General features: G+C 33.7%; 198 protein-coding genes, 5 tRNA genes and 4 pseudogenes (2 of these 207 only partly in view). 113 read left to right on the top strand and 94 right to left on the bottom strand.

The window, feature by feature from the left end; all coding sequences use genetic code 11:
* The 3 genes in view from dnaJ to deia_RS04170 are tightly spaced (at most 39 nt apart) and all read right to left on the bottom strand, a layout consistent with a single transcriptional unit that may run on beyond the window.
* Positions 1-291, bottom strand: partial view of a molecular chaperone DnaJ gene (dnaJ, locus tag deia_RS04180; protein WP_146820900.1) — the start only. It extends 840 nt beyond the left edge of the window; the window shows 291 of its 1,131 coding nt (coding positions 1-291); its start codon is at positions 289-291; the stop codon falls past the left edge of the window.
* A 39-nt stretch (positions 292-330) separates the two neighbouring features.
* Positions 331-831 carry a complex I 24 kDa subunit family protein gene (locus deia_RS04175; protein ID WP_146820899.1) on the bottom strand — a complete coding sequence of 167 codons (501 nt, stop codon included), beginning with the start codon at positions 829-831 and terminating at the stop codon, positions 331-333.
* A gap of 2 nt (positions 832-833) precedes the next feature.
* The gene (locus tag deia_RS04170; protein ID WP_146820898.1) at positions 834-1,715 is read right to left on the bottom strand and encodes a polyprenyl synthetase family protein; all 882 of its coding nucleotides are present in this window, start codon (positions 1,713-1,715) and stop codon (positions 834-836) included.
* A 158-nt stretch (positions 1,716-1,873) separates the two neighbouring features.
* Here deia_RS04170 and rpoD point away from each other — a divergent pair, with 158 nt between their 5' ends.
* From rpoD to leuB, 5 genes are all read left to right on the top strand, one after another.
* Positions 1,874-4,201, top strand: a complete 2,328-nt coding sequence (rpoD, locus tag deia_RS04165) for an RNA polymerase sigma factor RpoD (RefSeq protein WP_146820897.1) — start codon at positions 1,874-1,876, stop codon at positions 4,199-4,201.
* 12 nt (positions 4,202-4,213) lie between these two features.
* On the top strand, positions 4,214-4,666 hold the full coding sequence (locus deia_RS04160) for a disulfide bond formation protein B (RefSeq protein WP_161982861.1): 453 nt from the start codon (positions 4,214-4,216) through the stop codon (positions 4,664-4,666).
* A gap of 30 nt (positions 4,667-4,696) precedes the next feature.
* Positions 4,697-4,924: a hypothetical protein gene (locus deia_RS04155; RefSeq protein WP_146820895.1), complete on the top strand. Its 228-nt coding sequence runs from the start codon at positions 4,697-4,699 to the stop codon at positions 4,922-4,924.
* On the top strand, positions 4,924-6,009 hold the full coding sequence (gene prfB, locus deia_RS04150) for a peptide chain release factor 2 (RefSeq protein WP_146820894.1): 1,086 nt from the start codon (positions 4,924-4,926) through the stop codon (positions 6,007-6,009). Before deia_RS04155 ends, prfB begins: the two co-directional genes overlap by 1 nt.
* A 368-nt stretch (positions 6,010-6,377) precedes the next feature.
* Positions 6,378-7,469 carry a 3-isopropylmalate dehydrogenase gene (gene leuB / locus deia_RS04145; RefSeq protein WP_146820893.1) on the top strand — a complete coding sequence of 364 codons (1,092 nt, stop codon included), beginning with the start codon at positions 6,378-6,380 and terminating at the stop codon, positions 7,467-7,469.
* Positions 7,470-7,599: 130 nt separating this feature from the next.
* Here leuB and deia_RS04140 read toward each other — a convergent pair whose 3' ends face one another.
* Together deia_RS04140 and deia_RS04135 are read right to left on the bottom strand one after the other, a co-directional pair.
* Complete coding sequence (locus tag deia_RS04140; RefSeq protein ID WP_146820892.1) at positions 7,600-8,163, bottom strand: hypothetical protein; 564 nt, start codon at positions 8,161-8,163, stop codon at positions 7,600-7,602.
* 206 nt (positions 8,164-8,369) lie between these two features.
* Entirely contained in the window at positions 8,370-15,827 is a 7,458-nt protein-coding gene (locus deia_RS04135; protein ID WP_146820891.1) for a hypothetical protein, read from the bottom strand.
* Positions 15,828-15,942: 115 nt separating this feature from the next.
* Here deia_RS04135 and deia_RS04130 point away from each other — a divergent pair, with 115 nt between their 5' ends.
* Genes deia_RS04130 through deia_RS04120 form a run of 3 tightly spaced genes read left to right on the top strand, consistent with a single transcriptional unit; the run spans position 15,943 to position 19,821 of the window.
* Positions 15,943-17,376 (top strand): alanine/glycine:cation symporter family protein, encoded by a 1,434-nt coding sequence (locus deia_RS04130; protein WP_146820890.1) that lies wholly within the window; start codon positions 15,943-15,945, stop codon positions 17,374-17,376.
* Positions 17,363-18,406 carry an AI-2E family transporter gene (locus deia_RS04125; RefSeq protein WP_146820889.1) on the top strand — a complete coding sequence of 348 codons (1,044 nt, stop codon included), beginning with the start codon at positions 17,363-17,365 and terminating at the stop codon, positions 18,404-18,406. Before deia_RS04130 ends, deia_RS04125 begins: the two co-directional genes overlap by 14 nt.
* Positions 18,406-19,821: an alanine:cation symporter family protein gene (locus tag deia_RS04120; protein WP_146820888.1), complete on the top strand. Its 1,416-nt coding sequence runs from the start codon at positions 18,406-18,408 to the stop codon at positions 19,819-19,821. Before deia_RS04125 ends, deia_RS04120 begins: the two co-directional genes overlap by 1 nt.
* Positions 19,822-20,138: 317 nt before the next feature.
* On the opposite strand, the gene rnhA is transcribed toward deia_RS04120, so the two are convergent.
* The 16 genes from rnhA to deia_RS04040 form a co-directional block, all read right to left on the bottom strand.
* Positions 20,139-20,561 (bottom strand): ribonuclease HI, encoded by a 423-nt coding sequence (gene rnhA, locus deia_RS04115; RefSeq protein WP_146820887.1) that lies wholly within the window; start codon positions 20,559-20,561, stop codon positions 20,139-20,141.
* 69 nt (positions 20,562-20,630) lie between these two features.
* Complete coding sequence (gene prs, locus deia_RS04110; RefSeq protein WP_161982859.1) at positions 20,631-21,923, bottom strand: ribose-phosphate diphosphokinase; 1,293 nt, start codon at positions 21,921-21,923, stop codon at positions 20,631-20,633.
* A complete protein-coding gene (gene hisIE / locus deia_RS04105; RefSeq protein ID WP_146820885.1) occupies positions 21,913-22,530 on the bottom strand; it encodes a bifunctional phosphoribosyl-AMP cyclohydrolase/phosphoribosyl-ATP diphosphatase HisIE in 618 nt (205 codons plus the stop codon). The genes prs and hisIE overlap by 11 nt, the downstream gene beginning before the upstream one ends.
* On the bottom strand, positions 22,527-23,282 hold the full coding sequence (hisF, locus tag deia_RS04100; protein WP_146820884.1) for an imidazole glycerol phosphate synthase subunit HisF: 756 nt from the start codon (positions 23,280-23,282) through the stop codon (positions 22,527-22,529). The genes hisIE and hisF overlap by 4 nt, the downstream gene beginning before the upstream one ends.
* Complete coding sequence (locus deia_RS04095) at positions 23,279-24,691, bottom strand: HisA/HisF-related TIM barrel protein (protein WP_146820883.1); 1,413 nt, start codon at positions 24,689-24,691, stop codon at positions 23,279-23,281. The genes hisF and deia_RS04095 overlap by 4 nt, the downstream gene beginning before the upstream one ends.
* Entirely contained in the window at positions 24,688-25,527 is an 840-nt protein-coding gene (locus deia_RS04090) for an LOG family protein (RefSeq protein ID WP_146820882.1), read from the bottom strand. Before deia_RS04090 ends, deia_RS04095 begins: the two co-directional genes overlap by 4 nt.
* A 28-nt stretch (positions 25,528-25,555) precedes the next feature.
* Positions 25,556-26,437 carry a hypothetical protein gene (locus tag deia_RS04085; RefSeq protein WP_146820881.1) on the bottom strand — a complete coding sequence of 294 codons (882 nt, stop codon included), beginning with the start codon at positions 26,435-26,437 and terminating at the stop codon, positions 25,556-25,558.
* Positions 26,434-27,015: an imidazole glycerol phosphate synthase subunit HisH gene (gene hisH / locus deia_RS04080; protein ID WP_161982858.1), complete on the bottom strand. Its 582-nt coding sequence runs from the start codon at positions 27,013-27,015 to the stop codon at positions 26,434-26,436. Before hisH ends, deia_RS04085 begins: the two co-directional genes overlap by 4 nt.
* 7 nt (positions 27,016-27,022) lie before the next feature.
* On the bottom strand, positions 27,023-28,087 hold the full coding sequence (locus tag deia_RS04075) for a serine hydrolase domain-containing protein (protein WP_146820879.1): 1,065 nt from the start codon (positions 28,085-28,087) through the stop codon (positions 27,023-27,025).
* Positions 28,084-28,377: a DUF1905 domain-containing protein gene (locus deia_RS04070; RefSeq protein ID WP_146820878.1), complete on the bottom strand. Its 294-nt coding sequence runs from the start codon at positions 28,375-28,377 to the stop codon at positions 28,084-28,086. The genes deia_RS04075 and deia_RS04070 overlap by 4 nt, the downstream gene beginning before the upstream one ends.
* A gap of 3 nt (positions 28,378-28,380) precedes the next feature.
* Positions 28,381-29,508 carry a histidinol-phosphatase gene (hisB, locus tag deia_RS04065; protein WP_146820877.1) on the bottom strand — a complete coding sequence of 376 codons (1,128 nt, stop codon included), beginning with the start codon at positions 29,506-29,508 and terminating at the stop codon, positions 28,381-28,383.
* A 4-nt stretch (positions 29,509-29,512) separates the two neighbouring features.
* Positions 29,513-29,962, bottom strand: a complete 450-nt coding sequence (locus deia_RS04060; RefSeq protein ID WP_146820876.1) for a hypothetical protein — start codon at positions 29,960-29,962, stop codon at positions 29,513-29,515.
* 15 nt (positions 29,963-29,977) lie between these two features.
* Positions 29,978-31,156 (bottom strand): histidinol dehydrogenase, encoded by a 1,179-nt coding sequence (gene hisD / locus deia_RS04055; protein WP_146820875.1) that lies wholly within the window; start codon positions 31,154-31,156, stop codon positions 29,978-29,980.
* 5 nt (positions 31,157-31,161) lie between these two features.
* On the bottom strand, positions 31,162-31,989 hold the full coding sequence (gene hisG / locus deia_RS04050) for an ATP phosphoribosyltransferase (protein WP_146820874.1): 828 nt from the start codon (positions 31,987-31,989) through the stop codon (positions 31,162-31,164).
* A complete protein-coding gene (cutA, locus tag deia_RS04045) occupies positions 31,983-32,297 on the bottom strand; it encodes a divalent-cation tolerance protein CutA (RefSeq protein ID WP_146820873.1) in 315 nt (104 codons plus the stop codon). The genes hisG and cutA overlap by 7 nt, the downstream gene beginning before the upstream one ends.
* Positions 32,298-32,302: 5 nt before the next feature.
* On the bottom strand, positions 32,303-32,560 hold the full coding sequence (locus tag deia_RS04040) for a YerC/YecD family TrpR-related protein (protein ID WP_146820872.1): 258 nt from the start codon (positions 32,558-32,560) through the stop codon (positions 32,303-32,305).
* A 131-nt stretch (positions 32,561-32,691) separates the two neighbouring features.
* Here deia_RS04040 and deia_RS04035 point away from each other — a divergent pair, with 131 nt between their 5' ends.
* Positions 32,692-33,690: a pyridoxal phosphate-dependent aminotransferase gene (locus deia_RS04035; RefSeq protein WP_146820871.1), complete on the top strand. Its 999-nt coding sequence runs from the start codon at positions 32,692-32,694 to the stop codon at positions 33,688-33,690.
* An 18-nt stretch (positions 33,691-33,708) separates the two neighbouring features.
* On the opposite strand, the gene deia_RS04030 is transcribed toward deia_RS04035, so the two are convergent.
* Positions 33,709-33,784: transfer RNA gene (locus deia_RS04030), tRNA-Phe, on the bottom strand.
* Between the two features lie 84 nt (positions 33,785-33,868).
* On the opposite strand from deia_RS04030, the gene deia_RS04025 reads away from it, so the two are divergent.
* Both deia_RS04025 and deia_RS04020 read left to right on the top strand, forming a co-directional pair.
* Positions 33,869-34,831: a hypothetical protein gene (locus deia_RS04025; RefSeq protein WP_161982857.1), complete on the top strand. Its 963-nt coding sequence runs from the start codon at positions 33,869-33,871 to the stop codon at positions 34,829-34,831.
* A 12-nt stretch (positions 34,832-34,843) separates the two neighbouring features.
* Positions 34,844-35,779 (top strand): beta-ketoacyl-ACP synthase III, encoded by a 936-nt coding sequence (locus deia_RS04020; RefSeq protein ID WP_146820869.1) that lies wholly within the window; start codon positions 34,844-34,846, stop codon positions 35,777-35,779.
* Positions 35,780-35,781: 2 nt separating this feature from the next.
* On the opposite strand, the gene lptB is transcribed toward deia_RS04020, so the two are convergent.
* Positions 35,782-36,498 (bottom strand): LPS export ABC transporter ATP-binding protein, encoded by a 717-nt coding sequence (lptB, locus tag deia_RS04015; RefSeq protein WP_146820868.1) that lies wholly within the window; start codon positions 36,496-36,498, stop codon positions 35,782-35,784.
* Between the two features lie 161 nt (positions 36,499-36,659).
* Between lptB and deia_RS04010 the strand changes: the two genes are divergently transcribed.
* Positions 36,660-37,625, top strand: a complete 966-nt coding sequence (locus tag deia_RS04010; protein ID WP_222912621.1) for an efflux RND transporter periplasmic adaptor subunit — start codon at positions 36,660-36,662, stop codon at positions 37,623-37,625.
* Positions 37,612-38,859, top strand: a complete 1,248-nt coding sequence (locus deia_RS04005) for a TolC family protein (protein WP_146820866.1) — start codon at positions 37,612-37,614, stop codon at positions 38,857-38,859. The genes deia_RS04010 and deia_RS04005 overlap by 14 nt, the downstream gene beginning before the upstream one ends.
* Before the next feature lie 142 nt (positions 38,860-39,001).
* Here the strand turns inward: deia_RS04005 and deia_RS04000 are convergent, their stop codons facing one another.
* A complete protein-coding gene (locus deia_RS04000; RefSeq protein ID WP_146820865.1) occupies positions 39,002-41,395 on the bottom strand; it encodes a VirB4 family type IV secretion/conjugal transfer ATPase in 2,394 nt (797 codons plus the stop codon).
* Between the two features lie 110 nt (positions 41,396-41,505).
* On the opposite strand from deia_RS04000, the gene deia_RS03995 reads away from it, so the two are divergent.
* From deia_RS03995 to deia_RS03975, 5 genes are all read left to right on the top strand, one after another.
* On the top strand, positions 41,506-43,065 hold the full coding sequence (locus deia_RS03995) for a hypothetical protein (protein WP_146820864.1): 1,560 nt from the start codon (positions 41,506-41,508) through the stop codon (positions 43,063-43,065).
* Between the two features lie 12 nt (positions 43,066-43,077).
* Positions 43,078-43,701 carry a hypothetical protein gene (locus deia_RS03990; RefSeq protein ID WP_146820863.1) on the top strand — a complete coding sequence of 208 codons (624 nt, stop codon included), beginning with the start codon at positions 43,078-43,080 and terminating at the stop codon, positions 43,699-43,701.
* Positions 43,698-44,288, top strand: coding sequence for a hypothetical protein (locus tag deia_RS03985; protein ID WP_146820862.1), 591 nt, complete (start codon positions 43,698-43,700; stop codon positions 44,286-44,288). The genes deia_RS03990 and deia_RS03985 overlap by 4 nt, the downstream gene beginning before the upstream one ends.
* 54 nt (positions 44,289-44,342) lie before the next feature.
* Positions 44,343-45,311, top strand: coding sequence for a tRNA dihydrouridine synthase DusB (dusB, locus tag deia_RS03980; protein ID WP_281284131.1), 969 nt, complete (start codon positions 44,343-44,345; stop codon positions 45,309-45,311).
* Positions 45,312-45,395: 84 nt separating this feature from the next.
* The gene (locus tag deia_RS03975; RefSeq protein ID WP_146820861.1) at positions 45,396-46,925 is read left to right on the top strand and encodes a dicarboxylate/amino acid:cation symporter; all 1,530 of its coding nucleotides are present in this window, start codon (positions 45,396-45,398) and stop codon (positions 46,923-46,925) included.
* Here deia_RS03975 and deia_RS03970 read toward each other — a convergent pair.
* Positions 46,922-47,215 (bottom strand): VirB3 family type IV secretion system protein, encoded by a 294-nt coding sequence (locus deia_RS03970; RefSeq protein WP_146820860.1) that lies wholly within the window; start codon positions 47,213-47,215, stop codon positions 46,922-46,924. The genes deia_RS03975 and deia_RS03970 overlap by 4 nt on opposite strands.
* Before the next feature lie 9 nt (positions 47,216-47,224).
* On the bottom strand, positions 47,225-47,569 hold the full coding sequence (locus deia_RS03965) for a 30S ribosomal protein S10 (RefSeq protein WP_146820859.1): 345 nt from the start codon (positions 47,567-47,569) through the stop codon (positions 47,225-47,227).
* 137 nt (positions 47,570-47,706) lie between these two features.
* Here deia_RS03965 and pdhA point away from each other — a divergent pair, with 137 nt between their 5' ends.
* Both pdhA and dcd read left to right on the top strand, forming a co-directional pair.
* Entirely contained in the window at positions 47,707-48,699 is a 993-nt protein-coding gene (gene pdhA, locus deia_RS03960) for a pyruvate dehydrogenase (acetyl-transferring) E1 component subunit alpha (protein WP_146820858.1), read from the top strand.
* A gap of 9 nt (positions 48,700-48,708) precedes the next feature.
* Positions 48,709-49,278 carry a dCTP deaminase gene (gene dcd, locus deia_RS03955; RefSeq protein WP_146820857.1) on the top strand — a complete coding sequence of 190 codons (570 nt, stop codon included), beginning with the start codon at positions 48,709-48,711 and terminating at the stop codon, positions 49,276-49,278.
* Positions 49,279-49,462: 184 nt separating this feature from the next.
* Here dcd and deia_RS03950 read toward each other — a convergent pair whose 3' ends face one another.
* Positions 49,463-50,062 (bottom strand): hypothetical protein, encoded by a 600-nt coding sequence (locus deia_RS03950; RefSeq protein ID WP_146820856.1) that lies wholly within the window; start codon positions 50,060-50,062, stop codon positions 49,463-49,465.
* 108 nt (positions 50,063-50,170) lie between these two features.
* Here deia_RS03950 and dnaE point away from each other — a divergent pair, with 108 nt between their 5' ends.
* The 10 genes from dnaE to deia_RS03900 all read left to right on the top strand — a co-directional run bounded on the left by dnaE (position 50,171) and on the right by deia_RS03900 (position 61,351).
* On the top strand, positions 50,171-53,809 hold the full coding sequence (gene dnaE, locus deia_RS03945; protein WP_146820855.1) for a DNA polymerase III subunit alpha: 3,639 nt from the start codon (positions 50,171-50,173) through the stop codon (positions 53,807-53,809).
* Positions 53,802-54,266, top strand: coding sequence for a Fe-S protein assembly co-chaperone HscB (gene hscB, locus deia_RS03940; RefSeq protein WP_146820854.1), 465 nt, complete (start codon positions 53,802-53,804; stop codon positions 54,264-54,266). Before dnaE ends, hscB begins: the two co-directional genes overlap by 8 nt.
* Positions 54,267-54,333: 67 nt before the next feature.
* Positions 54,334-55,218, top strand: a complete 885-nt coding sequence (locus deia_RS03935; protein WP_146820853.1) for a hypothetical protein — start codon at positions 54,334-54,336, stop codon at positions 55,216-55,218.
* Positions 55,219-55,220: 2 nt separating this feature from the next.
* Positions 55,221-56,609, top strand: coding sequence for a hypothetical protein (locus deia_RS03930; RefSeq protein WP_146820852.1), 1,389 nt, complete (start codon positions 55,221-55,223; stop codon positions 56,607-56,609).
* Positions 56,610-56,690: 81 nt separating this feature from the next.
* A complete protein-coding gene (locus deia_RS03925; protein ID WP_146820851.1) occupies positions 56,691-57,458 on the top strand; it encodes a pyrroline-5-carboxylate reductase family protein in 768 nt (255 codons plus the stop codon).
* Between the two features lie 47 nt (positions 57,459-57,505).
* Positions 57,506-58,540, top strand: coding sequence for a glutamate 5-kinase (gene proB / locus deia_RS03920; protein ID WP_146820850.1), 1,035 nt, complete (start codon positions 57,506-57,508; stop codon positions 58,538-58,540).
* A 162-nt stretch (positions 58,541-58,702) separates the two neighbouring features.
* The gene (locus tag deia_RS03915) at positions 58,703-58,981 is read left to right on the top strand and encodes a hypothetical protein (RefSeq protein ID WP_146820849.1); all 279 of its coding nucleotides are present in this window, start codon (positions 58,703-58,705) and stop codon (positions 58,979-58,981) included.
* Positions 58,971-59,357, top strand: coding sequence for a hypothetical protein (locus deia_RS03910; protein WP_146820848.1), 387 nt, complete (start codon positions 58,971-58,973; stop codon positions 59,355-59,357). The genes deia_RS03915 and deia_RS03910 overlap by 11 nt, the downstream gene beginning before the upstream one ends.
* A 222-nt stretch (positions 59,358-59,579) precedes the next feature.
* Complete coding sequence (locus tag deia_RS03905; RefSeq protein WP_146820847.1) at positions 59,580-60,809, top strand: glutamate-5-semialdehyde dehydrogenase; 1,230 nt, start codon at positions 59,580-59,582, stop codon at positions 60,807-60,809.
* 299 nt (positions 60,810-61,108) lie between these two features.
* Positions 61,109-61,351 (top strand): hypothetical protein, encoded by a 243-nt coding sequence (locus tag deia_RS03900; protein WP_146820846.1) that lies wholly within the window; start codon positions 61,109-61,111, stop codon positions 61,349-61,351.
* 114 nt (positions 61,352-61,465) lie between these two features.
* Here the strand turns inward: deia_RS03900 and deia_RS03895 are convergent, their stop codons facing one another.
* The 3 genes and pseudogenes from deia_RS03895 to deia_RS05835 all read right to left on the bottom strand — a co-directional run.
* Positions 61,466-61,792 carry a hypothetical protein gene (locus deia_RS03895; RefSeq protein ID WP_146820845.1) on the bottom strand — a complete coding sequence of 109 codons (327 nt, stop codon included), beginning with the start codon at positions 61,790-61,792 and terminating at the stop codon, positions 61,466-61,468.
* Positions 61,793-61,799: 7 nt separating this feature from the next.
* Positions 61,800-63,116 (bottom strand): UDP-N-acetylmuramoyl-L-alanine--D-glutamate ligase, encoded by a 1,317-nt coding sequence (murD, locus tag deia_RS03890; protein WP_146820844.1) that lies wholly within the window; start codon positions 63,114-63,116, stop codon positions 61,800-61,802.
* A gap of 329 nt (positions 63,117-63,445) precedes the next feature.
* A pseudogene (locus deia_RS05835) lies at positions 63,446-68,017 on the bottom strand (GNAT family N-acetyltransferase); the annotation flags it as partial.
* A 40-nt stretch (positions 68,018-68,057) separates the two neighbouring features.
* On the opposite strand from deia_RS05835, the gene deia_RS03855 reads away from it, so the two are divergent.
* Complete coding sequence (locus deia_RS03855) at positions 68,058-69,563, top strand: UDP-N-acetylmuramoyl-L-alanyl-D-glutamate--2,6-diaminopimelate ligase (RefSeq protein ID WP_320410364.1); 1,506 nt, start codon at positions 68,058-68,060, stop codon at positions 69,561-69,563.
* Between the two features lie 48 nt (positions 69,564-69,611).
* Here the strand turns inward: deia_RS03855 and nuoG are convergent, their stop codons facing one another.
* Entirely contained in the window at positions 69,612-71,627 is a 2,016-nt protein-coding gene (gene nuoG / locus deia_RS03850) for an NADH-quinone oxidoreductase subunit NuoG (protein ID WP_146820842.1), read from the bottom strand.
* A gap of 118 nt (positions 71,628-71,745) precedes the next feature.
* On the opposite strand from nuoG, the gene deia_RS03845 reads away from it, so the two are divergent.
* On the top strand, positions 71,746-72,474 hold the full coding sequence (locus tag deia_RS03845; protein WP_146820841.1) for a hypothetical protein: 729 nt from the start codon (positions 71,746-71,748) through the stop codon (positions 72,472-72,474).
* A 39-nt stretch (positions 72,475-72,513) separates the two neighbouring features.
* Here the strand turns inward: deia_RS03845 and deia_RS03840 are convergent, their stop codons facing one another.
* Positions 72,514-73,602 (bottom strand): hypothetical protein, encoded by a 1,089-nt coding sequence (locus deia_RS03840; protein ID WP_146820840.1) that lies wholly within the window; start codon positions 73,600-73,602, stop codon positions 72,514-72,516.
* A 133-nt stretch (positions 73,603-73,735) separates the two neighbouring features.
* Here deia_RS03840 and deia_RS03835 point away from each other — a divergent pair, with 133 nt between their 5' ends.
* The 3 genes from deia_RS03835 (at position 73,736) to fdxA (ending at position 75,778) form a co-directional block, all read left to right on the top strand.
* On the top strand, positions 73,736-74,614 hold the full coding sequence (locus tag deia_RS03835) for a hypothetical protein (protein WP_146820839.1): 879 nt from the start codon (positions 73,736-73,738) through the stop codon (positions 74,612-74,614).
* Positions 74,615-74,680: 66 nt separating this feature from the next.
* Positions 74,681-75,442 (top strand): competence/damage-inducible protein A, encoded by a 762-nt coding sequence (locus deia_RS03830; protein WP_146820838.1) that lies wholly within the window; start codon positions 74,681-74,683, stop codon positions 75,440-75,442.
* Positions 75,443-75,445: 3 nt separating this feature from the next.
* Positions 75,446-75,778 carry a ferredoxin FdxA gene (fdxA, locus tag deia_RS03825; protein ID WP_146820837.1) on the top strand — a complete coding sequence of 111 codons (333 nt, stop codon included), beginning with the start codon at positions 75,446-75,448 and terminating at the stop codon, positions 75,776-75,778.
* Here fdxA and deia_RS03820 read toward each other — a convergent pair.
* Positions 75,775-76,848, bottom strand: coding sequence for a hypothetical protein (locus deia_RS03820; RefSeq protein WP_146820836.1), 1,074 nt, complete (start codon positions 76,846-76,848; stop codon positions 75,775-75,777). The genes fdxA and deia_RS03820 overlap by 4 nt on opposite strands.
* A 54-nt stretch (positions 76,849-76,902) precedes the next feature.
* On the opposite strand from deia_RS03820, the gene deia_RS03815 reads away from it, so the two are divergent.
* The gene (locus tag deia_RS03815) at positions 76,903-77,559 is read left to right on the top strand and encodes an ABC transporter ATP-binding protein (protein ID WP_146820835.1); all 657 of its coding nucleotides are present in this window, start codon (positions 76,903-76,905) and stop codon (positions 77,557-77,559) included.
* Between the two features lie 10 nt (positions 77,560-77,569).
* On the opposite strand, the gene deia_RS03810 is transcribed toward deia_RS03815, so the two are convergent.
* The 3 genes from deia_RS03810 to deia_RS05805 all read right to left on the bottom strand — a co-directional run bounded on the left by deia_RS03810 (position 77,570) and on the right by deia_RS05805 (position 80,410).
* Positions 77,570-77,893 carry a hypothetical protein gene (locus deia_RS03810; protein ID WP_161982854.1) on the bottom strand — a complete coding sequence of 108 codons (324 nt, stop codon included), beginning with the start codon at positions 77,891-77,893 and terminating at the stop codon, positions 77,570-77,572.
* Between the two features lie 5 nt (positions 77,894-77,898).
* Positions 77,899-79,296, bottom strand: coding sequence for a dihydrolipoyl dehydrogenase (gene lpdA / locus deia_RS03805; RefSeq protein WP_146820833.1), 1,398 nt, complete (start codon positions 79,294-79,296; stop codon positions 77,899-77,901).
* A gap of 106 nt (positions 79,297-79,402) precedes the next feature.
* Positions 79,403-80,410, bottom strand: coding sequence for a hypothetical protein (locus deia_RS05805; RefSeq protein WP_161982853.1), 1,008 nt, complete (start codon positions 80,408-80,410; stop codon positions 79,403-79,405).
* Positions 80,411-80,559: 149 nt separating this feature from the next.
* Between deia_RS05805 and deia_RS03790 the strand changes: the two genes are divergently transcribed.
* Entirely contained in the window at positions 80,560-81,465 is a 906-nt protein-coding gene (locus tag deia_RS03790) for a lysophospholipid acyltransferase family protein (protein WP_320410360.1), read from the top strand.
* A 55-nt stretch (positions 81,466-81,520) separates the two neighbouring features.
* On the opposite strand, the gene tgt is transcribed toward deia_RS03790, so the two are convergent.
* The gene (gene tgt, locus deia_RS03785) at positions 81,521-82,618 is read right to left on the bottom strand and encodes a tRNA guanosine(34) transglycosylase Tgt (RefSeq protein ID WP_146820829.1); all 1,098 of its coding nucleotides are present in this window, start codon (positions 82,616-82,618) and stop codon (positions 81,521-81,523) included.
* Positions 82,619-82,746: 128 nt separating this feature from the next.
* On the bottom strand, positions 82,747-83,928 hold the full coding sequence (tuf, locus tag deia_RS03780; protein ID WP_146820828.1) for an elongation factor Tu: 1,182 nt from the start codon (positions 83,926-83,928) through the stop codon (positions 82,747-82,749).
* A gap of 131 nt (positions 83,929-84,059) precedes the next feature.
* Here tuf and deia_RS03775 point away from each other — a divergent pair, with 131 nt between their 5' ends.
* Entirely contained in the window at positions 84,060-84,887 is an 828-nt protein-coding gene (locus deia_RS03775; RefSeq protein ID WP_146820827.1) for a hypothetical protein, read from the top strand.
* A gap of 7 nt (positions 84,888-84,894) precedes the next feature.
* Here deia_RS03775 and deia_RS03770 read toward each other — a convergent pair whose 3' ends face one another.
* The 5 genes from deia_RS03770 to deia_RS03750 are packed head-to-tail and all read right to left on the bottom strand — an operon-like array spanning position 84,895 to position 89,121.
* Positions 84,895-85,893 (bottom strand): ELM1/GtrOC1 family putative glycosyltransferase, encoded by a 999-nt coding sequence (locus tag deia_RS03770; RefSeq protein ID WP_146820826.1) that lies wholly within the window; start codon positions 85,891-85,893, stop codon positions 84,895-84,897.
* 15 nt (positions 85,894-85,908) lie between these two features.
* Positions 85,909-86,898, bottom strand: coding sequence for an OmpA family protein (locus deia_RS03765; RefSeq protein ID WP_146820825.1), 990 nt, complete (start codon positions 86,896-86,898; stop codon positions 85,909-85,911).
* 23 nt (positions 86,899-86,921) lie between these two features.
* Complete coding sequence (gene ruvX / locus deia_RS03760; protein WP_146820824.1) at positions 86,922-87,551, bottom strand: Holliday junction resolvase RuvX; 630 nt, start codon at positions 87,549-87,551, stop codon at positions 86,922-86,924.
* A complete protein-coding gene (gene ruvC, locus deia_RS03755; protein ID WP_146820823.1) occupies positions 87,548-88,033 on the bottom strand; it encodes a crossover junction endodeoxyribonuclease RuvC in 486 nt (161 codons plus the stop codon). The genes ruvX and ruvC overlap by 4 nt, the downstream gene beginning before the upstream one ends.
* On the bottom strand, positions 88,033-89,121 hold the full coding sequence (locus tag deia_RS03750; protein ID WP_146820822.1) for a TAXI family TRAP transporter solute-binding subunit: 1,089 nt from the start codon (positions 89,119-89,121) through the stop codon (positions 88,033-88,035). Before deia_RS03750 ends, ruvC begins: the two co-directional genes overlap by 1 nt.
* 74 nt (positions 89,122-89,195) lie before the next feature.
* Between deia_RS03750 and deia_RS03745 the strand changes: the two genes are divergently transcribed.
* The 3 genes from deia_RS03745 (at position 89,196) to deia_RS03735 (ending at position 91,297) form a co-directional block, all read left to right on the top strand.
* A complete protein-coding gene (locus deia_RS03745; protein WP_161982851.1) occupies positions 89,196-90,317 on the top strand; it encodes a tRNA nucleotidyltransferase/poly(A) polymerase family protein in 1,122 nt (373 codons plus the stop codon).
* 59 nt (positions 90,318-90,376) lie between these two features.
* Positions 90,377-90,453: transfer RNA gene (locus tag deia_RS03740), tRNA-Cys, on the top strand.
* A gap of 16 nt (positions 90,454-90,469) precedes the next feature.
* Positions 90,470-91,297, top strand: coding sequence for a hypothetical protein (locus deia_RS03735; protein ID WP_146820820.1), 828 nt, complete (start codon positions 90,470-90,472; stop codon positions 91,295-91,297).
* A gap of 13 nt (positions 91,298-91,310) precedes the next feature.
* On the opposite strand, the gene deia_RS03730 is transcribed toward deia_RS03735, so the two are convergent.
* Both deia_RS03730 and deia_RS03725 read right to left on the bottom strand, forming a co-directional pair.
* Entirely contained in the window at positions 91,311-92,081 is a 771-nt protein-coding gene (locus deia_RS03730) for a JAB domain-containing protein (protein ID WP_146820819.1), read from the bottom strand.
* Between the two features lie 15 nt (positions 92,082-92,096).
* Positions 92,097-92,173: transfer RNA gene (locus tag deia_RS03725), tRNA-Met, on the bottom strand.
* A 274-nt stretch (positions 92,174-92,447) separates the two neighbouring features.
* On the opposite strand from deia_RS03725, the gene deia_RS03720 reads away from it, so the two are divergent.
* Both deia_RS03720 and deia_RS03715 read left to right on the top strand, forming a co-directional pair.
* A complete protein-coding gene (locus deia_RS03720; protein ID WP_146820818.1) occupies positions 92,448-94,034 on the top strand; it encodes an MORN repeat-containing protein in 1,587 nt (528 codons plus the stop codon).
* Between the two features lie 408 nt (positions 94,035-94,442).
* Positions 94,443-95,396 carry a M23 family metallopeptidase gene (locus tag deia_RS03715; protein WP_146820817.1) on the top strand — a complete coding sequence of 318 codons (954 nt, stop codon included), beginning with the start codon at positions 94,443-94,445 and terminating at the stop codon, positions 95,394-95,396.
* A 140-nt stretch (positions 95,397-95,536) separates the two neighbouring features.
* Here deia_RS03715 and deia_RS03710 read toward each other — a convergent pair whose 3' ends face one another.
* Complete coding sequence (locus deia_RS03710; protein WP_146820816.1) at positions 95,537-96,454, bottom strand: class I fructose-bisphosphate aldolase; 918 nt, start codon at positions 96,452-96,454, stop codon at positions 95,537-95,539.
* A gap of 158 nt (positions 96,455-96,612) precedes the next feature.
* On the opposite strand from deia_RS03710, the gene proS reads away from it, so the two are divergent.
* Positions 96,613-97,905 (top strand): proline--tRNA ligase, encoded by a 1,293-nt coding sequence (proS, locus tag deia_RS03705; RefSeq protein ID WP_146820815.1) that lies wholly within the window; start codon positions 96,613-96,615, stop codon positions 97,903-97,905.
* Positions 97,902-98,834, top strand: a complete 933-nt coding sequence (locus tag deia_RS03700) for a hypothetical protein (protein WP_146820814.1) — start codon at positions 97,902-97,904, stop codon at positions 98,832-98,834. Before proS ends, deia_RS03700 begins: the two co-directional genes overlap by 4 nt.
* Positions 98,835-98,990: 156 nt before the next feature.
* On the opposite strand, the gene recR is transcribed toward deia_RS03700, so the two are convergent.
* Together recR and deia_RS03690 are read right to left on the bottom strand one after the other, a co-directional pair.
* Positions 98,991-99,590: a recombination mediator RecR gene (gene recR / locus deia_RS03695; RefSeq protein ID WP_146820813.1), complete on the bottom strand. Its 600-nt coding sequence runs from the start codon at positions 99,588-99,590 to the stop codon at positions 98,991-98,993.
* Positions 99,591-99,594: 4 nt separating this feature from the next.
* Positions 99,595-100,041, bottom strand: a complete 447-nt coding sequence (locus deia_RS03690; protein WP_146820812.1) for a hypothetical protein — start codon at positions 100,039-100,041, stop codon at positions 99,595-99,597.
* Between the two features lie 122 nt (positions 100,042-100,163).
* On the opposite strand from deia_RS03690, the gene deia_RS03685 reads away from it, so the two are divergent.
* Genes deia_RS03685 through deia_RS03675 form a run of 3 tightly spaced genes read left to right on the top strand, consistent with a single transcriptional unit; the run spans position 100,164 to position 102,377 of the window.
* On the top strand, positions 100,164-100,796 hold the full coding sequence (locus tag deia_RS03685) for an RDD family protein (RefSeq protein ID WP_146820811.1): 633 nt from the start codon (positions 100,164-100,166) through the stop codon (positions 100,794-100,796).
* Between the two features lie 3 nt (positions 100,797-100,799).
* A complete protein-coding gene (locus deia_RS03680; RefSeq protein ID WP_146820810.1) occupies positions 100,800-101,615 on the top strand; it encodes an LpxI family protein in 816 nt (271 codons plus the stop codon).
* Between the two features lie 48 nt (positions 101,616-101,663).
* Complete coding sequence (locus deia_RS03675) at positions 101,664-102,377, top strand: ubiquinone/menaquinone biosynthesis methyltransferase (protein WP_146820809.1); 714 nt, start codon at positions 101,664-101,666, stop codon at positions 102,375-102,377.
* A 254-nt stretch (positions 102,378-102,631) separates the two neighbouring features.
* Here the strand turns inward: deia_RS03675 and deia_RS03670 are convergent, their stop codons facing one another.
* Entirely contained in the window at positions 102,632-103,441 is an 810-nt protein-coding gene (locus deia_RS03670; RefSeq protein WP_146820808.1) for a gamma-glutamyl-gamma-aminobutyrate hydrolase family protein, read from the bottom strand.
* A gap of 134 nt (positions 103,442-103,575) precedes the next feature.
* Between deia_RS03670 and deia_RS03665 the strand changes: the two genes are divergently transcribed.
* A complete protein-coding gene (locus deia_RS03665; RefSeq protein WP_146820807.1) occupies positions 103,576-104,193 on the top strand; it encodes a NifU family protein in 618 nt (205 codons plus the stop codon).
* 6 nt (positions 104,194-104,199) lie between these two features.
* On the opposite strand, the gene deia_RS03660 is transcribed toward deia_RS03665, so the two are convergent.
* Together deia_RS03660 and deia_RS03655 are read right to left on the bottom strand one after the other, a co-directional pair.
* Entirely contained in the window at positions 104,200-105,420 is a 1,221-nt protein-coding gene (locus deia_RS03660) for an MFS transporter (protein WP_146820806.1), read from the bottom strand.
* Between the two features lie 21 nt (positions 105,421-105,441).
* Positions 105,442-106,179: an ABC transporter ATP-binding protein gene (locus tag deia_RS03655; RefSeq protein ID WP_222912619.1), complete on the bottom strand. Its 738-nt coding sequence runs from the start codon at positions 106,177-106,179 to the stop codon at positions 105,442-105,444.
* 160 nt (positions 106,180-106,339) lie between these two features.
* On the opposite strand from deia_RS03655, the gene ribA reads away from it, so the two are divergent.
* Positions 106,340-107,491: a GTP cyclohydrolase II RibA gene (gene ribA / locus deia_RS03650; RefSeq protein WP_146820804.1), complete on the top strand. Its 1,152-nt coding sequence runs from the start codon at positions 106,340-106,342 to the stop codon at positions 107,489-107,491.
* Between the two features lie 37 nt (positions 107,492-107,528).
* Here the strand turns inward: ribA and deia_RS03645 are convergent, their stop codons facing one another.
* Positions 107,529-108,038 (bottom strand): hypothetical protein, encoded by a 510-nt coding sequence (locus tag deia_RS03645; RefSeq protein WP_146820803.1) that lies wholly within the window; start codon positions 108,036-108,038, stop codon positions 107,529-107,531.
* Positions 108,039-108,071: 33 nt separating this feature from the next.
* On the opposite strand from deia_RS03645, the gene smpB reads away from it, so the two are divergent.
* The gene (gene smpB, locus deia_RS03640) at positions 108,072-108,512 is read left to right on the top strand and encodes an SsrA-binding protein SmpB (RefSeq protein ID WP_146820802.1); all 441 of its coding nucleotides are present in this window, start codon (positions 108,072-108,074) and stop codon (positions 108,510-108,512) included.
* Between the two features lie 172 nt (positions 108,513-108,684).
* Here the strand turns inward: smpB and rsmA are convergent, their stop codons facing one another.
* Entirely contained in the window at positions 108,685-109,458 is a 774-nt protein-coding gene (rsmA, locus tag deia_RS03635; RefSeq protein WP_146820801.1) for a 16S rRNA (adenine(1518)-N(6)/adenine(1519)-N(6))-dimethyltransferase RsmA, read from the bottom strand.
* A gap of 251 nt (positions 109,459-109,709) precedes the next feature.
* Positions 109,710-113,108 (bottom strand): isoleucine--tRNA ligase, encoded by a 3,399-nt coding sequence (locus deia_RS06015; RefSeq protein WP_458692883.1) that lies wholly within the window; start codon positions 113,106-113,108, stop codon positions 109,710-109,712.
* 111 nt (positions 113,109-113,219) lie between these two features.
* On the opposite strand from deia_RS06015, the gene deia_RS03615 reads away from it, so the two are divergent.
* Positions 113,220-116,597, top strand: a complete 3,378-nt coding sequence (locus tag deia_RS03615) for a hypothetical protein (protein WP_146820800.1) — start codon at positions 113,220-113,222, stop codon at positions 116,595-116,597.
* Positions 116,598-117,350: 753 nt separating this feature from the next.
* Here deia_RS03615 and glmS read toward each other — a convergent pair.
* Complete coding sequence (gene glmS, locus deia_RS03610; protein ID WP_146820799.1) at positions 117,351-119,195, bottom strand: glutamine--fructose-6-phosphate transaminase (isomerizing); 1,845 nt, start codon at positions 119,193-119,195, stop codon at positions 117,351-117,353.
* Between the two features lie 58 nt (positions 119,196-119,253).
* Between glmS and fabD the strand changes: the two genes are divergently transcribed.
* From fabD to dnaB, 5 genes are all read left to right on the top strand, one after another.
* Positions 119,254-120,204: an ACP S-malonyltransferase gene (fabD, locus tag deia_RS03605; protein WP_146820798.1), complete on the top strand. Its 951-nt coding sequence runs from the start codon at positions 119,254-119,256 to the stop codon at positions 120,202-120,204.
* 92 nt (positions 120,205-120,296) lie between these two features.
* On the top strand, positions 120,297-121,907 hold the full coding sequence (locus tag deia_RS03600; RefSeq protein ID WP_161982846.1) for a M48 family metalloprotease: 1,611 nt from the start codon (positions 120,297-120,299) through the stop codon (positions 121,905-121,907).
* A 2-nt stretch (positions 121,908-121,909) separates the two neighbouring features.
* On the top strand, positions 121,910-123,592 hold the full coding sequence (gene dnaG / locus deia_RS03595) for a DNA primase (protein WP_146820796.1): 1,683 nt from the start codon (positions 121,910-121,912) through the stop codon (positions 123,590-123,592).
* A gap of 23 nt (positions 123,593-123,615) precedes the next feature.
* Positions 123,616-125,034, top strand: coding sequence for a Do family serine endopeptidase (locus deia_RS03590; RefSeq protein ID WP_146820795.1), 1,419 nt, complete (start codon positions 123,616-123,618; stop codon positions 125,032-125,034).
* 180 nt (positions 125,035-125,214) lie between these two features.
* A complete protein-coding gene (gene dnaB, locus deia_RS03585; protein ID WP_146820794.1) occupies positions 125,215-126,753 on the top strand; it encodes a replicative DNA helicase in 1,539 nt (512 codons plus the stop codon).
* A gap of 71 nt (positions 126,754-126,824) precedes the next feature.
* Here the strand turns inward: dnaB and bamA are convergent, their stop codons facing one another.
* On the bottom strand, positions 126,825-129,140 hold the full coding sequence (bamA, locus tag deia_RS03580) for an outer membrane protein assembly factor BamA (protein WP_146820793.1): 2,316 nt from the start codon (positions 129,138-129,140) through the stop codon (positions 126,825-126,827).
* 93 nt (positions 129,141-129,233) lie between these two features.
* Here bamA and deia_RS03575 point away from each other — a divergent pair, with 93 nt between their 5' ends.
* The gene (locus deia_RS03575; protein ID WP_146820792.1) at positions 129,234-130,181 is read left to right on the top strand and encodes a glycoside hydrolase family 3 N-terminal domain-containing protein; all 948 of its coding nucleotides are present in this window, start codon (positions 129,234-129,236) and stop codon (positions 130,179-130,181) included.
* A 284-nt stretch (positions 130,182-130,465) separates the two neighbouring features.
* Here the strand turns inward: deia_RS03575 and deia_RS03570 are convergent, their stop codons facing one another.
* A complete protein-coding gene (locus tag deia_RS03570) occupies positions 130,466-130,918 on the bottom strand; it encodes a hypothetical protein (RefSeq protein ID WP_146820791.1) in 453 nt (150 codons plus the stop codon).
* Positions 130,919-131,073: 155 nt separating this feature from the next.
* On the bottom strand, positions 131,074-131,280 hold the full coding sequence (locus deia_RS03565; RefSeq protein WP_146820790.1) for a hypothetical protein: 207 nt from the start codon (positions 131,278-131,280) through the stop codon (positions 131,074-131,076).
* 122 nt (positions 131,281-131,402) lie between these two features.
* Here deia_RS03565 and deia_RS03560 point away from each other — a divergent pair.
* The 4 genes from deia_RS03560 (at position 131,403) to deia_RS03545 (ending at position 134,481) form a co-directional block, all read left to right on the top strand.
* Positions 131,403-131,479: transfer RNA gene (locus tag deia_RS03560), tRNA-Asp, on the top strand.
* A 51-nt stretch (positions 131,480-131,530) separates the two neighbouring features.
* Positions 131,531-132,247, top strand: coding sequence for a prepilin peptidase (locus tag deia_RS03555; protein WP_146820789.1), 717 nt, complete (start codon positions 131,531-131,533; stop codon positions 132,245-132,247).
* A complete protein-coding gene (locus tag deia_RS03550; RefSeq protein WP_146820788.1) occupies positions 132,234-133,094 on the top strand; it encodes a glycine--tRNA ligase subunit alpha in 861 nt (286 codons plus the stop codon). Before deia_RS03555 ends, deia_RS03550 begins: the two co-directional genes overlap by 14 nt.
* A 7-nt stretch (positions 133,095-133,101) precedes the next feature.
* The gene (locus deia_RS03545; RefSeq protein WP_161982844.1) at positions 133,102-134,481 is read left to right on the top strand and encodes a proton-conducting transporter transmembrane domain-containing protein; all 1,380 of its coding nucleotides are present in this window, start codon (positions 133,102-133,104) and stop codon (positions 134,479-134,481) included.
* On the opposite strand, the gene deia_RS03540 is transcribed toward deia_RS03545, so the two are convergent.
* Together deia_RS03540 and deia_RS03535 are read right to left on the bottom strand one after the other, a co-directional pair.
* Entirely contained in the window at positions 134,478-136,499 is a 2,022-nt protein-coding gene (locus deia_RS03540; protein ID WP_146820786.1) for a ComEC/Rec2 family competence protein, read from the bottom strand. The genes deia_RS03545 and deia_RS03540 overlap by 4 nt on opposite strands.
* 8 nt (positions 136,500-136,507) lie before the next feature.
* Complete coding sequence (locus deia_RS03535) at positions 136,508-138,037, bottom strand: YifB family Mg chelatase-like AAA ATPase (protein WP_146820785.1); 1,530 nt, start codon at positions 138,035-138,037, stop codon at positions 136,508-136,510.
* Positions 138,038-138,335: 298 nt separating this feature from the next.
* Between deia_RS03535 and deia_RS03530 the strand changes: the two genes are divergently transcribed.
* Entirely contained in the window at positions 138,336-139,214 is an 879-nt protein-coding gene (locus deia_RS03530; protein ID WP_146820784.1) for a hypothetical protein, read from the top strand.
* Between the two features lie 83 nt (positions 139,215-139,297).
* The gene (locus deia_RS03525; protein WP_146820783.1) at positions 139,298-140,134 is read left to right on the top strand and encodes a hypothetical protein; all 837 of its coding nucleotides are present in this window, start codon (positions 139,298-139,300) and stop codon (positions 140,132-140,134) included.
* Between the two features lie 37 nt (positions 140,135-140,171).
* Here the strand turns inward: deia_RS03525 and deia_RS03520 are convergent, their stop codons facing one another.
* The 5 genes from deia_RS03520 to glyS form a co-directional block, all read right to left on the bottom strand.
* Positions 140,172-140,939: a glycosyltransferase family 2 protein gene (locus deia_RS03520; protein WP_146820782.1), complete on the bottom strand. Its 768-nt coding sequence runs from the start codon at positions 140,937-140,939 to the stop codon at positions 140,172-140,174.
* 67 nt (positions 140,940-141,006) lie between these two features.
* A complete protein-coding gene (miaB, locus tag deia_RS03515; protein WP_146820781.1) occupies positions 141,007-142,353 on the bottom strand; it encodes a tRNA (N6-isopentenyl adenosine(37)-C2)-methylthiotransferase MiaB in 1,347 nt (448 codons plus the stop codon).
* A gap of 84 nt (positions 142,354-142,437) precedes the next feature.
* Positions 142,438-143,439 (bottom strand): hypothetical protein, encoded by a 1,002-nt coding sequence (locus deia_RS03510; RefSeq protein WP_146820780.1) that lies wholly within the window; start codon positions 143,437-143,439, stop codon positions 142,438-142,440.
* Positions 143,440-143,487: 48 nt separating this feature from the next.
* Entirely contained in the window at positions 143,488-143,616 is a 129-nt protein-coding gene (locus deia_RS03505) for a hypothetical protein (RefSeq protein WP_281284148.1), read from the bottom strand.
* A 56-nt stretch (positions 143,617-143,672) separates the two neighbouring features.
* The gene (gene glyS, locus deia_RS03500) at positions 143,673-145,220 is read right to left on the bottom strand and encodes a glycine--tRNA ligase subunit beta (RefSeq protein ID WP_146820778.1); all 1,548 of its coding nucleotides are present in this window, start codon (positions 145,218-145,220) and stop codon (positions 143,673-143,675) included.
* A 102-nt stretch (positions 145,221-145,322) separates the two neighbouring features.
* Between glyS and deia_RS03495 the strand changes: the two genes are divergently transcribed.
* The 4 genes from deia_RS03495 to ilvD are packed head-to-tail and all read left to right on the top strand — an operon-like array spanning position 145,323 to position 149,406.
* The gene (locus deia_RS03495) at positions 145,323-146,051 is read left to right on the top strand and encodes a MotA/TolQ/ExbB proton channel family protein (protein ID WP_146820777.1); all 729 of its coding nucleotides are present in this window, start codon (positions 145,323-145,325) and stop codon (positions 146,049-146,051) included.
* Positions 146,052-146,059: 8 nt separating this feature from the next.
* Positions 146,060-146,485 (top strand): ExbD/TolR family protein, encoded by a 426-nt coding sequence (locus tag deia_RS03490; RefSeq protein WP_146820776.1) that lies wholly within the window; start codon positions 146,060-146,062, stop codon positions 146,483-146,485.
* Complete coding sequence (locus deia_RS03485) at positions 146,478-147,551, top strand: hypothetical protein (RefSeq protein WP_146820775.1); 1,074 nt, start codon at positions 146,478-146,480, stop codon at positions 147,549-147,551. The genes deia_RS03490 and deia_RS03485 overlap by 8 nt, the downstream gene beginning before the upstream one ends.
* Positions 147,552-147,582: 31 nt before the next feature.
* The gene (gene ilvD, locus deia_RS03480; protein ID WP_146820774.1) at positions 147,583-149,406 is read left to right on the top strand and encodes a dihydroxy-acid dehydratase; all 1,824 of its coding nucleotides are present in this window, start codon (positions 147,583-147,585) and stop codon (positions 149,404-149,406) included.
* A 243-nt stretch (positions 149,407-149,649) separates the two neighbouring features.
* Here ilvD and mrdA read toward each other — a convergent pair whose 3' ends face one another.
* Complete coding sequence (gene mrdA / locus deia_RS03475; RefSeq protein WP_146820773.1) at positions 149,650-151,500, bottom strand: penicillin-binding protein 2; 1,851 nt, start codon at positions 151,498-151,500, stop codon at positions 149,650-149,652.
* Between the two features lie 68 nt (positions 151,501-151,568).
* Between mrdA and map the strand changes: the two are divergent.
* Together map and deia_RS03465 are read left to right on the top strand one after the other, a co-directional pair.
* Positions 151,569-152,398, top strand: a pseudogene (map, locus tag deia_RS03470) (type I methionyl aminopeptidase).
* A 101-nt stretch (positions 152,399-152,499) separates the two neighbouring features.
* Positions 152,500-153,285 carry a lysophospholipid acyltransferase family protein gene (locus deia_RS03465; protein WP_146820771.1) on the top strand — a complete coding sequence of 262 codons (786 nt, stop codon included), beginning with the start codon at positions 152,500-152,502 and terminating at the stop codon, positions 153,283-153,285.
* A 177-nt stretch (positions 153,286-153,462) separates the two neighbouring features.
* Here the strand turns inward: deia_RS03465 and ybeY are convergent, their stop codons facing one another.
* On the bottom strand, positions 153,463-153,936 hold the full coding sequence (gene ybeY, locus deia_RS03460) for an rRNA maturation RNase YbeY (protein WP_146820770.1): 474 nt from the start codon (positions 153,934-153,936) through the stop codon (positions 153,463-153,465).
* Positions 153,937-153,939: 3 nt separating this feature from the next.
* Positions 153,940-154,629, bottom strand: coding sequence for a hypothetical protein (locus deia_RS03455; protein WP_146820769.1), 690 nt, complete (start codon positions 154,627-154,629; stop codon positions 153,940-153,942).
* Between the two features lie 57 nt (positions 154,630-154,686).
* Between deia_RS03455 and hemH the strand changes: the two genes are divergently transcribed.
* Positions 154,687-155,727: a ferrochelatase gene (gene hemH, locus deia_RS03450; protein ID WP_246117019.1), complete on the top strand. Its 1,041-nt coding sequence runs from the start codon at positions 154,687-154,689 to the stop codon at positions 155,725-155,727.
* Positions 155,728-155,945: 218 nt separating this feature from the next.
* On the opposite strand, the gene deia_RS03445 is transcribed toward hemH, so the two are convergent.
* Positions 155,946-157,445, bottom strand: coding sequence for a hypothetical protein (locus deia_RS03445; RefSeq protein ID WP_146820768.1), 1,500 nt, complete (start codon positions 157,443-157,445; stop codon positions 155,946-155,948).
* 114 nt (positions 157,446-157,559) lie between these two features.
* Between deia_RS03445 and deia_RS03440 the strand changes: the two genes are divergently transcribed.
* On the top strand, positions 157,560-158,015 hold the full coding sequence (locus tag deia_RS03440) for a hypothetical protein (RefSeq protein ID WP_146820767.1): 456 nt from the start codon (positions 157,560-157,562) through the stop codon (positions 158,013-158,015).
* A gap of 13 nt (positions 158,016-158,028) precedes the next feature.
* Entirely contained in the window at positions 158,029-159,219 is a 1,191-nt protein-coding gene (locus deia_RS03435) for a phosphoglycerate kinase (RefSeq protein ID WP_146820766.1), read from the top strand.
* 168 nt (positions 159,220-159,387) lie between these two features.
* Here deia_RS03435 and metE read toward each other — a convergent pair whose 3' ends face one another.
* The 4 genes from metE to deia_RS03415 are packed head-to-tail and all read right to left on the bottom strand — an operon-like array spanning position 159,388 to position 164,151.
* Positions 159,388-161,592 carry a 5-methyltetrahydropteroyltriglutamate--homocysteine S-methyltransferase gene (gene metE / locus deia_RS03430; protein WP_146820765.1) on the bottom strand — a complete coding sequence of 735 codons (2,205 nt, stop codon included), beginning with the start codon at positions 161,590-161,592 and terminating at the stop codon, positions 159,388-159,390.
* A gap of 26 nt (positions 161,593-161,618) precedes the next feature.
* Complete coding sequence (locus deia_RS03425; RefSeq protein ID WP_146820764.1) at positions 161,619-162,788, bottom strand: trans-sulfuration enzyme family protein; 1,170 nt, start codon at positions 162,786-162,788, stop codon at positions 161,619-161,621.
* A gap of 3 nt (positions 162,789-162,791) precedes the next feature.
* The gene (locus deia_RS03420; RefSeq protein WP_161982842.1) at positions 162,792-163,409 is read right to left on the bottom strand and encodes a LysE family translocator; all 618 of its coding nucleotides are present in this window, start codon (positions 163,407-163,409) and stop codon (positions 162,792-162,794) included.
* Positions 163,396-164,151: a methylenetetrahydrofolate reductase gene (locus deia_RS03415; protein ID WP_146820762.1), complete on the bottom strand. Its 756-nt coding sequence runs from the start codon at positions 164,149-164,151 to the stop codon at positions 163,396-163,398. Before deia_RS03415 ends, deia_RS03420 begins: the two co-directional genes overlap by 14 nt.
* A gap of 196 nt (positions 164,152-164,347) precedes the next feature.
* Between deia_RS03415 and deia_RS03410 the strand changes: the two genes are divergently transcribed.
* Genes deia_RS03410 through deia_RS03400 form a run of 3 tightly spaced genes read left to right on the top strand, consistent with a single transcriptional unit; the run spans position 164,348 to position 165,336 of the window.
* A complete protein-coding gene (locus deia_RS03410) occupies positions 164,348-164,620 on the top strand; it encodes a head-tail connector protein (protein WP_146820761.1) in 273 nt (90 codons plus the stop codon).
* Between the two features lie 3 nt (positions 164,621-164,623).
* Complete coding sequence (locus deia_RS03405; protein WP_146820760.1) at positions 164,624-164,944, top strand: phage head closure protein; 321 nt, start codon at positions 164,624-164,626, stop codon at positions 164,942-164,944.
* Positions 164,945-164,949: 5 nt separating this feature from the next.
* Positions 164,950-165,336 (top strand): hypothetical protein, encoded by a 387-nt coding sequence (locus deia_RS03400; RefSeq protein ID WP_146820759.1) that lies wholly within the window; start codon positions 164,950-164,952, stop codon positions 165,334-165,336.
* Here the strand turns inward: deia_RS03400 and deia_RS03395 are convergent.
* Together deia_RS03395 and deia_RS03390 are read right to left on the bottom strand one after the other, a co-directional pair.
* A complete protein-coding gene (locus deia_RS03395) occupies positions 165,330-166,079 on the bottom strand; it encodes a F0F1 ATP synthase subunit A (protein ID WP_146820758.1) in 750 nt (249 codons plus the stop codon). The two genes, deia_RS03400 and deia_RS03395, sit on opposite strands and share 7 nt — an antisense overlap.
* Before the next feature lie 2 nt (positions 166,080-166,081).
* Positions 166,082-166,378: a hypothetical protein gene (locus deia_RS03390; protein ID WP_146820757.1), complete on the bottom strand. Its 297-nt coding sequence runs from the start codon at positions 166,376-166,378 to the stop codon at positions 166,082-166,084.
* A gap of 112 nt (positions 166,379-166,490) precedes the next feature.
* Between deia_RS03390 and xseB the strand changes: the two genes are divergently transcribed.
* On the top strand, positions 166,491-166,703 hold the full coding sequence (xseB, locus tag deia_RS03385) for an exodeoxyribonuclease VII small subunit (RefSeq protein WP_146820756.1): 213 nt from the start codon (positions 166,491-166,493) through the stop codon (positions 166,701-166,703).
* A gap of 2 nt (positions 166,704-166,705) precedes the next feature.
* On the opposite strand, the gene mlaD is transcribed toward xseB, so the two are convergent.
* Positions 166,706-167,173, bottom strand: a complete 468-nt coding sequence (mlaD, locus tag deia_RS03380; RefSeq protein WP_146820755.1) for an outer membrane lipid asymmetry maintenance protein MlaD — start codon at positions 167,171-167,173, stop codon at positions 166,706-166,708.
* A gap of 136 nt (positions 167,174-167,309) precedes the next feature.
* On the opposite strand from mlaD, the gene deia_RS05940 reads away from it, so the two are divergent.
* The 4 genes from deia_RS05940 (at position 167,310) to alaS (ending at position 171,183) form a co-directional block, all read left to right on the top strand.
* Entirely contained in the window at positions 167,310-167,672 is a 363-nt protein-coding gene (locus deia_RS05940; RefSeq protein ID WP_146820754.1) for a nitroreductase family protein, read from the top strand.
* Positions 167,673-167,677: 5 nt separating this feature from the next.
* Positions 167,678-167,944, top strand: a complete 267-nt coding sequence (locus tag deia_RS05935; protein WP_146820753.1) for a nitroreductase family protein — start codon at positions 167,678-167,680, stop codon at positions 167,942-167,944.
* Between the two features lie 54 nt (positions 167,945-167,998).
* Positions 167,999-168,442 (top strand): MnhB domain-containing protein, encoded by a 444-nt coding sequence (locus deia_RS03365; RefSeq protein ID WP_146820752.1) that lies wholly within the window; start codon positions 167,999-168,001, stop codon positions 168,440-168,442.
* An 80-nt stretch (positions 168,443-168,522) separates the two neighbouring features.
* Positions 168,523-171,183 carry an alanine--tRNA ligase gene (gene alaS / locus deia_RS03360; RefSeq protein ID WP_146820751.1) on the top strand — a complete coding sequence of 887 codons (2,661 nt, stop codon included), beginning with the start codon at positions 168,523-168,525 and terminating at the stop codon, positions 171,181-171,183.
* Between the two features lie 7 nt (positions 171,184-171,190).
* Here the strand turns inward: alaS and deia_RS03355 are convergent, their stop codons facing one another.
* Genes deia_RS03355 through leuD form a run of 3 tightly spaced genes read right to left on the bottom strand, consistent with a single transcriptional unit; the run spans position 171,191 to position 173,124 of the window.
* Positions 171,191-171,862 carry a chorismate mutase gene (locus deia_RS03355; protein WP_161982840.1) on the bottom strand — a complete coding sequence of 224 codons (672 nt, stop codon included), beginning with the start codon at positions 171,860-171,862 and terminating at the stop codon, positions 171,191-171,193.
* 4 nt (positions 171,863-171,866) lie between these two features.
* Complete coding sequence (locus tag deia_RS03350) at positions 171,867-172,457, bottom strand: NADH-quinone oxidoreductase subunit C (RefSeq protein ID WP_146820749.1); 591 nt, start codon at positions 172,455-172,457, stop codon at positions 171,867-171,869.
* 58 nt (positions 172,458-172,515) lie between these two features.
* Positions 172,516-173,124, bottom strand: coding sequence for a 3-isopropylmalate dehydratase small subunit (gene leuD, locus deia_RS03345; RefSeq protein ID WP_146820748.1), 609 nt, complete (start codon positions 173,122-173,124; stop codon positions 172,516-172,518).
* 430 nt (positions 173,125-173,554) lie between these two features.
* Between leuD and deia_RS03340 the strand changes: the two genes are divergently transcribed.
* On the top strand, positions 173,555-174,448 hold the full coding sequence (locus tag deia_RS03340) for an L-threonylcarbamoyladenylate synthase (RefSeq protein ID WP_161982839.1): 894 nt from the start codon (positions 173,555-173,557) through the stop codon (positions 174,446-174,448).
* A gap of 154 nt (positions 174,449-174,602) precedes the next feature.
* On the opposite strand, the gene uvrA is transcribed toward deia_RS03340, so the two are convergent.
* Positions 174,603-177,533 carry an excinuclease ABC subunit UvrA gene (uvrA, locus tag deia_RS03335; protein WP_146820746.1) on the bottom strand — a complete coding sequence of 977 codons (2,931 nt, stop codon included), beginning with the start codon at positions 177,531-177,533 and terminating at the stop codon, positions 174,603-174,605.
* A 179-nt stretch (positions 177,534-177,712) separates the two neighbouring features.
* Between uvrA and deia_RS03330 the strand changes: the two genes are divergently transcribed.
* Together deia_RS03330 and deia_RS03325 are read left to right on the top strand one after the other, a co-directional pair.
* Positions 177,713-177,806 (top strand) — tRNA-Ser (locus deia_RS03330).
* Between the two features lie 23 nt (positions 177,807-177,829).
* Positions 177,830-178,780: a Rossmann-fold NAD(P)-binding domain-containing protein gene (locus tag deia_RS03325; protein WP_146820745.1), complete on the top strand. Its 951-nt coding sequence runs from the start codon at positions 177,830-177,832 to the stop codon at positions 178,778-178,780.
* Positions 178,781-179,145: 365 nt separating this feature from the next.
* Here deia_RS03325 and deia_RS03315 read toward each other — a convergent pair whose 3' ends face one another.
* Positions 179,146-179,946, bottom strand: a complete 801-nt coding sequence (locus tag deia_RS03315) for a lysozyme inhibitor LprI family protein (protein ID WP_161982838.1) — start codon at positions 179,944-179,946, stop codon at positions 179,146-179,148.
* A 171-nt stretch (positions 179,947-180,117) separates the two neighbouring features.
* Between deia_RS03315 and deia_RS03310 the strand changes: the two genes are divergently transcribed.
* The 9 genes from deia_RS03310 to terL all read left to right on the top strand — a co-directional run bounded on the left by deia_RS03310 (position 180,118) and on the right by terL (position 189,796).
* Positions 180,118-181,188 carry a hypothetical protein gene (locus deia_RS03310; protein WP_146820743.1) on the top strand — a complete coding sequence of 357 codons (1,071 nt, stop codon included), beginning with the start codon at positions 180,118-180,120 and terminating at the stop codon, positions 181,186-181,188.
* An 82-nt stretch (positions 181,189-181,270) separates the two neighbouring features.
* A complete protein-coding gene (locus deia_RS03305) occupies positions 181,271-182,413 on the top strand; it encodes a phage portal protein (protein WP_146820742.1) in 1,143 nt (380 codons plus the stop codon).
* A 377-nt stretch (positions 182,414-182,790) separates the two neighbouring features.
* The gene (locus tag deia_RS03300; protein WP_146820741.1) at positions 182,791-183,366 is read left to right on the top strand and encodes a hypothetical protein; all 576 of its coding nucleotides are present in this window, start codon (positions 182,791-182,793) and stop codon (positions 183,364-183,366) included.
* A gap of 151 nt (positions 183,367-183,517) precedes the next feature.
* The gene (locus deia_RS03295; protein WP_161982837.1) at positions 183,518-184,648 is read left to right on the top strand and encodes a LysR family transcriptional regulator; all 1,131 of its coding nucleotides are present in this window, start codon (positions 183,518-183,520) and stop codon (positions 184,646-184,648) included.
* Between the two features lie 7 nt (positions 184,649-184,655).
* The gene (locus deia_RS03290) at positions 184,656-185,420 is read left to right on the top strand and encodes a hypothetical protein (RefSeq protein ID WP_146820739.1); all 765 of its coding nucleotides are present in this window, start codon (positions 184,656-184,658) and stop codon (positions 185,418-185,420) included.
* Positions 185,421-185,558: 138 nt separating this feature from the next.
* The gene (locus deia_RS03285; protein ID WP_146820738.1) at positions 185,559-186,959 is read left to right on the top strand and encodes a DEAD/DEAH box helicase; all 1,401 of its coding nucleotides are present in this window, start codon (positions 185,559-185,561) and stop codon (positions 186,957-186,959) included.
* Between the two features lie 196 nt (positions 186,960-187,155).
* Positions 187,156-187,362, top strand: a complete 207-nt coding sequence (locus deia_RS03280) for a cold-shock protein (protein WP_146820737.1) — start codon at positions 187,156-187,158, stop codon at positions 187,360-187,362.
* Between the two features lie 90 nt (positions 187,363-187,452).
* A complete protein-coding gene (gene secF / locus deia_RS03275; protein WP_161982836.1) occupies positions 187,453-188,331 on the top strand; it encodes a protein translocase subunit SecF in 879 nt (292 codons plus the stop codon).
* An 85-nt stretch (positions 188,332-188,416) separates the two neighbouring features.
* Entirely contained in the window at positions 188,417-189,796 is a 1,380-nt protein-coding gene (gene terL / locus deia_RS03270; RefSeq protein WP_146820735.1) for a phage terminase large subunit, read from the top strand.
* A gap of 17 nt (positions 189,797-189,813) precedes the next feature.
* Here the strand turns inward: terL and mnmE are convergent, their stop codons facing one another.
* Genes mnmE through deia_RS03255 form a run of 3 tightly spaced genes read right to left on the bottom strand, consistent with a single transcriptional unit; the run spans position 189,814 to position 193,910 of the window.
* The gene (gene mnmE / locus deia_RS03265) at positions 189,814-191,178 is read right to left on the bottom strand and encodes a tRNA uridine-5-carboxymethylaminomethyl(34) synthesis GTPase MnmE (protein ID WP_146820734.1); all 1,365 of its coding nucleotides are present in this window, start codon (positions 191,176-191,178) and stop codon (positions 189,814-189,816) included.
* Positions 191,179-191,210: 32 nt separating this feature from the next.
* The gene (locus tag deia_RS03260; RefSeq protein WP_146820733.1) at positions 191,211-192,719 is read right to left on the bottom strand and encodes an NADP-dependent isocitrate dehydrogenase; all 1,509 of its coding nucleotides are present in this window, start codon (positions 192,717-192,719) and stop codon (positions 191,211-191,213) included.
* A 60-nt stretch (positions 192,720-192,779) separates the two neighbouring features.
* Positions 192,780-193,910: a lipid-A-disaccharide synthase gene (locus tag deia_RS03255; RefSeq protein ID WP_146820732.1), complete on the bottom strand. Its 1,131-nt coding sequence runs from the start codon at positions 193,908-193,910 to the stop codon at positions 192,780-192,782.
* Between the two features lie 72 nt (positions 193,911-193,982).
* Between deia_RS03255 and rfbA the strand changes: the two genes are divergently transcribed.
* From rfbA to deia_RS03240, 3 genes are all read left to right on the top strand, one after another.
* Positions 193,983-194,855 carry a glucose-1-phosphate thymidylyltransferase RfbA gene (rfbA, locus tag deia_RS03250; protein ID WP_146820731.1) on the top strand — a complete coding sequence of 291 codons (873 nt, stop codon included), beginning with the start codon at positions 193,983-193,985 and terminating at the stop codon, positions 194,853-194,855.
* Between the two features lie 63 nt (positions 194,856-194,918).
* Positions 194,919-197,615 (top strand): translation initiation factor IF-2, encoded by a 2,697-nt coding sequence (gene infB, locus deia_RS03245; RefSeq protein ID WP_146820730.1) that lies wholly within the window; start codon positions 194,919-194,921, stop codon positions 197,613-197,615.
* Positions 197,616-197,835: 220 nt separating this feature from the next.
* Positions 197,836-199,389, top strand: coding sequence for a peptidoglycan D,D-transpeptidase FtsI family protein (locus deia_RS03240; protein ID WP_161982835.1), 1,554 nt, complete (start codon positions 197,836-197,838; stop codon positions 199,387-199,389).
* Here the strand turns inward: deia_RS03240 and deia_RS03235 are convergent.
* The gene (locus tag deia_RS03235; RefSeq protein WP_146820728.1) at positions 199,363-199,998 is read right to left on the bottom strand and encodes a LysE family translocator; all 636 of its coding nucleotides are present in this window, start codon (positions 199,996-199,998) and stop codon (positions 199,363-199,365) included. The genes deia_RS03240 and deia_RS03235 overlap by 27 nt on opposite strands.
* Complete coding sequence (sdhC, locus tag deia_RS03230) at positions 199,995-200,414, bottom strand: succinate dehydrogenase, cytochrome b556 subunit (protein ID WP_146820727.1); 420 nt, start codon at positions 200,412-200,414, stop codon at positions 199,995-199,997. Before sdhC ends, deia_RS03235 begins: the two co-directional genes overlap by 4 nt.
* 67 nt (positions 200,415-200,481) lie before the next feature.
* On the opposite strand from sdhC, the gene pheS reads away from it, so the two are divergent.
* The 4 genes from pheS to deia_RS03210 all read left to right on the top strand — a co-directional run bounded on the left by pheS (position 200,482) and on the right by deia_RS03210 (position 205,850).
* Positions 200,482-201,588, top strand: a complete 1,107-nt coding sequence (gene pheS / locus deia_RS03225) for a phenylalanine--tRNA ligase subunit alpha (protein ID WP_146820726.1) — start codon at positions 200,482-200,484, stop codon at positions 201,586-201,588.
* Positions 201,585-202,544 carry an RluA family pseudouridine synthase gene (locus tag deia_RS03220; RefSeq protein ID WP_146820725.1) on the top strand — a complete coding sequence of 320 codons (960 nt, stop codon included), beginning with the start codon at positions 201,585-201,587 and terminating at the stop codon, positions 202,542-202,544. Before pheS ends, deia_RS03220 begins: the two co-directional genes overlap by 4 nt.
* A 143-nt stretch (positions 202,545-202,687) precedes the next feature.
* Positions 202,688-204,928, top strand: a complete 2,241-nt coding sequence (locus tag deia_RS03215; protein WP_146820724.1) for a hypothetical protein — start codon at positions 202,688-202,690, stop codon at positions 204,926-204,928.
* 85 nt (positions 204,929-205,013) lie between these two features.
* A complete protein-coding gene (locus deia_RS03210; protein WP_146820723.1) occupies positions 205,014-205,850 on the top strand; it encodes a hypothetical protein in 837 nt (278 codons plus the stop codon).
* Between the two features lie 64 nt (positions 205,851-205,914).
* Here deia_RS03210 and deia_RS05880 read toward each other — a convergent pair.
* The 3 genes and pseudogenes from deia_RS05880 to deia_RS03200 all read right to left on the bottom strand — a co-directional run.
* Positions 205,915-206,400, bottom strand: a pseudogene (locus deia_RS05880) (amino acid--tRNA ligase-related protein); the annotation flags it as partial.
* A gap of 318 nt (positions 206,401-206,718) precedes the next feature.
* Positions 206,719-208,170, bottom strand: a pseudogene (gene aspS, locus deia_RS05875) (aspartate--tRNA ligase); the annotation flags it as partial.
* A 120-nt stretch (positions 208,171-208,290) separates the two neighbouring features.
* A complete protein-coding gene (locus deia_RS03200) occupies positions 208,291-209,286 on the bottom strand; it encodes a hypothetical protein (RefSeq protein WP_146820721.1) in 996 nt (331 codons plus the stop codon).
* Positions 209,287-209,358: 72 nt separating this feature from the next.
* Between deia_RS03200 and lpxK the strand changes: the two genes are divergently transcribed.
* The 7 genes from lpxK to deia_RS03165 are packed head-to-tail and all read left to right on the top strand — an operon-like array spanning position 209,359 to position 216,495.
* Positions 209,359-210,381, top strand: coding sequence for a tetraacyldisaccharide 4'-kinase (gene lpxK / locus deia_RS03195; protein ID WP_222912618.1), 1,023 nt, complete (start codon positions 209,359-209,361; stop codon positions 210,379-210,381).
* A gap of 33 nt (positions 210,382-210,414) precedes the next feature.
* A complete protein-coding gene (gene mreB, locus deia_RS03190; protein ID WP_146820719.1) occupies positions 210,415-211,467 on the top strand; it encodes a rod shape-determining protein in 1,053 nt (350 codons plus the stop codon).
* Between the two features lie 3 nt (positions 211,468-211,470).
* Complete coding sequence (locus tag deia_RS03185) at positions 211,471-212,208, top strand: ABC transporter ATP-binding protein (RefSeq protein WP_146820718.1); 738 nt, start codon at positions 211,471-211,473, stop codon at positions 212,206-212,208.
* 60 nt (positions 212,209-212,268) lie between these two features.
* A complete protein-coding gene (gene topA / locus deia_RS03180; RefSeq protein WP_161982833.1) occupies positions 212,269-214,785 on the top strand; it encodes a type I DNA topoisomerase in 2,517 nt (838 codons plus the stop codon).
* 12 nt (positions 214,786-214,797) lie between these two features.
* Entirely contained in the window at positions 214,798-215,154 is a 357-nt protein-coding gene (gene rhuM, locus deia_RS03175) for a RhuM family protein (RefSeq protein ID WP_146820716.1), read from the top strand.
* On the top strand, positions 215,144-215,893 hold the full coding sequence (locus deia_RS03170) for a DNA-methyltransferase (RefSeq protein ID WP_146820715.1): 750 nt from the start codon (positions 215,144-215,146) through the stop codon (positions 215,891-215,893). Before rhuM ends, deia_RS03170 begins: the two co-directional genes overlap by 11 nt.
* Positions 215,890-216,495: an MvaI/BcnI family restriction endonuclease gene (locus tag deia_RS03165; protein WP_146820714.1), complete on the top strand. Its 606-nt coding sequence runs from the start codon at positions 215,890-215,892 to the stop codon at positions 216,493-216,495. Before deia_RS03170 ends, deia_RS03165 begins: the two co-directional genes overlap by 4 nt.
* Before the next feature lie 76 nt (positions 216,496-216,571).
* Here the strand turns inward: deia_RS03165 and deia_RS03160 are convergent, their stop codons facing one another.
* Positions 216,572-216,988: a hypothetical protein gene (locus tag deia_RS03160; protein ID WP_146820713.1), complete on the bottom strand. Its 417-nt coding sequence runs from the start codon at positions 216,986-216,988 to the stop codon at positions 216,572-216,574.
* 180 nt (positions 216,989-217,168) lie between these two features.
* Here deia_RS03160 and deia_RS03155 point away from each other — a divergent pair, with 180 nt between their 5' ends.
* The 5 genes from deia_RS03155 (at position 217,169) to rfbC (ending at position 222,057) form a co-directional block, all read left to right on the top strand.
* Positions 217,169-219,850, top strand: a complete 2,682-nt coding sequence (locus deia_RS03155) for an NAD-glutamate dehydrogenase domain-containing protein (protein WP_146820712.1) — start codon at positions 217,169-217,171, stop codon at positions 219,848-219,850.
* Positions 219,847-220,509: a methionine biosynthesis protein MetW gene (locus tag deia_RS03150; RefSeq protein ID WP_146820711.1), complete on the top strand. Its 663-nt coding sequence runs from the start codon at positions 219,847-219,849 to the stop codon at positions 220,507-220,509. Before deia_RS03155 ends, deia_RS03150 begins: the two co-directional genes overlap by 4 nt.
* 8 nt (positions 220,510-220,517) lie before the next feature.
* Entirely contained in the window at positions 220,518-220,862 is a 345-nt protein-coding gene (locus tag deia_RS03145) for a monovalent cation/H(+) antiporter subunit G (RefSeq protein ID WP_146820710.1), read from the top strand.
* 72 nt (positions 220,863-220,934) lie between these two features.
* The gene (gene hslV, locus deia_RS03140) at positions 220,935-221,483 is read left to right on the top strand and encodes an ATP-dependent protease subunit HslV (RefSeq protein WP_146820709.1); all 549 of its coding nucleotides are present in this window, start codon (positions 220,935-220,937) and stop codon (positions 221,481-221,483) included.
* Between the two features lie 4 nt (positions 221,484-221,487).
* Positions 221,488-222,057, top strand: a complete 570-nt coding sequence (gene rfbC / locus deia_RS03135) for a dTDP-4-dehydrorhamnose 3,5-epimerase (protein ID WP_146820708.1) — start codon at positions 221,488-221,490, stop codon at positions 222,055-222,057.
* 2 nt (positions 222,058-222,059) lie between these two features.
* Here the strand turns inward: rfbC and tsaD are convergent, their stop codons facing one another.
* Genes tsaD through ppa form a run of 3 tightly spaced genes read right to left on the bottom strand, consistent with a single transcriptional unit; the run spans position 222,060 to position 226,173 of the window.
* Positions 222,060-223,088, bottom strand: coding sequence for a tRNA (adenosine(37)-N6)-threonylcarbamoyltransferase complex transferase subunit TsaD (gene tsaD / locus deia_RS03130; RefSeq protein WP_146820707.1), 1,029 nt, complete (start codon positions 223,086-223,088; stop codon positions 222,060-222,062).
* Entirely contained in the window at positions 223,085-225,592 is a 2,508-nt protein-coding gene (gene lptD, locus deia_RS03125) for an LPS assembly protein LptD (RefSeq protein WP_222912617.1), read from the bottom strand. Before lptD ends, tsaD begins: the two co-directional genes overlap by 4 nt.
* A gap of 59 nt (positions 225,593-225,651) precedes the next feature.
* Positions 225,652-226,173, bottom strand: coding sequence for an inorganic diphosphatase (gene ppa / locus deia_RS03120; RefSeq protein ID WP_146820705.1), 522 nt, complete (start codon positions 226,171-226,173; stop codon positions 225,652-225,654).
* Positions 226,174-226,397: 224 nt separating this feature from the next.
* On the opposite strand from ppa, the gene deia_RS03115 reads away from it, so the two are divergent.
* Positions 226,398-229,958: a baseplate megatron protein TIM-barrel domain-containing protein gene (locus deia_RS03115; RefSeq protein WP_146820704.1), complete on the top strand. Its 3,561-nt coding sequence runs from the start codon at positions 226,398-226,400 to the stop codon at positions 229,956-229,958.
* 8 nt (positions 229,959-229,966) lie between these two features.
* Here deia_RS03115 and deia_RS03110 read toward each other — a convergent pair whose 3' ends face one another.
* On the bottom strand, positions 229,967-230,686 hold the 3' portion of the coding sequence (locus deia_RS03110) for a M23 family metallopeptidase (RefSeq protein ID WP_146820703.1). Its footprint extends 645 nt past the window's final position; the window shows 720 of its 1,365 coding nt (coding positions 646-1,365); the start codon falls outside the window, past its right edge; it ends in the stop codon at positions 229,967-229,969.

Raw genomic sequence — 230,686 nt, 5'->3', positions numbered from 1 at the left:
ATCTTCAAATCCTGAGAAGCCTTGGTTAAATCCGCCGCTAAAGCCGCCTTGACCGCCAAATCCACCGTTTTGTCCGCTTGAGCCGAATCTATCGTAGTTTTGGCGTTTATTTGGGTCACCGAGTGTATCATATGCTTCGTTAATTTCCTTCATTTTTTTTTCTGATTCCTCTTTTTTATCTTGATTTCTATCTGGGTGATATTTAATTGCCATTTTTTTATAGGCTGCTTTTATTTCATCTTGTGTTGCTGTTTTTGAGATGCCAAGTGTATCGTAGAAGTCTTTTGCCATATAGTTATATTATGATTGCGTTATTAATATATTCATATTTTATATATTTTCAAGACCTGAGAGTTTATAAAATAATTCGAGCATTTTTTCTTTATTCATTTTTTCGTGATATTGTTTATTGTTTATTTGTATTACTGGTGCTGCGTTACATGCGCCAAGGCATTCTACTTTAGAGAAGGAAAATTTACCATTTGGAGATATTGTATTTTCTTTAACGCCTGTGAGTTTTTCAATGGTGGCAAGGATGTCTTTTGAGCCAACAAGGGAGCATGGGACGGTATTGCATATTTGTATGTGATTAGCGCCGACATTTTCAAGGTTATACATTGTATAGAAGGTTGCGACTTCGTAGACTTGTATTACGGGGATAGAAAGGAGTTGTGCGACATATTCTATTTTATCTTTAGAAAGGATATTATCGCCATCTTGTTCTTGAGCAAGCCAAAGGAATGGCATTATTGCGGAGCGTTTTTTATCTGATGGGTATTTTGCAAGGATTTCTTGTGATTTTTGATGGTTTTCTTGGTTAAATTGGAACATAGTTATAAAATACGTGAGTGAATGTATTTGGCGAATTCGATTAGAACTGTTGCTTTTTTAGACTCGAATATTGACATCATATCTATTGCTTGATTAATGAGGATTTGAGCTTCATTTTTAGCTTGATCTACACCAACTATTGAGACGATATTACTTTGGTCTTTCTTTTTAGTTGAGTCTTCTATACAGTCGTGTATATCGTCGATTATTTGGAATGCTGCGCCGATACTTTGGGAGTAAAGGGTGATGTGCCGTGCGTGGTTTTTTGATATTTTTTTAGCTGCAAGGGCAATTGGTATTTCGCAGCATACTTTAAAGAGTGCGCCTGTTTTCATTGCGTTCATGCGCATTGCTTCTTGGATATTATTTGGTGATGATGTTATATCGATGAATTGACCGCCGATTAGACCTTTTGTAGAGGCTGCATTTGCGATTATATTGATAATTTGCAGTTGTATTGTTGGGTCGATTGGGTCATTTATTTCTGATGCTATTTGGAAAGCTTTTGTAAGGAGGGCATCGCCTGTGAGGATTGCTGTAGCTTCGTCAAATGCTTTATGGCATGTTGGTTTACCTCTACGATAGTCATCATTATCGAGGGCTGGAAGGTCATCATGAACGAGAGAGTAGCAGTGTATTAGTTCTACGATTGAGGCGTATTTAATTGAAATATCTCTATTTATTTCAAGAAGGTCTGAGGTTGCAACTAGAAGGAATGGGCGAAATCTTTTTGCATCTGGGGCAAGAACGGAGTATTGCATTGCATTTAGGAGTTTTGCGATGGGGTCATTTTCGTCAAATGCAAGGGTTTTAGAGAGTTGTTGATTTATTCGCGTTGCACAGTCTGAGATATATTTTTGAAGGGCTGTGAAGTCTTTTTGCATAAAGAGGTTAATATAATTAGAGGGATTGTTGTAATTAATGTTTTAAAAATCAAGAGATTTTTTTTATTTAAAGTTATGATATTGTTTTTGTTGTATTGTAAAAAAGTCTTGATTTTTATTTTAATGGATTTTAGAGATAAGAGAACCTCTCTCTTTTTATGCCAAAAAATATTAAAAATAAAAATAAGGATGTAAGAAGTAATGTTATTTCGGGGGCAAAGTTTAATTTTCAGGGCAATGGAATGAAGGATGTAGCGCTTGACAAGATGAAGGCTGAGCAGAAGATGATAAACAACATAAAGAAGATAATTCAGGAAAGTGATATAAAGAATAGGAAGAAGGGTGATGCAGAGGGTATTAATAAGGTAAAGGATAAGATGGAAGTTAGTGAAAAGAAGAAAGATGTTATTGTTGAGAAGAAGGTAAGTACGGAGGTTATGAAGGATGAAGTAGGTGTAGTTCGTGAGGAGCAAAAGAGGGATATTACTGGAGGAAGGGATGAGGGGATGTTTACAGAGATGGAGCTTAGGGCAAACAAGGATATAGAGGATTTTATTGAGTATATTGAGAGCCAGTCTAATCCAAAGAAGATATCGATGATAAAGTATTTAAAGCCGTTACTGAAGATAGGAAAAGAGGTTGGATATGTGACGTATTTAGATGTATCGGAGCAGTTACCGTCGAGGATTAGTGCTGAAGTTGCTGAGGATTTAGTTAATTTACTTGAAGAGGCAAGGATTGATGTAGTGGGGAATATTGAGGATTTAGAGAGCAAGTTTTCAAATGACAAGAGATTTGATGGGAAGGAGAAGGATGTATTTATAGACGATTCTTTAAAGGCATACATGAGCCAGATAGGAAAGTCATCGTTACTTACAAAGGATGAGGAGACGGAGATTGCAAAGAGGATAGAGGTTGGAAACAAGATGATAATGATGTCATTTTGTACAAGTGCGATTGGGATGAATGAGATAATAAATTTATATGATGATATAAATAACAATAAGATACAGTTAAGAGAGGCGATAGATGTTGATAGTTTATACACTACGGAGTATAAGGATAGTATTATAATTGAGAGTGATGAGGCTGGTGTGCCGAATTCATCGACTGTAATGCAAAACAGGATATCATATTTAAGGTCAAGGTCATCTGAGTATTCTGGTGATGGAGGTGATGAGGATGAGGATATTGAGGAGTTTTCTGACGAGCCTATCATTTCTATTGCATCGATGGAGGTAGCGCTAAGGCCAAAGGTATTGGATATATTAGGAAATGTATCTGATATATGCTTAAAGTTATTGAGGTTACAAAAGGATAATTTACACAATATTGCTATTGACAAGGAAAAGTATGAGAAGTTAGTAAATGATGTATTTAACGGTGTATATTCTGTGAAGTTACATCAGAATATTATTACTGCGATAATAGCTAAGCAAAACGAGGCGTATAAAAAGTTAATAGATCTTGAGGCAAGGTTATTGAGTATATGTGATAAGTATAAGGTAAGCAGAAAGGAGTTTTTAGAGGTATATTCTGGAAATGAGATGACTGACGATTTAATATTATTATTAAAGAGCAGTAAGTATGGGGGAAGTGATGGTATAAAGGAGATGATAAGTGAGGTTGAAAGTGATATAGTTACGATACAAAAGGAGATAGTTGTATTGATTAAGAGAAGCATATTAATGAAGGTAAATGAGTTTAAGAGAAGTGCGATTGAGACGGAGAAATATCAAAGAGACACGATGAAGGCGAAGTCCGAGATGGTGCAGTCTAATTTAAGGCTTGTTGTATCGATAGTGAAGAATTATGCAAACAGAGGTATACCATTAGTTGATTTAATACAGGAGGGAAATATTGGTTTAATTCGTGCTGTTGATAAGTTTGAGTATAGAAAGGGGTATAAGTTTTCAACATATGCAACATGGTGGATAAAGCAGGCTGCAAGCAGGGCCATTTCTGATCATGGGAAGGTTATAAGGATTCCGGCGCACATTTCTGAGTTAATTGGGAAGATTAACAAAACATCAAGAGATATGGTAAAAAGGCTTGGAAGGGAGCCGTCGCAAAAGGAGTTAGCAAACGAGCTTGCGATGCCGCTTGTGAAGATTAAGAAGATAATGAGGATTGCGAAAGATCCGATAAGTTTGGATGCGCCTATGGGAGATGGTGGGGGTGTATTTGGTGACACGATAGAAAATGACAATGTTGCATCGCCGCTTGACGCTGCAGAGTATGAGAATTTAAGGTCTGTGACAAATGCATCACTTGCAAGTTTATCGCCGAGAGAGGAAAGGGTACTTAGAACAAGGTTTGGGATTGGTCTTAATTCTGATAGCACGCTTGAGGAGGTTGGTCAGCAGTTTAATGTTACGAGAGAGAGAATTCGTCAGATTGAGGCGAAGGCGCTGAGGAAGTTACAGCATCCGACGAGGTCTAACAAGTTTAAGCCTTTTGCAACCAAGGGTTCTAGTGGTGGATGATTTTGTATGATTATGATAAGATTTTTAGAGAGGCTAGATGGGTTTAGATTGAAGGTTTTAGTGTTGTTAATATTTATAGCGCCGTTTGCAACTTCTTTTATTTTAGAGCATTTTTTATCGTTAATACCGTGTATTTTATGTATTGCGGAAAGATGGATGCATTTTATTAGTTTTTTATTTGCGGGTTTATTTATTAGATATAGTGGGGGAAAGTATAGTTTATTAGTGGTTTTGATGTGTATTGGTATAAATTTTGGTGTAACGGTATATCATATTGGTGTTGAGTATGGCATTTTTGAGTCAAGTTGTGATGATTTTAGCATAGAGAATATATATAGTGTAAGTGTAAAATGTTCGATTGCAAAGTATTTTTTAGGTGTGAAGTTGACTTTTTGGAACATTTTATATTGCATTTTTGAATTTTTTACAATTTTTTTATATAAAAGCTTGACTATAAAAAAATAGGTTTTAGGGTAATATAAATATAATACAGATATGAAGTCAAATGTATCGAAAAATGCACGTACGGATCGTAAAAAAGCCGAGAACAAAAAGTACAAGGGAAGAGACATTGTTCCTGCGCGTATTATTTTACAAGGTAAGAGAAATGGTTTTATGGGTGCATGTTTTGCGGGCACAACTGAGATAGTTTCATTTGAAGGCAAGCCGTTACCGTGGAGTGTTATTATTGGAACTTCGAGATCTGAATCTAATCCAAGCTAATGGAGTCTTCTTATAATGCACTATTTTCTGACATATCTGGTTCTCTTATTTCTATTGAGAAGATTTTAAGGGTAAGGGATGTTCAGGCTGAGATAGTTTGTATTGAGGGCGAAATTGAGAAGTCTTGGCAGGATCATGTATTATTTGCAAAGCTTTCGCAGAGAAAAAATTCACTTGAGCGAAAAATAGCAGATTTTATAAGGATAAAGGGAGAATTTGATGCGATAGTTGACCTTGCATCTGTTGCAAGTGAGGCTGAAATTAATGAGTTTACATTTGAGCTTTCAAAATTGCAAAAGCAGGTTGAAAAGATGAAAATAATGAGCAATTTCCAAGGAGAAACCGATATTTGCGGTGCGTTTTTAGAGATAAATTCCGGAGCCGGCGGCACAGATAGCCAAGATTGGGCGCAAATGATGCTTAGAATGTACACAATGTGGGCGGATATTGAGAAATTTAAGTACGAAATAGTTGACAGTTTAGAGGGCGAGGAGGCTGGAATAAAAAGCGTTACTGTGAAAATAACTGGAGATTTCGCATATGGATGGCTAAAAGGCGAGATTGGAGTACACAGATTAGTTCGCATTTCGCCATTTAACAGCAACGACAAGCGCCAAACAAGTTTTGCAAGCGTCTTTGCATACCCGATAATAGACGATAAAATCGAGATAAATATTAGCGAATCTGACATAAAAGTTGACACATATCGAAGCTCAGGGGCAGGTGGGCAACACGTAAATAAAACCGAGTCAGCGGTCAGAATTACGCATATTCCAAGCGGGATTGTTGTTGCATGTCAGGTTCAGAGGTCTCAAGTGCAAAATCGCTCTGAGGCAATGAATATGCTAAAATCTAGGCTCTATGAGGAGCAAATGCGTAAAAAAATGGCGGATCAAGACAAGATTAACGAAAGTAAAATGGACATAAGCTTTGGAAGCCAGATTAGAAACTATGTTTTACACCCATATCAGCTTGTAAAAGACACACGCAGCAACTTCGAAACGGCAAACACACGGGCATTTTTAGACGGCGAAATTAAGGAGTGCATGGAAAGCGTTATTGTTGCGATGAGCGAGGATAAATAATTAATTTCATAAACTTTTTACTTGATATAATCTAGTTTTATTAGAAATTTAAAAATAGTTTACTTATATTGTCGCGAAAAAGCCTTTTCAATACTGGATTTCGAAACGGCAAACACACGGGCATTTTTAGACGGGCAAATTAAGGAGTGCATGGAAAGCGTTATTGTGGCGATGAGCACTGGTAAGTAGTATTTCAATTATTGAAGTATTTTACAAAGATATAAAGCAAGGATTGGCATATAATGAAGATTAGTTATAAAGCCTGGCAACATTATTATTTTTTCAGTATATAGTATTTAGGAATAATTTTGTGAATAATAATTGACTTTAATATTATCAAATCTATAGAAGGTAAAAAATGTTATTATATGAAGAAAATTAAAATACTTTGCTTAGCTGGGGATGGAATTGGCGTTGAGGTGATGCGTGAGGTGAGAAAAATACTAGATTTAATCGCTAGAAAGTGCGGTTTTGAGATGGATATTGAAGATAGTTTAATTGGCGGCATTGCAATTGACAAAGAGGGCTTGCCGGTTTCAGATGCAACTATTGAAAAGGGGAAAAATGTTGATTTTGTATTACTTGGCGCGGTTGGCGGCCCAAAGTGGGACGGGCTTGAGACTCATCTTCGCCCAGAAGCTGGCTTGCTCAAGATTAGAAAAGACTTGAATTTATTTGCAAATCTAAGGCCTATAGTGGTTTTTGACGAGCTTGCAGATGCGTCTCCGCTTAAAAAAGAGTATATTTCCGGGCTTAATTTAATGATAGTGCGTGAGCTTGTTGGCGGGCTTTATTTTGGGCAGCCGCGTGGAATTGAGGAAAAAGAGGGGCAGAGATACGGATTTAATACGCTTGCATATAAGGAATCTGAGATTGCAAGGATTGTAAATGTGGCGTTTGATTTGGCCGAGAAGCGAGGCAAAAAGGTATGCTCTGTTGACAAGGCGAATGTTTTAGCGTCTATGAAATTATGGCGTGATGTAGCGGAAAACATTGGGAAAAGCCGCGGGGACATTGAGCTTTCGCACATGTATGTTGATGCCATGGCTATGGAGCTTGTGAAATGCCCGAAGAAATATGATGTTTTAGTAATGGAGAACATGTTTGGGGATATATTATCGGATCTTGGCTCGCAGCTGACGGGGTCGATTGGAATGCTTGGGTCTGCGTCACTTGGCGAGTTGAATGGGAAGAAAACGGCACTTTATGAGCCTGTGCATGGGTCTGCGCCTGACATTGCGGGCAGAGATTTAGCAAATCCAATTGCGATGATTTCATCGCTTGCCATGGCGTTTAAGTATTCAATAAACGAGGGCGAGATTGCAGATAAAATTGACGAGGCTATAAAGGCAACTTTAAAAACGCACAGAACTGGGGATATTAAGGGCGAAAATTGCACTTTAGTTGGAACATCCGCAATGGGTGATGAGATATGCAAAAATCTGGAGAAGTTGCTGTAGTTATGCGGTTTTTATATAGGATTTAGCATTTATTAATAGCAAATTTCTTGGGTCGGATGTAGTATTTAGCATGGGTGATGAGATATGCAAAAATCTGGATAGGTTATGGCAATTTGTCTAAATTTTATTACTAGAATTTAGGTTTATTTGTAGTGAGTTTATTTAAATACGAAGGTCTAATATTATGTGTATTATCTGAAAATTTTATTATAGCGTCTTGATCAATTTGATTATGATTTTCACTATTTTCCAAGGCATCAGATTGGTTAAAATCATTGTCTTCATCGGCGTTATTGTGATTAGAATTATAGTTACATGGTGATGAGAATTGTTTATGGCAAGATTGTTGATTTTTTATGTTTTGCTGTAGTTCGTGCATTATTTTTTCTTTTTTATTATTAATTTTATAGCTAAGTTGCTGGTTTCTATCTGATATTTGTTGCAATTTTTTTAAAGTATCAAGCAATATCATGCGGCTTTGTCTAAAGTTATTTTTTATTTCCTCTATACTTTGTTTTTTCTTAAATGGCGTTGGAAATTGTATGACATTATTTGGTATAGTAACAGATGATGGATTTGAGAAATATTCTCGTGCTATTCTAAGACGATTAGCTGAGAGGCCTGAGAAGGCATTGCGTATTCTAGTGCTACCTGATACATTGTTTAAATAGTTTGTAAAATTTATTACTGTCATAAAAAAGACTTTAAAATTAGCTCTATAACGACATTATAAAACTATTATTTTTTTTTGCAAGCTTTTTTAATTAATTTTTATGGGAGAATAGATTTTTGATTGTTTTTCTTTAAAACAACTTGTAGATAATGGTTTACGCTGCTATTATACTTTCCCGGAATTTGGATTAGTAGGAATATTATTGCTTATAACCTCTGACATATTATCTAAGAAACCATACCATTTAAATCATTATGAAGCTTTATGACAGAAGAACGATGAGATTGTTGTAAGATAGGCGGATTCTGTTTATTTAACTTACTGTTATCAGGATCGGTAATGATGCCACTGGTTTCTTCGTTGAAAATACTGTTGTTTAGTTGATCATTGATTTGTGGTTGCAGTGATGGGTCTGTATTGTATATTGTGCTATGGGTATATATTTTTTGATATTCTTTGTCATATTTATTAATTTTTCTCTCAATGTATGAGTAATATTCTTGTGCTGCAACTTGTTTTGGTTTATTCACTGCAGCATCATATATTTTTTCTTTTGATGCTGATTGTCCAAAGAAAATACCTTCTAAGTGTTGATGTCCAGACATTATTTTTTTAATTTCTATTGCAATTTTATCATATCTGGTATTATCATACCGTTTACGTCCTTTTTCTATACATTGATGTATTTTCCTTCTGTCTTCTTTGGGAATTGTGTTATAAAGTAGAGATCTAAAGTATTTATCTGATCTTATCATTCTTACTATTTCTGCTCTATCAATAGATTCTTTTTGTATTAGTGTTTTGATAGCGGATTGTATCTTTGGGGTCATGTTATAGCCAGGTAATCGTTGCAATGCCTGTTTTATCTTATTATCTGAATCTGTTGCATTATTCAATATACTATCTGAATCTGTTGCATTATTCAATATACAAAGAAGTATTTCTGTAACTCTTTGGTTTGTTTGATTCATATTTATTTTATGCTTTGGTTTTTGCTGGTTTTTGTTTGCTGGTTTTTGTTTGCTGGTTTTTGTTTGTTGTTTTTTGTTTGCTGGTTTTTGATTTTTTAGGAAGTTTTGATTCCACTGAGTTTCAATTGAATTTACAAGATCTTCTGTTATTGCAACTTCTTTGTTTTTGATGCTACGTATCATTTCATTTTCAGAAATTTTGTGTTGATTTTCTTTAGCGATATTTAATATTGCATTGTGATTATTAGTAAAGAGTTTTCTAAAGAAGATAGATATTTTATTAAAGAAGATTGTTATTGCATTTGCGATATATGTCATCCATACTTTAAAACCTAGTGCAAATTGTGCTTTTTTAAGTTTGAAATTTCCGTAATATTGTCTGCATTTATTAAATACACCTGTTTTGTTACTAATTAATTTTAGATTTTTTGCTGCCTCTTCTACTGCATTATGAGATGATTGAATACTTTGCGAAAGAGTAGAGAATGCTTTGTATTTTAATCTTTGATAATTTATTATAGATTCCAATGTTTCTGGTGATTGTATATTAAGTGCATTGTATATCAATGTTGCAATTTCTTTAGATTGATATTCAGGTTTTAGAGTGTATTGAGGAGGGTTTTGTGGATTGTCGTGGTTGCTATTACTTATTGTTAATAGTAAGTTGTGGATGCGTTCTTTGGGAGTATGTTTATTCTGTTGATTTTGTTGTTGATAATGTGAAATTTCAGTATTTATTATTGTATTAGCTGCATTTAATGCGTCTGGTTGAGTTTTAAATTTGCGGAATACTTCTGAGATTTTATTGTCAGGAATTATTATATTTATATTAGAAGGTTTTGTAGGAGGTTTAGATTGTGAACTTTTGTGAATTTGTTTGAAGATATTCTCAAGAAGTGCTGTTAGGTTGTTGAGCTTAACACTTTGGTTGCCTTGTTTATATTTGTTGTCTAGTTCATTTAGATGATTATTAAAATGTTGAAGTCTTTCATTTGAAAGGTATAAAGCTATATCTTTGCTTTTTAATACTTGTTTTATTTTTTGTAATAAAGCCCAAACATATGCATCTTCAAAAGAGCGTATATTATCTGGAAGGGTATCTTTTAGTTCTGATGGATCAATAATGAAGTCTTTTTCTGGTATGTATGCGCTTAATTCTGTACATAAATTTCTTGCGATTTCGATTTGTGTGTTTAGTTTTCCGCTAAAGAATGCAGAGGCTTGATATTTTAGTGGAACATTATAAAATGGGTCTATTTCTGTTTGATCTGGTAATTTAAATTGCTGATCATTTGTCTGCTGACTTTGCTGTTGCGACTGATCTTCTGGAGGATTGTATTGAATATCGGGTAATTTTAATATAGTATCTTCAATATTATCAATGTTTTTAATGAGTTTATCGTGAAGAATGCGGTGTCTTTCTTGTGCAGCATCATCATCATCTTTTATAGAAGTATTCTGTTCTTGTGCATTGATCTGTATAGTGTCAAAGCCATTGATACATTTTTCTTTTTCTTGAATTGATTTTAAGTCTTGTTGATTTTTATCTTCCTTTTCTTGTATTTGATGTTGCAATTGGGCTATTTTTTCTTGTTTTTCTTTTATTCTTTTATTATTTGCTGCTTTTTTTTGTAATTTTTTATGTAATACAGAGTATGCATTAAGGCTTCTTGAAAATGCATTAAGGCTTTTTGAAAAGATCTCTACTATTGCATCTTTTTGACTTTGTGTCATTTGGGGGGGGTGGTTGTCACCTGTATTCGGTTCCAAAGATTTGATTTCCTCACATTTGCTCTTAATTTCTATGAGAAATTTGACAGAAAAATTTCCCTTTATCGCAATACCGTCTATAACATGAATAATATCTTGCATGAATTGTATGCAAGATTGCAAATTATCTTCTTTTTCTCTTTTTATCCATTGTATTATATCATCAAATTGTTTTATTATAAGTTTCTGGATTTTTTCATGATCGGTTGCGCCATTTATTTCTTCCTGCTCCTGATTTTCTATCTGGGGATTTGAGTCTTCGTTGTTGCCATCTTGAGATTCTTTGTTAAGATCACCAAAAGAAGCGTCCATGTTTTGGTTGTTTTGGTCGTCTTGTTTGTTGTCTTGTTTGTCGCCTTGTGGTTTGGTTTTTGTTTGTGGTTTTTTATGAGAAACTATACGTAATGCTGAAGAAAGTTTTTCATTATAAGACGCTATTGTTTGAAGTACATCATGGTAACAACATCTTTGGCTATCAATTATTTCATTCTGTGAGATTTGTGTAATATATTTTTCTTCTCTTTGTAGTCTTTGTAGTTTTAAGTTTAGAAATTCTACTTCATCATAAGAAGTTTGCAGACGAAGTCTTTGAATAAAAATTTCTTGTGTTTGTATGATTGTATCTAATTTTGTATCTAAAATTGGATGATTTTGTTGTTTTAATTGTGTAGCTTGATATATTATATAGTTTGCATTTAAGAAGTCACATTTCTGATACGGGTTCAATTCTGTCAATATATGATTTAGTTTATTCTGATATTTCTTGGCTAAGTATGCTTTAAATTTGGCAGATTGATTTACATGCGCTTCTTTTGGTATGTCTTTATAAATTTCATCCTCTGTAATGCTTTCATCTATTTCATATAGATCAAATAGATTGTTTGGATTTATCCTATATAGAGATGGTAATTCGCCAGATTTCAATAAAGAATTTAATAACTTTTTTTCCTTACCATATTTCAGATATTCTTTGGATAGCAAAGAATTTATTTTTTCGTTTAAGCTTTGTATAAATGGTTCGTCGGATTTAAATCGATAACATTCTGATAGTGTTTCGTGAAATGATTCAATATAAAGACTTTGCAAGCTAGTGTTTAGAGGTTGTAGTTTTGTAATCAAAGATTTTGGTAATTGATATTCTTTGGTCCAATATTCATCTGTCCATTGATATTTCAAGTTAGCTGCTTTACGCTCTTGAATATAATTTATTATCTCCGTTGATGTTATATTATCATATGGCGGCGCATCGATATTAGGACAAAAAGGGTCTTTTGGAGATTCTAGAATAGCTATTGCGTTTTTTATAGAACTTGCTTGGTCTTGTGCATTAACAGTATTTACAATATTCTGAATCATTATTTTTATGGCATACTGAATTATTTTTGGCTCAATTGTGTCGATTATCTGATTTATTCTTTGTATATTAGTTTGTAGATCATTTGGTGTGTTTATACCTGCAAGAACTTGAATAAGATTATAAATTACAGGAGGATTTTCAAAATTGTTTTTCAGTATAATTTTGTTTATGATTGGAAAAATCGTATTATACATCGGAACTTTAGATTGATCATTTGCAATGGAAAAGAGTTTAAGTAAGCTCTCCATTTTTTCTTGTGTTTGTTCAAGTGTGATTTCTGCGGTTATATATTCAAGGTATTCTGTTTCTTTGGCATCACTTGTTATTATTGTTATTTTCTTCTTATCTTGATGTTGTATTAATATTTCCATTAATTCTAATGAAGTATCTGCATAAATTTTAATTTCTTTCGGTTTTTCTGCTTTTGCTTGTTGTAATAATGATTTACATAATGCTATTTCTTCCATTATTTCTGCTTGTGTTTGTTGTAATAATGATTCACATAATGCTATTTTTTCCGTTATTTTTGTTTTTTCTTGTGCTTCTTCGATGCTATTATGCTCTTTTAGACGATCGATTTTCTTTTGCTGGGATGAAATATACAGGTTTATTTTGCTTGGAAGTGTATTATTTAACTGCTCCTGCTGCTCCTGTTGCTCTAGTGGTTGTTGCTGTTGAATATTGAATTGTATCTGACTTTCTGGTTGATCCTGATTGATATTATTTTGCGATTGTATTTGTGATTGTATTTGTGATTGTATTTGTGATGGCCGCTGCCCTCCTCCTTGGGGAATTGCTTGCTGATTGTTTTGCATCACTTCTCCAGTCTGAGGGTTTATTGTTATTTTTTGACCATTTGATATCGTTATAGTGTTGTTTGTAAAATTTCCGGTATATGTTACATTTTGAGCAGCTTGGATGTTTTGAGAACCTTGAATATTTTGAGCAGCTTGAGGAGGAGGTAGTGCGACGGTAAGTGTACCTTGTCCATGTAGTTGATAACTATTATTTACTCTACCTTCGTATGTACTGCCATCTTGGAACGCGATTTTAACATTCTTGCTTGTATCTAGCTTTCCATCTTTATATACGCAGTCGTATTTATTTTTATTTCTTGTTTCCACTCCAGTGCCATGGAATTGATAATTATTATTTACTCTACCTTCGTATGTACTGCCATCTTGGAACGCGATTTTAACATTCTTGCTTGTATCTAGCTTTCCATCTTTATATACGCAGTCGTATGTATTTCCATTTCTTGTTTCCTTTACAGTGTCATGAAAATTTACTGTGTCAGGCTTCACCTTGCCTGTGATTTTTGTTGTTACATTGTTGCCTTGTGTATTGGTTAATGTAATCTCTGTTTGGTTATTAAATCCTTTGCTAGTATAGCCGCATCCTTCATATACTGAAGTTATTTTTTCTGTCTTGTTTCGTGTGGTGATTGTAAGTTTTGTATTTGCATTTGCGTCTACAGCATCATCAGTAAATGTTGTCTCTAGTATTTTTGTGTTATCTTTATCAAGTTTCAATGTTATTGTACCTTCGCCATGTCTTTTGCCATCTGCGTTTATTTTTCCGAGATAAGTAGAGCCATCGGGATATGTTATCTGATAGTCTGTATTTTGATCAGGGTTTAGTGTGATACTGTTGTTTTGTATAGTAAATGGAACATTGTGATATATTCTGCCATATCGAAATGTGATTGTATATTGAAGATATTGATTGTTAGGATCAATGAACGGAAGGCCATCTGTTCCTACTGGCCCTTGGTATATTCTGCCATCATCTTTGAATTTTATTTTAGCAGTAGTATTTGGCACAGGGCATCCATTTGGTTGCAATTTAATTTCAACTGTTCTATTTGGGTTTTCGAAGGTGAATGTATGTGTTCTGTTTCCCCATAGTTTAAATTGTTTATTACGTGTTTTTACACATATCATTGATGTTACAACATTTGTGTTTTGTTGTATTTGAACTTGTTTTGGTGCTTGTTGCTGCTGATTGTTGCCAATTGGTATTTCACTTTCACGTGGCACTTGCTGTTGCGGCGGCTGATAGGCTAATATTGTATTTATTTGCACTTCTGGGTATGTAAAAGCTGCGTCAATTGTTATTGATAGAGGCGGATTTGCATTAGGAATTAAATTGTCACATGTTCCACCAATAAATTTTTTGTTTTTGTATTCTGTATTATTAATTTTTAGCAGACTAGAATTAGTGCTTGGAACGCCATCTTCAAAGTTTCCTTCATATTTAAGGGTAATGTCATTTTTTTGTATTTGTAATACACCAAGACCATCGGGTATATACTCTTTAGTGTTGCTATGATACATTAGCCCACCATCATATTCATAAGTAATGCCTTGTTCATCAGTGTGTGATAATAAGTATGTTGTTTGCGGATTATCATTATTATTAGATTGTATTTGTTGAACAGTAAATAACTTTGCGGGGTTACCAAGATTGATTGCTTTGCCAACATTTTCTTGAGTAAGTATTGTATTTGTATTGTTTAGATTTTCATCTTGTATTAGATTTGGCGGTTGCTGCTGTTGTTGTTGCTGCAGTGCTTGTTGTTGATTGTTGTTCAAGTGTATTTCACTTTCAAGTGGCGGCGGTGCTTGCTGCTGTTGTTCTTCTTCACGTATGCCGCCATTTATAAAATATGTTGTTTTTCTTCCATTGTTGATAAAAATTACATCGCCATTTTCTAATATTTCAGCACTAGCTTCGCCCTGTGTTATTTTATTGTTGGTGATTTTTCCTGAGATAATTGCACCATTTAGTTTGATTTTACCTTTTGTATTATTCTCTATGTTGCCATTTGAAAATTCCCCTTCATATGTTATGCCATTTGGCCATGTCATTTTACCTTTGGCATTTGGCAGATTGTTTGCTGCTATACTGCCACTTGTTTGTGTATAAACCCTGCCGTCTTGGTAGGTTATTGTGTTTTTATCAATAATACAATATTGATAATTATCATTAATCTTAACTAGCTTTATTTTATTTATTTCTTTCGCATTTTTGTTAACAATTGTGTTATTCTGATTTGGTTCTATGTCGCCGTTTTCATTCAATGTGCCACGAAACATAGTTTTATTCCCAAGGAATATTCTGCCAAGGTGTTTTGGAATGTTAGACTGTGCTTTTCCTTGTTGGCCTTGATAGTCAAGTTTAATGAAATATGGTGATAGAGTTGGTGCTCTGTTGCGAGTATTACCTGGCATTATTGTGGTTTTAGTTGTTACAGATGTACGGTTTGTCGATGATTTGCCATAGTCTATTTTGTTTACATGATGATTAATAGCTACGCCATTTTGAAATGTCGCTTCGTATTTATAGTATTCCGTTGTATTATTATTGTATGTTGCCTCGTAAGTGAATGTACCTTTTCCATGAGGCAAGCCACCTGAAAACTCTCCATGATATATTGAGCCATCTGGCCATGTCATTTTACCTTGACCTTCTGGCTGGCCGGTTTGTGGATTAACTTGACCAGAGTATGTTGTACCATTGGGGAAGTCGATTTTTTGATTATCTATTAATTGATTGAATTGAATATTAATCTGACTTTGATCCATACAACCCTAAATAGCAACAGCAAACATAAGACCGTATAAAAAAAAATAAAAAAGTCAAGAAAAAAGTTGAAAATTATTTTTTATAAGTGAAAATGCATCAACTTTATTTTTATTAATGCTTGAAAAGATTATATCAGCTGTTGAGAAATTCAATGAAATTGGGATGTCTATCTTTTGGCACAATGTGAATTTTTTTAGTGAAACGAATGTTCCTGCTATACTCTTACTTGGGTTTATCGGGTGCATGTATTTCATGTTTAGGTTGCGTCTTAATTGTATAACGCATTTTGTGCATGGGTTTCGGTTATTACTTGGAAGTGGCGGGCATGGGTCAACTTCTAAGCCTGAGGAAAAGCAGAGTATTTCGTCATTTCGGGCGTTATTTACATCTATTGCAGGGGCTGCGGGTCTTGGAAACATTGCGGGCATTGCAATTGGGGTTTCAATTGGTGGGCCGGGTGTTGTATTTTGGATATTAGTTGCGTCAATTATATGTATGCCACTTCGTTTTGCTGAGGTATATCTTGGGCATAAGTATAGAAGGCTTGAAAATGGAGAGCATCAGGGCGGGCCGTATTGGTATATGAAATATGGGCTTGAAAAGCTTGGGCTTGGAAGATTTGGGTCATTTTTGGCAATGAGTTATGGTATAATTTTAATAGTATCGGCATATGGGGGGCCATCATCATTTCAGACAAATCAAGCTGTTAAGGTATTTGCTGAGTCTTTTAATTTACCTGAGTATGGGCGTTATATTGCATCGGCTGTGCTTTCTGGATTTGTATTTTTCATAACCATTGGTGGCATTCGTCGTGTTGGGCATTATTGCTCTTCTGCTGTGATGTTTTTTATGTCTATATATTTAATATTGTGCATTGCGGTTTTAGGTTATTATCACGACAGGGTATGGGACTGCGTAAAGGTTGTTATGCTATTTGCCTTTAACTATAGTTCATTTTATGGCGGGGTAATTGCTGTCTTTATAATGGCGTTTCAAAGATTACAACTTGCAAATGAGACGGGTTTTGGAACGGCGGCAAGCATTCACTCTAATTCCACGCAGGAAAATTCTGTGAAGGAGGCGTTAATTGCTATGATTTGCCCTGTTATTGATGCGGTTTTTGTGTGTTTTGTAACGGGTGTTATTATAGTTATATCGGGTTCTGCGGCAAAGCAGGGGCTTGAGGGCATTATGGTTGTGCAAGATGCCCTAAAGAGTGTACATCCGCTACTTGGGTACTTTTTAACATTCTCAATACCGCTTGTTGCGATTAATGTTATGATTGCATGGAGTTATTATGGGGTTAAAAATCTTGAGTTTATATTAAAGACGAAGAAATTTTCAGTTGTATATCTTGCAAGTTTTGCGCTTGCCGGTTTTGTTGGTGGGATAATTGACAATTTAAAGATTTTCGTTGATTTTTGCAATGTTTTATCTTTTGCTTTATTGCTTCCAAATGTTATAGCTGTGCTTTTACTTAGAAAAGAGGTATTATCTGCATGGAATGAGTATTCTTTAAATATAAGGTATAAAAATGACAAAAATTAGTAAGAAATACATTTTTTGGGCTGTAATTGCGATATTATTTACCCTGTTTTACATACTTGCGGAAAATGCTGTAAGGCCTTTTGCCGTGAGCTTTATTGTATCGTATTTACTACTTCCTATTGTCAATAAATTTGAAAAGATGAAGTTTAATCGGTCTATTGTAAGCGGTGTTATTGTTTCGATATTGTTTTTTTCGATTATATTTGCATCTTCGATTTTAATACCGTTTTTATATGAAAAGGTAATTTCATTTTTAAACGAGTTTGTTATTACTTCTGACAATTTAAGCCAGCAAAAGATACACAAGCTATCTAATATGTTGCATATTGACGACGATACGGTTGTAAAGTGTAAGGCGTATTTGCAAACGGCTATAACGAAGTTTCAAGAGGATATACTGCATACTTATCCAAAAAAGACGGTAAATTCTATTATAAACATCGTTGCAACAATAGTTGTTATGCCGATTATTACATTTTACATGCTAAAGGATTGGAGGAAGATGGTGACATCGTTTTATATAATGCTTCCGCATAGTGCAAGGGGAAATTGTAGATTGTTAATGCACCAAATTGACACATCTATTTTTGCATATTTGCGAGGGCAGCTGAATGTTTGCCTATTTTTCATGATTTTTTACTCTATTTTACTGCATTTTAGCGGTTTAAATTTAGGGTTTTTACTTGGAATTATGACTGGCGTTATGATATTTATACCATATGTAGGCTTTTTAATTGGCATAGTAATTTGCCTTGTTGTTGCATTTTTACAATTTGGTTTTAATACAAATTTCGTGATTATATCGCTGATTTTTACAGCTGGGCAGATTATAGATGCAAATTACACAACGCCGAAATTCGTTGGGGACAAGGTTGGAATTCATCCGGTTATAATAGTATTTGGGCTTTTCGTTGCAACGAGTTTATTTGGTGTTATTGGTGCGATTTTAGCTCTTCCGATAACTACAACTTCGACGATTTTGTTTAAGTTTTTATTGCAAAAGTATAAGACAAGTCATTATTACGCGTAATGGAGATTTTGCTGTTTATTGAAAATATTATAGAAAAAGTTTCGTCTTTTGGGGATGCAATATTCTTTTTCAATGTAACAGGGGTTGCTCGGTATAAAGTTCCATTTTTAATAGCGTGGATAACGGTTTTCGGCATTTATTGTACTGTGAAATTTAGGTTTATTAATGTTCGATATTTTATAAAAAGCCTTAAAATGATGGCATCAAGCAAGATAGACAATGCGCAAAAAAAGCAGAGAAATTTCTTTAATTTATCAACTTCAAGGCGGATTTTACTCACTGGAATTGGCGAAGCTATTGATGTTTCTGCGATTTTCGGTATAACAACTGCGGTAATTATTGCAGGGCCCGGGGTTTTATTTTGGATGCTAGTTGCGGGGTTTATCAGCATGCCAATTAAGTTTTTAGAGATTTCACTTGGGTGTATTACAAGAAAAATGGACAAGCAAAACCAATGCGTTATTGGCGGCCCGTCAAGGTATATCGAGGTAATGTTTCGGTGCATAAAGCAAAAAAGGCTTGGAAAAATTATCGCCATTGCATTTTCGTTTTGCGTGATGATTTCGACGTTTTTTTCACTACAGATTAATCAAACCATGAATGTTGTTCGCCATATTTTTGACATTTCAGACCTTGCGTCTTTACAAATTACAAGCATTGTAGCGCTGCTTATAATGCTGATTATACTGACTGGTTTTAATTCAATTACAAAGATTAGCAGCAGGATTGTAAAGGTTATGTCGATTTTGTATGTTTTTGTATGTTTTGCGATAGTTGTTGTTAATTTTGAGAATTTTACACACGCAATTTCGCTGATTTTTAGTGAGGCTTTTACATTTCGAGCTGTCGAGGGAAGTATTATTTATGCAAGCATAGTTGGGCTAAAAAGGATTTATTTTTCATGCGACGTAGGGCAGGGGATTTCATCTATTATTCACATCAACACACTAAACAAAAACCCAATACAGGAGGGCATTATTTCGATGTCCGCCGTGACGATTATAACACTAATTTCGGTATTTTGCTCTGGGTTAATTGTTGTTATAACTGGGTCATATTTAAGCAATATTGATAGCATGGGTGCGGTAATTTCCGCTTTTGACACAGTTCATCCGTTTTTAAAATACACATTATTTGCAGTTGTGCCGATGTTTGCCATTACCACTGCGGTTGCATGGGGATATTGCGGGCAAAATGCGTGGAAGAACATTTTTGGCATAAAAACCGTGTATATATATAATTGTTTGCTGTTTGTGGCGTATGTTTTTTGCGGAACAACGAGGGATTTTCGCAAAATTCTTGACATAGCGGACATTTTCAATTTTTCAATCACAGTGCCAAATATTATCGCATTATTTATTGGTGCAAATTTTGTGCAAAAAAGATATAGGAAGTATAGAGATGGGTTATTTTAGATTGCTATTTTATTCAATGTTTTTATAAGGATTGATTTTTTTGCGTGCTTTTAGGGTTTGAGGTTGCAGATATTCTTGCTATAGAGATGGTGATGTCGTTAGTGCTGATTTGGTTTATTTGATGGGGTTTTAGTGCAATTAATTTTAGTTATGTATAGTTGGGCTTTTGTCAATTTTTGCAAGGGTGTGAAAAGTGCAAAGCGGTTAGAAAATGAGTGTAAATTGTAGATATTTAGCATTACCAAATAGCTAAAGTTGCAAGGCTATCTGAAATTTTCCTTTATTTATCGTGATTTTTATATTTGCTTTGGATATTATCAAATAGCAGAAGTTGCAAGACTATCTGCGATTTCGTTGTATTTATCGCCGCTGTGACCTTTAACCCATGTGAATTTTATATCATGAATTGATGCGAGTTTGTCGAATTCTTGCCAGAGTTCTTGGTTTTTAACGGGTTTTTTATCTGCGGTTTTCCAGTTATTTTTTTTCCACGAGAATATCCATTTTGTAATGCCGTCAAGGGCGTATTTACTATCGGAAAAAAGCTCGACATGGCATGGCTCTTTTAGGGTTTTTAGTGCGGATATTATTGCGGTTAATTCCATTTGGTTGTTGGTTGTATTTGGGTTTGAGCCGGATATGTGTTTTTCCACGGTTTCGTATATCAAAACTGCGCCCCATCCGCCTTTTCCGGGGTTTCCACTGCATGCGCCGTCTGTGTAAATTTTGATTTTTTTCATATTAAAATATGTGTTAATAAGCGTGGTATAGTCTTTATTGCCAATATTTTTTTATTATCAAGTAATAAATTACGGCAATTGAGTTGTTATAGAGGTTATTTTAGGGTTATTTTCATGAGAAAGTGAGTTACTAACGGTTATATTTGATATTTTTGAGTTTGCAAGATTTTCTATTGCGTTTGCGGAAAAAATGCCATGCGTGGCGTATGCAAAGACATTAATTGCGCCTTTTGAAATGAGCAGATTTGCAGCCTCGATCATTGTTCCACCGCCATCTATCATATCATCGATTATAATTGCATTTTTACCGCCCACATCGCCAAGAATATCCATAGATAGACCATTTTCAGTGCGATTTTTATTAATGATTGCAATTTTAAAATTAGTATCTGAAAAAAAGCGTTTAAAGCGTGATGCCGAGCCTGCATCTGGAAATATTATAGTTATTGTATTTATGTCGAATTTTTCTTGAATATCTTTGATAAACGCTGGTATCATGCTGCGATTTTGCACTTTTCCTTTGAAAAATCCCTCTATTTGAAGGGCGTGCAGGTCGTAGGTGATTATATGAGATATTCCTGCGTTATTTATGATATTTCCGACGAGTTTTGAGCCAAGAGATGAGGTTGTATCGTAGCTTCTATCTTGTCTTGTATATGGCAAAAATGGGGCAAAGTAGATTATTTTTGCATCATTTCGCTGCAAGACATCGCATACAATTTGCAATTTCATTAGGTCATCATTGAATTTAGCCCTAGTAAAAGACTGGAAAATTGTAATTTCTTTTTCGCCAATGTCTTCTTGTATTGAAAATTCAAATTCCCCACATGGAAAGTATTTTAGTTTATGTTTAATTTCCAAGTAGTTACTTGGAATAACGCCGTTGTAATTAAGGTTTATACATTTTTTTGCGTCAAAAATAAGGCGATTTACATGTCTTCCACCTTCAAATTCCGTGTTTAGAAAGTTGAAAATCATAGACAGAGAGTCATCTTTTGTAATAAATTGCTCGCCAAAGCAAATAACATTTGAGTTATTGTGCAAGCGGGCAAGTTTCACCTGATCGTATTGAGTTGCGTTTATTGCGCGTATTTTCTCAAATCTATTTGCAACTATTGACATTCCATTTCCACTTTTACAGATGAGAATGCCGAAATTTGTTGTATTTACGGTAAAATCGCTTGATGTCATTTGCAGTTCTTGCAGCATTTTTTCAGCGATTTCATTGTAATTACACACCTCATTTGAATGCGTTCCATAGTCTAAAACTTCAAACTGCGTCGATAGATTTGCGATTATATACTCTTTTAGTTCAAAGCCTGCGTGGTCTGATGCTATGTAGATTTTTATGTTATTTTTCATAGTTTTCATCTTTTAATTTTCTTTTATCCCTTTCTTTCATTTTGGAAATGACATGATTAAAAGTCAAGTTTTTGTATTTTAGCAACAACATTAAGTGAAACACTAAATCAGCGCATTCGCCGATGAAATCTACATCTTTTTCATTGAGTGCCGCAATTATCACCTCAGTTGCTTCCTCGCCGACTTTTTGTGCAATTTTATTTATTCCTTTTTTTTGCATGCTTGAAATATAGCTTTCGTCTACTTGATTTTTTACTCTATCATCTATTATTTCCTCAAGCTGGGAAAGGAAATTTGCCTTGTAATTAAAGCAAGATTTAGTGCCGTTATGACAGGTATTTCCTACTGGATTTACAAGAATTAAAAGCGAGTCGCCATCGCAGTCAAGGTGGATATTTTCAAGCCGCAATATATTTCCAGAGTCTTCGCCTTTCATCCAAATTCTATTTTTCGTGCGTGACCAGAAATGCACTTTATTTGTCGAAATCGTGAGGTTTAGAGCCTCAATTGTCATAAAGCCAAGCATTAAAACATCCAAAGTTTTTGCATCTTGAATTACAGACGGAATTAGGTTATTACACTTTTGCCAGTCGATTTTTTCTATCATATTCTTATCAAGATATTATTATTAACAAGGTATTCCTTCAATTTTTTAATGTCAATTTCATTTTTATGAAACACACTAGCTGCCAAGGCCCCGCTTACATTTGCGTGCATAAAGACATCTTTAAAGTGCTGCATTATTCCTGCTCCGCCTGAGGCAATTACTGGGATTTTGACGCTATTTACTACGGTTTTTAATAGATTTATATCATAGCCCTGCTTTGTGCCATCTGAATTTATTGAGTTTATGACGATTTCCCCTGCGCCTTGCTTTGCTGCTTCACATGCCCAATTTAAGACTGATATTTTAATTTCTTGAGTTTTTGTGTTATCGCCTGTATTTTTATAGATAAATCCATCTTTTGTATCAATTCCAACCACAAGGGTAGAAGAGCCAAATTTATCTGCGATTTGATTGATTAAATCTGGGTTATTAATAGCCGGAGAGTTTATTGAGACTTTATCTGCGCCGCAGTTTAGGATTTTTTCAACTTTTGCAATAGAGTCGATTTTTCCTGCAACGCAAAATGGAATATTTATCACTTTTGCCACACTTTCAATCCAAGCGTAGTCGACTGTTTTATCATCGCATGAGGCCTTTATATCGTATAAAACAAGCTCATCAATACCTGCATCTGAGTATTTTTGTGCAAAGGGTACGATATCGCCAATTATTTCATGATTTTGAAATTTCACACCTTTTACAACTTTACCGTCTGCAATATCAAGGCAGGCTATTATGCGTTTTGCAGTCATAGATTTCTATAAAAAATTTGTTTTTCTTTGGGCATTTTTTCAATTGCGTAAGAGAGCATAATGCGTGGCATTTTTGATGCATTTTTGAGCAGAAAATCGCTGAGAATATCTATATTTTTCTTACCAATTTCACGCAGCATCCAGCCACAAGCTTTAGCTATTAAATCTTCTTTATCTGCAAGGAATAATGTGCAAATATCCAGACATGGTGTGAATATTTCGGCTTTAATTAGCGCAAGATTTGAGACGATGGATATGCGTTTTAGCCATAAATTATCGCTTTTTGCAAGGCTGTATAAGGTATTTATGAAGTCTTTATTTTTCATACAGAAATCACCAAGAATTTTATAGCAACTTGTGTCAACTAAATCCCAATTATTTACACCTTGAGCGATTTTTGGTGATAGATAAAAATCACAGATTTCCCTTTTGCTATCGAGACTTTTTGCATTTTGATATTTATCAACGAGAAAAAACAAGCCAAGCAATCTTTCTTCATGAATTTTTGACTGCATCATGCTTTGTATTGTTGAAAATGTTGCATTTTGTGTGTATTTTTTGGCAATTTGACGCACTGTTGGAACATCAACGCCAATGAAAATATCGCCGTAGCCATATTGCCCTTTAGCTGTTTTAAAGAATTTTTGTGATATTTCTGCTCTTTTTGAACACGCCGCAAGATGTAGGTCATCTTTGGCGAAAATATGAGTCATTAAGCCTGAATACAAGGCTTTACCCGTAATTGCAGAATCTGTAATTTGCATTAAATTTTCTATATCACTAAAATTTGCTATACCGCCGCTTGCCTGAAGGTGAAAACTTGGGAATTTCTCTTTTACCATCGTATATAATTTGCAATTAGGTCCATTTTCAGCGCCATCACAATTAACATCCGTAATGAGCAGATATTTCGCAAATTTTTCATACTGCGAAAGCAAAGAAAACAAGTCACAGTCTGCATTTTTAAGCCATCCATCCGTCTTTAAAGTAAATTTATTTCCATCGCAATCTAGCGCAAGCACAACTTTTTCCATACTGAGTTTTTGCAATATTTCAAGTGTTAATCGGGGATTTTTAATAGCAATTGTGCCAAGAACAACCCTATCGATTTTTTCATTTTCTATCATGTTTTGCGCCATGTCCAAATCTCGAATTCCGCCGCCCAGCTGTATTTTTCCACTAAAATTCTTACGAATTTCCCTTATGATTTCTATGTTTTTTTGCCCTTGTCCTTTAGCTGCATTTAGGTCTACAATATGCAAATTTTGAAACTGACTATAATTTTCACAAAGGGTCAAAACATCCATATTATATACAGTTTTTTGGTCAAAATCACCCTTATAAAGCCGCACTATTTTACCATCTAACAAGTCTATTGACGGTATTATAAAATTTTTATTATTTTTCATAAATATTTATCATCTAAAACACTAAAAATTGCCCTTATATACTCATGTTTTTCATTATCATTTGGTATATTTATATGCTGTTTTAATATCGAAATAATTTGTGCCGCAGTATTTGCAGTATAGATATTTTCAAAGTCTGCATCGTATATTTTGCCATTTTGGTGCATGTTTTCTATAAGATTGTGGATAAAATTTTCGTTATTTTCACTTGTTACAAAAATCACAGGGACGGATTTTGAAATTGTGCCGCATTGACGCTCTATTAGCATTGAAAAAGCCTCGTAACTTGTGCCTATTCCGCCCTCAAAAAACACGCCTGCAATTGAGTTATGTATCAAAAAAGACTCCATAGAAGTAAAATTTGAAGCACGAAAGCAATATTTTATACTGCGATTGACTTTATCCATCACAACAGGGAAATTTGTAGTTGCGGTAATTGCAAAATCACCACTTTTTACAAGCCCTGTATTGATAATTTCCATAAATTTCGTAGTTGCACCGGTTGCAAGCCTTGCGTTATCTTGAAAATTACTGCCATATAAAAATCCAAATTCTTCAGCTATCATCGCAGTTTTTTCGCTAATGGATTTATGACTTCCGCCTGCAAAAACAAAGCCATTTTGCCCAAATTCAATTTGCGCAATTTTCGACAAAAACCCATCAGTTAGCAGCTGTGACGGGGAAATTTCGGTATTTTTTGCCACAAAAGACGCAGAATTTTGGTTTAAATTTACCACATTTTCAAAAGGCAAATACTGCCTGCAAACATCTAGCAAAAGCCTTGATTTCCGGGTATTTTCCGCCTCAAGCCTTGCTATTAAATCACTAATTTTCATATTTTCATCAAATCACCAAATAAAACCATTAATCCTTGCCAAACCAGCCGTTTTTGTCTACTGTGTTTGCTTTTAGCCATTTTTCTGTGTGTTGCAAAAATTTCGTTTCCTCGGCAAGTTTTCCTGTTTTAATTTCATCTTTAATCCAATTTTCACAAAGGTCATACAGCCAAGGTGCATTTATTTTTAAATCCTCTTTTCTATAAAACAAAATAAAAAATGATATATAGTCAATATTATCTATGTATTCATATTTGTTAAATAAATATTTATAAAGTATTGCTGAACAATATTCACACTCAATCTCGTTCTCATTGCAATATTCACAATATTTATTATGCAGTATTAATTGTCTTACCATTGGAGTGCTTGTCATATGTACAACATATCTTTGAAATTCTTTTTTTATGTAAGAATGACGAATTTCATTAAAATTAATCAAGCAAGATTTTATAAAATTACCTATCGAGCCATATACTTTGCTTATTTGCATAAAATCATTTTGCTCATTAGTATTTTCATTTTGCCCTTCTTTAAATTGAAATGGCAGATCCCAAATTATTATATCAAGTTTTTCTTTCATACTATCGCCATTTTTTTGCACTATTTTAAATACTTCCATTGATCGATTATATTGTTGTTGCTCTTCAAATTGCTTTTTTTGCTCGCGAATTTGCCACCATAAGAAAATCATCGCCCCTGCGGAAAACACCGTTCCAAACCAATCCGCCCAAGCTATGTCTTTGTAAGGTAAGCCATCTTTTGGATATTTAGTTGTGTATAAATCGGAGTAATGCCTACAAATCCGCAAGATTAAAGTTAGTAATTTTTCAAATAATGAAAAATGCCAAATGCACGCCCCTAATAGCAACACCAAAGCCCACCAATATTTTTTTAAAAAACTCTTCATAACAAAACAAAATCACTCAAAATCTTCTCGCCAATTTCCCCGCTTTTCTCAGGGTGGAATTGACATCCAAGGAAGTTATCTTTCCTTATCATAGCGGAGATTTTAATACCACAATAGTCAACATAATTTTCTGTAAATTCACATTTTGGAAGGTAAAAGCTATTTGCAAAATAGACGAATTTGCCGTCGTATTTTCCGCCTATTAGTTTATTCCAGCCCATTTGCGGGGTTACAACATCGGCGGGCAGTCTTACGATATTTTTGTCAAAAACGCCTATGCAGTCTACATTTCCTTCCTCGGAAAATTGACACATAATCTGCATTCCAAGGCAAATTCCAAGCACGGGTTTTTTTGTATTTTTAATGACTGTAGTAAGATTTTGCAAATTTAGCAGATCCATAGCGGTTTTTGCATGCCCAACGCCCGGGATTATTATTTTATCGCATGTATTTAGCTCATCTTCAGATTTTACATACGATATATTTGTAATGCCAAGCCTATTTAAAGCGAATTTAATTGAGTTAAAGTTATATCCGCCGCTGTTTAAAATTCCGATTTTCATATTATTACCAGTCATAAAGATATTAAGCATTTAGGGCAAAGTTTATCAAATTTTCAACAATAGTTGAGTCTGTTTTGTCAATTTTAGAGCCATTTTGTATAAAGACTATACCAATATTTTCTCTTGGAATAAAGCCAATAAAAGCCGACATTCCATTGATTTTCCCGCTATGGAATATAAAAGTTTTGCCATTTTGATTTGTAATTATTCTAAATCCAAGCCCATAGTATGATTTAATATTTGCAGGCATACGAGTGCGCCATTTGAATATATCGTCATTTTGGCTATATTTTGTGAATATTTCTTGCATATTTACATCGGATATTATATCATTTCTTTTTCCTGCAACGACTTGTAAAATTTGTATCATTGCATCAAGGCTTGCGTATATTCCAGCTGCAGCGCCTACGACTAATTGATAATTTCCGTAATCTTTATAGATTTTACTCAAGTTATGCCTACTTGCAATTTGCAAGTTTGGATCTACAGGCGAGAGCTGAATTTCATTTGTACCAAGGGATTTTCTAAAGTTTTGAATTGCATAATCTAAAGACATTCCTTTTTGTTTCAAGATGTCATCGGCAAGGCTAAACAAAGCATTGCTATAAAAATAGCAATCATTACATTGAATACTTTGGTTTTTAATTGAGTCAAGAAGCTGATTTTTGTTTATTCCGTTGTCTAATTCTTTATTACCTGTAAATTTATATCCTGTTGTTTGATTTAGAATTTTTCTTAAAGTTACGGGTTTTTTAAGGCATGAAAGTGTAATATTTTCATCAAGATTTATGCGATTTTCATTGACCAATTTCATAACAGACAATGCGGTTATTGATTTTGACACGGATGCAAGTGGGAACAATGTTTTTGATGTTATTTTGGTATTTGTGTCGTATTTAGCGTATCCATAGGTATTTTTATGAATAATGCGACCATTTTTCACAACTGCAAAGGCGTATCCATGAAAAGTATTACTTGCATTTGAGTCAATTGATTTAATTAATTGATCAAGTGTGTGCGCAAATGCACAAGGTGTAATTAGGAGCATTACAAATGCTGGAATGTATTTTAAAATTTGGATTTTCATATAAAAACTTCTATAGCAATATTTACTGTGGTATTTTCTGTTATGTTATTTTTTTGCCTTATTTCAGATTTAATTGGCAGTATATAGGATGAAGATTTTGAGTCTGGGAAGATAGATGTCTGCCACTGAGTTTCGTTTATAATTGCTATAACTTTTACGCTGCCAAAGCCTAATTTGCTTTTATTTAGTGACTTAATATTTTTTGCAACATCAAGTGGCAGAGGTGCGAAATACCAAGATGCTTTTTCTGTGCTGTATTTAATTACTGTTGTGTTAAAAGACAGGAACATATTTTATAGCAAACCTTTTGTTGAAACAACATTATCGCCATTAATTCTACTTGCATCATAAAGGCATTTTGCAAAGGATTTAAAGCAGGATTCTATTTTATGATGGGTATTTTCGCCTTGTATTTTAACATGCAGGGTTATATTTGCGGAAATTGCAAAAGAGTGAAAGAAGTGGGAGACCATTTCAGTTGGCATGTCGCCGCAATACTCTCTCTCAAATTTTGCATCAAATTTACAAAATGGACGAGATGAAATGTCGATAGATACGAAGGAAATGCTTTCATCAAGGGGGAGTATTCTTTGATAAATAGAATTTTCTTGATCAGAATTTACAAATTCACCTACACTCTCAGGCAATTTTTTGGACAGATCATTACTAAAAATTTCATCTGCAAAGCGTGCTATACCTTTTTTATCGCCAAGGGCTTTTTTGTATGCCTCGCCTAGGCAGATTGCAACATCTTCTATTGTGTGGTGTTCATCGATTTCAAGGTCGCCTTTGCATGCAATTTCAAGGTCAAAATTTCCGTGCTTTGCAATTTGCTGCAGCATGTGGTCAAAAAATGCTATACCAGTTGAGATATTTGCCACACCTGTGCCGTCTAGATTGAGTGACAGATTTATATTCGTTTCCTTCGTTTGCCTTGAAATAATTGCGTTGCGAGAGAGAATTTGATTTGTAATTTCCTGCCAGCCGTATTTATCTGTTATTTTTATACCACGAATTCCAAGATTAACGCCAAATTGCACATCGCTATCATTATCGCCTATCATAACGGAGGACGTTTTACAGTAATCAAAATCTACCAGTGCTGTAGCGGGTTTTCTGCAGTTACAATTATCTTCTTTAAAGTGCGGGCAGGTAAGCCATTTTGTAATTGTAATGCCTTCGGAAAGCAGTACATCACGTATTTTTTGGTTTATCAGCTCGTAATTATCAAGGGGATTAGATGCAGTTCCAAGCCCATCTTGATTTGAAACAACAACGATTTGATAGCCTGCCGCTTGCAATTTCACAAGGCTTGATATAACCTTTGGGATGAAATAGACATTTTCCAGCCCATTTACCTGCCAAATCACCTTTGGCTCAACTATTATCGTTCCATCGCGGTCTATGAAGAGGGTTTTCATAGTTTTAAATCAAAAAATCATTTATTAATTGCCAATTATTTTGAAAAGAATCTATATTCTCAATTTTATTTATTTTGCAATTGCTAAATTTACCTGTTTTTACAGTAGTTTTTGCGTTTTCAATGGGAACTACCCAATATTGTGGATCTTTTATTGCAGTATGACGACGATTTTTAAAACTAGGTCCAGCTCCGCGATTTAATCTACAAAATACAACAAAATCACACTCAAGATTTTTCAATGGAAAGGCGTAATTTGCATTCGTCGCCCATCGACTTTTAACTTGAATTTTACACTGTTTTTGCGAAATTGGATTAATCGCAATTAAGTCATAACCAGGCATATTTGTGTATGTTTTATACGCCCAAATACCTCTAATCATTAAATTTCCAAGTACTAAAAATTCAGAACCTTCGCTTTCACATTTTGTATTCTGTCTTTTATTTTTCTTCATAAAAAAACCAAAAAATCAATCTCTAATAACACTGCGTGCGTGAAAGTCAAGGGTTTCTGCGTTTGCCATTAATTTTACGCTATCGGCGATATTTTTGAGTGCATTTTCAGTTGCCATTTGAAAGGTTATGAATTTACCGAAAGAAAGTACGGAAAGTCCTGAAAATGACTTTGCAAAGCCAGATGTTGGAAGAACATGGTTAGTTCCGCTTAAATAGTCTCCAAGACTTTCTGGCGTGTATTTACCTAGGAAAACCGATCCTGCATTTTGTATTAAAGGTGTGAATTTATCGGCGTTTTCAACATTCAAGATTAAGTGCTCTGGGGCGATTTTATTTGATTTTGCAATTGCATCTGGTACATTTTCCACTTTTTCAATTACAAGATTGTCAAGAGATTTTTCCAAAACGCTGTATCTAGGGGATGTTTTTGCGATATTTTGTATGGTAGATTTTACAAGGGATATAGTATTTAAGCTTGTGGAAAGCAGCCAAGCGCGAGACTCTTTGCCGTGTTCAAGTTGCGCAAGAAGGTCGAATATAATTGCATTTAAACTTGCGTTATCATCTGCGATTACAAGAACTTCACTAGGCCCTGCCGGCATATCAATTGCAACTTCGTTTGAAACCATGCGTTTTGCCATATCTACAAATTCATTACCTGGCCCAAATATCTTATCAGCTTTGGGAATTTCGCCTATTTGGTATGCCATTGCAAAGATTGCTTGAGCACCGCCTATTGTGTAGATTTTATCAATTCCAAGGAGGTTTAGCGTCCAGAGAATTTCATTTGAAGGATTAGGTGGTGTGCATATAGTGATGTTTTTACAGCCGGCTATTTGAGCTGGAATTACATTCATTAAAACGCTTGACAGCAATTTATTTGGCACATAGAGCCCGACATTTTCAATTGGGGTGAATTTTTTAAAGCAGGTTATGCCGGTTGATGTTTCGATTTTATCGTTTTGAAAGTCTGCAAGTTTATTGTATTCTGCTTTGTGGAATTTATAGATATTTTCTTTTGCTATTTGAATTGCATGAGCGAGTTTTTCATCAATTTGTATATTATTTGGAACATTTAAGGCAAGTGAGTTTAGGGCGACGCCGTCTAGGTCTTTTGTAAGAGACAGCAGAGCGTCTTGCCCGCCGTTTTTACACAAATTTTGTATATTTTGTACAATTTTTTCTATAGTCATATTTTTTATAAAAATCTTAAATTAACATCACTTACAACAATATCTTCTGCGCCGTGTTTCTGTAGTTTTTCGCTAATATCCCAAATATCATTTTCGTTGCACAAGGCATGAATAGCGCAGTAGTTTTTATCTGCAAGGTCTAGTATTGTAGGGGATTTTCCTGCCGGCATTATATTTAAAATGTTATTTAGCAGGTCTTTTTTGAGATTAAACATGATATATTTGGAAGGTTTTGCGTTTAGCACTGCATTAATTCTAAAGAGCAGTTTATCAAAAACATCATTTTGAAAGCCATTTTTTGTAATCAAGATAGCTTGCAAGTCTAGAACTTTTTCAAATTCTGTAAGGCCATGTTGCAAAAGTGTTGAGCCTGTTTGAACAATATCGAAAATAACATTTGCAAGTGAAAGCTCTATTGAAGACTCAACTGAGCCATTCATTTGAACAATTTTAGCATTTATATTTTGCTCTGTAAGGTAATTTTGCAAGATATTAACATAGGAAGTTGCAATTATTGAATTTTGCAGATTAACATTGGTTTTTCCTGCAAGTGAAAGCCTACATTTTGCAAAGCCAAGCTCTTTTTTTATTTGACATGTTTTGTGTAGATTGTATTCAAAAAAGCTATCAGTGCCAAGTATTGCAAGGTCAAATTTATTTTCAAGCAAAGCTGGAATATCACAGCCACGGACGAAGTAAAGCTCAATTGGCAGCTCATTAAATTTACAATAAAGTTTAGAGTGATTACCATCAATATTTAGTCCACATTTATTTAATAATTCGAGAAATCCTTTTGAGATTCTATCACTTTTTTGCACAGCTATTTTTAACATACACAATTATCTAAAACCCATTTTTCATAACTTTTATCGACATATTTTACACTTTCAGCAATAATTTGAGGTATATCGTAATTAATATTTTGTTTAATTACATTTGCAATTTTTTCAAAATTATGAGATATTGTTTTAATTGAGATTTGATATTCTTTTTCATTTACAACATTTGATTTCCATGTATAGTAGCTTGCAATTTCTGATATTTGCACGCAGGCTGCAAGCTTGAGATTTATGATTTTTTCTGCGACAGTATTTGCAGTTTCTTTATTATTTGCCGTTGTTTTTATCACAATAATTTCCATATATTTTATAATAAATTATCTAAAATCCATCGATAGCCACCGTAGTTTTCTTGTTTTAAAAATCGTGCAACACGGGTAATTGTTGTAGTACTTGCGCCGGTTTTTTTGGAAATTTCTGCATACGACATACCGTCATTTAAAAGCAAAACTATGTCAAGTCTTTCTTGAAGTGCTTTAAATTCTTGAGGCGTGGTGATGTCTTTAAGGAAGTTTAGCATTATTTTCTCATTAGTTATTGCGGTTAAGATTTTTTCAAGTTTCATAAAAAAAGAATTTGACTTTTATTTTGTTATCATGTTATGATAGTAATACATTAAAATAATTGTCAAGTATTTTTTTAAAAGAATGCAAAAAATAATTTTAATAGTGGAAAAAATGTAATTTAGTGTGTTATATGCTGACAAATAATAGTTTAAAAGATATTGAGGTTTATAAAATTGAAATTAGTGCAGCTGGAATGCGAAGATGTCACAATAACGAGGCTGTATCTAGCATTTTACCGCTTGAGATTTTAGCAAAAGATGTTTTTTGCGACCTGAATTTATATCCCGAAAAAGAGTATGATATGCTCATTAAAAAAGCTGCAGAATTTTATAAAATATCAGCAGATTGCGTAATAGCGACAAACGGAAGCGACGAGGCTATTGACCTAATTATCAGAACATTTTGCAACAATGGTGATAAAATTGCAGTACTTGAGCCAACTTTTTCAATGTATGAGAAATATGCAAGAATATCTGGAATTGATATAGCAAAGTTTTCTTTAAACGCTAATTTTGAGATAGATCTTGGGGATTTCTGCAGTTTTTTAGAGAGAAATATGCCAAAGATTGCATTTATTCCAAACCCACTTGCTCCAAGCGGAGGATTGACGAAAAACAGTGATATAATAGGGATTATTGAGAAATTTCCGGATATAGTTTTTGTAATAGATGAGGCGTATATTGAGTTTTGCGGGCAAGATTCTTTGATATATGGTGTGAAATTGTGGAAAAATTTAATAATCACAAGAACATTTTCGAAATTTTACGGACTAGCGGGCATAAGACTTGGTTTTTGTTTCACTAGTCAATTTTGCGATATTATGAAGGTTAAATCGCCGTATAATGTAAACAGCATTAGTTGCAGGGTAGGGATTAATTTTTTCAACAATATAAGTGATATTGTAATTAGCAAGCGGTATAATGGAAATATTATTGCAAAGGGCGATATGAGAGATTTTTTATTGCAATTTGATGAAGTGGAAAAGATTTACGATAGTTTTACGAATTTTTTATTTGTAAAGCTCGGATCTAGTGGTAAAGATTTTGGGCAGAAACTTCAAGTGGAGTATGGGATGGTGATAAAAACTTTCAGTGGTAAATTTGCAAATTTTGTGAGGATTTGTGTATAAAGTTATTTTGAAAGATGGTGGTGCCCAGAATTGGAATCGAACCAACGACACAAGGATTTTCAGTCCTTTGCTCTACCGACTGAGCTATCTGGGCAAACGGTTTATATGGTTAGAGTAAAAGTTATTTTTTACTTGTCAATATTTTTTTTAAAAATAAATCTTGAAAATTGTAAAATTAATGTTAGGATGTGTAAGATATTTTATTTTTACAGTGAAAATACATAGATTTAGAAAGAAAAAGAACGGGATGTATAACTTAGTGCAGATATTAATTGTACTAATTATTACAACATTAATAGTTATTATGGGTGCTGGTGCGCTTGATTATGCTTTTAGAGAGTATGATGTGCATGTTACGGTAAAGCAGAAAAATCAGCTTTCAGAAAGTATTATTACATTTAAGAATTCTACTGGATATTGGCCTGGAGATGTGCCTGCGAATCAATTACTTGGGAGTATGAATACCGATGAAGTGAATGGGTTGATTGCTGTTCTTAGTGGTTGTACGACTCCTACATGTTTGGCCATTGGAACAAATGGTTTAAATATGGGAACAAACACAGTATCGCCACTTAAGGTTCAGCTTGGATTTGTTGAGCTTGCACTTGGTGGATTTATTGAGCCTATGAATATTCCCCAGTATGCATATACAGCTGACATTGATCTAGCAACAAATTATTCTTGGCTTGTGCATTATTATATGGTGGACAAAAGTGCATCTGTATTTTTCTTGCTTGATGACACGACTAACAATTATTTTATACAGTCATCTGTTTATGATACATCAATTGTATCGAATTGGTCTAGTGCTCCAAGAATTATTATAGCAAAGGCTGGACTTACAACATCATTAACTGGCGGGATAGGAGTTAACGGATTTTTAGGCGGAATATCTGCAAACAAGGCTGCTGCGATAGACAGTAAGATTGATGATGGTCTACCTGGAAGTGGTAACACTGTTTCGGATAATGTTGAGGCTTTAGGTGGCATGGGTTGCACGACGGTAACTTATACTACGCAGCCTACTGCAACGGTACAGGCGGCTGGAAGAAGTGCGATAGCGTCTGCTGATTATAAAAATTCGAACAGTACAAATGATAAGCAAAAATGTATTATGTCTATGATGGTTGTAACATCGTGATAAGAGTATTATATGTCGATTTTGACTAAGATACATAGCTTTGGGTCTTATTTACCGGAGAAGGTTTTGACAAATGATGATCTTTCCAAAATGGTAGATACGAGCGATGAATGGATAGTAAGGCGTACTGGAATTTCAAGCAGGCATATAGCAAAAGGTCATGAGACAACATCATACATGGGGGCAAAGGCTTTAGAGGCGGCGATGAAAAGAGGTGGTATTTTGCCATCTGAGATTGATTGCATTATTGTGGCAACAACAACGCAGGATAAGCCACTTCCATCTACTGCATGTGAGATAGGCAAGATATTGGGGGTAAATAATGCACAGGCATTTGACTTACAGGCTGCATGCACTGGTTTTGTATATGCGATGTCAATTGCAAATTTAATGATTAAATCTGGTGAAGCGAAAACTATTGCTATAATTGGATCTGAGAGGATGTCATCAGTTGTAAATTGGACTGACAGGGCGACGTGTGTATTATTTGGTGACGGCGCTGGGGCTATGATACTTCGTGCATCTAGTGATTGTGGAATTATTGACTGCAAGTTAAGTGCATCGAGTGACTTACACGATATATTAATTACAAATATTGATAGGCATATTGAGATGGACGGTAAAAGTGTGTTTAAATATGCAACTGAGGAGATGTCAAGGAATTTAGTTGCAATGCTTGAAAAGAACAATTTGAAGGCATCTGATTTATCTTCTGTGATAGCGCATCAGGCAAATTACAGGATTTTATCGCATGTTGCGGAAAAGCTTGGTGTTAGTGAAGAAATATTTCCAATGACAATGAAGATACACGGCAACACCTCTGCTGCATCTATTCCACTTGCATTTGATTATTGGTTTTCATGTGGCAAGGTAAAATCTGGAGACATTATAGCATTTCAAGGCGTTGGAGCTGGAATGACTATAGGCACGGCACTTGTGAGATTTTAGGGTTACATTACGAAATCTTTACCAAGGTAGACATCTTTTACTGTTTGGTTTTGGAGTATATCATCTTTAGTACCGTGTACTAGCACTTTTCCATCGTAGATTACTGATATTTTATCTGATGATTTTAGAATTTCTCTAGCGTTATGATCTGTGATAACAACGCCGATATTACGTTTAGCAAGGTCTTTTATGATATTAATTACGCCATTTACAGATACTGGGTCAACGCCTGCGAAAGGTTCATCAAGCAATACAAAGCTAGGGTCTGAGGCTAAAAGTCTCGCTATTTCAAGCCTTCTGCGTTCACCGCCGGAGAGGGCTATAGATGGAGAGTTTGCAACTTTTTGAAGCTCAAAGTCGTAAATAAGCTGGTCAAGGCGAGTCATTCTTTCATCTTTATTATGATAGAAATTTTCAAGGACGCAAAGTATATTTTCTTTTGTTGTAAGGGTTTGAAATATTGATGCTTCTTGTGGCAAATAGCCTATTCCAATTCTAGATTTCATATGCATTGGTATATTTGTGATATCGTGGCCATCGAGGGTAATTTTACCGCTATCAGGTTTTACGATGCCAAAGATCATATAAAAGGATGTTGTTTTTCCTGCGCCATTTGGGCCAAGTATACCAAAGACTTCACCGCGTTGTATTTGAAAGCTAACATCTTTAATTACGATTCTATTGCCGTAAGATTTTTTTAGATTAGTTGCAATTAGCATACTTTTTGAGTCATTGTAGGCAAAATATAATGTGAGAAGAAATAAAAAGCAATATATAAATATATGAAAAAAAAACTTGACTTAAATAAATATATTGTTTTTATACTAGACTATATATTTTTTTGATAGTGAAAAATTTTTTGTTATTTGTATTTTTTGCATTGCTAGTAGCTGTATTTGGTTATAGAACTGTTGAGTTTTATTCAAGGGGAAGCATGTCATCTTTTTTTGGTCAAGAGGTAGTATATTCGGCAAAAAATGTTAGTCATATTAATAAGTCTGAGGAGTTTTTAGTGCAGGCAAGGATAGAGGCGGGTGCAAATTTGGATATATTAAGCGAGTCAAGCGGGAAGATTAACAATATATTAATCAAGAAATACGAGTATGTGAAGAAAGATCAGAAGTTAGCTGAGGTAAACGAGATTATTGGGGATATAGAAAGCGATGCAGAAAAGGTAAATATTCCTGATATTGTAACGGATATAGACAGTGCATATGCAAAGAAGATTGGGAAGAAGAAAAAGAATAAGCGAGATTTTAAAGACATGACGAGGCGATATATTATAAGCCCGTGCAATGGGTATATTAAGGATATTGTGCAGGAAAATGGTGCAATGTTAAATTTTGGCATTACCGGTGGAACAAAGTTTGCATCAATTGCGTGTACTGACAAGTTATTTGCAAGTGGGTCAATTTCTACAAAAAATGCGAAAAACATTAAAAAGGGTATGAGTGTTGAGATAAAATCTGAGACGGCAAAGGCGAAGTCTGAGATATCGTCTATATCGAAGATTGTAGGTGAAAGCGGAAGTGTTGCGTTTAGAGTTAGGTTATCGAGCAAAGATTTAGAGAATTTTTTTATTGATGAAGTTGTAGATATTAAGATTATAGGAAAAAGTGAGAAGTTATACAGTGTTCCACTTTCTGCGCTTGTTGTTGACAAAAGTGGAGATTCATTTGTATGGACGATTGACAAGGAAAGTAATGCAAAGAAGGTAAAAGTTAGTGTAAAGCACTCAGATTTAGACAATGTTTACGTTCTTGGGTTAAAAGATGGAGATTTGATTATTACAAAGGGTGTGAATTTAGTTATTAGTGACTCTAAGATAAAGTATGAGATTTCGTAGTTTAATATTAGCATTTGCGTTCTTCTTAGAAGAGTCTTTTGCCACAACACTTGATGAGACGATATTGCTTGCAAGGAGGAATTCTGATCAAATAGCAATACAGGAGTTAAATATTGATTTAAGCAAGGCTGAGATAGCGCATTCATTGCAAAAGTTTTTACCATCTGCGAAGTATAACATGCAAAGGGGTACTGGTACTGTAACGGGGCTTTCGGCAACTGGATTTGGCAGTGATAGAGATTACAAGGTAAAAAATGACACATTAACGGTAAATTTTGATCTTTCACTGCATCAAATTATAGCAAAACAAGTTTCTTCATGGCAGGATTTTCAGTCTGCAAAGGCGAAATATCGTGGTTTTATCAATTCATTTACAATAGACATTGTGCAAAATTATATTGATATTATAATTGCAACGGAAAGCCTTGAGCTAACGAAGGTTATGGAAAAGGATATAGGGGCGCAGAAGTATACAAGTCAGGTAAAGAGTATTACGGAGTCTATTAACAATATCGAATATCTTGGGATTGAGTCGAAATATGATGATATAACATCGCGCGTTATACAGGCTGAGATTGCACTTGAGCAATTAAAGGATACATATCGTATATTTACCAAGCGAGATCCGTCAAATTTACAACTACCATCTGTATTTAAGTTACCTGCGCCAAATCTTGCGAAATATCAGGAAATGGTGCGTGCAAATAATACAGATTTAGAGTCTATGAAAGCACAAATTACATCGATTAGTGCTGCAAAAACTGCATCATATCTTGATTTAATAATGCCACGAATTTCGTATATACATCAGGATGCAAAGAGTATAATAGCGTTTTTACCTGGTGCACCTATTATTAGGCAGAAAACTGATTTGTTAAATTTAGATTTTGGTATTTATGAAAACGGAGACAAGGTAAATCAGGTTATACAGGCGTCCATACAAAGCCGAATTCTTGAGCATCAAAAGGCTCTTCTTGCTGACAAACTTGAGCTTAGCTCCAAAATGTATTGGGCAAATCATCATTCTTTATTATTGCTTTATAAGTCAAAGAAAGAGGCATTAGATATTGCAAATGTTCAACTTGGCATTGCAAAGGAGAGGTTTAAGAAAGGCTCAAGTTCATTTATTAGTTTAATACAATCGAGAGTGAGTTTTTATAATGCAAAGATAGATTATTTAAGGGCGTATAGAGAGTTTGTATTGAATTATTACAAAATGCTTAGTTTGATATAGATTTGGCTAGAAAGGCTCAAGTTCATTTATTAGTTTAATACAATCGAGAGTGAGTTTTTATAATGCAAAGATAGATTATTTAAGGGCGTATAGAGAGTTTGTATTGAATTATTACAAAATGCTGAGTTTGATATAGGATGGGTTAGATTTTTTTAACTTGGACGATGAATTCATCCAGCCATTTATCTGGATCTGAGCCGGTTTTTTCTATTATTGAGTCAAGTAGACGGACGGTATCTGCACGTGCGGAAAGCACATTTACACAGTCTGTCATTCCTTTTAGGTCTATTCTTGCGATAACACCACCACCGTCTTGTTTAATTAGGAAAAATCTACTACCTGGATCTGTTGATTTTACAAGCAAAAATTCTCTTTCGCTGAGCATAAAAACTTCACGGTAGACTGCTGTTGCTTTTAGATTTGGAAGATAGATTTGGGTAGCGGTTTGTTGGACTAGAGTATCGGAGATTTGGCTTTTTGCTGCATCTTCAACGGATTGAGTTGCGAAAACGACGAAGGCATTTAGTTTTCTCATGACTTTAAGCCAGTCTTTAATACGTGGGGCAAAGATTGGATTATCGATTAATGCCCATGCTTCATCGAGAATTACGGCTGTTGGAGTTCCATCTAGTGCCATATTAATTCTATGGAAAAGGTATAAAAGTGCTGGTGCCATGGTAACTTTATCTTTAAGGAGTTCTGCCATTTCAAAGCCAAAGGAGCGTGCGGAGTTAAAGTCAATATTGTCTATTGGATTATCGAAGATTCTAGCGCGTGAGCCGCCGGAGTGCCACATTCTAAGCCTACTACCGAGGCTACCTGCGGTTTCCATTCCAAAGAATGCAGCGATATTAGAAAGTTTTCTTTGTTCAAATGGAAGGCGATAGTTACCGTCTATTGCTGAGGTAATTACGGCAACATCTTCTGCTGTGATTATTTCGCCGTTTGTTGAGACAAGGGTTTTTATCCAGTCTACGAGGAAGGAACGATTAAATGGGGTATCTTCGAGTTGTAGAGGGTTAAATCCTGAGTCACGAGCGGGGTCGATTATCATATATTTTCCACCTATAGCACGGATAAAGATTTCAGCGCCGCGGTCTTTATCGAAGAAGAATGTGCGTGGTTTAAATTTTTGAGCTTGAGCGGCAAGGAAGTTTAGCAAGACTGTTTTACCTGCACCGGTTGGACCTATTATCATAGTATGGCCTACGTCTCTAACATGGAAGCTAAAGAAATATGGGGTACCTGATGTTGTATTAAAGACGGTTAGGGCGTCTCCCCAGAAGTTACCATTTGATTTACCTGATGGGTAGTTATGAAATGATGCAAAGCTTGCAAGATTTAGGGTATTAATAGTTGATTTTCGTATAATGAATGGGAAATTAGCGGGAAGTTGAGCCCAGAATGATGCTTGCATATTTATGCGTTCGCGAACGGCCATTGCGCCAAAGTTTGCAAAGTTGACGACGGCTTCTGATGCAAGGCTATCGAGTTCTTTAAGGGTATCGCCTATGACCATGACTGTTATGTGATGTTCGCCAAAGCCGAATTCACCGCTCATTGAAGAGTCAAGTGCTTGATTAATTTCTTGAACTTGGCTAATTGCAACGTCTTCGGATTGGACAAGGCGGCGTTGTTGAAGTTGCATTTTAGATATTGAAGACATTCTATCGCTAAATTGATAGCTTTGGGCGATAATAAATTCGCATGACATATGGAGGAATTCATCAAGCATTCCTGCAAAGGTAGCGGATCTATATTCTTTAAGGCTAACCATTGCTGCATATCGTGTACCTGAGCTTGTTTGAACTTCTATGTGATTGCCTGCGAAGTAAAGTCTTGTATTTGCAAGATATTTTGATATTGGCATAGTTGGGAGAAGCATTTTTTGCTGCATTCCGACATTTACGATATAAGATAGGAATTCTAGTATTTTACAAACGCTACCATCTTTTGTTTCTTGAACTTCAAGAAGTGTTGGCCTGTATGCTGCAAGACCATTTACGAGTCTATCGCGAACTTCTTGCATATCTGAGTATGCTTCGACGAGTTCTTTTTGAAATGCTTCATCTTTATCTGCTGCGCCAAGACCGAATTTTGCAAGAAGGCTTGAGATAGCTGCGGCTGCACGGTTACTTTTTCTAATTATTGTTATGTAATGTTCATTGATATATGTGTGGTCTGGGCTGTGTTTACCACGCCATTGATTATTTAGCATTTGGCAAAAGCGATTATCGAATGTTCCACCTGGGAAGGCGGAGTGTTTTTTACGGATTGTATGGCACCATACTGCGTATTTTGTACTTCCTATGCCTTTTAGGATATTATTTCTACCGATTTTTTTACCATCGACATCATCATCATCTGCTGTTTCAAAGGCAAAGCCATCTACTTTAATGACGCTGACCATATCCATATTTTTAGTGAGTATTGTGGAGTTATTATAGTGGCAAAGGTATGGCAGGAAGTCAGACGTTTGTATTTCGCGTTGGGCTATCATGTTGACGGATTTACCGGGTATTGCGAATTTAAACATCTAAAACAAAACAGGTTTGATGTCTTTATAAAGGTAAAAAAATAATATGCAAAAAAAATATTGCAAATAATTTTTTTTTTTTTCTACTTGAGGTACCTATTTTATAACAAGTGGCAAAGAATAAGCAAAAAGAAGTTTTTATACTATTTGCAATGTCTGACACAGTTTCATATTTAATTCATTTAAATGAGGGTGAGATTGTAAAGACTATAGAGGAGAAGGTAGTTAGTTATTTAAAGTCTGAGATTGGTAATTATATTGCGAAGTATCCGAAGGTACCATTAAAGTTTTATTTTCAGGATTCGGCGGTTAAGATTGAGTTAAAGCATGCAAACAATTTAAAGATTGCAAAGCATCTTTTGGAAACGGCAAAGAAGGTGAAAAATGCAGTATATTCAATTTCTAGTTTATTAACAAAGTCTAAGGTGGGAAAGCAAGCTGTAGTGCTTGTGAAGTTAGAAAAGCCGGCAAGTGGAACGAATTTAGCTGAGGCGTTAAATATAGCGATTAGTTGTAAAAACAAGGTTATAGAGTTTAATTCTGCGATATTTAAGATAAATTCGTTTTTTCGGGTGAAGTATAGAATACCGCAGGATCAGATTTTTTCATTTGGGATATATCAATCTGGTGAGTCATTTATGTTATGTGTATTTCACCCGAAAATTGTTTTATATACAAAAAGGATTAAGCTTACAGAGGAGGACAATTTTAATATAGATGAGGAGGTAAGGAAGCTTGAGCAGTATGGCAAGGCTGAGTATCAAAAGGATGTTGGTGTTAGCAGCCATATTCCAAAGACTGTACTTATTTCTGACGATCCATCTGTTATACCGCCAAGATATAGTAATGATATAGATGTTATAGTTGACACGACATATTCTGATCCGTCTATACACATTAATCTTATGGCGTATATTTTAATGAAGGCAAATAATTTTACATCTGCAAATATTGTTAAAAATGCGAATATAAGTATAAAGAATGGCATTGTTGAGTTTTACAAAAGGTCTATTAGATTTTTTATAGTAGCGTTAATTGTATCGTTATTTATTTTATCGAGAAATATTATATTATATCGATTTTTAATGTCTATGGACATGGAAAGGCTTGAAAAGGATAAGAAGATGATATCGGATTCGATGTCTGATAGCATTATGATGTCTAATGCTGATGTTATAGAGCAGTTAGATGATGTTGTAAGCGTGTGGGATGTTTATAGTGCGCAGGAAAATTGGCATAAGGTTATTTCAGATTTATCGCATTCGATAAATTCAAAGACAGCACAGGTTTCCGGGTATAAGTGGAATTGCGGGGAGAAGTGTTTAGTAAAAGATGGCAAGTCTTGGAGTGTTGATTTAAGTGTAGATATTGGAAATGAAAGTGGATATATTCATGCGCTTTATTATAAGATAAATGACATTCGGCATAGTTTAAATGCAAATTACGGCAAGAAATATGATTTTAGTGGTCTTGATTTCAAATACAAGTTTAACACTGAAAAGAAGTATTTTCGAAAGAATATTGTGATTAATGTTAAGGAGGTGCAAAAAAGTGATGACAAGGGTGGCATGAAGGAGGAAGCGCCAAAGGAGAAGGCGGATCTTGAGGAGCAGGATGTGAGTGGAAAGGGGGGTAAAGGGGCAAGTGGTGATATTGGCGGTAATAGTTGAGATATGATGCAGATGAATAAAGTAGGAAAAATAGGTGTTAAGAAGGATCTGGGGCCAAATGTATTTTCTTTTCATTTAAAGGAGTTTATTTTAACAGTGTCATTTTTTGTGACATCGATTATTTTAACATTTGTAACATTTTATTTTGGTGATCCAAATAAAAGTTATAAAACGAAGGTTGAAAATATTACAAGAGAGGTTGAGGTTTTAAAGAAGCAAAAGGAAAGGTATAGTGATTTAAATAGCAGGAAGGATGAGGTTTTAAAGATCATGGATAAGATTCCAAAAAACAAGCTTATTTTAAAGGGCATTTCTGATGAGACATTAAAGAAAGCTGTTGGGGTATTTAATGAAAATATGGGCATTGAGATAACGCATAGTAAGCAAGATGAGTCATGTCTTGCTGCATTTCCACAGTTTAAAACAGTAAGAGCGAAGTGTGCAAATATAACTTTTAATATTGACAATATTTCAGATGCCGATATGGGTGTAAAGCTTGATTTATATATGCAAGAGGCGTTACCTGGGTATTTATTTGTCAAGGAGGCATCTATTTCATCAAATGTTGAGATTGAGTCAAAGTCAGCGATATATAGTCAGGTTATTAAGTATTACTGGGTTTATTTTAGTGCATGAGTAGATTTTTTGTATATATTGTATTGATATTATTTAGCAGTGATATTGCCTTTAGTGATGAGAGGGTTGATATTGATAAGTATATTAATTCATTAGGTAGTGGAGATAAGAATGAGGAGATAGCGCGCAAGGTGAAGTATGGGAAGGTGGATAAATTGATTGATGATGATTCATTTATCGACAAGGATGGAAAGAGTAAAAAGATTAAAGATGGAAGCAAGAGCAAGAAGAAGGAAGATCAAATGTCTAGGAAGGACGCAAATTTTACATATTTACAGTCTATTTCATATGGTGGGAAGGAAAATTGGTCGATAATATTAAACAATATATCTATAGATAGCTCTATGAGACGAAATGTGAATGATTTATTTGAGATTGCAGAAGTTGAGGCTGGGCATGTGAAATTAAAGGTTTTATCGAACACCAATGCCCTTGCAGGCAGCAAGGATAAAAGGGTTATAGAGGTGAAAAATGGGGAAAATACAGATTATTATGTGATTTTAAGAACAAATGAGTACATAAATATGGACACCTATGCTATATCGTCTGGAAACATGATTAACAATCTTGACGCAGTTGCAAGATAGGTTATTGATTTTTATTTTTTTATTATTTAGAGATTATTGAAGTGAAGTAGAAATGTGAAACCAATTAAAATAGGCAATATAGTAATTGAAAATCCTGTGATTTTAGCGCCGATGTGCGGTGTAACTGATGCGCCGTATAGGCATGAGGTTGCAAAATTTGGATGTGGGTATACTGTATCTGAAATGATTGCATCAAGGGCTGCATTGCTTGATTTAAAGAACGCAAATCAAAAGGCGCAAAGGGGTGAATTTGAAAAGGTTATGGCTGTGCAGATTGCTGGTTTTGAGGCAGATGTTATGGCTGAGGTTGCAAAGAAAATTGCTGATCAAGGGGCGGATATTATTGACATAAATTTTGGATGTCCTGTAAAGAAAGTTGTAAATGGCATGGCTGGGTCTGCGTTAATGAAGCACGAGGATTTAGCAACGAAGATTATGGAATCTGTTGTAAAGGCGGTTAGCATTCCGGTTACTGTGAAGATGAGAAAGGGGTGGAATGAGGAAAATCAAAATGCTGCAAAGCTTGCGAAAATTGCGGAAGATGTTGGGGTAAAGATGGTTACAATTCATGGAAGAACAAGGGCGCAGTTATATGATGGCAAGGCGGATTGGGAGTTTATTCGTAGTGTTTGCGATAGTGTGAAAATACCAGTTATTGTAAATGGTGATATAAAAAATGGACAGGATGCAAGATGTGCAATGGAGATTTCTGGTGCAAACGGGGTAATGATTGGAAGGGCGACATATGGAAAGCCATGGCTTATATCGCAGATTATAGATGAGCTTTGCGGCAGGGAGGTTAAAATAGAGCCTTGCGCAAAGGGTAAATGGCAGATAATTGCAAGCCACATGGAGGGCATTGCAGAGCTTTATGGCAAGCAGGCTGGGGTTGGAATTGCAAGAAAGCATTTATCGTGGTATTCATCTGGATTATGCGGGTCAAGCGAATATCGTGGAAGAATAAATCAGTGCAACGATTTTGACGAGGTAATGCGCATGACGGGGGAGTTTTGGGGTATTTAAGTAGTGTTTTAAAGAAAGTTAGATAAAAGTCTTGATTTTTAAATTCAAGTTAATAGATTTTAGTTGAACTAGGTTGTTATTAAGATGACATTAATGAAAAAGATTTTAAAATTTATAAAGAATGCTATTAAAGTTAGCAATTTGATGTATGTTTTAATAGGTGTAAATATCGGCATTTTAATTATTATAAAATTTGATGTTATAGTATCATATTTTAATTTACAGGAGAAGGTTGCATTATCAATGTTAAAGGTTTTTCTTGGTTTTGAGATAATAAGCGGAGTTCTTATATCGTTATTGTTATTGCAAAACAGCATTAAAATAATGAAGAGATTTTTTGAGATTCGGCTAACTTACAGGGTATTGGTTGGGTTTATTATTGGCATATTATTTGGTATATTTTTGAGGTTTAATCCTGATTTTTTTGATGTAGTTGGAATTAGAGTGCAGAGTTTCAAGGTACTTGGGAAGATATTTATAGATTTGATAAAAATGACGATAACGCCGCTAATTTTTGCATCTATTACATGCTCGATTATTGGTGGAGACAAGGACGCAAAGACTGGGTCTATGGCTACAAAGTCTATAGCAACATTTTTAATAATGACTGTAATTTCTGTATCTATTGGGATATTTGTGACAAATATTGTAAAGCCTGGAAAGATGATAAGTGTGAATCCTGCTGAGATAATTGAGGTAAATAAGAGTGAAATAGCGCACATTGCACAAAGCGGAGGAAAGATGAATAGTTTTATTGATTTTGTAATGGACATTATTCCAAGCAATGTATTTAAGGCATTTTATCAGGGAAATTTTTTACAAGTTATATTTTTTGCTGTAATATTTGGCATAGCGATTAAGATGTCTGGGCAGATGGAAAGTCAGGTTGCAAGGGCTATAAAGCAGTTAAATGAGGTAATGTTCAAGGTAACTGATTTAGTGATGAATTTTGCACCATTTGGAATATTTGGTTTTACATCATGGATAGTTGGAAGTCAGGATATTTCATTAATTAAGTCATTAGGGGTAGTAGCTGGCATAGTCTACGGCAGCATTTTATTTATGGTTTATGTGTTATATTCTGGGTTTTTAGCCTTTGTGTTGAAGTTAAATCCTGTGACTTTTTATAGAAAAATATCGCATATACAGCTTACTGGATATTTACTTGCAAGCAGCTCTGCCATGCTTGGAACATCGCTGAAGGTTGCGCAGGAAAGGCTTGGTGTGTCGAAGGAAAAGGCGTTGTTTATTATACCACTTGGGGCAACTGTTAATATGAATGGATCAGCGCTAAATCTTGGGGTAAGTGTTATTTTTATATCGCAGATTTTTGGTGTTAATTTTAGCGGGATGGACTATGGGTATATTATAGCGCTTTGCACGCTAGGGGCAGTTGGAACTGCGCCGATTCCTGGAGCATCGATTTTCTTACTATCTGGCATTTTATCTGCATTAAATTTACCAATTGAGGCTATAGCGTTAGTTATAGCGATAGATAGAATTTTAGATATGGCAAGAACATTTGGAAACATTACGGGGGATATATTATCTGCTGTTATAGTTGATAGATTTTCCGGAACATTGGATAAAAAGACTTACGATAAGGCAAGCTAGAACATATCGTATGAGTTTTTACCGCCATGATAGACTCTATTTGGGCATCTATTAAATTTTTGCATTTTTAGCATAAGCATTTCTATTGCAAGGGGTTCTTTTTTTGCAAGCATCATACCAAGAAGGTGTATTATTACTGACACAGGGACCACTTTAAAGCTTGATGTTGTAATAAATGTTACAACGCCAATGAGGAGGTTTAAAACAAAGTACATAAAGGAGACGCCAAGTATCATCGCAGGTCTTGTAAGACCAAGGAAGAGGGGATCTAGTCGTAAATTTCCAGACATATAGGGTTATTATTCTTGAGATTTAATTTCAACGCCTATGCCATGTGGCAAAACCAGCATAGCTATTTGGTTTATTAGGTTATCATTACCACTTTCATCGAAGATATAGATTATGCGTATATGCTTTGTTTTAGCTGCGCCAAAGACAGAGTGTCTTGATTTATCTATCGTTCGTGAAACATCTATGACAAATTTACTTTCGCGAAGGGGAAGAGGAACTGGCCCTATAATATAACCACCATGGACATTTGCGATAGAAACAAGGCTTAGCATATAGTCATCCAAGACTTTTGAGTCAAAAGATTGAGCTTTAACTATTATCTTTTGATTGGTACGATTATTATCTGCTCCCATACAATTTAAAAAATACAGACAATAATAACCCAGAAAAAACAAAAGTCAATCAAAATTTTATTAATGTTATTTTAGAGATGAAAAAATACTTGCAAATAAGATTTTTGTTGTTAATTTGTAGTAAATGTGATTAATTTATGGCGAAAAATGCTGATGTAAATTGTGTTTTTTCACAAGATGGTGCCACTTGGGCTTATATCGATTTAATTAGAATAAGAAAATTTGAAGAAAAATGCGGTCAGATATATGGAATGGGGCAGATTGCAGGATTTTGCCATCTTTGCATAGGGCAGGAGGCTATATCAGTTGCGTTAAAAAATGCGATGAAGAAAGGGGATTCCGTGATTACTGGGTATAGAGATCATGGGCATAATATGGCAGTTGGAACCGAAATGAAATACATTTTAGCAGAATTAATGGGCAAAGAGACTGGAAGTTCCAAGGGAAAAGGCGGATCTATGCACTTATTTGACACCCAAAAGGGTTTTTTCGGCGGACACGGCATAGTTGGGGCGCAGATTTCACTTGGGGCAGGGCTTGCTTTTGCGCATAAATACAACGAAACTGACAATGTTTGCTTTGCTTTTTGTGGTGATGGTGCTGCAAATCAAGGTCAGGTTTACGAGAGCATGAACATGGCAAAAATATGGAATTTACCTGTACTTTTCGTGGTTGAAAACAATAGGTACGCAATGGGAACTTCAACAAAAAGACACTCAGCAAGCGAAAATTTCTACACAAGAGCAGCGGGATATAACATTCCTGCGGAAATTGTTGATGGGTCTGATTTGAATGTTTTGACTGCAAAATTTATAGAGCTTGCCTCAAAAATTCGTAAAAATGGCGGCCCTATTTTTCTTGAAATTGACACATATCGCTATCGTGGACACTCTATGTCTGATCCTGGGAAATACAGAAGCAAAGAAGAGGTGGAAAATCGCCGTGAAAACCACGATCCAATAACGATTTTTGAGAAATTTTTACTTGAAAAAAAGTGGATAAATCAAGACAAAATTGACGAAATTGAAGCGCAAGTAAAGCTTGAAGTGCAGGATGCGTATGATTTTTGTTTAAGCTCAAACGAGCCGTGCGAAAGCGCTTTACACACAAATGTTTACATAGAAAGTTGATTTTAATTTATGGCAATTTTATCGGACAAAGAAATAATCGCGCTTGCAAAAGATGGGATGATACAAAATTTCGTCGAAAAAAACACAAGAACGCTTGATGAAAGCGGCAAAAAAGTCATATCCTATGGGGTTTCTTCGTATGGTTACGATGTTCGTGTTGGCAATGAATTTAAAGTTTTCAGCAACATAAACAGCGCGATAATTGATCCAAAAAACTTTTCAGACGAGTGTTTCGTCGATAAAAAGGGCGATTTTTGCATAATTCCGCCAAACGGATTTGCACTTGGAGCAACTGTTGAATATTTCAAAATTCCTCGTGATATACTGATAATTTGCGTTGGAAAATCAACTTATGCAAGATGTGGAATAATAGTAAATGTCACGCCAATTGAACCGGAATTTGAGGGTCAGGTGGTACTTGAATTTTCAAATACTACAAGCCTGCCCGTGAAATTATACGCAAACGAAGGCGCGTGCCAGTTTGTGTTTTTCAAAGCAAACGAGCCATGCGACACCTCGTATAAAGATAAGGGCGGAAAATATCAAGGGCAAACGGGCATAACCCTGCCTAGGATGTAGTTTTTACACTATGCAGTAGTCAATTATTATTGCGCCAGCTTTACGTCTTATTATTTTCAAATTCAATATCGCTATATATGATGAAAACTGGGTTTATGGGCGATAAATAAATGCAATTTTATTTGATAGAAATGAATTAATCTCTTAAATTGCGGTTTACAGTGCATCAAAATAGAAAACTTTATTACTGCTTCTGAAATTGTTGATTATTACCTTGTTGCTGCTTTTGTATTTCAGTATTTTGATGATTATTATTTTTTGGTTTAGATAAAGTGTTATATACACTGCCATTATTAAAGAATGTATTTGGAAAATTATTAACACCATGTCTTTCACCTTCGTTTGTATTATTGCTTTGTATTTGTTGAACTTGACGACGATAAAATTCACGAAACATTTGATTGCGACTTCTTTGCGTGTCAAAGTTTGTTTGAATACTAACATTATACAATTGCTGAATTTCGTCTCTTTCTGCTCTAATGGCTTGAATTAATTCTAATGAGTGTTGTAAATTTTCTTGACTATGATTTGCATCTTCTACAAAATAATCTCCGATTTTAGACATTGCGTCTTCCAAGTTATTGCCAAAATACAGCCAAGCCTCTTCTATGGAATCTTCCGAGCTATTAATGCTGAATTGTGATTCTTGTGTAGGATTTTGTAAAATAGTGTATTGCATGTATGGAAAAACCTCGTTAAATCTTTTGTTTATGTCAGTTAATTCTTTATATATTTGACCAATTTTAAATCCAATATCTATAACTTGCGGATTTTGGTTTTGCATATGAAAAAGTAAAAACACACATTATGGTAATGTAAAAAATCTAAAACACAAGAAAAAAAATTTGACTTATAAATAACGGCGTTTATAAGTTAGAAAAATGGTGTAAAAATGTTCATTCATCTTCGCGCGAGAACAGAATTTTCGATATTAAATAGCGTACTGACTATTGATAAAATGGCGGAGTATGCAAAAAGTGACAACGCAGGGGCGATTTGCATGATGGATGACGGGTCGATGTCTGGAAGTTTACAGTTTTCATCGTACATTTCAAAGATTGGAGTAAAGCCGCTACTTGGAATGAATATGCGATTTATTTTAGACGATAGAGACTTGGATGAGGGAAAAAAGCTTGCATATATGGGCTTTATTGCAAAAAGTCATCAGGGGTATAAGAATTTACTCAAGATGTTGCACCTTGCAAATGTTGAGCTATCGCAAAAGTCTGTGCTAGATGAGGTTTATTTAAAGTTTTCAGACTTAGAAAAGCTTGATTTATCAGATTTAATCTGCATTACAGGGGGTTATTACTCGCCGATTAGTCGTGAGTTTTTTAAAGGAAATCAAGCTGGCGGGTTTATGATTGCTGAAAAATTACATAAAATTTTCGGCGATGATTTGTATATAGAGCTTACTCGTCACGGCAATAAAGATGAGGATTTACTTGAGAATTTCTTAGTAGACATGGCGTATAAGTATAATATTGCGCTTGTTGCAACAAATGATGTTCACTTTCCAAAAAAGGAAAGTTTTGACTCATATGACGCACTAACTTGCATTTCATCTGGCAGATATATTCAGGAAAAAAACCGCGAGAGGATAAACGAAAATTACTATTTAAAGACGCAAAGTGAAATGATGGAATTGTTTTCAGACATTCCAGAGGCAATTGAAAGCACGGTTGTCATTGCAAAAAAGTGTAATTTTTACCTTGAAGGTAATGCACCGATGCTGCCAAAATTTGGGCTTAATCAAAACGAAGATGACATGCTGCGAGAGCTTTCTGAAAAGGGGCTTCGCGAGCGTTTTCTTGAGGAGAAAATAGCGGATGAAGATGTGCAAAAAGAATATTTTGATAGGCTTAATTTTGAGCTTAGTGTTATCTTTAAAATGGGATTTTCTGGTTATTTTTTAATAGTTTCTGACTTCATAGTTTGGGCAAAAGAAAATAACATTCCAGTTGGGCCAGGGCGTGGTTCTGGGGCTGGGTCTATTATTGCATGGAGCTGTAAAATAACGAATCTTGATCCTATAAAATATGGGCTACTTTTTGAAAGATTTTTAAATCCTGAGCGTGTTTCCATGCCGGATTTCGATATTGACTTTTGCCAAAGCAAGCGTGAGAAGGTAATAGAGTATGTAAAGAATAAATATGGAAAAAGCCGTGTTGCAAGTATAATTACATTTGGAAAATTGCAGGCAAAGGCCGTTTTAAAGGATGTTGGGCGTGTTATGCAGCTATCGTATAACATGGTTGACGAAGTGTGTAAAATGATACCATTTTCGCCGCTAGAGCCCATTACAATTGAGAAAGCAATACAGATGGACCCGAAATTACAAGAGCAAATTGAAAACGACCCTGAAATTCAAAATTTAGTGAGAATTGCGATGGAACTTGAGGGTTTAAACAGACATACCTCAACGCATGCCGCCGGAATTATAATAGGGGCGGTTGATTTAATAGAGCTTGCGCCAATGTTAAAGGATGAAAATTCGGATCTTCCGGTGCTTGGTTTTAACATGAAGGATGCTGAGAAAATTGGGCTTTTAAAGTTTGATTTCCTAGGGTTAAAAACGCTAACTGTTATACAGGAGGCATGCAATCTTGTGTATAAAAATACAGGAAATATGATAAATATTGACGAAATTTCCCTGCAGGATGAGACAACTTTTAATTTACTTCGAAGCACGAAATTAAAGGGTGTCTTCCAGCTTGAAGCGGGAACTCCACGAGACGCACTTGCAAAGATTAAGACAGATAGAATCGAGGATTTAATTGCCATAACATCACTTAATCGCCCTGGGCCTATGGAATTTATACCAGATTTCGTGCGTAGAAAACTTGGCGTTGAACAGCCACAATATCCAGATTTATTGCTTGAAAAAAGCCTAAAAGAGACATTTGGAATTATAATTTATCAAGAGCAGGTAATGGAAGTTGCAAAAGTAATTGGGGGTTATAGCCTTGGCGAGGCGGATCTTTTGCGTCGTGCGATGGGTAAAAAAATCAAAGAAGAAATGGATGCACAGCAGGCGATTTTCGTCGATGGTGCAAGGAAAACTCACAATATGGATGAGAAGAAATCATCTGAGATTTTTGAGCTTGTTGCAAAATTTGCAGGCTATGGTTTTAACAAATCTCACGCCGCCGCGTACTCGGTTATTTCTTATCAAACTGCGTATTTAAAGGCAAATTACACAATAGAATTCTTCGTTGCAAACTTAAATTTGGAAATTAACAATACCGATAAAATCAATGAATTTATAAGCGACGCTAGGGGTTTTGGTCTTGAGATTATACTGCCAAATGTCAATATTTCATCGGGTTATTTTACAATTTCAGAAGACAGAAAATCTATTATTTATGGCCTTGGCGGTTTAAAATCTGTTGGGTTAAATTCTGCGATAGAAATTGAGAAAATCAGAAGTAGCGATGGTAAATTTGAAAGCATTTTTGATTTTGCTAAAAAGGTTGGTCATAAAATTTGCAACAAAAAACAACTAGAAAGCCTTATTTTAACGGGAAGTTTTGACACATTACATGCAAATAGGAAGCAATTATTTGACTCGGTTGAAATCATCACAAAATACGCATCAGATCTAGAGAAATCGAAGAATGACACTCAAGATAATTTATTTGGCGGCGCAGATGAAGGCGGCATTTACATTCCAAAATTAAAAGACTGCATTAATGACTATCCAAGCACGGAAAAGCTAGGCTACGAGATGGAATTTATTGGTTTTTACCTCTCATCACACCCACTTTTAGATTACAAATCCGTTATCGAAAGTGACAAAATAACAAAATCGAGCGATCTTGAAAATATCCAAGCTGGCAAGCGGCAAAACATAAAAATGGTTGGAGTGATAACGAAAATTGTGCAAAGATTTCGCAAAGGCTCAAGGTTTTGTTTTGTGCATTTATCAGATTTAGATGGCATTTTTGAAATTGCGATATTCAATTCCGACTTAATCACAAGCGCACGCGAATTACTTGTTGAGGGAAAGTTGATTTTTCTTGACATTTCCGCCTCTCGTGACGACTCCGGATTTCGCTTAATTGCAAATGAAATCAAGGATATTCGTGATATTGCAAGCCCAGATGCACTTGCAAATTTACAAAACAAAAGAGCCTATAATTTTACCAAAAAGGACGAAGTAAATGATGTAAAAAAGCCTGAAAATAGTGGAGAAAATGAAGCAAAAAAACCTGCAAATGAGCAGGTAATTAATCACTACGCTGCAATTCAAAATAAAATTGAAGGCTCTAAAAGTGTAAATACGCCGATTAAAGCTGCGATTTTACCAAATGCGTCAAGCGTGAAAAGTCAGGAAATTGTATCTGAAATTTCAAGTGATATTGTAAAGATTATAGCAAAAACCCCCGATGAAATATTGGAAATTAAGAGATTTTGCCTTGCAAATGCTACAGAAGATGGCAAGGAAGTGGTGATTTTATATAATGGAATTTGCATAAAAATGCCAAATAAATACGATGTTTTAAAGTTTAATCTTGCAAAATATGAGTAATGAAAATTATTTTGAAATGTTTGGACTGAAGGCTGATTACGAGATAGATTATAGTGTTCTTGAGGCAAATTTTGCACAATTATCAATGCAATTTCACCCTGACAATTTTGAGAAAAAAGATGAAATTTTTGCAGCAACACTAAAGATTATGGAAATTAATCAAGGTTATGAAATTTTAAAAAACGACATTAAAAGGGGCAAATATTTACTAAAAATGCTTGCAAATATTGACATTGAAAGTGATAAAAACATTAAGCCTGATATGGATTTTTTAGAGCTTGTACTATCACTTTCAGAGGCTTTTAGTAAAAGCAAAAACGAAGATGAAATATTGGGTTATATCGGGCAATACGATGTTTTATTACGGCAGGCATTTAAAGATGGAAATTTTGCATTATTTGCGAAATATTTACTGTGCAAAATATATTTATCATCGATTATAGAGCATCAAAAATGAATCTAAGCACTTTGCAATTGACAATTAATAATTGTTTATTATAATCAATTTGTAATTTTATTAAAATATGCCAAAACAAAAAGGATACAATAATGCGCAAAGACAGAGAGCAATAAAAAGAGCTGAACATCAAAAACAGAAAGAGGAGCAAGAAAAAAGGATACAGGAGGAGGCCAAGCTAAAAGAGGAGGAAAAGTATGCAGACTATATGAACTCAATCTTGATGGAAATACTCATTTTAAATTCTCGGCAAATAAGTAATATGAATACTTTCAAATCCATTTCAACAACAAAAGATGAACAAGATAGCGAACGCAAAAAAACACTAAAGGATGGGATGACCGACCTTCAATGTAACATAATGCAGCTTGTAATTAATTTTACCGAAAGGGCGTTACAGATATCCAATAATGCGACATTGGATGACAATTCAGTCAAACTGAAGAATAAGATTGAGGAAGAGTTTAGTAACTTAATTTTAGGCAAGTCTGATTTAAATGGTGGCAGGACAATGGATATGAGAAATGCAATGTCTATAATACGCCAATGTCATGGGTATGTAAAGGAGTACTTAGAATCAAATAGTGTTATATATACTGTTTTACTTGTCCATATAAATCGGTGTTTTTGTGAGTTGTGTATCTCGTTTTCATTGAAGGCATCTTGTCTTGATAATAATCAAAATGCAAACATAGAAAGTGTAATAAACCAAAATCCTGTTTTGAACAACAAATTACAATCATTAAACGAAATCAGCAAAAAATGTACCGATTTAGCTAATGAATTAAACGCAAATATGTGCAATGCGGCTAATATCTTCATAGCAGCATCTATGTTATTGACAATCTCTGAGGCGACTGTACGCGATATGGCAAGTATTTTGGTAAAGCAAGAAAACATAAAAATACGGATCAACCTTTTAATGCAGAGGAATTTGGGGCACTTATTTTAAGCATGTGTCCGAATAACAAGATATCCATAGGAAAATATACAGCGATATTTAAAGGTATGGGATTTCCAAATAAAGTGAAGTATCGTGGAAAGGAAATAGACATTATTGGGGAGGACAGTTTAATCTCTAAAGAAGTTTTAAATACTTGGTTTGAAATGAATATGAATTTAGGAGGAGGATACGCTCCTGATTATGTTATCGAAAAATGTAAAAAGGATAACAAATTTAATATAGAAGGTATAATAGAAGAATTATTCAATAGCTTTGCAGATTGTATTGATAAATCATCGGTCTTAATTCCACAAATAATAGCCACTACCATGCAAGCGTACTCTTTGATGGCAGAATCATTACTTGTCAAGGGTCTGTCATGCGATGTAACGCGAATGAGACCAATAAAGATATTATTTAGATCGGAGAAACCGCAGCCACTGGAAATTGTTACAAAACAAGATACGCAAGAAAATATTATTAATATAGAAGAATATCACAAATATCAGCGTCAATCTCAAGAAGAGAAAAGACTTGCAGAGCAAAGAAAACATGAAGAGGGAATGAAGAAGCAAAGTGAAAAGCATAAACCATATATCAGTAATAGCGTGAATGTTCAACCAAGTGGTGCAAGTGCATCAAGAGATATTAAATTTTTGTATCCAAATGATGGCATTGGTATTAACTTTAATGGTCTTGAGTGTTGTCAATATGCGCCATATAATGGTAAAAATGATGTTAAGAAGGATTTTAAAATTCTCTGTCTTAAGGAAAGCAACGGGCAGACGCGCCATATATTTTTATTAAAAGGTGATAACGCTTGTCATGTTAAAACTTTTTCTGCACATAAAGATTATGAGAATTTTTTTAATCACAAATTTAATGGTAATAAAGAGGCAACAAAGACTATTGAAGGATTATATAAGGAGAAGCATCTTGATCAAAAATATGCTGAAAATCCAGAATTGTTTACTAATATGATAGAGGGTTATGAGGTTGCTCAAAATAATAATGATCAGCCGATGAAGGTTGGAAAAAGTGGGAAAGATTTACAAATGACCGCTGCAGAATATGAAAAATTTGAAAAACGGCAACAACAACAGCAACAACAGCAACAACAACAGCAGAATCCAAGGTCTGAGCTCGGAAATTCTCATATTACGCAAAGTTTAAAAAAGCAACAAAGTCCTTATAAAAAGCAAGAGATTTACAAACAACAACAAATCGAAGTTAAAGAGGATGATTGTATTAATCAATTTGCAGCTCAAGGGATTTATCATGATCCTCTTTATGGGAATACAAAAAATAATAAAAAAAATAATGCTGTAAATCCGAACACAGCAAATGAGGTAGAAAGAAAGAAGAAGAAAAAGAAGGGTAACAATATGCAACAAGGTTAGATTTAGTTTGAATTAAGTTGCAAACTTTCTTATTGCATATAATTTATTTTGTATTATACTTCGTCAAAATTTGATAAATTTATGAAAATATTGCAGATAGGATGCGGATCAATGGGAACTCCTGTTCTTGAAAATTGCCTAAAGTTTTACAAAGAGGTGACGCTAATTGAGAAAATTGAGATTAAAAAAGATGGCGTAAAGTGTTTTAATGATTTTAAGCAGATTGCAAATATCGATTTTGACATCGTAATTATTGCGGTAAAGCCTCAGCATTTTGGTGACATTGCGGACGAAATTGCAAAAATCTGCAATGAAAACACAATAGTTGTATCGATAATGGCTGGAATTAACGCTGCATATCTTGCAAAAAAGATTACAAAAACTAGCAAATTTATTCGCGTTATGCCAAATCTTGGAATGATGCTTGAATCAGGTGGCATTAATGCTATATACGATGGGGTACAAACTGATTTTAGCAAGGAGTTTGTGGAAAATATTTTCGGAGGCGTAAATGAATGTATTTATGTTGATATTGACAAATTTGTAGACACTTTTACACCAATTACCGGCTGTGGAATTGCATATTTTCTGCTTCTTGCAAAGATAATGTTTGACCGCCTTTATTTAACACAAGGAAACGACAAGCTTGTGCGTAAGTTAATGCAAAATGCAGTTGATTTATCTGAAAAAATGAGCTTTGATGAGGCTATTTCACGCATTGCAAGCAAAGCGGGAGTCACCGAGGCCGCACTTAAAGTTATGAAACCAATTATGGAAAATGGCGTTACAGAGGGTATAAATTCCGCTATGGAGCGACTAAATGAAATAAGCAAAGATTTATGCAAATAATTGCATTTTTAGAACTCAAATCTCATTATAAATCGTTTATTTAATGTATGTTAATAGTAATAAAAATCGGAACAGATAGCGTTATAGGAAATATTCCAAAAATCGTAAAAGATGCAGTTGCTATCAAGGATTTAGGGCATGATGTTATTATTGTAAGCTCTGGGGCAGTTGGAATGGGAAGGGCTGCAAATCCGTCGCTTGGAAGTACGCCTGTTGAAAAGCAGATTTTAGCAAGTATAGGGCAAATTGGGCTGATTAAGAGGTATCAATTTGAGTTCACATCGCATAATTATTTCGTTGGGCAGATTTTAATGACGAAAAAAGATGTAGAATCCCGCATGGAGATTGACAATTTAACGAACATGATAAGCGAAATGCTTGCGCGAAAAAACATAATTCCGGTTGTAAATGAAAATGACAGTATAGCGCTTCGCAGCTTGATGTTTACGGATAATGACGAAATTGCCGGCACTCTTGCAAGCATAATGAATGCAGACAAGCTGATAATTTTAACTAATGTTGATGGCGTTTATGACGATTTTTCCTCGCCAAATCGCAAGGTTTTAGACAAAATTTTATACACTGACGAGACAAATATTGGCGATGCAAAAAGCAATATGGGCAGAGGCGGGATGCAAAGCAAGGTAAAAACCGCACGAAAGCTTGCAAAACTTGGCATTTCCACGACTATTTGCAATGTTTTAGTTGAAAATGTTATGGCAAGGGTTGTAATGGGTGAAAATATCGGAACAACTTTCATTCCCGCACGAGACACTAAAGCCGATAAACTGCGTCGCCATCTTGCTTTTGACGCAGGTGTGAATGTTTATGGCGAGATTATAATTAACGATCGACTTTGGCAAACTATACAAAATTCAAGCACGATTTTCTCGATTTTACCAGTAGGCATCACGTCTTTTACAGGAACTTTCCAAAAAAACGACCTTATTGCAATAAAAACCGAAGATAAAACCCTAATCGGCTATGGACTTGCAAGATATTCAAGCGACGCGCTTTCAAATGTGATAGGCAAGCAAAACGAAAAACCCTTTATGCGATATGAATATATTGCGATATTTTAGTGTTTTGTTGTAATGAATGATTATTTTATAAAGATGATATATTAATCTCTTTTAAAAAAGCAGATTTGAGTAACAATAATTTAATAATATTTTTTGCTTCCATATTGACATTTATTTTTTTATAAGCATTAATTAATAATTAATTATTATTTTATATTTTTTATGATCAAAAATAAACATATTAAATTGAAAAATAAGAAGATTAAAGCAGAAAAAAATACTGCAACAACAAATACAGATCGTGGTTTTAATGTAAATTTATTCGATCCTGATGAAATTATTCTTGCTTTGCAAAATGACATAACTCCAGATTATATGGGATTTGTGCAAAGTGATTATTTTGCACAATACCATTTCTTGAAAGATCCAATTGCAGCAAAAAGTATTCGCTCATACTTCGATAAGGCGGTGAATGTATTTAAAGAAAAGTATGTCTCATAGTAAAGAAAATACCAAAATAACTAAAAAAGACAATGGAGAAATTGATTTGACACAACAAAAGATTTCCTCTGGACCACTTCCAAGTGCAGATGAGTTTAAAAAATATGTTGAAATATATCCAGATGCAAAACATAAAATTTTTGAACTAGCATCTGAAGAAACAAAAATTAAAAAAGAAGCATTAAAAGGAATGATTGATGTTAGAAAAAAAGACAGAAATCACAAAACTTTTATACATTTCTCATTATTACTAATTTTTGCAGTACTTTTATGGCATGGCAAATTAGAAACACCAAGTGCAATGATTTTAAGTTCATTTATCGCAATTTTACCTTTTATTCAGCAGCTAATAAATCATTATTTTGGTAAAAAATAGTTTTGCTACAAATACGAAATTCGCCGCTTTGCCGTGCGTAAAGTAAAAGGTGTGTTTTATGAGAAAACGGAGCGCGGAAAAGTAATATACAGTGCAATTGTGGTGATTTGGAAATTTTCACCTTTTTTGCTTCCGCCTGCGCTTTTTGCAATATTTGCGATATACAAACTTTCCCCTTGCATTTAAAAATTTCGCAGTTACAATCTAGAAAATTATGGTTTTATGGAAAGCATTTTTAAAGCCGCACTTGGCGCAAAAAAAGACATACAAAACGCATCTTTTGAGCAAATTTTTGCGATTTTAAGCGATTATTCCTCAGAAATTTTAGACAATTGCGATGCAATAATTACAGAAAATGCCAAGGATCTTGCAAAAATGGACAAAGAAAACCCGAAATACGACAGATTGCTGCTTAATAAAGAGCGAATTTCCTCGATTGCATCGGATGTTTTAAAAATTGCCCAATCAACTTTTAGATGCGACAAAGTTCTTGACGAAAAAACAACAAGCGCAGGTCTTGAAATCAAAAAAATCCGCACCCCACTTGGAATAGTCGGCATAATTTACGAATCTCGCCCAAATGTCACGGCAGATGCTATTTCAATTTGCATAAAAACCCAGAATGTATGCTTACTTAAGGGCTCTGATGAGGCCGATTTTTCAAATGCAATACTTGTAAAAATTGCGAAAAATATACTACAAAAACATGGCATAAACACAGGTTGCATAACGCTTTTACCGTCATCAAGCGATGCAACTTTAGCGCTAATTACCGCCCAAAATATCGTCGATGTCTGCATTCCGCGCGGGGGAAAAGGGCTGATAAACTTCGTTCGCGAAAACGCAAAAGTGCCTGTAATTGAGACTGGCGCTGGAGTTGTGCATGTTTATGTTGATGAAGGTGCCGATGTTGAAATTGCAAAAAAGACGATTGCAAATGGAAAAATGCGTCGTGTCAGCGTTTGTAATAGCGTTGATTGCATTGTGATTTCCCATAAAATGCTAGATAAAATCGGTGAAATATGCAAGCCAATGATAGAAAAAAATGTTGAAATTTTCGCAGATTCCAAGGCTTTTGCTGCACTTTCCGGCTTTCCAAATGTAAAACTTGCAAGTGATGAGCATTTTGGAACGGAGTTTTTAAGCATGAAAATAGCGATAAAAACCACCACCAGTATTGAAGAAGCCATTAGTCATATTGAAAAATTTTCGTCAAAACACAGCGAGGCAATAATTACGCAAGATGAAGATCGTGCCGCATTTTTCCTAAAGAACGTCGATGCAGCCTGCGTTTATCACAATACATCAACCGCATTTACTGACGGCGGTTGCTTTGACATGGCAGCAGAAATTGGCATTTCAACACAAAAATTACACGCCCGCGGCCCATTTGCATTAGACGAACTCACAACTTACAAGTGGATTATAAAAAGTGATGGCGCAACGCGATAAAATCTGGATTTTTTTTTAACTTTCCAATCCTATAAACCACGATTTTTTTTATGGAAGCAAATTGTTTTCAATTCCAGATTAAAGTGAAATAAAGCCTTTCTGGTACTTGGATTTTTTCATTTTTATCATCAAATTTTACACCCTATAAACCACGATTTTTTTTCATGGAAGCAAATTGTTTTCAATTGCAGATTAAAGTGAAATAATATGGCGATTACAAAAAATGACTGTTATGCAAAAAAAAGTACTTGATTTTTAAAAAAAAATATATAAAATTTCGTGTTAATTATATATCTATTATGGCTATTCATGGCTCAGATCAATCGCCACTTACTGCTATTGGCGGACAAAGTTTACCAAGTGCTCTTGGCGGTATGAATATTTCCACAAATTTACTTAATGCTCCAATATCTCAGGGTGCAACTATAAAATGGCCGGAAATAAGCACTGGATTTCAAAAATTAAATGCAGATGGTATGAAATTTGATATGAATGCTGTCGCATCACTCAATACTCCACTGCAAGGAAAGGCAAGAGGATGATTTAATAAAGATATTTACCACTTTGTTGCATTGGATAAAGTGATGTATGTAATTGATGTATTGGAAATTTTATCTGTTTTGTAGTGGTAAAAGATCTGACAATTAAAGGCAAAATTATTCGCTGTATGTAATAGGCGATAGCATCCAGAAAATAATGCTTATATATATAAACTGAGTGCCAACTTTTCGATGTCTTAGCATATCACGAAATTGCCTTCTTGTCATCATTGAATTTGGAACTTTTTGCATTGATTTTCCAATGAAATAAATGGCTTGCAGGTCTGTAAAAGGTGCGAAGAAATCGCATATTCTAGAGACAGTCCAATTGCAATGATAGTAAAAAAACATAAATAATGCAATTAAAAACAACAGATTTACATAATGCATTATGTTGTAGTCCCAAAATTTAAACATTTCAATAATTGCGCGCTTTTTTGTCATAAAATAATCATAATTTTTCAACTAAATTTACAAAATCATCACCCCTTTCCTCAAAGTTTTTATATTGATCAAAGCTTGCACAAAGAGGGGACAATAGTATAATAGGATTTTTTACTTTGTGATTTTTAATATCTTGGATAACGCATTTATAGGCATCAGATATTGCTTTTTCCATTGTTTGCGAGATAAATTTTAGCTTATTTTCACAAATATCGTCGCTAAATTCAGCTGCCGCTTGCCCTATTAAGAAAAATGCTTTTATTTTTGGGTAGAATTCTTCAATTTCCTTTATTGCATGGGGATATTTTGACACGCCTCCAGCTATTAAATAAACTTCATCAAGGCACGAAAGTGCGTATTTTACAGAGTCGGGATTTGTGGCTTTACTATCGTTTATAAAGGTTATATTACCAATTTTACGAACCTCCTGCATTCTGTGTCTTAGAGTTTTAAAATCGCATATTGCGTCCCAGATTTCGCTAATTTCAAAGCCTTCTTTATGGCAAAAAGACATTACTGCAAGTATATTTTGCATATTGTGAATTCCCTTTAAAGAAAGCCGATTTATATCGCAATCTAACTTCTTTTTGTTTAAATAAAAGCCATTTTCATAGAAACTAAATCCACTTTTCAAGGCTTCCTTGCATGAAAAGGTAATATAGTCATTTTTAATGGCAGATTTGCAATATTCGTCGTCTACACTTGCAATTGCAAGATTTGTAAAGACTTTTGTTTTTTCCGCTAAATATGCCTGCATAGTGCCGTGATGGTCTAGGTGATCTTGGCTTAAATTAAGCAATATTCCTGCGTAAAATGAGATATTTGACACTTCAAGTTGATAACTTGACGCCTCAAGGCATACATAGTCAACGCCTGTAAAATCGCACTCTAAAACGGCATTTCCAATATTTCCGCATGCAATTGCATTTTTACCAAGTTTTTGCAAAACAAAAGCCATCATAGCAGTAGTGGTTGACTTTCCATTTGTTCCGGTAATACCTAGGATTTTTGTTTTTTTATCGATATTTTGAGACATTATGTCAAAGTCCGAAAATATTGGAATATTTTTTGCTTTTAATGCCGAAATTATGGCATGTGGATTGAATTTTGTTCTAATTCCCGGGCTTATTAATGCAAATTCAATATTTAGCTGCGCAATTTCGGAAATATCGGAAAAGGGTTGTGAATTTGGAAAATTTTCCGCCAATTTTCTTGCATTTTCAATTTTATCATCAAACAAAAAAAGCCTTCTATCTGCAAATTTTTTGCAAAATGAATGACCCGTTTTCCCGCATCCAATAACGATTATTCCACGCTCTTGCATAAAAAATAAAAATATCTTGCATTTGTGTATAAAATATGATATAATATAAAGCAAGTATTTTTTTATATGAAAAAAGCTCTAAAAGTCATTATTGTATCGATATTTTTAACTGCAACATTCATCAATATCTCTTATGCGAAATTATTAATGAAAAATCACATTATACACGATGTTGATTGAGGAATTTCACTCTATATAACAATACTTAAAATTTTACCCTTGATAAAAATCACTTTTTTAATTGCAGATTTATCGCTCACATATTTTGCAATATCAGCGTTTGCAAGGGCGATTTCCAAGCACTCGTTTTGAGTAATTTCCGGATTTACCATAACTTGCCCACGCAGCTTTCCATTAATTTGCACGGCGATTATTATTTCATCATCCACAATCAATTCCTGCTTAAAATCTGGGTATTTATCAATTTTAAAGCCACAAATTTCAGCAATTTCGCATGCAAGATGAGGAATAATTGGCGATAAAATACAAATCATGGCTGAAAATGCCTCAAAAATCTGTTTTTTGCACCTTGCGTCGTACTTAATTTCATCTAACATATTGTGCAATTCGCGAACTTTCGCAATGGTTTTATTAAAGCCAAAATTCTCAATTCTTTCCTTGCAAAACGCTATTGTTTTATGCGTTTGCTTTTCAAGATTTTTTGCAATTTTTTCATCCACAGCATCGCAACTTTCAGCAATATTTTTCACAATAAAAGCCGTTTTATAAAGCTTATTAATGTACTTAAAAGCCCCATTTATTCCCGCTTTTGACCACGGAAAATCTTTATCAACGGGCGAGTCTGAAAGCACAAAAAGACGCACGCTATCTGCACCATAAATTTCCACCATATCATCAGGATTTATCACATTTTTTTTCGATTTACTCATCTTAATTGGCTCGCCAACTGTGATTTTACCGCCATTTTGATGAAAAAACTGACCATCTTTCTCAAAAACATCGGATGGGAACACGTATTTTCCATCTTCATCTTTATAGGTTTCGTGCAAGACCATTCCCTGATTTAAAAGCCGTGTAAATGGCTCATTTTTATGACTCTTTAGGTTCAAATAACCCATATCATATAAGGCTTTTGTAAAAAATCTCGCATACAAAAGATGCAGCACGGCATGTTCCGCCCCACCTATATACTGATCAACTGGCATTTGATAATTTATGATATTTTGGTCAAACGGATTTTCCGTATTTTTTGCATCCAAATATCTTGCAAAATACCAAGAGGAATCGACAAAAGTATCAAGTGTATCCGTCTCTCTTGTAGCATTTTTCCCGCATTTTGGGCATTTGCAATTTTTCCAGCTTGGATGATTTGCAAGCGGATTTCCCTTGCCGTCAAACTGTGTATCATCTGGCAAAAGTATCGGTAAATTCTCAGCTTTTTCACATACAACACCACAATTTTCGCAGTATACCACAGGAATCGGACAGCCCCAGTATCTTTGACGAGAAACACCCCAATCTTTCAGGCGATATGTCGTTTTTCCCTCTCCAACATTGTATTTTTCAAGCATTGCGATCATTTTTCGTTTTGCATCTTTTGTCACAAGACTATCCAAAAAGTACGAATTTGACGCAAAACCCTCATCGCACATTGGTTTTTCATCGGCAACAACTTTGTAGTCATTTTTTTCTAAAATAAATGCAATTTCACTGCCATATTTTTCAAAATTACCCCTTTTATACTCTTTAAATCCGCATTTTTTCAAGGTTATTTCGCTAATTTTATTTTCACTGTCAATAACTGCGACAAGTCTTTTTTTTCCAAGCTTAGAAAATGCAAAATCGCATATTGCATCTAGGATTTCACCGCTATATTTACAACCGCGATGCTCTTTTGCGATAAAGTATATGACCTCTGTCTCATTTTCGTTAAAAAACCTTTCGCCACCTTCGTTTTCGAAGCTTGAAAGCTGCGCTCTGCCTATAAAATTGCCATTTTCCTTATCTCGTATTGTAAATTTCATCGATCCAGCCTCATTTTTTACATCATTTTCTGCATTTAAAGTGTAACCAGTAAAAAACTTTGCATCATCGCAGTTGCTATACATTTTCTCAATCTCTATCGCATCTTTTTGACATGATGGTGTAATTTTTAATCTCTGCGTTGTTAGTATATTTTTGCAAAATTCATACCACATCCACTCTCCGCCGTTTGCTTCAAACTTGCCAATATGTGTAAATCCTGTCTTTTCAAGCACCTTTTGTGATGCAACATTTTCGGGCTTATGAGTTGCGAAAATCCTATTATTTATCGCGATATTTTCAAGATATTTCAGCGCGCCAAGCGAAATTTCAGTCGCAATACCTTGATTTTGAAATTTTTGCAAAATAGCATAGCCAAGATCGATGTCATTTTTGGCGTAATGCTTTAGTGTATCTAGGCTATGATCGCGATCGATATTGACTTTTCCGACAAATTCACGACTTTTTTTAGACACAATTGCGAAGGTGGAAAAATAATGCCTGCAATTGACAAATTTGTCAAGCTCCTGCCTTGTAAATTCCTCAACGCCAATTGCATTAATTGCGTTATTATGTGGTGTAAAGTCGTTATTCCAAAGCTCTTTTTCAAGGGTTAAAAGATTTTCATAGTCATTTTTGATAAACTTTTTTACATAAAATTTTTCAGTTTCAAAAACAATATTTTCATCGATTGCAACGACATTTTTAATGGGTAAATTGTATTTTTTTGCAAACTCAAAATCACGCTCATCATGCGCTGGGCAGCCAAAAATCGCACCAGTTCCATAATCCATTAACACAAAATTTGCGATCCACACTGGGATTTTCGCACATTCAATCTCAAAACCCTCGGCCTTTGCTATATTTATTGCAGGATTGTCAACAAAAAGTCCAGTAAATATGCCTTCTTTTTCGCGAGTTTCAATGTCTGCCTCGCTAACGCTTCCTTTGTTGCACTTTTCGATAAATTCCCTTATTTCATCGCTAGTTTTAGCAATTTTTCCAGCAATTGGATGATTTGGCGAAATTGCGACAAAACTTGCGCCAAATAATGTGTCAGGACGAGTTGTAAAAATACGAATTTTATCAGTACTGGAGTGGTTTTGTTTGAAATTACATTTTTCTAAAACGAAAAAATCTTCCATGCCATATTCTTGTGTTTCAACTTTTGTAATCAAATTAAATCCATTCTTTTCTAAAACCCGCTTAGATGCTAGATTTTTTTCATCTATATAAGCAATAATTTTGTTTAATTTTGGATATTTTTCAAAAGCATAATTTAGCACTATATTGGATATTTTTGTCGCAATCCCCTTGCCACAATATGATTTTTTTAATCTATATCCAAGCTCAAATTCGTAACTACATCCATCTTTGTTGCCAAGTTTTTCTTTTAATGATGGGGAAATTTCACTTGAGATAAAGTCCTTTGGCAATCTATTCCCACATGGATTATGACACATATGAAATCCGCAAAGACCGATTAAATCTGATGTTTTTAAATCAAAAATCAAAAATTTAGCAAGACCAATTTTGGTAAATCTATCAATATTTCTGGAAATTGATTCATCAACATTAAAATTTTCACTAGGTTGTATGCCGTTTTTTTCTGACAACAAGTCGCGCAATATATCGCTATCGTTTTTTGTAATTGAGCGGATTAAAAATTCATCATTTTTAAAGATTGTAACTGAATTTTCCGAGTAAAAATCCTCTTTCTTAAGTAGGAAATTATTATATTTGATGACGTTTATTTCAATTTCGCGATCAAATTTGCTACCGAGTTTTTTGGCAAGTTTTTCAGATGCGGTATTTCCAGGCATTACTGCTATGCCGATTTTATCGTATTTATCGAATGTTTTTACACATATTGCACGCGAAATTTCCGCTCCAAAACCTTGTCCCCAGAATTTTTTATGTAAAAAATAGCTAATTGCAATTTTATATTCTCGATTTTCAATTACGCAATTACCGGCGCGCCCTACAAATTCCCCAGTATTTTTCGCAAAAATCGCATACTGTCCTACGCCACAATTTTTACATTCTTTAACATAGTCATCCAAGAATTTTGCAGTCTCTGCCTTGTTTTTGCAATGTTTTTGCGAATATTTCATCACCTCCGCATCGCTATAAAGACCATGTAAATTATCCAAATCACCAGTATTTATCGGGCGAATTATGAAGTTTTCCGTCTCGATTAAGTTAGTAATTTCAAAGTCAACTTCCGCGCCTTCACTTTTACCAATCCAATTAGTCTGCATAGCGCGAATTTTCTCAGGCCAGCCCTTAAGATTTTCAATTTCGTTTAGCAATTCCTCCTGATATTTTGTAATCTTAAAAAACCATTGCCTGAGCGTCTTTTTTTCAACCAAAGCTCCCGAGCGCCAACCACGCCCATTTTCAACTTGTTCGTTAGAAAGCACGGTTTGATCGACAGGATCCCAGTTTACCATCGACTCTTTTTGATATGCAAGCCCCGAATTTACCATATCCACAAAGATTTTTTGCTGATGTTTATAGTACTCGGGAAGGCAGGTTGTAACCTCACGATTCCAGTCAATCATAAAGCCGAGTTTATTAATCTGCGCCTTCATTCTTGCGATATTTTCAAGAGTCCATTTCTCAGGATGCACGCCGTTTTCAATCGCCGTATTTTCCGCAGGAAGTCCAAAAGCATCCCATCCCATCGGGCGAATTATGTCATAGCCGCTCATTTTTTTAAAGCGTGCTAAGGCGTCACCGATGGTATAATTTAAAACATGCCCCATGTGCAAATTCCCCGATGGATACGGCAACATTTCAAGAACATAGTATTTATTTTTTATCTCAAGATTACTGAAATAGTTGTGCTCATTCCAGTATTTTTGCCACTTTTTTTCAGTTTCACTAAAATTATAATTTTCAATATTTTTTGCCATTTGACTTTTATTAAAGCTATTTTATTATGAAACGAAAAAAATTATTTGCAACAATTTTATGGAAATAACATTAGATTCGCGAAAAGTCAAGGAAAATTCGATATTTTTCTGCACATCACTTGATAAAAATGAAGCAGAAAAGTACATAAACGACGCAATTTTAAAGGGTGCCGCAAAAATTTATACAAGATTTGACATAAAAGGAAAAAATGTATTCGTAGTCGATGATTTCGAGACGAAATTAAGAGATGAATTGCGCGAATTTTATCCAAACAAGCCGAAATTTCAAATGGCAATCACGGGAACGAATGGCAAAACTTCGACGGCGTATTTTGTTTGGCAAATTTTGCGTAAAATGGGAAAAAACTGTGTTTATATCGGCACTATTGGCGTTTTTTCAGGGCAAAAAGAGCTTGACGATGAGTTTTTCACAAGGTTTAATGGCAATAATTTAACCACCCCAGATTTAATCTCAATACATGAAATTTTGCATATTGCATCGACAAAAATGCACTGCGATTATGCAATTTTCGAGGCCTCAAGCCATGGAATTTCTCAGGGCAGAATTGACTTTTTAGACATCTGCACTGCAGGCTTTACAAATTTCACACAAGACCACCTTGATTACCACAAAAACATGGATGAATACTGGGCTTGCAAGGAAAAACTCTTTACAAAATATCTCAAAAATAACGGGGTTATCATTGCAAATATAGACGATGGAAAAACTGGCACTATTGTAGAAAAAATAGCTCAAGAAAATAGCGAAAAAACTGTGATTACATATGGGAAAAATGGGGATTTACAGCCACTTGATGTGCGTCTTGAAAATGGCATGCAAAAAATTACATTTGCCTATAAAACGCAAAAATACTATATAAATAGTTGGATTTTAGGCGATTTTCAAGTCTATAATTTACTATGTGCAAGCGGTTTTATGCTATCTCTTGGCTTCAAAATATCAGATTTTATAAGCATTTTGGGCGAAATCATGCCGCCTCCGGGTCGCCTTGAAAGAGTCAAAAAAGCCGATAAATACTACGATATTTACATAGACTACGCTCACACGCCAGACGCACTTGAAAAAGCCCTTGTAGAGCTTCGAAAAATCACTACTGGACGACTTATTTGCATTTTTGGCTGCGGCGGTGACAGAGACAACGCAAAGCGCGCTATAATGGGCAAAACATCAGTTTCCATCGCAAATTTCACGATTATAACAGACGACAATCCAAGAACAGAGGATGCCGCAAAAATTAGAGCCGAAATAATTAGCGGAATTCGCGAGCTAAAAGCCGAAAAAATGGCACGATTAAAGGACTTTCCAATAAAACGAGTCATGCTTTTTGCACTTCAAAATGAAAATGTTGTTGGAAATTTCATGGAAATCGACGGGCGAAAAAATGCGATAGAATATGGTGTTTTAATGATGCAAGAGGGCGATGTTTTGCTAATTGCCGGCAAGGGTCACGAAAACTACCAAATAATTGGCACAAAAAAAGAATATTTCAGCGACTTTGACGAGGTTGCGTCAATTTTATCCTAATTATATTATTAAAATACCAGGAATATAAATGAGAATTGTAAAAAAATATTATTTTTTAATCAACAAAATTTCCCTCACGCAATTTGCCATATTTCTAGAATTTCTTGAAATTGAATCTGTCATATAAAAATTATAAACAGTTGATGCAATAGATATATTTTCGTCGATTTTATCGCATTTTTTCGCAAGAATTGCACGAGATTTTTGCACATTGATTTCTTTGTTTTCAAGGCTTTCAAGCATTTTCATTTGCACGTCGCTTCTAGTTTTTGCACTAAAATTTGAGTCTATATTTGCTATAATCTTGCATAAAATCTGACATTCATCAAAGCGGTTATCAATAATTTCGCAGGCTTTTGTGGTTTTTTGAATTCTACCTTCGGAATTTGTGTAAAATGCCGATTTTTCAACATAAGTAAGGCTTGGGAAAATTACAGATGAGCGACGCAAACTATCATCGCCATTTGTTGCAAAAGATATAATTTTGCAGTTATTATGCACTAAACTTGTGTCTATATCACTAGTTGAATTCAAAATTAAGCAGTCAATTTCGCCAGCTTTTGCCATTTCCATTATTTTTGTTGCAGATTTTGTATTAAAATCCAAGTCAAGACCGCCAACATTTGCAATATTTTTGTGCAAAAAGCAATAACCATTCCAGTCGTCTTTTATGAAGAATTTTTCCGCGATTTCAAGCGTCAGGCTATGAAGTTTTTCATCTTTTGTTACAATATCAGAGCCAAGGATAATCATTGGAAATTTCGCATCTTTTAAGGCCTTGCTTACACTTGATTTATTGTTTAAAATATCAGTAAGGGACGATATATTTGGCTCAAGAAAGCTTGCATTTAGCTTTAAATCTCTGTTTTCATCTGCAATCACAACTTTTGCACCAAGAATCGATGCCTTTCGTATTCGTGCGTTTAAAACCGGAGCGTCTTTTCGCGTGTTACAGCCAACAATAAGGATAAAATCTGCTTTGTCTATACCCTTAAAACCTGTATTGAATATGTAATTTCCGCGGCTTGAAGTATCAAAATCACCGCCATTTTCAATACAAGAATAGTATTTACAATTTATTTTTTCCGCAAGAATTTTATGCAAATATATAGTTTCCATATCTGTCATTTTGCCCGTAATCATTGCAATATTACTAGATGATTTTATAATTTTATCAGTGTTTAATATCGCATCTTCCAAACTTGCAGGTTGTATAACCTTATTTCTTGCAATAAAGCAGGTGTCAACTCTTTGATTTGCAAGGCCATCAATGGCAAATCTACTTTTATCGCTAATCCATTCTTCATTAATATCATCGTTTAAATCTGGCAAAACACGCAAGACTTCATTTGATCTTGTTTGCACGACGATATTTGATCCCATTGCGTCAAAAACATCTATACTACGGGTTTTTGTCAGCTCCCAAGGCCTTGCTTTTGCCTCATACGGCTTTGCAGTTAGCGCGCCAACTGGGCATAAATCTATTATATTTCCTGACAATTCTGAAGATAATGCGTTTTCAAGGGTAGTTATTTCGGTTTCAACGCCTCGTCCAATTGAGCCAATTTCGGTAAATCCTGCTACATCATTAATAAATCTGACACATCTTGTGCAGTGAATGCAGCGATTCATTTTAGTTTTGACGAGTGGACCCATGTATTTATCGACAACTGCGCGTTTATCATGGCAAAAATTACCTTTATCCTTGCCGTATATATATGCTTGATCTTGAAGGTCGCACTCGCCGCCTTGGTCACAAACCGGGCAATCAAGTGGGTGATTCATAAGAATCAATTCCATTACATCTCCTCTTGCTTTTTTAACCATTTCAGAGTCTGTAAAAATTTCCATGTTATTTGCAACAGGTGTTGCACATGATGCCGCTGGTTTTGGGGGCCCAGGCTTAATTTCAACAAGGCACATACGGCAATTTCCTGCAATTTTTAACTTATCGTGATAGCAAAATCTTGGAATTTGAGAGCCAGCATATTTTTCACATGCCTGCATAACTGTAAGATTGTTTTCAACCTCAAATTCTTGCCCATTTATCTTAATATTTACCATATTTGCAAATCAACTTAAGCTTAGTATAAAGTAAAAAAACTAAAAATCAATTATATTTTGTAAATTGTCTTGACATGTATCAAATTTTGTGGTATAATAGTAAAATTATTTTTGTTTTATGAACGAGAGACTAAAAAAAGCATTAAAATGGGCTGGAATTGGATTTATAGTTGGAGCTTGCGGTGGAGCTATTTCATTAGGTATTGAATGTTTGATTATTGGTAAAGAAATTTTAACTGCTGATGTTATTGTTGGAACAATGTTTAGTTTATCTGGTGTCACTGCCGTTATGACACCATTGTGTTATGAAATTATTGAGTGTATTATGAATAGACAAGAAGAAAATCGTCGTCGAAGAATTTTTGAGGCTATTGCACAACTCCAAGACAACAATCAAGAAAATGTTCCGACACGGATGGATAATGATGTGGATATTGATGCGATTCGTAACATAACTGGTCTTCTTCGGATAGGTAATAATCAACAGCAAATAATTCCGCAGGGCGATATTCCTGCAAATAATGATTTGGGTCACGTGCAAGAAGAGCAAATACAGCTAAACTTGGGAAATTTAAATAATCAACAGCAGCAGATTGTTGTAGATGAGATGGATCAGGGCGTTAATCAATTGCAGCAGTCTATAGATTTGCAGGTCAATATTTCGCAACACAATGAATTAAATCAAGTACAGGAAGAGCAAATAATTCCGCAAATCAATGCTCAAATACAGCAGCAAGAACAAAGTGAAAATAACAATATTGTGCAAATAAATCAAAATGGCGGTGGTATTCACATTCAAGGTGAGATACAAAGAAGAAATAGTGGTAGTAATTTACAGCAAGGTTAAATGTAGGTTAAAAAGTAGGGGAGATGAAATCTTAAAAAGTTATACTATTTTATGCTTATTAAATGGTAATTTTTTTATGATAATTTCCCCGATATTTAAAAACCCATGGCTTTGTATATAGCGAAGTATTGCGATGATAAAGATGTTTAGCAGTGCAAATCCGGAGATTTTTATTAAAATTGAGTCGGAATATGAAAGTTTTTCCGAAATAAGATAGGTTATTATGTAGTAAGTTTGGATAAAAATAATGGTTTTTATTGTAACTTTTGTGACCATAAATCCGCGTTTACTTGTAATTAGAATGAAATAGCAGGAATTTATAAAAACAACTATCATTAGTGCATTTTTAATTTTTGTAAGCACGGAGTCCACAATGTCGGATGTACTAATCACGCCGTTATTATCGCGAAGTAGAGAGTAGATCATGTGATATATTGAAATTTGCTTGTCTTTAAGGTCTTTTTTATACATATCGACTTTATTTAAATTGCGTATTTCTCTATCATTTTTTATATTTTTGGTTTCAAATGAAATATTATCTGTTGCAAGTGTATGAACAATAGAGTTTTTACCTTTAGGAAGACTAAGATCGTTTGAGTATATTTCTACACGAATATTGTGTTTATTATCAAAGGATATTTCAAGTTCTTCTAGTGATTTGGCTTGGCATTTATCGTATTTTATTTTATTTACAATATTTTGATTATTTTGGTCAACAAATTTACCACCAGATTCAAAAATACATTGATTTTGCTGTAAGATTTGATATCGTTTAATTTTTGCAAAAGCAAAAGGGTGTATAATGGTAATGAAAATGGTGTAGATTAGCATTGAAAAAAGCGTCAAGACATTAAAGATATACATTGGGGTTTTATCAAGAGAAATTAGGGCGATGTCTTGGTTTGTTTGCTTTAGGCGAAGCAGGGTTATTATTGTTGATATACCGCAAATTATGGCAAATAGCATATCAAGGTTGATTATGCTGCGATAAACAGAGATTAAAAAGCCGAAATCTGCAGACATTGAGTCTATAATTGCAAAAATTAAAACAAAAATTGATAAAACAATTGTTAAATTTCTTGCATAAATAGTTCCTATATATTTTGTTGAGATGCTAAATACTTGCATAGATTTTTCATATCAAAGTAGTTTATTAATAAGGATATAAATGTCAAGTGAATAAAGATATTACGATATATAAAAATATTTTCTTGATTATTAAAAACAATTGATTAGCTGTGTGGTAATATAAAGCAAGTTAATGTCCTTTCGTGGAGTAAATTTTTTAAATTTTAATAAGGATGGCATTATTGACGAAAAGCGTGTTATTAATTTATTGTTAAATAAGCAGCTAGAGCATTCATTAATTGAGAAAATTAAGGGAGATTTAAGTTTAATGAAAATAAAAAGCAGCAGTGCGATAGAGAAAATTGTTAAGCAGAATATAGTTGAATATTTGCGTGGGTGTATTAAATCTTTTGAAATTGACACGGTATCATATCCGCATGTAATAGCGTTAATTGGAGTTAATGGCTCTGGTAAAACGACAACATCATTTAAAATGGCAAATTTATTAACAAATCTAGAGTATAAAACAAGTCTTGTTAGTTGTGATATAGTTCGCCCTGGAGCATTATTTCAATTTAACGAGTTATGCAAAAAAGTTGCAGTTGATGCAGATTATAAAAAGAAGGGTGAAAAAATTTTCAACTTTATTGAAAAGAAAATAAATTTTGCAATTGAAAATAAATATGATATATTTGTACTTGATACACCGGGAATAGTTGTTGGTAACAAAGCAACATTAGATTATGTTTCAGAAATCATTGGCAGTGTAAAAGATTTAATAGGGAAAGATAGATCTTTTTCAACGATATTTATAGCTGATGCAAATCTTGGAGGCGATATAATGTCTCAGATTATGTTTTTGAAAAACACTGTTAAGATCGATGGTATATTTATATCGAAGTTTGAGACAACATCAAAAATAGGGCAAATACTTAAAGCTGCAAAGACATTTAAGATACCAATTACGGGCATTGGCAATGGAATATCTGTAACGAAGATTGATAAAATTACTCCAGATGATTTATCAAATATGATATTTAATGTCAAAGAATTGGGAAATGAAGCTCATTAATTGTTAAATTTATACTTGAATATTAAATATTAGCAAGATTACATTATACAATAAAATTCTTTGTATATGAAAGTAAAGACTGCGGGATGTATTATAATAGGCAATGAAATATTAACTGGTAAAACGAAAGATAGTAATATGAGCTATCTTGCAATTGAGCTTTTCAAATCTGGAATTGACTTAATTGAGGCAAGGCATGTAAGAGACATTGAGCAGGATATTGTGAGTGCAGTTCTTGAATTATCAAAAAAGTATGACTATGTTTTTACAAGTGGAGGAATTGGCCCAACTCATGATGATATTACAACGCAGTCTATAGCAAAAGCTTTTAATGCAGATGTATATTTAGACGAAAAAGCACATGCGATACTAAAGGAATATTATGGCGATGCGTTAAATGAAGCGCGTTTAAAGATGGCAAAAATTCCTTATGGGGCGGAGTTAATTTTTAATCATGTTACGCAGGCTCCCGGTTTTTATATTAAAAATGTATATGTAATGGCTGGAGTTCCAAAGATTTTCCATGCAATGCTAGGTGAGGTATTACCAAAATTACAGAAAGGATCGATTATATCAAGTATATCGGAGATTTTTCATCTACCGGAGGCAGATATTGCAAAGTCTTTAGGGAAAATTGCATATAATTATGCAAAAGATGGTGTAGATATTGGCAGCTATCCAAAAATAGAGGGTGATAGCTGGATTCTTGAGATTGTTGTTCGCAGTAGAGATATAAATTTGGCAGAGTCGGTAATGAATGAAATTAAGGCTAGTTTTGCAGAAATAAAGCCAAGTTTTGATAAAAAAGACTTGATGAGTTTATTGTAGAATATGGCGTATTTAGTTGGTGAAAATTGCATTAAATGTAAGTATACAACATGTGTTGAGGTATGCCCTGTAGATTGTTTTTACGAGGGTGAAAATATGCTAGTTATTAATCCAAATGAATGTATAGATTGCGGTGTTTGTGAGCCTGAGTGCCCGGCAAAAGCAATTTTTCCGGAAAGTGAAGAATTAATCTTTTGGCTTGAGATTAATGAGAAATATTCGAAGATTTGGCCAAACATCAACAAGGTAAAACCTGCGCTTGAAAATGCTGATGAGGAAAATGGGAAAGAGGGTAAATTTGAGAAATATTTTGGAGAGAATTTATCAAAAGATTAAGATTTAATTGCATTTCTAATTAAAATCAATATTGCGTGAATGCAGTGGGTTGTGTCGAGGTTAAATGTATTTTTATTTACAATTATTTCAATTATTTCATCATACATTTTAAAATAATTATAGTAATTTTTTGGATGCGTTTTATCTCTATATCGTTTAATTTCTTTTTGTATATTTTCGCTATTTGCAATAACGCTTGGCAGCTCAAATCTTGCGTTATATATTGGATTAATGACCTTTAGGATGTATAGAATTAATTTTACAACAATATCAAAAGATATAGCATTTTGCTTACCTAGCATATTTTCTATTTGAGTTGATTTCAGATCGCCTGCAAAGATAAATTCAGTTAGCAAAGCCATGAGTTGTAGTATATTTTTATTCATCATTTCAACGGATATATTACCATTTGCATTTGATAAATCTTTCAATATTTTTGCATCTTGAAGGGAAATGTATTGTATAGCAGAGTGGGAAAAGAAGTTATTGTAGTCTATATTTGGTACAAATTGCAGAGTTGATCTTGAGCGTATAGTTTTCATAACTGCAGATAAATTACTTGTAATCATGAAGAAAAAAGTATTTGGCTGAGGTTCTTCCAGTGCTTTAAGTATAGCGTTTGCGGCTTGCATATTTAGGCCATCGATGTTTAGTATAATGATTTTAGACTTTGAAAATGACGATTTAAGAGATGTAAAAGTAAGTATTTGACGAGCATTATCAACTGAGATTTTATCTTCGTTTATAGTAAATAAATCTGGATGTGTATTATTTTGCAATAAATTGTAGGAATTATGGGTTGTATCGGTTGAAAGTATAATATATGAGGCTATTTCTTTAGCTAAAATGTATTTTCCAATACCGTAAACACCGTATAAAATTGTTGCGTGATGCAGAGCATTATTGTTAAATAGGTTGATAATTTTAGTATATATTTCATGATGCTGACTTGGTAATTTTTGACCAAGGGTTGCGATGTTAAAATCACTTTTAAGATTTTCATCAGGAAATGCAGGCATACTTACTGCATTTTTAACATTATCGGCAATTTCACCAAAAAGACTATCCATTACTTGACTTGTATTTTTTATATTATATAAGTAGTTAATTTTAAAAAGCAATAAATGTCTGAAATTGTATTAAAAATTGAGAATTTATCGAAGATTTATCAAGATGGAAACAGTGAAAAAAGCGTTTTAAACAATATATCATTATCACTTGAAGCTGGAAAATCAATTGCAATTTGTGGACCATCGGGCTGCGGCAAGACAACTCTTTTGCAACTTTGCGCATTAATGGACGATAATTACAGTGGTAAAATAGAAATTTGTGATCAAGACATTGCAAAAATTACAGGAAGTGAAAAGGATGTTATCAGAAAGGGGAAATTTGGTTTTATACATCAATTTCACCATTTATTTCCTGAGTTTTCCGTTATAGAGAATGTGATATTTTCAAAACTAAATAACGATATAGATAAAAAAATTGCCATAGAGTGTGCAAAGCAAGTTTTAAAAGATGTGGGGCTTGGGGAAAAAGCGGATTATCATCCATGGCAATTATCAGGTGGTGAGAGGCAAAGAGTTGCGATTGCGCGGGCTGTGATAAATAAACCGAAAATTATTTTTGCAGATGAGCCAACTGGAAATCTTGATCCTGAAAATTCTATTATCGTAATGAAATTAATGCTTGATTTATGCGCCAAGAGCAATACATCAATTTTACTTGTAACGCACAATCATGATTTTGCAGCTATGTGCGATATGCAGGTTTATATTTAGTTTTAGATGGTTAATAGATGTCACATTTTTCATTAATGTTTATAACATCTTTAATGTATTTTGGTGTAAAGTAGATATTGTAAATATATGATTTTCCATGAGTTTTAATGTTTTTTGCGTGCATTCTCATTTCTTCTTCTACCATTTTTTCATATTCTGCTTCGTGACCGGGAATAAATTTATAAGGATTTCTAACATAAGTTCCACGCACCATTGCAATGCCATCTTTTACAACCATGCAAAGATATAAAATAAGGCAAAGAATATGACTACAGCAAAATAATGTTAGCGCAGAAGCCATGAATGATGCAAAAATGTACCTTGTTTTCGTCATGGTGACTACGAATGTATAGCTCTTTTTGAAACAGCAAGTGCTGCTTCTTTTATTGCTTCGTTTAGGGTTGGATGTGCGTGGCAAATCATGGAAAGATCTTCAGCCGATGCGCTAAATTCAATTAAAACTGAAATTTCGTGTATAAGAGTTCCTGCTTCTTTTCCTATGATACTTGCGCCTAAAATTCTATCTGTTTGCTTGTCGGCAATTATTTTAACAAAGCCTTGAGTCTGGGAAATGGCTTTTGCGCGCGAATTTGCTGCAAAGTTGAATTTTCCAATTTTATACTCAATATTTGCATCTTTTAGGGCTTTTTCTGAAAGTCCGACGCAGGCTATTTCCGGGTCAGTATAAACAACGCTTGGAATTGCATTATAATTGACATGTCCATATTTGCCTGCTGCAATATCTGCAACTGCAATGCCCTCATCTTCGGCTTTATGAGCAAGCATTGGCCCGGGTATTACATCGCCGATTGCAAAAATATTTTCGCAAACTTTATATTCTTTATCAACTTTAATGAAGCCTCGAGAGTCGATTTCCCCGCCTATTGCCTCAAGATTTAGCCCTTGTGTAAATGGCCTTCTTCCTATGCAAACAAGAACAACATCGCAGGTTACAAAGTCACGCTTACCAGTTTTAATATCTTCGTATTCAATTTTAACATTTTTAGATGTTTTTTCAACTGATAAAACCTTATGGGATGTATGAATTTCAAGACCTTGGGCATCAAGCATTTTCTTTGCATATTCAGACACATCATCGTCCATTCCAGGGATAATTTTATCAGAATATTCCAGAACTTTCGTATTTGCACCAAGCCTTGACCAAACGCATCCAAGCTCAAGACCTATAACCCCGCCGCCAATTACAACCAATTCTTGTGGCACTTTTTTAAGGCAGAGGGCTCCAGTTGAAGAGACTATATTTTCTTCATCGATGGCAACATTTGGAATTTGCGAGACAACAGATCCGGTTGCGATAACGAATTTTGCTGATCTTATCGCAGTTTTTACACCATTATTTTCAACTTCAATCTCATTTTTAGAGACAAATCTTGCAGTTCCTGTTATTTTATCGATTTTATTTTTCCGAAAAAGCATATCAATTCCACCTGCAAGGCTTTTTATTATGCCATCTTTTCTTGCAAGCATAACGCTGGTATCGATTTTAGGATTTACGCTTATTCCATGCTCTGTAAAATGATGTTTTGCATTATAGAAATTATGCGATGATTCAAGCAGGGCTTTTGACGGGATGCAGCCCTCATTTAGACAGGTTCCACCGAGGTTTTGACGCTTTTCAACGCATGCAACTTTAAGACCATTTTGCGCAGCTCTTATAGCGCAAACATAACCGCCCGGCCCGCCGCCAATTATAACTAAATCATACATAATAGACATAATAAAGCACAATCTATGGACATCTTAATGGCAATAGATAATTGTCAAGTAAAATCTTATAGCCCCTAAAAAGAGCTATAAGAATAATACTTGCTTGTTGAAAGACCTATTTTCTATAGCCCCTTTGATTAATAGTAGGCAGCAAACCAGTTGGCTTCTTGGTTAAGTTAGCAAAGCGTGTATTGTTTGCAAACATCTGAGTTGCAAGTGAGCCATTACCACCTTGTTGGTTTTGCTGGTGGTTATTATTCACGTAGTTATTTACCATTTTTGGATTATAAACAAAGCGACCACCTTGTCTTGAGGAAACGGGGTTAATTTGCTTATCAACATGAACTTGATTATGCTGTATAGCGCCTACATTGTGTGAAGCTTTATTGTACATTGTTGTGTCAAATTTTTGATTATCATTTTGTGATATTTGTTTTTGATTTCTCCATCCACGAGATGCTGTAGTGAGTTTGGCATAATTTGGAGAAGATGAATCTGGTGTAGTTTCTTGAGTTTCTTGTTTATTAAATTGTGCATAGTACTCTTGGTCATCTTTGTTTAAAGTTTGTTTTCTGGCGGCCGAAGGAATGCTTCCTGTTGCACTTGTTGTGATAGGCTGCTTAAGAGTAATTTCTTTTTTAACGATTTGTTCAACTCTTTCCGTCTGAACTGCTTGTATTTTGACATTTTCATTTATGTATTCCATTGCATTTTTTACAATTGAAGTTGTCATATTTAGCATATCCAGTGTGTATTTTTTGAGATCATGCGGAAAGGAAAGGTGGATCTGCTCATGTATGAGTACTATTTTGTCATTGATGTTATTAATGTCAATGTTGCCGTGTGACTGTTTGTATTGAATCATGAAGTTGATCGTCTTACGAATAAGCCTATAAATATTTTGTATGTCAGGCCGATTATTTTTGTCCATCACTTCATCTTGTAGGTTTTGCATGACTTTATCAAAATTATATTCTTGGGAATTATTTGATTTGGGATACTTGATATATGCAATTTCACCAAGTTTTTTAACATGTTCCTCAGATGGATCTTGTATGAGTGGAGGCATTAATTGTTCTGCCATTTGCTGTCTTTTGTGAAGGTTTGGGATTCCCCTATTCATAAATGTTTTTGTACTTGTGTCCATAAAGGTAAAAAATAAAAATTAAACGAAATCATATTAATGATAATATTTTTATAGTCAAGTAAATAATAATAAAATATAATTCTTGACATTAATATCTGATATTTTTTATTTACTTTCTAAGTTTTTTGTGTGCAAAATTGATTAATATAGTAAAACATACAGTATTTTTTATAAGATACATTATTGAGTTTATCTTTCTTGTATTATTTTTTGTTATATGTATTCTTTTTGGCTTTAAGATTTCATCATGTTTTGGTGGATATTTTATGAATCTTTTTAGATTTATACCCAAAATTAGCGCTAGAGTTACAAACAATTTAAGACATGTCTATCCGCTAATGGAAGAGGAATTTGTGCAGTCTTTATCGAAGAAAATCTTTTTTACCACTGGGCGAATGGTTGGCGAAACGCCGCATTTTTTTGTTAAAAAGTGGTCTAGGTTGCAAAAGTATGTTCAGGTTGAAAATCATGAGATTATAGAAGATTATATCAAAAATAATGAGTCAATAATTATTATTACGGGTCATTTTGGCAATTGGTGGTTTATTACAAAATTTATTGAATACCTTAAAATACCGCTGTATTCGATATATAGAAGGCAAAATAACCCATTAATCGACTTTTTTGTACACAATGCAAGTTATGGGAAGAATTTGCGCAAAAATACAGGTCAAATCAAGGAAGTTGTGAAAATTGTACTCAAAAAAGGTAATGCATTATCTGTATTTGCCGATCACAGGGATATTAACGGAATTCCTATGCCTTTTCTTGGAAAAGATGCCATGACATCTATATTTTTTGCAAAAATAGCATGTAAATATAACATTCCGGTTATATATGTATCGTGCCTGCGAAAAAAAAATAAACCTACGGAATTTGTTATGAAATTTCAAACTATACGCCATAAGGATGATGACAGATTTACCCCTGAAACCCTTGCGCAAGCTGCAAATGATCAATTTTCACTTGACATTTCAGAAAATAGAGAACAGTGGTTTTGGCTGCATAAGCGGTGGAAAATGAAAAAATAAACATACATTGCTGTATAATAATTGAATTATAATCAAAAAAGAGTGGTATATTTGACTAAAACAAATCCCCAAGCCTAGTATTTTCACTGTAATTACCTGCAAAAATCGCAGATCGAATAGCCTTCATTAAATCTTGGTAAAACGTGATATTGTGGATTGTCATTAGCGTTGCAACAAGTATTTCCTGATTTTTAAATAGATGATGAAGATATTGCAGGCTGTGATTTTTACATGTATAGCAATTGCATTTTTCATCAAGTTGGCGGTCTGAAATTGCATATTGTGCGTTTTTAATCCGAATTTCGCCATTTCTTGTGTAAGCAAGGCCGTTTCTTGCAACGCGTGATGGCAAAACGCAGTCGAACATGTCAATTCCACGCGCTACGGCTTTAATTAAATCATCAGGTTTACCAACGCCCATGAGGTATCTAGGCTTGTCTTCCGGCATAAAAGGCACGGTAAAATCTAGGGTTTTTAGCATTTCATCTTGTCCCTCGCCAACTGCAAGACCGCCTACTGCATATCCATCAAAACCAATATCAATCAAGGATTTTGCAGAAATTTCACGCAAATCGGGAAAAACAGACCCCTGTACTATGCCAAAAAGCCCGTATCCATCGCGATTTATATATGCATCTTTTGATCTTTGTGCCCACCTAAGTGAAAGTTCCATAGATTTTTTCGCTTTCTTGTGAGTTATCGGAAATGCAGGGCATTCATCGAAAATCATAGTTATATCGCTGCCAATTTTATATTGAATATCCATGGATCTTTCAGGTGTTAGGAGGTATTTTGTGCCATCAATGTGCGAGCGAAATGTAACGCCTTCCTCAGTAATTTTGCGTATTTTAGATAGAGACATTACTTGAAAACCGCCGGAATCAGTTAAAATTGGCAGATTCCAGTTCATAAATTTGTGCATTCCGCCAAATTTTTCCATTTTTTCTTCCCCAGGGCGAAGCATTAAATGATAGGTATTTCCAAGGATTATTTGCGCTCCAGTATCTTTGATCATGTCATTTGTGAGACCTTTAACACTTGCAGATGTTCCAACTGGCATAAAGACTGGAGTTTGCACAACGCCGTGCGCAAGATTTAGCGTGCCGCATCTAGCATTCCCTGTTTTTTTCTCAAGTGTAAATTCAAAAGACATTAAGGCAAAAATTTTTTATATAGTAAAAATATGTTTTCTTTTTGTCAAATAATAAATATATTTTTTCACAAAAAAAAGTGAGTGATTTATGCAATCACCCACTAATAATTTTTCAATTAAAGAATTTATTATTCAATAATTTCAGAAATTACGCCTGAACCAACAGTTCTACCGCCTTCACGGATAGCAAATCTCAAACCTTTATTCATTGCAACTGAATACATTAATTCAATTTCAAGAGTAAGATTATCACCTGGCATAACCATTTCAGTTCCAGCAGGAAGGGTTACAGTTCCAGTAACATCTGTTGTTCTGAAGTAGAATTGAGGTCTGTAATTTTTAAAGAATGGAGTATGTCTTCCACCTTCTTCTTTTGTAAGAACATAAACTTCAGCCTTAAATTTCTTATGCGGAGTTATGCTACCTGGTTTTGCAAGAACTTGACCTCTTTCAATACCTTCTCTATCAACACCACGAAGAAGCAAGCCTGCATTGTCACCAGCTCTACCTTCATCAAGTAATTTTCTAAACATTTCAATTCCAGTGATTGTAGTTTTCTTAGTATCTTTACCAAGGCCGATAATTTCAACTTCTTCACCGACTTTAACGATACCAGATTCGATACGACCAGTTGCAACTGTACCACGGCCAGAAATTGAGAAAACATCTTCTACAGACATCAAGAATGGTTTATCAGTTTCTCTTTCAGGTGTAGGGATATAGCTATCAACTGCAGCCATTAATTCATGAATTTTTTCAACCCATTGAGGTTCGCCGTTTAGAGCGCCAAGTGCAGCACCACGAATAATTGGAGTATTATCACCGTCAAATCCATACATAGTAAGAAGTTCACGAAGTTCCATTTCAACAAGCTCAAGCATTTCTGCATCTGCTATGTCGCATTTATTTAAGAAGACAACCATTCTAGGTACACCAACCTGACGAGCAAGAAGGATGTGTTCACGAGTTTGAGGCATCGGACCATCAGTTCCGGCAACAACAAGTATAGATCCGTCCATCTGAGCGGCACCTGTAATCATATTTTTAATGTAGTCGGCGTGACCAGGGCAGTCAACGTGAGCATAGTGACGATTAGTTGTTTCATATTCAACGTGCGCCGTTGCGATTGTTATACCACGAGCTCTTTCTTCTGGTGCTTTATCGATTTGGTCATAAGCCGTAGCTTGTGCCATACCTTTTTCTGCCAAAACCTTAGTAATAGCCGCTGTTAAAGTTGTTTTACCGTGGTCAACGTGTCCAATTGTTCCCACGTTAACATGGGGTTTGTTTCTTTCAAATTTCTCTGCCATATTATAAAAAAAATTAATAACATTTTCAAACATTAAAAACATAAAAAAATTATAATCAAGAATTATTTTAACAAAAAAAACTTGCAAATAAGATAATTATGTAAATGATTAGTGTATAACATCGATGAGATATGAGATATTTGATATATTTTAGTTTATTTATTTTTATTTTACAAGAAAATGCATCTGCAATGTTTCAAAAAAGACTTGCATATAGGCAGGATGATAACAGGCCGCCATTTTTAGATGATAGCAATAGTTCTGGGCGATTTTATATTGGTGGTGGATTTGAATGGCTTGGAACGTCTATTAATGACATGAGGTCTGCGGGAATGAGTGAAAATATGAATAAGGCTTTATATAATATGGAATCAAATTATGCAAAAAATAATTCAAAAGGTCCAAATTTTACAAATGATGGTATAGGCATTTTATCTTCTGGTATAATTAGTCTAGGATATGTTGATTTATCTCGTGAGGGCGCAACAACAAGGCATGAGCTAGAAGTTGGTTTTGGTTCACAAACTGCAAATTTAAAACATGTTAGTGCCGCAAATAAATTTAATGATGAGTACGATAGTGTTAAGTATACACTTTCGCAAAAAAGAGCAATGTATAACTTTTATATTACGGGAGATCCAAGAAATAATCTAAATTTATTCGGTGGTTTTGGAATAGGTGTATCAAATGTTACAATGGCACTCAGTGGTGCAAAAACAAGTTCAGACACAACTGGGACTGAGTTTTACAAATCTCAGGCAAGAGATGGATTTGCAGCGGTTTATTCGGTATTTTTCGGCGGAACATACGATATAACAGATTCGATAGTTGCGCAGGCAAAATTAAAAATAATGGTAACTGATAAGGCCAATAAGAAGTATGCAAATGATTTATATGCAGGTAGTGGAAAGTTGATGACTTCATTTGGGCTTGAAATATCGGTTTTATACGGATTATAAAAACTCCTTAATAAAAAAGGATATTTACTTTTTTTAACACATCTTTTGCAACATCATTGATGCAATCCATTGTATTTGGAAGGAAGTTTTCGAGGGTTTCAACATTTTTATCCAATATTTTGACAGAATTATTGGCTTGAGCAAGGGTTAAAAATTGTTCATATTTTGATATATTAATGCCGTCTTTATATACATATAGTGGTTTTTGCAGATAAGACATTTCGCATATCATTGAAATTGAATCTGCAGTTGCAATTAAATAATCTGCATAACCAAGAAATGCATTGTATAGATTTTCGCCTTTTCGTGGATTTGAAACATCGTATAAATAGTATGAACAATCAAGAATTTTCTTTATATTATCGATAATATGAGGAGGTGTTCTGCGAGATGTAGTAATTAGTAGTGTTGCATCCATTTTTTTTGCAATATCATTAATCTGATTAATAAAAGCTATTCCAATTTCCTGTGTAAAAACAAAGTTTTTAGCGTTTCCACCGATAGCAACTGATATGTACGGTCTATGAAATCTTGTGATAATGCTGGAAAATTTCGCAATATCTTCTTTGAAATCTGATGGATTAAAGTATGAAATTGCACCATTGGTATTTACGACATTATTCTCGTCTAGGCTTAGGATATTATCATGTTTTGGAAGCAAGACTGCATCAAAATGTGAAAATGGAATATTTGGATTAAGTATTGTAATAATTTTTGTTCTTTGAGCTCCATATTTTCGTTTTGCATGTAACGATATTTTTGCAAGTTTTCTACCGCATGATATTATAACGTCGTATCTTTTTTCACGCGGCTTGCTTATCTTACCGCTTAATTTCCAAATTCTTATTATATTTGGCAATTTTGCAAGAAAGTTAAATTTTACATCTGTTGTATCAATTTGCACAGCTATTTTTGATGATAATACTGATTTTATACCATTTGCAAGAGCTGTAGATTGCTTAGTATTTGCAGCTCGCGAGTCTGTTAAAACTAAAATTTTAAACATTTTAATAACAAAAAATCATTTCTTTTTTACTTGTTTTGGAATTTGCCCTCTTCCCATTTTTTCTATTTCACTTGGCTTAAGATCTCCATTACCCTTATAATCAAAAAAGTCAAGAAATTCTTGACCATGTCTGCTTCCAACTACAAAATCTACAATACACACTCTAACTCTTCTGCGTGCATTTAGTTTATCTGTATCATTTTTATCTTTTAGTATATCTGAATATTCGGTGACAAATCCAAGTACTTTTCTACTAGAAACGCCACTTTCAACGAGCAAATCGCGCATAAAAATCATTCTTTTTTTTGCCAAATATCTACCATAATGCGGCTCGCCTGTCCAGTCTATATATCCGGTAATTAATACACTTGCAGAATCAAAAGATCCAGTATTTTTAATAATTTTTTCAACAATATTTTTAGCTGTAATTGGTGGGATATATTCACCTTCGTTGTAGTAGACACTATAGCACAACTCGTGTTTTTTCTTCTCATCCATTGCAATTTCCTCTGTGTATGTAGGTTTTTTTAGACTATCTGGTGTATCTTTTGGGGTAATTTTAAATTTTTGCTCAAAGCTTTCCAAATTCCAAAGAAAAGATTTTTCACACTCTTTTATTTTCTGTTTTCCAAGGGCATCTTGGCTTTCGTCTCCAATCCAGCAATCAAAGAGGCATTGTAGATGAGCTAACATATCGTATTCATTTTTTATCAAATCTGTATCTGACAAAATTTTCATTAATCTATTGTATTTATCCATTTTAAAGTCAAGTCCATTTTCAACGCTTACGCCAAGATCGAGTGGACTATATGGGAATATTTCATCTCCACGGGTAACTTTATAAGCGCGTTTTTTAAATTTTAAATACTCTGTGCCATTTCCATCAATATTTTTTGCTTCAGCATAGCGCATATAACAACTTGCAAGTCCTTTTTGAAAATGCTCATTTTTTGCAAATCCGCAAATCATGAAAAGCATTAATAGAAAAAAACAAGATTTTATCATGGTTTTAGAAAATCTTTAATAGTTTAATCATTATATTTTTTATTTGCAATATTTAACTGCGATATAACTGTATCTAAAATTTGACAAGCTGCAACTGCATCATCTTGAAAATTTACGGTATTAAGGGACATTTTACCTTTTTTTGCTGATTTTTCATGGGGTTTAATAAAATCTAAATCGATATTTTTATATTTTTCAGATTTATTATGATTTTTCCAAGATTTATTCTGAGATATTCTAGTTTTTGTATGATTTTTTGATGCCAAAACACTTTGTTTACCAAATTTACCCGATGACAATTGCAAAGTATTTGCAAGTCTTGTTGTCATTCTTTCATCTTGGAGGAAAATTGGAATTTGTATTTCTTGATATAATTTATTTGCAAAAGTTATAATTACATTGCAAAAGTCTTGAAGATTTCCGAGTATATCAAGGGGTATGCCGATTGCAATTCCTTTTATATCGTGACATTTTATTATTTCATGGAAATTTTGTAAAAAATTGTCATCATTGTTGATAATTTGCATTGGCACTGCGATAATACGGTCATTATCGGTTATTGAAAGACCAATTTTTTTTGCTCCATAGTCTATTCCAAGAATCTTCCCATTTTTTATATTATTTGCAAATTCCGAAATATCAAATGTTATCATGACCCGATTTTATTTGTTGTTTTAGTTAAATAAGCCGTAATTGCAATTGCAAGTGCATCACTTTCATCATCAGTTTTTGGGTTTGCTGATGGCAAAATATGTTTTAGCATGTACTGTATTTGCATTTTATCAGCATTTCCGTTGCCTGTGAGTGTTTTTTTTACAAGCCTTGACTCAAAGCTTAAGATTTCTGTTTTATTATCGAGGAAATTTGCCATGCAGACACCACGAACAATACCAAGTTTTAAAGATGTTTGGGGATTTGAATTAACATAAACATCTTCTATAGCAAGAATATCTGGTTTATATTGAGTATATTGGGTGCGAATAACATCGAAAATTTTGTTTAATTTAGGATACATTTCGCCGCCGGTTTTACTTTCTATCGTGCCAAGGCATAGGAGATTTATCGAGTTTGAAACGCAGTTTATAGCGCAATATCCGCAGGAATTTAAAGATGGATCTATGCCAAAAATAACCATTATTTTTTGATAATATTATTTTCTTTATAGTATTTTAATGCACCTTTATGAATAGGCAGCATCAGGCCATTTTTCATTTCTGTCATTTTATCTTTTTCAACATCAAGGAATACTTTGTTATACATTTTAAATTTCGGCATATTGTCAAACACGGCTTTAGTTATTTTGTATGCAAGCTTTTCATCCACGCGAGATGTTGCTATAAGGTTTGTCATTATAGCAAATGAGGCTATATCTTTATTATATCCAGGGTATGCACTAATATTTATTTTGCTTGCTAGATATTCATCGTGTTCGGTAACAATTTTTGATATATCTTGCTCAGGAATTGGCAAAATTTTTACCCCGCATTCTGTTACAAATTCATCAACATCGCCATCTGGATGATTAATATCTGTTGCTATTGCATCAATACTGCTATTGCAAAGTGCATGACTCATATTAACGCCAGAGATAATATTAACGTCTGATATTGACATATTGGAATGCTTTAGGATTTCAGACAGGGCTATTTTTGCTGAATTTTCACCTTTTCCAACATAAATTTTCTTACCTTTTAGGTCTTGAATTGATTTAATACCAGATTTTTCTGAAACCAAAATAGTAAAAGTCTCAGGGAACAATGAGAACATTGATGTTAATTGTTTGTTATTCATGAAGTCTTTTTCAAGGCTTGTTTGGCTAATTATAAAATCGTATTGATTGTAATGATTCATAGCATATCTTACGCTAGATGTTGGCTCTACAACGCAGTGTATATTGAGGTCGTGCATTTTATTTAAAAACATACAAATGCTACCTGCAACATTGTATTTCATGCTATGCGGCTTAGATCCTGCTATTATTATAGTTTTTTTAGGCTCGTTTATCTTAGCTTTTTTATTATTTTTCGTTGCTTTCTTGGCTTCATTTTTGATTTTTTTAGGTTCATCTTTGGTCTTTTTAGGTTCATTTTTTACCTTGATTATGCTATCCGCTTTTGTTTTATCAAAATAACCCCATTCACCAGAAAAAAATGGTTTTCCGCGATTCATTTGACATCCTGATGCAAAAAACAACAAAATTGGTAGAAATAATGCTAATTTCATTTTACAAAAATAATCTTGACTTTACTCAAAAACACTTGTTACATACACTTGATATAATTTGCAAGCATTTTTTTATGAATTTTTTAGATAAAATAAAACTGGAAGATAGGTTGTTTTTAAATAATTTATCGGATATATTTAAGCGAAATGGTTTAAAATTGATGATAGTTGGGGGTTATGTTAGAGATATTTTACTTGGGGTAAAAAAGGCTAAGATTGACATAGATTTATCAATAAATGCAAGCCCTGACGAGGTCATGAATATACTAAAAAGCGTTGAAGATATTGGTGTATTTGACATAGGGGGCAGGTCACACGGAACTTTAATTGTTGTAGATAAAAAAAACAACACAAATTTTGAAATTACATCATGCAGAAAGGATATTCAAACTTTTGGAAGGCATGCAGAGGTTGAATTTACAACAAGTTTTGAGGAGGATTCCATGCGTCGAGATTTTACCATGAATGCAATTTATCTTGATTTTAATGGCGAAATTTATGACTATCATGGGGGAATTGCAGATATTAATGCGCGAAAAATACGATTTATTGGAGATGCAAAAACAAGAATTACAGAAGATTTCTTACGAATTATAAGATATTTTCGCTTTTCGCATATTATAAAAGATTATAGTTTTGAGGAAATAAATATATGCAAAGAGCTTAGCAATGAAATGCAAATGCTTTCAAAAGAGCGCATTAGATCTGAATTATTAAAGCTATTTGAAAGTGATAATTGCGCTTATTTGGTTGATATTATGTTAAGTAATGGTATATTTGATGGAATTTTTAAAAATTGTAATATTTCAGCCTCTGGAATTAAATTTATAGAAAGCATAGATGACGAGATATTTTTACACACAAAAATCACAAAAAGTCAGGGAAAGTTATTAAATATGCTGGGTGGTATTGGAAAAAATGAGATATTTCGTAAATATGAGCAGAAAATCGTAGATATAGCTGCAAAAACCAAGGATAACGATGTTACAATACTTGCAAAATATGGGCTTTGCAGAGCATTTGAAATATTTTTGTTACTTGAGAGAAAAATTAATCATAAAGCCTTTATAGCATTATCAAATTTAGAGTATACAAAGCCAGATATATCAAGTATGCACGGGGCTGAAATATCCAAGGCTATTCTTGATGCGAAGATAAAATTTTATAATGATTATATGGAGAATTTGCAAAACTAATTTTATCATCATTATTTTTCTTGCAAATTAAAATTTATGTTGTATAATTGAGTTGATATGGCCGAATAGCATAGCTGGTCTAATGCAGAGGATTGCAAATCCTTGATCGTGAGTTCGAATCTCACTTCGGCCTCCAGTTTTTCTATATCAGTATGAAGTATCGCGGTAATTTCTTTGAAAAAAAAACTCAATCTTTAAATAAAAAACAAGACAATCATAAACCTAATGATCAAAATGGTAATCAATTTTTAGATCAATCGTTTGAAGAAGAGAAGGAAGAAGATGATGATAAATCTTTAGATCAATCGTTTGAAGAAGAGAAGGAAGAAGATGATGATAAATCTTTAGATCAAAATAATCAGAATCCGCAAGAATTGAAGAAAACTCCAGTGCAAAAAACACCGCAACTTGGTGGTGGCAAAGGTGGGCCAACAAAAACACCTCATCCGATACCTAAGGATGGTAAAAAAGAAGATGATGACAAGGATGTTGAATCAAAAAAAATAAGTGTAGAAATTGCTGAATTAAAGGGAAAGCCAGATGATGAAGTTACTGAATTTGTAAATAACTGGATTGGCAAAATAATGCAATTTATGACCGAAAATGGTGTACAAGTTGATAGTAAAGCATCTGAGGTACGATTTAATGTTAATAATAAGGAGTATTTACATGGTAAATATGGCGCAAAGAATGCAGGTGTAGCAAAAAAAGATGATAAAAAAAAGCAGCCCTTTACCATTGAATATAAGGCAAGTGGAGAAATAATAATTACGGTAAATGATGATAAAGCTTTTGATGCGTTAACGAAATATTTAGATTCTGAAAAGTTGAAATATAAAGTTGTTGATCAAGAGAAAGATGGTAAAAAGCCTGAAGGTGTCAAGGATAATGCAAAGCCTGAGGAGGCAAAGAAGGGTGGCTTTGGGGATATGCTAAAAAAACAAAGAGAAGAGGTTACAAAAGATAAGCAAAGAACATAATAGGATGTGTGTTTTAAAGTAGATAGTTTTTTCTAAAGCTAAATATCTCATTTCCCGAGACTATTGCATGGTCAAATATTTCTATTCCTACTATTGCAAGGAGCTTTGATATTTCGTATGTTAAGTCCATATCTTGTGCAGATGGGTTTGGGTTTCCAGATGGATGATTATGTATTATTGCTATATTTTTAGCGTTTAAAGTAGAGCTTTGTTTGATAATTTTCTTAATATCGATACCAACTTTATCGGAAAAACCTATTGACAATTGCTCTTCTTTAATAATTTGATATTTTGCATCTAGGTAAAATATAATAAAAACTTCGTGCCCAATTTCACCAAATTTAATTTTTAGATATTGAGATAAATCATTCCAAACATGCATAATATTTTTATTTTGTATACGTTCTTGTAGCAATAGGTCAATAAAGTTTTTGATTATATTGACTGCATTTTTAATTTTTTCATCACTTTGGGCAAAGCTTGTTTGCTCAAGATCAAATATTATTTTACTAACTGAGCTTTTTGAATTTAGCAATGGTAGCAAGTCATTTTTCTCTATTGTTGGGTCAATATATGCAAGCATTGACATAAACATTTCTTTTACACAAGATGGCATTTGAATTTCGAGATTGTCATTATTTTTTGAATTTATATCGCGTTTTTGAAGGGTATTTTTAGCATCTTGTATGTTTATGACATTTTCTGAATCGAGATCCGTGGATGTACTTTTAGGTTCTGGCGTTCTTTGTGATATTGTATATATTGGATTAAATCGTCTTTTCATGGCACCAAAATTTACTGGTAGCAAGAGAGGGACTTGAACCCCCGACCCAAGGATTATGATTCCTTTGCTCTAACCAACTGAGCTATCTTGCCACTACATACAAAAAGTATGATACAAGATTTTTAAAAGTCAATATCTATTTATTTTTTCTGTTTGTGTGATTTAGTATTTTTTTTGTTTAGGTTTTGAATTTAGGCATCATTATATAATTGTGAGTATTTTGTAGGAAATAAGGAAATTTTTTGCAAAATAAAATTAATAGTTGATTTTAAATAAAGTATAGTGTATTAGAGAAACGTTATTTATTATTTTTTATGAATCAAAACAAAGTACAAATGCGAAAGAGTAATTAGGCTTGAGGATAAGATGGCTATTATGCTTGATGATAAGATGACTATTCGTAAAAAAGACGGCTCAATTTACCAATGTGATATGGAAAATTATCAAGTATTGAAGGCTGGCTTGATGCCTCCAATGGACTTAAGTGAGCTAAAGCCATACTCTGAAGGCGAAAGATATGATGTTAAGCGTACATTTCTAGACGGCTCAATTTACGAAGGTGAAGTGACAAAAGGCAAAGCAGATGGCAAAGGTAAGCTTATACTTTCAGACGGCTCAATTTACGAAGGTTATATGGTACATGGAAAAATTAAATACCCTGACGGGACATTTCAATATCCAAATGGTGATTTTTTGACATTTAATTTTAATTCAGACGGAAAACGATTGTATCCACCAAAGGTTTTTCGTAAAACTAATGAAAATGGAGTAATTTATGCAGGACATTTCACCGAAGACGCAAAGAATCTCATTTACAAAGTTATATATCAAGATGGTAGTTATACAGAACATATTGTCAATAATGAGTTAAATACATCTGTGAAATATGAAGATTGTAAAAAATTTCCAGACGGCTCAATTGACGAAGGTGAAATGAGAAATTGCAAAGGTAAGTTTATACTTTCAGACGACTCAATTTACGAAGGTGAAATGAGAAATGGCAAAGCGCATGGCAAGGGTAAGCTTACACTTTTAGATGGCTCAAGTTGTGAAGGGGAATTCTTGGAAGGCAAAAAACATGGTATTATGAAGTATACGCTAAACTGTCGTGAGTATCAAAAAATTACATTCAACAATGATATTGGTTACGGAGATGATTTATTATCAACACAAATTAATATTGGTCACATAGATGATTTATTATCAACACAAAGTGATATTGGTCACATAGATGATTTACCAAATCAAAGTAATCCAGTAACAACAGTTACAAAACTGAAAGATTGTTTTTTTGAAATTGAACGTAAGATTGACGCTTTGAGAGATAGAGGGAGGTTTGTATATGACAATGGGGATTATTTTGATGGGGAATTTAGTATCACAAGTCTTGGTTTGAATAAATGCGTGGCATACAATGGTCGTAAAAAATTTCCAGACGGCTCAATTTATGAAGGGGAATTCTTAAAAGACAAAAAGCATGGCAAGGGTAAGCTTATACTTTCAGACGGCTCAATTTATGAAGGGGAATTCTTAAAAGACAAAAAGCATGGCAAGGGTAAGCTTACACTTCCAGACGGCTTAATGTATGAAGGGGAATTTCAAGACGATGACTTGATTTGTGGAAGGATGATAATATCTCAAGCAATGACAATATCTGAAGATAAATCAAAAGATAAATCAAAAGATACAAAGCAATCAAGAATGGGATATGATGAAGCTAGAAACAACTGTATTGAAGTTAGTAGCGAATTCAAGAAGAAACAACAACAGCAACAACAACAGCAGGTGCAAACTGATCAATCTGAAAGGGGTTCGAATATATCTGGTTTAAAAAAGACATACGATTCTCCTTATAATAAATCACATAGCACTAAGCAAGAGGAGGGGGGTAGTAAACAATTTCAGCAGCAAAGTCAAATTCAGCAACAAAAAAAAGACTTTTTATTTAAGTAAACGCTAGTATAAATGCTTGACTTTAATTTGTGTAAGTAGCGATAGTCTTAAAATGGATTATCGCTATTGTTTAAGCAAGGATTTGTGGTGTGTAATTTAGTTTTGGATTAGGCTAAATTTTTGTATATATCAAATGAATATAAAATAAATTTTTCACTAGAATGTATTATACAAGAATTAATATAGACGAACGATTTATTAGTATTAGCTTGTGTTGCTTATTATTTTTTTGGGATTTATTGCTATTAGTACATTGTAAAAGCGTGTGATAGTGAGATGTTAGGGCTTTTTTTAATTGTTAAGTAAATTTGCTGATTTGAAGTTGTATATTGTTACCAAATATTTATAAAAAAGTACTTGATTTTTAGTTTTTAAAATGTATTGTGGCGTGTCTATTATTTATTAAGTATGAATGGAATAATTTTAAGTTTCGTTATTGTATTATTTTGTAGCCAAGTTGCAGTTGCGGCAGATGAAGTGTATGTCATCAAAAGTGGAGAGACACTATCGCATGTTTCTGACAAATATAGAATAAAAATGGCAAAAATTATGGAAGCAAATGGCATGAAGTCAACTGATGTTAAGGTTGGTCAAAAGATTATAATTCCAAAAGATGCAGTGCAGCCAGTTGATGTTAAAAAAGTTGACAGTAGCAAGAAAGTGCCTGAAAATGTGAAAAAAGACTTGCCAAAGGCCAAGGATTTACCTGCCAAGAGCGAGGATTTAGCGCAAAAAACTCCTGTAAAAGTTGAGGAAAAAGCTGCAACTGGTGAGGTAAGGTATGAATCGCACACTATTGCAAAAGGTGAGACGCTATCGCATGTATCTGACAAATATAGAGTTAAGATAGCAAAAATTATGGAAGCAAACAACATGAAGTCGCAAAATGTATGGATTGGAATGAAATTGCGAGTGCCTATGGGTGATAATTATGTTGCAAAGAGTGATGAAAAGCCTGTAGTTGAGAAAAAAGATGATGTTGTAATCGCAAAAGTTGAAGATGTAAAGGTAAAGACTAGCAAAGAAAATAGATTTTTATACCCAAGTAAAAGCAGGTCAATTTCAAAGATAGAAAATGGAATTAATATATCATCTACTGAAGATTTCAGTGTTTTTGCATCAAAAAAAGGTATCGTTATTTATGTTGGCGATGGTGTTGAAAATTTAAAGAAACTTGTTATTATTAAGCACGATAAGAAATATACGACATTATATGGAAATCTTGTAGATGTTGTTGTATCGCAAGGGGATAATGTATCAGATGGGCAGAAAATTGGATATTTTGCAAAGTCAAAACCGATGTTTTTTGCAATTCGTGAAAACAGCGTATTTATCAGCGATGTTGAGAAATATTTAGACTAGTATTACAAGATTTTAAAATTTGCATAAGATATAGCTCTTGATTTAAAGAGTATGGATAGCATGCAGTTGCTGCTATACTATAGAGATTGGGATGAAAAACGAGAAAGTAAAGATGTATATTGTATTCAGAATTACTAACACTATTTTTTGTATATCTGAATAATTTTTTGCAGTAGATCTTTTGCATCTTCATTCTTGCGCTGAAATGCGTTGCGACCTATAATCGAGCCATCGCCACCACCTTGGCTAATTTCGCTGATTTCTTTTAGTATTTCGTCATCATTTTTCGCCGCTCCGCCTGAGAAAACAACAAGTCTTTTACCGTTAAAGCAGGATCTTTTCACTATTGCAATTCTATCTTTAAGAGTTGATGTTTTCATGCCTTCCATAGCTTTTTTTGCTTCACTTTGTTCAATAAAATCAACTGGCGGTTTAACTTTTATTATATCAGCGCCAAGCAGGGCTGCGATATGCGCAGAATATGAGATAACATCGATTGCGGTTTCGCCGTCTTTGCTTACGCCTTCACCTCTTGCATATGACCAAATTACAGTTGCAAGACCATATTTTTTTGCTTTATAAATCATTTCTTTAAGATCGGTTACGCTATCGTTAAAGCCGTTTGTGCCTGGATAAATTGTCATTCCTATCGCGCTACATCCAAGTCTTAAAGCATCTTTTACCGAGGCTGTAATTGCTTGTGTTGGTGATGATTGTTTTGAAGTAAGGGAATTTGAGCTATTTACTTTTAGTATAAGGGGTATTGATCCTGCAAATTTGTCAGCTGAGGCTTCAACTGCACCAAGTGGAGCGGCATATGCGTTTAATTTTGCATCGATTGCAAGTTGAAAATGGTAATCAGGATCGTATGCATCAGGGTTTTTTGAAAAGCTACGCTCTGGACCATGTTCAAAGCCTTGATCAACCGGAAGGATGACCATTTTTCCGCTTCCGCCAAGGGCACCAGACATAAGAATTCTTGCGATATTTGTCTTTACGCCAACATTACATGAGTCGTAATTATCTAGTATTTGCTTAACTTTTTTAGTGACTTTCATACAGAAAAAATCCATTTTACTACCAACTAAGGATAATGATTTTAATTTGCAAGCAAAATTTGCCTATATTTTTTAAAATAGACAATTGTTCGTTGATATAAAAAAAACTTGATAAATAAAAAATTCATGTTATAGCTCAGAAAGATATTTTTCAAGCGATGCGCATTACGCAATTTCACATTCCAACTTTAAAAGAGACACCGTCTGATGCAAGTGTTATTTCGCATAAATTGATGTTAAAGGCGGGGATGATTCGTCAAATTGCAAGTGGGCTTTACACTTTAATGCCACTTGGGCTTCGAGTTGTGCAGAAAATTTCGAATATTATAAGGGATGAAATCAATAAAATTGGCGGCTCTGAGGTGCTTTTTCCGATAGTTCAAAATAACGATGTTTGGGTAAGAAGCGGGCGTGAAAAGGGATATTGCGGTCCTGAAACTTTAAGAATGAAGGACAGAAATGGCGTTGATATGCTATTTTCGCCAACTGCGGAGGAGAGCGCACAGTTAATTTTTGAAATGGATATTAAGAGTTATAAGCAGATTCCAGTTGCGTTTTATCAGATAAATACTAAGTTTCGTGATGAAATTCGCCCAAGATTTGGCTTAATGCGTTGCCGTGAGTTTATTATGATGGACTGCTATTCCTTCGATGTAAACGAGGATTTAGCGCGAAAAACATACGATAATTACTTTTGCGCATATCTTGAGATGTTTAAAAAAATGGGCTTAGTTGCAGTGCCAATGCGGGCTGCAAGTGGTGAAATTGGCGGTGATTTAAGCCATGAATTTCATGTTATCGCCGAAACTGGGGAATCTGGAATTTTCTACGACAAAAAACTCGATGAAATGCGTCAGAATATAGGAAATTTCAATATTGACGATCTAAAGAATGTATATGCCAAAACAGACGACGAACATAGTAGCGAAAATTGCCCGATTGCAAAAGAGAATTTGGTTGAAAAACGCGGTATAGAAGTTGGTCATATTTTTTACTACGGCGATAAGTATAGCAAGCAGATGGACATTAAAATTCAAGGCCAAGACGGCAAATTGTTTCATCCGGTTGGGGGGTGTTATGGAATTGGTGTAACACGTATTATGGCGGCCGCAATAGAGGCAAATAGCGATGAAAAGGGCATAATTTGGCACAAATCCATTGCACCATTTGAGGTTATCTTGCTAAATCTTTCGCCAAAAGACGAAAATTGCGTTAAAAAATGCGATGAAATATATGAAAAACTGAAATTACAAGGCATAGATATTTTATACGACGACAGCGACAATTCTGCAGGATTTAAGTTCAATAATGCAGATTTAATCGGCATTCCAACGCAGATTATTCTTGGGTCTAAATCACTTGAGCAGGGTGAGGTTGAAATAAAGGAAAGAAAGACAGGTGATGTAAAAAAAGTAAGAATTGAAAATATTAATGATGTTATAAGGGTATGAAGTATAATAACAAACAGCAAAAACCTACAGTTGCTAAAAGCAAAGGCAGTGTCGTGAATAATCAACGAAGGGAAACTGAGGTCACTAGGCAAATTAAACATGTTGGCAAAGGCGATAAAGTGGATTTTAGCTTTCCTTATAAGCCAAAAGTGCAAGTAAATAATACAGGTAAAAATGGGGGTAAAAATTTTATTGAACAAAATAAAAAAGTTTATGATTTTACATTAGGAACTAAGCAGGCAGTGATTGCAAAGCCATTGGAAGTAAAAAAAGAACCATTTAATGTGCATGGCGTACCAGATATTCCCAAGGTGACAAAATTAACGCTTGTTAATAAAGGTGAAATAAAAGGGTATCAAAAATTGAAAAATCAAGAAAAGCAAACAATGAATGCAGAAATTCAAGGTAATAAAGTTTCACATAATTTACATTATAATAAAGGCAAAAGCATTATATCTCCTTTGAGAGAGCCAGACCCAGAACAAATAAACCAGCATAGGAAAGGAGCGCTGCCAATCATTTTGGAAGAAAATAGTTCGAAATATCCTTTTCCTCCTGTTGTAATTGTGAAAAACGAAGCAAAGCAAAAACAGAATGATGTATTTCCACGTATAGCGGTTGTAAATAGTCGGCAGAATTTTAATAATAATGTTGCTGGCTTAAAGAAGCAAGAGGTGAAAATGCCAATACTTGCCGCTTTGAAAGATGATAATCCATTTGGTAAAGTGGCACGGGTTAGGAAGGTAAATGTAGTTCAATCTCAGCCTATTAATAATGTTATGCCGAAAGCGGAAGGTGGACGAATTTTTCAAACAGGTCAAAATGCAGGTAAGAAGGAACAAAAGTTGCTAAATCATCGTGAATATGTTCAAGAGTTTCGTAGTATATTCGATGGTGGGAAAAAGAATAATATTGGAAAAGTGTATTGATAAAATTGGAGGACAAGGCTTAGGATATTTGTGTTTTAATGAGTTGCGCTAATTGTGATTTCTGTATTTTTAGCTTGAAATGTTAGTTTGCATTATATTAATCTTATTTCAAAGGGTTTTATAAAGCATGGATTCTTTGATAAATGCTTGCAGAGATTACCCTCTACTTCGAAAGCTTTGGGCGATAGTTCCTTCGTCAAGATAGTCAATTTCACTGCCCATTGGAATTCCAAAAGCAAGGGATGTAAATTTAATAGCTAGGTTTTCGGATTTCACGAATTTTTCAAGCTCGTCTAGGACGTAGTAGTATGTTGTTTGGGCAGAGATTGTTGAGCCGAGTGCGAAAATTACTTCGGATATTTGCGATTCTTTAATAATTTGACAAAGCTGAAAAATTCCAAGATCTTCAGGCAGTGTCGAGGTTGAAGCGGAAAGATAGCCGCCGAGTATGTAATAAAGTCCGCCGTATGCTTCGCTTTTTTCGATATTCCATAAATCGTCAACATCTGAGACAATGCAGAGTTGATTGGAGTTTTTTCTGGATACGCAAATTGAGCAGACCTCCAATGTATCAAAGTTTCTGCACTTTGAGCATTGCTTGATTGAGGCTGATAAATTTGTTAGAATATTTGCAAAGCCGTTCATCATATTTTTCTTGTCTTTTATCATTGAAATTGCAATTTTTTTTGCAGATCTCGGGCCGACGCTTGGCAGTTTTCCAATGAAATCTATTAGATCAGTTATTGTATAATTCATATATTTATTTTTTATTATTGTCTAGAAAGTGATTAATTTGTTTTAAAATATTTGCAGACATTTGGTCATTTTTCCTAGCTATGCCATTTTCATCTTTTTGCATTACATTTACAGTATTTGCGTTATTTTGTCGTTTAATTGAGATATTCATGTCTTTGTATACAACTAGAAATTCACATTCATTGTGTTTTTCATTGATAATTTTTAGAAAGCCAAATTTTTCAATTAAAAAGAACTTCATTTTTATACATTCAATACTGTTCATTTCGTTTGGATCTTTGTCTTTTGGTGCTAAAGTAGTTTCATTTTTTTCAAGGGTGATTTCATGATTAATTGTTTGATATTTTGATTGATTTTTAATAGTTTGAAGCTGTATATCGCCTGGATAATCTGATGCATTAGCGATATTTGATATTAGGGTTAAAAATAGTGCGAATTTTATTGCAGACATTCAAATAAAAATAGTGATATTTAGTTATATATTGTTGATTTATTGTCAAGAAAAAAATATTTTGAATTTTAAATATATTGATTTTTAATTTTTAGTTTTGTTAGAATTGAAAAAAGTATTTTATGAAGCTAGTTATTACCAATATTTACAAAAGGGGTATTGCTTTTGTTGTAGATGAGATGATATTATGCGTTGCAAGGGTGTCATTATTGACTTTTATATATACAGTTTTTTTTCAAGGAGAGGAAATGAAAAAAACTGGCGAAGAGATTAGTATTACAATGGCGCAAATTCCCGAGACTGCATCTTTACCTGAAGTTTGGCATGTTTTAACTAGTTTAAAGATTACGATATGGATAGAGCTTTTTATTGGTATATTTTTTATTGTAAGCCCGATATATCAGTTTTATATGTATTATTTTAAAAATGGACAGACAATTGGCAAGAAGGTTGTTGGTATAGTTGTTTTAAAGGCAGATGAGATGAAAATGAGTGCCGGCGATATAGTGCTCAGAATGGTTTTATCGTATGTACCTTGGATTTTACCGTTAATAGTGTATATATTATATGCAAATGGAAGCTTGATGTATGTTCCGTTGTTAATTGTGTGGTTTTTTTGGTATGATCCATGGATTTTCTTTGGAAAAAAGGGCAAAACTTTGCATGACGTGCTTTCTAATACTTATGTTTTTAATGTGCCAAGTTTAAATTCCATTACAGAAAATAGTAGTGTTGATGTGAAAGATTCTGCGTAGTTTATGAGGTATGGAATGATATGCTGTGGCGGACTAATGCCATTTAGGCTTGCAAGCAGTATTGCAAAAGAAGGTGATTTAAGATTGATATTAATTGAAAACATATTTGATGACAAGAGATTGCTTGATTTTGAGCATAAAATTATGCCAATAGGCAAGGTTGGCAAGGCGTTAGGTTACTTAAAGGAAGAGAAGGTTGAAGGTTTATTTATAATAGGAAACATGAATATGCCTGATTTTAAAGCCATTAAGCCTGACATGCAAGGTGCATTTTTAATTGGGAAAATTTTAGCATCAAGGAGCAAAGGCGATGATAGTGTGCTTAGGGCTGTTGGAAATTTTTTTGAGACAAATGGAATTAAGGTGTTATCGCCACTTGATTTCTTGCCAAAAACCGAAATAGTGTCAAAAAAGTCCCCAAGTAATGAGCAAAATGAGGATATATTATTTGGAGTTAAGGTTTTGGATGAAATGTCACATCTTGATATAGGGCAGTCTGTTGCCATATGTTGCAATAGGGTAATAGGCATTGAGGCTATAGAGGGCACGGACGAGATGATTAAAAGGTGTAAGATTTATAATGATAATGGGCGTTTTAGTGGAATGCCGATTCTTGTAAAAATGTCTAAAAAAACGCAGGATATAAGGCTTGATACGCCGACAATTGGGCTAAAGACGATAGAAAATTTACATGAATCCGGTTTTATTGGTATTGCAATTTCAGAAAATGTTATAATTTCCGACCCTATTGATGAGGTGAATAAAAAGCTAGATGAATACGGTATATTTTGCCATATTATCAAGGATGTAAGTATTTAATTGCAATTAATTTTTTACATTATAGAATGTTGCAAGGTTATTGATTTTATGAAAAATGTCGGCAAAAATCGTGATTTAATATCATCTGTTTTCTCATCTGTTGCAAAAAAGTACGATATAATGAATGATTTAATGAGTTTTGGAATGCATAGATTATGGAAGAAGCGTTTTGTTGATTTAATTACAGTTAAGGAAAATGCTGTTTTTACCGATCTTTCATGCGGAACTGGCGACATTGCGCGATTGATATTAAAGAAAAATAGCGTAAAACTTTCAACTCTTATTGATCCTGACGAAAAAATGCTAGCTCTTGCGAAGGAAAATTTGCTAAATAACGGCATATCACTTGGAAATATTGAGTTTAAATCGTGCCTTGCGGAGAGTTTGGATTTGAGTGAAAAAAGTCAAGATTTTATAACAATATCCTTTGGAGCAAGAAATTTCTCAGATTTAAAAAAGGGGCTTGAAAATTGCAGAAAAGCTATTTGCGATGGCGGTTATTTGTATATTATGGAATTTACGCCAAGCATGAAAAACCAAAGTCTTGACAAGGTTTATCAAAAATATTTAACCCACGTGCTGCCAAAAATAGGCAAATTTGTTGCAAAAGATGAGGCGGCATATAGCTATCTTGCATCAAGTATTAAGGAATTTCTAGAGCCGCGTGAGATGAAAAAAATGCTGCTTGAAAGTGGCTTTTCGTATGTTGATTATATAGCTTTTGCAAATGGGGCTGTGGGGGTTTATATTGCAAGGGTTTAGGGCAATTAATTTAATTTCATAGAGTGGAAACTAAAGAATAGTTACTAGATGGTTTTAAAGCGTGAGAAAGCAGCAAATGGCTAAATTGATTTAAGTTGGTTGGGATTAGCTTGGGGTTTTACAAAAATGGCTCGACGGGGTTATGTTTGGGCATGGCTAATGGGGGTTGTCTAATTTAGCGAATTATTAATCAATCAATTCAAACTGCGTTGAAAACTTGCAAATGGGGCTGTGGGTGTTTATATTGCAAGGATTTAGTCTTGGATATTGTGTTTTTTATCACCTTTAGCAACTTTTTTGCAAAATTTCTGAAATAGTCGAATATCGTTTGCTGTATTGAGATGTTCTGGGTTCCACTGTACGCCAAGTACGAAAGAATCATCTTTAGATTCAATTGCCTCTATCGAGCCATCCCTTGAAAAAGCGGAAGGATTTAAGTCATTACCCAGCTCTCCTATTGTGTCTTTATGCATGGAATTTACTTTAATGTAGCCTTCATATACATCATCATTTTCGATTACGGCGTTATAAACTTTAGAGTCTTTATTGATGTTTATATCATGGGTTTCATCGCTTGGTAGCTGGTGTATTTTTTTATTATCTGAGCCAAGTCTTTTTATATCGCCTCCAAATGCGATGTTAATAATATGCATGCCTTTATTTATGCCAAGTATCGGTTTTTTTGTTTCAAGAAATGTTTTAACGACGGCAAGTTTTGATTCTGAGTCATCTTTTTTGTCTTTTGGTGCACTTGAGTGCCTTCCGTAGACTTTTGCATCAATTTCTCGTGAAAAATTCGGAACTATCATGCCATCGATATTTTTAACATAAAGTTTTGCATAAAATGGATCATTTGGTATTAAAACAACTGAAATGCCGTATTGATTGCAAGATTCTTGAATTGCATTGAGAACATGTTGCTGAATAGTGTAAATATCGCCACCCATTCCACAGTCATCGCATATATCGTCTTCTATGCGAAATTTATCAGTCAAAATGCCTACAACTTTAGCATTTACATTAACTGAAAAGAAAAATAGCAATATAAATGGTAAAAATTTCACGCAAACTTGAAAAACTCAGCAAATTCTTATTGTAAAAAAATAATAATCAAGTTTTTTTTCATATTGTAATTCTTGAATAAAAATGCTTGATTTTTAAAAAAAAGATGAATAATTTATAGAAATTTTCTAGCAAAATGTTTGTTCAAACTCAGGAAACTCCAAATAGCAATGCACTTAAGTTTATACCAGGGAATATACCGATTGCAAAGGATAAAACATATGACTTTCCAGACATTGAGTATGCAAAGAAAGTATCAAGATTAGCGGAAAAACTGTTTGAGATAAATGATGTAAAAAGAGTATTTTTTGGTTCAAATTTTATAACAGTAACGAAAGATGAAAATGCAGATTGGATGGCTATAAAGCCTCATGTTTTTGCAACAATTGTGGAATATATGACAAATGGCTGGGCAATTTTTCTTGATGATGAAAGCAAAATTGACGCAGAATTTGCATCCATTAATTCAAAAAAGGAAATAGATTCAAGATTAAAGGAAATATTGGATAAATCGGTTGACATGGAAAATAAAGTTGTTAAAGAGATTATAGCTTTAATTGACGAGCGTGTTAAACCTGCTGTTGCAATGGATGGTGGTGATATAAATTTTATTAATTTCGTTGACGGCATTGTATATGTTGAAATGCTTGGTGCGTGCTCTGGGTGTTCATCGTCAGGTGCAACTTTAAAAGGCGGAATAGAAACAATGCTAAAACACTACATTCCAGAAGTTGAAAGCGTTGAAGCGATATAGCGAAATTCATGCTTTCTTTTTTGTATATCTTCTAAAGTGATGAGGTTTCTTTATGCCATCTGTAATAAATGATACAAGAATTGCGATAAAAAGCATTATTACTGCAATAACACGATAGGATTTAAACATTCCGACATAAGAGATAAGCGGGGCTATTAAAAGTGGTGATATAAATTTACCAAGATACATTCCAGATGTTAAAAAGCCAATCCACATCGCACGATTTTTACCGCTTACGGAATTTACTATCCAGATTATATTATTTGGCATCATAAGCGCCATTCCAAGTCCATATAAGGCAACGCACAAGAGGACGGATGTGTATGAATTGCTGTAGCTCATTGCAAAATATGAAAGAGACATAACGCAAAACGACATTGCAAACATTGACTCAAAAGAGCGATTTTTCTTTAGTCTTTTGTATTTTGTGACAAAGAATGCCGAGATTACAACCTCCATTGTAATTACAAATGATATCATTTTACCGCTAATATTTGGCTCTATTGCCTTTAGTAAAAATGGCACTTGAATTGGAATCATGTAAAAGAAAACCATGTTTGCAAAGCCGATTATGCAGATTAAAAGTGGCAATTTTTCGCCAAAGATTTTGCCAAAAGAGCTCGCTTTTATTGTATCTTGGGATGCTTGCATATTGTGCTGTATGTCGTCTGGGCGGCGAAGATAGATGGTAATTAGTGGGATTATTGCTATTCCAGTTAGATAAAGTAAAAATGCAAGACGCCAATTTATATCGCATAAATATCCAGAAAGCATGGTAAAAACTATGCTACCAAGGGACATTACTGTTGTCTGGGCGGCAAGCACTTTATTTCTTTCGTGACCTGTAAAATAGTGAGAAATAAGCTCAAGACCGCATGTCATTATCGCGGAAATTGAAATTCCAAGCAGGGCACGGGTAAATATTATATAGTGTAAGTCTTTTAGAAAATATGTAGCAACGCCGGATATTACATAAATTACCAAAAATACGCCAAGAAATATCCGTTTATGAGTGAGGCGACCGATTAAAAAGCCGAAAATTGGGGAAAATATCGCAATTAACATATTTGGCACAGTTGCGGCAAGTTTTACCAAAATTTCAGCATTATGATAGCTTGAAAACTCTTTTTTCATCATAGGAAGGGCAGGGGATATTATTGCCGTGCACATAAGAGAAAGACTTGCGCAAATTAGCAAAATGTATTTTACAGCCCTTAAATTTATCATAATTTTACAAACAATCAAACATTAATTAAACACAATAGGACCAGTGGTTTTGCCATTTACAAACTGGTCTAAATATTGATTATTGCTTGAAAAAAGATTATCGCGAGATCCACTCCATATAACCTGACCTTTGTATAGGAAAATTATTTTATCACCAAGTTTTGCGGCAGATTTCATGTCATGAGTGACGATTACATTTGTGCTGCCAAGGGTTTTTCCGCATTTTAGTATTAAGTCATTTATAACTTCGGACATTACTGGGTCAAGCCCTGTTGTTGGCTCATCGAAAAAAATAACCTTTGGATTTGAGGCTATAGTTCGCGCAAGAGAGACTCTTTTTTGCATTCCGCCTGATAATTCGTGTGGTTTTAAGTCAAGAACATGGCTTTTAAGCCCAACCATTTCAAGCTTTTCGGCCGCGATGTCGCGCGCTTTTGATTTGTCCATTTTCTTTTTATTTATCAGCTTAAATGCGATGTTTTCAAACACAGAAAGAGAGTCAAACAACGCCCCACTTTGAAACAAAAAGCCGATATTATCCATTATTTCGTCTTTTGTAATTTGAGAAACTTTTGACATATCTTGAGAATCTATCGCAACTTTTCCGCTATCTTGCTCAAGAAGTGAGCATATAATCTTGATTAAAACAGACTTTCCAGTTCCAGAGCCACCCAAAATAATAGTAGACTTCGATGCAGAAAATTCCCCAGAAACACTGCGCAAAACGGCATTACTTCCAAATTTTTTCTCTATGTCCACAAAGGAAATATTCAACTTTATAACAATATTTACTAAATAGTATTGATAAAAAAATATAATTCAAGTGTTTTTTTAACAATTTAAAGATGTTTTTTATGTTATAAAAATACTTGACAATAATTTTAAACCAGCGAAAAAAGACTTATTATGTTTAAAGATTATGTCAAATAATATTGAGCTTGCATTACATGAAATTAAAAACAACAAGATGATAATTATTGCAAATAATGCAAATGAGAGCGATATTCCTGCAATATTTTGCCCTGCAAATTTTATAGATGTTGGGAAAATTGATTTTTGTAAAAAATATAGCAGTGGAGAGCTATATTTATTAATTAGTCAGGCTTTTTTAACAAAATTTGATGAAAAAAGTCGATGCAGTATACTAAATAATGGGCTTGTGAGTTATAAAAACAAGTCATCAAATGATGTGTATTGCGATATAAAGGATGCTGTGGTTGATTTTAACGCAGACAAAGCTAGTATAAAGGCAAGTCAGACCGATATATTAAAGTTGCCCGATGTGCAAAATTCTTGCCTTGAAATAGTGCAATTTGCAGGTTTTGAAGGGGCAGCGGTTATTTGCGAATTAATGGACGAAAATGGAAAAATGCTGCGTGGAGATGGATTAATGGAATTTGCAAAAAAACATGGAATTTGCGTGGTTTCGACTGATGAAATTAAGCGTTACAAGATTGCAAATGTGCCTTTTATACAAAGGACGGCAAGCACAAATTTACCAACCGATTTTGGTACAATGCAAATGCATGTTTATCAAAATCCAATCACGAAAATTGAGCATATTGTTATGATGTCAAATAGCGAAAATCGCTTTACTAAAGGGCAAAAACCACTAATTAGAGTTCATAGCGAATGTATTACAAGTGAAGTATTTTTTAGCAAAAAGTGCGATTGCAAGCAGCAGCTTTCAAATTCAATGAAAAAAGTTATAGAAAGTGGCTGTGGTGCTGTGATTTACCTGCGTGGGCAGGAGGGGCGTGGAATTGGAATTACCAACAAAATTCGTGCATATAGTCTGCAGGAAGAGGGTTTTAACACAATTGATGCAAATAAAAAGCTTGGGCTTCCCGTTGATGCGCGTGATTTTACAGACGCTGTCTCGATTTTATATGATTTGCAAGTTGAGAAATTTAATTTATACACAGGAAATCCAAACAAAGGGAAATTTTTAAATGAATACGGCTTTTCATTTGATATTATATCTCCGCAAGTTGAGCTAAATGAGCATAATAACAGGTATTTACATGATAAAGTTGAAAAAATGGGTCATGGTCTTGTATTTGGGAATTAGATCTATTATGAGATGTTTTGGATACTTGAGAAGGTAATTAAGAAATATAGTCGCACCAATCGATCTTTTTTCGAAATATGTGATACCATTTTCTCGGTTTTGGTATTTTTTTACTTGTTATAAGATCTAAAAAAAATTTCTTGTCATTAATGTAAATTTCGCCAGTTGTTTCCTCATCGCGAGACATACAGCTTTTTAAAAATAGTGTAGGATTTGAGGTATTTATTGCATTACGAAGTTTGTGTTTCATTGTCTCAAACGCTATTGCTTCGCAGCCAACCCCTGTTTTATTTAATGGAAAATACGCCTTTGGAATGGTTACTTTAATTGGTCTTTTTACAAGTTTTCTATCGTCTAATATGTTAAATTCTACTTGATTTCTTGAGATAAAATCTACAAATTCAAAATCTTTAAGTTCGCAGTTTGTATGAGTTTTTTCCTGCCAAGAATTATAAGCTACAGACATTGTCATGGTAACTATCATAGCTATTGTTCCCTTTGAAAATATGTCTCGAAAAAGCATGCAAGTATTGACATTTAAAAACATTATGATATATCTATAAAATAAAAATCAAGTTTTATGTCGTTAATTATTGAAAATCGTAGAGTAAGATTTGAATATTTTATTGAAGATGTCATAGAGGCTGGGATTGTTTTAACTGGAAGTGAGGTAAAGTCAATTCGCAACAAAAATGTCTCACTTTTAGATGGATTTGTAACATTAAAAGGTGGCGAGCCGTATTTGTTAAATGTTAATATTACTAAATATCCACAGTGTTTTGTAGGGCAAGATCACGACCCAAATCGTGATAAAAAGCTACTTTTAAACAAGCATGAAATTCGCAGATTATTTGGAAAAATCAAGGAAAAAGGCTACACTTTAGTACCGCTAAATTTACATTTAAAGCGTGGGAAAATTAAGGCTGATATTGCAGTTGTAAAGGGAAAGCAGATGCACGATAAGCGAGAAACCATTAAAAAACGAGATCTTGAAAGGCAGACGAGGAGAGGCAATGATTAAAGATATATTTGGCTAAAAGCATTTATTTGGATTGGCTTTTTGGAATAAAAGTCTAGTAATTATCGCAGAAATTTGATAGATTTTAACTTTTATAATGCTATTTAATGTATTTATCTGTTTTTTACAATTTTAATTTTATAATAAGATGAGTTTTACTGAAAACAAGAGGGATTTAGCTTAGATTTTTCGCTATATTCATGATTGCAAGTGGAGATAGGTCTTCTATTCTAAAGTTACCGAATTTTTCAAGGTCTTCATGGCTGAGATTATTACAATATGAACGCAGCATTTTTCTTCTATTTGCAAATAGTGTTTTCACTTTATCAAGAATTTCGAGAAATTGCCCTTCGGTTATACCTGAGTTAATGCCATGGCATGATATTACAGATGATGTTACCTTTGGAGACGGTGTAAAATTTGCAGGGCTTACATCAAATTCTATTTTAGACTTTGCAACAATACTTGTCATAACGGACAAAATTCCATATTCTTTTGTTTTTTCTTTAGCAACTATTCTTTTTGCCACTTCTTTTTGAAACATTAAAATCATAAGTTTTATTGTGTCTATTTTAGCAATAAGATTTATGAAAATTCTACTACCAACGCTATATGGAAGATTTGAGACAATAATTGGCTTTTCTTTTATTTCAAGGGTTGATATATCAAAGTGCAGTGCATCTTGATGTATTATATGAAGATTTTTAAAGTATTGGTGGTTTTGAAGGCGGTTTTGCGTCAGCTCTATACATCTTTCATCAAGCTCTATTATGAACATTTTTTTTGGATTTTTATTTAAAATTTCTTCACTTAAAGAGCCATTACCACAGCCAATTTCAATGACAACATCATCGCTTGTAATATTTGCCGACTGGGCTATACGAGAAAGTATTCTTGGGTTATGCAAAAAATTTTGACCAAGTGATTTTTTATAAAAAAAGTCTGTCATTTGTTTGGCAAATTAGTAGATTATTTATACGAATTTTTTAAATGCAAGAACAAAAAACCAATTTAGTTTGTAATTTCATCAAAACACCTCAGTTTAAAAGGTTGCAGGATATAGAGTAAAACAAGCACAGGCACTAGGAAAATTGCATTACACCAAAATAGCATCAAAACTTTAGCGGTACATGCTGTGAGGATATTTTGCAAATACATGTGCAGGCACCAATCTCAGATACAAAAATCGTAATTCTTATATCACGCCCCAATACCATCAAAAATCACCTCAGTTGTAAACGGAGCAAGCGGTGCTATTGCAAGGCTGACATTGAGTAAAACGGAATATAGTGTGTTAAATGACTCTTGTTTGCCTTCGCTAATGCCACTTTCCCAAAATACATCTTTATTTCTGCGAATATAAAAATTGTTTAGGGACTCGAGAAATTCCTCAAATGCGCTGCATGCCGATGGCGTATCGTAGTTTTCGATTGCTGTTTTGATTTTCGCAATTGTATCAACCGTAAGAGACAAAATATAGCGATTTATCTCAAGTTTTGCAGTTTTTTCTATGATATTTTCGCATTTGATATTATCAATTTTCGCATAGGTCTTAAAGAAGTTAAATGCCGATAAAAACGGTGTAATTACAGTTCTTGACACATCGCGAATTTGCTCTCCTGTTTCGTCCATATAAAGGTCTCCACCGCGCATTACAGGCGATGAAAGCAGGAACCAACGCATAGCATCAGAGCCGTATTTATCAAACATTTCCATTGGATCTGGGTAATTTCTCAGGCGTTTAGATAGTTTTTGCCCATTTGCATCCAAAATAACCCCATGGCAAATGCAGTTTTTAAACGGAGCTTTATCAAAAAGTGCCGTGCCTAAAATCATTAAAGTATAAAACCAACCACGCGTTTGCGCAACATATTCAACGATAAAATCTGCCGGAAAGTTATGTGGCATCTGGTTTTTTTCGCCAAATGTAAAGCCAACCGATGCAAAAGGCATAGATCCACTTTCAAACCAGCAGTCAAAAACATCTTCTATTCTGCGAAGCTCAAATCCATCCTCGTATTTTACAAGCTCGTCAACATATGGGCGATGAAGGTCTGTAATCTTAAAACTTCCATCTTTTTGCATGTATTTTCCTGAGTTTTTTCCAGCTTTAAAATCTGAAATGTAGTCATCACGGAAAAATTCTTCCATCTCGGAAATTGATGAGAAAGTGTAAATCATTCCAAGCCCTATATCAAAGTGCATTTTTTTATCATTTACAAGCACGAATTCGTTTTGAGATTTATAAGCATGGTATAAATTTTGGATAATATGAATAAAATCATTAATATTTTTAATCATTAAATTACCCATTTTTGCTATAGATCCAATTTGAATTGAGCCAAAAGAATTATTTAAATGATTTGCAATTTCTTTAAAATCGCTATTAAAATTTGACTTAAATTGTTCAAAATCGCTATACCTTAATTCAGGGCTATTTTCAAATTTAAGCAACAATTTATCACCAATTGCATTAAAAGACAGCGTACGATGCACACTAGACCTCCAAACCGGAATTGGGCAGCCGAAAAAGCGATTTCGAGAAATTGACCAGTCGCGCGCGCACTCAATCCATCTTCCAAATTGCCCATCACGAATGTGATCTGGAATCCAGTTTATGCCTTGATTAAGCTCTATCATGCGCTCTTTTACCGTCTTTTTTCCAGATGCTGTCTCAATTTTTACCTCGCCTTGTCCGTCGCCAGCAACGTTTACATACCAAGACGAAACCGCCTTGTAAATAAGCGGTGTATCGGTTCGCCAGCAGTGTGGGTAATTATGCAAATATTGCTCGGTTTTAAGCCATAAATTCTGCGATTTCAAGTATTTTATCACATCTTCATTTACGCCATCGTAATTTTTCTTACCTTTATCGTTAGTTGATTCCTCTAAAACGCATCTGTTTGCTAGAAAAAGACCAGGAAATTCAGCCAAAAACTCGCTTAAATTATCGATGTAAATCTTTATTTCATCTGCATTTTGAAGTTCAGATACCAAGGTTTTATCTTCATTTTCATATTTAAAGTACTGAAGTTTCCACTTTTCATCAGTGATTTTTACAGATTTGTGGACGAAAATATTAACTGCAAATAATGGCATATTTTTTTGATAGCAATATGCAACGATTTTTTTAATAAAATCCCAATTATAATCTGGGTTTTTGATATAAATATCGCCTTTTGTAAATTCAAAACCTGTGCCTTCAAGTGGCGCTATTTGACCTGATAAAATATTATAAAAATCACCAAAATCGTATAAAATTGGAAAAATACTAGGAACAAATTTACCACCATCATCAATAGGGCAAAGAGCTGGTATTTGGTTTGCGCGGCATAAATTAAAGTCGTCCTCGCCAAAACCAGGTGCCATATGCACAATTCCAGTTCCATCATCAGCTCCAACAAAATCCCCAACCAAAACACGAAAGGCATTTTGCGTATCTTTAAAATATGGGAAAAGTGGCTCGTAGGCTAGGTTTTCTAAAATTTCTCCCCTAATTTTTATAATTTCATCATAACCATCCAGCTCTTTCTTGAATCTTCCGGCTAAAACACTAGCAATAATCAAGATTTCATCATTTTTTTTGCACAAACTGTATTCAATATCCCTGCCAACCGCCAAAGCCAAATTCGATGGAAGCGTCCAAGGGGTTGTCGTCCAAGCTAGGAAATATGCGTTTTTTGCGCCAGATAAATCAACTTTTATGCGACTTTGTAGTTCAATTTTAGACTCATTCGTCAAACGAAACTTCACAACGCAAGTTTTACTTTCCTTTTCACGATAGGAATTATCCATTTTTGTCTCAAAATTTGAAAGCGGAGTCTGGCATTTCCATGAATAAGCCATAACACGAGTTGACTCATAAATCAAGCCCTTTTCAAAAAGCTTTCCAAAAGCGGAAATAACCGATTGCATATAGGGTAAATCCATAGTTTTGTATGAATTTTCAAAATCCACCCAGCGCCCCTGTTTTGTAACATAATCTTCCCATTCATTTGTGTATTTCATTACTGAAGAGCGACAATGCTCATTAAAAGCTGCGATTCCTTCTAGTTTTTTTCCATTTTCATCAAAGATTTGGTCTGGAATGCTTTTATAAAACTCGGTTTTTTCCATTATTGATGCAGTTTTTTCACATACAGCAGGTTCGACACGCTTTAATTTGTCGATATAATCGGCAATAATCTGACGATCTTGCTGCAAAAGCCCCTTATATTCTTCAGTTTTCATGAAGGTTTCAAGTGCGTAATGAGACATGCTTTGAGATTTTGCATTACCGGAAAAGTCTTTAATTGCAAGGCGACCTGTGATTTTAAGCTCTTTTTCTGCCTCCATTTCAGCAGGAAGTCCATGACAATCCCAGCCAAATTTACGCTCGCAACGCTTTCCAAACATGGTATGATAACGCGCAAAAACATCTTTTACAAAACCGGTAAGCAGGTGTCCATAGTGTGGCAGACCATTTGCAAATGGCGGCCCGTCGAAGAAAATATAGTCACCTTGTGGGTTGTTTTTTTCAACTGATTTTTCAAAAATCCCCGCATCTTTCCACGCTTTCGTTATAGATTTATCATCTAATAGTTGTTTATTGTCGCTCATTGCAAAATATATATTTACTCTTTCATAAAGGTAAAAAAATATTTTTCAATTTTTTTCTTGCAAATTATTTACCGTATGGCTAAACTACATTAGTTTAGTATGAAGTTTAGTATGAATCCGAATGTCGACCCAACAAAACGCACTACTCCTCAAGCGAATACTCCTCCAGAGAAAAACATTAAGACGAACGGTTCTCAGAGGATTACATCGGTTAGGGTATCAGGTTATCTTAAGTCAGAAGTTAAAGATCTTAGGTCAGAAGTTAAAGATATAGACATGCCTCAATATAATGCAGTAAATGCGAATCTTGAGCATATGATTAAAAGAAAATCTGAATTTACATTTGTCTCTGGTGTGATTGGGGCAACATCGGCAGGACTTGGTGCAGGTAGTTATTTTATACCTTGGTATCTAACAATGTTAAGATTTTTAGCGAGTCTTTTTTCCGTTTTTTTTGGTGTCAATGAAATATTGCGTACTCGAAATGAAGATAAGGTATTATTGGATGCAGTAGTGAAATATAAAGAGAATCTTGAGAACATTAAGAACAATAATAACGATAGTTGTTTATGCGAAATGCTCTCATTTTGCATTGGTAGTATTGTACAAAATAATAATAGCAAAGGCATCGAATTATTGTCAGATCTGCCAAGAATAATGCAAAAATATATTAAATTGAAGAAAAAGGAAGATGAGGAGAAAAGTAAAAATGTGGGGAAAAGTCAAGGTGTGGGGAAAAGTCAAGATGTGGGGAGCGAAATTACTAATACAATAAAACGTTGCAATACATGGGGGAAGAAGTTTCCTGGATCAGCGAAAAATGTGAAAGATGTAATTTTAGCATATATGATTTCAATGTACTATAACAATAGAAATGAATATAAAGGTATTGATGGGATAGTAGAAGAATCGTTGTTTAATGGCATTGAAAATCAAGGTATACAAAATATATGCCTTGGATTGACGAATTTTGAATTTGCATTGTATAAAAATGAAGGTATTCAATCGGCATCTAGTAAATTGGGAAAAAGTATTGAGGATTATCATAATGAAATAATTGGTACAAGCAAATGTTATGCGGCAGCAAGAGCTGCATCACTTGCAGTGAATTTTGGAACTGCAATTGCTTCAATGACTTTGAATATGCTAAACACTAATGATGTCGAAATGACAATTGAAGAGCCACAATTGATTGTTAGCGCTAGTAGTAAAGAAAATGCTATTATTAAATCTCAAGGCAATACTAATGTGATTTATCAAGTTGAGGGAACAAATGAGTATTATTATAATGGAATTGCTGTAACCAAAGATAGTAATGGAATTTGGCAATATGATGAGAATTATATAGGAAGTGTAAAGAACCCACAGAGCTATGTGTATAGCAGCACAACCAACCCTGACACTCCAGCAGCTGTATGTGCGAAAAATCCAAACAAATTAATTAAGTATACTGGTGCTGATGGACAGGTTAAGTATTACTACAATGGTGCTGAGGTTACAAAAGGTTCTGATGGTAATTACTATAAAGTTATTGTAGCAAGCGGGGCAATGACTGGAAAAGTGAATGTTGTTGATGGACAAGGAAATATAATAAGCGGCGAAGTTGTGCTTACACCTACAACAAATATTGACACCACTCAATATCCTTTTACAAGCGGAACAATATATTATGAACCAGCACAAGGTACACTGTCTCAGATAGAAGGAAATCGTTATCTTTATACTGCTTCAGATGGCAACAAATATGAGGTAATTAAGAATCCAAATGGAATGTTATATAGATTGGATGGTCAGTCTTTAGCGATACAATATAATATTTATCCAAGCGGAAACATTACAGAGCAAACTGTTGCAGGTGCGCAAAGTTCAAGTATTAGTAAGACAAATACAGTTTTTATTGATTCAAAGACACAAAAGAAATATTTTAATGGCAAAGAGGTTCAGGGCAGTGTTGATGGTGGATATCAAATAGTTTTACGTCCAAGCATGGGTGAAAATACTACACAATATACAACTGCTGAGGATGCGATAAAGGGAAGCAAGGGCAACACTAATACAGTTTATGTTGTTGGTAGCAGAAAATATATCGATGGTAGAGAGGTTACTGGTGATGTGGATCATGGTTATACGTATAATGGTATTAATAATCCTTCTAAATCTATAAATGTGGACACAGGGGGCTTGGATGCAAGTAAGAACAATCCGAATACAATGGTTACCGATAAAAGCACTGGAAAGCTTTATTATAATGGTTATGAGATGGCAAAAGATTCAGTCGGAACTTATCAATACAAGGAGTCAATTGCTGTGGATAGGCCTTATAAACCCTATAATGTAACACCCATTGTGTCTAGCAATTCTGTTACTGTCAATGGTGTTAAATATACTTTACAGGATGGCAAATATAAGAGTAGTGATGACAAAGAGATTGATAGTAGTACTGTTGGTTTAATGCAAAAGCAGGTTACAAGTGAGACATATGATCCCATTTCAAACCAAGTTATTGAACGAACTGCTAAAGTTGAATTAAGTGAAAATGGCGTTAAATCGGAAGTAGTTGCAACTATGGATAGTAATGGAGATTATACTGTTAAAGATGAAAGTGGAAATATATATTATCCAAAGAGTGATGGAACTTATTACAATCCAAAAACTGGCAAGGTTATTTCTGGTGGAAATATAGAGATAATTAAAAATAAATTCTCTTCATCATCAAGCACTACAAATAATACTGCTGAGGTTGCTTATGATCCAATTTTACTACCAGATGGCAAAGCATTGACAGTAGATAGTGATGACCAATTTACAGATGCTTTAAGTCAAATATTGGATAACAAGAGTAAGTATAAAGGTGATTTAACTTTCGATGATCAACTTGGTAATTTATTAGAAAGCAAACATTTTCAAAGTCTTCCTGAGGATAAAAAACGATTATTATTGCAAACCGCTTTTAAGAAAAAGGTTTTTGGTAGACAGGAGGGTGAAGATATTGCAGGTGTTATTAATAAATATATAACAGGGGGTGGAGCTACAAGTGGTTCGTATCAAGTTCAGAATGTGCCAAATAGTGGTGGCGTTAATGTGGCAACGCTATATAAAATTACTATTCCAAATGCTGCAACGAATAGTGTTCAAAGTGTTACTGGCTTTACACCAAGCGATCCTAAAACCACTTCGGTCGGCGCAACTACTCAAGACAAACCTGGTGTTTATGAAACGCAGTATGGATATGGTAATATTGCGACAAATCCTCAGACGTATCTTGATCCGGTCGCTGCTTTAGCTTCTCTTTATACATTAAGAGGAGGATATGTGAAAACAAATGTTACAGGCAGCAAAAGCACCGATGAAGACAAGAAAAATACAAATGAGCATGGGCGGCCTAGGGTTGAGGTTGAAACATCTTTTGGGTCTGGAGAAGTTAAAAACGGTAATGGGAGAATGAGAAAGGACGGTAATGGGGATAAGAAAAGTGTTTCTCGTCTTTGATGATTGAAGAATGAATTGATTTGCTGTATATTTAGAAATTAAAGCCGTTGTAAAGTTGAAATGAGAGTATATGCTTGCCATAAAGGTTAAATATTTTATGCAAGATATTGTGTTATTTTTACAACATGGATATTTTTTTATCTACATTTTGCTTTTTAGACTCTTTTGCAATTCTTTGTTTTTGAAGAACTGTATTTGTTAGATAGCTATAGGATGTTTTGAATTATCTGTATATACAACTTATGGTTCATAAACATTGGTAAAATCGCCACTTTTTATTTTTTCTTCCATTATTTGTCGTCCATGTTGCATCTTTATAGTGTGTTGATCTTTGTAATAACCAGCATTCTTTTTTAAATTATGATTATTAATTGCTATTGGTATTTTATTATCTTGTTTTAGTAAAATTATATCATTGGGATCTATAATTTCAGAGTTGGTTTCGATAATTATGCGATTAGACCAATCTTTTAGAAATCTTTTTATTGCAATATGAGAAGGTTCGTCTGCTATACATTCTAAGTAAGGATGATTGTCGTTTTTTGACTTTCAGTTACGTTAAAATCAATAGGATTATTAGGTAGTTTCTGCGTGATATCACTATACCAGTCTTCTGATTTTGTCTGAGTGTTATTTTGTGTAATTTGTGGCATATTATTATTTTTGCGTTCCAATTTTGGGAACACGAGAAATATGAGATTTTTTATTATTGATATTAAAACTTTTTTTATTCATATTGTCATTAAAACGTTATTATTCAACAGTCACCGATTTTGCAAGATTGCGTGGCTGGTCAACATCATGTCCTTTTTGGCTTGCGGCGTGATAAGACATAAGCTGCGCGGCTGGTGCGTACAAGAAAGGCATGGTGTGTGCTTTTGTTTCTGGAATTTCAATACTGCCTAAGATTTGATTTGTAAATTTGGCAAAATAGTCAATTCCGGCTTTGTCTGAGACCAAAACAATACGCCCATCACGAGAGAATATTCCTTCAATATTTGACGCAGATTTATCAAAAAGGCAAGAGCTTGGAGCAATTGCTACAACTGGGATGTTTTTGTCAATTAAAGCGATGGATCCGTGTTTTAATTCACCAGATGCAAGGGCTTCGCAGTGGATATAGGTAAGCTCTTTCATTTTAAGTGCGGCCTCTGTTGCAAGAGCGTATGAAATATCGCGTCCAAGATATAAAATGCTTGAGTAATCCTTGATATTTTTTGAAACTTGAGCGATGTTTTTTATCCAAGATTTATCGTTTAGTAAGGATTGTATCTTGGATATTGCATCTAGTAAATCTTTTTTAATTTGCGCTATTTCATCAAGCGAGATTAGTTTTTTCGTTTGAGCTATTGCAAGGGTTAGGGATAAAATTGTCATTATTTGCGCGGTAAAAACCTTAGTTGATGCAACGCCGATTTCAGGCCCCGCTTCACAGCCAATTGTGCTATCTGATAAAAATTGCATAGTTGTCTCGCGTGCATTGATAACAGAAAGCATTGTGCTGCCTGCGTTTTTTATGTTTTTTATTGCCCCAATTACATCTGCGGTTTCACCTGATTGAGAAATTCCAATATAAAGTGTTTCTTTGTCGATTATTGCCGCGCGATAGCGAAATTCGGATGCAATATAGCAGTCGCAGCTCATTTTTGCATATTGTTCGAAGTATTTTACGCAAACTGTTCCGGCGTAATAAGATGTTCCGCAGGCAATTATGGCTATTCTTTTGTATTTTGTAAAGTCGATTTTATCGAAATTTTCAATATTCATGCCGTTTTCTGTGAAGTTTTGCTTTACGATATTTGAAAGTATTGATGGTTGTTCGTGTATTTCTTTAAGCATGTAATGTGCATAGCCGTTTTTTGAGCTTGCATCGAGGTTTAATTGTGATACAATTACTTCACGAATCGCCTTTTCGCCATTTTTGTCAAATAGTTCAAGACCTTTATCAAGGCTTACAAAGCCGTAGTCGCCATCGAGTAAATATGACATTTTGTTCGTAATGGATATTATACTAAATGCATCTGAGCCAACAACTGATAGATTATCACCAAAGCCAACAACAAGTGGAGACTGGTTTTTAGCGACCGCTATTGTGTTTTTTTCACTTGCGCAAATTGCAATAATTGCAAAAGCACCTTTTAGTCTTGAGATTGCTTTAGTAAAGGCGGTTTTAAAGTCATTACCATCTTTCATTAAAGAGTCTATTAAAACAGGGATAGTTTCAGTGTCTGTCTGGCTTTTAAAGGTAAATCCTTTTGCAAGGAGTTCGTTTTTAATTTCCATGTAGTTTTCGATAATACCGTTATGAACAACGGCAATTTCACCAGATGTATGAGGGTGTGCATTTTCGGTTGTCACAGATCCATGCGTTGCCCATCTTGTGTGTCCCATTCCAATACTTGCGTTTAAATTAGCTTTTTTGCATGATTTTACAAGGTTTTCAACCTTTCCGGTTTCTTTAACAATTTGGATTTTCGCATTATTTGCAACGGCTATACCGCATGAATCGTAACCACGATATTCAAGTCTTTGTAGTGATTGCAAAATATCAACAACCACATCGCCTTTATGCTTCATCAAAGCTATAACGCCACACATAAAAAAACTAGACAATTAAAATTTTTAGTTTATAGTAATCTTAAATTTTTATAAGTCAATGATAAAAACAACATTATTTGCATTTCCCGGTCAAGGATCGCAGTATATCGGTATGGGAAAGAGTGTTTTTGAAAATTATAAGGTTTCAAAAGATGTCTTTAGCGAGGTTGATGACGCCCTTGGATATAAATTATCAAACATAATTTTTGGCGATAATGCTGAGGAATTAACGGCAACTTACAATGCACAGCCAGCATTAATGTGTGTGTCTATTGCAGTTCTTCGCGCACTTGAGCAAGAAACTGGTAAGAAAATTGAAGAAATGTGCTCTATTGTCTGCGGGCATTCACTTGGAGAATATTCAGCGCTTTGTGCAAGTGGGGCTATTACTTTACACGACACGGCAAAAATTCTTGCAATTCGTGGAAAAGCCATGAATGAAGCGGCACCAAAAGGAACTGGAGGTATGGCTGCAATTTTAGGCGCAAGTGACGAGCAAGTTGAAGAATTAATTAAAAAATCTACGATTTCTGGCGAAGTTTTAGTTATTGCAAATGACAATTCAAGCGGTCAAACTGTAATTAGCGGGCATATTGCGTCAATTGATAAAAGCATAGAAGTTGCAAAAGAGCTTGGCATTAAAAGAGCTGTAAAATTGCCAGTTTCTGGTCCTTTTCACAGTCCACTGATGGAAAAAGCAAGGCTTGAAATGGAAAAAACTTTAGTTGACATAAGAATTCGCGAGCCAAAAATTCCTGTAATTGCAAATTTCACAGCAACTGCAACGACAAATCCTGACGAAATTAGAAAACTTCTTGCACTACAAGTCACTGGAACAGTTAAATGGAGAGAAAGTATAATGTATGTTGAAAATCTTGGCTACGAAAGGCTTTTTGAGCTTGGCGCTGGTAAGGTTTTGGGTGGTCTTACTAAAAGAATTGCTGAGAAGATTAATGCAATTTCAATTGAAAGTATGGATGAAATTCTTGCAAATAAGGCGATTTTATAGTTTTTATGTAACTTCCATAATGTCGTAATGTATTTAGTTTTTGGAATTTAGGTATTGCGTTTTATGGAAGCAAAATTGTTGAGATGATATTTATGAAAATTTTCATGCCTTGTAAAATTAGAATCAAAAATTTGGTAAGGCGTGTTTTACTTCTGGTATTTTTTTATCAATTTACAATAAATTGCTTTGCTGTATCGGTTATTCGTGATGTTGAGGTTGAATTTTTTTTACAAGATTTAACAAATCCACTTCTTGCAGTTGAAACAGGCGTAAAATTAAATCTTGATAATAAAAATAATCTTGCCTCAAAAACTGATAAGCCATCTCCAATTTATAAACCAACATTTGCTTATTATACAAGGCCTGTGCCTGTTTATAAAGCACCCGAATCGAAGCAGACTTTCAATACTGTGAGTACCCTTGCTTTTAAGACGCAGAAAAAGGGCGGAGTTAGAAAAGTTGAGTTTTTTTTAGTCAACGATGACTCAATAAACGCTTTTGTGTCAGGTGGCAGTAAAATATTTGTAAATACTGGGCTTTTAGCGTGTTATAAAAATTCGAATCTTACTCGTGGGGTTCTTGCGCATGAGCTTGGTCATATTATAAATTCACATCTTGTTCGTGGGCAAATTGATAGATCGCAGGCTGCGAAAGATGGCGTTGTTGCGGCATCTCTTATTGGATTATTTACCATTGCAACAGGTGGGATTGGTGCCATGGCGGCAGGTGCTGCTCCAGGTATTGCTGCATCGTCTGCGGCAACAAGCGGTGCAATTGCTGCAACTGGTATTGGCGCTATTGCTGCAGGGTCTTCCATTGCGCAGCAAAGCATGATGTCGTATTCAAGAGCATATGAAACAGAGGCGGATAATATTGGCATAAGATTGCTCGATTTTTCTGGAAATTCTTCAAAAGGATTACTTGAATTAATGAGATATTTTGACTCAAAAATGGGCAATGTACCTGAGCTATCAAAGTATTTCATGACGCATCCATTACCAAAAGACAGATTAACGTGGATGGAAAGGGCGGCAAATTCACAAGATTTAACTACGCTGAAGATTGATAGTGATATAGAGGATAAATTTCAAAGAGTTCGTGCAAAAATACTTGGTTTTTTAAAGAAATCAAGCTTTACTGAAATTAATACAAGTATTTCTGGAGTGCCAAGTGTATTATCGAATAATGCTTTATTTTATCAGCTTTATAAAGAAATGTTTTCAAATTTAGCAGATGGTAATTATAGCGCTGTTATTGAAAGTGGTAAAGACTTGTTAAAAATGAGACCAAATGACATTTATGTAAGTGAAACAATGGCGCAAAGCTATTGTGCAATTGGTGAAATTGATTTGGCAAAATATTATTTTAACATAATTAGGTCAAAAGTAAGAAACAATAGTATTTTAGAGTTTGAATATGGGCAGTGTCTTGCAAAATATGGGAAAAATCAAAGCGATATAAACGACGGTATAGCTATATTATATGCTATTACTTTGATTTACACGGATAATATTGAGTCAAGACAAATGTTAGTAGATATTGCAAAAGAAAAAAATATAGCTGGGCTTTTTGCGCTTATGTCTGCTGAAATTGCGATAATAAATGGCGATAGGCAAAATGCAAAAGCAATTTTAAAAGACGCTATTGACAATAATTATATGGAATACAGAAATGAAATTAGTAACCTTTATGCAACATTATAAATATGGATTTTGAAGATATAGCAAAACATATTAAGGGTTTAGTGCGAATTTCAAGTGTCATTTCGGCAAGAATGCGTTTAGTGCCAAATGGTGCTGGGAAATTTAAGGCAAACTGCCCATTTCATAAGGAAAAAACTGCATCTTTTCATGTTGATGACGAGCGTGGAATTTACAAATGCTTTGGCTGTGGCAAGGGTGGTGACGTTATAAATTTCATTAAAGACTACGATAATATAAGTGATTTTCGCACAGCTCTTGAGTCAATTGCGCAAATTAGCGGCATTGAACTGCCAAAATCAAGCTTTGCAACTAAAGAATACTCGATGCAAAAGCGTGTTTTTGAAATTAACGAGTTTATATTGCAATTTTTCAAAAATTCACTAAAAAACAGCAGAATTTGCATGGATTACATTCAAAAAGAGCGAAAAATTAGCGATAATTACATTGATTTATTTTCTCTTGGCTATGCACCTGATTCATACAGTTTATTAATTGACGAAATGGTAAAAAATGGCTTTAGTGCGGATGAAATTATATCATCTGGCGCAGTAAAACAGTCAAATGGGCAAATGTATACAATTTTTCGTAATCGCTTCATAATTCCCATTTTTGATGCGTCAAATCGCTGCGTTGGATTTGGCGGAAGGTCTCTTACAAAAGATGCAATGCCCAAGTATATTAATTCCTTTGAGAGCGTTATTTTTAAAAAGGGAATGAGCCTTTATAATCTTGCAAATGCAAAGCAAATATCGGTGAATTTAAAGGAAAATTTTGTAATTTTAGCAGAAGGATACATGGATGTCATAGCCCTTTGTATGGGCGGCTTTCCGGCAATTGCTCCACTTGGAACGGCCGTAACGGATGCGCAAATTTCCCTGCTCAGACGCTATTTTTCAAGTGTTTATGTTTGGCTTGATGCAGATACAGCTGGGCAAAATGCCGCTTTTAAAACTGCAAAAATCATATTAAAGACGATAGATTCAAGCTTTAATGCGTTTTTTATATCTCAAAATCTTGTAAAAGACCCCGATGAATATTTGCAAAAATTTGGAAAAGATGCGATGATGACTGAGAAAAATCGTGCCATGGCAATTTATGAATTTATCTGGAATTTTTTATCTAAAGATGTTGATTTTAAAAAGCCAAATGAAGTTGCAAGTTTAGGCGATAAAATCAAGGAAATTACTGATTTAATTGAGAATAAAAATATCAAATTTGAGTACATAAAATACTTCAAAGACAAGATGTATAATGCAAAATTTAGCAAAAAAGACAAATTACAGCAAATTGCAGTTAGGCAGTCAAGTATGTCAAAAATTGACGAAATCTCTGCTTTAATCGTTTATTTGGTCAATTTAAGGGAAGATCTTGCAACTTGCGTTGAATTTGATTTTGAAATAGAAAACGAGCAAATTGCTGGATATTTTGCGCAAATTATGGAAAACGGCAAGATTGATGACATAGATGAAATCGACATTTTTAAGTCTGCAGGTAAAGAAAATATCTGTAAAGACGATAGAATGGTTAGTCAATTTGCACGACTTTGTATAAGCTACAAAATAGAAAAATTGCAGGCGGAGATTGAAAAAATGGCAAATTCAGAAGACGACATTACAAAAAAAATTCAAATTATGATAAAAGAAAAACAAATTTTACTTGAAAAATTAAAAAATTATCCTATATAAATAAAAAGGCTTTAGTTAGATTTATGAAAAAAGCAGGAATTTCAGCGATTATATCGGCATTTTTAATGTGCAGCTTTGCAAATGCAACTTCAAAATGTAATTACGATTTTACCTATGGCTACGCAGATTTAGTGGATCAAATAATACCTTCTGTTGTAAATATATCGACGGTTAGCATAAAAGAGCGAACAATTTCCCCAATTGAAGACTTTTTTGGAATGCACGGATTTGGCTCAATTTTTCCACATGTTCCACAAGGTGGAAAGAAAATTAAGCAAAAATCAACCGCGTTAGGATCTGGCTTTTTCATCGATAAAGACGGGCATATTGTAACAAATTACCATGTTATTAAAGACGCAACTGCAATAACCATTAAAACCCACGACGGCAAGGAATATAAGGCGAAAATCATAGGATCTGACGAAAAAAGTGACCTTGCTGTGCTTAAAGCCGAGACACCAGGGGTGAAAAATTTTGCTAAATTTGGCGTTTCAAATGAGGCAAGAATTGGCGATAAAGTGCTTGCAATCGGTAACCCATTTGGGCTTGGCGGAACGGTTACAACTGGCATTGTATCTGCAAAATCTCGATCTATCGGTCAAAGTGCGTACGACGATTTTATTCAAACTGACGCGCCAATTAATCAAGGAAATTCCGGCGGCCCAATGTTTAACTTATGTGGCGAGGTAATTGGCATAAATACTGCGATTTTAAGCCCATCTGGCGGTAGTGTAGGAATTGGCTTTGCAATTGCATCAGATTCAGCTGTAAACATCATTGAAAAGCTGAAAAATAAGCAAAAAATCACTCGTGCATGGCTTGGCGTTGAAATTCAAACACTAACCGAGGAAATGGCTGAGGCGCTTGGGGTTAAAAAGAATGAAGGTGTATATGTAAATGGCGTTGCAAAAGACTCTCCTGCGCAAAAAGCCGGCATAAAAACTGGAGATATTATAGTCGCAGTTGACGACAAAAAGGCGGAAAATATGCAATCTGTAACCTCATATATTGGCTCAAGAAAGCCTGATTCCAAGGTAAATGTTGAGATTAAAAGAGGCGGGAAAAAGATGAATATTGATGTTATTTTAAAGGAATCAAAATCGGACAATAATGAGATGGATAGGCTAAAAAGTGATAAATCTGATGCTAAAAATACCCTTGGTCTTGTTGTGGAAAATTTAACCAAAGATCGCAGGCTTGAGCTTCGCATTCCGGATGAAATTTCAGGCGTTGTTATTGTTGATGTTAAAAATGAAATCTTGGCAGAATTTGGCGAAGTGAAAACTGGCGATATTTTAACGCATGTAAATGGAAATGAGATTAAAAATACATCCGACATGGAAAAGGCTGCAAAAATTGTAAAAGCATCTGGAAAGCGTCATGTTGTGTTTAAAATCTGGCGTCAAGGCGTGCATATTTCACTTGGCGTGCCGATTAAATAAACTCTATATATTTTTACTGTTAATGGTGAGGTTATAATGGATTGATATTTCTTGGTGCAAGGTAAATTTTGTTTATCTTATAAAAAAAGAGTATAAAATTACAAAATATCAAAACCATAGAAAAACATTGCATTTTATTTTTTCCCAAATTAACCTGTTGTAATTAATGATTATTTTGCGATGAAAGATCAAGTTGTGGAAAATGTACTTCAAAACCACGATGCAGAGCAGGATATAATTGCCGCTTTGATAGTTAATAACCAAAATCTTGACATTACATCAAACTATATTAGCTATCATCATTTTGCATTTGATTTACACCAAAAAATATACAAAATAACACAAGATTTGATAAATAAAGGAAGTGTCGCAGATGTTACCAATATTTCACATAAACTCGCAGGGGATGAGGGTTTTGAGGCTCAAGGCGGTAAGGGGTATTTGAATAAATTACTACTTCGTGTTGCAGATTTAATCCCGCTTAAAGAGCGTTGCATGATTGTAAAAGAGCTTTATACAAAGAGAAATTTGATAGATTTGGCGGGCAAAATTAAAGATGGATCAGCCCTCAAAACAGCAGAAGAAATAGCGTCAGAGACTGAAAAAAGAATATTTGATCTTAGAAATGAGACAGGTGGAGTTTCAAATTCCCCACAGAAAATCGGCACTTTTTTACAAAATATCATCGCAATAGCAGATAAAGCCCGTCATAGCAATATTTTAAGCGGTCTTCCAACTGGATTTGTCGATGTTGACGAGATAATAAGCGGTTTTAACCCTTCTGATCTACTAATTTTAGCCGCCCGCCCGTCAATGGGTAAAACAGCTCTTGCCGTAAATATGGCATATAATGTTGCAGTCTACGAACACAGTAGGGGAAATGGCGGTGGAGTCGCGCTTTTTTCACTTGAAATGTCGTCAGACCAAATAGCAACGCGTATTTTATCAATGATTTCAGGCGTAAGCTCAGTTGCGATAAGAACCGGTAAATACTCGAAATTTGACAGCGAAGCAGACACTGCAGGGCATAAAATGAGCGAGCAAGATTTTGCAAAATTGCAAGATGCAGCCTTGTCTTTAAACGAAATTCCACTATTTATAGACGATACACCTGCAATTTCAACATCGCTTTTGCGTACAAAATGTCGAATGCTAAAACAAATGCACAATATTTCCGCAGTGTTTATCGACTATTTACAGCTTATGCGTGGGTCTGAATCGGCAAGTGCAAATAACAGAGTGCTTGAAATTTCGGAAATTTCTCAAACCCTAAAAGCAATTGCAAAAGAGCTCAATATACCCGTTATAGCCCTTTCCCAGCTTTCTCGTCAGGTTGAAGCGCGCGATGATAAACATCCCCAGCTTTCAGATCTTCGTGAATCAGGCTCAATTGAGCAAGATGCAGATATTGTAATGTTTCTTTATCGCGAGGAATACTACCTTGAAAAGACAAAACCCAAGCCACCGAGTGATCCAAGCGATGTTCAGGCAAAAGACACTAAAGACTATCAAGCTTGGATTGACAAAATGTATGGCAAACCTATGAAAAACCTTGACGGAACCTTTGTTATTGACAACTACACAGGGGATGTAAAACTCGTCGGCGGGGCGCAAAATGTTGCAGAGGTAATCATCGCAAAACACAGAAATGGTCCAACTGGAAGCGTGAAATTATTCTTTGACAAGTCAAGAACTGCATTTCATGATTTAAAAAACTAGTATTGCTAATTTTTCTTGTATAATTAATAAATCCGCAAAATAATATAAACAAAAGGCGATAAATAATGTGGTTAATTAAGCGGCATGCCGCCAAGAGATATTCTAAATTTCTGTACATTGTCGTATCTGTCAACATTAACTTTAACGGCGTAATCAAACTTAATTAAGCCAAACATTGGCGTTGGAATTGCTATACCAAATCCAAATGCACTTCTTATCTTTCTGGAATCATATATTTCCTCTGTATTTCCAACCGAATTAATCCTATAACCCTGCCCATCAAAGCCGTATAGTGCACCAAAATCAGCAAAGCCGTACATTCTAAATGATGTATCCTTTATAAACGGAATTCCAAAATACTGTTCAAGCGTTGCAACCGCATAATTATTACCACGATAAGATATAACATCAACATATTGCTTGCCATTTGGCATTGTTTCCACAAGTCTTGGACCAATGCCCCCATAACCGACACCACGCATGTTGTAATATGAAACCCAGTATCTATTTTGAAATAATACATCCTCCCCGCCGTAGCCTGATATATTACCCATTTTAATTGAAAACATAGAAGTTGCACTTCTGCTGATAATTGGCTTATATATTGTATATTCAAAGTCGTGCTTGAAAAATCTCTGAGTTCCACCAAGGCCTGCAATAGTTTGCGACCCACCAACTCTTGTACCAATATTTGGCAGTACAAAATTATCTCTAGTATCGTAGAATATACTGTTAATAATAGATGATGTTTCGGTATTGCGATATTGATCATTTAGCAGGGATCTTTGAAATGCAGCATTTGCTGGAACTGTATTTGTCATAGAGCTTTTACTGTAGGAATAATATATAGAGTGAAATAGATTATCGCCAAGTCTATAAGATAAATGAGGCGTTATGGAATATGATTTACTAAGGTAATTAATGCCATATTTTCTTGCATCAAAACTTGATATTCCAAAATTAATACCGCCGCCAAATTTTGAGTCTCCAAATCTTGCAGTTGAAATGCCAGCAGATAAACTTTGCATAATTGCAGAGCTTGAAAAATCTGTTGATATATCGTAGCCCTTGCCAAAGACATTATATCTTGCCATTCCAAAGCTTAACACCTTTCCTTCAAAATTTGAATATCCACCAGAAAGATTTAGCATTCCTCTGCGATTTTCTTCCTGTAAAATAACATCTACTATTACCTCTTTGGAGTTTTTAATGTTTCTCTTTTGTATCTTTACTTCTTTAAAATAACCAAGGGATCTAAGCCTGTTTTCAGATCTCTGTAAATCTCTATCTATCAAAACACTACCCTCTTGAAATAATAGCTCTCTTCTAATAATATAGTCCTTTGATTTCTCATTTCCACTAATATTTACACTCTTGATAATTTGAATTTCATCATCATTAATAACATATACTATATCAACTATATTATCACTAATTTTATCTATTCTTGGCAGTACATTTGTATATCCAAAGCCTAGCTTATATGCGATATTTCTTACCTTTTCTAAATCTATCGACGCTCTTTCGAGACTATAAACCTGACCTAGTTTTTGAGTAAATTTTATTACATTTGGCATGGTTAAATTTGATACATTGTTCTCAATTTTAACATCCCTTATTGTATATTTTTCACCCTCTTTAATATAAATATTAAAGGCCACAGCTGGATAATCTCTTGCAAATTGCGCATTTATGTCTTCTATAAAAACATCTATAAAGCCATTTTCTTTATAGTAATTTGATAGGGTGCTTTGCAATAAACTTGGCATATTTGCCTGATAATCGTCACCTTGTGAAAAAATATTCCATTTATTTCTGCTTTTAATTGGTATAATCTCGTATAATTTATCATTTTTCACTTTTTCATTTCCATGAAAATTAACCTTCTCAATTTTCGATCTATTTCCTTCGAAAAACTCAAATACAATATCCACTCTATTGCCTTCAAGTAATACAACTTTCGGCTCTACAATTGCAGATAAATACCCATTACTTGCATACACAAATTCTAATTTTTGTGCATCATTTTTAATCTTTGCACGCGAATATATTCCACGCTCTTTAATTTGCAGCTCATCTTTTACCTTGTCATATGTTACAAACTCCGATCCATCAAAATATACTCTATTTACAATAGGATTTTCAAGTAAATCAAAGACCACAGTACCATTTTCAAATGTAACTTTTATAGATGAAAACGCCTCTGTATCGTATAAATTTCTTATTGCATCTGATATATTATCCGGGTTTAAATCTTCTCCAATCTTAATTCCAGAATACAGCAAAACACTTTCTTTGTCAATTCTGCCATTACGCATTAATTTTGCATCTTGAACAATTTGTGCATTTGATATTGCGCAAAAAATCAATACAATGAATGTAGACAAAATCGCTTTATAGATAAATCTAGAAAAAATCTAATACTTAATATCTTGCAATTTAAAAAAATCAAGTAAAAATATAAATAATTTTATTTTTTTGTGAAGAGTTATATTTTTGGCATAAATTCGCTAGATTTAATAGACGACGAAATTAATCTTTTGTCTAAAATAAATCTTTATGGCATTGTATTATTTGCAAGAAATATTGGATCGCGCGAGCAAGTCTTGGGTCTTAATGCAAAAATTAAAAACAAGCTTGGAAGCCATGTAAAAATCTGCATCGACCAAGAAGGCGGCAGGGTTCAAAGAATTAACTTTACGCAAAAATATCCATCTGCACAGGAAATGACAAAACTTTCCGAATCTGAATTTGAGCAAAGTGTTAAAAATATGTCAATTGAACTGAAAAACCTTGGATTTGACATAAATTTCGCACCTGTTTGCGATATAAACTATAAAGTTGACACGCCTTTAATATCCGATAGATCTTTTGGGAAAGATGTCGATGAAGTTGTAAAATATTGCTCAAAATTTATCGAAATTTCCAAAAACGAAGGTATTGATTGCGTTTTAAAGCATATCCCAGGGCACGGAAGGGCAAATATTGATAGCCACATAGACATTCCACGTATTTCAAGCGATATATTAACCCTTGAAAATACAGATTTTGCAGTCTTTAAAAGACTTGACAAGCTTTGTAATATCGCCATGACATCGCATATAATTTACGACTGCCTTGATAAAACCGCCCCATTTTCTGTATCAAAAACAGCTATAGACTACATCAAAACGAATATATTTAAAGGGCTTATCCTCACCGATGCAATTGAAATGGGGGCTTTAATTAAACATTTTGATAAAAATCTATCATCTGGCTATGAGGATGTTAATTTTTATGCAACTAAGAAATATAAAACAAACCATGAAAGGTGTAAAATTCTTAGAAAAATATCATCCGAGTGTTTGAGTGCAGGCTGCGATATAGTAATGCACTGCAGCGGAAATTTGCAGGAAATGAGTGGGATTTTAAGTGGCATTGCTGACTAATGAAACTGTATTTCGAATATCGTCACTTTTTTGGTAATACATTTTACAAAAACTGTTTCTTTTTAGCCTAATTTTACTCTCGTTGATTTTTTCTATCTCAATTATTTATCCAAAAACCATCATTTGCAGGCTGCGATATAGTAATGCACTGCAGCGGAAATTTGCAGGAGATGAGTGAGGTTTTGCTGGACAAATAATATAAAGTAATTTACTTTCACTATATCAGTTCGTGACTGGCTTAATTCATCAAAAAAACTACCTACAAACTGGTCGCGGAAGATAAATTACTTACTACTTCCTAACGAATCACTGGAATTTTGCTTTTTTAGGGACTGAATTTGCCTTATATTCACCCCACGCATTAAATTGCATTTATGTAATTGACTATAAATATTTTGCTGTGCTAACTGCGTTTTGTTTATAAAACCAACACTTTGCTCATTGTCAGGCGGTATATTAAAATCATTTTTTTGGCCAATGCTTTCTTTTTGATTTGTATTATCAATATCCACTGCATTATAGCTGCCTATTTCAGCGGAATTCAATTGGAAATTAAGTTGTTGACTTGAATTATATTCAGCAGAAACAGTATTAACGCTTTGTGCCTGATCATTTACCACATTACTTTCGTTACTAAGTACAGTGTCCTGCCTATTGTATGCGCGTGAATATAAAGTTCCATTGTATGTATGAGTAGTGCTATTTTGCGTTTCGTAATTTGTACTATAATTATCCATAATTTTACTATTAACATCTAATATTAGATAAGATGACTTCTTTTGTGTCAAGAAAAAATATTTCAAAAGAAATTTTAAACCTCGAAAAAAGATGAAAATCTTAGTAAAATTATAGCAAAGGCTAGACTTGCCAAAAGACAAGCCTAGGCAAATAATTACTTACGAGAGTTGTTTTTCTTTTCAGAAGAGCTTTTTTTCTCAGATTTTGCATCATGATTTTTTACATCACGAGCTTCCATTTTTTCATCTTTTTTGTCCATTTCATGTTGACGATCATTTTTGTCATGATGGTGATGCTTTTTGCAACCGCAGCAAGATGAAATGCCAAATGCAACAATTAAAAGTAAAGTAAATTTAAACATATAAATATCAAAAATATAATTCATTAGACTTACAAGATTCAATAAAAGTCAAGACAAAAATTAAAAAATAAATCATCATTTTTCTTGACAATTAAAAAAACATCGTTATGTTTGTGTGCTTTGGAGATGTAGCTCAATTGGTTAGAGCGCTGCCCTGTCACGGCAGAGGTCGCGGGTTCAAGTCCCGTCATCTCCGCCATAACTCATTGCAGCACAAATTAGTGTAGTTTTTATCTGTTAAAGATTTGTTATGCTCTTTTTTTGTCTAATATTTACCATTGCAATAACAATGCTTGGTAATGTTACTACTGCTATGATTTTCCGCATTCCAAGGGATCTTTGTATGAGTGGTTCTCAACGAAAACCAACATGCGGAGGCTGCGAAATAAATATACCATTTCCAGACTATTTACCACTTTATCGATATTTATTTGTTAGTAAAACTTGCAGATGTGGAAAATATAAAATACCACCAATTTACACAATAGTTGAGCTTTCAAACATGATGATTGGAATGCTGATATTTATTTTATGGCACTCAAATATAGATTTCATGATAACAAAAGCAATAATTTCATCGTTTACAATAATGAATATAGCAATATATATACAAAATAAAAAAACATATCCAAATGCACTATGGATACTTCTATCTTCGGGGATTTTCAGCCTACTTTACAATAATCATAATTTTGACCCTATTAATCATTGCATTGGCGTATATATATCTACAGCAGCACTGCTATTACTTTCTCGTAAATTAAAAATTGCCCAACTTGATTTTAGATTTTCATTAATATTACTGTCAATTGTAAATGCAAAAATGATAATTTTACTTTTACCAATTTTTCTCTTGTCATTTATTTTTTCATATAAATATAATAAGGGTAGCCATTTTGCAAGCTGTATAAATGGCGTGTGGTTTTTGATAACAACGGTTATTTTATCAAAATATGTTAACGTTTGAAGAAATTATTGATACACTTGAAAAGTATTGGCAAGCGCAAGGCTGCACGATACTTCAATCTTGTGATGTTGAGGCTGGCGCTGCAACCCTTAATCAAATGACCTCCATGCGAGTTTTGGACTCAAAACCTTGGAATATATGCCAAACTCAATTTTGCAGAAGGCCAAAAGATGCAAGATTTGCTCAAAATCCAAATCGCCTCGGTGGATACTATCAATTTCAAGTGATAATGAAGCCAGTTCCGCAAAATATACAAGAGCTTTGCATAGAAAGTCTTGCACAGCTTGGAATAGACAAAAATCTACACGACTTTAGATTTGTCGAAGATAACTGGGAAAATCCATCAATTGGCGCAACTGGAATGGGCTATGAAGTTTGGTGTGATAATATGGAAATTACGCAATTTACATACATGCAACAACTGGGCGGCCTGCCTTGTAAAACTGTTCCGGTAGAGCTTACATATGGGCTTGAAAGAGTTGCAATGTATGTTCAAAATGTTCAGAGTGTTTTTGATATAAAATGGAGTAAAAATGGCTCAAAATATAGCGATATTCACACAAAAGATATAGAATGCGAATATTCAGACTATTATCAAAATTATCAAATGGATAAGGAGTTTTTAACAAAAAATTTCGAAGAATTGCTAATGCACGGTCAAAATTTACTTGAAAATAACTGTATAATTCCGGGCTATGAATATTGTCTTAAGGCAAGCCATATACTAAATATTCTTGATGCAAGAGGATATTTATCGCAAAACGATAGAGCAAATAAATTACTTCAAGTTCGCAAAGCGGTCAAAATTGCATGCGAAAAATGGATGGAAAAATACGGTGATAAATAATAATACTATGATAAATAAAATAAAACAAAAAATATCAATATATTTTTTTGACGCTCTTTTTGGCATTATATCGTCATCTTTGCTGATTGTTTCAGTTTTAATGAACCTTGGTTATATCAAATTTAAACAACATATCGTTCAAATTAGCGGCAGTATATCAATAAGCTTTGCTACAACGCCAAATGGTACAATTTTTGGCATGTTAATAGGAACACTTTACTTCTGCTCATTTATATATTGCCTTGGATATAATAAAGAATTCCACAATAGTGCAAAGTCAAGATTTAACGCACTTTACGCCTTTAGCGCAATATCAGCATTTTGCGTATCAATATCAGAAAACCTATTTACAATGTTTATATTCTATGAAACTTTAACCCTATCAACATATCCCCTTATATGCTTTACAAAAAATAAAGCATCAATTGATGCAGCACGAAAATATCTTCTTTACCTAATAATACCATCACTTTCATTACTGCTTCCGTCGATAATGTTTATATATCACAAATGCGGTAATCTAAACTTTGCAACAGATGGAATACTCACGGGTGCTGGCTTAAAAGCGGCTGAAATAGAGGTTTTATATCTATGCATGCTATATGGAATAGGGAAAATTGCCGCTATACCATTTCATGGATGGCTGCCTACTGCAATGATAGCCTCAACCCCAGTTAGCGGTCTTTTACACGCTGTTGCCGTTGTAAAAACCGGAATATTTATGCTACTTACAATAACCTACAACACATTTGGTGCCAAATTGCTAAAAAATTCACTTGAGCTATTCTTTGGTATAAATTGGGCAGCATGGATAGGTATACTTGGCGCAATTATAGCATCCCTCGTTGCTCAGAAAAAATATGAAATCAAAGCCCGCCTTGCATATTCAACTATTGCGCATCTTTCAATTATGATAGCATTAATCGCAACATTTAATGAAGATATAATGAATATTGTTATGTATTATGCCTTTGCGCATGGAATTGTAAAAATTATCTTATTTTATTCAAATGGAATAATATATAAAGCAACCCATGAATCAAGCTACATAGAGCTTAGCGGCCTTGGTAATCTTGCACCCTTTGGTTTTGGCGCATTCTTAATAGGAATTATCGGTATACTTGGCATACACGGGTCTGCAATGTATCATATTAAACATGAAATAATACATCATTTAATTCATGAAAATACAATTATTATGCTAACAATATTCTTTACTAGTTTATCGGCAGTTGTGTATCTTGGTAAAATACCTTATTTTGCATTTTGCAGACCAACAAAACAAAACTATGAACTTCATGCAGTAGATTACAGAATGAAAATATCAGTATCCCTAATAATAATTCTAAATCTTATGATGTATTTTAAAATCATCCTACCTCTTTAATGCTCGTATATCACAAATGCACCCTGAGCGGTAATTTGCCACTTTTTTACAATATTTACCTTACATCTTTTTCTTAAATTTTTATATTCAGGGCTTGGATTAACAATATATACCCTCTTTCCATGCTTGCAAATATTTTCACCATCAAGTGGTAAATTGAAATAAACAACAATATTTTCATTTTCAAATTTATCTTTACTGAAATATTTATTCAATATTTCTTTATCTGCTATCATAACATCACTTTGCCCAACTCTTCCCTGCCAGATATTCTTTAAAAAATCACTTGATAATTGCTCTTTGGCATAATATATGCCATCGTGCAAAAATACAACATCTTTTTCAATCTTGCCAATAATAATTATCTGCTTTGGCTGAATTACATGCAATAATATTGCGCAAATTATGGGAAATATTCCAATAAATCTTATCTTCGTTCGCATTGTAAATAAAATGATAAACCCTATCGTGTATAAAAATACAGACACCATGGGCATTTCACGAACAATGGAGTAAGACCATTTTACATCCGCTGAAGTATAAGCAATATATAGAAAAATGCTTATCATAAATGACAATATCTTCATTACAATAACATCAAGACCTAAAAATAATCCAGATAATAAAATAGAAATAACGCCAAGTGGAATAATTAAAAACTCAACTAGTGGAACGGCTACTATATTTGATAATAACCCAACATTGGAATATTGATTAAAATGATAAATTGTATATGGAATAGTTGCAATGGTTGCAATTTTAGAAGAAATAAGAATTGCAAAAATATAAAGCCCTAACTTCATTAATCGCCCGCCGTCACCATATCTGTTTTCTATAAACTTTGAAATTGGACGCATTCCGCCAATTAATCCTAAAACTGCCATAAAAGACATTTGCAAAGATGGATCAAAAATCTGCTCAGGCTTGTGTAAAATAATGCAGAAAAATGTTGCACTAATTACCCTTATTGAACATGTTGATTTATCGAGTAATATTGCAATTAAACCAATTGAAAACATTATAAAACTCCGAAATGCAGATATCGGAATTCCGCTTATTTCCAAGTGAATAAAACTCACAATCATTGCAATAATAGCAGATATTTTCTTTATATCAAAATGCAATGTCATATAACTTGATAAACTCATTATCCATCGTGCTATTGAAAAGGTGCTAAGTGCAATAATTGATATATGAATTCCAGAAATTGCTAAAAGATGCGACAGACCGGCTTTTTTAATATCGTTTAATGTCTCTTGACTAAGATGACCTTTATTTCCGGTAAATAACGCCATTGCAACCCCTCTTGCATCTGGATTTTCAATATTTTTTGCAAATCTCTCATCAATAAATATTCTTATATTTTCTATCATCATGTTAAAGCCAGTCTTTTTGGCATTTTTGACGACAACAACATCGCTTTTTGCAATGCCAATGCCGCCAATACTTTTATATCTTGAAACCTCGGAAAAATTATACGCATTTGGATAAACTGGCCTTGGCAATGGAAAAATATCGCAATTAAAATCTATAATATCTCCGCTTTGTAATTTTGTTTTAATGTATTTATTGTCAATCTTAAATTGTATTTTTGGCGGGAAATTTGAACGATTTTCTTTATCTACGCTAATATTTTGTAATACTATTTTTGATGTATCAAGTCCGCTATAAATATTTACTATCTCTCCGGCTACATTAATATTTGAAAGGCTTCTTTTAATTAAATGATGATTAATGCTTAAATATCTATATTTACTTGCCGCAATACCAAGAACAAGAAACAACATTACTAACGCTATTTTCTGAATAATCTTGTGATAAATAATGGCAAATATGAAAGATGTTATTAATGATAGACATAAAATCTCAAAACTCGGTCTTATGTTGTACTTGTAAAATAATATAATACCGCACATTGTGAAAACTGGTAATATTGAAAACAAGTTATCTCGCTCCTGCGACATTATATACAGTGCCTTTTCACGAAAATCTGCTAACCAATTTCTCTTAATCTTCACAAAAGAATTCAACCTTTAACAACAAGTTTTGATCTATAGGCAAGTGCCTCAAATAAATCTTTTTCCTCGATTACATCGTGTTTATTTAAGTCTGCTATTGTTCGTGCAACTTTTAAAATCTTGTTATGAGAACGCATGGATAAGTCCATTTTGTCAATAGCATTTTGCATAATATCACGAGCTTTAATAGACAAAACGCAATATTTGCTTATTTGATCCCCAATTAACTCACTATTTAGTGATATACCCTCATTTTTATATCTCTCACGCGCAGCAGCCCTTGCATACTCAACTCTTTTTGCTATAACCTCACTTTTTTCACCTCTGTCTGAGCCATCGTCGTCAAGAGACGGTGTAAAATTTGAAACCTGAACATGTATATCAATTCTGTCCATTATGGGGCCTGAGATTTTACCTTGATAATCTTGCGCGCAAAGTGGAACTTTTTTACATTCCTTTTCCGCTATTCCAAAATATCCGCATTTACAAGGATTCATCGCTGCAATTAACTGAAATTTTGCTGGATAAGTCACATGTTTGTTGGCGCGCGAAACGTTAATATATCCACTTTCAATTGGCTGACGCAAACTATCTAGTAATTGCCTAGGAAATTCGGCAAGCTCGTCTAAAAATAAAACTCCATTGTGCGCAAGTGAAATTTCACCTGGATTTGCATTTTTCCCACCGCCAATCATAGCAGGCATTGATGTTGAGTGATGCGGGTCTCTAAAAGGTCTTTCCGCACTAAATGTATTATCACGAAGCTCACCCGCGACGGATCGAATTACACTAGTTTGCAAAATTTCTGCAGGTGTCATTTGTGGTAAAATCGACAAAACCCTTTGCGCAAGCATAGATTTTCCAGTTCCAGGAGGGCCATACATTAATATATTATGCCCGCCGATTGCCGCAATTTCAAGAGCTCTTTTTGCACCATATTGCCCACGAACATCGTAGAAATCACCATAAAACTTCCCGCTTGCATTAAAAACGCTTGCGTCAAATTCGGGTCTTTTGCAAAATTGAATACCCTTTAAATGATTAACTAGTTGCTGTAAATTTTCAACCGCTACAATTTCAATTTCACTACTTGACATCGCAGCTTCTTGACCATTATAAACAGAGCAAATAAGCCCATGTTCTATTGTATTTGCGTAAATACTTGTTGGAAGCACGCCAAGTACAGGTAAAATTCTGCCATCTAGTGCAAGCTCGCCAAGTATAATATATTTCGATGCCTCTTCAATGCTAATTATATTCATAGCAGCCAAAATTCCAATCGCAATCGGCAAGTCAAAATGCGCACCTTCTTTAATTACATCAGATGGTGCAAGATTTACAGTAATTCGTTTTGCAGGAAGCGCAAGCCCAAGTGAAGAAATTGCCGCTTTTATTCTATCCCTTGATTCTTTAACAGCCTTATCACCAAGACCTACAATAGTAAGTGATGGAGCTCCATTTGCAATATGCACCTGCGCCTCAACTTCAATTATATCAATACCCTCAAAAGCTACAGTCTTGATATACAAACTTGACATTTTTTACAAAAGTTTTGACGCATAATAATTGTATTATTTTATTTATCAAGCATTTATTTCTAAAATTTGGTTTTTGTATCATTTTTATTTAATGAAAATAAAAAGAAAGAAGCCAATCTTTCTGTTTCGATAATGGTATTTTTTAATTTAATGTTCAATATAAGATACATGTAATAAATATAATAAAAATAAACAGTATTATGATATGTTTTTAGTGTGTAATTACCGTAAAAACCAAAAAATGCTTGCTATTTATTATTATAAAATTATAATAACTTTTGTATTAATTTTTTAAAGTATGCAACAGAAATATTGGAATACAGGTCAAGTAAACGAAGCTCTTAGTGAGGTTGTTAAAGTTCATAGCAATGAAACCAGTCCAAATATTGAAGTTATTAATAATTTAGATTCTTATCGCATCAAAGACATCGCTATTTTTATTGCAAGTAAAATGAAGGATAAAAGCGCTATTGGTAAAACTTTTTTGATACCAATTTTGCACGATGGGCATTGGATGTGGGGTGAGCTTGTCATTGGAAATAATGGATGCAGTTTTACAACACATTCTACAAAAAATAGACCTATTAAATATGATAAAAATGATAAACTCGATATTGTTGATTCCTTTAATTTATTACTTAGAAGAGAGGTATTAATTCAAACAGCCAAGGATGTTGTTTTTTTTGGCAAATCTTCATTATCAAAAAATAGACAAACAGACGATTATAATTGTGGAAGGCTAATTGCTTATGAGATTGCAATGCGTTTTGCAAATATAAAAGATAAAATTCCAAGCAAGGGTGTTTATAGTAAGGAGTTTTGTCGCAAAATTGACGAATTATGCACTAATTCACCAAGAAAAATATCAGAATTTATAAATCTTGCTTTAAGCAATAGCTTGATTGTTGAAAATTCAGTTTATTCAAGTAAAAATTTGATAAAAAAAGATTTTATTGTTAAAAATAACTCGTTATCTCAAGGTGCAAATGCTACAAAAATGCAACTAAAAATGCCAATTGTTACCACAAATGAAGACATGCCAAGCCAAATATTTAATTTTCAAGATATTTACAAGGTAAAGTCTATAAATGAATTACAGTCTTTGCAGAGTTTTAGTCAGTCATTATCATTAAAATTGCCATTATCTAGCTTACGAAAAAGCTTTAGAAAGTACTGATATATTAGCTTTTTATAATAAATAAAAAAAAACTTGCATTTTAATTATGATTGATTATAGTGTGTATAATTAGAGTTTATTTTATGAAAAAAAACTTTCGTAGAAAGAAAAGGGCCTTGTATTTAATTATAGAAATAATAGCCGTTTTGATTATTAGTGTTGGACTTACCGTTGGTACAATTAAGATAGTTGCTATTGCCGTTAGGGTTTATAAAATACATAAACACAGTGTTGATATATCAAATATTAGTGAAGGTTTAATACAGTATAAACAGGTAAATGGTACATATGCAGGTGATACTCCTGCTGCAAAATTAACAGGTGCAGCTGCAGGAAATACCTTTTTGCTTGCTGATATAGCGGCATTACCAGCGACAGCAACTGGTCAAGGGTATGTAGCAGATGAAGTTGCATCTATTGTATTTAGAGAGTTGTACTTGGGTAAATTCATTTCTTTCAATATTAATATTGCAGAAAGTGCAAGTGCTACTGCTAAATTATACGATTTAGTATCCAAAACCTTCTTACCAACATCATCGATAGATGACTCACTAGCATTTTTTGTAACTTCTGCAAATAATTCAAGTATTGGCTCTCTTGCAACTGGTGGGCCAAATCCATCGCCAAAAATATATCTATTTAGATATGGGCAAATGACAACTGCTGCAAAATTAACTTTTGGCGGAAGTGGTAATGTTGGTCAAGCTGGCGCTCTTGCTGCAACTGTTGCAAGTGAACTTGACTTGAAAATAGATGATGGTAAATGTAATTTTGGTAACTTGTTGGCTAATAACCCAGCTACTGGAGCTGCAACCCTATGTTGCGACACTGCGAATTTAACCGGAACTGGATATACATCAAACTCATCTGATAACGGATCAAACGGATGTATTATGGAATTCTTAACTCCTGTTGTATAATCAACGAAGTTGTAGTAAATAACTTGTAAATTTAGGTTTAATCTTCTTTTGTATTCCTTTTGACAGATTCCTCAAGTAACTTTACTTCTTTTATGAATGCGTAAAAAGATGCTATAAATGCAGATATTATCGTTTCTTTTCCTTTAAAGATTTCACCTTTAAAAATGAGAAATTTTATAAGGTTTATGTGAAATATTGTAAAGCATTTTAAGCGTGAGAAACGCTTACCTTTTAAATATTTACTATTTGCAGAAAGGCTTGAATATTTATTAATTTTTGCTATATATTGCTCGATTGACTCTGTGCTGTAATGAATAAAGCATCCGCCTTTATCTATAATTTTTAATTCATCTGATAAAATTAATTTTTCGTGTACTATGATATTTTCATCAAAATGAGCCTTGCCTTGTGGAAAAAGCTTAATTCTACCGCATGATGGTGTTGATAATATCCTTCCAAGAAAATATTCTTTCATATAGAGCCGTAAACACTCAAGTTTATTGTTATTTACAATATTGGCGATCATTGATAGTGCTTTGTCTGTCAGGATTTCATCTTGGTCAAGAACTAATATCCATTTTTGAGTGCAAAAGCTAATGGCAAGATTTTTCTGCTTTGGAAATGACTCAAATTTATTGTAATATATCTTGCAATTATCGTATTTTTCTGCTATCTCTATAGTTTTATCGCTACTTCCTGAGTCAAGAACTACAACTTCGATGAAATTTGTTAATTTTTCTAAACATTTATCAATTATATTTTCGCCATTATATGTAATAATCGCTACGCTAACAGGAAGTTTCATAAAAATAACAAATCTAGTTCATCTAAAGAAATAAAAAAATAAATTACAATATGTATTTGACTAATTATTAAATAATAACGCCAGATAGACTATTTTTATTTACGGCGGTGATTTTGACATTATGGATTTTGTGTATGTAGTCTGTCTTATCGCCGTTTATATCGCAAAGCACTATTTGTAAATACTCGGATCTGCCTGCAATTTGGCCCTCATATCGTGTCGGCTTGTCTTCAAATAAAACAGGAATTGTCATGCCAAGCATTGTGTTGTTAAACGTGTGCTGCTGGTTTTCAAGCAAGTCTTGCAAGATTTTGAGCCTCTCGGATTTTACCTCTTCATCAACTTGATTTTCCCAGTCGGCAGCTGGAGTTCCAGGGCGTTTAGAGTATTTAAATGAAAATGACTGAGCGCAAAAACCAATTTCGCGGACCATGTCAAGCGTGTCATTAAAGTCTTCATCGGTTTCACCTGGAAAACCAACGATAAAATCAGAGGAAAATATAATATCTGGGCGAGTTTTTTTAATGTTTTTCATTAAATCTATGTAAAACTGGCGGCTATGTTTTCTATTCATGGCTTTTAGTATTTTATCAGACCCTGATTGAACAGGTAAATTAAGCAGTGGCATTAGCTTTTTTTCATATCCATGCATAGCAATTAAGTCATCTGTCATATCGCACGGGTGCGATGTTGTGTATCTTATACGCTCAAGACCCTTAATTTCTGCGATTTTGGCGATTAAATCAGAAAGTCTCCATGTCTTGCCTTTTTCACATATTCCATGATAGCTATTGACATTTTGACCAAGAAGAACTATTTCTTTGGTGCCGTTTTCAACATTTCTTGCAACATCTTTTATAACATCGTCCACTTTTCTTGAAAATTCGGCGCCACGAGTGTATGGAACAACGCAAAATGCACAGAATTTATCGCAACCTTCTTGAATTGTAACGAAAGCTGATGATTTTGTTTTAGTAAGGCTTTCCTCAGGTAATTTATCAAATTTATCATCTGGCGAAAAGTCAATATTTATAAGCTTTTTCTCGCCATTTTGAGCTTTTTTTATCAATTCCGGTAGGCTCTGATATGACTCTGGCCCAACTACAATATCAACATATTTTGCACGCATAAAAACGCTTTCACCTTCCGCCTGCGCCACGCATCCAGCCATTACAATTATCATATCACGACCCTCTTTTTGCAGGCGATTTTTCTCAAATTTAATACGCCCAAGCTCGGAATATATTTTTTCCGCCGCCTTTTCACGAATATGACATGTATTTAAAATTACAATTTCCGCATCTTTGTAATCATCAAAAACTTCATATCCCATAGCCTTTATCATGTCATGCATACGCTCGGAATCGTAAACATTCATCTGACATCCGTATGTTTTTATGCAGGCTTTTTTCATAAAATAAATTTTACAGCAAAAGTGTGAAAAGTTACTATATAGCTTTATATTTGTATTTTAAAGTCAATATTTTTTTTATAAATCTTATTTCTCTGTAGTAATTTTTGAGAAAAACTCAACCACGTCGTTTTTCATCTCGTTTGTGAAGTCGTGCCTTACATTTTTATATCGTTTATATGTAAAATTTATATTTTTTTCTTTCATAATTTTAAGCACATTTTCTAGAATTTTCGCATCATATAGTTTCTTTTCATCGTATTTTTTACCTGCAAAAATCTCATATATCAAGTCTATATCTTCATTTTTCCAAACGCCGTAGTGTTTATTAAATGTTGTATTTGTATCGTCATTTCCATCAAACCAGAAAAATTTGACATCTTTTAGCGCGTCAAGGCTGAATTCATGCTTGCCGATGGCATCAATATCCGCTATTCCAACTGGATAATTTAGCTTTTTATTTTTATATTCCGAAATTGGAGGGGTTATGTAGTCAACAATTCCGCCAACTGCAACGGCTTTTACAAGATGCGGATGTAAAAGCGCGAATCTATTTGCAAAATCCGCCTGAGACGAAAAGCCGTAAAATAGCACTTTTTCATGCACTTTATAGCCTTGTTTTTCCAGATTTTTTCTTGCATCTTCGATAATTTTTATCAACTGCAAGTCAACTCTGTTCCATCTTTTTCGTTTATGATTCATGGATTTATCATTTAAAAGATTTGAATAAACGCCACTATTATTTTGCGTTGGAAATGCCGGAACAAGGGTTGCAATTTCGAGTTTTTCCCGAAGTAGCCTGCTAATATTTGATTTCATCCACCTAGTTCTTGCAAAGCCACGGAAGGTTTCTTGATAGTCAGATTCGTCGTCTGGAATTACAGTTCCGGGTGTATTATTTGGCATAATTGCGATGTAAATTGGCTTATCTTTTTTAGCGTTTTGGGAAATTTGATAGTAATAATCGGAAAAAAAGCCTTTTTTATCAGCTTTCATGTGGCAATATTCTTTGACGCAATCTAGCTGTTTTTTTTGGTAAATAGAGCAACAAGTTAGCAAGAAAAGCGCAACAAGGTACGATATTTTCATATTTAAAAATGAATTGCAAAGTAATGTAATGTTATTTTAGCATAAAAGTCAAGGTTTTTTTATTCTTATAATTTCCGCACCTTTGTAATCATCAAAAACTTCATATCCTATCGCATTCATCATGTCATGCATACGCTCGGAATCGTAAACATTCATCTGACATCCGTATGTTTTAATGCAGGCTTTTTCACAAAGTTAAGGTGTATATTTTTTACCAGAATAAATGAATATGGTTAGATTTGATCGATAATTTTCTTTACATCGCAGGTATTTTTGGGGAAAAATTCAGAACCGAAGTTGCCTGCTAATGTTGACGCTACATCTTCACTAAAATTGTATTTTTGCGCAAAAACCTTAATGTTTTTCAGCCTTCTGCGAATTCCAAGCGGGTCACGAGATGAAGTTGGAACCTCGCCCGCACAAAGCAAGCTGAGGCAGTATTCAATCCACTCTGCAAGTAAAAATTGCGCAGATAATCTGTCGATTTCACCGATTGCATCTGGGTTTTTGTATTGATTTTCCGCAATTTCTTTTAGTATTTTAAAGTTATCGATTTTACTAAAATAGCAAAGCGCCATATAGCCCTGAAGCTCCGGAAATTCACCAACCATTTGCGTGCAAAGATCGAGTTTTGAGTGCAAAATTATGCTTTCTGCATCGATGTTTTTGTGATTTTCATCAAGTTTTTCAAAAACCCATTTAATGCGTTTAAGACGCTCAAAAAGCGATCCAACTTTTGGATGAAAAATAACAGATTTCAAGCCATTTTCAAGCTCTTTTTTATCAGTTTTTAAATCCTTATTATAGAAAAACAACGCATCTTCAAGGCGAGCGTTTAAAACTTTAGAATTACCCATTATAATTGAGTTTTCTTGCGCGTTGGAGGTAATTTTCTTATCCACAACTATCACAAAATCCCTTTGCAGATCGCCGTTTTTGACAATTGGTATATATCTTTGGTGGCTTATCATTACAGTCGTTATAACTTTATGAGGAAGTATCATGAATTTTTCATCGATTTTTGCAGATAGAATATGGGGAATTTCACAAAGCCCAGCAATTTCACTTACAACATTTTGACTGTCAACATTTTTCACAATTTCATTTGATAAAATCACATTTTTTCTTGCAAAATCCTGCTGTGGAAGGTGTTTATCTAAAATAATGCCTTGGCTTTTAATAAATTCAAAATAATCACTTGCGGAGTTTACCTCTTTTTTTTCTATTTTTGATGCAAATTTATGACCAGTAATCTCATTTGTTGAGGGTATTTTATCAATATCTATCGCAATTTTTTTGCCATCAAAAAGACAGCAAATATTTCTAATCGGACGAATCCACTCAAAAGTGCCGCACCAACGCATTGTCTGTGGCCAAATTTTACTTGCGTCTTGCAGAAATTTCTTTATAATATTTGGAATTTCGCTTTGCATTTGAATATTTTTCTCAAGGCTTTTAAAGTAAAAATAATCGCCATTTTGCGTTAAATTTTCAGGCTTTATGCTATATTTTGACAAAAAACCATCAATTGCAGCCTTTGGTGCTGATATTTTTGGTCCACGAATTTCCTCACTTTTTAAAATTATATCTTGTGGCAAGTTGCATTTTATCACAAATCTAAGTGGACTTGCGTAAATTTCAATTTCATTGCTAGAGATTAAAATGCCAATTTCAGCTAATTTTGCAATAAAAATATCCGCCATTTTTTGCTCAATATTGCAAGAATTTTGCAGTCTGGGAGGCACCTCTTCGCTATATATTTCAAGGAAAAATTCTTTCATTTGTATAAACTTTTTTACATTATAAACCCTTTTTTTTATTTTTCAATTGACTTTTTAAATTTATTTTTTATATACAAAAGAGGTTTTGTTTTTATTCATAAAATGTCCGATAGTTTTTCGCTTGTTCAAGGTATTATTGAGGCTGATATAGTCGTAAAAATTGTACTTTTAATACTTATAGTTCTTTCAATTGGAACATGGAGCATGTTTTTTCAAAAAATCTCAGCCTTTCGCTTAATAGAAATGCAAAACAAAAAATTTGAGAAGAAATTCTGGTCTGGAATAATGCTTGAAGATTTTTATAAAACGGTAAAAGCTGGGCAATTTAAGAGTATGTATGGGAATATTTTTACCTCAGTAATGGAAGAATGGGCTTTAAGCGATGTAACAAAAGCCGTTATGGCGGTTGAATTTGTAAAGGTTGGAATTAGGGAAAGAGTACTTGCTGCTGCGCAGTCTGCAATGCTTGCAAATAATGATAGATTAACAAAGGGAATAGGAAAAATTGCAGCAATTGCATCAATTTCGCCATTTATCGGACTTTTTGGCACTGTATGGGGAGTTATGAATAGTTTTGGCTCACTTTCCAATCTTACATCTGTTACAATTACCGCCGTGGCTCCAGGCATTGCTGAAGCACTTTTTTCAACTGCTGTAGGGCTTTTTGTTGCACTTCCAGCTGTTGCGTTTCATGCAAAATTATCTGGTAGGGCAGAGGAAATATCAAATAGCATCGATAAATTTGGCACAGATTTAACAAATGTCTTATCAAGAGAGCTGGATAATTTTTCTGTGAAGAATTACAATCAGGCAAATGGAATAAATAGCTAATTTATCAAATGGGCGCGTCAATAAAAAGTAAAAAAAACAAATTCAATAGCGGTATTGCACCGGATATTAATATTACACCTTTTGTCGATATTTTACTTGTTTTATTAATAGTTTTTATGGTTGCAACACCTGCAATTGTATCTGGGCTTACGATAAATCTTCCCAAGGCAAAGCAAACAAGTGAGATAAAGCTTGAAAATAAAAACATTACCGTAACAATTGATGCAAAGAAAATACTTTATATAAATGATAAATTTGTATCACAAGACGATTTTGTAAATACAATTAAATCTCAAAGCAATCCAAATCCGGAGAGTAATGTAATATTTTTACGAGGTGATAAAAATTTGGCATATAGCGATATAATGGGCCTTGTCAATCTTCTTGCAACAAATGATTATACAAATATTGTTCTTGTAACCGAGGATGTTTAGGATATTTAGAAAATTAAAAAGGCGTAGCATTGTTTTTACAGCTGATGATTTTTTTGCCAATAAATCTCTAAAAGAAGGCAAAAGAGATTTAAAATATTATATCAATAAATTTAAAAATAATCTTAAATTAACAAATCTTTTTGGCATTGAAGATGAAGATATTAAGCCAAAAAGGGGTATAGAAATTGCATTGATTTTACATTTAATAATTTTTATTGTAATAATATTTCCATGGTATATTTTTGCAAAACCGAAAAAAATGGAAAAACGCGTAGCTGTAACCGTTATGCGCAAAGCTGGTGGGAATAATACAGGGGAAAATGCTCCAGTAGTAGCTGAAAATCCGAATAATAATGAGCAAAATAAACAAGACAACAGCTTAACAAAAAATAACAAAGAGGAAAAAGTTGTTAAAAAAGATGTTAAAGAAAAGCCAGTTGCAAAGGAAAAAGATGGCAATAATGTTAGTAAAATTATTGATAACTTGAAATCTTTTGCAAATGGTAAATCAAATGATGTTATAAATAATAATCAAGTAGAGAAGGCGAGTCAGAAAAATAAAAATGACGACAAAAGTAGCAAAAAAGATGTACCGGAAAAATCAGAAAAGCAAAAAAAGGATGCTGTTAAAAATGATAGTGGCTCAAACGCAAAAGCTTCAGATGGCAGTGATGGCGGGGTTGGAAAAGATTCAAGATTTACAGATGTTGCAGATATTGATGGAATATCTACGGAAAAAGAGGTTTCTGGCATAGCAAATGATAAAAATACCATTGCGGCGCAGCTTCATGCGTGTTGGACTCAGACTCAATTAAAATCTAAAATGCCAAAAGATATATTTGTATCGGTATTGATAAATTTTTCACCAAATGGACAAATATCGTCATATAATATAAGGGAAAAACAGTATTTAAATGCATCGCAAAATATAGCCTATAATGTTGCTAAGGATAACGTTAAAATAGCGCTTGAAAATTGTAAAAATATAAAAGGTTTAAGAAGTGAAAATTATCAGCAGTGGAGGCAGATTTCTGTAAATTTTAAATATTCAGAAATTGAAATATAGTAATGGTATTTATAGGCTTTGTTATCGTATTATGCAATATAAATCGGCAATATTTAGAGACAGAAAAATGGCTGGAGCTCGCAGTCTTTGGCATGCAACTGGAAAATTTGATAAAAATGCACCACTTATTGCAGTTGTGAATTCATTTTCTGAGTTTGTTCCGGGGCACACGCATCTTGCACCAATTGGCCGCCTTGTGTGTGATGAGCTTCAAAAACATGGCATGAATGCTAAAGAATTTAACACAATCGCTCTTGACGACGGAATTGCCATGGGACACGATGGCATGCTTTACTCCCTACCGTCACGAGACATAATTGCAGATTCTATCGAGTATATTATAAACGGACACAAGGTTGATGGCATGATTTGCATCTCAAATTGCGACAAAATAACGCCGGGAATGCTAATGGCAGCTATGCGTCTTAATATCCCTGCGATTTTCGTCTCAGGTGGCCCGATGGAAGCTGGAAAAATAGCCTCTGAAGGTGGAAAATCTGTAGATTTGGTCGATGCAATGATTATCGCAGGTGATAGCAGCGCAAGTGATGAAAAAATAGCGGAATACGAAAATTCTGCCTGCCCAACCTGTGGCTCATGTTCCGGCATGTTTACTGCAAATTCAATGAATTGTTTAGTCGAAGCTCTGGGTCTTGGGCTTGCGGCAAATGGCTCTTTACTTGCAACTCACGCCCTTCGCAAAGAATTATTCATAAAAGCCGCGAAAATGATAGCAGAAAATGTAAAAAAATGCTATGAAATGGGCGATTTATCCGTCTTACCTCGCGAAATTGCAACTAAAGCTGCTTTTGAAAACGCCATGCGTCTTGACATAGCAATGGGTGGCTCTACGAATACGATTTTACACATTTTGGCCATAGCTCATGAGGCGGCGGTCGACTTTACTTTATCCGATATTGACAGGCTTTCAAAAGACACCCCAACCCTATGCAAAGTTGCGCCATCATCGCATTTTCACATGGAAGATGTTCATAAAGCAGGCGGAATTATGGCGATTTTAAACCAATTAATGAAGGCAAATTTATTGCATAAAGACTGCAAAACTGTATATGGCAAGCCAATTTGTGATGTAATTGCCGAGCACGACGCGGAAAATGACGACAATAAAGTTGCAAAATTTCTGTACTCCGCAGCCCCCGGCGGCGTTAAATCCGTCACAGCTTTTTCGCAAGAAAGATATCACCAATTCCTAGATTTAGACAGGCAAAATGGGTGCATAAGGTCTGCCGATTTTGCATATTCAAAAGACGGCGGACTTGCGGTTTTGCGTGGAAATATTGCGCAAAGCGGATGCGTTGTAAAAACTGCTGGCGTGGATGAAAAAATCCTTAAATTCAAAGGTACAGCCGTGGTTTTTGAGAGTCAAGATGACGCAGTAAGTGGAATTTTGAGCGGAAAAGTAAAAGCTGGTAATGTTGTCATCATTCGTTTCGAAGGTCCAAGCGGAGGGCCTGGAATGCAAGAAATGCTTTATCCAACAACATATTTAAAGTCTATCGGGCTTGGAAAAGAGTGTGCTTTGATAACAGACGGTCGCTTTTCGGGTGGAACTTCCGGGCTTTCAATCGGCCACATTTCGCCAGAAGCCGCAGAGGGCGGAAATATTGCGATAATTTGCGATGGCGACGAAATTGAGATAGACATTCCAAATAGAGCGATAAATTTACAAGTCTCGGGCGACGAAATTGCAAGGCGAAGAGCCGAAAAACTTGCGAAATTTGGGCAAAAACTATGGCAACCAGACGCACGAGTTCGCAAAATTTCCAAAGCACTCAAGCTCTATTCGCAAACCGTCTCAAACGCATCTCTTGGCGCCGTTCGTATTGTTGATTAAGTGCGATGAGTGCTGGATATTTTGCACACTAAAGCCTGCATCACATCACAACTCAAAACGCATCAAACATTAAAAACTACCTATCAGAACTGGAGATTTTCTATATTACTCTATAGAATTAGCGAAGGGATGTTTTTTTATATCAAGTGATTATTGTTGTTGTGGTCAAATAAACTAAAGGCTAAGTTTTGTCTCCAAGATGTTTAATTTTTATTTGAAGCATTTTAGCAATAAGAATTTGCATTAAACTTTATTTCTTACTGCGTGAGCCAAGACCTCCATGCCAACGGGAGCGGCAGATACTGCGCCCCAAATACCCTTTTCAATAATAATTCCGACGGCATATTTTGGGTTGTCATATGGAGCATATCCGCAAAATAAGCCATTTGATGCAAATTTATTCCCATGCATGGCGTCTGCATCAATCCTCATTGAAACAACCTGAGCTGTACCGGTTTTTGCGCAAATTTGTACATCTTGATATTTTTCACCATATTTTCTAAGAGAGCCGTTTTCATTGACACATTCATACATACCATTTCTTGCAATTTGCAGAAAATGATCGTCAATATTAATATTTTGAAATCTTTCTGTACCTGTAAGGGATTCATTATGAGGATAGGTTTCAATACTATTAACTTTATCAAACTTTTTCCATATAGATGGTGTAACTTTTTTTCCAGAGGCTATTCTTGCGGCGTAAATTGCGAGTTGCAGGACGCTTACTTGATTATAACCCTGCCCAACTGTTGAGTTAATCGTATCACCTGGAAACCAAGCTTCTTTTAGCTTTTCTCTTTTCCACTTTCTATTTGGAATACAGCCTTTATAGCTATTTCCTATACCAAGATTATATGCTTGGTCAAAGCCAAGTTGATTTGCGTCATAGTATAATTCATCAATATCAATTTTTGTTCCTATTGTGTAAAAGTATATATTGCAAGACTGGGCTATTGCGGTATTTAAGTCAACATGTCCATGGCCGCCTTTTTTCCAGCAGTGATATTCGCGCTTACCAAAATATGCAGATCCTGTGCACATAATTTTTTGATTTGGATTCCATCCACTACGAACGGCTGTAATAGCGCTACATGGTTTAAATGTCGATCCTGGTGCGTAAAGTCCCGCAAGACATCTATTAAAGAATGGTTTTTCTGGGTCTTTCATTATTTTATCAACCTCTTCAAAGGTATCATTTAAAAGGAATATGTTGGGATCAAAAGATGGAGAAGAGTAAAGTGCCAATATTCCACCTGTATGTATATCTATCACGACAACGCCGCCTGCTTTATCGCCTATTTCTTGTGCTATTTTTTGTTGCAAGCCGACTTCAACTGATAGGTGTATATTATTTCCATCGATTGGGTTTTTAATATTATCAACTGACATTACTTTTCCAAATCTATTTACATTTGCGCCATCTAGGCCATATTCTCCTGATAGCCATTGATTTTCAGCAAGTTCTACACCGAAGGATCCTATTGAGTAACTAACGGAGGTATATAGTTTTTTCAAAATATGGCTGGTTGTAGATTCTATCATGTTTTTACTTGCAGATTTTACATATCCGATTAAATGACCAAAAATATAGCCAAATTTATAAACCCTGATGTAAATATCTCGCATTTGAATATTTGATAAACTTGGTAGATAAAATGCTACATCTTGAAACTCTTTACTATCTAGGTTTTTATATACGAGAATTTCAGAATATGGGTTATTTCTTGCAAATCTTATGACTTTTTTCAAGGAAGATTCAATTTTTTTCTCATTATCTTTATATATTATTTTATATACATTTCTAACAATATTTACACCTTCTTCACTGTTAATATTTCCTGTAAATATAATGGCTTTTGAGACTTTAACGCTTGCAAGTAAAACACCATTTTTATCGACAATTGTTCCACGCCTTGGTGATTTAAAAAGTATTTTAATGCCATTTAATCGTGCAATTGTTTTATATTTCTTTGCGGAAAAGATTTGCAAAAACACAAGTCTTCCAAGGATTATAAATATTAATAAACCTTTAAATAGGTATAATACAAATATACGCCTATTAAATACATTTCTTTTTGTTATATCAAAGCTCATTTTTTACTTGTTTTTAAAAAACTTGTACCCTATTAGAACATATAAATTTTATTTTTCTAGTTTTTTTTATGAAAAAAATACCAATTCATGCAAAAAGTAATTTTGAAGGCATGAAAAAGGCCGGTAAAATGGCTGCAAATACCCTTGATATGATTGAAGAATTCATAAAACCGGGAGTGACAACTGAAGCTCTTGATAAAATATGCTACGACTTTATAACAAGTAATGGCGGAATTTGCGCGCCGCTTGGCTATAAAGGCTTTCCAAAGTCAATGTGTACCTCAGTAAATCATGTAGTTTGCCATGGCATTCCAAGCGATTACGAGCTTCGCGATGGAGATATAGTCGGAATTGATGTCACGCCAATTCTTGATGGCTGGCACGGTGATTCATGCAGAACTTTTTTTGTAGGCAATAGCTTTACCGAAAACGATCCAAAAACAATCAAGGCAAAACGCCTTACAAAAGTTACATATAACGCAATGATGAACGCTATAAATCTTGTAAAACCCGGCATAAAACTTGCCGAAATTGGAAAATCAATACAAAGCTATGTTGCAAAATATAACTTCTCAGTTGTAAGAGATTTTTGCGGTCACGGCGTTGGGAAAACCTTCCACACAGAGCCCATGGTGCCGCATTATTACGCTGATGATGTTGTAGATTACGCCGATTCAATAACTCTTGAGGAAGGCATGTTTTTTACCATTGAACCCATGATAAATGCAGGGCGTTTTGATGTTAATGTGTCAAAAATCGACAGCTGGACAGTAACCACGAAAGATCGCCAGCTTTCCGCGCAATTTGAGCATACAATAGGCGTTACCGCAAATGGCTGCGAGATTTTCACAAAATCAGACAATTTTGAAAATACCCGCCTTTTCCAGATTTTAGATAGTATAAAATTATGATGCAAATTTCTAAAATATCAGATGCAATCTACTTTTTTAACCAAAGAGACTTAGAAAATTTTACTAGAATTGTAAATAATTTAGCAATATGACTAGTCTTCCAAAAAAATGCAATGCAATTTCAAGCCTTGTTTTTACAATATTCTTTGCCGCTTGGACGATTTTATGTGCGATAATTGGCTTTCCAATTGGAGTTTCTAAAAAACATGCGATAAAACTTGGCAGATTTTGGGCAAATGGCGTGCTTTTTGCACTAAAACATATCTGTAACATCACATGCGATGCGAAAAACGTCGATGAAATCTCACAATATAGCCTTATTTTATCTAAACATCAGTCCGCTTTTGAGACGATATTTTTCCTTGCAAAAATTAAAAATCCCTGTTTTGTTTTGAAGTCCGACCTGCTTAAAATCCCATTTTATGGCTGGTATTTAAAAAATATGGGCATGATTCCAGTTAGCAGGAAAATATCAATATCTGAAATTAAGAGCATGAATAACGCAATAATAAACGCGATTAAATCAGGAAAAAATGTGATTTTATTCCCACAAGGAACACGAGTTTGCGAAAAAACTTTATACGAAAATGGCTATAAAAACCACGTTAAATACAAATTTGCATGTCTTGATATTTTCTCTAAAATATCGTCAAATCTAGCGGCTGTGTCTATTAATTCCGGATTTTTCTGGCCGAAAAAAGGTCTTTATAAATACAGTGGTGAAATTTATGTAAAACTGGTCTATACTCGGGCGATCAATCCGCAAGATTACGATAATAAATCATTTATAATCGCCATTAAAGAGGAAATAGAGGCCGCAATCGAGGCTGACGCAAGGCTATATGCAAAAACAGTCTGCGATAGTCTAAAATAACGTATCTAGTATCATTTCCCCAACTATCAGTTGCTGAAAACTTCTACTAAACTCAAATTCTTGTACCAATTCCATTAAAAATCTATGTTGAGCTGAAGAAAACATCGATAAAAAATGCAAAATCTCTATCTTTTTATCAAGCTTCACTGCTTTATGGTATATAACTTGATTTTAAATTTAAAAATCCAAGTAAGGATCGCTAATTCCAAGTGTTTTTAATATTTCAATTTCGAGCTTTTCCATTTTTATTCGCTCATCTTCCAGAATGTGATCCATGCCAAAAAGATGCAATACGCCGTGTATTAAAATATGCGTAAAGTGATCATGTATGCTTTTGCCTTGTTCATTTGCCTCTTTTGCAATTGTTTCAAGGGAGATAATCATGTCTCCAAGGTAAAAATCTTCATCTTTATCGCTTGATTCAAATGATAAAACATTTGTAGGCGTGTCTTTATTTCGATAATCTCTATTGTAATTTTGGATAAATATATCATTTGATAGCAGCAAAGTCATTTCATAGCTGATATTATTGTGCAAGAATATTGCAACATGATTAACTATTTTTGAAATAAAAGTTTTATCTACGTCAAAAAATATCTTTAAATTTCTAGATTTTTTATATACATTTACTTGAATACTAGGTTTTTTCATATTTTAATCATCTGTTTTGTAAGAGCCATAGGCAGATTGCAATACTTTTTCACTAATACTATTTCCTGCCATCATGTATATTTCTTTAGCACTCTTTTTTGGGTAAACATATTCTATATCACGCATAGTTTTTACTTTTTCATATTTTACATTCATATTTTGGAAATATTCTGCATTTGGAATATAGCCCTTATTTCTCATGCTAATTATTTCAAAAGCATTTTTGTATGGAATGGATGTTTTATAGCCCATTCTTTTATTAAAAGCATATCGATTTGCAAGAGTTGGTGATGAAATTGCTGGTTTAATTGAAGATGGATCAAGCTCATATTCCTCTTTTTCCTCATTGTAAATATATTTTGCATTTTGTTGCTCTTTTATCGCTTGGGTTTTGACATCATTTACAATTTTATCTGATACCAAGCGCATTTCCTGTAAATCGCTTGCATATCTATCATAGCTGTTTGATGCATATCTTGTCATTCTGCTTTGCATTTCCTTATCTTCGTATTGCTTATTTCGTGCCACATATAGTTCAATATAGGGAATATTTTGCATTGGAAGTCTAATGTCATTTTTCCCGTATTGTTGCTCAAATTCTGTATTTTTAGCCCAATTTGCTCTGATTGCAGGGTTATACCTGTAGCAGGATTGTAAAAAAATTAATAATGTAAAAATACATAATTTTTTCATTGCTTTTAAATAACTTAATTGTTTTATAAAATAAAAAAAATAAAAGTCTAGTTTTTTATGATAGAAGACCCGCTTGATACAAATATTAAGGCTTGCTGCATAGTTTTTAACCTTGGAGGGCCAAATAATCTTGACGAAGTAGAGCCGTTTTTAATGAGTCTATTTTTCGATAAAAGAATAATTCCACTGCATCCAATTCCACGCTTTGTTATTGCAAAACTTATCTCAAAACTGCGGAAAAATAAAGCAAAAAACATATATAAACTGCTAGGGGGCAAGTCTCCAATTGGGGAAAATACGCTAAATCAAGCAATTGCACTGCAAAATAAGCTAATTAAAGACTACTCATACTCGGGCGATAAGAGCATAAATTGGCGTGTTTTTTATGCCATGCGTCACGCAACACCAAGTCTTGCTGAAGTGCTTGCTCAAGTTGCGGAATTTGACCCACAGCATATAGTATTAATGCCACTTTATCCACAGTATTCAACAACAACAACTGAGAGCTTTTTTGATATATGGCACGAGTCGATAAACGGGCTAAAATCACCATATAAGGGTAGGGCAAAAGTGCATAAAATCATCGATTACCACGATAATTTTGACTTTATTTCATCTTGCAGTAATTTAATTTTCGACTATATACAAAATAACATCAAAAACCTTGAAAAAACACGCTTTTTATTCTCTGCACATGGGCTTCCACAGTCAATTGTTGATAGCGGTGACCCATATCAAAAACAAGTTGAAAAATCTTATGAATTAATCGTGCAAAGCCTTGAAGAAATGCTGAAAATGAGGCTGGATACACGCCTTTGCTATCAGTCAAAAGTTGGGCCAAAAAAATGGCTTACACCGTCCCTTGAAACCGAAATTCGAGCCTGCAAAACAGACGACATGGATGTTTGCATTTTCCCAATTGCATTCGTCAGTGAGCACAGCGAAACCCTTGTTGAGCTTGACATGGAATATCTTGAGCTCGCACGCGAAATCGGCATAAAAAACTATTTTCGCATACCAACCCTTGCGGTAGCGCCAAGTTTCATATCCTGTCTTGGAAAGCTTGTGTATAACTCGGTAGCTAGAGATGCTGATTAGTGTTGAAATGTTTGTATAGATTTATGTGTGGGTTTTATGATTTGTTCTTGAGCAAAGTGGTAAAAATAGATTTTATTTCTGTTGTTTTGGCATTGATAAATGTAATTTAAACAAAAGATTTGAAGCTTCACAATATTAGAAAATGCAATTTGCAGTAATAAGATGTATAGAAAATTTATTGCCACATGAATGTATGTTTTTGTTATGAAGCATATATATTAATGTACTTGACTTATCTGACTTCCTTGACTTGGGTGAGCTACTTTTGAAATATATGGTTTTTGATGTATTCCTTGTGCTATTTCTTGCGCCTTTTTTCCAACATTTAATGGTATATGACTTTTAGGCATTTCTTGCGATGAATTTTCAGTTTCTATTGTAGAAGCATCATAAAGATGTTCTGGTTGAGGATTTGATTGAGGATTTTTTCTTTGATCTTGATAATTCATTTCATCATTAATACTATTGTCATCAAAATCCATTTTTAACATTCGCTCAGTTGGTTGTTGAACTGGTGCTTGAGGTTGTTGTTGATCTTTTGGCTGAACTGGTGCTTGAGGTTTGTTGTTTAATGTAGATTCTGGTTGAATGCGTATTTCTTTTTGGTTGTTTTGCTTTGACGGATCTATGCTGATTGTTTTTGGGTGTATATTAATATCCTCGCCTGTGTTGCGATAATGATTCAATATTTTCACAACATTGAGTTTTTCCTCTAAGTCTGCTCTATCAAATTTTAGTTTGTTTAATTCCATTTGCTGTTTTTCAGTTAATGGCTTTTTGGAAGACTCCATTTTTTTTATTTCTTTATCAATCTTTTTAATCTTTTCTTCCAATTTACCTTGATATTTTAGGTCTGCCTTTAAATCTTTCTCTATTTTATTCAGTATTTCTCTTTGATTGCCATGCCACTTGACATTCTTAATTGCTTTATCAATAGATTGCTGATGTTCACGCCTTTTTGTTTGACCGCGCTCTATAGTTTTTTCTGTGCCATCTTTCCATTTTTCATTTAGCTTGCTTATTACATACAAGCCAATTCCAGCAAACAATAAAAGGCCAATACTTGCAACAATTGGTCCAATAATGATGCCGCCGGCTACAACTGAAGTTAGCATAGCTGAGCCTATAGAAATTCCAGCGATGGATCCACCTAGTGTTGCTATGACTAGTAAGATTTTACCAGCTGTTATTGCAAGAGGTTTTGCTTTATCCCAAAATGTTTTCTTGGGCTCATCTGGTGCATCATTGTGACCTTTTTTAATTTCAATCGGAGGTTGATTATCTATATTGTCTAAAGTTTCTTCATAATCCTTGTCATTATCAAAATCTAACTTTAATTTTTCATCATCTTGGCTTTCATCATCTACTTTTGGATCTTTTGGCTTGTTATTGGGATTTAATGCTTGATTTATTGCATCCTTATATGACGTAGTAAATCGATCAATACCATTTCCATTAATTTGCTTACTTGGATTTTTTGTATTAAATTCATTGATTCTTTTTTGCATTTCTTCCAATTGTTTTATACGAGTACGCACTTCCTCTTGCTTTACTTTATCATTTTTTATTAACTTTATAAACTCTTCCCTTTGTAAGATGTTATTTTGTTGAATAAATTCGTCATTGGATGCTGTAATTTTTTTTAAATCTTCTTTTAATTGGCCTACTACCAAGTCTGGATCTTGCAAAATTGGCTCTTGTAATATTTTACTTTCCATTTTCTTTTTAAATTACAACTCTCATTGTAACAAGTAAAATAAAAAAATCAAGAAAAAACTTGACTATAAAAAAAAAAGTATTTCTTTCGTATTAATATTTTGTTGCTTATCTATATGAAACATCTAATTTTAGTACTTTTAGTCACTATTTCATTCTTACTTGGCCTTAGACTTTCTGGAGTTGTATCTAAGTTTGCGCCTTATTTGGTTGGTTCAAGAGAAGAAAATGTTACTATACCTCAACCTGGCTTACCAGTTGACCCAATGAATCCTGCTGTTGATCAACAACCGGAAGCAAATCAACAACCGCAAGTTGCTGATGCAGCTGTAAATCCTCAAGTTGAAAATCAACAACCGGAAGCAAATCAACAACCTCAAGCTGTTCCTGCGCCTGCTGGACAACAAGCTCAACCTAATGCGCCTGTTGCACAAGCTGAAGCTGTTAAACCATCTGAAGTTGCTCCTTCTGAGCAGCCAAAAGTTGCTCCATCTCAGCAAAATCAAAAAGCTGATGCAAAATCTGACGCTAAAAAAGATAAGAAAAACAAGAAGAAAAACAATAATAAATAGTTTATTGTAAAAAATGAATTCTGTTAAAGATTATCCAGTAACTAACACATCTGTCTTTCTTCGCTGCGACCTTAATGTTCCGATGAAAGATGGATGTATATTGGATTCACACAGAATTGAATCTTCAATTCCAACAATAAAATACCTACTTTCATCTGGCGCTAAAGTTGTTATAGCAAGTCATCTTGGTCGCCCAAATGGCTTTGATGCGAAACATTCTTTGAAACCGATATGCGATGAGTTATCTCGTCTACTTGACATAAAGATTCATTTTATCAAAGATATTACATCGCAAGATTCAATTTCTCTTGTAAAATCATTACCATTTGGTACAGTTTGCATGCTTGAAAACCTTAGATTTCATAAAGAAGAAGAGGCAGGTGATGAAAATTTTGCAAAAATTCTTTCTGAATATGCAACATGCTTTGTAAATGATGCGTTTGCGTGTTCTCATAGAAAACATGCATCTGTATTTACAATTGCGCAATTTTTACCATCTTTTGCAGGGTTGAATTTGCTAAATGAAGTCGAGGCAATAAATTCATCACTATCGAAAAATGGGAAGAATTTTTGTATTATAGGTGGATCTAAAATATCATCAAAAATTGGTTTAGTTAAAAATTTAATTCATAAATCTTCATCAATTTTCCTAGGTGGCGGCATGGCAAATACATTTTTACTCGCATCTGGTTATGAAATTGGACTTTCAATATGCGAAGAGGCAAATGTAAAAGATGCACAGGAAATTATTTCAATTTGCAAGAAAGAAAACTGCAAATTAATATTGCCAGTTGATGTAATTGTTTCCAAATCGTTTGAAAAACCAGTAAATGTAAGGCTTGTAAAGCTTAGTGAAATTCAAAAAGATGACTTCATTGTTGATGTTGGCTTTCAAACACTAAAACTAATTGAAGAACAGATAACATCATCAAACAATGTAATATGGAACGGCCCTGCGGGTGTATACGAGGTATCGCCGTTTAATGTAGGAAGCTTTACAATTGCAAATTTAATCTCACATTATACAAAAAACAAATCCATTTCATCGATAGTTGGAGGAGGGGACGCGGTTGCGTGCGCAAATTTATCTGGCACGGCAGATGAATTTTCTTTTGTTTCAACTGCAGGTGGTGCTTTCCTTGAATATCTTGAGCAAAATACATTACCTGGAATATCGGTAATATCAATTCCGATAAAGAGATAGAATCAATCGCCTCATATATCATTATAAATTCTGCAGCTAGGTTGCATATTGCTTGATTTTTTTGGCAATCAAGTAAAAAAACAAGATAATATTTCAGCTTGTTTTATTTATATTTCAATCAAGAAAAGAAACCAAGGAAGAAGGCCCCTTGGTTTTATATGCGATATGTTAATGTTTCTTTCTAAAATCCTTTGCAACAGCAACAAGACTTGAAAGAGATTTAGTTACCTCATCCCAGCCTCTTGTCTTAAGCCCACAATCTGGATTTACCCAAATCTGCTCAGGCTTTAAGACCTTTAGAGATTTCTCGATAATATCTGACATTTCCGCATAAGATGGCACTCTTGGAGAGTGTATATCCCATACGCCAGGTCCAATATCATTTTTATATCCACCATCTTTTAATGCCGATAAAACCTCAAGATCTGACCTTGAAGCTTCAATTGACAAGACATCGGCATCAAGTTTAACAATGTGGTCAATAATGTCATTAAACTCAGAATAACAAACATGTGTGTGGATTTGAGTTGTATTTGCAACTTTATAAGCGGAAATCTTAAAACAATCTACAGCCCAAGTTAAAACTTCATTCCATTTTTTACGCCTAATTGGCAAAATTTCGCGAATTGCAGGTTCATCAATTTGTATAATTGCAATGCCTGCTTTCTCAAGATCCAAAACTTCGTCAAGAAGTGCAAGAGCGATTTGTTGACATGTAATTTTTTGATGAATATCGTCACGAACGAAGCTCCATTTTAAGATTGTAACAGGACCTGTGAGCATTCCTTTAACATGTTTTTTACTGCAGCTTTGAGCAAATTCTGCCCATTTTACAGTAATTGCATTGCGTCTTGAAACATCAGAGTGAATAACTGGCGGCTTAACGCATCTTGACCCATAGCTTTGAACCCAGCCATTTTCTGTAAAGCAAAAACCTTCAAGATTTTCACCAAAATATTCAACCATGTCATTTCTTTCGCATTCACCATGAACAAGCACATCGATGTCAAGATCTTCTTGTCTTTTTATGCAATCTCTAATGACATCTTGGCAAAATTTATCGTATTCTGCCTGTGTTTTTAGACCTTTCTTGAAGTCTGAGCGATTTTTACGAATTGCAGCATCTTGTGGAAATGAACCAATAGTTGTAGTTGGAAAAAGTGGAATATTTAGGCATTCTTGAGCTTTTTTTCTATCTGCAAATACTGACGCTCTTTCGTAATTACCGTTAAGATCTTTAAGTCTTTGCCATACTGCTTCATTTTTTTCAACATTTATGGCAAATTTTTCAGGCTTGGTGTTGTTTTTCAAGTGATCGGTAAGAACTTTAATTTCAATTAATTTCTCCTTTGCAAAAGCAAGGCGATTTTTAATTTTTTCTTCAAGTTTTTGCTCAGATTCAACGCTATATGGAGTGTGAAGTAGTGAGCAGGAAGTTGCGATAATTATGCTATTTTCTTCAAGGATTTTCTTTGCAATATCGAAGCTTTTTTCAAGATTATTTTTCCAAATATTTCTTCCACTAATTAAGCCCAGAGATATAACTTTATCTGTTTTTGGTAGACTTGGAATGGAAAATTCAGACAAATCTAAATGTATTGAGTAAACCGGAAGGCTAAATGCTAACTCACTATTTTCTGCCAATTCATCAAAATAAGTAACAAGATGTATTTTTACGCCAAGTTTTGAAAGTCTATTATATGCATCTGTGTATAGTTTTTTCACTTCGGCATCAAGCTCAGTTGCAAGATATGGCTCATCAATTTGTATATCGGTTGCGCCATTTGCTTTTAAATCTAAAATTAATGCTTCGTAACAGGTTAGAATATTTTCAAAAATCTCAGCTCTTGTAATGGTTTTTTCTTTCCCAAGCAGTAAATATGATACCGGGCCAATGATAACTGGTCTTGTGTTAATTCCTAAATTTTTTGCCTCTAAAAATTGTGAGACAAATTTCCTTGGTTTGTAATTTGGCTTTACATCGGAGTGAAATTCTGGAATTATATAGTGGTAATTTGTATTAAACCATTTTGACAATTCGCATGCGTGCAGGTCATGTCCATTTTTTTGATACCCGCGTGCAACTGCAAAATATCTTTCAAAATCATCTTCAACAACATTAAATTTCGCAGGAATATTTGAAAATTCAAAAGATAAATCAAGAACATGGTCGTAGTATGAAAAGTCGCAAGATGCGATGAAATCAAATGATTTTTGCAATTCCCAGTTGTTTTTACGAATTGAAATTGCAACATCTTCAAGCTCTTTTCTTGATATTTTACCTTGCCAAAAAGACTCAAGTGCAAATTTTAATTCGCGATTTTTTCCAACTCTTGGAAAGCCAATGCAGGCCGACTGTACTGAATGTGTCATAAAACTAAATAAAAAAACAAATAAAACTAAATTTTTGAAAATGCAGATTGCAAATCGGACATTATATCATCTTTACCCTCGATTCCAACTGATAATCTAATTAAATTATCAGTTACACCGTTTGCATCGCGAATATTTTTCGGAACAGAGGCGTGAGTCATTAAAGCAGGAACGCAAACTAAACTTTCTATGCCGCCCAAACTTTCTGCAAGCTGGAATATTTTGAGATTTGCTATAAATGCCTTAGCTGTGTCTAGATTTCCCTTAATATAAAAGGAGATCATGCCTCCACCTGTGAAGGTTTTTTCGCACTGAGACTTTAAAATATCGGAGTTTTTATGAGTTTCTAGCCCTGGATAAAAAACCTTTTCAACTTTATCGCAAGATGTCAGAAATTTTGCAACTTCAATGGCATTTTCCTGATGTGCTTTCATTCTAACTGCAAGAGTTTTGACGCCTCTTAAAACAAGCCAAGAGTCAAAAGGAGACAAAGATGGCCCAAGAGTTTTTTGTATATAGTATAGCTTGTCAAAAAGTTCTTTTGAGTTAGTAAAAATGCCGCCTGCAAGCACATCACTGTGTCCATTTATGTATTTTGTAAGAGAGTGAACAATTATATCTGCGCCAAATTTTACAGGTTTTTGCAAATAAGGTGTTAAAAATGTTGAGTCTACTACGACAATACCGCCATAATTCTTAGCGATTTTGGCAACTTTTTCAATATCTGTAACACGAAGAAGTGGATTGGAAACCGCTTCAATCCATAAAAGATCGATTTTTCCTAGCTCTTTGCATACATTTTCGACATTTTGACTATCTGTTGTGTCAACCCATGTTACATTAAATTTATCATTAAAAATTGTGGCAAGCAGCCTATAAGTTCCGCCGTAGACATCATTTCCGCAAACAATATTTGCACCATTTGGTAGTAGATTTAAAATGCATGTTATAGCAGAAAGCCCAGATGCAGTTGCAAGGCAGTAATTTGTTTCTTCAAGGCTTGCAAGGCAAGTTTCAAGATTTTTTCTTGTTGGATTTGTGCATCTTGTGTAATCAAAGCCCTTGGTTACATTTGGTGACTCTTGAACATATGTTGAGGTTTGGAAAATACCGGGTATTACCGAGCCATTTATAGGATCTGGCTCTGAGCCAACTCTAATTGCGTTTGTTTCAAAGCATGAATTTTTATTACTCATAAATTACACTAAAAATAAATCATAAACTAATTGTAAAAGCACTTTTATTGCAAAATAAGCAATAAATATGCAAGAAACAATTCTAATTGCAAAAATATATTTCTGTATTTTTTTATATATTCTGTTGTTGGTAAGCAAATGTATAACTGAAAAATGATATATAAAATTTAATGAAACCATCCAAATAATCATTAGAAATTTCTCAAAATAAGTGATATTTTCTTCCATCGAGGCAAAAAGCGTCATATAAAATAAAATTGATGCTATATAGGAAGTTGAAAATAAAAATCCCTTTTTAAAATAACTTGATTCAATTGCATTTGACTTGCTTTCAAATTGATTTTTAAATGTATCAATAACAATTTTTGAGGATAAATAAAGTAAATATAAAACGCCAATAATTTTTAAACCAGAATAAATTAGATGATGCGATTTTAAAACAATTCCAAGCCCAAAAAGACCCAAGATTTTTAACACTCCGCCGCCAAGTGCATCGCCTGCTGCAAAGAAAATACCAGCTTTTTTTCCATTATTTATCGCAATATTTGTAACACAAGCAAAGGTCAGCCCGGGCCAGATTATATAAAAAAATTGCATTATTAAAATTTCAGATATTTTCATAGAATAAAAATAATAAATCATCAAAATTATTTAAGGTGTAAAAGTGGAAATGAGAAAAACCACCTTCTTGAAGATGTGTAATTTGATCTTTCAAAAACGCCTTTGGGTCTGGAATTTCACAGGTGAACACACCTAATTTTTTCGCAAAATTAATTGATTTTTCAGATGGCAATATAAGCCCTGGAATTATTGGTATTTTAATTTTTTTCGCAAAATCAATCAACTTCTCTGCATCAAAACAAACTTGCGTTATACAGGCATTTACCCCATATTCTATCTTCATTTTGGTATATTGCAATTCATTGTCTTTTTCGGGATACCCAGCTATATATATAGCAATATCAAAAAATTCCTTTCTTGCTGCGGCAATTAGCTCTGATGCATATTGAAATCCATTTGTCAAAATATTGCCATCGCCCCTAATAATTACAAATTGCCTTATGCCAAAATTGTAAAAATGCTTTATATTTTGTAAAACTTCAATTTTAGTCTTTTCCGTGCATGTAATATGTAAGGCAATTTTTCTCATTAAAGCTGGATATTTTTGAGCAAAGTAGTTGACGAAAGCTATAGTTCTTTCTTGCCCAGAGCTAGATGCGCCATATGTAATTGATGCAAATTTGGCACTTTTTAAAGAAAGACATGTAACTATTTTACTTTCTAATGCAGAAAAACCAGATTCCGAAAGGGGTGGAAAAAATTCAAAGGATGACGAGGAAATTAATTTACTTTCAAAGGACATAAACAAAAATTATAAACAAAATACTTTACTTGCAGTGCAATTAACACATTCGCATTCGAGTAATGTTTATAAATCTAGTAAATATCACAAAATAATCTATTTTCAAACTCTTTGTAATTAAAAAAATAAAAGTCAAGAGAAAAATGCTTCCAAAAAAAAATATCATATCACTTGGTGTAATAAATTTTTTATATATATGCAAATTACATTAGATTTAACCAAGAAATATCTTCGAATAATGACAAATGACGAGGACGATATAATTCAAAATTTTATTTCAGGGGTCGAAATTTTTGCAAAGCACTATATTTCAAATAATATTGATTTTGCAAATTTACCACAAGATTTGGTAAATGCAATGCTTGATCATATTGCATTTTTATATGAAAATCGTGGAAATCTTGAGGTGCAGACGCCATCTCGCATAACATATGTTTATAAAAAATATAAAAATTTTCGTTTAATTTAATTTATGAAAAATAATCTTACATCGTCTTTAAAGTCTAAAATCATTATTCAAAAACAAGAGCTAGTATATGATGAATCTGGTGGATTTACTGAAAATTGGACGACATTAAAGGAAGTTTTTGCAAGTGTTGAATATCAAAATTTTAGTGAGTTTGTGATACTTGGGAAAAAAACCTTGGAAAAAAACTATAAAATTACAATTCGTTATGATGAAAATATTAGTATTTTAAATAGAATATTGTTTCAAAATGATACAATGACAATTAAATCTATCAACTCAGAATCTAACAAATATACAGAAATTTTTTGCTCAGTTATTTTATAATTTTTATGGACATTTTCTCTATACAAAAAGCTTTTTTTCAAGCGATAAATAATAAAATATATATTAATAATAAAAAAATTAATATTTTTTCTTGCATACCGCCAAAAAACACAAATATGCCATTTACATTGATTAATCTTGTTAAAATTAGTCAAGATGACGGTATAAATAGCACTGCTGTTGTTGAATTATCTATAGTTGACGATTCTCAAAGTATAAAAAATATATCCGATATAATAAATCAAATTAAATCTATAATATCACTTGATGGCATTAATGAAAATATAGATTCCAGCTTCATATCTTGTGAAATTAAGTCTTCGCAAATAGAAAATGACCAAAAATATGGTTTTAGCACAGGAATTTTGGTATATGAGCTAATTTTTCAATGATGTTTTGCCTCGGCTATGTAATTTGATGACAAAAGTGAGAAAACATATGCTTGTAAGAGACATATACAACATTCAAACATTGAAAATGCTATGATAAATAAAATTGGTAAGATGCCATAAACTCCCATTTCTTGGACAAAACTTGCAACAACTGCTATCATAACATGGCCTGCTATTATATTTGCCGCAAGCCTTAGCCCAAGGCTAAAAGGTCTTGATACATATGACACAAATTCAATAATCAGCATAAGAGGTTTTATTGCAGTTGGCGCATCTTTTGGTATGAAAATTGTAAAATATTTAAAGCCATGCACCTTCACTGATATAAAAATGCAAACCGCAAAAACAATCATTCCCATTGGAATTGTCATGGCAATATGACTGGTTGGCGAAAACATAAATATGCCCAAAAGATTAAGCACAGATATATACATTATAAGCGTCAATATTAAAGGTGTATACTTTTTTCCATTAATTCCTATGGAGTTAATTGTTATATTTTCGGCAAACAGATAAATTTTCTCAATTAAAAGCTGCATTTTTGAAATTTTTGAATCTTTTTTAATGCTAAATTTAATCAAAATAAAGCATATTAATGCCGCAATCATCATAACAAGCGAGGCATTCGTAAAGCTAATATCGTATCCAAAGGGCTTAATTTCAAATATTTTTTTAATTTGAAACTGGTTCATTGGGCTAAAAGCCTCTTCGTATTCAAATTTTTGAGAAAATTCCTCTTGCATAATTACTTAAGATTTTTTATCATATCCATCATGCCGCTCATGCCACCCATGGCATCAGCTGTAATTTTTTGTTTTCCAGAGTCAGATTTTTTCATATATTCATTCATTGCTTTTTTTAGATCATCTTGTAATTTTTCGTGTTTTATGTCTAAATAACCCTCGGCAAGCTCTACTTTTTCAATAGTTTTTACATTACCGATAATTTTAATACATCCGCAGGAAATTTCCAGTGATGAAGCTTTCATTTTTTCTTCAATTAGTCCTGCCATTTTTCTTGCTTCATTAATTTGCTTAAACATATTCAAGTGTATAAAATAAATCTCACAATTTGTAGTACATATTTTTTTAAAAGTCAATATTTTCTTGACTAATATTTCAAATCATTTTTAATGGTTAAAAATTTTACATAAAATGTCTGAAAAACTTACTTTTGAAAAAGCTTTTGCAAGATTAGTAGAAATATCAAATATATTAGAAGACTACGAAAATCCGCTTGAGTCTTCGCTAAAATTATATGAAGAGGCTACAAAATTACGGAAATTTTGCGAGGATTTTATCTCAAATGCAAAAAAAACAATTAATAAATTAAACATTGACTCAAAAGAATCAACCAAGACCGAATAAATTTATTTCTTCGCTTGAGGCGAGCTTGAGCTGCCAAATGCAAATTTCCCTATTAATTCCTCAAGATTTACAGAGCTTTGGGTATATGATATTTTATCTCCGGATTTCATGTATATTTCTTCAGATCCGGGTCTAATATCGATATATTTTCCACCGAGTAAACCGGAACTTACAACTGCTGCACTTGAATCGGTTGGAATTTTAATATTGTCATTTATGGAAAAATAAAGTACTGCTCTATAATTTTCTATATCCAGCTTTTTATCGGAAACAACCCCAATTTTTACTCCACTTATTTTAACATCACTTCCAATTTCTATGCCATCAACATTTGAAAATTTTGCAGATATAGTAACGGAATTTGATGATACAGATTTTAGTCCACTAGATTTCATTATTTGAAATAGAAAAATAGCGGCAAAAAATAAAACGAACGCACCTATAATGGCTTCAAATTGATATTTTTTCATATATTTTGTAATATGTAATACATGTATAATGATGATTTTTTAAAGTTCAAGATATTTTTCAATCAATTAATTTATCATTAAAATAGGCTTGCAATTTAAAATAAGTGTATTATAAAGCTATATATTTGATTTATATATGGCAATGCTAAGTGAAATGATGAATTGGAGATATTCCACTAAAGTATTTGATAAAACAAAGAAAATTGATGAAAAAACATTCGATGAAATAATGGAATCTCTTCGCATGGCGCCGTCTTCTTATGGGCTTCAGCCTTGGAAGTTTCTTGTTATTCGTGATGAAAATATACGTGCCAAGCTTCGTCCTTTTTCGTGGAATCAAGGGCAAATTACCGATGCGTCGCATCTTATAGTTTTTTGCGCAAATACGAAAATCGATGCTGATTATGTTGAAAAATACATAGATTTGGTCGCTAAAACTCGCAATATTGACAAGGAAAAGATAGGCGCATATAAAGACATGATGATAAAAATGTTGTAAAGGGAATGAGTGATGAAAAACGCATTGAGTGGGCAAAAAATCAATGTTTTATCGCTCTTGGTAATTTGCTTTCGCATGTTGCAATGCTTAAAATCGATTCATGTGCAATAGGCGGATTTGAAGCCGAAAAATACGATGAAATCTTGGGACTTCGTGCAAAAAACTTAACCGCAGCTGTTGTTTGCCCAATTGGATATCGGTCAGATGAAGATAAATATCAGACTTTAGCTAAGGTTAGATTTGATAAAAAAGATGCAATAGAAGTGATATAAAAATACTTGACAAAAAAGAAAAATGCTTTAGAAAAGTTAAAATATTTTTGCAAGATGAAGACGCTTGATAATAAAATACTTGCTATATGCATGCATATTATAACTCCACCGATATTGATGTTTGCGTTTTATTTGCAATTTCATGGGGAAGTATCTCCAGGTGGCGGCTTTCAGTCTGGAATAATCTTTACTATACCGATAATAGTTTATATAATGCTATACGGCAGTACGACAAGGCAAGGGTATATTTTAACTCAGACTCCATTGTTAAAAAATATCGGTCTAACTGGCGTTGTAATGTATATATTAATAGGATTGATAGGAAATTTGCTTGGTGGCGAATTTTTAGACTATTCTACATTTTCAAAAAGCGCACAAATTGCACAACAAATAGGAATATTTGCGATAGAGGCGGCGGTTTGTATGGCAGTTTTTGGCTCTATGTCTACAATATTTCTATCATTTTATAAATATATAATGCACAAAAATTTCTCATGAATTTTCTATTTATTAATTTCATTTATTTTGAAGTTGCAAATAAAAAAAGAGCATATATAGATTTAAAAAATTGAAAAAATATGAATAAATATCAAGATTTAAGAGATCTTTTTACTAATTACTTTGTAGCCCTTGGTCACAAATCAGTTGAGTCTTCGTCTTTAATACCACATAAAGATCCGTCTTTACTTTTTGTAAATAGCGGAATGGTGCAGTTTAAAGACATTTTCCTTGGCAAAGAAGAACCGAAATTTGCAACTGCGACGACTGTTCAAAAAAGCCTTAGGGCAGGGGGTAAGCATAACGACCTTGATAATGTCGGATATACCGCTCGCCATCACACTTTTTTTGAGATGCTGGGTAACTTTTCTTTTGGTAATTATTTTAAAGAAAACGCTATAGAATACGCTTGGAATTTCCTTACAAAAGAGGTAAATTTGGATAAAAATCGCCTTTATATAACGGTTTATCACACAGATGACGAGGCCTTTAATATATGGAAAAAATTAACAGGTTTTTCGGATGAAAAAATAATCAAAATATCAACAAATGACAATTTTTGGTCAATGGGAGATACTGGACCATGCGGCCCTTGCAGCGAGATTTACTACGACTACGGCGATAGTGTAAAAGGCGGACTTCCGGGTAGCGAAGATCAAGATGGAGATAGATTTGTTGAAATATGGAACCTTGTTTTTATGCAGTTTAATCAAGAAAAAGGCAAGCCACTTGAAAAACTTGCAAAACCATGCATAGATACTGGAATGGGGCTTGAGCGCTTGGTCTCGGTTCTTGAGGGAAAAACGAATAATTACGACACTAGTCTTTTTTCACAATTAATATCAAATTCTCGTGAGATTTTGTCCGATAAAAACGAGGAAAATCTTGTTGCTCACAGGGTTGTTGCAGATCATTTACGCGCAACTTCATTTTTGATTTCAGATGGAATTTTACCATCAAATGAGGGCAGGGGCTATGTTCTTCGCAGAATTATGCGACGTGCAATGAGATATTTACATCAAATTAACCCAAATGAGTCAAAAATGCACGAACTTTTTGACAAATTGCAAGACTTAATGGGCAGACAATATCCAGAGCTTTCGAAAAATAGCGAGCTTATAAAAAACACGATTAAACTTGAAGAAAACGGCTTTCGCGAGACTCTTGCAAGGGGTATGAAAATGATTTTGGACGAATTCAAAGTAGGCAGTATAAATGAAATTTCAAGCCAAAAAAACCCGATTATTTCTGGAGATTTCGCCTTTAAACTATACGATACATACGGCTTTCCATTTGACATGACGGCAGATATTATGAAAAGAGTAGGCGGCGTTGTTGACGAAAAAGGCTTTGAAAACGCAATGCTGGAGCAGAAAAATCGCTCAAAAGGCACATTTGGAGGACATGGCGATCAAAAAGAGTCTCAAATTTGGCTTGAAATTGCAAAAAAGCTAGATTCTACCTGTGTTTTAGAAGACATGAATCAGGTGTCAAGGATGACTGACGATGTATTAAAATCTCGTGTTTTGGCAATCGTGAAAAACGGTGAAAATGTAGATTTTATAGGCAAAAATCAGTCTATGAGTTCAGATGAAATATGGATTTTACTTGATAAAACCTGTTTTTATGCAGAAAGTGGCGGTCAGTGCAGTGATATTGGCTATATTTCGTCAAATGATGAAAAAACCGCGATAATAGATGTTCAAAAAGTTGCTGGAAAATTGGTAATTCATAAGCTGAAATCAGCAAATTTTGACATAAAAGTAAGTAATGAATATGAAATTTCAGTCTCAAAAACACATAGAGAAAATACAGCAAAAAACCATACTGCAACTCATATTTTACAAGCCGCACTAAAGTCAATACTTGGGCAAACCGTCTCGCAAAAGGGCTCTGAAGTCACTAGTGAAAAATTAAGATTCGATTTTAACTTTTCAAGGCAGTTATCAAGTGATGAAACTGGTAAAATCGAGGCATTTATAAACGATATTATATCACAAAACCTCAGTGTGGAAAGCGTAGTTGACAAAAAGGAAAACATCGAAAAACACAACGCAATTGCAAATTTTGGTGAAAAATATGGCGACGAAGTTCGAATAGTGAAAATTGGCGAAAATGGCATAGCATCAAGCGAACTTTGCGGAGGAATTCATGTGAAAAATACAGCCAGTATCGGCTTTTTTAAGATAATATCAGAGCGCAGCGTTGGCTCAGGATTACGCAGAATTGAAGCAATAACCGGAAATTTTGCAATGTCGTATTTATGCGAAAAAAGCAAATTATTAAGCGATGTTCAAGCTAAACTTTCGTGCAATGAAGATGAAATTATATCAAAAATCCAAGATTTAGTCTCAAACTTTGCGAAATGTCAAAAAGAAATTGAAAATCTCAAGACTATAAATGCGATAAACACTACTGTATTTCAAGAAATTAAGTCCAAAGATGGCAAAATAATCAATATTGCGAAATTTGAAAACCTAAACGCAATGGCAAAAAATATAATGTTTGCACTTGGCGATAAAGCAAAGGAAAACTCAGTATTAATCGGGTATTTTAGTGAAAATAATTCAAAAATCCTAGCAGTATTTAGTAAAAATGCAAAAAGCGCCTGCGAATTAATTTGCGAAGTAACAGAAAAACTTGATGGCAAAAAATCAGGCGGTGGAACAGAAAAATTTGCAATGGGTAAAATTGATGCAGAATTTAATATATTACACAGCTTTTTCTGGCATAAAGACTGAGGTAAAATTAAAATATACAAGGCGCCGATGAGCCAAGTAGCGTGAAACAGTCGTCTTCAAGATTTATTTTATATTCACTGAAATCGCATTTTGTAATTTGTTTTTCGTGATTTGCAAAAATAAAAATACCATTGTGTTTATCGTATAATTTGCTTATTTTGCAACAAAATATTATGCTTCTGTCTTTTTTTTCACTATTTTCCTCTATATGGTAAATGTAAAGCATGTTATCACGCAAAAAATCTATATATGCATTAAGATTTCTGTATTCAATGCAAAATATATCACTATTTGATACGTTGTTAAAGGCAAAGTTTGAAGAAATATAGCACATTGGAATTGGATAATATAGAGAAATTATTCTTATTCCATCGAGGCTAATATCTGATGGTATATGTATTTTTAAATTTTGATCCTCGTGAAAATTTGCAAAAGATATTAAGTTTCTGTATAGGTTTTTAATCATTTGCGGCTCCATATAAATACTTGCTGCGATTGCTATTTGCTTTTCAAGTAAATCATATTCTCGAATTGGATCGATATATGAAAATGCAGTTCCCATGGTTAATCTTTTGTAATCACCAACATCTTCAACAATGTCAAATCTTTTTCTTAAAATGTCAATTAATCTGCCGTCAATTGTATCTATTCTGTTTCTAAAATCGGTTAATTTATTCATAATTTTAGCCTTTAATTTTTTCAAAAACTGCACTGACATCAAAGCTGCTCTGCGTATCAAAATCTCTGTATTCTTGGGCAAGATTTATTTTGCTGTATTCAACTTTTTCAAGAACAGGGTTATATCTTACTTCGTCGTAGCCAGTTACGGGAAAATCTTTTCTAAGTGGATGATGTTTAAAATTGTAATCATTTAATAGTCGTCTTTCATCGGTTAAATTCGCAAATTTCACTCCAAACATATCAAAAGCCTCTCTTTCATACCAAGTTGAGCCTGCAAAAACATCAGAGACACTTTTTATAACATCGTCTGCTTTAAAGTCTATTACAATGCGAAAACGCAGATTATATCGCATACTTAAGAGTAAGTATTGAAGAGAAAATTCATTATCGCGATTTGGGTAATGTGTTGCGAAAATTCCGATTAAACACTTTCCAAGCATAGCATCGCTATTTTTTATCAATTCCAGAACTTTGAAATTTTCATCTGGGTTTTTTATATTTACAATACATTCATTATTTGCGTATTCAACTAGTGCATAATTTTTCAAAATATCCTTTATTTTATCGGCATTTTCGCTATAGTAATTTTGCATAAATATATAGTTTTACCGATTGTAAATAAATTTATTTAAAATTCAAGCAATAAATTCTTTACGCTTGTTGCCAAAGCCAAGGAAAATTATTTTTTTGACTTTCTTCAAAAATCTTTATATCTTCTATTTTTTGAGCTGTAATTCCAATTGAATCAAGGCCATTAATTAATCTAAATTTCTTAAATTCGTCTATTTCAAATTTTATTGCACCATTGACACTTTGAATAGTTTGCCCTTCAAGATTGATTGATAAAATATCTTTATTTTCGGCAGTTTTAGACAGATTGTTTAATGTATTTTTATCGACAACAATTGGTAATATTCCGTTTTCAAAGCAATTATTATAGAAAATATCGGCAAAAGATGTAGCGATAATGCAGCGAATTCCAAAATCTAAGAGTGACCAAGGTGCATGCTCTCTTGACGAACCGCAGCCAAAATTATCGCCAGCAATTAATATTTGAGCTTTATTAAAAGGGTCTTTATTTAAGACAAAATCGGCTTTTTCCTTACCAGTTTCATCAAATCTCATTTCGAAAAATAACTTTTTTCCAAGACCGGAGCGTGTAATAACTTTTAAAAATTGTTTTGGAATTATCATGTCTGTGTCTATGTTATCTATCGGCAAATACGCAGCAACGCTTGAAATTTCTGTAAATTTTAACATTTTAATTATGGCAAGACATTAAATAAATTCGAATGTATATTTTTTAATAATCAAGAAAAAAATAGATATTTATATTCCGTTGACATTTTATCTTAAAATATTATCAATTTCACTTATATCGCTAATTTCATTATGAAAATTGATATTAAAATATAAACTGAAAATTTTCAATAAGTACTATCCCTTTAAATTATCAATACAATAGATTGTGATATAGTTTGTGCGTTTATAATATCTAAAAATAAACTTTTCTTTAACTTCATAAGCATAAAAAACCAAAAATCAACAAAAATCTTAAACATATATATAATTACCGCTTTTCTTAAAAATAACTTGATTTTTATATTTTCCTAAATAGGATCCATCACCTCCTTTAAAGCTATTTGGGGCATGGCTCGCGAGGGTCATGTTCCCGCTTTTTTATAGTTTTATGATAACAGATAACGAAATTTGCAAAAAAGCCGCAAATATACTAAAACTTGGCGGGGTAGTGCTGTCAAAAACCGATACTGTATATGGGCTTTTAGCCGATAGTCAAAACATTGATGCGGTAAATAAAATATACGAAATTAAAAATCGCGATTATACAAAAAAACTGGCAATTTTTGCGCCAAATGTTGAGTTTATATCGCAGATTTGCAAGGTAAGCGAATCGGCAAAAATCGTGCTTCAAAACCTTCTTCCAGGGCATTTTACTTTCATACTCGATACCAACGAAAATGGGCAAAAACTCTTTCCGTGGCTTGAAAAATTTGAAGATAAAAGCATAGGAATTCGCATTCCAAAAGACGATTTTATTACATCTCTAATGCGTGAAACCGGCTTTCCAATTAGCGCAACATCTGCCAATATTTCTGCAAATCCCGATTCGTCTGTTTTTGAAAATATTTCACTTGAAATTCAAAATTTAGTAGATTACATCGTAAAAGATGACAATATTATTGAAAAAGAGCCGTCAAGCGTAATAGACTTGCGTAATTTTGAAAAAGAGTATAAAATATTGCGAAATACACGCTATACTATTGACTTCATCTTGCTTGCAAATGCGATTTTGAGCAAAACAGACCTTATAAAAATCACTAATATCGGCGAAAAAACACGAGCAGAGCTGTTTAAAATCGGTATTTACTGTAAAGAGGATTTTGATAAATTTACAGCTACTGAAATATATAAGAAACTAGTGAATTTAAATAAGAAAAATAAGCATAAAATGCTGTTTTATGCACTTTTTTGTGCAAAATTCGACATCAACTGTATGAAAATTCCAAGCGATATAAAGCAGATTGCAGATCTTGAATTTAGTAAGATAAGCTATAATAGCTAGGGTAATTTTCGTTAAATGGTCTCTATTGTTATATACAAATAAGCTTTACTGTATCAGATTTTTAACTTGTTTGACTGTCTGATTATTTGTCAGCCTTGGAGAAGAATTTGAAATAAAAACTAGCAGCCTTAGATTATGTTTATTGTGAAAAATGCTATATCTTATCAGCAATTTTCTTGGCTTTGTCGGATTTTTTAGCTTTTTCCTCATGTTTTGGAAGATATTTTGCAAGATATTGACCAGTGATGCTATTTTTTACCGTTACAACCTCCTCAGGAGTTCCTTTTGCAACAACAATACCGCCTGCCATTCCGCCTTTTGGGCCTATGTCTATTACATAATCTGACGTTTTAATTACATCCATATTATGCTCAATAACAAGCATACTATTTCCATAATCAACCAGAGTGTGTAGCACTTCAAGGAGTTTTTTAATATCGCAAGAATGCAGCCCTGTTGTTGGTTCATCAAGGATGTAAAGCGTATTACCAGTTGCTTTTTTGCATAGCTCTTTTGATAGTTTTATTCTTTGTGCCTCACCTCCAGATAGAGTTGTTGCCTGTTGGCCGATTTTAATGTAGCCAAGCCCAACATCTTTCATAGCTTTGAATTTATCCTTTATAGATGGGATATTTTTGAAAAATTCATGTGCTTCTTCGGCTGTCATTTCAAGAACATCGGATATTGATTTTCCGTTATATTTGACTTCCAGCGTTTCTCTATTGTATCTTTTTCCTTTACAGGCATCGCATACTATATATACATCTGGCAAAAAGTGCATTTCAACCGTTAAAACGCCGTCACCTTGGCATTTTTCGCATCTACCACCCTTGACATTAAATGAAAAACGCCCCGGTTTGTATCCACGAGCTTTTGCTTCTGGAAGGGCTGTAAAATAATCTCTTATGTGATTAAAAGCACCGATGTAAGTTGCAGGATTTGACCTTGGCGTTCTTCCAATTGGTGATTGATCAATTTCGATAATTTTGTCTATATTTTCAATTCCTGTTATTTTATCGTGCAGGCCTGGTGTTTTTGATGAGCCATTAATTTTATTGTTAATTGCTTGATAAAGAGTGTCTATGATTAAGGTTGACTTTCCGCCACCCGAAACGCCAGTTACGCATACAAACATTCCAAGTGGAATATCAACTGTGATGTTTTTAAGATTGTGCTCATGCGCATTTACTACTGTTATTTTCTGACTATTTCCATATTTTCGTCTTGCAAGAGGAACGTCAATTTTCTCTCTTCCTGAAAGGAATTTTCCAGTTATGCTGTCTTTGTGTGATTTTATATGCTCAACATCGCCTTCTGCAACGATATATCCGCCCGCACTTCCCGCACATGGCCCAACGTCAATAATATGATCTGCTTCGTGCATTGTGTCTTCATCGTGTTCTACGACTAAAACAGTATTTCCCATATCGCGAAGGTTTTTTAGTGTTTTTATGAGCTTTGTATTATCAGATTGGTGAAGCCCGATTGACGGCTCGTCAAGAACATACATTACGCCGCTGAGTCCTGAGCCAATTTGAGATGCAAGGCGAATTCTTTGAGATTCACCACCAGATAATGTTGAAGAAGATCTATCAAGATTAAGGTAATCAAGCCCAACATCAAGTAAAAACGTAAGGCGTTCCTTGATTTCTTTTATTACGCGGGTTGCAATTTCATTTTGTGTTTTTGTAAGGTGTTTTGACAAGTCGGAAAACCATTCATGAGCTTCAAGAACGGTCATTCTTGAAACCTCGCCTATGTGTTTATCGTAGATTTTTACAGAAAGTGAAGCTTCGCGAAGTCTATAGCCATTACAAACCCTGCATGCAATTAGGTTTTGGTATTTTTCGTAGTCAACCCCACTGTCATCATCACTTTCATCGTGTCTTTTCGATAAATCTTCCATTACTCCTGCAAATTTACGGGCAACGGTATATTTTCTAAAATCATCTGAAAATGTGAACTGTATTTCATCATTTGAGCCATGCATTATCATGTGTTTTACTTCGTTTGAAAGGTCTTTAAATGGAGTTGTTATTGAAAATTTAAAATGTGCGGCAAGGCTTTCCATAATTTGCCTATAATATCTCGGATTGCTACGCGTCCAAGGCAAAATTGCACCGTCTGCAAGTGATAAATTTTGATTTGGAACAACAAGATCTATGTTGAAATATTTTTCCGTTCCAAGCCCATCACATGCTCTGCACGCACCAAAAGGCGAATTAAAAGAGAATATTCTAGGCTCAATTTCCTCTAAAGTGAAATCTGAAACCGGGCATGAAAATTTTTCCGACATTACTAGAATTTGCTTTTCTTCAATGAAATTTTCGCCAATTTTAAATTTACCGTTACACTCTTGCGGAAAGCTTACAACTTCAACATGCAAAATGCCATCTGCAAGGCGAAGAGATGTCTCAATACTGTCTGCAAGGCGGTTTCCAATATCGTCAGATAGTGCTATTCTATCTACAACAATTTCAATTTCATTCTTTTTATTTTTATCAAGCTTTGGAAGACTGTCTCCTTCGTAAAGTTCGCCATTTATTTTAAATCTGCTGTATCCAGCTTTTTTATATTCAAGAAATTCCTTTACATGCTCGCCTTTTTGACCTCTAATGACCGGTGCGCAAATGTAAAATTTTGTTCCATCTGGAAATTGACGGAGTTTTTTAACCATATCGGACGCACTTTGGCTTTGAATTGGTTCCCCTGTTGCAGGTGAATAAACTATACCGACACGGGCAAAAAGCACTCTTAAATAGTCGTAAATTTCAGTTACAGTTCCAACGGTTGAGCGAGGGTTTTTAGATGTTGTTTTTTGATCAATTGCAATAGCAGGTGAAAGCCCAGTTATTGAGTCTACATCGGGCTTTTCTTGTAAATTTAAGAATTGCCTAGCATAGCTTGAAAGGCTTTCAACATAACGCCTTTGCCCTTCTGCATAAATTGTTTCGAATGCAAGTGAAGATTTCCCACTACCAGAGGGACCCGTGATTACAACAAGTGAATTTTTTGGGATGTCAACATCAACATTTTTAAGATTATTTTCTCTTGCTCCTTTTATACTAATAAATTTCGGCTCCATGGGTTTAAAAAATTTGATTTGATTGATTTTTTTGAAACTAAAATATTAAATATTATTGTCAAGTGTTTTATAATAAATATATTGATAAAAAAATACTACACAATGGGAAAAACAGTTTATGTATAGCGAAAAAAAATAAAACTTGATTTTAGTATTTTTACAGTTAGTGTAATCACAACGGACAGATGGCCGAGAGGCTGAAGGCGGTTTCCTGCTAAGAAACTATACGGACAAAAATCTGTATCCAGGGTTCGAATCCCTGTCTGTCCGCCATTAACTTATTTTGTCTTCATTTTATGAAAAAAGTACACAATACATCAGAGAAACATATATCAATTATTGGGGCTGGAAGGCTTGGTTTTGCGATGGCAAAAGAGTATATTGATCAAGGATATAATGTAAATATATTAACAAAAATGAAAAATCCTGTGGAAATATACAAAAAAAGAATTGAGAATGAGGGTGGGATGTCGATATTGTCACAAGAAGATTATGGGAAGATAAAATTTATTAATGACATTGATGCGCTTATACCATCTGCGCAAAATATTATTGACGTCTCAAGTTCGGAAAATACGAAAATAATTACAAAGAAAATAATGGATGCATATGATATAAATAAGATATCTCACAAGATAAATTATTTGTCTGTGACGCCAGATAATGGCAATGAAGTTAAAAATATATTTGATGCATGGAGAAATAAAACAGGGAAATTTACACAAAAGGAAAATCAAAGAAAATTTAATATATTAATTACGGGTAATATCAATACGCTAAAGGATAATTTATTTAACGAGGAGACAATAAAAAAAATGAATGACAAAGAAACTATGGTAATTGCTATTACAGATTTTCATCGCAACGACAAGGAAGTTTTTATGAAAACAATAATTGATTTCTTAGTGAGGTCAAATATTGTGACTAAAGATGAGATTATCAAGGCGTATGAAAAACTAAATGAAAAAGTTACAAATTTTGATAAATCAAAAGAAATGCCACTTATGTCACAAGAGATTAGCCTAGATAATGGCAAAAAAATTATAATAGCATCACACAGAGGTATGAGTTCAAGTGAGTTACATCAGGCTAATAAGGTTATTACAGCATTTACAGTCGATATGTTTGATAAAGATGGTAAGCAAATTTTTGCACAAAGTTGGCATGCTGAAAATGTTGGCCATTTTGTAGACGGAATTAAAAGAGTGGCAAGTTCGTTGTTTTTTACTCCAAGCCCAAGGCTTTAGCCCTTTTCATTAATAGAAACGGTTGAATTGTTAAAGCTATATTGTATAAAGGAATTTATTAAATTGTCAAGTTTGCAGATTATAGATAGTGTTTAATTAGAAGGGGCAGTCTAGTTAAACTGCCATCTTTGTTTATTTCTTTAATATCGAAGTCTAAAGAAAATTTTTACTCACAAATTCAATATCCTTATCGCCCCTGCCGGATAAATTCACCAAAATCGTTTCATCTTTTGATAGCTTTGTCGCAAGTTTTGTGGCAAAAGCAACAGCATGCGCGCTCTCTAGTGCTGGAATAATTCCTTCAAATTTTGATAAATTGAAAATGAAGCAAGTCGCAAAAGTCTTTACAAATCTATTTAATCTTTTTACTCATAATCATTATATCTTGAATAATAACTTGTTTTTTCAAGAAAACAGTGTATAAAAAGAAGATTTTTAAAAGTCTGTGATTTTAAAATAGGGCAGGGTTTATTGTCGCCTACATTATGCGATTTATACCATTTTGCATGCTCATATAAATCGTACATTGTATTTTGTAGCTCAGTCTCTGAAATATCTTTATAGTCATGAATTTCAACCATCAGTGAGTTATCTATTACACAATATGCTGTAAAATCAGGTTTTCTATACTCAAAAATACAATCATCATTATATTTGGTATATGTATCAAAATGACTTTGCGTAGTATCGCATGTATCAAGACCTCCTGTATGAGTATCGCAAGATATAGACCCGTCAAAAATCATATTATGAGCAGTTCCACCAAAGGTGTACCATATTTTATTAAACTTGGTTATGCTAGGGTCGTAGGTTTTTAAGAATTGAATTCTATGTTTATAAAATCCTTCAATACGCTTTGGATTATACTGTGCATTGTTTTTTTTGCAAGAAGGGTATAAATCACGATTATTATTGCATGTGCTAGCGTATACAAATTTTATCCATTCTCTTTGAGAGTCGATTAAATCTTTTTTGCCTGATTTTTTTAGAGTTTCTCGATAGATGTCATTTAGTTCTTTATCAAGGTTGATCAAATCATTGCTGTTACATACTGTGGATGCAAAGGTATCATTTTGAACATTGCGACAGTCAATTGCAAAGGCATGCTTTGTTATAAAAAATGAGCATAAAAATATTGCCGAAATTGATTGTAAAAACATTCTCATATTACAAAATTTAAAGTTCCAATTTTTGTCATAGTCATACAAAATATTCATGTAATGATGAATCGGTACATTATTATTATCAAGGAATTTTTTTAAAAAATACAAATAAAACTTGACAATTAAAGTTAGATACTTACAATAAAAAGTATTAAATATTTATTTGTAATATATATGGAGCAGCAAAATAAAACGAAATCAATAGGGCAGTTTGTTAATGATACGGATAGTGTTATTGAGGATTTTGAAATAGAAATAGATAAAGCTGACATTATGTCAAAAGATACTACACTTTCAAAGGCTGAGCGTGAGAAAGCAGAAAACAAAAAAAACATTTTAACGAATTATCTTGAAAATATCAAAATACAAAAAGATTGCTTTAATAAAATGGATCCGAGTCAAGAATTAACACATGAAATTGGTAGGAAAGTTGTAGAAGAAACTGTTGCAAGAATAGAAGAGAAATATCTAATTCGAGATAGTCAAAATATTGCAGAAAATATGACGCAAGACTTACCAAAACACGTTACAAAAAATGAACAAATTAATGAAATTAATAACGTCAAGTCTGGTATACAAAATTACTATTATAATACACAAAAAGATATTAATAAGGCTGAAAGATATAAAAGTGAAAAAACACAGGAGTTGCAAGAAGTTCAAGAAACTATTAAATCTATAGAAGCAGAACTACAAATATTGCAAAATGAAAAACATAGTGTTCAAAAAGAAAGTTTATGGCAGCAATTGATAAATTTCTTAACTGGTCAACAAAGTAAAGCTGAGCAGTTACAAGAGCAAATAGAAGATGTGCATAATTATCTTGAGGAAAAAAAAGGTCAGCAATCTTTTATTTTAGAAAAACTAAATGAAGAAATTGCCAATAATCCAGAAAATGTACTTCAGAAAGATGGGATTCATCAGGCTGTTGATCAATTCCATTATGAATATGATCAACAAGAAAGAGGAAATCAACAACCGCAATTTAGAGGCAGTTTTGATAATGACGACACGTTAATGGAAAGCAATGGTTTTGACGAGGAAATTGATGAAGAACAATATGATGATAAAAGAAGTAAATTTCATATTTCAACGCAAGGTAGTCTTTATGAAGAAAAGAGTATCTACAACCCAGAAGGTAATTCATACGTTGATAAAGATAAATCTGCTATTCTAGACGGCTTGAAGCATCCTAAATCAACTATTTCAATTAATTCATCTTCCTTTAATCATAGTAGATATTAGTAAATAATAAAACTGCTTTGAAAAAATTTGCTTCCAGAAAAAAAGTATATCATTTTTATGGAAGTAAATTTTATCAATAATTATGTTTTTTGCGAAAAAAAATACTAAAGAAGTCAAGAAAACCTACTCAAAAAGCTATGTTTTAAATTCAAACACTAAAGCAAGCTGGAGTGACCCAAGCTATTCATCACTTGCATACAATGGATATGCGTCAAATGTTGTGGCAAATCGCTGTATAAAGCTTATATCACAATGCGTTTCATCCATTCGCACTGTTATATACGGCAGTGATGGAGCTGAAATGACTGGAGCTCAAATTAATGATCTTATTGCAAAACCAAATGACTTAATGTCTCAAAAGCTTTTTTTTGAAACAATTGTTAAAAACTTACTTATTTTTGGAAATAGCTATATTAAATCAGACCTTGGCGACAATCAAATTGATGCTCTTCATGTTTTACCGTCAGATCTTGTCTCAATTGTCGTAGATAGTGAAAATAATGTTATGCAATATGCCTATAATAATGGGCAAAAAACCGAAATTTTAGATGCAAGCATGATTGGCGAAGTTGGCGAAGTTTTGCATATAAAGCTTTTTAATCCAAACGATAAACTATATGGGCTTTCGCCACTTTATACCGCAAGATTTTCAATTGATCAATACAATGAAGCAATTGCTTGGAATAAATGTCTTTTGCAAAATGGAGCTCGCCCAAGTGGGGCGCTTGTTGTTGAGGCAAATGGAAACGATTTAACAGATGAACAATTTTCACGCCTGAGCGATCAGCTTCGAAATGACTTCACGGGCAGCCTTGCGGCAGGAAAGGTTATGATACTTGAAGGTGGCTTGAAATGGCAAGAAATGAGCATTTCACCAAAAGACATGGAGTTTATTGAAACCAAAAACTCTGCCGCGCGGGATATAGCTCTTGCATTTGGAGTTCCCTCTAATTTACTTGGAATTCAAGGCGATAATACATATAATAATTTTGCAGAAAGCAGAATTGCCCTTTGGGAAGAGACAATATTGCCACTTGCAGAGCTTATTTTTGAAGCAATCGCAACGCATATAACTGCCAAAACTGGGGAAAAGATAACAATTCTTGCAGATCTTGATCAAATTCCAACCCTTGTTGAAAAACGCTATACCCTTTGGAAAGCCTTATCCGAAGCAACTTTTTTAACAGATGCAGAAAAACGAACCATGGCTCAAATGGATGCGTAAAGGTAAAAAGGGCATCGATTAAGATGCCTTAAATCAAGTAAAATGATAAGATTTTATCTCCCCTACTTTTTAACCTACATTGAGCCTTGCTGTAAATTACTACCACTATTTCTTCTTTGCATCTCACCTTGAATGTGAATACCACCGCCATTTTGATTTATTTGCACAATATTGCTATTTTCACCTTGTTCTTGCTCTTGTACTTGAACATTGATTTGCGGAATTATTTGCTGCTGCTGTGATGGACGAATGTTATCATCTTGAATTTGACGAAATTGTTACATCGTGCGCATGACCTTCATTTATTAAAATATGAATACCGAAAATTACTTGATTTTTAAAATATTTAATATACAATTTGCCAAGTAGTTGAATTTATGCGTTTTTTATTTTGCACAATATTTTTTATATTTTGTATCTCAAGTAATTCATTTGCTGCGGGGTTATTGTGTTTTTCAAATAACGATTGCCCAGGTGGCAAGGTCTGCCTTGGTGCAAGATCTGTCTTTACATGTATGGACAACCCACAAAATCCATCTTGCGCAACTTGCATGACAACAAAAGCAAATAGTGATATATCAATTGGTAGCCAGTATTACAATTTAAATTGCCTGCAAACCGTCACTATATCCGACAACGCCGGAACGCCAAGATATGGAGTATGTCAGGTTAATGTTATTATTGAGCAAGTCTGTTATGCCTACAGAACTTTAAGAGATACACTTGGAAGATACACTGTTTTATTTGCCTTGTTTTTTCTTGGGGTAAATTATATGTTTGGAAATACAAAACCAGGGCAGGGAATGGCAACTGGCGCTATTCAAATTGTTGTTGCAGCTGTTTGCATCTATAGTGGAATGCAGATATTATTTATGGTATTGAAGGTAACAGATGCAAATACATGCTCCCCTAAATATATTAACACTGTATTAAAAAGCAATAGCATTAAGTGAAGTTATGTTGTTGAATGAAACACTGAAAAATTAGAAATAAATAATATTTTTTATACACTTTTGGAACCCTTAATATTTTAATCCGCCATCATCCTCACTATATCTATAATCTTGTCCTTCAATGCTATAGATTTTATATTTAGTATGCAGGTTGAAAATTCTGAATTTTAATTATAAGAAGAACAAAATTGACCAATTAAAGGGATTTTGTGCAACTGTAGAATGTGGCAATTCTGTGAATGATGCGGCAACCAGGAATTGTATTTCTGCGACAACTATATCAAAACAGATATCATCTTTAGAGACTGATTTAGGGTTTTTATTGTTCGATAGGGTGAAAAACAAGCTTGTTTTAAACGAAAAGGGCAGGGTGTATTATAAAGAGGTAAAAAAGGTATTAATGGATTTAGATAGGTTATATGGGGGTAAATTGGATATTAAGCGTGTTAGTAGTTTTTCAATTTTCAGAAAAAACTTGCAAAATAAAATAAAGTACAATCTTAGTTTAGTAAATTTGAAGTTAAAAATTATGTTAATTAGGGTTACATTAAAGGGATTTTTAGTATTTTTACTAGTGTGTATTACGGCGATTTGGGTGTATTTATATAGGACGAATTGGTTTTTTGATAGGAGGATATATGGGCTTTCTAGTGAGTCAATAAAAAGTTTAATTAAAAATAAAACTTACCGCCTTGCCAAAGATTCAGCATGTAAATTTGACGGTATGCAGATGCATCTTGACCTAAATACTCTTTTTTTGAAATTGATTAATGCAAAAGAGTTAGAAAAAATAATTATTATTACATCATCAGAATGCCCAAGTATGCCAATGAGAATGAATGGCACAAATATTGACGATAAGATTAACGACACCAAAGTGATTAAATGTGATACTCAAAGAAGATTTGATGCTCAAAAAAAGCGATACAAAGATGAGATGTTTATTTTAAATTCTGGAAAAAATAATCTATATTATAATTTTTATAAAAAGAAAGATTGTTTTCACTATAACATTTTTGAAAATAATCTAAAAAAATACCAGAATCAATTGTTTGGTTTCCCAATTGCAAACTCTATCATTTCAGATGGATATCACATTATTTTAAAAAATAAACACTATTACTATCTAATAACACATATTAATTCTTTACAGTCACACAATCTAGATAAGCCTCAGGAGCAATACTTTATCTTCAAAAAACTAACCCTCTCCGAATTAAAAAACTACGACAACGGCAGCTATTGGAAATTAATTAAAGAGTATAATATTAATATTGATTAATGCAAATATGCTAATTAAGATTACATTAAAGAAATTTTTAATATTTTTACTAGTTTTCCTTTCAATAATTTCTTTATATTTATATCGTACTAATTGGTTTTTTGATAGAAAGATACACAAATTAGCAAAGCCATTATTAAGAAGTGTTATGGAAAGTGGGCATTATAGGATTGCAAAGGATATACCATGTAAAGACAATACTACTGCTACAATATTCTGTATGGATATTAATAAATTATTGCTAAATTTATCCCAAAAAGGTTACAATGTAATGGTTAGTATGTTAAAGGTGACAGAATTACCAAGTACACCAATGAGAATGAGTGATAATCACCATGAGAATGAAATTTTTAATAATGACAAGGAGATTACTTGCGACAGAGAGCGCAGATTTGATTGGCTAAAAGAGAGGCATGACAATAAATTAAAATTACTAAAATCTAATTCCAACGCAAGATTTTATTTATTTTTTGAAAAAGCAAGTGGTACAAATTATAATGTTTTATTGGACAATGTAAAGAAATATCAAGATCAAATTTTTCCAATTAAATTAACGCAAGCCATACCGCTAAATTATGGAACTTACTGGATTATAAAATACAAATATTATTATTATTTGGCGTTTGAAACAAACGGAGTATCTTCGCATCATCAGCATAAAGCTGGTGAACGTCATCTTATCTTCAAAAAACTAACCCTCTCCGAATTAAAAAACTACGACAACGGCAGCTATTGGAAATTAATTAAAGAGTATAATATTAATATTGATTAATAAAAAAAGGTGAAAATTAGCTTGCATTTTATAAATTTAGCTTTATGAGCTTATAGTAAAAAACAGTTTTTGCCAAAGCCACGCATGTTGTGATATCTTTTTCAAGAAGTGTTGAATTAATTAATTTCTTGTAAAAAAATGACACTAAACTTCGAAAACCTAAACCTTCCATCTGCATTAATTGCAAAACTAAATAGTATTGGCTTTACAGCGCCAACTGAAATTCAGGCAAAAGCTATACCGCTTATTCTAGACGGCTGTGACATTCTTGCATCATCAAAGACAGGCAGTGGAAAAACAGGTGCTTTTTCAATGCCAATGCTCGCAAAAGTATTAAATGGTGACGCTTCTGCATTAATTTTATGCCCAACTAGAGAGCTTGCAATTCAAATTAAAGACTCAATTAATAACATAAAATATGACAATACAATCAATCCAGTACTGATTTTTGGCGGATCTGACATTAAAAGACAAATAATTGCACTTAAAAAGAAACCAAATATTATTATTGCAACTCCTGGCAGGCTAAATGACCACATTCAAAGAAGAACTATTGATTTAAGTAAGTTTAATATGCTTATTTTGGATGAATTTGACAGAATGCTTGATATGGGCTTTAAAGATGAAATACGCTATATTGTTGAACATTTGCCAAAACCAAGACAAACATTGATGTTTTCGGCAACAACAAGACAGAGTATTAAAAATGCAGCTAAAGAATATTTAACAAATCACAGCGAAATTATTCTTGCAAATACAAAAGAAGATCACAAAAATATCAAGCAGGAGTTTATTGAAGTTGCAAGGAAAGACAAATATGAAAAATTAGTTGAAATTCTTGAAAAACACTTTGAAAGTGTGATAATTTTCGTTGGAACCAAAAGAATGGCCGATGATTTAACTGACATGCTTAAAAATGATGGATATAAAGCACAAGAAATTCATGGTGATTTAAGGCAAAGGGAGCGTGAGCGTGCAATTCGTGAATTTCGCTCGGAAAAACACCAAATACTTGTTGCAACCGATGTTGTTGCGCGCGGCCTTGATGTTCCACACGTTACCTTGATAATAAATTACGACATGCCAGGTAATCCGGAAGATTATACGCATAGAATCGGAAGAACTGGAAGAGCTGATGCAATTGGCGTTTCACTTTCTTTTATAACACCATCTGATAAAAAAATTCATAGAGCAATACTTGAAAAGACAAATTCGGATGAATTTGAAGGCGTTCAAAGGCGTGGCGGCTCTGGGTCAAGAGGGGGATCTTCACGTCAAGGCGCTCCTCGTCGCAGATTTAATGATGACGAAGGAAGAAATTCACGTGCACCAAGGAGGTTTTCAGGTGAAAGATCTGGTAGATTTGAAGACTCAAGGAGGCCGTCAAGAAATTTTAATGAAGACAGAGGAAGTCGCGAAACTTACAGTGGTAATCAGGATAGATCTGAAAATTCAGATAGACCAAGGCAAAGATTTGGCAGAAATTTCAGCAATAAATCTAGAGAATCTGGCTTTTCACCAAGAAAAAGATTTAATTAATTTGTAGTATTGATTTTTTTTGAAGAAAGATTTAAAAAAAATATCAAATTTTGCTTGCATTTTAAAATTTTATGCCAAAGAACTGATATAGAGATTTTTTCTATCTCGTGCAGTCTGGTTTTATTCACAATACTTACTACATTAGAAAGTTTATTCTCGAAATGTTGTAATTATAGTAATTATTTTTTTTATTAATATGTCCAGACAAAATGGCAAAATTAAAAAGTTCTTCGCAGACAAAGGTTATGGTTTTATTTCTACTGATGGTGGTGATATTTTCTTCCATGTAACTGATTCATCAATCGATGCAAATGAACTTGCGCTAAATGTAACTGTTTCTTACGAAGAAGAAAGAGATAGAAATGGAAAAACAAAAGCTTGTAAATTGGAAATCGTAGGCTAGTTATAGCATTTTTTACTGGCTTTATTATTTTAGAAATATCTTGATTTTTAATTTCCTTTGCATTAACTATTTTGCAAATAGATTTTAATTGTGATAGATTTTAATAAAAAAGCCAGTTTCTATATATTTTTTGCAATATTTACATTTATTGCATCACTTATTTTTATTAGATTTTATTCAGTGAAATTAAGTCTTGATTTTACTGGTGGAGGTGTTGTATTTTTAGATAAAAACATCGATATTGCGAAAATTTCTGGCGTCACTAAAGTTGACAAATCTGATAATTTCGGATCCATCTTATATTTTCAAAATGATGATTTTGGTATTTTTCAGGAGCATTTAAAAAGCCTTTCTTCTGAAGTTTCCAAAAATGGCGTAAAAATAGTAAAAACAGATTTTGTTGGTGAAAAGTTTGGCAAAACAGCACTAATTACATCCCTTTATGGGTTATTTTTTGCTTTGCTTGCAATTTTTTTATATATTTTTATAAAATTTGGCCTAAATTTATCTATAGTGGCAACTTTCGGTCTTATTTATAACTGTATCATTGTTGTTGGAATTGCATCTTTATTTAAGATTGAATTTGATTTAATGTCAATCTCTGCATTGCTTACCCTAATTGGTTATTGTATTAATGACACTGTTGTTGTATTTGATAGAGTTCAGGAAATTGCGATGGAATTTAATTCAAGCAAAGATAAATCTGATTATAAAATTATTAATGGCGCTTTAAATAAAGTTATATCCCGTAGTTTAAAAACATCGATTATAACGGCAATTGGAATAATGCCAATGATTATTTTTTCGCAAAATGAAATTCGTAACTTTGCAATAATGATTATTTGTGGTATAGTATTTGGAACAATTTATTCTATTTTTGCTGCTCCAATTTTATTAAAATTAGGCAAGTTTAAGATTAAGCTTCGCAAAATAAAATCCCAACTTGACGACCCAATGAGGTATGTATAATGCAATATATCATTACATTTTATCATAAATTATTGCTTCCATAAAAAATATATTCAACTTTTAGTTGCGTAAATTTTTTATCAAAATGAGGAAATCGGACATGGTATCTTTTGTGATTAAGGCATTAAGTGAGCTTGATTCTGCTAGTGTTTATCAGCATAATTGGCATATTGAATTAATTTGCAAATATCTTCAAGATATTTATACCGGAAAAATGAAAAGATTGATTATCAATATACCGCCTCGTAGCCTAAAGTCTATTTGCGTAAGTGTTGTTTTTCCTGCATGGGTGCTTGCAAATAAGGCAAATGAGAAAATTATTGCAATTAGCTATTCGCAAGGCTTGAGTTTAAAACATTCAACAGATTGCAGGAAAATTATGCAGTCAAATTGGTATAAAAAAATAACAAAAACTAGAATTAGTTACGGCGAAAATGAAAAAAGAAAGTTTATTACAAATGAAAATGGATATAGATTTGCAACATCTGTATGCGGAACTTTAACTGGAGAGGGTGGTAATTATATTATTATAGACGACCCGCAAAATCCACTTAAGATAAATCAAAAATCGGAAAGGGACAAGGTTGATGCGTGGTTTGATAGCGTTGCAATTTCGAGATTAAATGATAAAAAAAATGGGAAAATTATTATAGTAATGCAAAGATTGCATGTTGAAGATTTAGCAGGATATTTAATTGCAAAAGATAGTACTAAATGGAATATTTTGTCAATTCCTGCAATTGAAACTAATGATAGAGCTTATTATTTTAACGATAAGCTCATGAAATTTAGAAAAAACGGCGATATTTTGCATCATTCTCGCGATACTATGGAAGACATGAATAATATTATACATCAAATGGGTAGCAGTGTTTTTGCAGCTCAATATCAGCAAAATCCAATATTTAGTAATGGAATTATTGATAAAAACTGGTTTGATTTTTATCATGAAAGTATTAAATTTGATGATATTTATTATAGCATCGATACGGCGGTTAAACAAGGTGAAAAAAGCGATTATACGGTTATATTAAAGATTGGAATGAGGGAAAAAATGTTTTATGTGATGGATATTTTTCGCAGGAAAATTGATTATATAGAGCTAAAAAAGAAAATTATTAATGAGGCATTGCAAAATACGAATGCATGTTTTATTATAGAAGACAAAAATATAGGCTCGTCCTTAATTCAAGATCTTAAAAGAAATGTAAATAATAAAATAATTTGCATAAATCCAACAAAAGATAAATTAACTCGTTTAATTAATGTTATTGGTATTATTGAGTCAAAAAGGGTTTTATTGCAACAAAATGCAAAATGGGTAAATGAATTTTTAATTGAAGCCACGAGTTTTCCAAATTGCGTTCATGATGATCAAATAGATGCACTAACTCAATTTTTATCGTATATTTCAAGTAAAATGGATAATAAAAAAACACCAAGTTTAAGATTTATTAACAGATGATAAATTTTAATGTTATTTTATTTCCCAATGCAAAATTTTGAGAAAATTTGCCCTAAAATGTCTTCAATTGACATATTTCCAAAAATTTGACCCATTTGCGCCATTGCAGATCGCATGCTTTCGGCAAAAATCTCGATTTCATCTATAGATCCGGCGCTTGTAATTATGCTATAGCACTTGATTAAAATGTCTTTTTGCCTGTCAGATACACATATATTATCGCTAATTGATGGCATGTTTTCTTCAATTTTTGCCTTAATATGAGATAAAAGCTGATCTATCCCATCTCCATTTTTTGTTGAGATAAATAGAAAATCACTAGATTTTATGCTGTATTTTTCAATATTTGGCACTTTTTTTTGTCTTACCTCTTCGTTTATTAAATCCGACTTACTGCATAGCAAAATATCAGATGGCATATAGTATTTTTCAAGTAAATCCATGTCGATTTCACCGTTTTCAAAGACAAAAATGCGAATTGCCGAGCTTTTAACTGCCGAAATTGCCCTTAAAATGCCTTGATTTTCAATCTCATCACTTGAATTTTCACGAATTCCCGCCGTGTCTATGATATTTACCAAAAACCCAGATATTACAACGGATTTTGACACTAAATCTCTTGTTGTCCCTGGTATATTTGAAACAATTGAGACATCTTTGTTGCAAATTGTGTTAATCAGAGATGACTTTCCGGCGTTTGGTCGCCCAAGAATTGCTATGTCAATGCCATCAAAAATCTGCGATTGGCACGGCGAATTTATGTATTTATTCATCTGCTTTGTAAGGTTAAAAAGTTCATTTTCAATGTATTTTATTGTATCCTGCGGAATTTCTTGATCGGAAAAATCAATATTTGCCTCGATTAATGCGTAAATTTCGCAGATTTTATCATACCAGGAGCGATAAACATCTGATAAATCCTTGCTCATTTGAGACATTGCAAAGCTATGCTGCGATGCAGACTGAGATTTTATAAGCATATTAATGCCCTCGGCATGGTTTATGTCCATTTTTTGATTCATTACCGCGCGGTATAAAAATTCACCATTTTCAGCAAATCTAAAATTCAAAGAATCCCGCATCAATGCTATGAATTTTTCATAAATATACAAACTTGCGTGAAGCGAAATTTCAATACAATCTTGCCCAGTGAAAGACTTTGGCGCTTTAAAAAATGTCACCAAAACCTCATCTAATAGTTGTTTTTCTGCATCAAAAAGCTTGGAAAAAACGCATTCATTTGGTTTCAAATCTGGACATGAAAGATGTGATTTTATTTTCAGAGCATCACTTCCAGATATGCGAAAAATGCAGACTGCACCGCCGATTTTTGGCGTAATCGGTGCAAAGATTGTGTCATTTAGGTTGTATTTATGCTGCATCTATTATACCACAAATATTGTCATATTTTAAGCTACTCGCCTTGAGCTTTTGCATATCCAGCTTTGCCGTCAAAATTATACAGATTTGAAGTTTGCGCAACTTCAATTTTCGCATCATTTAAGATTTTTAAGACTTCGATAATGTCGTTATTTACCATAAATTCTGATGTTTTGTGTATAATTCTGACCCTGAAATGATCGGAAGTAGTATATTTTGCAATAACACTTGGATAAACTTTAATTCCACGACAAGAAACGAGTTTTAGCTTAAAATCTGAGGATTTTAGTGCATTTTCAATCATTTTCCCAGTCTCATCAGCATTTGCCTGCAATGCAATAAAAACATCAACGCCAACAAGGGTTTTTTCTTCTGTATCCCTTGTGCCATCGTATTTTAAAGGCTCTGCCGTGCCAAGCATTATTTCATCTGGCCTTGCGTCAAATTCAAAATTTGCATAATCGCTGGACTTAAGTGTTGCTGGCTGTTTACCAAGGTTACTAACCACAGCTTTACCAAATTCAGCAGTAGAGACTTTTTGCTTACTTACTCCCTCTTTGTATATATCATGCGTGTGAACACCAGATTCTATCGTATAAAGCAAGGCATCACTTATCTTTTTTGCAACATCGCCTTGACCAAGGTGCGAAAGCATTAAAACTGCCGCATTAATTACAGCGGATGGATTTGCAATTCCTTGACCTGTAATTGTCGGCGCGGAGCCATGAATTGCCTCAAACATTGCGTATCTTTCGCCGATATTTGAGCTTCCAGCAAGCCCAACTGAGCCAGTAAGCTCTGCTGCGATATCTGAAATTATGTCGCCGTATAGGTTTAAGGTTACTATGACATCGAAAATCTCAGGTTTAGCCGCAACTCTTGCGCATCCAATGTCTATAATATAATGGTCTGTGCTAATTTGTGGGTACTCCTTTGCTATTTCATCGAAAGTCTTGTGGAAAAGCCCGTCACAGCCTTTCATTATATTGTCTTTCGTCATACATGTTACGTGTTTTCTTTTGTTTTTAACGGCATATTCAAAAGCGTATCGAATAATTTTTTCACAACCTTTTCTTGTGATAACTTTCATTGCATGAAAACAATTATGAGTTGCGCGATATTCAACGCCAGCGTACAAATCTTCCTCGTTTTCACGGATTATTACAAGGTCTATATCCTTAAATTTCGTTTCTATAAATGGATAATATGATATACATGGGCGAACATTTGCAAAAAGCCCCAGTGTTTTTCTAAGGGTTACATTAATGCTTTTATAGCCACCGCCTTGTGGTGTTGTAATTGGCCCTTTAAATAAGACTTTATTGCGTAAAATAGTTTCCCAAGCTTCGTCGGAAATGCCTGATTCATAGCCTTTTTGATAGAATTGTTCACCAACTTCAACAAATTCAAATTTCACCCTAGCACCTGAGTTTTTAAGAACATCAATTGCAACATCCATAATTTCTGGACCTATTCCATCACCCTTTGCAACTGAAATTGTTGGCCAGTCATTTTTTTCCTTTGTGTTGTTGATATATTCCATATTTCAAATTAATTATAGTAGATTATGTTTATAAATTTAAAATAAAAATCAAGAAGTTTTTTAAGATTTTAAAGAATTTAAAATTATTGAAGCAAGCTTCTCACTTGGCATTTCATTTGGTAGTTTCATTTTTTCAAGCTGTTCCAAGGTCTCAGATTGAAGTTCAAGAAACGAGTTTTTTTCGATAATTTTTCTAACTTGGTATGTAATGTTTATAACGGAACAATTATCTTGAATTAATTCTGGAATAATCATTTTTCCTGCCATTATGTTTATTAAATTAAAGAATTTTATACTAACAATTTTAGACATTATAATGTAAGATAGCCAATTTATTGAATAATAAACAATCACAGGGCGTAGTTTGGAAATAAATTGAAGTGTATTTGTTCCTGATTTGCAAATTGCAATATCGCATTTTTCAACAGCTTCATATATAGCGTTTGTATGAGATATGATGGTTATTTTTGCATTAGGGTTGTTAGTTTTGAAATATTTTTCTATAAATCGATGTAAATGCGGAAGTGTTGGAAGTATAAATTGATAGTCACGCTTGTCTATTTCAAATATCTCTATAGCATATGAAATCATTGGAATATATTTTTTGACTTCAGCTTCTCTTGAGCCAAGGGTTATTGCAATAGTTTTGATTGTTGGAACTTCTTCGGTTGCTTTTGGTAAATTTGCAAGCTCGTCTTCAATTGATATATTTCCAATAAAATGTGCTTTAAGACCTTCTTTTTCAAAATAAACAGGCTCAAATGGAAATAGGCAGCATATTTCATCAAAAATTTTGGCAAATTTGGCAGCTCTTTTTGGTTTATATGCCCAGACAGTTGGCGCAACAACATGTATAATTTTGCCTTTATATCCTTGTTTTCGTAGTTTTTTGACAACTGCAACGCAAAAACCTGGAGAGTCAAAAGTAACGATTAAATCTGGCTTTGTTTCGTTTATATGTTCAATAGTTTGATATATTCTTATTAATATTTTTGGCAAATGCTTTAAAATTTCAACGAAGCCAATTACAGATATATCTTTAATGTGAAAAATACTTTGAAAGCCTAGAGATTTCATCTTGCTGCCGCCAATTCCGGAAAAGGAGATTTCTTGAGTTTGAAGTTTTTTCATAAGCCTATAGGCAATGGCATCGCCAGATGGTTCACCTGCTATAAAAATTACTTTCTTCATATTTTTTTATAAAAAAGCTTGACTTATGTAATTATATTTTTCTAAAAATAAAGAAAAATTTTTTTCATCTATATGAAAGGTATAATTTTAGCAGGTGGAAGTGGAACAAGGCTTGCCCCTATGACGAAAGCTTTTTCTAAGCATTTATTGCCGGTTTATGACAAGCCGATGCTTTATTATCCGCTTTCAATACTTATGTTACTTGGAATTCGTGAAATTCACATGATAGCAACAAGCCACGATAAACCACTTTATGAAGAGCTTTTTGGCGATGGATCTCATCTTGGAATTTCGATACAATATGTAATTCAAGACAAGCCAAATGGCATTGCAGAGGCGTTTTTACTAACTTACGACGATCTTAAGGGCTCAAAAGTGTGCATGATGCTTGGAGACAATATATTTTATATACCAAATCATAAGGAATTCTTTGCAGATATTGTGAAAATGCAGTCTGGTGCTTATATTTTTGGCTATCAGGTAAGCGACCCAGAGCGTTATGGGGTGGTTGAAGTAGATGGTAATGGAAAGGCTTTAAGTATTGAAGAAAAGCCTCTAAATCCAAAATCAAATATAGCAGTTCCGGGGATGTATTTTTATGATGAAAAAGTTTTTGAATACGCAAAAAATCTTAAGCCATCTGATCGTGGAGAGCTTGAAATTACCGATATAAACAACATATATCTTTCAAATAAAGAGCTAAACGTTAAAGTGCTTGGAAGAAGCTCGATATGGCTTGATAGTGGAACATCTGATGCACTGCTTGAGTCTTCGCATTTAATTCAGTCAATTGAAAAGAGACATGCGACGAAAATTGCATGCCTTGAAGAAATTGCTGTAAATATGGGTTTTGTAGACAAGAAAACAATGAAAAAATGGGTTGAATCTACCAAAAGCAAGTCAAGTTATATGCAATATTTAAAAAATCTTGCAAGTAATTGGTAAAATAACTTGATTTTTGTTTTTTTTGGTTTCATAGTAGGGAAAATTGGTTTTATTTGATTTAAAATGAGCGATAATAAAAAGGAAAGCAGCAATCCTAATAGTAGCGAAAATAAAATTACCCTAAAAGCAGATGCTCTGAAAATTAATCTTGCAAAGCTTAACATGGATAAAATCAAGAATGCAATGAATAATTTTGATATTAATGGACAGCAGAAGAAAATTGCTGAAAAGAATAATGATAATATTTCAGGTAAAAAGCAAGAAATTTCAAGACAGATGTTTAATTTGAACATATCTACATCAAAAGAAAAGATGCAAAATGTTGAGAATGAAGCTCAAGAAAATGACTCTAGTGTAAATGACAACCCAAAGATAAGCCAAAGCACTCAGCGTGAACAGGATAGAGTTAATGGAAATCAAAGAAAAATTGACGAATATTATAAAGAAAAGAAAGCTGAAAATTACTTACAGCAGGGTAAAATGCGTAACATGAATCTTGTGACAGAGAAAAAGAAAAATACAGATGATGTGGCTATAAAAGCTGCTGACCCCTTGGCGCTAGATGCCTTGCCATATGGACAAAATACTCAAAGTAAAAAATTTACTCAACCGGCAAAGGGCAAAAATAATATCACAACTCACGCAGATGGCAAAAAAAAGAATTTAGAGGAAAAAAAGACTAAAATATCAAAAACGAACAATCGAGTGACAGAAATGATTGATAAATATGGAACTCGTATATTACAAAAGATTGAAAGTCAGGAAAGTGATTATTCCGATATTATAGATAGTGATGTATATAATGTATCAAAAGATGAAAATGCCGATGATACAGATGATGAAAAAAATAGCGCAAAAAATGATTATGTAATAACAGAAGAAGATATTACAAGAGACTATGAGAGATTTCTTGGAAAGGACTTATCATTTCGCAATATTGATGCCGAGCCGTTTAGACCTATGATTCAATATAAAAGGAATATAAGAAGAAGCTTTAAAAAATACGATGATGTTGTGCGAAACATTGAGCTTTCCGGTAATATTTCGGTTAGAGATTTAGCAGAGCTTATATCTGAAAAGGTTGGAGATGTTGTAAAAACTTTGATGAAAAATGGCATTACCGCTGGTATAAACGATGTTTTGGATATAGACACTGCAGAATTTATCGCAACTGAAATGGGGCATAATGTTGAAAGGGTAAAGGTTCAAAATATATACGAAAAACTGTTTTCTGAGCTTGCAGAAATAGAGCCAGAAGAAAGCAGAATTCCAATTGTTACAATAATGGGACACGTTGATCACGGAAAGACAACACTACTTGATGTAATTAGGAAATCCGATATTGCATCGCGCGAAAGTGGCGGAATTACTCAGCATATTGGTGCATATATGGTTGAGACAAAATCTCACAATAAAATTACATTTCTTGATACGCCAGGGCACGCCGCATTTACGGCAATGCGTAAGATGGGAAGCCGTATAACGGATATAGCGATTTTAGTGGTTGCGGCAGACGATGGCATTCAAAATCAAACAATTGAAGCAATAAAGCATATTCAAGCTGCAAAAATACCAATGATAGTTGCTATAAATAAGATAGATAAAGAAGATGCAAATGTTGATAGGGTTGTTCAAGATTTACTTCAACACAATGTTGTTGCGGAAAAATTTGGCGGTGATGTTGTTTGTGTTGAAATTTCGGCGAAAAACAATTTAAATATAGACAAATTACTGGATACAATCTCTCTTCATTCCGAAATGCTTAGTATAAAAACAGATACAAAAGCTAGAGCCTTTGGTCATGTGATTGAGGCAAAATTTGATAAAAATCGTGGGGCAATAGTCACTATTATACTAAAACACGGTACTTTAAAAATAGGAGATATTATAGTTGCAGGCACGGCTTATGCGAAAATAAAGGCGATAATTGACGATAAAGGCAATAGACTAAATACGCTAATTCCAGGCATTCCTGTTGAAATTTTCGGCTTTGAAAGCACTCCATCTTCATCATCTGATGTGTTTTATATAAAAGATGAAAAAGATGCAAGAGGGTATAACGAAATAGTAAAAGAAATGGAAAAAACAAGTATTATTACTTCAAATCGGATGAGTTTTGATGACTTGAAAACGGTTAAAAAAGATGTAAATTTCATCATCAAGGCTGATGCTTTTGGGTCTCTTGAGGCAATTTGCTTGATGATTTCGCAAGTTTCCCACCCTGAATTAAACATAAAAGTGATGCAAAAAGGTACCGGATCTGTAACGGAATCAGATGCAAATCTTGCAAAATCGATAAACGCACACATACTTTGTTTTAATGTAACACCTGACGCAAGGGCGAAAGTTGTGATACAAAAAGAAGGTCTAAAATGCGAAAATTTCAGTATTATATATCATTTATTTGATAAAGTGAAAGAAATAGCATCTGGCTATCTTGCAAGAACAAGAATAGAGACATTAATAGGAAAGGCGGTTGTAAGGCAAGTTTTTACCTCTGGAAAAGACGAATTGGTTGCGGGTTGTATGATGGAAAGCGGCGTTGCTGTTCGTGGCTGTTTTGCAAAGGTATTGCGAGGATCTGAGCAGATTGGCATTAGCAATATTAAAACCATTCGTAGATTTAAAGATGATGTTAAAGAAGTTAGCACTGGTCATGAGTGTGGAATACAATTGGCATCAAATGTGAAATTTGAAATTGGCGACTTAATTGAATTTTATGAAGAAAAATTTGAAACACAAAGTCTCAATATTAGTTAGTATTTTTTATATAAAACTAAGAAATACTTTTTATAAATGTAAATTGTTCATTGTGTTTTGCGTTGTTAAGTCATGCAAGATATTTGGTTTTTACAAGTTAAAGCAAATAAGATATATTAGATTTCTTGATAATAACTTTAGTGTAAGGCTGCGTTTTGCTATTTCTTTTGCATTTTTTCTTTTTTTGATTTTAAATATATCATTATTTTTGGTATGTAATTTGCCAGTTAAAAATTCTGCATATAAAAAGTGGCTTCATGCAGATGATGAGCATCCAAGAATTGTCGATAGAAATGGAGAAATTTTGGCGCAGGATATTAATTCATATGATTTATATTTTAGGCCTTATAATGTATTAAATATTGAAAATGAGTTATTAAAAATCTCGGAAATATTACCACGGGTAAAATCAAGGTATAAGAAAATACTTGAAAAATCGATGGAAAAAAAGGGGAGCAAAAATACATCAATATTAATACAATTTGGCATTTCAGATAGGGAGAGAAAAAAATTACTTGAAAATGGTGTTATAGGGCTTGAATTTCAGGTTAAAAAAACAAGATATTATATACATGGATCGCTTTTTTCACATATTATAGGACTAATATCAGATGACGGCAAGGGTGTTTCTGGAATTGAAAAATCAATTTCACAAGGCAAAATAAAACCAGATGAAAATGGCTTTGTTAATTTATCTGTAAACTTGCAAATTCAAAGGATATTACATACAATTTTAACCGATACAATGAAGACAAATGAGGCAAAAGGGGCATTTGGAATGATTGCCGATGTAAAAACTGGGGAGATTATAGCGGCATCAAGTCTTCCGGATTACAATCCAAACGATAAAAGTTCTATGACTTTCGATAGGGCGTTTAATAAATTTTCCCTTGGCGTTTATGAATTTGGTTCAATTTTCAAATTAATAAATACAGCTCTTGCTCTTGAAAACGGCTTACCAACGAGTAAAGTTTATACTATAAAAGATGATCTTGAGTTAAATGGCTATAAGATTACAGACTTTGTGAAAAGAAGAGATGTTATGACCCTTGAAGAAGTTGTGATGTATTCATCTAATATTGGATCTGGAAAGATAGCACTTGAAATTGGACATGATAAACAAAGAGAGTTTTTTTATAATCTTGGCTTTGGCGAAAAAATGAATCTTGAAATTCCGGAAAATGGTGGATTTTTAATGCCTCAAAAGCAAAATTGGCATGGAATTACTTCTGTTACATTATCTTATGGGCATGGAATAGCAATTACTCAAGCACATTTGCTTCGCGCTATGATTTCGATTTTAAATAATGGCAAATTCACAAATTTAACCCTTTTAAAAAATGGCAATAATGTTATACTTGATAAAAGCATCATATCTCAAGAGACATCGAGTAAAATGCTATCTATAATGAGGAAAATAGTGCAATTTGGTGCGGCGAAAAGCTTAAAATCGCCACATTACGACATAGGCGGAAAAAGCGGAACAGCTATTAAATTGCTCAATAAAGGCGGGTATTCAAAAGAGAAAAACTTGCTTTCGATTTTTGCAGCCTTTCCGATGAGTGATCCAAAATATGCAATGGTTATAAGCCTTGATGAGCCAAAATGGAGCGCGGAAAGAAGACTTTCGCTAACTGGCGGTGGAACACTTGGAAGGGCAACGAGTGGTTTAATCGAGCAGATGGGTCTTTTTCTGAAAATTCCAAAAATGCAGCAATCGGAAAGGGATATTATAAGCACGGAAAGATTAATTTACGAAATTGAAAATCGATAATTGAGACAGCATTTTGAAGCCAAAGCAAAGCATTGAAATTCCCATGCAAAGGTTAATTTTGCTGAAGTATTTATTGATAAATTTTTGTGCAAATGATACAAAAAATGCAACAAATATAAACCAAACTAGCTCTATTGCGTTAAATACTGTTATATGGAGGTATATATATTTCATATCTTTGCCATAAAAACTGAATAATTTGGTAAAAATTATAGTGTAAAAAATTCCAACTCCAGTGTTTAAAATTGTGCCCAAAAATCCATATTTAAAAAATGAAAGTTTTGTTTTATATTCTTCATTTTTCTGATTTTTTTCAATTCTTGAATGACGATTTTTAATAATCTTACAACCAATGTAAAATACAAATATAATCGATAAAATTTGCATAATATAAAAGGATGTTTGATGCTCCAAAAAAAGACCCGATATGCCAAATGCACAGACAAAAAGCCATATTGTAACACCAAATGTAACTCCAAGTGCAGTCAAAATTCCAGCAATTCTGCCGTTTTCCATTGTATTTGCTGCCGTCATTAAAAAGTTTGGTCCAGGGCTAATTACACCAACCATACAAAGCAATAAAACCTCGATAAATAGTGCGAAATTCATAATAATGCGATAATTTTAAAGCTGCAATAACCAGATAGTAAAAATGCAAGAATTAGTACTAAATATGCGGTTTTCTCGACTGTTTTTAGGTTAAAGCCCATGGCAAAAGACCAAAATAAAAACCTAATTCCATTTAAGGCGTGGTAGAAAAATCCAAGCAGTGTAATAAAAATTAGAGAAAAAATGAAGTATTTAAAATACACACAAGATTGTGTTAAGTTTTGAAAATTTTGCAATATTTCTAAGACTCCATCGTGGTTTTTTGTTGTTTTTTCAACTCCGATAGAAAATAAGATTGCAAATAGTAAAAATACCACAAACAAACCAATGCCACTTAATCTGTGCAATATGGAAAATACCGATGTAATCTGCCATTTATATATTGAAAGATGCGGAGATGTAGGTCTGTTGTGCATAATTTTTCACTAATTACTTGCATATTAAAAACAAATTATTTAATAATCAAATACTAATTTTGAAAATATGAAAAATTTTTTAGAAAAAAGTCAAATTTCAAGTGAAATGAAGGCGGAAATTGCTAGTCTGGATGCCGATTTTTCCGAAATTCTTGAAAAAATGAAAGAAATATCCGATAATATTGTCATAACGCACGAAATTCGCCCTAAAATCCTTGGAAAAGACGGAATTATTACGAAATTAATGGGATTTATTCGCACAATTGACGCACAGGTTAAAAAAGAATATGCGCAAATTGCAAATGAAATGAAAAACTTTGCGGAGGCTCAAATTTTATCAAAAATGAATGAAATTGAAGCAAAAGAAATGGAAAATAAGCTAAAAAATGACAAAATTGACGAAACTTTGCCGTCAATTAACAAAAAAACTGGAAGCCTGCATATTATCACAAAAACATCGGATGAAATCATAAAAATCCTAGGTAAATTCGGCTTTATTTTGTATGATGGGCCGGAAATTGACACATGTGATAATAATTTCACAAAATTAAATATTCCAGAAAGCCATCCGGCAAGGCAAATGCACGATACTTTCTATATAAATTCGGAAAATGGCGAAAAAAATACTGATTATATCTTGCGAACGCATACATCAAATGTGCAAATTCACGCTATGAATAAGGAAAAATCGCCGATTCGCGGCATATCTTTTGGCAAGGTTTTTAGATTCGACAGCGACGCAACGCACAGCCCAATGTTTCATCAAATCGAGTGCTTTTGCGTTGACGAAAATGTGACCATGGCCAATATGATTTTCACGATAAACGCTATGCTTTCTGACTTTTTTGAGACAGATGTAAAGGTGCGTTTACGCCCAAGTTTTTTCCCTTTTACATCACCTTCTGCCGAAATTGATATACCTTATGTAAAGCTTGAAAATGGTATAAAAATTCAGGAATCATCGACATTTTTAGAAATTGGGGGCTGTGGAATGATACATGACGAGGTGCTTAAAAACTGCAATATTGACGAGAAAAAATATCAAGGTTTTGCCTTTGGCTTTGGCGTAGATCGCATGGCGATGCTAAAATATGGCGCGCCGGACATTAGAAAATTCTATAATACATCGATGTTTTGGATGAAAAATTACAATTTTAATCATTTTGATGTATGATATTAAAAGTTGAAAAAGATTATGATAACGCGCGATTTGATAGGTATTTAAAGGAAAAAATTGGCCTGACGCACGGTCTGATTTGCAAATTTACACGCAATGGTTTTATCAAAAAAAATGGGAAAAAGTCTGATTTTAACGCAAGAATTTCCTGTAATGATGAGATTTTTATTTCAGATTTAGTCGCCATTTCTGAAAAAAGCGAAAAAAGCAAATTGCCAACTGAAGAAATGATTGAAATTGTGAGAAAATCAATAATTTTTGAAAATGACGAGATTTTTCTCATCGACAAACCATATGGATTTGCCGTTCAAGATGGCGATGGCATTGATTTTTCTTTAATTGAAGTGTTAAAATGTATCGATAAAAGCGCAAAAATAGTCCACAGACTTGACAAAAACACAAGCGGAATAATGATATTTGCAAAAGGAAAGCAGGCTGCAGATAAATTTTCGCGTTTTTTCCGCGAAAGAGTGGTAAAAAAGACCTATATTGCAGTTTTAGATGGCATTTTACCTCAAAAATCCGGTAAAATCGCGACAAGAATTGAAAAAATTGCAGGAAATGAGTCCCTTGCAAAAAATGTTGAAACTGGCGGAGATTTGGCTGTTAGCGAATACGAAGTTTTGGCAACAATTAATAAAGAAAGTGTGGTAATTAATGAGGAAAATGAAATGGCGAGCGAGTTTGTCTTTTGTAACAACTACGATGGGTATAAAAGACCTTTAACAATAGCGATTTTTCGCCCAATTACGGGCAGAATTCATCAAATTCGCTTGCACGCGCTATCGCTTAACGCACCGATTTTAGGCGATGAAAAGTACAATAAACGATATGAAAAAGGGCAAAAATTACAGCTTTTATCGTATAATATTTGCATTGAGAACGTAGATTATCTGCCTGCAAAAAAGCCAAAAATCCCAGTACACATGAAGGTTTTTTTCACAATGAATTAATGTAGTTACAAGCGTACTTTTAACTTAGAGGTTGAATTTTTTGCAAAGTTTGATATAAGGGTTATTGAATTTTAATGTATTATTTTATTTTTTTCTTGATTATTATTTTTTTACGGTAAAAATTTTTGCTGTTTTTTATTTTTGTGATTAAAACTGCCACTTTAGGCTTTCCATGTATAGGTGAAAATATGGAATTAATAGATGCAATAAATAACTTTTTAAGTAGCAAAATTAGTGAAACCGAGTTATATAAGATTGGAAGAAAAATAAGAAGAGATAATTTACAGCTACAACAAGATATAGGAATTGACATAATACCTGTAAATGACTTTACATGGCATGATAATGTATGGGATATGAGCGTTATGATAGGCAATATTCCAAATAGATATTATTGGGAAGGTGGTGAAGTTCCGTCGGATATATATTTTGCACCTATAGTTGGACATAGGAAGGATAAATTTGAAGTTCCTGGAATGGAATGCAGATCGTGGTTTAATACTAGGTTGTTTTATACGGTTCCTGAGTTGCAGGATGTAACGGATTTTGCAATTTCAGATAACAAGGTAATGCAACATTTTATTGAGGCAAAGGAAATGAATATAATACCAAGACCTGTTATTCTTGGTCCAATTAGCTATATATTGCTTAGCAAGGTCTATGATGCTGATGATGAAGATTGTACTGAGATTGACACGCAAAGAACACTAGCGGAGATAATAGAAGTTTATAAAGCTATATTTGTTAATCTAAGAAGAATAGGAACAAAAGAGATTCAAATTGATGAACCATTTTTGTCTACAGATTTACCAAGCGTTTATCAAGATTTATACAAAACAACATATGAGAAAATTGCGAGTATGATTGGTGATATAAAGATAACTTTGACAACCGGATTTGGGTATATTGGCAGTAATGCTGATATGATTTTTTCGCTTCCGGTTGATTGTGTGCATTTAAATCTTTCAAATTACGAGTCACAAATTGATTATATAGTTAAAAATAAGACAGAAAAAGAAATATCTCTTGGGCTAGTTGATGGGTCAAATGTTTTTATAAATGATATTGAAAAATCAGTAGAAATTGCAAAGACGGTATCTGATTATTGCAGTGGAATACATATTGCAACATCATCTGGGCTTTTTGAATCGCCTTTGAATATAGCGCTTGATAAAAAAGATCAGGTATATAGTAAATATCTTGCATCAGCAAAGGATAAATTAAAAGAATTAGTGCTAATAAAAGATTGCCTTAATGGTGATAATGATGCTATCAAAGAGGCAAAATCTAGGTCGAAATTATTAGCTAAAATAAAGGAAGAGATATCTTTTACCGATAAAAAAATAGATAAATATGCTAGGGGTGATAGAAAAGAAAGATTAGATTTGCAGAAAAATAAGATGAATTTATCGCATTTTCCAATTATTCCGCTTGCCATGTTGCCAAATTTTGTTGCTGAAAAAAAGAAAAATGCCGATCACAATATTTTAAATTTAGCAAATGATGCACTAAAAAAGCAAAACAATTTGGGATTTGACATAGTTACAACTGGTGAATATGATAGAGACTCGGAATATTTTGATTATTTTGTAAATTTCCTCAATGGAAAGGTTATTAATACAACTGATGGCTTCATTAAAACCTACTGCAACAAATATGAGAAGCCGCCAATTTTATTTGGTGATTTTAGTTTTGAAAAGAATGCAGAAATGTTTTCATTACTTTCAAGTGTAGTTGAAAATACAGAAAAGCCGGTAAAATATCGTGTTATAGGCCCAGTTACTGCATTTCACAGATCTTATATACTTTGTAAAAATGAATATAAAAATGAATATTTAGCAACACTTTCTGTTGCGATATCGGAAATTGCAAATTTAGCGGTATCACATGGTGCGAAGGTTATCCAAATTGATGAGCATAATATACTTGAGGTCATGCCAACTAGAATAACCGAATATACGCCACTTTTAAGCGGACTTGGGGTGTATATAAAAAATATTTATGCAAAATTTAAAGATGAAATTCAGGTTCATTTATACATAACAAATTCAAATATATTTACATATATTGACGACCTTGACAATCTTGACATAGATGTATTGCTGCTTGAGTCATCAAAATCGGGGCATGATGTGGTGAAAAATTTATCTGGGTATAAATATCAAGGCGATATTGCAATTGGGCTTTTTGACCCAAATTCAATATACACTCCAAGCCTTAAAGACTTGCAAAATACACTCAAAACTGCAATTAGAACATTTGATATAGAAAAACTCTGGATCACGTATGATGATAATTTTGTAAAAAACAGCGATTCTTTTGTAAAAACAATGCTCAATATAAAAGACGCCGTTTTTGTTTTAAGGTCTAAATTTGATAATTAGATTTCTTCCAAAAGGACGGAAATGTTTTGGTTTTATTGACTTTAATAAAAATGATACAAGATTATATTAATATATTATTTTCTTTATGCAGATTTTAAATACAATATCATTAAAAGATAAAAAAATTTCTGAGATAAATGTGCAGGATATAATTAAAAATGACCCATCGGTACTAGGTTTTGGAAAATTAGTGAGCAAAGATTTTGAGCGAATTACAGATTTTGGCAGAATTGATTTAATTTTAGCAGATAACACAGACGAAGACATTGAAATTCGCTATATCGTAGAAATCCAACTTGGCGAAATGGACACATCACATATCATTAGAGCGATTGAATACTGGGAAGATCAACGAAGAAAGTTCCCATCAATAATTCATTTTCCAGTTATTATAGCAGAAAAAGTAACTGGCAGATATTTTAATGTAATTAACCTTTTTAGACAGCATAAAATTCCTATTAGCATTATAGAAATCAATGCTTTTGATATAAGTGGTCAAATTGGTGTAAATTTCAATACAATTTTTGGTCCACAATTTGAAAATGATGATAAAGACGCTATAGTTGTTGATAGAAATTTTTGGCAGGAAAAAAGTAATAAAGAGAATTTAATATTAATGGATGAGATTTTTGTAAAATTAAAAAGCGAAATTACTGAAAATATCGCACTCAAGTATAATAAAAATTATATTGGAATTACACTAAATAACACTCCATTTAATTTTATCTGCTTTCGTCCGAAAAAGAGTTTTGTAAAGTTACAATTCTGTAAAATTTTTACAGATGAAATGAAGCAATTTTTTCAAAATAACAAAGTTGAATTAGTTGGCTATCAAGAAATTCGTATTACAAAAAATCATATTGAAAACATAGATATTTGCAATAAAATCATTGATATTTGCAAGCAAAATTACAACTCTTAAACAAAATCTATGCCATAAGTTTGCACGCTTCGTGCAAAATCAAACTCCAAATTTGACGCTTTAACTACTTATCCCTCATCCCAAGTTTTTTGCATTCATCTTTAGATAGCTTTTCGCGTATTTCGCCTTCGGTGTAAATTCCAAGTTCGCGAAGTTGTTTTGCAAAAGGCACAGATGGCGCTTGCATCATCAAGTCTTCCGCAGAGCCGTTAAGCGGGAATGCTATTACCTCGCGAATGTTTTCGCTGTCGGTAAGAAGCATAATCATGCGGTCAATTCCCGGGGCAATGCCGCCATGAGGTGGAACACCGTATTTAAATGCGTTTACCATGCCGCCGAATTTTTCATCCACAACAGACTTGTCGTATCCGCAGATTTCAAAGGCTTTATACATAATTTCCGCTTTGTGATTTCTTATCGCGCCGCTTGAAAGCTCAATTCCGTTGCACACTATGTCGTATTGGCTGGCTTCGATTTTGCAGAGGTCTTGCTCTTTTATGCCGTCAAAAATTATATCAATTAATGCTTTTTGAGCGATTTTTGCGTTTTTTTCATCCATTTTATCAACCAGAAAGCCAAGCTCCAATTCTTTTGTTGATTTGTGAAAGTTTATAGGTTCGTTCGACAAAATTTCGATTTTCGTGCCAAAGATCTCAGAGCAAAATTCAGAATCTGATTTATTACCACGAGCGTCAAATAATTGATTATATCTTGCATGAAAATTTGAAAGATTTTCAACAATTTTCTTATAATCGTGGCTATTTTTGTTTAATTTCTGTAACTCTTCGGAATCAATATAAACGCATAAACCTTGATTTTTATAAGGTTTAATCTTGACAATATTTACCCTATCAGCCAAAATCAAATCCTCAAGACTGCACTTCGGCATTGAAAATGGGTTGTGCGAAAAGTCAATTTTCTTTTCATCTTCGTTGTATTCAAAATATGGGAAGTCAACAATCCAAGCGAATTTAAAGATATTATCATCGATTAATCCTAGCTTTTTTGCAACCTTAGTGCGAACTAGCCCTGCAATTTTATTTGCAAAAGTCTCTTTTCCACAGGCAAAGAAAACCGCGTCTCCGTCTTTGAAATTACCGGCTTTGCGAACTTTTTCGATCAATTCCTTAAAGCCAGTTTCGTCGATTTCATCGCCATCTTTCGTGATTTTATAGGCATTGCGAATTGGGCAAGGTTTAACGCTGCCACCGTCAAAAATCAAATATGCAATACCGAATTGCGCGCCGTTTTGCTTTGCAAATTCCTGCATTTCAGTCTTAAAAAACTCAGTTGCCTGCTTATGATTTGGCACAGGAATTGCGCGAACTACTTCGCCTTTTGAAACGCTATCTGCAAAAACCTTAAACTTCGAGCCGGCAAAAATCTCACTTGCATCAAAATTCTCAATTGGATTACGTAAATCTGGTTTATCAGAGCCATATTTTAGCATGGAATCTTTGTATTTTATGCGTGGAAATGGGAACTCAGCGATTTTTTTCTTTCCAAAAGTCGTGAAAACATCGTACATAAGTTTTTCAATTGGCGCAAAAACATCATCTTGCTCGACAAAAGACATCTCAACATCAAGTTGATAAAACTCACCTGGTGCGCGATCTGCCCTTGCGTCTTCATCGCGAAAACACGGCGCAATTTGGAAATATCTGTCAAAACCAGACACCATTAATAGTTGTTTAAATTGCTGAGGGGCTTGCGGAAGAGCATAAAATTTTCCGTGATGAATACGCGATGGAACAAGGAAATCTCTTGCCCCTTCAGGCGAAGATGCAGTAAGTATCGGGGTTTGAAACTCTTGAAAGCCCATATCCCACATTTTATCGCGAATAAATTTAATAACCTTGCCACGAAACAATATAGAGTCGTGTAATTTTTGACGACGAAGGTCTAAAAACCTATATTTTAAGCGACTTTCTTCACCAACGCTCTCATCGGAATTAACCTGAAATGGCAAAACTTCCGCGCGACTTTCGATATTTACACTTTCAAGCAAAACCTCAATTTCTCCCGTTGGAATCGAGGAATTTAATGCTTCCATCGAGCGCTTTACAACCTTTCCAGTAACGGAAATTACAGATTCGGTGGATATTTTTGAAAAATCTTCAGCTTTAAGTGGACAAAGTTGCTCATCAATAACAAGCTGAGTAATGCCGTAATTATCACGCAAATCTATAAATAAAACCCCGCCATGATCGCGTTTATTGTGTACCCAGCCTGCAAGTTTCACGATTTCACCGTCATTCTTTGCACGCAAACACGCACAAGTATAGTTTCTATATACAGATTTTAAGTAATCAGTGGACATATTTATATTCTTTTTTACAAGGGTAAAAATTCTTTTTCAAATGTCAAGAATAATCTACAAAATACAACAAATTTATGGTTAATAATGAGATAAAATTGTACTTTTGTTTATCAAAGTCAATTATTTATCGCTATCCAGGCCGATTGCATCAGCGAAGCCGCCTTGCGCTCTACTTTCGTATTTCATGTTTATGTACGCAATATCGCCTTGTTTAATTTTCATGAAGTCTTGCTCATTTTTTACAACAAGCCAAGCTGATTTATCGTCGATTTGATCTGATACATAAACGGAATTTACTGGTATTGATTTTTCTTTGTTGTCATCTTGAATTCGTGCAATGGAAACTTTTTGCCCCATTTTTAATCCATTTTCATATCCAACATCTATTTTAAAGATTGCTGAGCCATTAATGACTCTTTTTTCTTGAACAACTCCGTAGACTTTTATGGTATTTAAAACATCTGGTAAAACTTTATCAACGCAGCGCAAAATAGCTCTTTTCATAGCAATTCCATCGTTTGTCATAGCGGCATAAGTTCCACTTGGGACTTTTCTTTCGGCTTTGGTGTTGCAATACAGCTCTTTAACGGGTTGCAAGCTTGGTAATTCAACTATTTTAATTGATGCATCTACGTTCACAACGCTTGTCGGAAGTGAAAGTGGGTCATTTCCCTTTCCGTCATTTGCAACCCTTGCCATAACTCCAGCCCAGTTTGTTGATGTTGATTGAGAAAAAGCTGCAGAATTAATTTTCCCGGTAATTGCATAATCTGCAATTTGAGGTCCGGTAAATGATGTTGTTGAGCTATTCATTTCGTGCAATTTAATTTCATCTTTCAATTTTTCTATTAATTTTCTATCTTCAACTTTGGCATATTTATTTTCCACAAGAGCCTTTTCAATGAGATTTGAAAGTGTTTGTCCAACTTGATTTTTGGATGAATATTCGCCAGATTCATCAAATGGAATTACTATAATTGACTTTTTCTTAGATACAGGATTTGAGGCATCAGATGATGAAGTTTTAACTGTTTTGTATTGCTCGAAATTTTTAATTTTATAAGATGTGCAGCCGCAAACTGTAAAAAGTATAGATAAAACAAGTAATTTTTTCATTTTAATAATCTCATTGCTCCCAATTTTAAAAATTAGAAAATAAAAAGCAAGAAAAAAATGGATTTTTATTTTTTGTTATATATAATATCTCAAATAGTTTATAAAATCTTGAAAACACCTGAGTTTTTTTACAAAAATATTGGCACAATTTCCATAGCATTAATGCCGCTATCGATTTTATATAGCCTAATTTATATAATTTTGTATTATTATAAGCGTTTTTTTTGCAGTAAAACGCTAGATATTAACGCAAAAATTATATGCGTTGGAAATTTGACTTTAGGTGGCAGTGGAAAGACGGAAATATGCCTTTCAATCGGCAGAATTTTAAACGATGCAGGATGTAAATTTTGTTATCTTACCAAAGGATATGGAAGGAAGAGTATAGACAATTTATCGATTGCCAAAGGCTTTTTGACGGATGATTATGAAAAATATGGAGACGAGCCGATACTGCTTGCAGAAGTTGCTGATACATATATTTTTCGTGATAGAATCGAGTTTTTGTTATCAAATGAGGCTAAAAATTATGACTACATAATAATGGATGACGGGCTACATGATAATCGCTTTAAAAAAGACATTACAATAGCTCTTTTTGACGAGAAATACCTCGATGGCAACGGGCAAATTGTGCCATCTGGACCAAAAAGATGTCCATATTTTTTATATAGCAAAAAAATTGACTATATAATATATACAAATTCCTTTTATAACAAAAGATCTGCTTCAATTGAAAGCATATTACAGCCAAAAAGTGTATTTTTTTCAAAAATATTACATAAAAATAAAATAGCAAATGGAGATTACATTGCTTTTTCTGGTCTTGGAATTAACGAAAAATTTTTTTCATATCTTGAGAAAAATAACATTAAAATTGTAAAGAAAATAAGTTTTGCTGACCATTTTGCGTATAAAGAAAGTGATTTTGAGAAATTAATTGACATTCAAAAAACCATGAAATGTCAAGGAATTATCACGACTTCTAAAGATTTTGTAAAAATTTCTGAAAAATTTCGTAAATACTTTGTTGAATTTAAAATTTTTCATGTTATAGAGAGTTTTGATATTGAAGTGAAAAAGATAATTTCATAAGATATTTTATGTTTGATTGTTTGATAAATGTAAATGTTTAATAAAGTTTTAACAAAAATTAATGGCTTTTTAGCTAAAGATTTGGGTATAGATCTTGGTACGGCAAATGTTGTAATATATGAAAAGGGATCGGGAATTAAGTTAAATCAGCCATCTACTGTCGCACTTTTAAATAATGGCGGATCCAGCGTTCCCTATTTATTTGGCGATGTTGCAAAGTCAATGATAGGAAGGTCTCCTGCAAATATTAAGATAGTTAGGCCAATGAAAGATGGCGCAATTGCAGATTTTTATGTTGTAGAAGAAATGATTCGCTACTTTGTATCTGAAGTGATGGGTGGATGGAAATTAACACGCCCAAATCTTGTAATATGCGTGCCGTATGATTCAACAATAACTGAGAGAATTGCCTTGCAGGAGGCTGCTTTAAAGGCTGGAGCAAAGGATGTTTTTTTAGTTTTTGAGCCTATAGTTGCTGCAATTGGTGCAAATCTTCCAATCGGCGACCACTCTGGGTCGATGGTAATTGATATTGGCGGTGGAACATCTGAAATAGCCGTAATATCGCTAAGTGGAATAGTCACTGGTAAGTCATTAAAAATTGCCGGAGATAAATTTACCGATGCAATAATCAAATATGTAAAAACTAAATTTAATTTACTTATAGGGTTATCAACTGCCGAAATGACAAAAGAGAAAATTGGATCTGCATATGTTTCAAAGAATGAACCTGAGAGATCTATTACAATTACTGGTAGAGATATAGCAACTGGAATACCAAAATCAATTGAGATTAGGGAAGAAGATATAACAATTGCTATATCTGATTTAATTGTAGAGCTTGTTCGTGCTGTGAAAGATGTTCTTGACTCAGTTCCGCCGGAATTATCGTCTGATATACACGAAAGAGGTATTATTTTAACAGGTGGCTCATCGCAAATTAGAAATCTTGACAAGGTTTTATCAGATATTATAGATTGTCCGGTTTTCCTTGCACAAACTCCGTTACTATGTGTTGCAAAAGGGCTTGGAAAAATACTTGACAATTTCAATTTATACTCTAACGTGTTATTTAAGCAGTTTTAATCTATGACTAATATATTATCAATTCGAGATTTGTCAAAATCATTTTACAATGGGGAAAAAGTGGTTCTGGACAAAAATAGCCTTGAAATTAAAAATGGTCAAATATTTGGCCTAGTTGGTTTAAACGGGATTGGTAAAACAACCATGATTAAAATGATTATCGGGCTTTTAGATATAGATGAAGGTGAGATTTTTGTAGATGGCATTGATTGTGATGACTTTGCTGTAAAACAAAAGTTTTGCTATCTTCCTGAAAAATTTCAACCATCGCAACATCTAACTGGAATTGAGTTTTTGGATGTATTTTGTAGTTTTTTTGGAAAAAGAGTCTCGATTGATGAGGCATCGCAAATGTGCAATGCTATAGAGCTTGATAAAGAGGTTTTATATATGCCAACTTCGCAGTGCTCGAAAGGAATGGGGCAAAAACTTGGTTTGATATCTGCATTTTTATCAAATGCTCCACTATTGATTTTAGATGAGCCAATGAGTGGGCTTGATCCAAAAGCAAGAATTGCCGTGAAAGAAATAATGAAAAATTATGTTAAAAATGGCGATAAATCTATATTTTTCTCTTCTCATATACTTGCAGATATAGATGAAATATGTCACGAGATAGCAATTTTAAATGATACAAAAATTATTTTTAATGGAACTTGCGATAATTTTAAAAAACAACAAGGAAATGAAAATCTTGAAAGAGCATTTTTATCGGCTATAACGAAAACTACAGCTAAATAGCGGGGTAGGGTGTATTTGTATCATTATTCTTGCATTTTATTTTTCAATATATATTGTCTTTTGAATTTTGTTATTTTCGTGGCTAAAAAGCTTGTTATAGTTGAGTCTCCTGCAAAATCTAAGACTATTACGAAATATCTTGGGTCTGATTACGCCGTTCTTGCGTCATTTGGACATGTAAGAGATCTACCGTCGCAAAATGGATCTGTTGAGCCAAAAAGTAATTTTAAGATGAATTACCAAATTAAGGATACATCACAAAAGCATGTGACGGCAATAGTTAAAGCCGCAAAGGAAGCTGAGATTGTATATATGGCATCGGATCAGGATCGTGAAGGGGAGGCAATTGCATGGAATTTGGCTGAAATTTTGCGTGAAAAGAAGCTAAAAACCGAGATAAAACGGGCAACTTTTACTGAAATTACCGAAAAAGCTGTAAAAGATGGGATAAAAAATGCGCGTGATATAGACTATCACTTGGTTGATGCGCAGCAAGCAAGGCTTTCGCTTGACTATCTTGTTGGGTTTCATTTATCACCTGTACTTTGGAAAAAGCTACCGGGAAGCAGGTCAGCAGGGCGTGTGCAGTCCGTTGCGCTTCGCTTAATTGTTGAGCGTGAAAAGGAAATTAGAGCTTTTGTTCCAAGTGAATATTGGTCCCTGCAGGCAACGCTAAATAGTGCTAACAATGAGGAATTTTTGTCAAAAGTTATAAGTTTTGAAGGAAAGAAGCTTTCAAATGCTTTCCCAAAAAATGAGAAAGATGCAAGTAAAATACAAGAATATCTTGAAAATGCGAAAACATTAATTGCTCGTGAAATTGAGTCAAAAGATGCAAAACGCAACCCATTTGCGCCGTTTAATACTGCATCTCTTCAGCAAGATGCTTCAAATAAACTTGGTTTTTCAACAGATCGAACCATGAAAACAGCGCAGAAATTATACGAAGGTATAGAAATTGGCTCAGGCACTCGTGGGTTAATTACCTATATGAGAACAGATGGAACAACTCTTTCAAAAGACGCAGTAGAGTCAATTCGTGAGTATATTGTATCCCAGTTTGGTGATAAATATTTACCAAAAAGCCCTAGGATTTATAAAACAAAAACGAAAAATGCACAGGAAGCGCATGAGGCAATTCGCCCAACTGACATTAGTCTTTCGCCTGAAAAAATTGGAAAATATTTAAGTTCTGATGAGCTAAAGCTTTATGAATTAATTTGGAAAAGAACTCTTGCATGTCAAATGAGTGAGGCAATTTTCCTTCGCCAGTCTATAGATTTAAGCGATAAAGCAGATAAAGTTATGCTTCGTGCAAATGGAAATGTGCTGAAATTTGATGGCTTTTTAAAGGCTTACTCTGTGCAAATTGATGAAGATGGTGACGGCAGCTTACTTCCTGATATTAAAATTGGGGACGAGGTAAATATCCTTATGCCAATTGAGAAAAAACAGCATTTTACAGCAGCAAAACCAAGATATACCGAGGCAAGTTTGGTAAAAGATCTTGAAGAACTTGGCATTGGTCGCCCGTCGACTTATGCAACAATAATCAAGACTTTACAAGACAGGGAGTATGTTCATATTGATAAGCGTCAGTTTGTTCCTGATTTAAAAGGCGTGGTTGTCACTAGCTTTTTAAAGGGATTTTTTACAAAATATGTTGAGTATGAGTTCACAGCCGGCCTTGAAGAAGAGCTTGATATAATTTCAGATGGAAAGCTTGAGAAATTGAAGTTTTTGAGGAATTTCTGGGATGAATTTGATGCAAAAGTTGCCGATTCTATGGAAAAAGATCCATCAATTATTTCAAGTGAAATAGCAAAATTTATGCAGGAATATATGTTTTCCGGCACGCATGCAGATGAAAAGCAATGCCTTCATTGTAAAAGCAAGAATATCGATATAAAAACAGGGAAATTTGGGGTTTACGTCAAATGTCTTGATTGCGATCAAAACAATTCGATTGATAAATACATAGCTGGAATGGTGATTACGGAAGATGGTGAGCAAAAACCTTCGGCTGCGTCTGGAACTTTGGTTGGAAAAGATGAAAAAGGCAATGAGATTTTCTACAAAACTGGTAAATTTGGTCCTTATTTTGAGGCAATTCAAGATGGCAAAGCAAAGCGTGCGTCAATTCCTGCTTTTATTCCAGAGGTAAGCCTTGAAAATGCCTTATTTTTACTTTCACTGCCAAAGGTTATAGGAAAGTTTGAAGACAAGCCAATTTCAATTGGAATAGGGAAATTTGGTCCATATGTGCTTTATAATGGCGAATATATTTCAATTGTGGAAAAGGAAAAAACTGCGACTCTAACCCAAAAAGAAGCAATTCATATAATTCAAAACAAGCCTGAGAAAAAATCACGCTTTGCAAAAGCAGATGGCACGACGAGGGAGAAGAAAACCAGGGAACTTGGCGAGCATCCAAAGACAAAAAAGCAAATCTTAGTTGGCAAAAGCCGCTATGGAGTATACGCCCTTTACATGAAAAAATTCTACACTATCAAAGGCATTGAAAACGCAGAAGACGCAACCCTTGAAGATGCTATAAATGCGATTGATAATGGGTAGTTTTTTAAATTTATGACAAATGAAATGAATATAATAATTTATCAAGGTAAAAATGGGACAAGGGTTGATTTGAAATCTAGCGATTTTGAAACAATTTGGGCAACGCAGGAGCAAATTGCAACTATTTTTGATAAATCTATAAGTAGCATATCTGAGCATATATCAAATATTTACAGGGAAAACGAATTAGTACCAGATGAGACTTTTCGGGAATTCCGAAATGTCTCAAATCAACCAATAAAACACTACAACCTTGATATGATTATTGCTGTTGGATATAGGGTGAATTCCACTAAAGCAACTCAGTTTAGAATTTGGGCGACGAAAATTTTAAAAGAATGGATAATTTGTTTTAATTATGAAATGTAATATTATAAATGGAAATTGCATAGAAGAGATGACAAAAATACCAGATTTTAGTGTTGATGTTATTTTTGCCGATCCACCATATTTCTTGTCAAATGGCGGAATTACCTGTCAAAGTGGTGTAGCTGTTAGTGTAAATAAAGGAAAATGGGATAAGTCCATGGGTGTAAATGAAAATCATGAATTTAACAAAAAATGGCTTAAAGAGTGTCAAAGGATTTTGAAAAAAGACGGAACTTTCTGGGTAAGCGGAACGCATCATGTAATATTTTCAATTGGTTTTGCAATGCAAGAGCTTGGTTTTAAGATTTTAAATGATATATCGTGGGAAAAGCCAAATCCACCACCAAATTTAAGTTGCAGATATTTCACACACTCAACAGAAACTATAATATGGGCGGCAAAAAATGAAAAGTCTAAACATTATTTTAATTACGACGAAATGCGAAAAATTAATGGTGGCAAGCAAATGAAAACAGTTTGGTCGATTTTACCGCCAAAAAATAGCGAAAAAACACACGGAAAACATCCAACACAAAAACCACTAGAGCTTTTGGAAAGAATAATTCTTGCATCAAGTAAAGAAGGTGATGTTATTTTAGATCCATTTATGGGCAGTGGAACAACTGGCGTTGCAGCTATAAAACACAAAAGGCAATTTATCGGCATTGAGATGGATGAAGGCTATATAGAGCTTGCGAAAAGGAGAATTTTTGATTGTGATTTGGATAAGTTGATATGATAAAATCTGAGGCAGTTGAAAAATTAAAACAGTTAATAGGCACCGACATAAGACAAATGGCGGAAAAATATGAAGTAACTGTCTGGAAAGATGGAAAAATTAACAAGGGTTGGTTTGGTCATGTAATTGAGCGATATCTAGGTCTTCCGATTAATTCATCTCAGTCTCCAAATTTTGGCTCTTGGGAACTAAAAACAGTTCCACTTAAAAGATTAAAAAATGGCATTATTGTGCCAAAAGAAACTATGGCAATTACAATGATCGATCCTTTTAATGTCAAAATGACGGAATTTGAGGAAAGTCATCTTTATGCAAAACTTAGGAAAATGGTTATTTGTACGAATATTTTTGAAAGCAAGGAAGAAAAAAGCAGGATTTTACACAATGTAATTGAATTTAATCTTGATGACAAGGAAATGCTTCGCATAATAAAGCAAGACTACCAAACAGTAAGAGACACAATAATAAACCAAGGCTTTGAAAAACTCACAGGAAAGATGGGTGTTTATATCCAGCCAAGAACAAAAGGGCAGGGGCATGGGTCTGTTTCGCGGGCGTTTTATGCAAGAACGAATATTTTAAAACTATTGTTTAAATTCTAAATATATCGTGAAATTGATTTATAAAAATTAAAATATGCGATTAAAATTACGTTAAATTAGGTTATTTTAATTTATTTTATTTGCCAGTATTGAATAATTCATTATTTAGAAATTCTACTTTATTTACAAATGTTCCATGATCTGTTTCATTTAGTCTCTTTTTTTTGTGTATATCGTTTCTCCATTGTCCACGATTTGATATTGCGTGCCTTGTTTTCTTGATTACATAATATGGATCTAAATCTGCATATTGACATACTTTTAGAAAATCCCTATTTCCACTTGAAATCCATTTTATTGCCTCAAGTCTGGCGTTTTGATTTTCCGTTCGTTTTGATAAAGTGTAGCAGTCAACTATTGCTTGCATTACAACGGCTCTCCATAAAGATACATCTGATCTTGTAACTAACATGTCATCAACGAAGCCTGGTTCACTTGGTGGAGAATCGCTTGTACTAACTGAGTATTTTTTTGCATCTTTTTTTTTATTCATAGATGTTGTAAATAACAAAATTAGTTTTTTTATATTGTGTTATTTTTTTTCTGGAAGCAAGTTTTTTTTCTGTAGGTATTGCGAATAAGAAGGTGAAAAATATCAATTAAATATGGTTATAATAAACATTACTTGACAAATATTTTGTTTGGTTTATTATTGTTTAGAACTTATTTTGTTATGACGCAAGAAAACCACATTTTCCCCGCCGTTTTGGCGTATTATAAACAGATTAATAGAGACATAAATGAAAGCGATTTACTTGATTTAATAAGGAAAAATAGCGGATTTGAAGATAGTGTTGTAAGTATTTTTAAGCTAAAATTCAAGACAAAAAATAAAGAATGGGAAGTTGAGCTTGAAAAACTGAAATCCAAGACAAAAGAGCCAATTTTATTGCATTTTTTGCAGATTTTAAATGCAGCTGTGAGAACAAATTTATATCAAGATGAAAAAGACTATATTGCCATAAAACTAAAGCCTGAGTTTATAGAAAACATGCCAAAACCAATTCCTTATGCGGAAATTATGGTTTATAATGAAGATTTTGAAGGCTGTCATCTTCGCTCTCAGCCTATATCAAGAGGAGGTTTTCGCTGGTCAGACAGAGCTGATTACAGAACTGAGGTTTTAGGGCTTGTTAAAGCGCAAATTAGTAAAAACGCAATAATAGTTCCATCTGGCGCAAAGGCTTGTTTTTATATCAAAAAACCAAAGCAAGACAAGGCTGAAAACATGGCTTTTGTTAAGGCTTGCTATGAAAAATTCGTCTGTGGACTGCTTGACATTACTGACAACATCGAGGCAGATAGGGTTATTAACCCAAAAAACACAGTTATATACGACGAAAATGATACATATATAGTCGCGGCGGCGGACAAGGGAACAGCAACTTTTTCCGATCTTGCAAATTCGATTTCAAAACGCTATAATTTCTGGCTAGGAGACGCTTTTGCATCGGGCGGCAGCCTTGGATATGACCATAAAAAAATGGGAATTACATCTCGCGGAGCTTATATTTGCGCAAAATCTAGCTTTTATGAGCTTGGAATTGACGCGGAAAATACTGAAATATCTGCAGTTGGAATAGGCGATATGTCGGGTGATGTATTTGGAAACGGGATGTTGCTCTTTAAAAAGCTAAAACTGATGGCGGCTTTTAATCACATGCACATTTTTATAGACCCAAATCCAGACATTGAAAAAACAGCCCTTGAAAGAAGGAGATTATTTGAAAATCCGCAGTTAAAATGGAGTGATTTTGATAAGTCAATTATAAGTCAAGGTGGCGGTGTTTTTGACAGATTTGGCAGTGATATTGAGATAAATGAACAAATTAGAGCATCTTTTGATATTCCAAAAAGTGTCAAAAAACTCAATCCAGAAGCGTTAATTGGGTATATTTTAAGGGCTAAAATTGACCTATTATTCAACGGTGGCATAGGAACTTTTATAAAGGCGGAATGTGAAAAAAATGAGGATGTAAAAGATAAATTTAACGATACAATTAGAATAAACGGAAATGAAGCAAGATTCAAAGTTATAGCAGAAGGCGGAAATGTTGGAATAACTCAGCTTGGACGCATGGAACTTGTGAAATCTGGGGTTAAAGTCAATATGGACGCAATTGACAATTCCGCAGGCGTTACATGCTCAGATCGTGAAGTAAACATTAAAATCGCACTTTCTGTCGTGAAAATCTCTGATAAAGGCAGAGAAAAACTGCTATTTGACATGACTGGTAATGTTGCAGCTCTTGTTCTTAAAAATAACTACTTGCAATCAAAATTAATAGGTGTCACCGAAACTTTTGCGCAAAATGAGACAGCTATTTTTGCAAAAATTGCATCGCAAATGGAAATTGCGAAGGTTTTAGACAGAAAAATGCACCAAATGCCAAGTGAAGAGGAGTTTTTATCACTTGCTATCGCAAAAAAAGCCATTTCAAGAACGCAAATTTGCGTAATGCTCAGTAATGCGAAGATATATCTTAAAAATATCATTTTAGAATCCGATCTTTTGCGTGATAACTACTTTAAAACAAATCACCTACTTGAATATTTCCCAAGACAAATGCAGGAAGATATGTATTTACACGGCATTTTTAATCACAGCCTTGCAAAAAACATAATTGCAACCGAAGTTGCTGGTGAAATTGTCAATATTTGTGGAATTTCCTATTTCTACAAGCTTCGCCAAATGCTTGATTTAAAAGTTGGGGACGCTGTAAAATTATACTCCATAACTCAGGAAATATTTGGTATAAAGGCACTTTTTGAAATGCTTTGCAAAGAAGACGGAGTGATAGAATTTGCAAATCAAGCCCGCGCAATAAAAAAACTTCAAGACGCCGCTTTATTTGCCTCAATTGCAATTTCTTCTCATGTGAATTTTGACAAAACAATAGAGGAAAATATCCATAATTTAAAGCAAATTATCGATCAATTCTTCAAGATTTTAAAGGGCTCCTGTTGCTCTGACGTTAAAAAATCGTGCTGTTTTGACTCACAGTATACCGCTGGTTTAAAGGTCTTAAAGTCTGCTGATATAATTTCAATTTGCATGGACTCATTTGAGAAAAATTATCAACAAACGTGCGAAATTGCTAAAAAAGTCTCGGATAATCTTGGATATAAATCTGCAATTTCAAAGATATTTGCTGAGGTTTCAAATGGAACGACTGAGCTTAAAACCGCTTCGATTATAGCATCCAGACTAATGCAATTTGTTGTAAAATCGATTAAAACGGGTGAAAAAGTTGAAAAATATAAGGAAATTTGCGACTTAATTGCAAGCCAGGCGTCAACTGATAACTTGCAACTTGAGGCAATTTTGGATAAAATTAACGCTCTTAATTTATGAAAATAATACATAATATATCGGAGAAAATCTTAAAATCGCGTTACCATCTTTCAGATTCTGTAATGGCCTTTTATAACGATATTATTTTAACATATGATTCATCTTTAATGAATTGCAAAAATATTATTAGCGTAAATTTAAGAGAAAGTGTAATTCAGGCAGCAAAAGAAAGGGATAAAAAGGTTATAAATTTACAAATTGGACATAAAATACAAAATGATTCATTAATTGATAAAATGACAATAGAGATAAACGAAACCTTGTTAAAATATCAAGGCAGTACATGCGATCTTGTTGTTATTGACTCATGTATTGAATATACAATAAATCCTGTTCAATTTCTTTTAAGTGCATTTAAATTGTCTGAAAATGTTGTGTGCGTTATTCAAAATTATGCAACGCTGAAGAGGAGATTTCATTTTATGTTAACAGGTAGTTATCAATTTTTAGACATTGATGAAAAAAATAGATTTGACTCTAATATTTATAGTCCATTTAGTATTAATGATTTTCTTCGAATGTGTGATAAAGAGCATATTTTTGTGAAATATGGCTTTTATTTAAATAGAAAGGGAAAGATTTTAAATATATTTGGCGGGTCAACAATGATGCCAAATTTACATATAGATGAAGCTGTTTTTGTATTAAATAAATTTTAATTTATTTTATGGTTATAAGTTTTATATATATTTTGGGTAACATTTTAATTGGGCTTGGCTGTCTTTTTGTTCTTAGTTCGATTGCTGGATTTGTGAAATTTCGCGATCCATTTAAGATGATGCATGTTGGTGGAGTTGCAGATTTAGCTGGAATGCCATTGATAATACTTGGTTGTGGTATAATTTTTATTACACGAGGCAATTATGATGCTTTTTTTAAAATCCTTTTTATTATAATTATAACATACATTACATCACCTATAGGTACAAATGCAATATCGGAGTCTGCATCGAGAATGTATGGATATCAATTTTTGAAAAACAAAGATGATAATTCAGATTCCAAAGAGTAGATTTTTAATGATATAAAACAAAAAACTTGCATATAATAAAAATGGTGTTTTAATTAAAAAAAGTGATATTTTATGAGCGCTAAAGACATTTGTGCAACAACTATTTGTTGTGTTAGAAAGGGGAAAATGACTGCCATTGCAGGCGATGGACAGGTTACTTTTGGAAAGTCTGTAATCATGAAAAATAATGCAAAAAAGCTCAGAAAATTGCGTGATGGGAAGGTTTTAGTTGGTTTTGCCGGCGGTGCGACAGATGGAATTACACTTGTTTCAAAACTTGAAGCTGAGCTTGAAAAACACGATGGAAAATTGTTACAATCTTGTGTTGAGCTTTCAAAAAACTGGCGTGGAGACAAGGTTTTGCGCGAACTTGATGCAATGATGATTGTAGCTGATAAGGATAGTATGTTTATTGTTGCTGGAAATGGTGACGTTGTTGAGCCGGAAAATGACGTTGTAGCAATTGGATCTGGTGGAAATTTTGCATATTCTGCGGCGCTTGCTTTGCTTCAAACGGATTCAAAATTAAACGCCTTAGAGATAGCAAGAAAAAGTCTTGAAATCGCAGGTCAAATCTGTGTATATACAAATAACAACATTAGCTCGGAGGTGATTGAATAGTGGTATGAAATGCATTAAAACTGACTTTGAAGGTCTTTTAGTTTGTGAATTTAACAAATTTCCCGACGAAAGAGGCTTTTTTATGGAAAGCTATAATATTAATACTTTTGCACAAAATGGGATAAATTTAACATTTGTTCAAGACAACATTTCGGTTTCAAAATCTGGTGTTATTCGTGGAATGCATGGGCAAATTTTACCAAATCAAACTAAATTCGTGCGTTGCATTTCCGGAGAAATATACGATGTAGCTTTGGATATAAGAAAAAATTCTCCAACCTTTGGTAAGTATTTTGGAATCCATCTTTCGATGGAAAAAAATAACGCATTACTTATTCCGCATGGTTTTTTACATGGATTTTCCGTAACATCCGGCGCGGATGCGATGGTTTTGTATAAAACGACTGGGGTTTATAGTAAAGCTGGGGAGTATAGTGTAAATCCGAAAACATGTGGTATAGACTGGAAAGTGGAGAACGAAATTACATCGGAAAGGGACACTTTATCTCAGAATTTTGAGGATTTTTGCAAAAGTGACAAGATATCTGAAATTTATGCTAGTATAGAAGTTTGATTTTATATATTTTCAATTGATATTCTGCTTTTTGGCGAAATGTCAAGGCCCTGAAACACTCCAAGATTATATCTTTTTACGCCGGCAAAAGCTATCATTGTTGCATTATCTGTTGCATATTTTAAACTTGGAAAGTGAAGAGTGAGATTGTTTTTACTACATAAATCCTGCATTTTTGATATAATTTTGCGATTTGCCGAAACGCCGCCGCACATTGTAAAATCTTTAATTTCTGGGCATATTTTTTTCACTTCGTCAATTGCAAGCTGAGTTTTAAGCTCAAGATTTGCGCAAATTCTGTCTTGCACGGTAAAGCAAACATCTGATAAATGCTGACTATTTGCAAGTGTCTCGGGATTTTTCTGGATATAGTTTAGCACATTGGTTTTAAAGCCTGAAAATGAAAAATTAAGGCTATTATCGCTCATTGGTTTGCCAATTTCCGCTATATTTCGACCGTTTTGAGCAAGTTTTTCAATAATTGGACCGCCCGGATAGGAAAGCCCTAGCATTTTTGCACTTTTATCAAACGCCTCTCCAACTGAATCGTCTATCGTCTTTCCCAAAACCCTGTATTTACCGAAGCTTTCTGACAAAACGAACTGGCAATGCCCGCCAGATACAAGCAGGGTTAGGTTTGGATATTTTACATGTGATGTCTTGCCGATGTTGACGCTTTCAAGGTGTCCTTCAAGGTGATGAATTGGTATAAATTTTATACCACTGGCATGGCAAATGCCTTTTGCAATCATTATGCCAGTTAATAGTCCGCCTATTAAACCTGGGGCAAATGTTGCACAAACTGCGTTTATATCGGAGATTTTTATGTTTTTTTCAAGGTCTTGTAAAATCATTTGCAAATATTCAAGATGACATCTTGACGCAAGCTCAGGAACAACGCCACCATAATTTTTATGCACATCGATTTGGCTTATGCTTTTTTCGTAAATTATCTCAAAATCACTTGAAACAACCGAAATACAGCTATCATCGCATGAGGATTCAATTGCAAGAATAAGTGGAGAAATCATATACCGGTAATAGCGTAACTAAATTTAACAACAGGTCTTGTTGATACACCTGGAATATTGTAATTCATTTGGGTGTAAAGTAATCCGTACGTTATACAGTTTGTTTGTTTTAAGATTGAAAGACTTTGCGATAGCCACATGTCTGTATTATTTAATCCATCTTGCGAGTTTATCAATCTAATGCCTCGTAGACCTATTGACAAATTATTTTTAAAGGTATAGCTTATTTGTGGTGAAATAGCTGTCATTGTGCCCAAAGTTCCGTATGGCATAAGAGAGGATTTATTATAAGACATACTTGCGTCAAAGCCGCCAAGTTTTGTTATTGATATTGTTGTATTTTGAAATCTTGGTCTTGCAATGCCAGATATTAATGTGAAGTCGTTTCTAGAATTTACCCTGTAATCATGGGTTAGTGAGAAAAATTTATTATATATTTTTACAACACCAACATAATCTGACATATTGCGAGTTAATCCGCCATTATATTCGTAATAAAATTCATTTGGTCTACCAATGTAATTTACAACGCCGGCGCTAATCAATGCATTTATGTCAGTTTTGCCAAATCTTGTATATGCGTCAACGCCGTATGATAATCTTTTACCGCTATCTATAATACCATATCCATCACTTAGATTGCTTGCAAAGAGATTTGTGTATTGAAGCTGCGTTCCAAGGCTATCTTCTAAAATCATAGATGCTGTGTTCATATATGGAGATTGCTTGTATTTAACACGAGGTTCGATAATAAATTGTCCAAGGTTACCAAGTCCAGTGAAGAATGGTTTTGAGAAATCGAGGTTTAGATTGTAGTATTTACGATTTTGAGAAAAATTAGATGTTTGCGCGTTAAGCATTGGGTTGTATATCATTCTACTTTCTTGCATGTTGTATATATTTACATTTTGGGTATTGGAAAAGCTTGATATATAGCCGTCATTTGGTGATGAGTAGTCTTTAAATGTGCTGCGTTGATGGTCAAATTTTGAGCTTGCAAAAAGATTAAAATAAGCACCATTTTGAGTTCTTATTGGAATTGTATATCCAAGTTCGGCATTGTAAATTTTGCTACTATAGCCAGATGTACGCTTTAGGTCTACATATCTTTGATCTATAAGCACTCTGCCGCCTATGATATTGTCAATTTGTTTTTCAAAGACAGATCGTAAATGTGGCATTACTATTGGTCTTGTTGCACTTGGCGTGTAGATTAGAAGTGGATCAAATCGTATTATTTCTGCAACATTGTGATAATCTTTTGTCGAATTGTATATACCAAGGTAATTTCTTGCGTAAAAATCATATTTTAATCTATAAATTGGTAGTATATTTGGATCTGATGATTTTTTTAGTTCACCTTTAATGTATGTATTATTTGTAATGCCAAGCTTCAGCTCTGAGTCTATATGCCATCTATTGCCATATAGAATATTGTTGTTTATGTCTTTTTCATATTGTCTTGTTGTTGATGAAATTAGACCTGTTTTATCTGTAACCAGTGTATCGATTGTTAATTTACCTTCTTCGATATTATTTTCTTCATCTTCTTCGTAAAACAAATGTCTATATTGTATATCAAGCGTATTTGCACGAAGTCTTTGTGCATCCATTGTTGATGTTGAGCCGGCGGGGAGTTCTTTACCAGTTATTCCATTTAAATTTTGATAAAAGGTTGGTGTAAGTTTTAAATCTATATTATTTTTTAATCTCAGATAATATGGAATGCTAAGTCCAATTTGGCGAGATCCAAGAAATACCAAGCTAGGTGGGAGAAATCCAGAGCGTGCACTGCCGTCAATTTTCTGAGTATATTGGTTAATTTTAAATACTGGCATTGAAAAAACATTCACTTTTAAATTTTTAGCCGTCATGTATTGTGTATCGGTATCAAGCCTTACTTTATCTGCAGTAATGCTCCACGGCAGTAGGTCGTATTGTTTTTTTACATTTTCGTATGTATTATCATTTTGAATTGTATTTAGATTTACCGGTGATAAGATATTTTGGCTATCTTTATAGTCTTTTGAACATCTAAGTCTTTCATCTTCAACTTCATACGATCCATTTAATTCACAGGCTGAGAATGTCATATTATCTATTTCGTATATAGAATCTGATATTTTATTGATTTTTTTGGATAAAATTGTACTATTATCGTAAAGAAATGCCTGTGATTCATTTATATTGATTACATCGCCATCTTTTTCAAATTGCTTTGCATAAAGTACAATGCCGTCATTTGTTCTCATTCTGACATTATCTTGAATTTGAAAAATGCTTTTAGATTTTCGAGCATGAAGCTTGTCGGATGAAAAAATTCCGAAGTTTGTGACACCGAAAACATTGCCTTGAGATTCGATATTATCGCCATCTGTTGATGATAGCGAGTTTGCAAAAAGCAACATTTGCTTTCCATCAAGCAGGGAAAGTGATATATCGTCTTTTTTCACTTTTTCTTTTCGCGGCGTTGGTTGTAAAAAAGCATGCGAATATTTGGGCATGACGAAAGAGAAAGCAATCGCAAATAAAGCCGTAAATATCCGCATTAAAACTTACAAAATTATTTATTTAAAATGAATTTTGAAATTATTTCCTTTGCATCTTTACTTGTTCCAAAGCCAGAAATTTTAACCCATTTACCTGCGTCTAGGTCTTTATATCTTTCAAAAAAATGCTTAATTTGATTTACAAAAGTTTCAGGAAGGTCGGCAAGCTCGTTTATATCTTTGTAGTATGGATCAGACTTGGCTTTAGGAACTGCGATGATTTTTTCATCCTTACCGCTTTCGTCTTCCATGTATAAAAGTCCAATTGGGCGAACGGGAATGACGCAGCCGACTGCAAGTGGATAGCGAGTTATAACCATAACATCAACTGGGTCGCCATCATCTGCCAAAGTGTGAGGAATAAAGCCATAATTTGCAGGGTAAAACATTGGAGTTTGAATAAATCTGTCAACAAAAATAGCACCAGAATCTTTATCAAATTCGTATTTCACTGGCGCAGAGCCGGCTGCAACTTCGATAATTACATTTACTTCGTCTGGAACTTTTTCTCCAGCTTTAATTTTATCTAAGAACATATCAAAAACATTAATTAATACCGAGGTTAAAACAAGATATATTATTTGCAAGAAAAAATAATCAAATCATTTTTTAAATTTACTATGTAGACAATAGATTTTTTAATATTGAGTTTTTGAATGAAATTTATGTTACAGCATGGTGTAAATTTGCTTGATATTTTACTATTTTTGCTTCCAGAAAAAAAATAAACGATATTGCGTGTAGAAAATTTATTTTTTACATGGCAATATCAGGAAATTCATCAGTTGCGTCAATTACAGGAACTCTTAGCACCAGTCTTGGATTTGGCTTTCCACCAGAGCTTACATCTATTGTAGATTCGATTGTAAATGGTGATGGCGAAAAGTATAAATACAACCTTGAAATTCGCGATGTTACGCTTCAAACATCAACATTTGGGCGTATAATTCCTGAGATATACGGGAAAATCAGAACTTCTGGAAATATTATTTGGACATCTGGGATTAAAAAAGAGGTAACGCAAACGGCTGTCAAAAGAGATAAATTTGGGAATACACAAGGTGGGCAAACAAGTACGAACTACTCAATTTCTCTTGCTATTGCAATTTGTAAAGGTGTTGTAAATTCAATTGATAACATATATGCAGACGAGGTTTTGCTTGATAAAACAAAGCTTAATTTAATGCAGTATTTAGGCACGCAAGATCAAATGCCAAATTCTGTCATTCAAAGCTATGAAGGGGATGAAAATACGCCAGCTTTTCGTGATTTATGTTATGTTGTAATTCACAATTTTTCTTTAAACGACTATAACGGCCGTGTGCCAAATTTTACATTTGATGTAACTTGCAACAAGGAGTCAAAAACAGCAAATAGTGTAATTTCTGGCGTTTGCATAATACCTGGCTGCGGCGAATTTGCATACGATACGCAAATTCAATATAAAATGGACGCTGTGTATAACAATTTTGGCATGATTATTGGATATTCCAAAGGTGCAAGCATTAATCACAATAATAATACATCAAATTCAGATGCAGTTGCATCATTTGAAAAAATGCAAAAAGAGATCCCAAATTTAAAGTGGGCATCCGTAATTTGCTCTTGGTTTGGATCAAGTCTTGATATTGCGTCATGTGAAATATTGCCAAAAGTTGAGTATAAAAATGGAAAAACAACACCTGATGAATGGGGTGTTGCCGGGTTTAATCGTAGTAGCGCTCAAATGGTTGGCGTGGATGCCAGTGGAAGTGTGAGATACGGTGGAACGCCTTCTGATGGCTCAATTTTACGCTATATAGACTATGTTAAAAGCAAAGGTGTAAAGGTTTGTTTTTACCCATTTTTAATGGTCGATGCAGATGGTAAGCCGTGGCGTGGGAAGATTACAGGCAATATTTCAAATGTCGCAAATTTTTTTCATAAATCTCGCGGTTATCGTGATTTTATAATGCATTATGCAAATTTAGTCAAGGGAAAAGTCGATGCTTTTATAATTGGATCTGAATTAATTGGAATTACAAAAATTACTGATGGAAAGGGCAATTTCCCAGCTGTCGACGAGCTTTGTCTTTTGGCAAATGATGTAAAATCTATTCTTGGAAGTTCTGTAAAGGTTATATATGCAGCAGACTGGAGCGAATATCATCATAGCGACTCGGGCTGGTTTAACATGGATAAATTATGGGCAAATAGCGCAATTGACGCAATTGGTATTGACTGTTATTTTCCTTGCACAAACAGCGGTCAATCTGTGTATGATATTTCCGCTTTAAAACATGGATATGAAAGCGGCGAGGGTTATGATTTTTATTATGAAGATAGCGAAAATAAGTTAAATCCAAAGCCACTTTCACCCCAGTATGCATGGAAAAATCTTGAGTATTTTTGGAACAATTTTCACACAAATCCTGATGGAAAAAAAACTTTATGGCAGCCAAAAATGAAGAAAATTTGGTTTTGCGAATATGGCTTTCCATCCGTTGATTGCTGCACAAATGAGCCAAATGTGTTTTATAGCCCAGATAGTCAAGATTCCGGTTTTCCGCATTTATCTCAAGGAATAGTTGATTTTAAAGCGCAAAACGCCGCGATTCTTGCCTTTGAAGAGTTTTGGGGTGGTAAAAGTTTTATCGAGCAGAAATTTATTTGGGCATACGATGCGCGTCCTTATCCGTTTTTTCCAGCCTTTTCCAATCTTTGGTCAGATCACGCCTCTTGGCGTTATGGGCATTGGCTAAATGGCAAGATTTCCTTTAATCAAATCACAAATATTATATCGGATTTTTGTGAAAAAATTGGCATGGATGAGAAGGATTTTGAAATTGAAAACCTAGATGAATATTTTGATGGCTTTGTTTTAAATCAAAGTTCAACTGCATTTAACATACTTAAAATGTTCGCTGAAATCTATGATTTTAACATATTTCATTTAAATGGCAAGCTGAAATTTTCAAAAAATACAAATCTTTTACCAATTTTGGTTGATAAATCTGATATAATAGCGAAAAATCAAACAGAAATTGCCCAGTTTTTAACAATAAATAGCCAGGCTTTGCTTCCAAGTAAAATTGAAATGTTATTTATTGACTCAAGTGATTTTAAGATAAATACGGCAATTGTTCAAAATGATAATACTCAAAAAATGACGATAAAAGTGCCAATTGCAATGAGTTTTTCAAATGCACAAATGATTGCTGGGAAGATTTTACAAAATATTATAGCGCAAAAAGATGATTATATTATTTCCCTGCCTATGAAATATAGCAATTTACATATTGGCGATGTTATTGAAATTGATAATTCATTTCGAAAAATTACAGAAATATCATTTAACATGGGTAAAAATTACATAGATTTCACGACAACAAGTGTAAATCTTGAAATGCCGCTTCAAAGAGTTGAAAATGACATAATCGAAACAGCTCGCACTCTTGAAATATCAGGAGATACCGATGTTTATGCGTATAATTTACCCTACTCGGATGATAATACAGATTTTTCTCAAATAACTCTATTTTGCGGCATTAATGGCTTGCTTGCAAATTGGAAATCATGCGATATTTATCAAAAACTTTCGACGCAAAGTGATTATTCTTTTGTAAAGACGCAAACTTCTCAATCTTGCACTGGGAAAATTGTTGAAAATCCTGAAAATACGGAAATTCCAGAGGCTTATTTAATTGACAGGCAAACAAAATTACAAATTGTATTAAACGACGACTATATTTTAACTAGCATTGATGAAGGAAATCTTGGAGGGCAAAATATTGCAATTATTGGAAATGAAATTATTAGCTTTGCAAATGTGCAGTATTTATCTGATAAAATAGTTGAAATTTCGACATTTTATCGTGGAATGTTTGATACAGAAATCTCGCAGAATTTATCTGGTTTAAATTTTGTTTTAATTGATGAAAATATTTGCAAAATTACCGTTCCAATGACTTATTTATACAAAGATATTGACATTTTAGCGGTTTCAAATAATCAACAAATTACCGATGCAAAGCCGACTAGGATAAATATTAGTAGAACTAATTTTCCAAAAATTGCTTTAAATACTGATTTTTTTAAGCAAGGAAATGGAGATATTTTGATAACTTGGCAGGCACGAAATATAAGAGATATAGATTTTTGGCAAGATTATGTGAAATATTCTAGTTTTTATATTGAAATTTATAATGAAGATGGAGATGTTGTGAAGTTTTATAATAATTATCAAGGTGTTAACTTAACGATTACGAAAAATGAGCAAATATCGTTGTTTGGATGTGAGATTTTTGATTTACAATATTCACTAATTCAAAATGGTTCGTAATATATTATTTAATTGCCATTCTGGGCTATTTTTTTCGTTATTTGATCAACGAAATTCTTAAATTCCGTCATAGATTTTCCAGTAATTGTGCGAATTGACTGTATATGATGCTTTGTTGGATTGATTTTCTCGCCATTTTTTACAAGTTCAAAGTGTAAATGTGGCCCAGTTGAAAGCCCGGTTGTACCGATGTAGCCTATAACTTGTCTTTGTTTTACATAAGATCCAATTTTTACGCCTTTTGCAAATCTACTCATGTGTGCGTAGTTTGTTGAATATTCTTTTGTGTGCTTGATTGTGCACAGATTTCCATATCCACCACCCCAGCTGTAATGTGTAATTGTTCCGTCACCTGCTGCGTAAATTGGAGTACCAGTTGGAGCCGCAAAATCAACACCTTTGTGCGCCCTTGTAAATCCTAATACCGGGTGGCGTCTTACGCCAAATCCAGAGCTAATTCTTGCGCCATCCACTGGGGTTTTAAGTAATGTTTTCTTGATTTCAAGACCTTTTTCATTGTAAAATTCATCATTAAATCTATACATTCTATACCATTTGCCTTGAACATTTATTCCAGCGTATAGCAATTTACCATCTTTCACTTTTCTTGATTTATCGTCGTAATATTCCTCAAAAACAACTTCAAAGCTGTCCCCTTTATGTATATCTCTTTGAAAGTCGATGTCATAGCTGTATTGCTCTATCATTTTATTAATTACTATAGGTGT

Source organism: Candidatus Deianiraea vastatrix (genome assembly GCF_007993655.1).
GTDB classification, from domain to species: domain Bacteria; phylum Pseudomonadota; class Alphaproteobacteria; order Rickettsiales; family Deianiraeaceae; genus Deianiraea; species Deianiraea vastatrix.
Note: the sequence above shows the minus strand (reverse complement) of the source record. Positions and strands in the feature narration are given on the sequence as shown.

Excerpts from the sequence above, each read along its gene's own strand:
- deia_RS03485 (WP_146820775.1), top strand. The coding sequence starts at position 146,478 with ATGTTTAGGATATTTAGAAAATTAAAAAGGCGTAGCATTGTTTTTACA.
- deia_RS03525 (WP_146820783.1), top strand. The coding sequence starts at position 139,298 with ATGAAAAAAAACTTTCGTAGAAAGAAAAGGGCCTTGTATTTAATTATA.
- deia_RS03700 (WP_146820814.1), top strand. The coding sequence starts at position 97,902 with ATGAAGTATAATAACAAACAGCAAAAACCTACAGTTGCTAAAAGCAAA.
- sdhC (WP_146820727.1), bottom strand. The coding sequence starts at position 200,414 with ATGCACAACAGACCTACATCTCCGCATCTTTCAATATATAAATGGCAG.
- deia_RS03400 (WP_146820759.1), top strand. The coding sequence starts at position 164,950 with ATGGACATTTTCTCTATACAAAAAGCTTTTTTTCAAGCGATAAATAAT.
- smpB (WP_146820802.1), top strand. The coding sequence starts at position 108,072 with ATGTCGTTAATTATTGAAAATCGTAGAGTAAGATTTGAATATTTTATT.
- deia_RS03950 (WP_146820856.1), bottom strand. The coding sequence starts at position 50,062 with ATGCAAAACCAAAATCCGCAAGTTATAGATATTGGATTTAAAATTGGT.
- mreB (WP_146820719.1), top strand. The coding sequence starts at position 210,415 with ATGTTTAATAAAGTTTTAACAAAAATTAATGGCTTTTTAGCTAAAGAT.
- deia_RS03565 (WP_146820790.1), bottom strand. The coding sequence starts at position 131,280 with ATGTTTAAATTTACTTTACTTTTAATTGTTGCATTTGGCATTTCATCT.
- deia_RS03165 (WP_146820714.1), top strand. The coding sequence starts at position 215,890 with ATGATAAAATCTGAGGCAGTTGAAAAATTAAAACAGTTAATAGGCACC.
- deia_RS03285 (WP_146820738.1), top strand. The coding sequence starts at position 185,559 with ATGACACTAAACTTCGAAAACCTAAACCTTCCATCTGCATTAATTGCA.
- prs (WP_161982859.1), bottom strand. The coding sequence starts at position 21,923 with ATGAAAAATAACATAAAAATCTACATAGCATCAGACCACGCAGGCTTT.
- hisH (WP_161982858.1), bottom strand. The coding sequence starts at position 27,015 with ATGACTGGTAATAATATGAAAATCGGAATTTTAAACAGCGGCGGATAT.
- deia_RS04120 (WP_146820888.1), top strand. The coding sequence starts at position 18,406 with ATGGAGATTTTGCTGTTTATTGAAAATATTATAGAAAAAGTTTCGTCT.
- deia_RS03440 (WP_146820767.1), top strand. The coding sequence starts at position 157,560 with ATGAAACATCTAATTTTAGTACTTTTAGTCACTATTTCATTCTTACTT.
- dnaB (WP_146820794.1), top strand. The coding sequence starts at position 125,215 with ATGAAAGATCAAGTTGTGGAAAATGTACTTCAAAACCACGATGCAGAG.
- deia_RS03965 (WP_146820859.1), bottom strand. The coding sequence starts at position 47,569 with ATGGGAGCAGATAATAATCGTACCAATCAAAAGATAATAGTTAAAGCT.
- tuf (WP_146820828.1), bottom strand. The coding sequence starts at position 83,928 with ATGGCAGAGAAATTTGAAAGAAACAAACCCCATGTTAACGTGGGAACA.
- deia_RS03395 (WP_146820758.1), bottom strand. The coding sequence starts at position 166,079 with ATGCAAGAGGAATTTTCTCAAAAATTTGAATACGAAGAGGCTTTTAGC.
- deia_RS03145 (WP_146820710.1), top strand. The coding sequence starts at position 220,518 with ATGGTTATAAGTTTTATATATATTTTGGGTAACATTTTAATTGGGCTT.
- ruvX (WP_146820824.1), bottom strand. The coding sequence starts at position 87,551 with ATGATAACATTTGATATTTCGGAATTTGCAAATAATATAAAAAATGGG.
- metE (WP_146820765.1), bottom strand. The coding sequence starts at position 161,592 with ATGACACATTCAGTACAGTCGGCCTGCATTGGCTTTCCAAGAGTTGGA.
- ybeY (WP_146820770.1), bottom strand. The coding sequence starts at position 153,936 with ATGAAAAAACCTAGTATTCAAGTAAATGTATATAAAAAATCTAGAAAT.
- deia_RS03410 (WP_146820761.1), top strand. The coding sequence starts at position 164,348 with ATGCAAATTACATTAGATTTAACCAAGAAATATCTTCGAATAATGACA.
- pdhA (WP_146820858.1), top strand. The coding sequence starts at position 47,707 with ATGGCGAAAAATGCTGATGTAAATTGTGTTTTTTCACAAGATGGTGCC.
- deia_RS03665 (WP_146820807.1), top strand. The coding sequence starts at position 103,576 with ATGTTTGTTCAAACTCAGGAAACTCCAAATAGCAATGCACTTAAGTTT.
- deia_RS04000 (WP_146820865.1), bottom strand. The coding sequence starts at position 41,395 with ATGTTTAAATTCGCAATACCCGGTAAATCCGTCAACATGATAGCCCAA.
- deia_RS03835 (WP_146820839.1), top strand. The coding sequence starts at position 73,736 with ATGTCCTTTCGTGGAGTAAATTTTTTAAATTTTAATAAGGATGGCATT.
- deia_RS03465 (WP_146820771.1), top strand. The coding sequence starts at position 152,500 with ATGACTAGTCTTCCAAAAAAATGCAATGCAATTTCAAGCCTTGTTTTT.
- deia_RS04175 (WP_146820899.1), bottom strand. The coding sequence starts at position 831 with ATGTTCCAATTTAACCAAGAAAACCATCAAAAATCACAAGAAATCCTT.
- deia_RS03925 (WP_146820851.1), top strand. The coding sequence starts at position 56,691 with ATGAAAATATTGCAGATAGGATGCGGATCAATGGGAACTCCTGTTCTT.
- deia_RS04125 (WP_146820889.1), top strand. The coding sequence starts at position 17,363 with ATGACAAAAATTAGTAAGAAATACATTTTTTGGGCTGTAATTGCGATA.
- rsmA (WP_146820801.1), bottom strand. The coding sequence starts at position 109,458 with ATGACAGACTTTTTTTATAAAAAATCACTTGGTCAAAATTTTTTGCAT.
- deia_RS04070 (WP_146820878.1), bottom strand. The coding sequence starts at position 28,377 with ATGTTCCTGTCTTTTAACACAACAGTAATTAAATACAGCACAGAAAAA.
- deia_RS03985 (WP_146820862.1), top strand. The coding sequence starts at position 43,698 with ATGAGTAGATTTTTTGTATATATTGTATTGATATTATTTAGCAGTGAT.
- deia_RS04160 (WP_161982861.1), top strand. The coding sequence starts at position 4,214 with ATGATAAGATTTTTAGAGAGGCTAGATGGGTTTAGATTGAAGGTTTTA.
- deia_RS03750 (WP_146820822.1), bottom strand. The coding sequence starts at position 89,121 with ATGAAATTAGCATTATTTCTACCAATTTTGTTGTTTTTTGCATCAGGA.
- tsaD (WP_146820707.1), bottom strand. The coding sequence starts at position 223,088 with ATGATTTCTCCACTTATTCTTGCAATTGAATCCTCATGCGATGATAGC.
- ruvC (WP_146820823.1), bottom strand. The coding sequence starts at position 88,033 with ATGGTTATTTTTGGCATAGATCCATCTTTAAATTCCTGCGGATATTGC.
- deia_RS03495 (WP_146820777.1), top strand. The coding sequence starts at position 145,323 with ATGTCCGATAGTTTTTCGCTTGTTCAAGGTATTATTGAGGCTGATATA.
- dnaE (WP_146820855.1), top strand. The coding sequence starts at position 50,171 with ATGTTCATTCATCTTCGCGCGAGAACAGAATTTTCGATATTAAATAGC.
- deia_RS03305 (WP_146820742.1), top strand. The coding sequence starts at position 181,271 with ATGTTTTTTGCGAAAAAAAATACTAAAGAAGTCAAGAAAACCTACTCA.
- deia_RS04170 (WP_146820898.1), bottom strand. The coding sequence starts at position 1,715 with ATGCAAAAAGACTTCACAGCCCTTCAAAAATATATCTCAGACTGTGCA.
- deia_RS03615 (WP_146820800.1), top strand. The coding sequence starts at position 113,220 with ATGAATCCGAATGTCGACCCAACAAAACGCACTACTCCTCAAGCGAAT.
- deia_RS03235 (WP_146820728.1), bottom strand. The coding sequence starts at position 199,998 with ATGAATTTCGCACTATTTATCGAGGTTTTATTGCTTTGTATGGTTGGT.
- deia_RS03680 (WP_146820810.1), top strand. The coding sequence starts at position 100,800 with ATGAGGTATGGAATGATATGCTGTGGCGGACTAATGCCATTTAGGCTT.
- deia_RS03310 (WP_146820743.1), top strand. The coding sequence starts at position 180,118 with ATGGAGCAGCAAAATAAAACGAAATCAATAGGGCAGTTTGTTAATGAT.
- deia_RS03260 (WP_146820733.1), bottom strand. The coding sequence starts at position 192,719 with ATGGAATATATCAACAACACAAAGGAAAAAAATGACTGGCCAACAATT.
- deia_RS03490 (WP_146820776.1), top strand. The coding sequence starts at position 146,060 with ATGGGCGCGTCAATAAAAAGTAAAAAAAACAAATTCAATAGCGGTATT.
- hisG (WP_146820874.1), bottom strand. The coding sequence starts at position 31,989 with ATGTTAAAAATAGCTGTGCAAAAAAGTGATAGAATCTCAAAAGGATTT.
- ppa (WP_146820705.1), bottom strand. The coding sequence starts at position 226,173 with ATGTTCTTAGATAAAATTAAAGCTGGAGAAAAAGTTCCAGACGAAGTA.
- mrdA (WP_146820773.1), bottom strand. The coding sequence starts at position 151,500 with ATGAGCTTTGATATAACAAAAAGAAATGTATTTAATAGGCGTATATTT.
- deia_RS03730 (WP_146820819.1), bottom strand. The coding sequence starts at position 92,081 with ATGAAAAGACGATTTAATCCAATATATACAATATCACAAAGAACGCCA.
- deia_RS03350 (WP_146820749.1), bottom strand. The coding sequence starts at position 172,457 with ATGCAAAATTACTATAGCGAAAATGCCGATAAAATAAAGGATATTTTG.
- terL (WP_146820735.1), top strand. The coding sequence starts at position 188,417 with ATGAGGAAATCGGACATGGTATCTTTTGTGATTAAGGCATTAAGTGAG.
- rhuM (WP_146820716.1), top strand. The coding sequence starts at position 214,798 with ATGACAAATGAAATGAATATAATAATTTATCAAGGTAAAAATGGGACA.
- lptB (WP_146820868.1), bottom strand. The coding sequence starts at position 36,498 with ATGCTAATTGCAACTAATCTAAAAAAATCTTACGGCAATAGAATCGTA.
- deia_RS03300 (WP_146820741.1), top strand. The coding sequence starts at position 182,791 with ATGCGTTTTTTATTTTGCACAATATTTTTTATATTTTGTATCTCAAGT.
- deia_RS03735 (WP_146820820.1), top strand. The coding sequence starts at position 90,470 with ATGAAGTATCGCGGTAATTTCTTTGAAAAAAAAACTCAATCTTTAAAT.
- mnmE (WP_146820734.1), bottom strand. The coding sequence starts at position 191,178 with ATGCAGCATAAATACAACCTAAATGACACAATCTTTGCACCGATTACG.
- glyS (WP_146820778.1), bottom strand. The coding sequence starts at position 145,220 with ATGAAAGAATTTTTCCTTGAAATATATAGCGAAGAGGTGCCTCCCAGA.
- deia_RS05940 (WP_146820754.1), top strand. The coding sequence starts at position 167,310 with ATGGCAATGCTAAGTGAAATGATGAATTGGAGATATTCCACTAAAGTA.
- rfbA (WP_146820731.1), top strand. The coding sequence starts at position 193,983 with ATGAAAGGTATAATTTTAGCAGGTGGAAGTGGAACAAGGCTTGCCCCT.
- deia_RS03675 (WP_146820809.1), top strand. The coding sequence starts at position 101,664 with ATGAAAAATGTCGGCAAAAATCGTGATTTAATATCATCTGTTTTCTCA.
- deia_RS03185 (WP_146820718.1), top strand. The coding sequence starts at position 211,471 with ATGACTAATATATTATCAATTCGAGATTTGTCAAAATCATTTTACAAT.
- deia_RS03900 (WP_146820846.1), top strand. The coding sequence starts at position 61,109 with ATGGCTATTCATGGCTCAGATCAATCGCCACTTACTGCTATTGGCGGA.
- deia_RS03915 (WP_146820849.1), top strand. The coding sequence starts at position 58,703 with ATGATCAAAAATAAACATATTAAATTGAAAAATAAGAAGATTAAAGCA.
- deia_RS05805 (WP_161982853.1), bottom strand. The coding sequence starts at position 80,410 with ATGAATAGGGGAATCCCAAACCTTCACAAAAGACAGCAAATGGCAGAA.
- deia_RS04090 (WP_146820882.1), bottom strand. The coding sequence starts at position 25,527 with ATGAAAATTAGTGATTTAATAGCAAGGCTTGAGGCGGAAAATACCCGG.
- deia_RS03355 (WP_161982840.1), bottom strand. The coding sequence starts at position 171,862 with ATGAATAAATTAACCGATTTTAGAAACAGAATAGATACAATTGACGGC.
- leuB (WP_146820893.1), top strand. The coding sequence starts at position 6,378 with ATGAAGAAAATTAAAATACTTTGCTTAGCTGGGGATGGAATTGGCGTT.
- deia_RS03720 (WP_146820818.1), top strand. The coding sequence starts at position 92,448 with ATGGCTATTATGCTTGATGATAAGATGACTATTCGTAAAAAAGACGGC.
- deia_RS03715 (WP_146820817.1), top strand. The coding sequence starts at position 94,443 with ATGAATGGAATAATTTTAAGTTTCGTTATTGTATTATTTTGTAGCCAA.
- deia_RS05935 (WP_146820753.1), top strand. The coding sequence starts at position 167,678 with ATGAGTGATGAAAAACGCATTGAGTGGGCAAAAAATCAATGTTTTATC.
- deia_RS03930 (WP_146820852.1), top strand. The coding sequence starts at position 55,221 with ATGTGTCCGAATAACAAGATATCCATAGGAAAATATACAGCGATATTT.
- deia_RS03555 (WP_146820789.1), top strand. The coding sequence starts at position 131,531 with ATGCTCTTTTTTTGTCTAATATTTACCATTGCAATAACAATGCTTGGT.
- miaB (WP_146820781.1), bottom strand. The coding sequence starts at position 142,353 with ATGAAAAAAGCCTGCATAAAAACATACGGATGTCAGATGAATGTTTAC.
- ilvD (WP_146820774.1), top strand. The coding sequence starts at position 147,583 with ATGCAATATAAATCGGCAATATTTAGAGACAGAAAAATGGCTGGAGCT.
- deia_RS03820 (WP_146820836.1), bottom strand. The coding sequence starts at position 76,848 with ATGGATAGTCTTTTTGGTGAAATTGCCGATAATGTTAAAAATGCAGTA.
- deia_RS04025 (WP_161982857.1), top strand. The coding sequence starts at position 33,869 with ATGTTAGGATGTGTAAGATATTTTATTTTTACAGTGAAAATACATAGA.
- deia_RS03115 (WP_146820704.1), top strand. The coding sequence starts at position 226,398 with ATGGCAATATCAGGAAATTCATCAGTTGCGTCAATTACAGGAACTCTT.
- deia_RS03810 (WP_161982854.1), bottom strand. The coding sequence starts at position 77,893 with ATGACGAAAACAAGGTACATTTTTGCATCATTCATGGCTTCTGCGCTA.
- hisB (WP_146820877.1), bottom strand. The coding sequence starts at position 29,508 with ATGAAAACCCTCTTCATAGACCGCGATGGAACGATAATAGTTGAGCCA.
- deia_RS04020 (WP_146820869.1), top strand. The coding sequence starts at position 34,844 with ATGTCGATTTTGACTAAGATACATAGCTTTGGGTCTTATTTACCGGAG.
- recR (WP_146820813.1), bottom strand. The coding sequence starts at position 99,590 with ATGAATTATACAATAACTGATCTAATAGATTTCATTGGAAAACTGCCA.
- deia_RS03710 (WP_146820816.1), bottom strand. The coding sequence starts at position 96,454 with ATGAAAGTCACTAAAAAAGTTAAGCAAATACTAGATAATTACGACTCA.
- uvrA (WP_146820746.1), bottom strand. The coding sequence starts at position 177,533 with ATGGAGCCGAAATTTATTAGTATAAAAGGAGCAAGAGAAAATAATCTT.
- deia_RS03535 (WP_146820785.1), bottom strand. The coding sequence starts at position 138,037 with ATGTCAAGTTTGTATATCAAGACTGTAGCTTTTGAGGGTATTGATATA.
- deia_RS03415 (WP_146820762.1), bottom strand. The coding sequence starts at position 164,151 with ATGTCCTTTGAAAGTAAATTAATTTCCTCGTCATCCTTTGAATTTTTT.
- deia_RS03200 (WP_146820721.1), bottom strand. The coding sequence starts at position 209,286 with ATGAAAAAATTACTTGTTTTATCTATACTTTTTACAGTTTGCGGCTGC.
- deia_RS03280 (WP_146820737.1), top strand. The coding sequence starts at position 187,156 with ATGTCCAGACAAAATGGCAAAATTAAAAAGTTCTTCGCAGACAAAGGT.
- deia_RS03660 (WP_146820806.1), bottom strand. The coding sequence starts at position 105,420 with ATGATAAATTTAAGGGCTGTAAAATACATTTTGCTAATTTGCGCAAGT.
- hisIE (WP_146820885.1), bottom strand. The coding sequence starts at position 22,530 with ATGATAGAAAAAATCGACTGGCAAAAGTGTAATAACCTAATTCCGTCT.
- deia_RS03420 (WP_161982842.1), bottom strand. The coding sequence starts at position 163,409 with ATGAAAATATCTGAAATTTTAATAATGCAATTTTTTTATATAATCTGG.
- deia_RS03830 (WP_146820838.1), top strand. The coding sequence starts at position 74,681 with ATGAAAGTAAAGACTGCGGGATGTATTATAATAGGCAATGAAATATTA.
- fdxA (WP_146820837.1), top strand. The coding sequence starts at position 75,446 with ATGGCGTATTTAGTTGGTGAAAATTGCATTAAATGTAAGTATACAACA.
- hemH (WP_246117019.1), top strand. The coding sequence starts at position 154,687 with ATGATAGAAGACCCGCTTGATACAAATATTAAGGCTTGCTGCATAGTT.
- deia_RS03455 (WP_146820769.1), bottom strand. The coding sequence starts at position 154,629 with ATGAAAAAATTATGTATTTTTACATTATTAATTTTTTTACAATCCTGC.
- lpdA (WP_146820833.1), bottom strand. The coding sequence starts at position 79,296 with ATGTCTATTATGTATGATTTAGTTATAATTGGCGGCGGGCCGGGCGGT.
- deia_RS03895 (WP_146820845.1), bottom strand. The coding sequence starts at position 61,792 with ATGACAAAAAAGCGCGCAATTATTGAAATGTTTAAATTTTGGGACTAC.
- proS (WP_146820815.1), top strand. The coding sequence starts at position 96,613 with ATGCGCATTACGCAATTTCACATTCCAACTTTAAAAGAGACACCGTCT.
- deia_RS03340 (WP_161982839.1), top strand. The coding sequence starts at position 173,555 with ATGATAACAGATAACGAAATTTGCAAAAAAGCCGCAAATATACTAAAA.
- deia_RS03990 (WP_146820863.1), top strand. The coding sequence starts at position 43,078 with ATGAATAAAGTAGGAAAAATAGGTGTTAAGAAGGATCTGGGGCCAAAT.
- deia_RS03220 (WP_146820725.1), top strand. The coding sequence starts at position 201,585 with ATGATATTAAAAGTTGAAAAAGATTATGATAACGCGCGATTTGATAGG.
- hisD (WP_146820875.1), bottom strand. The coding sequence starts at position 31,156 with ATGACTATAGAAAAAATTGTACAAAATATACAAAATTTGTGTAAAAAC.
- deia_RS03905 (WP_146820847.1), top strand. The coding sequence starts at position 59,580 with ATGGAAAGCATTTTTAAAGCCGCACTTGGCGCAAAAAAAGACATACAA.
- deia_RS03390 (WP_146820757.1), bottom strand. The coding sequence starts at position 166,378 with ATGTTTAAGCAAATTAATGAAGCAAGAAAAATGGCAGGACTAATTGAA.
- deia_RS03405 (WP_146820760.1), top strand. The coding sequence starts at position 164,624 with ATGAAAAATAATCTTACATCGTCTTTAAAGTCTAAAATCATTATTCAA.
- deia_RS03690 (WP_146820812.1), bottom strand. The coding sequence starts at position 100,041 with ATGTCTGCAATAAAATTCGCACTATTTTTAACCCTAATATCAAATATC.
- deia_RS04130 (WP_146820890.1), top strand. The coding sequence starts at position 15,943 with ATGCTTGAAAAGATTATATCAGCTGTTGAGAAATTCAATGAAATTGGG.
- deia_RS04005 (WP_146820866.1), top strand. The coding sequence starts at position 37,612 with ATGAGATTTCGTAGTTTAATATTAGCATTTGCGTTCTTCTTAGAAGAG.
- deia_RS04060 (WP_146820876.1), bottom strand. The coding sequence starts at position 29,962 with ATGAAGAAAAATAAAAGACAGAATACAAAATGTGAAAGCGAAGGTTCT.
- deia_RS04035 (WP_146820871.1), top strand. The coding sequence starts at position 32,692 with ATGCTGACAAATAATAGTTTAAAAGATATTGAGGTTTATAAAATTGAA.
- deia_RS04085 (WP_146820881.1), bottom strand. The coding sequence starts at position 26,437 with ATGAAGAGTTTTTTAAAAAAATATTGGTGGGCTTTGGTGTTGCTATTA.
- deia_RS03570 (WP_146820791.1), bottom strand. The coding sequence starts at position 130,918 with ATGGATAATTATAGTACAAATTACGAAACGCAAAATAGCACTACTCAT.
- deia_RS03445 (WP_146820768.1), bottom strand. The coding sequence starts at position 157,445 with ATGGAAAGTAAAATATTACAAGAGCCAATTTTGCAAGATCCAGACTTG.
- deia_RS03255 (WP_146820732.1), bottom strand. The coding sequence starts at position 193,910 with ATGAAGAAAGTAATTTTTATAGCAGGTGAACCATCTGGCGATGCCATT.
- deia_RS04155 (WP_146820895.1), top strand. The coding sequence starts at position 4,697 with ATGAAGTCAAATGTATCGAAAAATGCACGTACGGATCGTAAAAAAGCC.
- deia_RS03910 (WP_146820848.1), top strand. The coding sequence starts at position 58,971 with ATGTCTCATAGTAAAGAAAATACCAAAATAACTAAAAAAGACAATGGA.
- prfB (WP_146820894.1), top strand. The coding sequence starts at position 4,924 with ATGGAGTCTTCTTATAATGCACTATTTTCTGACATATCTGGTTCTCTT.
- ribA (WP_146820804.1), top strand. The coding sequence starts at position 106,340 with ATGTCAAATAATATTGAGCTTGCATTACATGAAATTAAAAACAACAAG.
- deia_RS03935 (WP_146820853.1), top strand. The coding sequence starts at position 54,334 with ATGCCAAAACAAAAAGGATACAATAATGCGCAAAGACAGAGAGCAATA.
- deia_RS03770 (WP_146820826.1), bottom strand. The coding sequence starts at position 85,893 with ATGTTTAAAATTTTAGTTTTAACAGACTCGCGAGCTGCAAATACTAAG.
- tgt (WP_146820829.1), bottom strand. The coding sequence starts at position 82,618 with ATGTCTTTTGAATTTACACTTGAGAAAAAAACAGGGAATGCTAGATGC.
- deia_RS03435 (WP_146820766.1), top strand. The coding sequence starts at position 158,029 with ATGAATTCTGTTAAAGATTATCCAGTAACTAACACATCTGTCTTTCTT.
- deia_RS03425 (WP_146820764.1), bottom strand. The coding sequence starts at position 162,788 with ATGAGTAATAAAAATTCATGCTTTGAAACAAACGCAATTAGAGTTGGC.
- hscB (WP_146820854.1), top strand. The coding sequence starts at position 53,802 with ATGAGTAATGAAAATTATTTTGAAATGTTTGGACTGAAGGCTGATTAC.
- deia_RS04135 (WP_146820891.1), bottom strand. The coding sequence starts at position 15,827 with ATGGATCAAAGTCAGATTAATATTCAATTCAATCAATTAATAGATAAT.
- deia_RS03590 (WP_146820795.1), top strand. The coding sequence starts at position 123,616 with ATGAAAAAAGCAGGAATTTCAGCGATTATATCGGCATTTTTAATGTGC.
- deia_RS04040 (WP_146820872.1), bottom strand. The coding sequence starts at position 32,560 with ATGAAACTTGAAAAAATCTTAACCGCAATAACTAATGAGAAAATAATG.
- rnhA (WP_146820887.1), bottom strand. The coding sequence starts at position 20,561 with ATGAAAAAAATCAAAATTTACACAGACGGCGCATGCAGTGGAAACCCC.
- deia_RS03510 (WP_146820780.1), bottom strand. The coding sequence starts at position 143,439 with ATGAAAATATCGTACCTTGTTGCGCTTTTCTTGCTAACTTGTTGCTCT.
- deia_RS03975 (WP_146820861.1), top strand. The coding sequence starts at position 45,396 with ATGACATTAATGAAAAAGATTTTAAAATTTATAAAGAATGCTATTAAA.
- pheS (WP_146820726.1), top strand. The coding sequence starts at position 200,482 with ATGAAAAATTTTTTAGAAAAAAGTCAAATTTCAAGTGAAATGAAGGCG.
- deia_RS03845 (WP_146820841.1), top strand. The coding sequence starts at position 71,746 with ATGAACGAGAGACTAAAAAAAGCATTAAAATGGGCTGGAATTGGATTT.
- deia_RS03290 (WP_146820739.1), top strand. The coding sequence starts at position 184,656 with ATGCTAATTAAGATTACATTAAAGAAATTTTTAATATTTTTACTAGTT.
- deia_RS03815 (WP_146820835.1), top strand. The coding sequence starts at position 76,903 with ATGTCTGAAATTGTATTAAAAATTGAGAATTTATCGAAGATTTATCAA.
- hslV (WP_146820709.1), top strand. The coding sequence starts at position 220,935 with ATGAGCGCTAAAGACATTTGTGCAACAACTATTTGTTGTGTTAGAAAG.
- dcd (WP_146820857.1), top strand. The coding sequence starts at position 48,709 with ATGGCAATTTTATCGGACAAAGAAATAATCGCGCTTGCAAAAGATGGG.
- mlaD (WP_146820755.1), bottom strand. The coding sequence starts at position 167,173 with ATGAAAAAATATCAATTTGAAGCCATTATAGGTGCGTTCGTTTTATTT.
- alaS (WP_146820751.1), top strand. The coding sequence starts at position 168,523 with ATGAATAAATATCAAGATTTAAGAGATCTTTTTACTAATTACTTTGTA.
- deia_RS03325 (WP_146820745.1), top strand. The coding sequence starts at position 177,830 with ATGAAAAAAGTACACAATACATCAGAGAAACATATATCAATTATTGGG.
- hisF (WP_146820884.1), bottom strand. The coding sequence starts at position 23,282 with ATGACTGCAAAACGCATAATAGCCTGCCTTGATATTGCAGACGGTAAA.
- deia_RS03550 (WP_146820788.1), top strand. The coding sequence starts at position 132,234 with ATGTTAACGTTTGAAGAAATTATTGATACACTTGAAAAGTATTGGCAA.
- deia_RS03645 (WP_146820803.1), bottom strand. The coding sequence starts at position 108,038 with ATGTTTTTAAATGTCAATACTTGCATGCTTTTTCGAGACATATTTTCA.
- deia_RS03315 (WP_161982838.1), bottom strand. The coding sequence starts at position 179,946 with ATGAGAATGTTTTTACAATCAATTTCGGCAATATTTTTATGCTCATTT.
- proB (WP_146820850.1), top strand. The coding sequence starts at position 57,506 with ATGTTAATAGTAATAAAAATCGGAACAGATAGCGTTATAGGAAATATT.
- deia_RS03170 (WP_146820715.1), top strand. The coding sequence starts at position 215,144 with ATGAAATGTAATATTATAAATGGAAATTGCATAGAAGAGATGACAAAA.
- infB (WP_146820730.1), top strand. The coding sequence starts at position 194,919 with ATGAGCGATAATAAAAAGGAAAGCAGCAATCCTAATAGTAGCGAAAAT.
- deia_RS04075 (WP_146820879.1), bottom strand. The coding sequence starts at position 28,087 with ATGAAAATCCAAATTTTAAAATACATTCCAGCATTTGTAATGCTCCTA.
- deia_RS04095 (WP_146820883.1), bottom strand. The coding sequence starts at position 24,691 with ATGAAAAATAATAAAAATTTTATAATACCGTCAATAGACTTGTTAGAT.
- leuD (WP_146820748.1), bottom strand. The coding sequence starts at position 173,124 with ATGTTAAAATTTACAGAAATTTCAAGCGTTGCTGCGTATTTGCCGATA.
- deia_RS03155 (WP_146820712.1), top strand. The coding sequence starts at position 217,169 with ATGACGCAAGAAAACCACATTTTCCCCGCCGTTTTGGCGTATTATAAA.
- deia_RS06015 (WP_458692883.1), bottom strand. The coding sequence starts at position 113,108 with ATGAGCGACAATAAACAACTATTAGATGATAAATCTATAACGAAAGCG.
- rfbC (WP_146820708.1), top strand. The coding sequence starts at position 221,488 with ATGAAATGCATTAAAACTGACTTTGAAGGTCTTTTAGTTTGTGAATTT.
- rpoD (WP_146820897.1), top strand. The coding sequence starts at position 1,874 with ATGCCAAAAAATATTAAAAATAAAAATAAGGATGTAAGAAGTAATGTT.
- dnaG (WP_146820796.1), top strand. The coding sequence starts at position 121,910 with ATGGATTTTGAAGATATAGCAAAACATATTAAGGGTTTAGTGCGAATT.
- deia_RS03150 (WP_146820711.1), top strand. The coding sequence starts at position 219,847 with ATGAAAATAATACATAATATATCGGAGAAAATCTTAAAATCGCGTTAC.
- xseB (WP_146820756.1), top strand. The coding sequence starts at position 166,491 with ATGTCTGAAAAACTTACTTTTGAAAAAGCTTTTGCAAGATTAGTAGAA.
- deia_RS03210 (WP_146820723.1), top strand. The coding sequence starts at position 205,014 with ATGCAGATTTTAAATACAATATCATTAAAAGATAAAAAAATTTCTGAG.
- deia_RS03970 (WP_146820860.1), bottom strand. The coding sequence starts at position 47,215 with ATGTCTGGAAATTTACGACTAGATCCCCTCTTCCTTGGTCTTACAAGA.
- fabD (WP_146820798.1), top strand. The coding sequence starts at position 119,254 with ATGATAAAAACAACATTATTTGCATTTCCCGGTCAAGGATCGCAGTAT.
- murD (WP_146820844.1), bottom strand. The coding sequence starts at position 63,116 with ATGCAAGAGCGTGGAATAATCGTTATTGGATGCGGGAAAACGGGTCAT.
- deia_RS03685 (WP_146820811.1), top strand. The coding sequence starts at position 100,164 with ATGAAGCTAGTTATTACCAATATTTACAAAAGGGGTATTGCTTTTGTT.
- deia_RS03765 (WP_146820825.1), bottom strand. The coding sequence starts at position 86,898 with ATGATAAAATCTTGTTTTTTTCTATTAATGCTTTTCATGATTTGCGGA.
- deia_RS03745 (WP_161982851.1), top strand. The coding sequence starts at position 89,196 with ATGAATTTTTTAGATAAAATAAAACTGGAAGATAGGTTGTTTTTAAAT.
- cutA (WP_146820873.1), bottom strand. The coding sequence starts at position 32,297 with ATGGAAATTATTGTGATAAAAACAACGGCAAATAATAAAGAAACTGCA.
- deia_RS03160 (WP_146820713.1), bottom strand. The coding sequence starts at position 216,988 with ATGAATAAAAAAAAAGATGCAAAAAAATACTCAGTTAGTACAAGCGAT.
- lptD (WP_222912617.1), bottom strand. The coding sequence starts at position 225,592 with ATGCCCAAATATTCGCATGCTTTTTTACAACCAACGCCGCGAAAAGAA.
- glmS (WP_146820799.1), bottom strand. The coding sequence starts at position 119,195 with ATGTGTGGCGTTATAGCTTTGATGAAGCATAAAGGCGATGTGGTTGTT.
- nuoG (WP_146820842.1), bottom strand. The coding sequence starts at position 71,627 with ATGGTAAATATTAAGATAAATGGGCAAGAATTTGAGGTTGAAAACAAT.
- deia_RS03520 (WP_146820782.1), bottom strand. The coding sequence starts at position 140,939 with ATGAAACTTCCTGTTAGCGTAGCGATTATTACATATAATGGCGAAAAT.
- deia_RS03545 (WP_161982844.1), top strand. The coding sequence starts at position 133,102 with ATGATAAATAAAATAAAACAAAAAATATCAATATATTTTTTTGACGCT.
- deia_RS03840 (WP_146820840.1), bottom strand. The coding sequence starts at position 73,602 with ATGCAAGTATTTAGCATCTCAACAAAATATATAGGAACTATTTATGCA.
- deia_RS03600 (WP_161982846.1), top strand. The coding sequence starts at position 120,297 with ATGAAAATTTTCATGCCTTGTAAAATTAGAATCAAAAATTTGGTAAGG.
- deia_RS03365 (WP_146820752.1), top strand. The coding sequence starts at position 167,999 with ATGAAGACGCTTGATAATAAAATACTTGCTATATGCATGCATATTATA.
- deia_RS03775 (WP_146820827.1), top strand. The coding sequence starts at position 84,060 with ATGAGATATTTGATATATTTTAGTTTATTTATTTTTATTTTACAAGAA.
- deia_RS03530 (WP_146820784.1), top strand. The coding sequence starts at position 138,336 with ATGCAACAGAAATATTGGAATACAGGTCAAGTAAACGAAGCTCTTAGT.
- deia_RS04140 (WP_146820892.1), bottom strand. The coding sequence starts at position 8,163 with ATGACAGTAATAAATTTTACAAACTATTTAAACAATGTATCAGGTAGC.